Origin of the sequence: Methylobacterium nigriterrae (assembly GCF_037106235.1) — a bacterium.
GTDB lineage: Bacteria > Pseudomonadota > Alphaproteobacteria > Rhizobiales > Beijerinckiaceae > Methylobacterium > Methylobacterium nigriterrae.
Window position 1 is genome coordinate 1 of record NZ_JBAWTG010000005.1, and the last position, 176,581, is coordinate 176,581.

Below are 176,581 nucleotides of genomic sequence, written 5' to 3' on the forward strand. Positions count from 1 at the left end.
CCCGCCGAGGCCGAAGCACGCTACTATGCACAAGCCGAGGTCCGAGCCTTGGCTGCCTGATCCAAACCAAACAGCCTCCGAAATTCCCGGAGCGGTTCAAGACGCTCGACCCGGCTGCGGTTGTTGTAGATCCACTCCGGACAAGCGACAGGAGCCTCATGCCGCTGCGGCGGGATCGCAGGCCGTGCACCCATGCGCCAGATGTGCTCGCGGAAGTGATGGCTGGTGTAGCCCCGGTCGCCCACCACCCACCTCGGCACGCCCGGCAGTTGATCGAGCAGCGGGATGGCCTGGGGCAGCTCATGCGCTTGCCCAGGCGCGATCCGGAAGGCGATGGCGCGACCAGCGCCATCGGCGATCACGCAAGCCTTGGTGCCATAGCCGCCGCGAGAGCGGCCAAGCGCCTCACGATGATCGCGCTCAGCTTGAGATTCCCCTTTCGCGCAGCCCCCGCCGCCTTCTGGTGAGCGCACACGCTGGTGCCGTCGAGGAACACCATGCCGAGCTGCACACCGCGCTCCTGAACGAGGCTGAGGAGCCGCTCCCAGACGCCGGCACGTGCCCACCGGATGAAGACCTGAGGGCACGCCACCAGGGTCCGAGTTCAGCTGGCACAGCGCGCCACTTGGCTCCGTTCTGATGGCGCTAGAGGATGGCCGAGATCGTGCAACGCAGATCCTGAGGCGGCGTCTTGCCCTTCGGCCGACATGCCTCAACGAGTGGCTCCAACTCGGCCCATTGTGCCTCCGACAGCATCGCTCCTCCTCGCGCAGGAGAGGCGAAACGCTCACCGCATCGGGTGGTTCAAGCGATCACAGGCCGTAGAGGCCTCCTGAAATGGAAAAGGGAGCCCGCAGGCTCCCCACGAGGCGGCAGAGATCAGCCCCACCAGTGGTGATGAGGGTACGTTCCCTGAACTTCGCGACTGGCAGACATCCCTACCGAACAAGGCCACGGGACACCTACGGTGAGGAGCCAATCACCACCGCAGCATCACCAGTCTGCTAGGAATAAAAGCTCCGGTCAAGGCTTTTGATTGACGCGACGCTAATTGCCAAGTTGGCTGATTGCGTTTCGCTAAGAAGCTCCGTCGGATGCGGCCTTATGCGATCCCCGTCGGCACTGAGGCCACGCGCGGGTATTTCCGGCAGCTGGGCCACGCTCGACTCACAATCTTGTTCGCCGCAGCTCAACCGTGCTTGACCTCGGCCCACGGCGGATATGCCTAGTGCGTACGGCGCTTTGCGCGCGTGCCGGAACGACCGAGAACGCGCCCCGGCCTATGAGAGCGAACGAGTGTAAGATGGGCAGGCTTCTCAGAGGTCTCGCAGGGCTGATCGTCGTGCTCTTGATGGAGCTGCCGGTTCAAGCAGGCGGACTTAACCTTGGCGGCACTGCGCGCTGGGTCGTGATCGCCAGTCGGCCCAATCTCGACGAGGCAATCGGCGTCGCGCGTTACCATCGCTGGCAACATCCAAATGTGCGTGTCGTGCGCGCAGCCAACGGCTGGTACGCTGTCGTTTTCGGGCCAGAACAGGTCTCCGATGCTCGCACGCTGCGCCAGAAGCTGTCGCGCGAGGGAGGACTGCCCAGCGACTTCATCTTCTCGCGCGGTGACAGCTACGTCGAACAGGTCTGGACACCGCCCTCTCGATCATCACCAGTCGCCGCGTCGGTAAAGTACGATGGCAAGCGCGACGTTGTCATGCGGCTCGCGGATGTCAGCGTGACCATCAGCAGTGCCCCGGAGAAGGGCAGCTCGGATCGTCACCCCATTGCGATTGGGCAGCAGAGCGGACGTCAGCTCTTCAAAATGGCGCTGGAGCGGTCCACGCGAGACCCGAAAGAGGATTATGCCTCCGACTTCGCGGAAATGGAGGCGGTACGTCTCGATCCAGCCTCACCCCGCCCGAGCTTCGTGTTCTCCTCTTTCTGGGGCGGTGCGCATTGCTGCACCGTCACCCAGATCGCTACCGAGGATGCTCGAAACGGGTTTTGGAATGTCGTGGATGGGGACACCCTCGACGGCGGGGGCGGCTACGCCTTTGAGGATCTCGACGGCGATGGGGTCTACGAGCTTCTGAGCGGCGACCAGAGCTTCCTCTACGCCTTTGCGCCTTACTCATCCTCGAACCTTCCTGCTCGGATCGCACGCCTGCGTGAGGGGCGGATCGAGGATGTATCGCGCCGTGCCGAGTACGCTGCTTATCATCGACAGCGGCTGGCAACCATGGAGCATAGCGCGAGCTTCAGTCCGGAGGTTTGGCGCGACAACGGCTTCCTGGCAGGCTGGGCTGCCCAGAGCATTCTCGTCGGGCGTGGTGAGCAGGCATGGGCACGCATGCTCCAGCTCTACGACCGCAACTCCGATTGGGTGCTGGAGGAGTGCGTCGTCAATCTGCCGCTGAGCAAATGTCCGGACGACCGCAAGCGTAAGGTCGATTTCCCAACCGCTCTGCGTCGTCACCTGAACGAGAAGGGCTACGCGACGGCCTGGCTCGGTCAGCCGAACGCACCTCCAGCCGCCATCCTTCCTCCGGCAGGGCCGCCGCAGTACGACATTGCTGCCAACCTGTTCGACAGGCTTTCGGTCGATCAGCGCATCAAGCTCCAGGTGCTGCTCACAGCCACCGGCTATCAAGTCGCCGTCCCAAGCGTGAGCTTCTCGAAGCGCCTGTTTGAGACGTTGCTCCGCTACCAGTCGCAGGCCTTGCAACCTGCCACCGGCATGTTCAGCGACCTGCAGACAGGTGCGCTGATGCGCGAGGCCACGCCACTGCTGCGCACTTGGGGATTTCGCGCCGCTCCGCATCCGTTCCGCGGTCGCCCAATTTGGGTGCCTGTTGGCCTCGGCCTACGTGAGGAGCGCACCGCGACTGGCATCACTTGGAAGGATCCTGCCAACCTTGTGGTGCTGAGCTATACTTCTGCACCGGACAGCTTGCAGGACAGCTATCGCAGTTCGCTCGACCGCTTTGCGCGCGAGGGTGCACGTGTGAATTTCAAGGTGATGCGGCCCGACTTCTTCGCGATCTCAGCGTCGGGGGCGGACGGGCTCGACTGGTACATTCGCTTCCACCGAGATGGGCCAGGCATCCTCGGGTTCTTTTTGGCCTGGAGGACAGCCGAGACGGACCTGCACACGATCGGGTTGAGGGCGACGATTAGACCAATCTCGCCCTCGTTGCCCAGGAGCCGCTCGCGGCTGCGCAACACGCCGGGGTGTTCAGAGCGTTCGGCGTCTCATGGATGAGCTGCGTGATGTTCGCGTGGTCGCGCTCGATCTGCTGCCAGATGTCCATACGCACAATCCTCCGGGTCGGCATGTTCCAACCCAGGCGAGGCACCGCCGTTCCCGGCTCACGCTTGCAGGTGAGAGGTCACCCAGTGCCTGCGCAAATCGGCTATCGCTCGGAAGAGCGGGAGGATCAGGACGGCCCCAACGATCCGCCGGTAGAGGTGTTAACCTCGAAAGCGGGAGATGATGCCGATGAACACGGCGGACGCACCGAGCGAGCGCTTGGAAACGGTATCCGAGCTTGCGGTCAGGCTGGCTGAGAGAACCTTGGCCAAGATGATGCAGCACCGCCCGGTCGATGAGCAGTCCGTGACGGCTCTCTCAGAAGCTGTCCTCCTGCTGCGGGACTACGGCCATCCCGTGCCGCCCCTTGCCCTTGAGTGTCTGACGCACTTCTTTCGAGAGCGCCGTGAGCATTCGGCGGCTGTTGAGCGGGGTGACAGCGCGGATCAGGAGCCCGGCCCACACCCGAATGAGGAGCATGGCGAGACCACCGCAGGCGGCAAGCTGATGGGCTTGTTCCGCTCGCTTCGCCCAGGAGCCTAACCTCAGCCAGGAAGCGGGCTGAGTGAGCCGCTTTGAGCCAGTCGGTGCACGGCTGTCTGGTGTCTGTCACCGTCGAGGATGCGGGGCCGCCAGTTCGAGCAACGAGGGGACAGGCGTTCCCCTGGGCTATCCCTAAGCCGCGACCGGCTCACTCTGCTGGAGAGTGCTTGATCCGAGCTCCCGCACCGCTTGAGCTGAGCACCAGCGTCAGCAGGCCCGCCGCGACCATGAAACCCGTAATCGCCAGAAGCGTCCGTTCTTGAGCATCGAGCCAGTGAGCGTCTTCAGGTTGTACGGTAAGGTAGGCCAGCACCAGGAAGCCAAGCAGGAAGCTCGGGGCTGCCTCGATCAGGTAGAGCCCCTGCCAGCCCGCCACCCCATGGGCTCCGTCCGTTGCAGCCATGATCCGAGCAGTTAGGGATGACATCCGCTCCTGCCGTGTGGCCCAAAGCCGCCCTGCCCCGAACTTTCGATTCCAAAAAGCGACAGCGCGGCCTGGCAGAACGCACCGGACGCATGCTACATTGCTGCTACACGCTCGCAGAAAAAGCCGTGATTAATCAATGCTCTGAGCTCCTTAGCGCCGCATCCCCTTGGGAGCGCCAGTTGGTGCTCAAGCCCTTGTCGGGGCTTAAGTTTTCGTCGGTATCGTGCCTTACGTCACCGCTCCCGCGGTTTGACCGATGTGCCATTGCGCCGATGCCGCAATTCGACGTCCGATGATTATCCCATAGATTTCATTCATCGCGTCCTCCCGCCTTTGATAATGCCGCTCTTGCCAAGCCCGTGGACGGCATGAGCGAGTGGATGCGGTTGCTGCCTACGAGGTGTCTGGGGAAGCGCCCGGGGCGTCGAGCGTGCCCAGTTCCCGTCGGCCGTTGCCATGATAGGGTTTCCCTGCTTCAGGAGCATCGCACGAGAGCCGGCTCAAGGCCACGAATGGGAGCAGCATGCGCGAGATCCGCTACTGGCACAGCGCGCCGTTTCGGCGGACCTACGGCCCGGACCGCTCGTGGAAGGGTTTCCCGAGGCAGGATCGGGACGGCTACTACCTGACGATGGGGTACCGGATCCGCCTCGATGACGGACAGCCGGAAGATGGCGAGCCAGCTCCCGAGCCGTCCAGGTCGATGCGAACCGGACCGGGCGGCCTCGCCCGGAGCATCCCGCGCACAGCACGCGTCGAAGGCGGGCCGCGCAAGCGGGCCGAGGGCCGAATCTCGTACAGGAGCTTCGGATATTCCGGCGGCTACGACGGCTACGAGGGCCGGATGGTCCGGCCCTCCGGGCCAGCCGGTCTCGGTGGCGGGGCCGCTCGCTGACGCACCGACGGAAGTCCGGAGCGGGTAGGACGATGCGGTTCCCGCCGCCGATCGGGGAAGCCCAAGCGTCGCCCCTTCACCCGCGCGCCGCCCGTCACGCCATTGCGTGCGCAGGCCAGGCGATCGCGCCGCCCGGCCTCGCCGGTTCGGTCATCAGTAGCGCTCGTAGCGCTCGTAGCGCCGTCCGTAGCCGCCTCCGTCGTAGAACCGGCGCGGCCCGACATCGCGCGAGGATCCGCAATAGTTCAGCCCCTCCTCGTAGCAGACGCTCGGCGGGCCCGGGATGTAGCGGCCGCCGCGGCGGCAGGAATAGCCGCACATAGCGACCGGGCTTGCCGCTGACGCGGCGCGGAGGCTTTGCGCGGAGACGGGCATGGCGGGCGCCGCCCCGGCGGCACCGATACTGATGCCGACGAGCGCGGCGCTCGCGGCGACCAAGGATGCTCTCGATGAAGCCTTCATGGGTTCCTCCTAACCTCGTGGATCGCTCATGGGCGGCGGTCAGGTGAATGCCTCCGGAACGGCGGCGATCGCCTGGCGGTTCCGGCGGACGGTTCGGGCCTCCCGATTGCGGCCTCAGCGGGCATGTGCGCCTAATCCTGATGCGCCGATCCTGCACCGCCAAAGGTTGAGCAACGACGCGCCCGCCCAACCGTTGCGTCGATATGGTCCGCATCGTCATCCTGATCGGCACCCCGAGAGGCCGGCGCCTCGTCGCCGCGTCGACGGAGCGCGACGCCGCTCTGCTGGCGGAAGCGGCGCTCCTGCGGCTCGGACCCGGTGCGTTGCCGGCACCGTTCTGGGTGCAATGCGAGGACGAGCCGACGCGCGACCGGCTCACCGGCTACCTCGGCGCGCTTCAGGTCGACCTGATCGACGTCCCGGCCGACCCTCCCTGGCGATCGTCGCACGGATTGTCTGCGCCGGGGCCTGCCCGCCCGAGCCGCCAGCGGCCTGACTGACTTGAGAGCCGCCGCCTCTCGCGGTGGCCGTCGCTCGCGCGGGCACGGTGTGGCCTTACGGCACGGCCTACCTACCTTCCCTCTCGGCACCCCTATCGGGGGTTGGCCACCGGGAGGATGACATGATCCACGCTGTTCGCACCGGCCTCGTCGTTCTGGGCCTCGCCTGTTGTACCCTGAGCGGCGCCGACGCCGCCGGGACTGCCACCTACCGGGCAAGCCTGAACGGGCAGAGCGAAGTGCCTGCCAACGCCGCGACGGGCACCGGCGAAGTGACTCTGACCTACGATCCAGCCGGCAGGGAGCTCTCCTGGAAGGGCAGCTACAGCGGGCTGACCGGGCCCGTCACCGCCGCCCATTTCCACGGCCCCGCCGAGGCCGGGGCGAATGCCGGCGTCCTGATCCCGGTTACCGCTTCCAGCAGCCCCTTCAGCGGCTCCGCGACCCTCGACGAGGCCAAGGCCGCGGACCTCGCGGCCGGCAAGCTCTACTTCAACATCCACACCGGGGCGAACCCGAAGGGCGAGATCCGCGGGCAGGTCGTGAAGGCGCCCTGAGGCCGACGCGAAAGCCCCGACGAAGGCGCGGTTGCATCAGGTTGTGCACAGGCTGCGGCCGCGCGTTCGCCTGCGGTGCCGCGCCTGATACGGTCGAGCAATCTTGGAGGACCATGTCCATGCGCTCTCTCAGCCCCGCGCTCGCTCTGCTCGTCATCCTCGTGGGCCCGGCCCTCGCGCAGCAGGGCGCTGCTGTGCCCTCGGCTGGGCAGGCGGCGCAGCGCGAGCGGATGAAGACCTGCAACGCGGACGCGGGCACGCAGAAGCTGACGGGCGATGCCCGCAAAAGCTTCATGACCGACTGCCTCGCCGGCAAGAGCGCGGCCGCGCCCGCCAAGACGCTCACGCCGCAACAGGAGAAGATGAAGAGTTGCAACGCCGACGCTTCGTCCAAGAAGCTGGCCGGCAAGGAGCGGCGCACCTTCATGAGCACCTGTCTTAAGGGCTGATCCCCGGCCGGAGAGAGCGGGGCCGCGCTGTCCCGCGGCCCCGCTCCCATCGGCCGTAATGAACCCTGGCCTCGAAGCGGAACGGTTTCGCTTGCCCCGTCGTTCGTGGCCGTGCCTGGCGGTCGGCCCTCGCTGGCCCGGCACAAGGGAGAGCATGGACATCATCAAAGACGTCTGCAGCGTCTGTGGAATCGACGTTACCGTCTTCGTCAATGGCACCTGCGCCATCGTCCAGACCAGTTGCCGGGCCCGGCGGGAGCATTGCCGCTGCACCAACAGGGAGACGTGCTCGCTGTTGTCCGTTCCGATCATCGAGCGGACGGTGCTGCAGAACCCGCCGCGAGGACCCACGCCGCTTCGACGGGTCGCGGCACCCCGTCATGTGCAAGCCCGTCACGACCATGAGGCCGCGAGCCGGCAGATTTAGAGCCACGGCCGAGCCGGGGCCGTTTCGGGGATGTGTCCCGTCCGAGGGTGCTCCGCGCTCAGCGCGCGGGACCGCGCTGCATGCCCGCTTTCGGGCCCCGAGCCTGACCGGCCTTCACGTTGCCGCCTGCCGAGGGATGGACGTCCGCGGATCGTCCTCGGCGGTCAGCGTCCGGCCCCCGCCTGTCCGGCCTCCAATTCCACCGCCTTCAGATACCAGCGCTCGGCCTCGGCGCGATTGCCGGTGAGGCCCAGGACCGGAAGCGTCTTGAGGACGCGCTCGTCGTAGGTCTTGGCGACGCCGCGCGCGCCGCGCGGGTCGCCCTCGGTGGCAGCGCGTCCGAAGAAGAGACGGGCCGCCGCGATCTCACCCGAGACCAGGAGTTGCTCGCCGCGCGCGACGAGACCGTCGAGCTTGCGCAGGTCGCGCTCGGGGGCCGCGGCGCGCCGGGGCTCGGTCCTGGCCGGATCCGGCGGCGACTTCGATTCCGCCGGTGCGACCGGAGCCGGACCGGACTGGGTCGGAGGGTCCACCTCGCGCGCGGACGGCGCCGGCGGAAAGGCCGTGACCTTCGCGGCACCCATCGCGAACGGGTCCGCGGCCTGCGGGGGCAGACCGCTCGTCACGAGCTGCTTCTCGAGATCGGCGGCGCTGGGAGCCGGGGCAGCGGGGGGCGCCTGGAACGGCTCCGAGGTGGGCGGCGGACCCGCAGGCTGGGATTGCGTCGGGCGGAGATCGGCCGTCCTCGGCGCCTCGGCCGGCACGGTCTTCGGTCCCGCCGGCATCTCGGCCGTTCGCAGGTCGAACCGCGCCAACGGGGCGGGCAGCCGGATATCGAGCACCAGGACGGCGATCCCTGCGCCGAGCCCCCCGGCGATCAGAAGGAGGGGCCAGCGCTTGCGGCCGATGACGCGGTGGAGCATGCGCCTTGCGTAGCCCTCGGCGATGAAGTTCTCAGGCTTCGACAGGGCGGAGGGCGAGCTGTCCTTCGAAGTCAGGCCTCCGAACTGGCGCATGTCGACCGGCGCCTGCTTGGGGCCGTAGCGCTTCAGGAAGCGAATGTCGCTCTGCTCGTCCGTGGTGCTGCGGAACGGGCCGACGCCCTGCTCCGGAAACAGCGGGCGGACCTCTCCCTCCGGGGCCGGCTCGCCCTGGCCTGAACGGCCGCTTGGAACTGCCATGTCACCCTCCCTTCCGGATCGAGGCGAAACGCACGCGGCCTCGGCGAGCGTCCGGCTAACGGCCCCCCTCGGGAGGTCCGGAAATGTCCTGCAATCCCGACAGGCCGGCGCGGCCGCGGACGGCGGCGGGCTCGGCCGGCCGCACCGCCGCCGCGGCCGGCATCACCGATCCCGACGCCCCCGCACGGCGATCGAGGGCCTCCTGCGCAGGCTTGAAGCGCCGCCAGCCCGGCAGGATCGCGGCGAGGTTCACCTCTCGCCACTTCGCATGCCGACCCGGCTCGCGCAGGCGCTCGAACCGATCGAACAGGGCAACCGTGAAGGCCTGCAGTCTCCGGTAGCGCTCCGATGCCTCGGGCCAGTCGAACGCCACCAGGGCAGAAGCGACCGCGACGGTGTCGACGCTCTCGCCCTCCGCAATCAGGTCTGGATAATCTTCGCGATCGAGGGTCGCCGGATAATACGCATCGCCGAGGCCCGGCTCATAGGGCACGGAGAGGAAGTGCAGGCCGCTCCCGCGGTGCGACTCGCCGTAGAGCGAGGCGGGCTTGCCCGTGAGGAAAAACGAGGCCACGAGGCCACCCGCCTTCAGCTGTGCGGTCGCCTCCCGCTGGCCGAGATTCGCCTCGGTGAAGCGGATGCCGAGATGGTTCAGCACTGCGCGGGCGACCGTCTGCGTGGAGCTGTCGACCTCGCCGAGATTGATCGCCTGCCCGTCGAGATCCGTGATGTGGCGGATCTCGCGGCGCGTCAGGATATGAAGCTCGGCATTGTTGAGCTTCGCGATGTAGACGACGCGCTTGTTCACACCCGACTGCTCGGCCTGGCGCAGGTCGGCCGTCGCGATGACGCCCATGTCGACGCCGCGGGTGCGCAGGACGTCGGTGATGTTGCGCTCGCCGCCGCGGCCGAGAAGCACGGCGACCCGCAAACGCTCGTCATCGAGCGCGCTTGCCATGTCGGCGGCGATGTCGAGGGCGGTGCTGCCAGGCTCGCCCGCCACCAGGGTCACGGTCTGGACGCGCTCGGGTACCGGGGTGAGCGGACTCGTCCTGCGCTTGACGAAACGCGAGGCAGGACGCGCCGTGCGGGCGGCGGAGACCGTTGGTTGGGCAGCCAGCATCTCGGCTTGGGGCTGAGCGACGGCCTCCCCAGGATCGACAGCGAACGCCACCGCGATCGCGATGAGAGCAAGAGCGCCGCGGCGGCAAGCGGAGCGGCCCCGCGCCAAGCGAGACCGGCCTCTCGCCGCCAGGGCTGCCGGCTGCCGAATGCCAGTTGTTCGATGCACGGTTCCTGCCACGCCGCACCGTATAATCACGCGTTCGCACCAGAGTGTAATGATGCGCACGACCGCCCGGCAATCATGAAATTACTGCCAATAGACGCGGACACACATTGTCTTCGATCGTACGGTCGGCGTGAATTCGACGAACCGCCAGACTATCAGGACTGATCTTGACCCCACGCCGATCTAGCATTCGCGCGCCGGCCTCTGCGGTACTGCACCGAGGAAGAGCCCGGCCGTCCGAGGCGTGCTTTGCGAGGATTGCACGTGCAGGATTGCGGCTCACGAGGATCGGCGCGATGCCGCGGCGGTTCGCCCCATCAGGCCCGGATCGATCGCTGTTCATCCTCGCCCAGGTCTCGCCACCGCGGATGCAACCGCCGACACCTCATCAGATATGGCCCGCCCTTCGCCGCGCCGACGACGGCCGGAGACAAATCGATCCGGCGCCCCACTGCAGGAATGACTGAGAAAGTTCGAGGCTTCGTACGGGACCGGACCGACAGGTCCCGCCGAATCTGATTAAAGCCACGTGGAGCGGGAAGGCCCCGATGAAGGCGCGCACGCGGATGCAGAACAGATCGAAAACGGTTGTGGCGGCGAAAGCTTTCGCCAGCGCCCTAATGTTGCAGTGCACGCGCCTTTTCGCGAAGTCCGCCGCCGTGGAACCTGCCCCGCATCGGACGACGAGCGTCGCGTGGGCGCGAGCCGGCGATCCACCTCCCGACGCCATGCCCGCGCCACGACCGATGCGCGAGCGCGTGGTCGATGTCCTGCTGTTCCTTCTCGCGCAGACCGACGAGCCCTCATGCGAGGATTGGCTCAACGCCATCGACGACATGTTCAGCGAGTTGAGCGAGCGCGAGAAGGTCAGCATGGCCGAGGCCGGCATGGCGATGCTGGCGGCCGAGCGGGCCCGGTCCGTCCCGGTGCTGAGCCTCATCGCCCCGGAGCGCCCCGCGAAGGGCCGGCCAAGCGGCGGACGGATGGACGACCTCACCGCTGCCGCCTGATCACGCTCGGAAGACCGGCGCGAGACGCGGGCCGGGATTGCCAGGTATCCTGCACGCCGGGCCGGCGGAGTACGCGCCCGGGCGGGAGCGCGACCATGAGTCTTCAGCGGAGCAGGCTTCTGCGGTGCAGGCGTTGCCGTCAGCCGATCCTGCCCGACGCGCGATGCTGCCCGCACTGTGCCGTATCGAGGCCGGCCGCGCGACGCCGGACCGGTCGGATCCTGATCGGGCTGCTGATCGCGATCGCCGCGCTCTGGGCCGTCTCGCGCGCGAGCAGGCCCGGCGTGCCGCTCCTCGCACCGGCGGTCGGCTCCGTCAGCGCAGGTAGATGACGCTGTAGAGCGTACGCCTCAGCTCGTCCTCCCAGAGCCAGACCCGTCCGTAGTGGCAGCGCTCGCGCAGGCCCTCGCGCAACCGGGTACAGTATTCGCCTGTATTGTCCTGGACGAGGTACTGGCAGCGGCCGGCGCGCCTTCGACGGGCCACGACAGTGCTCGAATGGTCGGCCGCAAGATCCGGATCCTTCGGATCGCGCTCCTGCAGCACGTACCAGCTGTAGCCAATGGTCGGTGCGCGGACATGGTCGAGGGCGTAATCCACCATCGCGAGCATGCGGCTGACCTGAGCCGTGCCGGGCGCTCGATCTGCCTCCAGCATCTCCATGAACTCAAGCTGGTTGGCGGCGACCCGGTAGGAGACCGGCAGCAGCGGCACCGGCAGCGGCCTACGCCGGCAGAGCGCCTCGATGCGGGCGAGCCAAGCGGCGTTGAAGGCGACCGCCCTCCGGCTGTGCAGCTTGCCGGGCGCCGTGCCGACGTGCCGGAAGCACTGGTTCGGCGCGCGCACGAAGCTGGCATAGCGCTGGGCCGCGAAGTAGCGCGAAATGCGCGTATCCTTCGTGCGCGGGCAGGCCGCGCTCCTCGCAGAGGCCGCCGATGTTGTAGAGGAGAGCCGCTGTATCCTCCTCGCCGCCCTCGAGCTTATCGAAATACGGATGCACCTGCGGATTGCCGTCGCGGCTGATGTCGGCCGCGTTGCGGCTCCAGGCGATGTCAGCCTCATAGGTCGGGTGCGTGCGCAGGTACGCCCGGAGCGCGGGATTGCGGATGGCGGCGAGCTAAGCGGAATCGGCGAAGTAGAACTTCGCGGCGACGTCGAGGGGCGAGACCACGCGGCCCACCCATTGCGCGATCATGTCGGCTGTGGCGTAGGCGAAGCAGATGGCGCTGTCGCCCTAGCCCATCGGGATATCGGCCGGGCGCGGCGAGATCCGGTTGCTGCCCGGCAGTGCATGGGTGCCTGACGGCATGGCGATGCGCACCGCAGCGCAGCGGGCACTTCGCGCGTAGCTCGGACGCGCCGGCAGAAGCCGAGGGTCAAATTCACCGGCGACCGCGACCGACGCGGCCATGATCAGCGCCAGCAGCGCAGCGCAAACGGCGCGCGCGCGAAAGAGGACCCACGTCCCCGCGTTCCCCCCGCCCTTCATTCGTCCGCCAACCCCTCTCGGAAGGCGGTATACACGTTCTGCGTGTTCTTGCGAATCCGTGAAGATTTACACGAGGCCTACGATCGGCGCCGCACGAGATCAGGCGGAGATCGGTAGTGGCCACGTCTTTCACGCTTTGTTGACTCTGCGCCGTGATTGCGACCGGGCTCGAAGCGACGCCTCCCGCAGTGCAACAATCGCGAAAGCTCTCGATCCTATTGCCGCCCTCTTAAGCAAGAGGGCAGAGGGCGATGGCCTCGAAGATCATTCTGGCGCTGACGGTGCTCGTCTTCCTGACGACCGGCCGGGCTCCGGGAATGCGCGAGTTGCGCAATCCGGACGCGGAGCACAGTGGCGCCCGCACATCGGTCTCGCTCAAGCGGACGGATGTCTGAGGGCGCCGTTCAGGCCTCGCCGGCCCCGTTCTGGGCATGTACCGTCGCCTCGAGCTGCCCCCGCTCCTCCAGCGCCCGGATCGCGTGGTGGCGGCTCAGGCCCTCGAACAGGTCGACGGCGGAGGGGCGGCCATCCTGCGCCATGTAGGCCGCGAGCCGCGCATAATCGGTGGCGAGGCGCTCGTCGCGGGCCGCGGCCTTGGCAAGCCCTGAGACGGCGGCCTCGAACGGGGTAAGCTGCCTGTCTGATACTGACATCACGCTGCCTTCGGGTTCACTGCCCCGGTCGCGAACTCTTCCGCACAAGACTTTGCCGAAGCCGTGCGGGATGGCAATGGCACCGGCGCTGAGACCGACAGCCGCAAGCGTCTCGGAGCCCGCGGGTGTTGCTCCGGAACATCGGATCGCCGCGCGGCGTTGCGGATTCCGCTTGCCCGCGGTGCCCGCGGTCGGTGAAACTCCCGCGCGGACCGGCCGTCGAGATCGGGATGAGAACGCGTTGGCTGATCCTCGCAGCGTTCCTGGCCGGGCCCGGCGCACCGGCGCGGGCGCAGGGCGGGGCTCCGCTCGATCTCAAACCGTCGGAGGCCGGACGGCAGGCCGAGGACCTGCTCCGGGATCTCCAGCGCGAGCAGTTGAGCGGCGGGGACCGCGGCGAGGCACGACCACCGCCGCCCGCCGTGAGGACGGGCTCGGACGCGGCGTCGAACGGATCCGTCAAGCGTCCAGCACAGCGGATGCGCGCCCGGCCGACGACTGAGGCCGGCCGCAAACGCTCGGGGAACCGGGGCACCCGGGATGCGAAAATCCCCAAGGGCATCTGCGTCGGCTGTAGTCGCTGAAGCGTCTTCCGCGATCTCCGGATCACGAAAAGCGCTCGAACCTTTCATGGAGCGCATCGTCTCGCGCCGAACCGGTGGCACGTAGCGGACAATGCGCGCGCCGGCGCGGGCCCGAGGGGTCCGCGCCGCGCCGGTCAGATCACTGCGTGATCTCGTTGCCCGTGTAGTCGATGTTGCCGGCAGGGTTCTTCTTCCAATTGTAGAGGATGTAGTCCGGCCGGGTGATGTCGCCTTTCTTGTCGTAGGCGATGTCGCCGATCACGGTCTTGGTCGGCTTGCCCTGGTGCAGGTAGTCGGCAAGCTTCTTGCCGTCGGTGGAGCCCGTCTCCTCGATCGCCTTGGCGAGGACCTGCACCGCCGCGTAGGCGTAGAGCGTGTAGGCCTCCGGATCGATGTTCTTGGCCTTGAAGGCCGCTACCACGTCCTTGGCGTTCGGGTTCTTGCGGGCATCCGGCGGGAAGGTCGTCAGGGTGCCCTCGGCGCTCGGGCCGGCGATCGCCACGAGTTCCTTGTCGACCATGCCGTCACCGCCGATCATCGGCGCGGACAGGCCCTGGTCGCGCGCCTGGCGGAGGATGAGGCCGGCCTCGGTGTAGTAGCCGCCGAAATAGATGGCGTCGACGCCGGCCTGCTTCAGCTTCGATACGAGCGCCGAGAAATCCTTTTCGCCCGGGTTGATGCCCTCGTACATCGCCTCCTTGCCGCCCTTGGCCTTGAACGCCTTCAGGGTCTCGTCGGCGAGCCCCTTGCCGTAGGGAGTCCGGTCGTGGATGAAGGCGACCTTCTTGCCCTTGAAGTTCTGGGCGAGGTAGGCGGCGGCGACCGCGCCCTGCTGGTCATCGCGCCCGCACGTGCGGAAGGTGTTCCACAGGCCGCGCTCGGTGAACTTCACGTTTGTGGAGCCCGGCGTGATCTGGATGATGCCGGCGTCCTGGTAGGCTTCCGAGGCCGGGATCGAGACGCCCGAGTTAAAGTCGCCGACCACCATCTTCACGCCGTCCGAGGCGAACTTGTTGGCGACCGAGACGCCCTGCTTCGGATCGGAGGCGTCATCGCCCACCGACAGCACGAATTTCTGGCCCTTGATGCCGCCGGCCTTGTTGATGTCCTCGACCGCCTGGCTCACGCCGTTCTTGAGCTGCGCGCCGAAGGCGGCGCTGTTGCCGGTGATCGGGGCGGCGACGCCGATCTTGATCTGCGCCTGCGCGGCCCCCGAGACCAGGAGCCCCAGCGCGAGGCCGGCCAGCAAGGATGTTCTCATTGTCTTCCTCTCCGTGTGGCATCCGTGCGGGCGCGAGAATCGTGCGGCCGGGCGGGATCAGGGGGTCTCGGCGGATGTCTCCCGCGGGCGCGCCCGCCAAGTCAGTGGCGTGGCACGCTCGTAGAGCCAGCGATACTGGGTGGTCATCTGGCGGGTTCGAGTGACCCGGAAGCCGACGGCACCGACGACGAGGAGCACGGCAGCATCGACCAGGTAATAGTGGAGGGACAGGAGCGTCCCCTCGAACAGCGCGAAGTGGATGAAACGCACGGCGCCCGCGAGCACGAGCAGCGCCAGGGCGCTTTGCCAGAAGGGACGCCAGGCCAGCGCGATGCCGCGGGCCGTCATCCAGGCCGCCCAGCCGCCCATCAGCACCGTGACGAGCAGGAACAGCCCGATCGAGCTTTCCTCGAAGAGTAGCCCCTCGCCCACGCTCACGCTCCCCCGCCCGGCCCGGCAGATTCCGGCACCGGATGCCCGCCCTCGAGATAGGCGGCCTTGATGGACGGGTCGTCAAGCAGGGCGCGGCTCGGACCGCTCAGCGTGATGCGCCCGTTGACGAGGACATAGCCCCGATGGGCGAGCTTGAGGGCGTGGTAGGCGTTCTGCTCGACGAGGAAGATCGTCATGCCGTCGCGCGTGTTGAGGTCGCGGATCGCCCCGAAGATCTGCTTCACCACGAGCGGCGCGAGGCCGAGCGAGGGCTCGTCGAGCAGGAGGAGCTTCGGCCGGCTCATCAGGGCTCGGGCGATGGCGAGCATCTGCTGCTCGCCGCCCGACATGGTGCCGGCGCGCTGGTTCAAGCGCTCCTTGAGGCGCGGGAACAAGGTGCAGACCCGCTCCAGGTCCTCCGCGAAGTGGCGCCCCGCATGCAGCGACCCGCCCATCTGCAGGTTCTCGTAGACGCTCATGCGCGGGAAGACGCGGCGCCCCTCGGGTGATTGCGCGATGTTGAGCCGGGCAATCTCGTGCGTCTGCATCCGGGTGATGTCCCGGCCCGCGAAGGTGATGCTCCCCGAGCGCGCCCGAGGGCTGCCGAAGATCGTCATCATCAGGGTCGACTTGCCGGCCCCGTTCGCCCCGATCAGCGTGACGATCTCGCCCTCGGCCACCTCCAGGTCGACCTCGCGCAGGGCCGCGACGCTGCCGTAATAGGCCGAGACGCCCCGCACCGCGAGGAGCGGCGCGCGGGCTTCCGCCTGACGCGCGCGGGTCTCCTCGACCAGCACGTTGATGCCCGCGACGCTCATGCCTCCGCTCCCGCCACCGGCACGGTGAGGCCGACCTCGGCGTCTACCGCCTCGACCTCCTCGTCCTCGACGCCGAGATAGGCGGCGATCACCTTCGGGTCCGCCCGTATCTCGCCCGGCGTCCCGTCAGCAATCTTCACGCCGTAATCGAGCACGACCACGTGGTCGGAGATCTCCATCACCACCGACATGTCGTGCTCGATGAGGAGCACCGAGGTATCGTCCTCGTCGCGGATCCGGCGAAGGAGCGCGTTGAGTTCCAGCGATTCGCGCGGGTTGAGGCCGGCGGCCGGCTCATCGAGGCAGAGCAGCACCGGCTCCGTGCACATGGCGCGGGCGATCTCGAGGCGCCGCTGCGCGCCGTACGGCAGGTCTCCGGCCGGATCGTCGGCCCGCGCCGTGAGATTGATCCGCTCGAGCCAAACCTTCGCCCGCTCGATGGCGGCGGCCTCGGCCGCGCGGTAGCCGCCGATACCGAGGAGTCCGAGCACCGTCAGGCCGGAGGCCCTCATCAGCGGCGCATGCTGGGCGACGAGCAGATTCTCCAGCACCGTCATGCCCTGGAACAGGCGGATGTTCTGGAAGGTGCGGGCCACCCGCGCCCGGCGGTTCACCGCATGGTTCGGCAGCCGCTCCAGGAGGTGGTTCGCGCCGTCCGCGTGGCGCAGCGTGAGCATCCCCTCGGACGGCTTGTAAAAGCCCGTGATGCAGTTGAAGACCGTGGTCTTGCCGGCGCCGTTCGGGCCGATCAGAGCGGTGATGTCGCCGCGCCGGACCGTGAAGGAGAGGTCGTTGACGGCGACGAGGCCGCCGAAGCGCATGGTCAGGTGATCGACGGTCAGCGCCGCGTCGCGGGGCGGGATCGGGGCGCTCATCAGCCGTGCCCCTCGCGCACGAGACTGCCCGCGATGGCGCGCCGCTCCTTCAGCGCAACCGAGGGCACGCGTACCGAGATGAGCCCGCGCGGACGCCAGACCATCATGGTCACCATGGCGAGGCCGAAGAGCAGAAGCCGGTACTCGTTCGGGTCGAAGCCCTCGCCGAAGACGGCCTTCAGGAATCCGAGGTTGCGCAGCATCTCGGGACCGCCGACCATGGCGACGGCCGCCACGGCGACACCGACCTGGCTGCCCATGCCGCCGAGCACCACGATCGCCAGGATGATGGCGCTCTCCAGGAAGTTGAAGCTCTCGGGGCTGATGAAGCCCTGGCGCACGGCGAAGAACGAGCCCGCGAAGCCCCCAAACATGGCCCCCAGCGCGAAGGCCGTGAGCTTCGTGGTGGTGGTGTTGATGCCGAGCGAGCGGCAGGCAATCTCGTCCTCGCGCAAAGCCTCCCAGGCGCGGCCGATCGGCAGGCGCCGCAGCCGCAGGGTCACAAGGTTGGTGACGAGCGCGAGCGCCAGGATGAGGTAGTAGAGAAAGACGTTGCGGTGCATCGAGTCGAAGCCGATGCCGAAGCGGGCCGCGAACCCGTCCTCGGCCGCCGTGAAGGGGAGGCCGAAGAAGGTCGCCCGCGGGATCGAGGAGATGCCGGCCGCGCCCCCCGTGAGGTCCACCCAGTTGATCAGGACGAGGCGGATGATCTCGCCGAAGGCGAGCGTCACGATGGCGAGGTAGTCCCCGCGCAGGCGCAGGACGGGGAAGCCCAGCATCATGCCCCAGAGCGCCGCGAACAGGCCGGCGAGCGGCAGGCAGATCCAGAAGGACAAGCCGAACGTGGTGGAGAGGAGCGCGTAGGCGTAGGCGCCCACCGCGTAGAAGGCGACGTAGCCGAGATCGAGGAGTCCCGCGAGCCCCACCACGATGTTCAGGCCCCAGCCGAGCATCACGTAGGTGAGAATCAGGATCCCGAGGTCGATCCAGTAGCGCGACTGGCTCAAGCCACCGGTGGCGAGAACCGCGATGGCGGGGAGGCCGAGCGCGAAGCCGACGAAGAGCGGCAGCGCCAGGCGCGAGACGCGCTGCCCGGCATTGGGCTCGGCATGAACCGCTTCGGTCGCCTGATGGGCGGCGGGCGTCAGTGCCCGCCGCGCGTCGCGCCGCGCGAGAACCAGACGCTGCACCACCCGCAGGGCGAAGATCGTCGCGCAGAGCGCCGCGACGAGGCCCCAGCGCGGGGTCAGGTCGAGGGCGCCCCCCTGGATCAGATCCGTCCGGAAGCTGACGATCGGGATGCAGAGCCCGAGGGTCACGAGCGCGTAGAGGCCCGCGTCCCGCACGATGTCGGCCAGGGAGACCTGCCCGTCCTGCCGGCCCGTCTGTAACGCCCGCATCGCCCTCAAACCTTCTCGACCTCGGCCCGGCCGAGGATGCCGGAGGGCATGAAGATGAGCACGATCGCGAGGATCGAGAAAGCCGCCACGTCCTTGTACTCGATGGAGAAGTAGGCGGACCAGAAGGTCTCGATCAGGCCGATGATCAGGCCGCCGAGAACAGCGCCGGGCAGCGAGCCGATACCGCCGAGCACCGCCGCCGTGAAGGCCTTCACGCCCGGCACGAACCCGTCCGAGAACGACACGACGCCGTAGTAGAGGAGGTAGAGCACGCCCGCGACTGCCGCGAGCGCCGCACCAAGCACGAAGGTCAGCGAGATGGTGCGGTCGACGTCGATCCCGAGGAGCGCGGCCATGCGCCGGTCCTGCTCGCAGGCGCGCTGGGCCCGGCCGAAGGACGTGCGCTGCACGAGGTACCAGAAGCCGAGGAGCAGCACGGCGGTCACCGCCATGATCAGGCATTGTTTGTAGGAGAGCGTCACCGCGTAGCCGCCCTGATCGAGCAGGGTGATGCCGCCGTTGAGCATGGGCGGGGTCGGCTTGTTGCGCGCACCCTGGGTCACCTGGACGAAGTTCGACAGGAAGATGGAGACGCCGATCGCCGAGATCAGAGGTGCAAGACGGAAGGAGCCGCGCAAGGGGCGGTAGGCGAGCCGCTCGATCGACCAGCCCCACAGGGCGGTGAGCGCCATCGTGAGAACCAGAACGATCAGCAGCGCCAGCGCGATCGAGGACAGGCCGAGCCAGGTGGTGAGGAGCAGGAACAGGATCAGAGCGATGAAGCTCGACACCATGAAGACGTCGCCATGCGCGAAGTTGACCATGCCGATGATGCCGAAGACCATCGTGTAGCCGATCGCGATCAGTCCGTAGATGGACCCGAGCGTCAGCCCATTGATGAGTTGCTGCAGGAATACGTCCATTCAGCGCTGTCTCGCGTCGTCTCTGGCATCGGATCGGGGAGGTCCGGCGATGGCTGGCGGCGCTCTCGAACACCGCCCGAGGAGACCTGCCAAGCCGTGGCCCGGCATAGGCCGAGCACCGAGCCAGGAGCAAGTCCCGCACCGAAACCGCCGAGTTTCCGCCCCGAACCCGTGCTCCCGAAAGGAGTCGACCCGGACCGCGAAGATCCGGCTTTCCCAGGACCATAGACGATCCGCCGCGAAAATGCGCGCGGCTTCGCCGGTGAGATCTTGCAACGCAACCGCGGCTGTAACGGACCGCCTCGCGACCCGCCGCCGGCTGGTCCTGCGAGCCACTACACGCCTGAACGCAGGCGCGAATTCCCGCTCCTGAGACACCGCAGACGAGGCTGGGACGCCCTTCCTTCGTCCAGAACAGGCTGCTGCGTCGCAGCAGAAATACTTAGGCAGATCGGCTTCGCGGGGCCTTGCGTTGTCTGAACGGCAGGTTAACGTCGTCCCATCGTAACAGCGTTCGACGATCAACCTCCAAGGCAGGGTGGCTCCCATGTCCGAGATGATTCGTGTTCGACCGACCCAGGACGGCACCTACACCGTCTATCGCGGCCCCATAGCTCTCATCTGCGGACTGACCCGCCTTCAGGCCGAGCGCTACGAGGCCAGCATCGCGCGCCAGGAGCGCAACGCGCTCCTGCCGATGGAAGCCTGACCGTCCCCATCCCGACAGCATTGCGACGCGCGCCGGTTCGGCAGAGCCGACGCGCGTCTCATCCCTGCGTGAGCGCCAGGGGCCCGAAATCCTCCACAACTCCCTCGCCGTTGAGGCCACGCTGCAGTCCCGTGATGGCGTGCCGCACGCCCTCGCGTTCGAAGACGTAGAGGTAATAGGCCGCCCGGCGCGCCGGCATGCCGTGATGGCGGCTGCCCGGCGCGTCGGGCCTCGCGGAGGCCGAGGGACCGCCGACGACGGGCACGCCGGCACCGTCCGGGCCTGGCATGAAGCCGACGCTGCCGATGTGGTTGTGGCCGTGCAGGATCAATTCCGCGCCGGTCCGGCCGATCATGGCGGTGAACTCGCGGGCGTCCTTCAGGTCGCGTCCGGGCGAGGCGCCGCCGGGCTGCGGCGGGTGGTGGATCATCACCACGCGTGCCGGCGGATCGGCCTCGCGCGCCAGAAGCCGCAGCATCGTCTCGGCGGCCGCGATCTGCGCCGGGCCGAGGCGCCCGCTCGCCACGAAAGGCTTCGTCGGAATCGCCGAGGACAGGCCGATCAGCGCGAGCGGTCCGCGCCGGCGCAGATACGGGAAGGCCCGCATCCGGCCGTCATCGTCCGAGGTCCAGGGCGCGCAGGACTTGAGCAGACCCTCGAGGGAGCCGCGCACGTAGGCGTCGTGGTTGCCGGGCACGAAGCTCACGGCCTCCGGCGCGCCCAGAGCCTCAAGAAACACGCGCGCCGTCTCCCACTCGCTCGGCAGGCCGATGTTGCAGAGGTCCCCCGTGCAGGCGATGTGGTCGGGCGCCTGCGCCCGCATGTCCGCCACCAGGGCGGCGAGAACCGCCATGTCGTGGCTGCGCGAGCGCCCGCGGCGCCAGTTGGCGTAGCCTGTCGCGCGCTTGCTCAGGAGCTGGCGCAGGCGCGGCCGCGCGAGCGGGCCGACATGCGGATCGGTGAGGTGGGCGAGGCGGAACATCGCGGGGCGGACGCTGGGTTGCACCGCTTCGGCATCGCGGCTCGCCCGGCCGCCGTCAAGCGCGGCGGGACAAGCCCGTCCCGCGCCGATCAGGCGCTTCCGATGAACACGCCCGCGAGCAGCACCAGCACGCCGCCGAGCACTACCTGCAGCGTCGCTCGCCAGAACGGCGTCGCCATGTAGCGGGTGCGGATCGCCGAGATCACGAGCAATTCCACCGCCACGACGGCGACGGCCAGTCCCGTCGCGATCGTGAAGGCGTTCGGCCAGGAATCCGAGATCGCGTAGGGCAGCGTGTGTCCGAGCCCGCCGAGCGCCGTCATCACGCCACAGACGACGCCGCGCATCAGCGGAGAGCCACGCCCCGTGACCTTGCCATCGTCCGAGAGCGCCTCCGTGAAACCCATGCTGATGCCAGCGCCGACGGAGGCCGCGAGTCCCACCAGCAACGTCGCCCAGTTGCTGTGGGTCGCGAACGCCGCCGCGAAGATCGGCGCGAGCGTCGAGACCGAGCCGTCGATCAGGCCGGCCAAGGCCGGCTGAACGTATTGCAGCACGAAGGCGCGGTGGCGCTCGGCCGCGTCGGACTCGAGGGGGATGCCCTCCGATTTCGCCAGCATCATCACTCTGCCCCACAGTTTGGATTAATTCTAATCTATACATTGGAATCGATCCAAACAATCCCGCACGCCGCTTTTTCGCCGCGTCGCGGGGCTAGCTGGGTGATCGCGGACCAGCCGCAGTTGCGTCCGCAACGAGATCGGGGCTAGACAGCCCGCGGCCGCAGTGGTGTCCGGTATTCCGGCGGCCCCAGGGCCGATGTCGCGCGTCGGTCCGGATCCGGCCAACGGGAACCGCAGCCTATCAGGCCAGCAGGCTTCAGAAGCGAGACATGAGCCTCGTCAAACGCATCAGCCGCCTGCCCGCTGTCCAGCGCGCGCTCGGTCACCTAGCGGCGGATTACTTGCGCCTTGTGCAGCGGACGAACCGGTTCGTGGTCGAGCCCGCCGCGCCCGATGCCTGGCTCGACGGGCTCTCGCCCTTCATCGCCGGGATGTGGCACGGTCAGCACACGATGATCGCCTTCATGCGCCGGCCGCACGACCGGATCGCCACGATCATCTCGCGCAGCCCCGACGGCAACATCAACACGATCGCGCTGACGCGTCTCGGCGCCCGGGTGATGCGAGCCTCCGGCGCCCGCGGCCGCGTGGTCCGCGATGCCAGAGCGAAGGGGGGGGCCGAGGGCCTGCGCGCCATGGTCCGCGCGCTCAAGGACGGCGAGACGGTGGCCTTCAGCGCCGACGTGCCGAAGGTCTCCCGCCGGTGCGATGCCGGCATCATCATGCTCGCCCGCTTCTCCGGGCGTCCGATCGTGCCGGTGGCGGTGGTGACAAGCCGGCATCTGCGCTTCAACAGCTGGGATCGGGCCTGTCTCGGCTTGCCCTTCGGACGCGGTGCGATGGTATTCGGCGACCCGATCTCCGTGCCGCGCGAGAGCGAGCCCGAGGAATTCGAGTCCCTGCGGCTCAAGGTCGAAGCCGAGATGAACCGGGTCCACGACCGGGCCTATACCCTGGTCGGGCGTCTCGACCGGGTGGGACCGCCGGCATGAAGGCGCCCCCTCTCACCCTGCCGCTCAGGGCCTACCGCTACGGGCTCTATCTCGGCGAGCCGGCGCTCGCGGGCCTGCTCGCCTGGCGCTCGCGCCGGGGCAAGGAGGAGCCCGGGCGCCTACCCGAGCGCCGAGGCCTGCCGGGCCGCGCCCGCCCGGTCGGGTCGCTCGCCTGGATGCACGGGGCGAGCATCGGCGAGGCACTCTCGCTGATCGGCCTCGTGGAGGGCATGATCGCCCGCGGCTTCTCCGTCCTCGTTACAACGGGCACGCGCAGCGCCGCCGAGCTCGTCGGCCGCCGCCTGCCGGCCGGTGCCGTCCACCAGTACATGCCGCTCGACGCGCCGCGCTGGGTTGAGCGCTTCCTCGACCATTGGCAGCCCGATCTCGCGCTGATCGCCGAATCCGAGATCTGGCCGAACACCGTCGTGGCGCTCCACGCCCGCGAGATTCCACTTCTTCTGGTGAACGCGCGCATGTCCGAGCGCTCGTTCAGGGGCTGGGAGCGCGCACCCCGCACCGCTCAGACTCTCCTCGCGCGCATCGCCGTCTGCCTCGCGCAGACCAAGGACGACGCCGAGCGCTTCGCGCGGCTCGGCGCCCCGCGGGTGAGCGTGGCCGGGAACCTCAAATTCGACGCGGCCGTGCCCCCGGCCGACCGGCAGCAGATCGCCTATCTCGGCGGCATGATCGGGGAGCGTCCGGTCTGGGTCGCGGCGAGCACACATCCGGGCGAGGACGAGATGGTGGCGCAGGCCCATGCCGCCCTGAAGCCCCGCCTGCCCGGCCTCCTCACGATCGTGGTGCCCCGCCACCCCCGCCGGGGCGAGGACGTCGCGGCCTGCGCGGTCGCCGCGGGCCTGCGCCCGGCCCGCCGCGCCGCGGGCGGGCGTCCGCACCCGTCGATCGACCTCTACGTCGCCGACACGATCGGCGAGCTCGGCCTGTTCTACCGGCTCAGCCCCCTCGTCTATCTCGGCGGCTCCCTCGTACCGCATGGCGGCCAGAACCCGATCGAGCCCGTGCGCCTCGACACGGCGGTGATGCACGGCCCCCACACGCACAATTTCACGCAGGTCTACCGCGCCCTCGACGGCGCGGGCGGGGCCCTTCCCGTCGCGGACGGGGCCGAGCTGACCGCGAGCGTCGGCGATCTCCTCTCCGACCCGCGCCGCATCCGCACCATGGCGGAGGCCGGGCAGCGGGCTCTGCGCCCCTTCGAGGGCGCGGTGGAACGCACGCTCGCGGTGCTCGATCCCTTCATCGCCCAGATGAAGCTCACGGCCCTTCACGCCTCGTGACGCCGCATCCCGCCCGCGCGTCCCGATGATGCGCTCGCCCAGATTCTGGTCGGTGCCGGGCCATCCGGCCGCGCGGCTCCTCGCCCCCGTCGGCCACGCCTACGGCACGCTTACGGCCGCCCGCATGGATCGGGCGGGCGCCCGCGCGCCCTGCCCCGTGCTCTGCCTCGGCAACTTCACGCTCGGGGGCGCCGGCAAGACGCCGACGGCCCTCGAGCTCGCCCGCATGCTGCGCGAACTCGGCGCGAGCCCGGCCTTCCTCAGCCGCGGCTACGGCGGACGCCTCGCCGGGCCGGTCCGCGTCGACGCCGGCCGTCACGGCGCGGCCGAGGTCGGCGACGAGCCCCTGCTCCTCGCGCGGCTCGCCCCGACGATCGTCTCCCGCGACCGCCCGGCCGGTGCCCGGGCCTGCGCGGCCGGGGGGGCGGATGTCGTCGTGATGGATGACGGCCTGCAGAACCCGAGCCTCGCCAAGGATCTCTCGTTCGCGGTGGTCGATGCCGGGGCCGGAATCGGCAATGGGCTGCCCTTTCCGGCAGGCCCCCTGCGGGCGCCGCTCGCCCGGCAATGGCGGCACGTGGCCGGCCTCGTGCTCGTCGGCGAGGGCGCGCCCGGCGAGGCCGTCGCGGCCGAGGCCGCCGGGCGCGGCCTGCCGGTGCACCGCGCCCGCCTCGTGCCCGAGGACGCCTGGGCCGGCCGCCGGATTCTCGCCTTCGCGGGGATCGGGCGTCCGGACAAGTTCTTCGAGACGCTGCGGGCAGCGGGTGCCGATGTCCTCGCCACGCGGGCGTTTCCCGATCATCACCCCTATTCGGGGGCGGATCTCGCACACCTCGCGGCGCAGGCAAGACGACTCGAGGCGGACCTCGTCACCACCGAGAAGGACGCCGTGCGCCTGCCCAAGAGCCATCCCGCGCGGACGCTTGCCGTCCGGCTCGTCTTCGACGATGCGGGTGCGGTCGGCGCGCAGCTCGCGCCACTCCTGCGCCGTTAGCGCTCAGGGACGAACGCCGAAAAGCGCCGCTCCGAAGCCGACGAACAGGCTCCCGGTCACCCGGTCGAACAACCGCTTGGGTCCGGGGCGCGTCAGGTATGCGGCGAGCCGCTGGCCACCGAGCGCGTAAACCCCGTACCAGAACAGCTCCGCCCCCGCGAAGGTCGCGACGAGGATCGCGAATTGCGGCCCCTGCGGCTCCGCGCCGTCGATGAATTGCGGGAAGAAGGCGGTCGCGAACAGGAGCAGCTTCGGGTTGCTCAAGCCAATCAGGAACCCGTCCCGCACGAGACGGCGGACGGACAGGCGCGGATCGATCGCGAGGCCTGAGGGATCGGTGCCGATCGGCTCGTCCGCCCCGCGCCACGCCCTGATGCCGAGATGGATCAGGTAGGCGACGCCCGCGTAGCGGATCGCCTCGAACAGGGCCGGCCACGCGAGCAGCACGGCGCTCAGGCCCGCGGCCGAGGCCGTCACGACGAGCAGGATCGCGCTCAGGCATCCTGCCATCGAGGCGACGCTCCGGCGCAGGCCGAGGCGCGCACTGCGTGTCATCACGTGCAGCATGTTGGGACCGGGTGTCCCGCACAGGAGGAAGACGGCGCTGAAGAACAGCCACCACGTGTGGAATGTCATGGTTCGATGACCACTCGCGATGATACCCGGCCGATGCCGCGCGGGCCGCGCCCCTAGCGCCCGACGTCCCGCAGACGTTGCATGGCAGCGTCCGGCGTCGCGTAGGCCTCCTGGCGCTCCACGCTCCAGTAGCGCAGGGCGTCGAGCGGGATGGCCTCGCCCGTCACAGCGCAGCGCACGAAGCTGCCGGGCTTGATCACCCGCATGGTGCCGTCGCCGTACTCGACGACCGCCTCCCCGCTCGCCCCGCGCTCGTAACGGCCCAGCATTCCGCTCTCCCGGCTCGCAAATCCGCTCTCGCGTCATAGGAGCCCGTCAGCGCCTTGTCGATTCGCCCCCTCGACAGGGCGCCGGAGCCGGTGCGAAAGATCACGGATGCAGCTTGCGCCGAACGAGACGAATGCTGGCCCGGCCCGGGGCGACGCCCCGGAGCGCAGCCTCGTGGCCCTGTTCGAGGCGGCGCAGGCGGTACGCGCGCGGGCGCACGCACCCTACTCGAACTTTCGCGTCGGCGCGGCCCTGCGGGACGATCGGGGCCGCATCCATGCGGGCTGCAACGTCGAGAACGCCGCCTACCCGGCCGGCACCTGCGCGGAGGCCGGAGCGATCGCCGCGATGGTGGCTGCGGGCGGCCGCGCCATTCGGGAGATCCTCGTCCTCGGCGACGGAGAGGGCCTCGTCACGCCCTGCGGCGCCTGTCGCCAGCGCATCCGGGAATTCGCCGCGGGCGCGACCGCGATCCACGTGGCAGGGCCGGAGGGCCTGCGCCGCAGCTTCACCCTGGAATCCCTCCTACCCCATTCCTTCGGCCCGGAGACCCTCGGTGGCGACGCCTGACGCCCCTCACGATCCGACCGTGGCGCGCGCCGCCGCGGCTCTCGCGGAGACGGGCTTCGCAGGCCCCTACGCCTGCGCGATCGTCACCGGCACCGGCCTCGACCCCCTGGCCGCCGGACTCTCGGAGCGCGTATCGCGGCCTTATGCGGGGATCTCGGGCTTTCCGGAGCCCGGCGTCAGCGGGCATGGCGGAACGCTGCACCGGGGCATCCTCAGTGGGCGCCCGGTCCTCGTCTTCGAGGGCCGCGCGCACGCCTACGAGCGGGGCGATGCCGCCGTGATGCGCACGCCGATCGGCGTCGCGCGGGCGCTCGGCGCCGGCGCGCTCCTGCTCACCAACGCGGCGGGCTCGCTGATGCCGGAGGCCGGCCCCGGCAGCCTCGTGATGCTGTCCGACCACATCAACCTCGCGGGGCTGAACCCGCTCGTCGGCGAGGCGAGCGAGGCCCGCTTCGTGCCGATGACGGGCGCCTATGCGCCCGCGCTCCGCGCCCGGCTGCGCAGCGCCGCGAAGGGCTGCGGCATCGCCCTGCACGAGGGCGTCTACGCGTGGTTCTCGGGCCCGAGCTTCGAGACCCCCGCCGAGATCCGCATGGCGGGCCGCCTCGGGGCCGACCTCGTCGGCATGTCGACGGTACCGGAGGCGATCCTCGCCCGCTTCTTCGGGCTCCCCGTCGCGGCGCTCTCCGTGGTGACGAACCGTGCCGCCGGGATCGATGGCGGCGACCCGCACCATGCCGAGACGAAGGACGTCGCCTCGGCCGCGGCGCCCGATCTCGCTCGCCTCGTCGCCGCCTTCGTCGCCCGCCTCGACCCGGAACCGACATGAACCTTGAGCTCCCCTACGATGCCGCCGCTCTGGCGCGGCGGGTCCTGCCGCTCCTTGACCTGACGGATCTCGGCGACACCTGCACGGCGACCCATGTCGACGCGCTCTGCCGGGACGCCCGCCGCCACCGCGTCGCGGCGATCTGCGTCTGGCCGCAATTCGTCAGCCAGGGCCTGCGGGCGCTGGCGGGCTCGGGCGTGCACGTCGCCACCGTCATCAATTTCCCTGCCGGCGGCGAGGACGTCGACCGGGCTGTCGAGGACGCCGGGGAGGCGATCCGCGACGGAGCCCACGAGATCGACCTCGTCCTGCCCTACCGCGCCCTCCTGCGGGGGGACGCGGCCGCGGCGCGCGGCATGGTCGAGGCGGTGCGCGATGTCTGCCGCAGAACCTGCCTCAAGGTGATCCTGGAGAGCGGGGCGCTCGGCGCCCCCGAGACGATCGCTGCGGCGAGCTGGATCGCTCTGGAGGCGGGCGCGGACTTCATCAAGACCTCCACGGGCAAGAGCCCTGTCTCGGCAACGCCGGAGGCTGCCGAGGCCATGCTGAGTGTGATCCGGGATCACGGAGCCACCGGCCGTCATGCCGGCCTCAAGGTCTCCGGTGGCCTCCGCCGCCTCGAGGACGCCGCCCTCTACCTCGCCCTCGCCGACCGCGTGATGGGACCTGACTGGGCGGCGCCCGCGACCTTCCGGCTCGGCGCCAGCAGCCTGCTCGGCGAGCTCGATGCCGCGATCCGGGTTGGTGCATGAGCCATTCCGCGACCAAGCTTCCCCAGATGAGACCTCCCCAAGAGATCATCCGGCACAAGCGCCACGGCGGAACGCTGGCCGAGGCCGAGATCGCGCATTTCATCGCGGGGCTCACGGACGGGCGCGTCACTGAGGGGCAGGCGGCAGCCTTCGCCATGGCGGTCTGCTTCCAGGGCCTGTCGCTGGCCGAGCGCGTGGCGCTGACACGGGCGATGACGCGCTCCGGCACGGTGCTCGCCTGGGATTTGCCAGGGCCCGTCCTCGACAAGCACTCGACCGGCGGCATCGGCGATGCCGTCAGCCTCGCGCTCGCCCCGATGGTTGCGGCCTGCGGCGGCTTCGTGCCGATGATATCGGGCCGAGGCCTCGGGCACACGGGCGGCACCCTCGACAAGCTCGCCAGCATCCCGGGCTACGACGTCGCGCCGGACCTCGCGTGCTTCCGCGCCGTCACCCGCACGGTCGGCTGCGCCATCATCGGGCAGACTGCCGAGCTCGCCCCGGCGGATCGGCGCCTCTATGCGATCCGGGACATCACAGGCACGGTCGAATCCCTCGACCTGATCACCGCCTCGATCCTGTCGAAGAAGCTCGCGGCCGGCCTCGACGGGCTCGTCATGGACGTGAAAACGGGCTCGGGCGCCTTCATGGCGGAGATCGAGGCGGCGCGCGAGCTCGGCGCCAGCATCGGCGCGGTGGCGAACGGGGTACGCCTGCCCACCGTCGCGCTCATCACCTGCATGGACGCGCCGCTCGCCTCCACGGCCGGCAACGCGCTCGAGGTCGCCTACGCGATCGCCTACCTGACCGGGCGGCGCCGCGAGCCGCGCTTCCACGCCGTCACCCTGGCGCTCGCCGCCGAGATGCTGATGATCGGTCGCCTCGCCGCCGACCGAGGGGAGGCCGAGACGCGCTTGGAGGATTCCCTCACCTCGGGCCGCGCCGCCGAGATGTTTTCCCGGATGGTGGCCGCGCTCGGGGGGCCGGGCGATCTCGTCGAGGATCCTGGGCGGCACCTGCCGCGGGCGCCGGTGGTGCGGGAGGTCCGCGAGGCCGGCACGGTCGCGGCCGTGGCGACGCGGGAGATCGGGCTCGGCGTGATCGCGCTCGGCGGCGGCCGCACCCGCCCGCAAGACTCGATCGACCCCGCTGTCGGCTTCACCGATCTCGCCCGCCCGGGCGATGCCGGTGGCCTCCTCGGCGTCGTGCACGCCCGCAGCGAGGCCGAGGCCGATCGGGCGGAGACCTCGCTGCGGGCGGCCTACCGCCTCGGCAGCCCGTCGGCCGGGCGTCCGGCGGTCTTGGAGCGGATCGGCTGAGGCCGCGGGCTCGGCCTCTCCCGCACGGGAGCGGTGAGCGGCATCCCGTCTGCCACGAAGGGGTGCTTACCAGCGGTGGTGCCGGTGATGATGGTGGCGCCAGCCGTAATGGTGGTGACGTCCGTGCCCCCAACCATGATGGCGGCGATGCCCGTGGCCCCAGCCGCGGTGATGATGGTGGTGATGGCCCCAGCCGTGCCCGCCCCGCACTGCGATGAGGCCGCTCCCAGCCCCTTCAGCCACGGCGGGCGAGACCGCGAGCGGGGCGGCCTGTGCACCCGGGGTCGCGGCGACGAGGCCGCCGGCGACCGCGACGGCCGCCGCCAGAAGACGCACGTTCAGGACCATGGGCAAACTCCTGTCTCGTGAGGCCGACCCCGCGGCCGGCAAGAGGGACAGGGTTAGAGGCTGCTGCCTGAACACACCCTGACGATGGTAGCCAGGGTACCATTCAACCGATGATGGAATCAGGGCCGGCGATAAACCCAGACGCGGGCCGGCGGCAGGTTCAGCCAGACGCGGTTCGAGCCGCTTGCCGTGTAGCTGCCGGCCTCGCAGCGGGCCGGGATCGGCGGCACCACCGCGTAGGTGAACTGCACGAAGGGCGCGCCCGGGTGCATCAGATCATGGGCTGCGTTGAGAAGGTCTAGGCGCTGCTCCAGGGGCTTCGTGAACAGCGGCAGGCTCGAGATCGTGGCAGCGGCGGGCTCGGCGAGGATGCCGGCTACTGTCCGGCGGATGTCATAGGCATCGCCCCGCACGATCGTGGCGCGCGGGAAGCGGCGGCGCAGGAGCTCGCAGAAATCGGGGTTGAACTCGACGAGAACGAGCCGCTCCTGCGCGATGCCGCGGCGCACCAGCGCCTCCGTCACCGGCCCGGTGCCGGGTCCGAGCTCGACGACCGGCCCCGTCATGCGCGGGTCTACGTAGGCGGCCATGGTCCTGGCCAGCATCCTGCCCGAGGGCGTGACCGCGCCGGTGACGAGTGGCCGCTCGAACCACGAGCGCAGGAACCGGGCCTCGTCCTCCAGCGGATCGCGCCTCTCCCGCACCGGACCGGTGGCAGCCAAAGCTTTCGCGCGGGAACGGCGTAACGGCGGCAAGACCGAAGTCCCTCGAATGGGCGGGTTGATCGGGAGGCTAGACGACGAAAGCCTTCATACAGTCAAGGCGGCGGGTGTGCATAGCGCCGCCGCGGCGCGTCGCGGATCGGCCCAGCGGTCCCGCTGCAACAACCATAACCGGTCGCGCCGGGATTGGATCCGGTCGCGCGGCGACAGTCCGGGGTCACGGTCGCGCTGAGCCGCTGAGACCGTCGAAGAAGTCCCGCACCTTCGAGAAGAAGCCCGCGCTCTCGGGATGGTTCTCGTCGGAGGCAGTCTGGTCGAATTCCTGCAGGAGTTCGCGCTGGCGCTTGGTCAGATTCTGCGGCGTCTCCACGAAGACCTGGATGTAGAGGTCCCCGACGTCCCGCGCGCGTAGGACCGGCATGCCCTTGCCCTTGATGCGGAACTGCTTGGCCGTCTGCGTGCCGGCCGGGATGCGCACCTGCGTCTGAGAGCCATCGATCACCGGCACGGTGATCTCACCCGAGAGCGCGGCCGTCACCATCGAGATCGGCACCCGACAGAACAGATCGGCCCCGTCGCGCTGGAAGAACTCGTGCGGCTTGATCGACAGGAAGACGTAGAGGTCGCCCGCCGGGCCCCCGCGCAGGCCGCTCTCGCCCTCGCCCGCAAGCCGGATCCGCAGCCCGTCGTCGACGCCCGCCGGCACGTTGATCGAGAGCGTCCGCTCGCGGCTGACGCGGCCGGCGCCCGAGCAGCTCGGACAGGGATCGTCGATCACCTCGCCGCGCCCGTGGCAGTTCGGGCAGGTGCGCTCGATGGCAAAGAAGCCCTGCGCCGCCCGCACACGCCCGTAGCCGGCGCAGGTCGGACAGGTGCGCGGCTTCGAGCCGGCCTTGGCGCCCGAACCGGCGCAGACCTCGCAGGTGACCGAGGTCGGGATCTTGATGGTCTCGGCCTTGCCGGTGAAGGCCTCCTCAAGCGAGATCTCGAGGTTGTAGCGCAGGTCCGCGCCGCGCTCGCGTCCGGGCTGGCCGCCGCGCCCGCGCCCGCCGGAGGCGCGGCCGTCGCCGAAGAAATTGTCGAAGATGTCGGACATGAAGTCCCCGAACTCGTTTCCGAATCCGGGGCCGCCCGCGCCCTGGCTGAAGGCCGCGTGGCCGAAGCGGTCGTAGGCCGCGCGCTTCTGGCCGTCCGAGAGGCACTGATAGGCCTCGTTGATCTCCTTGAACTTGATCTCGGCTTCCTTGTCGCCGCGATTGCGGTCCGGATGATAGGTCATGGCCAGCTTGCGGAAGGCCACCTTCATCTCACCGTCCGACGCGGTCTTTGAGACGCCCAGGATCTCGTAATAGTCCCGCTTCGACATTCCCCGGCCCCAAGGTCCCCAATAAGCCGCTCCCCGAGCCTGCGCCCGGGGAGCGTGCCGTCATCGCACCGTCCTGTGGAGCGGCGCGGGACCGGATCGCTCCGGCCCCGCGCCGCCAAGCAAGCCTCAAGCCCGCTTCTTCTGGTCCTTCTCGTCGACTTCCTGGAAGTCGGCGTCGATGACGTCGTCCTTCTTCTCGGCCGCGGCCCCGTCCGGGCCGGCCTCGCCGCCCTGGCTCGCCGCGTACATAGCCTCGCCGAGCTTCATCGAGGCCTGCATCAGGTCCGTGGTACGGGCCTTGATGGACTCGGCGTCGTCGCCCTCGAGTGCGGTGCGGAGTGCCGCGATCGCGGTCTCGATCGCGCCCTTGTCGGTGGCCGAGACCTTGTCGCCGTACTCGCCCACCGACTTCTCGGTAGCGTGAATGAGGCTCTCGCCCTGGTTCTTCACCTCGACGAGTTCGCGGCGCTTCTTGTCGGCCTCGGCATTCGCCTCGGCGTCCTTGACCATCCGCTCGATGTCGGCGTCCGAGAGTCCGCCCGAGGCCTGGATGCGGATCTGGTGCTCCTTGTTCGTCGCCTTGTCCTTGGCCGTCACGTTGACGATGCCGTTGGCGTCGATGTCGAAGGTCACCTCGATCTGCGGCATGCCGCGGGGTGCCGGCGGGATGCCGACGAGGTCGAACTGGCCGAGCAGCTTGTTGTCGGCCGCCATCTCGCGCTCACCCTGGAAGACCCGGATGGTGACCGCGTTCTGGTTATCCTCGGCCGTCGAGAAGGTCTGTGACTTCTTCGTCGGGATCGTGGTGTTGCGGTCGATGAGCCGCGTGAACACGCCGCCGAGCGTCTCGATGCCGAGCGAGAGCGGGGTCACGTCGAGGAGCAGCACGTCCTTGACGTCGCCCTGGAGCACGCCGGCCTGGACGGCGGCGCCGATCGCCACGACCTCGTCCGGGTTGACGCCCTTGTGGGGCTCCTTCCCGAAGAAGGACTTCACCACGTCCTGCACCTTCGGCATGCGGGTCTGGCCGCCGACGAGCACGACCTCGTCGATCTCGCCGGCCGACACGCCCGCGTCCTTGAGCGCCTTGCGGCAGGGCTCGATCGTGCGCTGGACGAGGTCGTCCACGAGGCTCTCGAACTTGGCGCGGCTGAGCTTGAGCGCGAGGTGCTTCGGGCCGGTCGCGTCCGCCGTGATGTAGGGAAGGTTGATCTCGGTCTGGGTCGCGGACGAGAGCTCGATCTTGGCCTTCTCGGCGGCCTCCTTGAGGCGCTGGAGCGCGAGCTTGTCCTTCGTCAGGTCGATGCCCTGCTCGCGCTTGAACTCGGAAGTCAGGTACTCAACCACGCGGTTGTCGAAATCCTCGCCGCCCAGGAAGGTGTCGCCGTTCGTCGACTTCACCTCGAAGACGCCGTCGCCGATTTCCAGGATCGAGACGTCGAAGGTGCCGCCGCCGAGATCGTAGACCGCGATCGTGCCGGCCTTCTTCTTGTCGAGGCCGTAGGCGAGCGCGGCCGCGGTCGGCTCGTTGATGATGCGCAGCACCTCGAGACCCGCGATCTTGCCGGCGTCCTTGGTGGCCTGGCGCTGGGCGTCGTTGAAGTAGGCCGGGACCGTGATGACAGCCTGCGTGACGGGCTGGCCCAGATAAGACTCGGCCGTCTCCTTCATCTTCTGAAGCGTGAAGGCGGAGATCTGCGAGGGCGAATACTTCTTGCCGTCGGCCTCGACCCAGGCATCGCCGTTGTCGCCCCGGACGATCTTGTAGGGCACGAGGCCCTTGTCCTTCTGCGTCATCGGATCGTCGTAGGTGCGGCCGATGAGGCGCTTGATGGCGAAGAAGGTGCGTTCCGGATTGGTCACGGCCTGCCGCTTGGCGGGCTGGCCGACGAGGCGCTCCCCGTCGTCGGTGAAGGCGACGATGGACGGGGTGGTGCGGGCGCCCTCCGCATTCTCGATGACCTTGGGCTGCGTGCCTTCCATGACGGCCACGCAGGAATTGGTGGTCCCGAGGTCGATACCGATGACTTTACCCATGGTGGGATCCCTCTGTTGTTCTGATCAAGCAGACCGCCGAGCCCCGAAGCAGCTCGGCCCATGGCGGTGCGGAATGGATGAGAACGGGACGCGGGCCGGACCGAAGGCCGCAGACGGCCAGATCCGGCGCTTAATCCCGTGCTTCGCCGCATATAAGAAGGTCGATGCGGGCTCGCAAGGCGAAGCAGACGCTTCCGCACGTGACGAGCTATCCTCCTGTGCGCGCAGGACGATCCGGCTCGGATGCGGCCCGGTATCGGGCGGCCGGATGACGATTTTGTGGCCCCGCTGCCACGCCCGCGCCATCGATGCCGTGCTACACTCTGGCCAGATCGGTGATGCTGCCGGCGAATTCCGGCTCCGGCGGCATTCGTCGAGGTCCCGGCGTTGAAGCCTCCGGTTCGAAAGTCTCGATGCGTCCGACCCGCGTTCTCGCCCTCGCCCTCCTGTGTTTCACCCTGCTTCCGGCCCTGCCGCGCGAGGCTGCGGCGCAGTCGTTCTTCGAGGAACTCTTCGGCATCGGCCGCGCGGCCAAGCCCCCGGTCCCGCCCCGCGGTGTGCCGCAGGGCGCTCCGCAGGGGGGCCCGGCCGAGCCTGGCGCGCCGCCCGCCCCGGGAGCGCCCGGCGAGCCCGCCGCGGAAGCGCCCCGTCCCGCGGCGCCGCCGAAGCCCGTCGTGCTGAGGGCGCCCGCCGACGATAACGTGGCGGGGCAGGATCTGCTGCTGAACGGCCTCAGCGGCAGCCTCAGGCTGGAGCGCGCCGGCCCTGCCATGACGGCCCGGGTGACGTTGCCGGGCACCAAGGTCTCGCAGCCGACCGAATCCTGTTCCGTCCCGCTCGCGGGCGGCAAGCCCATCACCCTGACCTCCGAGGGTCGGCCCGAGGGCGTCGGCCGCTTCGAGGCCGCCGCCGCCGAGTGCCCGCTGCGCTTCGACGTGCTCGAGGGCGGCGTCCTCGTCACGCCGCTTGGCGGCAACCCGGTCTGCACCTTCTCGGCGCAGGATTGCGCCACCACCCCCTCCGGCCTGTGGGGGCCGCCCGCCGCGACGCTCATCCCTCGCTCGGGCGAGTTCGACACGGCCCGCGGCATCGCCGACAAGGCGGTGCGCGACAATTACAAGTTGATGACCCAGCGAGCCCGGCGCGAGGACGTGCGCCCGATCGTGACCGAGCAGGCGGCCTTCTCGTCCGACCGCGAGCAGGTCTGCCGGACCTACGCCCGCGAGGGCTCGCACGGCTTCTGCCACCTGCGGGTCTCTGAGACCCGCGCGCTGGCACTGGCCGCCCGCCTCGGCGCCACCGCCAGCCCGACGCCGACGGCCGCCGCCACGCCGCCGCGACCGGCGCGCCGCAAGCCCGTGGTCGACGGGATGAACCCCGATGCCGGCGGCGCGCCGCCGCTGGCGGAATAGCGGATTTCAGATCCCGGCAATGACCTTCTGCAGGCAGACGGTCGCGGTGTCGCGGAAGCCGAGGTGCTTGTAGAACGCCACGACGTCGGCGTTGTCGGCGCGCACGAGGAGTTGCAACTTCCAGACGCCGCGCTCGGCGAGCCAGCGCTCGGCCGCCGCTATCATTGCCCGGCCGAGGCCGTCGCCACGCCGCGCGGGATCGACGGCGAGATAGTAGACCCAACCGCGGTGCCCGTCCTCGCCGACCATGCAGGTCGCAACCAGCCGGTCGTCAGTCTCGGCCGCCAGCACCGTCGCGTGGGCGGACCGGCACGCGAACGCGAAGTCCTTGGCGGGATCGTTCCAGGGACGCAATACGCCCGCCGCGCGCCAGAGCGCGATGACGGCCTCGGCATCCCCGTCACGCACCTGCCGGATCACGGCGTCGTTCAGGCCCGCCCGGCCGTCAGGGAGAGCATCGCCGGGTCGATGCCGTTGCTGCGCAGTGCCCACTCGTACTTGGAATCGAGGGCCGGGTGGAAGATCAGTTCCGGGTCGGCCGGGCAATTGAGCCAGCCATTGGCCATGATCTCGCTCTCGAGTTGCCCCGCCTGCCAGCCCGCGTAGCCGAGGGCCAGCACGGCGCTCGTCGGCCCGTCGCCGTTGGCGATGGCGCGCAGGATCTCGACGGTGGCGGTTAGGCAGATGCCGTCGTCGATGATGAGCGTCGACTGGTCGATATGGAAATCGTCGGTGTGGAGCACGAAGCCGCGCTTGCCCTCGACGGGACCGCCCATCAGCACCGGCATGTGGCCGACGCGCTCGCGCAGGCGGATCGCGTCGGCGGCGGGCGCCACGTCGAGCTGCACGAGGAGGTCGGGCATCGAGAGGTCGGTCACCGGCTTGTTGACGATGATGCCCATCGCCCCATCCGCCGAGTGGGCGCAGACGTAGATCACCGATCGGCTGAAGCGCGCGTCCATCAGCCCCGGCATCGCCACCAGGAACTGACCGTCGAGGAAGGCGCTGCTGCCGGGCCGGTGTCTCTCCATGCCTCCATGCTACGCCCCCGAGCCCGCTTGTCCAGCGGGCAAAGCGTCCGGATTGCGGGTTCGACCCGCCCGGCCGGGCGCCCCTTCCCTCGCCTCGACATGCGCCAGCGGCCACGCTAGACGGGCGGACCCTTCAGGCTCGCGCATGCGCGCGGGCACGGGCGGGCGGCCATGGCGGCCCGCGATCGAGGAGAGAGCGGATGACGATTCAGGTTGGCGACCACCTGCCCCAGGCGACCTTCCGCGTGAACGGACCGGACGGCCCGCAGGCCAAGACCACCGACGACGTCTTCAAGGGCCGGAGGATCGTGCTGATCGGCGTCCCGGGCGCCTTCACGCCGAGCTGCCACCGCAACCACCTGCCGGGCTTCGTCGCCAAGCGCGACGAGATCCTGGCCCGCGGCATCGACGCCATCGCTGTCACCGCCGTCAACGACGTGTTTGTGCTCGATGCCTGGGCGAAGGCCTCGGGCGCGGACGGGATCGAGTTCCTGGCCGACGGCAATGCCGACTTCGCGCGCGCCACGGGCCTCGACATGGACGGTACCGGCTTCGGCCTCGGCATCCGCTCGAAGCGCTTCTCGGCGCTGATCGAGGACGGCGTCGTGCGCATCCTCAACATCGAGGAATCCCCCTCCAAGGCCGAGGCTTCCGGCGCCGAGGCACTCCTCAAGGTGATCTGAGCGGTCCGGGCGGGGCCGACGAGCCCTGCCCGCTCCCTAGCCGGCCCGGCCGTAGTCGCGGGCGCTCCCCGCCTCCCGGTGGAAGACGAGACGCCGGTCGTACTCGCGCGGATCCTTCGGCTGCACCAGCGCTCCCGGCGGAACGTTCAGCCAGTCGACGAGGCGAGTCAGCATGAAGCGGAGCGCCGCCCCGCGGCACAGGACCGGCAGCGCCTCGACCTCGGCGGCCTCGAGGGGTCGCACCGCCTCGTAGCCCGCGATCAGCGCGGCGGCCATGTCGCGGTGGAAGCGGCCGTCCGCCTCGAAGCACCAGGCGTTGAGGCAGATGGCGAGGTCGTACGCGAAGGCGTCGGTGCAGGCGAAGTAGAAGTCGATCAGCCCGGACAGGTCGTCGCCGATGAAGAACACGTTGTCGGTGAAGAGATCGGCGTGGATGACGCCGCCCGGCAGGTCCCTGGGCCAGGCCTCCTCCAGCGCCGCGAGGTCGGCGCGGGTGCGCTCCGCGAGCCCCGGCGAGACGCTGTCGGCCTGAGCCTCGGCCTGCCCGAACAGCCCGCGCCAGGCGCCGACCGAGAGGTTGTTCTCCCGCACCATCCCGAAATCCCGGCCTGCCGCGTGCAGCTCGGCCAGCGCCCGGCCGAGCGCCCGGCAATGATCGACGCCCGGGTGCTTCACCGAGACGCCCTCGAGGAAGCTGACGATCACGGCCGGCCGCCCGCACAGGCGCCCGAGCGCCGAGCCCGCGCGGTTGCGGATCGGCTGCGGGCAGGCGAGCCCGCGCGTCGCGAGGTGCTCCATCAGGTTGAGGAAGAACGGCAGGTCGTCCTCCCGCACCCGCTTCTCGTACAGGGTGAGGATGTAGGAGCCCGCGGTGGTGTGCAGGAAGAAGTTGGTGTTCTCGACGCCCTCGGCGATGCCCTTGTAGGAGAGCAGGCTCCCGATCTCGTAGGCGGCGAGGAAGGCGGTCAGCGCCTCGTCAGATACCTCGGTGTAGACGGCCACGGGTCTCGCGCTCGGGGTTGGCCCATCTCGCGAGTGGGCTCTGGAGATCTCACGGACGGCAAGGGGCGCCGCCGAGGCGCCCCTCTACACAATCCCCGGGCCCCGGCAAACCGCTTTACTCGGCGGCCTCGCTGCGAAGCTCGCGCGGCAGCGGGAAGGACATGTCCTCGACCACCGTCGAGACCGTGTCGACGGTGACCTCGTAGCGGGCCGCGAAGGCGTCGATGATCTCCTCCACGAGCACTTCCGGGGCGGAGGCGCCGGCGGTCAGCCCGAGCTTGCGCACGCCCTCGAAGGCCGGCCAGTCGATCTCCTCGGCTCGCAGAACGAGGCGCGTGATCGGGCATCCGACCCGCTCGGCGACCTCGCGCAGGCGCTGCGAGTTCGAGGAGTTCGAGGAGCCCACCACGATCAGCGCGTCGACGAGGGGCGCGATCTGCTTCACCGCCTCCTGGCGGTTGGTGGTGGCGTAGCAGATGTCGTCCTTGTGCGGCCCGGTGATGTTCGGGAACTTCCGCTTCAGGGCCTCGACGATGTGGCGGGTGTCGTCGACGGACAGCGTCGTCTGCGTCACCCAGGCGAGGTTGTTCGGGTCCGCCGGCGTCAGCGCGGCGATCTGGTCGAGATCCTCCACCAGGGTGATCGAGCCCTTGGGCAGCTGGCCCATGGTGCCGACGACCTCGGGGTGGCCGGAATGGCCGACGAGGAGCACGTGGCGGCCGCGCTTGTGATGGATCTCGGCTTCGCGATGGACCTTGGTCACCAGCGGGCAGGTGGCGTCGATGGTGGTGAGCCCGCGGGAATCCGCGTTTGCCGGCACCGTCTTGGCGACGCCGTGGGCGGAGAAAATCACGGGCGCGCCCCCGTCCGGCACCTCGTCGAGTTCGCGCACGAACACGGCGCCCTTCCGCTTGAGGCTCTCAACGACGTACTTATTGTGGACGATCTCGTGCCGGACGTAGACCGGCGGCCCGTAGATCGCGAGCGCCCGCTCGACCACGTCGATGGCGCGCACGACGCCGGCGCAGAAGCCGCGAGGTGCCGCGAGGAGGATCTCCAGGGGCGGCTTGGCCGCCCCCAGGCGAGACGCGTCCGGGGCGGAGAGATTCGTGATATCGGCGCTCATGATCCGGGATGTGGCGAGGGGGAGCCTGCCCTGTCAACCTGTCGGCCGGCCGAAACCCGCCCGCTCCGGGCGCCTCCATAGCACATTTGCCGGATTTGGTGACTCCGGATGACGCGACCGTGACCGGCGGGGAAGCGTCTGCGGCCGGCGCCCCTATTCCGACGCCGGGCTCGACGGCTGGGGCGGCAAGCCCTCGCCGGGCTGCGGCCCGTCGTAGCCCTCGATCACGATGAGGTCGGTCTCGGCCCCGCCCTTCTGCCTGGCCTTGGCAGCCTGATACGCCTCCGAGTTCCAGCAGGCGAGCGCGTCCGCGTAGGACGGGAACTCGATCACCACGTTGCGCGCCCGGGCGCTGCCCGAGACCACCTCGAAGGAGCCGCCCCGCACCAGGAAGCGACCGCCGAACCGTGCGAAGGCGGCGCCGTTCGCCGCCGCGTAGTCCCTGTAAGCCTCAGCGTCGTGCACATCGACCCGGACGATCCAGTATCCGCGTGCCATCGAGTGTCCTCCTCTCACGCCATCTCGGCAACGATGCGCCGGGCGACGTCCCGCGGATCGGCCGCGCCCGTGATCGGGCGCCCGACGACCACGTGGTCGATCCCGGCCGCGCGGGCCTCGCCCGGTGTCATCACGCGCTTCTGATCGCCGAACACCGCGCCTGCCGGCCGGATGCCCGGCGTGACGATGATGCGGTCCGGCCCGATCACGCCCCGCACGGGCACGGCCTCGACAGCGCTGCAGACGATCCCGTCGATGCCGGCCTCGATGGCCTGCGCGGAGCGCCGCGCCACGAGGTCGGGCACCGGCAGCGCGTAGCCGGCCTCGCGGGCATCGGCCTCGTCGTAGGAGGTCAGCACCGTCACGGCGAGGATCTTCAGGTTGTGGCGGCCCCGCCCCCGCACGGCCGCCCGCATGGTCTGGGGATAGGCGTGGACGGTCAGGAAGGCGGCGCCGAGGTCGGCCAGCGACTGCACCCCCTCCTCCACCGTGTTGCCGATGTCGTGGAGCTTGAGGTCGAGGAAGACCTTGAGGCCGCGCTTCGCGAGCCTCGGCACCAGCGCGAGGCCGCCCGCATAGGCGAGGCGGTAGCCGATCTTGTAAAAGGTCGCGGCATCCCCGATCCGCTCGACAAGGGCCTCGGCCGCGGCGACGTCGCCGAGGTCGAGGGCGACGATGAGGCGGTCGCGGGGATCGGCGGGATCGGGCATCACGGTCTCCGGCAATGCGGGGCACCCATCACGCGGGGCTGGCCGGTGTCAATCCGTCACCCATCACCCGCGCCACCTCGTCCTTGAGCACGGGCAGGAGCTCGGCCTCGAACCAGGAATTGCTTCGGAGCCAGCCGTTGTTGCGCCAGGACGGGTGCGGCAGCGGCAGCACCCGCGGGCGGCGCGGCTCGGCCAGGATCTCGCGCCAGCGCGCGACCGTGCCGGTGAGCCCGTCTTGGAGCCGCCCGAGATGCCAGGCCTGCGCGTACTGGCCGATCACCAGGACCAGCTCGAGGTCCGGCAGGCCCGTGAACAGGTCGCGGCGCCAGCGCTCGGCGCATTCGCGCCGCGGCGGCCGGTCGCCGCCCTTGGCGTCGAGGCCGGGAAAGCAGGAGCCCATCGGCACGATGGCGACGCGCGAGGCGTCGTAGAAGGCCGCTTCGTCGAGGCCGAGCCAGGCGCGCAGGCGCACGCCCGACGGATCCATGAAGGGCGTGCCTGTCCGGTGTGCCCGCGTGCCCGGCGCCTGGCTGGCGATGCAGAGGCGCGCCGTCGCGCTCCCCTGCACGATCGGGCGCGGCTCCTGCGGCAGGGGCGGCCCGTGGACCGGCGCATCCCGGCAGATCCGGCAGGCGCGGAGCGCGGCGGCGGTGGCGTCGAAGGCTGTCTCGCGGGAGGTCATGCCCGTGTGAGATGGGGCGTGCGCGGGCACCCCGCACGGAGCCCGACATGAAAAGACGGCGCGGTGTTGAACCGCGCCGTCGAAGTCGGGTCGAAACCTTTGGGGTCCCGGGACTCTGCGCCCCGGGGCCGCCCACGTCTGTGCGTTTCCTCACACGCCCCGGAGGCTCGCGAGGTCGAGCGGCAGCGAGCGCAGGCGCTGGCCGGTCGCCGCGAAGATCGCGTTCGCGATCGCGGGCGCCAGCACCGGCACGCCGGGCTCGCCGATGCCGGTGGGGGCCGCCCGCGAGGGCATGATGTGCACCTCGACCACCGGCATCTCGCTCATCCGGGTCGGCTCGTAGGTGTCGAAGTTCCGCTCCTGCACCACGCCGTCCTTGAGGGTGACGCGATTGCGCAGCACCGACGAGAGGGCGAAGCCGACCGCGCCCTCCACCTGGGCGCGCACGATGTCCGGGTTCACCGCGATGCCGACATCGACCGCAGCGACGATGCGGTTGACCTTGACCTTGCCGGTCTCCACCGAGACGTCCGCCACCATGGCGACGTAGGAGCCGAAGGATTCGTGCGCGGCCACGCCCAGGGCGCGGCCCTTGTCGGGCTTTGTCGCCTCCCAGCCCGCCTTCTCGGCGGCGAGCCTCAGCACGCTCGAGAGGCGCGGTGCCTGGTTGAGGAGCGCGAGCCGGTAGGCAACCGGGTCGGCGCCCGCCGCGTGGGCGAGCTCGTCGACGAACACCTCCATGGCCTGAGCCGTGTGGGTGTGCCCGACCGAGCGCCACCACAGCACCGGCACGCCCTCGCGGGCATTGTGCACCTCGAAGCGGTAGGCCGGCAGCGCGTAGGGCGTGTCGGAGGCACCCTCGACCGTGGTGCCGTCGACGCCGTTCTTGACCATCATGGCCTCGAAAGGCGAGCCGATCATGATCGACTTGCCGACCATGACGTGCTGCCAGCCCGTGATCGCGCCCCCAGCGTCGAGGCCAGCTCGCAACTTGTGGTAGACGGTAGGCCGGTAATAGCCGCCCGCCATGTCGTCCTCGCGGGTCCAGACAAGGTGGACCGGCGCCTTGCCGCCCGTCGCCTTCACGATATGAGCGGCCTCCGCCACGTAGTCGGCGCTCGGCGTCGCACGCCGACCGAAGGAGCCGCCCGCCCATTGCGTGTGAAGCCGGACCTTGTCGACGGTGACGCCGAGGATTCCCGCCACGACGGCCTGCTCGACCGTCTGGAACTGCAGCCCGCCGAAGACGTCGAAGGTCCCGTCCGGGGCCTGCTCGATCGTGACGTTGAGCGGCTCCATCGGCGCGTGGGCGAGATAGGGGAAGCTGAACTCCGCCTCCACCACCTTCGCCGCCCCCTGGATCGCTGCCGCGGGATCGCCCCGCTCGGAGGCGACGTGGCCGGGGCGCTTGGCCGTCTCCCGGTACTCGGCCAGGATCGCGTCGGAGGAGCGCGCCTCGGCCGCGCCGTCGTCCCAGGTCACGCTGAGCGCGTCCCGCCCCTTGCGGGCCGTGTAGGTGTCCCGCGCGATCACCGCGACTCCGCTCGGGATCGCGACCACGTCGAGGACGCCGGAAACCGCCCGCGCGGCCTTGTCGTCGACGCTCTTCACCGTCGCGCCGAAGCGCGGGGGATGCGCGACGATGGCGGTGACCTGGCCGGGGCGGCGGATGTCGAGGGCGTAGACCGCGCTGCCGTTGGTCTTGGCCACCGAGTCGAGACGCGGCACGCCCTGGCCAATCAGGCGCCACTCGCTGGGGTCCTTCAGGCGGGGCTCCTGCGGCACCGGCAGGGTCGCGGCGGAGGTCGCGAGCGCGCCGAACTTGGCGTCGCGCCCCGAGGCGACGTGGCGCACGACGCCCCGCTCGACCGTGATCTCGGCGACCGGCACCTTCCACTGGTAGCTCGCGGCCGCCACCAGCATCTCGCGGGCGGCCGCACCCGCCTTGCGGAGCTGGAACCACGAATTGGCGATGGCGGTCGAGCCGCCGGTGCCCTGGATCGGGCCCATCAGCAGGTTGTTGTAGAGCGCGGCGTCGGCTGGCGCGAACTCGGTGCGCACCTGCGCCCAGTCGGCGCCGAGTTCGTCAGCCAGGATCGTGGCGAGCCCGGTCGTGTTGCCCTGGCCCATGTCGAGATGCTTGACGATCACCGTGACGGTATCGTCCTGGGCGATGCGCACGAAGGCGTTCGGCATCGCCTTGACCTTCGAGAGATCGGGTCCGCCGGCGGCGCGGGCGGGCCCGGCGAGATCGAGGCGGAAGCCAATGACGATGGCGCCCGTGGCGGCGGCGCCACCGCCGAGGAAGCCGCGGCGGGAGACGCTGCGCGGGTCGCCGCCCGGCGCGCGGTCTCGGGCCTTCGACCGACCGATTGTCAGCATGGGATTGCTCCAGTCAGGACGGATACGGGACGATCAGGCGAGGGAGCGCGCGGCTTCGTGGATTGCCGCGCGGATGCGCTGGTAGGTGCCGCAGCGGCAGATGTTGCCGTCCATGGCGCCCGTGATGTCGGCGTCGCTCGGCTTCGGGTTTTCGGTGAGGAGGCCGATCGCCGACATGATCTGGCCCGACTGGCAGTAGCCGCACTGCACCACGTCGAGCTTGCGCCACGCGCCCTGCACGGCCTCGGCGACCCGGCCCGAGACGCCCTCGATCGTCGTGACCTTGGCCTCGCCGACATCGCCGATCGCGGTCTGGCAGGAGCGCACCGGCTGACCGTCGAGATGGACCGTGCAGGCGCCGCACTGGGCGATGCCGCAGCCGTACTTGGTGCCCGTGGCGTTGAGGTGGTCGCGCAGGACCCAGAGGAGCGGCGTCTGCGGATCGGCATCGACCTCGTGGGAGACGCCGTTGACGGTGAGCTTCAGCATCGCCTGTCCCTTCCGGATCGAGCCCTATGCAGCCAGCGCTAGTCTCGGGCCCCGCGCGCGCGAAGTGCGGCGGCGCACCTGTCGTCGCCTACCGTACGACCCTGAACGCAATGTCGCCAAACGTACCGAACCCGGCAGGCCGTTCTTAACACATTCACCCCATTCTCAGGCGACACCGTTCCGACATGCCTGCGAACCTCCGGCCGCCGGCTCCTTCCGCGTGGTGCCCGAGATCCGATGTCCGACCTGACAGTGGAGATGGTGCAGCGAGGGCGCGGGCCCTCGACCGAGGAGGCCAGCCGGCGCCGGGGCATCGCCCGCGAGATGCGCTCGGCCCGCGAGAAGCTGACCTCGACGACCGGCCTCGAACGCGCCTTCGACTACGAGCTGCTGCGCCTCTACGCGCAGTACCGCGTCGGCGCGGGCATTCCGCTCGGCTTGTTCGCTGTCGCGATGGCGGCGGCCTCGATCTTCTGGGTGCCGCCCGCGGTGGCGGCGGCTTGGGCGCTCAGCGTTTTCCTGACCATCACGCTCGTCACCTCGCTCGCCCGCCGCTTCCTGCGCCAGAATCCCGGCGAGGTCTCGCTGTCGCGCTGGCGCCGGCTCTTCGTCCTCAGCGAGGGCATGCAGAGCCTGTGCTGGTCGCTGATGATCGCGCTCGGCGCCACGGGAGGCCGCACCTTCGCGCTGTTCGGCCTCGTCATCGCGGCGGCGGTGGCCACAATGCTCGCCGCCACCGTGCCGATGGCGGCGGTGGCGGGCCTCGCGCCCCTCGCCGCCGCGACCCTGTCGCTCCTCGTCTTCTCCCGCGACGCGGACGCGATCCTGCTCGTCACCATGGCGCTCGGCTCGCAGCTCTTCTTCCTCGGCCTCGCGCGGCGCCTGTACACCTCGACGGTGGGCGCCCTGCAGTCGCGGGCCGAGAAGGACGCGATCTTCGGCGAGCTCGAGCAGGCCAAGGCCAATTCCGATGAGGCGCGACGGCGCGCCGAGGAGGCGAACCTCGCCAAGTCCCGCTTCCTCGCCACGATGAGCCACGAGCTGCGCACGCCGCTCAACGCCATCCTGGGCTTCTCGGAGGTGATGAAGAACGAGGTGTTCGGTCCCCACACCGCCCCGAGCTACCAGGAATACTCGAACGACATCCACGACAGCGGGATGCATCTCCTCAACCTCATCAACGAGATCCTCGACCTCTCACGCATCGAGGCCGGGCGCTACGAACTGAACGAGGAGGCGCTGCAGCTCGCTCATATCGTCGAGGAATGCCGCCACATGATGGGCCTGCGCGCCCGCTCGAAGGGCCAGACCTTCCACGACTTCGTGGACGATTCGCTGCCGCGGCTCTGGGCCGACGAGCGAGCGCTGCGCCAGATCGTGCTGAACCTGCTGTCGAACGCCGTGAAGTTCACGCCCCCCGGCGGCGAGATCACCATCAAGGTCGGCTGGACGAGCTCGGGCGGCCAGTACGTCGCCGTCAAGGACAGCGGGCCGGGAATCCCCGAGGACGAGCTCGGCACCGTGATGTCTTCCTTCGGCCGCGGCTCGCTCGCCATCAAGACCGCCGAGCAGGGCTCGGGGCTCGGGCTCCCGATCGTGAAGGGCCTTGTCGACCTGCACGGCGGCCAGTTCCAGCTGAAGTCGAAGCCGCGCGAGGGCACCGAGGTGATCGTCACCCTGCCGGCGAGCCGCGTGATGGACACGCTCCCGGCCATGAGCGTCGAGGCCGGGCGCGCGGCGGCGGCGAGGCCCACCGCCAAGGCGGCCTGACCGAGGCGGCCTGATCGGCTCTACGCCTCCGAGCGCCCGGAGATGCCGGCCTGCGCGAAGGTCGCCATGTCGCGGTGGCAGGCGAGAGCGGCCTTGAGGAGGCCCATCGCGAGCGCTGCGCCGGAGCCCTCGCCGAGGCGCATGCCGAGCGCCAGCAGCGGCACGAGGCCGAGCCGCTCGAGCACCTCCGCGTGCGCGCCCTCGGCCGAGACGTGGCCGGCGAGGCAATGGTCGAGGGCGGACGGGTCGATCGCGTGCAGGATCGCGGCCGCCGCGGTCGCCACGTAGCCGTCGAGCACCACGGGCACCCGCTGCAGGCGCGCCGCCAGGATCGCGCCCGCCATCGCGGCGATCTCGCGTCCGCCGAGGCGGGCCAGCACCTCGAGCGGGTCGTCGAGGTGGCCGGCATGGCGGCGGAGCGCCGTCTCGACGACCGCGACCTTGCGGGCGATGCCGGCCGCGTCGAGGCCGGTGCCACGCCCGACCCAGTGCGCCGGCTCGCCCCCGAACAGAGCTGCGTAGATCGCCGCCGCGATCGTGGTGTTGCCGATCCCCATCTCGCCGACGGCGAGGCAATCGGTTCCGGCCGCCACCGCTTCCATGCCGAAGGCCATGGTGGCCACGCACGCCTTCTCGTCGAAGGCCGGCCCGACCGTGATGTCGCCGGTCGGCAGGTCGATGGCGAGGTCGAACACCTTGAAGCCGAGGCCGTAGGCCGCGCAGATCTGGTTGATCGCCGCGCCCCCCGCCGCGAAATTGTCGAGCATCTGCCGGTTGACCGCGTCCGGATAGGCCGAGACGCCCCGTGCCGTGACGCCGTGGCTCCCCGCGAACACGCAGACCAGGGGCCGGTCGAGGCTGGGGCTCGCCTTGCCCTGCCACGCGCCGAGCCAGGCCACGAGATGCTCCAGCCGCCCGAGGGCCCCGGCTGGCTTCGTCAGGAGGGCGTCGCGCTCGCCGATCGCCGCAGCGGCCACCCGGTCCGGCCCAGGCATGCTCTCGATGAGGCGGCGGATATCCGTGAAGGGGCTCTCTGACGTCATGGCAAGCGCGCTCGAACAAACCTGTGGGCAGCCCTGCCCCCGTGGAGGGCGGACCCGGCCGGGAGCTATAACGGGGGGAGCGGCGGGGGTGAAGGCGAGGCGCGATGCGAGAGGGTCCCGGGCATTCGGGCCGGGGGAACGCGGGGGACGGCGACATCCCGGGCCGCGACCTCCTCTACGATCTCGCGGCCTGCCTGCGCTTCTACTCGCGCCTGCCGGTGCCGCGGCTGCCCGGCGAGCCCGACCCGCACGCGACGCCGGACTTCCGCACCGTGCCCCGGATGCTGCCCATCGCCGGGCTCGTCCTGGCGCTGCCCGCCGCCCTCGTGCTCGTCGCCGCCAAGGGTCTCGGCCTCGGGCCGTTCCTCGCCGCGACGCTCGCGGTCGCGGCCTCGTGCCTCGTCACGGGGGCGCTGCACGAGGACGGGCTCGCCGACCTCGCGGACGGCTTCGGCGGGGGCGCCACCCCGGAGCGGCGCCTGGAGATCATGCGCGACAGCCGCATCGGAAGCTACGGCGGGATCGCGCTGGTGCTGGCCCTGGCTCTGCGGATCGGAGCGCTCGCCACCCTGCTCGACCGAACGGGCGCCCTCGCCACGGCGGCCGCCCTCGTGCTCGCGGCCGCCCTGTCGCGCATCGCGGCGCTCGCCCCGATGGTGATCCTCGCGCCCGCCCGGCCGGACGGGGCGAGCGCGTCCGTCGGCCGCCCCGGCAAGGCGACGGTGGGTTTGGCCGCCGGGATCGGCCTCGTGCTCTGCCTTCTCGCCGTTCCCTTCGGCCTGCCCCCCGGCGGTCTCTTGCTGATGGCGGGGCTCGCTGTCATGGCGGTACTCGCTCTCACGGCGATCGCGCAGGCCAGGATCGGCGGCCAGACCGGCGACGTGGTCGGCGGCTGCCAGCAGGTCGGCGAGATCGCGGCGCTCCTCGGGCTGATCCTGGCGGTGCCGGCCTGATGCGGAGCGGCGCCGCGGGCTTGATCGGGGCGGCGCCCTGCGGGCATGGACACGCTCCATGAGCACGTCCCCGATAAGCACGTCCCCGAAGCCATCGAGCCCCTGCACCAAGGTCTGCGTCCTCGATGCGGCGACCGGCCTCTGTCGGGGCTGCGGGCGCACTCGCAACGAGATCGCGCTCTGGGGCTCGCTGTCCGAGCCGCAGCGCCGCGCCATCATGGCCGGTCTCGAAGCGCGGCTGCGCGATGCCTATCTGAAGCCCGCGGAGATGCGGGCGAGGACATGATCTATCTGGGGCTCATCGCGCTCGGCCTGGTGCTCGTCGTCTTGGTCGCCACGGACGGGACGAGCCGGATCGGGGGCGTGATCGAGCCCGATCAGCTCGCCGGGCTCGCCTGGGGCGGCACCATCCTGGCGCTTGTCGTGGCGGGATTCTGGCGCCAGTTCCGCGGCGGGATGGGCGAGAACTTGCGGGCCCTCCTGATCTGGGCACTGCTCGGTCTCGCCTGCGTCGTCGCCTATTCCTACCGCGACCAGTTCCAGGGCGTCGGCGCCCGCGTGATGGGCGAATTGCGCCCCGGCACCGCGTCGATCGGGCCGGGCGGCGCCGTCACGATCACGCGGCGCCGGGACGGTCCCTTCGCCGTGGACGCCGAGGTGAACGGGCGCGGCCAGAGCTTCACCTTCGACACCGGCGCGAGCGCCGTGGTGCTCACCGCCGAGAACGCGGCCGCGCTCGGCATCCGCCCGAACGAGCGCGACTTTACCACCCGGGTCGCCACCGCGAACGGGGTCACCTACGCGGCCCCGATCTACCTCGATTCGATTCGCATCGGCCCGATCACCGAGCGTCGCGTCCCCGCCATGGTGAGCCGGCCGGGCGACCTCTCGGACAACCTGCTCGGCCAGACCTTCCTGAGCCGCCTGCCCTCCTACGAGGTCCGGGGCGACCGCCTGATCCTGCAGGGGCGCTGAGTCCCGCCCGGCGCCCCTTGCCGGTTTCAGAACCGGTAGGTGAAGTTGCCCTTCACCGCGTGGTCCTCGGCCCGGTTTCCGACCTGGCCCGTATAGGCGACCCCGAGCGTCGCATTCGGGGCGACCCGCAGGTCGAGGCCCGCCTCGGCGACCAGCGCGTCGCGGTCAATCGGGATGCCGGCCGTCAGGAAGGTCGGGCCGGTGCCGAAGGCGAGCAGTGCGGTCGGCACCACGTCGCCGAAGGCGCGGCGATAGCCGACGAGGCCGCGGGCCGAGAGCGGCAGGCCGAGGCCGAGATCGAGGCTCGTCTGCGCCCGCACGCCGGCCGTGATGGTGCCGAGGTCGTAGTCGCGGGCGAAGCTCGTGAGCGCCGCGATGCCACCCGTCTCCGCGAAGCGGTCCCGGCCGATGCTCACGTAGGCGCCGCCCACGAAGGGCTCGATATAGGCGAGCGGCGCGGCCGGGAGCGGGCTCGGCCCCTTGCTGACGAGGGCGGCCGGCACCGCCCCGAGCGGGATGCGATAGCCGAGCTCGCCGAAGCCCTGGATGGTCGAGCCGCCCGTGCGTGCGGTCGGCGCGTCGGAGAAGCCTGCGAACAGCACGGTGCGGCGCAGGCGCGTCGCGTTGTCGGCGTAGACCGCGCCGAGGCGCAGGGACACCGGCCCGAACTCGTAGCCGCCGTAGACGCCGCCGAAGCCGCTCTCGATCGAGGCCGATTGCAGCCGGCCCGCCGTGTCGAGGCTCGTCGTCGAGTAGCCGCCCGCCACGCCGAGGCGCAGGCCGCTCTCGAGTCGCAGGTCGGCGCCGAGCACGAAGCCGCTGGTCTGGCGCGAGAGGCCAGCTGCATTGCCGTCGCCGCGCGCGTCGCCGAAGGCGCCGAAGCCCTGGCCCCAGAGGCCGAAGACGCGCGGGTCGAGCACGCGGGCCGGCACGGCGGCGAGCGGGGCGCGCCGCCCCGGCAGGTCGGCCGTGTAGGTCGCGGGCAACGTTCCGTAGTTCAGGCCCTCGGCGGAGCCCGGCGTGGCGCCCCAGCGCAGGCGGTCGAGGATCGCCTCCCGCACGAAGAAGGCGGTCTGGAATTCGGCCGAGACCGTGCTGGCGTGGATGTCGCCCGCGAGCGCCCCGAAGGCGCCCTGCGCCTGCGGCGTCGAGAGGCCGACGGTGCGGTCGTAGGCGCCGGTGCCGGGCCCGCCGGCCTGGATCGCGGTCGCCACCGCGGCCTGGTTGCGGTTCTGGGCGATGCCGGCGAAGGGCACGTCGTTGCGGGTCAGCGTCAGGTCGACCTCGTTGGCCGTGTAATCGAGGCTCGGGATCAGGAAGGCGAAGTTCGCGGTGACGCCCGAGAACTGGCCGGCCACGCCGCCAGCAGCCGTGAGGATCGAGTAGCGGGTGCGCGGATCGTAGCTGCCGCTGACGGCCTGCACCTGCACGGTGCCGCCCGCCAGGCTGGCGGTGCCGGTCGCGGCGATGCGGTCGGACTGGCCGGCCGCATTCGCGTCGACCTGGTAGACCGAGCCCGGCGCGAAGCTCACGTTGCCGGCGACCGAGAGGGTGCCGATGCCGTTGCCGGGCGCGACCGCCGCGCCCGACAGCACGTTGAGGCCGCCCACCGTGCCGCTGCCGCCGAGCACGCCGCCGGCGCCGACCGTGACGGTCGTGGTGACGCGGTCGGCCGGATCGAGCATCAGGGTGCCGGTGACGTTCCCGAAATAGCCGGCGGCCGAGTAGAGGTCGAGGCGCGACCAGTAGCTCAGCGGCGTACCGTAGAAGGCCGCGAGCGCGTTGGTCTCAGTATTCATCAGGATCTGGTTGATGGTGCTCGTCTGGAGTGAGCCGTAGAGGCCGCCATTCGGGGCGATCGTCTTGGCGGCGACCGTGCTGCCGCCGTAGAGCGGCGCCAGCAGGATCGACGCGTCGGGGCCGCCCGCCGGCGCGGCCTCCCGGGGGGCCTGTGCGAAGGTCAGCGTCGGCAGGCCGTAGGTCAGCCGGCTCTGATAGAGCGCCTGGCTGGCGGCCGAGGGGAGGTAGGGATTGCCGGCCGTGTTCTGCGAGGAGGAAGCGCAGGCCGCGACGGTGTTGCCGCACTGCGCCGAGAGGTAGTTCTGAAGCTCGCCCTGCGCCGCCGTGAACAGGTTCGGCAGGTTGATCGCCGTGCCGGTCGTGGCGGCGTTGTTGATGTAGGCCGGGTTGGTGAGGGCCTGGGCGAGATCGTAGGCCGAGAACGCGCGCGAAGCGATGATGTCGAGCGGGTAATGAACGCCGAGCACGATGCGGCTGTCGCCGTATTCGGCGGCGCGCAGCAGCAGGCTCTGGTATTGCTGCGGCACCAGCATCGCCAGGAGATAGCCGTCCGTGAAGGCGTAATTGGTGTGGCCGCTCGGGAAGGACGCGTTGGTGGCAAGCCCATCGAGCGCGGAGGGATCGAAGATGTTGTAGCTCGACGGCGCGACCTGAACCGGGCGCGAGTTGCCATAGACGTTCTGGCCCATCTGCGTGTTGCGCACGCCGTAGGCGAGGTCGAGCACGCTGTCGGAGGTGTTGGGCAGCCGGCCCGTCGAACCGGCCGCGCCGGCGGGCGAGCCGGCCGGGATCGTGTAGGGCGCGGTCGGCAGCGTGAAGCCGACGGGCGCCACGGCCGGAACCGGGACGTAGCCCGCCGGGACCGTGCTCGGATTGGTCGCAGCGCCGTTCGCGAAGTAGTTCTTCGCCACGCCGAGATCGCTGCTGGTGAAGTTGTAGGTGTTGTTGAGCAGCGTGAAGGTGTTCGTCAGCGGACCATTCGTCAGGGAGCTCGCGCGAATGCCGGTCTGATAGATCAGTCCGAGCTGAACGCCGAGACCGCCGACAGGCTGCAGCGGGTTCAGCGTTCCGCGCGCCCCGCTGGTGCTGTTCTGGATCGCCTGCAGCGGCAGGCCGCCCGCGATGTTATCGCCCGGGCCAAGGGCAAGCCTCGTGCCGTCGGCGAGCGTGATCGAACCGACCGAGCCGTTGAACAGGCTGCCCGGAAGGGTCTTGTCGCTGATCGCGAGTTGCTGGCGCGCGGTATTGGCCGCCTGATTGTCGGTGACGCCCTGCGAGAGGTTGAGCTGCAGCGTCTGCTGGCCGACCGTCGTGCCGTTCAGGCTCAGAAACGGTGCGAGCAGATTGAGCACGTTGACGTTCGCCGGCGTCGTGTTGACGGCCTGCGCCCGCGCATCGGTGCCGAGGAGCCCGCCTCCCAAAGTTCCGGCCAAGATGGCCGCGACGGAGACACTGTGCCTGAACATAAACCCCTCCGGTAAAGAATCGTCTTCTGAGACCCGGCCGGAGGTGTCGGGGAAATCGACGTTCGTCGCGCGTTCATAATCCTGTCATATTTTACTGCATTGCATCGTGTTGCAAGGCAGCAACATCTGCTCAATACTTTGCTGACTAAGATCAGACTGACCCGGGTCAGGCGGCCTCGGGCAGCTCCCGCGAGACGAGCGCCACGGCCTCGCGCAGGGTCGCGAGATCCGCGTCCGAGCGCATGCCGCAGGTCGCGAGGTGGCGGCGATAGGCGCGCGCGCCGGGACGGCCATTGAACAGGCCGAGCGTGTGCCGGGTCAGGCTGTGCAGGCGCGTGCCCCCGGCGAGCGCCCGCGCCATGTAGGGCGCAAAAGCCTCCAGCGCCGCGAACGGATCGGCCACCGGCGCCGGCTCGCCGAACAACTCGGGATCGATCGCGAGGAGCACGGCCGGGTCGCTGTAGGCTTTGCGCCCCATCATGACGCCGTCGAACTCGTCGAGGTGCCGGCGGGCCTGCGCCATCGAGGTGACGCCGCCATTGACCGTGACAGGCAGGCCGGGCCGGGCCCGTTTGAGACGCACTACGCGGTCGTAGTCGAGGGGCGGCACGTCGCGGTTCTCCTTCGGAGAGAGTCCCTGCAGCCACGCCTTGCGGGCATGTACCACGAGGGCGTCGACGCCCGCGCGCACCACCGCGTCGGCAAGCGCGTCGAGGGCGGCCTCGGGATCCTGGTCGTCGACGCCGATGCGGCACTTGACCGTGACGGGCACCGAGACGGTTGCCTTCATGGCCGCGACGCACTCGCCGACGAGGCCGGGCTCGCGCATCAGACAGGCGCCGAAGCGCCCGTCCTGGACCCGGTCCGAGGGGCAGCCGACGTTGAGGTTGATCTCGTCGTAGCCGAATCCTTCCGCGATCCGGGCGGCCTCGGCGAGCGCGGCCGGGTCGGATCCGCCGAGCTGGACCGCGACCGGATGCTCGGCCTCCGAGAAGGCGAGCAGGCGCTCGCGCGGCCCGTGCAGCAGGGCCCCCGTCGTCACCATCTCGGTATAGAGGCGCGCACGCCGCGACAGGACGCGATGGAACGCCCGGCAATGCCGGTCGGTCCAGTCCATCATGGGGGCGACCGAGAAGCGGATGTCGGCGGGCGTCATCGGGCCGAGATAGAGGGCGAGGGCCCGCGCATCAATGCGGGGGCGGGGTCAGTGGTCGTGCCCGCAGCCGCAGCCCGGGCCGTGGCTGTGGGCGTGCTCGTGCCGGTGGCCGTGATCGTGCGCAGGGTCGTGCCGGTGGTCGTGGTGCTCGTGCCCATGATCGTGGGCACGGTGATGATGCTCGTGCCCGCAGGTGCTGTGGTCGTGGGCCTCGCGCTCGGGGCGGAAGGCGCGGGTGACAGCGGTCGCGGTGCAGCCCTGGCCGCGGATCAGCTCGGCGTTGGCGGGCGAGGCCGGCACGTAGAGCGCATCAGCGGCGATCTCGGCCGCCACGTGGCTGCCGCCGAGCTGCCAAGCGAGCCGCATCAGCCGGGCGGGGTTCTCGGCCCGCACCTCGAGGAGCGCCTCGCCGGCCGCCCGCACCTGCACGAGGCGACCGTCCTCGAGGCGCAACGCGTCGCCGTCATCGAGGAGGGCGGCCCTGGCGAGCGCGAGCTCGAAGCTCAAGCCGCTCTCCGCGGTGAGCGAACCGCTGTTCCGGCGCCGACCCGCGTGGTCGAGGGTAATGGTGTCGACGACCTGCTCGGGGCGGACCGCCGCCTTGCGGACGATCGTGGTGGCTCGCAGCATGGATTCCTCGCTCGGCTGGCGCCCGACGACGCGCATCGGCCGCCCATATCGGCTCTTCCGCGCCCGAAGGGAAGGTTTTTGGGGCGCGCTGCAAGGCACCTCCGGGAACCTTGGCCGTTCGCGTGCATTCCCCCGACAGAATGGCTAAGCTCGGCCCGCACCACGGCTAAACGCCGGAATACGCCACGCACAAGGGAGTCCCGACCTCATGAAAAAGATCATGGCCGCCGCGCTGGCCGGCACCCTCGCCCTCTCGGTCGGCGCCTGCAACACCCCGCAGGACCGCGCCCTCGGCGGCGCCGGCCTCGGCGCGCTCGCGGGCGCGGCGATCGGCGGCGCCGCGACGGGCCGTGCGGGCGGGGCGCTGGCGGGGGCCGCGATCGGCGGCGCGAGCGGCGCCATCGTGGGCGCTGCGACCGCCCCGCAATGCCCTTACGGCACCTACCGGGACCCCTACGGCAACGTCTACTGCCGCTGATCCCGGGATCCAGGCGGGTCTCGAGGGGCCGGGGCCTCGCGCTCCGGCCCCTTTTTTGTCGCCGCCGGAGCGGGTATCGGGAGCGCGCGTTTCACCGCGGTTCGACGCCTCGCCCGGCGCGCCGCTCCGTCGATTCCGAAGGCCCATGCCGCCGACCCGAGATCCAGCCCTTCGCCCCGCCCGGGGCTCGCAATGACCTCCGGCATCTGGGGCAAGCTCGGGGGCGTCGGGCTCGGCATGGCGATCGGCGGCCCGCTCGGGGCGCTGATCGGGGGGGTGGCGGGCCATTTCCTCGTCGACCGGGAGGGCGCGCTGTTCGGCGCGACGCCCCGCGACGTGGTCTTCACCACCGGACTCGTGGCGCTCGCAGCCAAGATGGCGAAGTCCGACGGCGTGGTGACGCAGTCGGAAGTTGAGGCCTTCGGGAAGGTGGTACAGGTGGGCGAGGCCGAGCGGCCAGGCGTGACGCGCCTGTTCGACCTCGCCAAGGCCACCACCAGCGGCTTCGAGGCCTATGCCCGCCAGCTCGCCGCCGCCTTCAGCGACACGCCGGCGCTGCTCGAGGACGTGCTGGACGGCCTGTTCCACATCGCCAAAGCGGACGGCGCCATCCATGAAGCGGAGGATCGCTACCTGCGGGCGGTGGCCGGGATCTTCGGCTTCGGCGAGTCCGAATTCCGGCGCATCGCCGCCCGCCATGTGGCGCTCGCGGGCGACGCCTACCTGATCCTCGGCCTCGACGACTCGGCGAGCGACGCCGAGGTCAAGGCGCGCCACCGGCAGCTCGTCGCCGAGAACCACCCGGACCGGGCGATCGCCCGCGGCCTGCCGCCGGAGGCGGTGGCGATCGCGACCCGGCGGCTCGCCGCCATCAACGCGGCCCACGACCGGATCGCCGCCGAACGGGGCCTGCGGTGAAGGCCTCGCCCGAAAGTCCCGTCGCCGCTGGCGTCGTGCCCTCACCGAACCACGGCGAGCGACAGGGCCCGCCCCCCGACCTGCTGATCCTGCACTACACCGGCATGGAGACGGCGAGCGCCGCGCTGCAGCGCCTCGCCAACCCAGTAGCCGAGGTCTCGGCCCATTACTTCGTGTTTGAGGACGGGCGCGCGGTGCAGATGGTGCCGGAGGGCCGCCGCGCCTGGCACGCAGGCGCCGCAGCCTGGAAGGGCGAGCGCGACGTCAACTCGCGCTCGATCGGCATCGAGATCGCGCATCCCGGCCATGTCGGGGGATTGCCGGCCTATCCAGATCCCCAGATCGCGACCGTGATCGCGCTCGGGCGCGACATCGCGGCGCGCTGGCGCATCCCGCCCGAGCGCGTGCTCGCACATTCCGACGTCGCGCCCGCGCGCAAGGAGGATCCCGGCGAAGTCTTTCCCTGGGACCGGCTCGCCCGGAAGGGCCTCGGCCACCACGTGCCCCCGGCACCGTTGCGGGACGGCCGTTTCTTCGCGCGGGGCGATGCGGGCCAGCCGATCGAGGCGCTTCAGGCCATGCTCGGCCTCTACGGCTACGACCTGGCCGTGACCGGCCGGTTCGACGACCCGACCCACGCGGTCGTGACCGCCTTCCAGCGCCATTTCCGGCAGGCCCGCGTGGACGGGGTCGCGGACGCCTCCACCATCACGACCCTGCGCGACCTGATCGCGGCGCTGCCGGGGTGAGGGGCGGAAGCCGGTCGCACCCTCACGCCCGGCCGCGGATCTCCGCCTCGCGCCGCTCGACCCGCGGCTCAGGGGCCTCGCCGCGGGTGCGCCACAGGCTGTAGGCGATGCCGGCGCAGAGCAGCACCAGCGTGACCGCGAGCGAGACCCATGGCGGGACATCCATGAGGCCGAAGGTGTCGGCCACCACGATCTTGGCGCCGATGAAGATCAGGATGAAGGCAAGCGCCGTCTTGAGGTAGGCGAAGCGGTCGACCATCGCGGCGAGCGCGAAGTAGAGGGCGCGAAGCCCCAGGATCGCGAAGATGTTCGAGGTGTAGACTACGAAGGTGTCGGTGGTGATCGCGAAGATCGCCGGCACGCTGTCGACCGCGAAGATCACGTCGGCGCCGTTGACGAGGACGAGCGCAAGCGCGAGCGGCGTCAGCCACAGGACCCGCCTGCCGCTCCGGGGATCGGCTCTGCGCACCACGAAGCGCTGGCCGTGCAGTTCGGGCGTGATGCGCAAGGTCCGGTGCAGCCAGCGCACGGCGGCGTTGTCCTGCAGGTCGCCCTCCTCCTCATCCTTCGAGACGAGCATCTTGATGCCGGCATAGATCAGGAAGGCGGCGAACAGCGACAGCACCCAGGCGGCCTGATGCACGAGGGCAGCGCCGAGGCCGATCATCAGGCCGCGCAGCAGGATCGCCGCCAGGATGCCCCAGACCAGCACCCGGTGCTGGGCGGCGCGCGGGATGCCGAGTGCCGACAGGATGACGGCGATCACGAAGACGTTGTCCATCGACAGCGACTTCTCGACGACGAGGCCGGCCACGTATTCCTGGCCCGCCCGCGGCCCGAGATACCACCAGACCCAGCCGCCGAAGATCAGGCCGAGGGTGAGATAGAAGGCGGTGAGCCCGAGGCTCTCCCTGACGCCGATCTCGTGGTTCTTGTCGCGGTGCAGGAGGCCGAGGTCGAAGGCCAGGAGGCCGATGATCAGGGCGTGGAACCCGAGCCACATCCAGATCGGCTTGCCGAGCCACGCGATGTACAGGAAATCGACCATTCGCGGACCATTGATGCTTCTTCCGGAGGAAAGCATCGGCTCCGACATCACGGAGGCATGGTTTGCGTCCGCCAGAGGGGCCCGCAGCCGATCAGCGCGAGTTAGGGACGGGAGGAGAGTGAATCAAGGGCGTGGGCGGGCGCCGCTCCGCATTGACCGGGACTTCCCCCGAGCGGAGATTGGGTCCGTGGCGTCCCGGCCGTTCGGGAGCCGCGCAGGCGCGGACCGGCGATCCGGGCGCGGCCGGAGCGCGCCGGGCGTCGGTGTCCGTCACGAAGAATGACGGAGGCCTTCGAAGGGCCGGTGCGGGAAGGGGGAGTTCGATGACCACCGACAGCAATCCGGCAGCCGGGTCCGCGCGGGTTCCGTCGAAGCCGCATCGGGCGAGCCCGTGGCGCATCCTGCTGCCCCTGGTCGTCGCCGTCGCGATCGCGCTCATTCCCGTCCCCGCCGGGCTCGCGCCCCACGCCTGGTACTACTTCGCGATCTTCGCCGCCGTCATCGCCGGCCTCGTGGTCGAGCCCCTGCCCGGCCCCGCGGTGGGGCTGATCGGCGTGGTCGTCGTCACGGTGCTCGCCCCCTGGGTGCTGTTCGGCACCGCGGAGGGGGCCAAGCCCGGCTTCAAGGTGGCGGACGAGTCCCTGCGCTGGGCGCTCTCGGGCTTCGCCAACCCGACCGTCTGGCTGGTCTTCACCGCCTTCATGTTCGGGCTCGGCTACGAGAAGACGGGGCTCGGGCGGCGGATCGCGCTCCTGCTCGTGCGTGCGCTCGGGCGCAGCACGCTCCGGCTCGGCTACGCCGTCACGCTCACCGACGCGATCCTGGCGCCCTTCACCCCTTCGAACACCGCCCGCAGCGCCGGCACGATCTTCCCGGTGGTGCGCAACCTGCCGCCCCTGTTCGGCTCGATGCCGAACGAGCCCTCGGCGCGCGACGTCGGCGGCTACCTGATGTGGACGACCTTCGCGGCAGGCTGCATCACCAGCTCGCTGTTCCTGACCGCGCTCGCCCCGAACCTGCTGGCGATCGAGTTCATCCGCAAGATCGCCCATGTCGAGATCAGCTGGGCGGAATGGTTCTTCGCCGCCGCGCCGTTCGCGCTGCCCCTGCTCTTGGTCCTGCCGGTGCTGACCTACGTCCTCTACCCGCCACGCATCAAGCGCAGCGCGGAGGTGCCGGCCTGGGCCGAGGCCGAGCTCGCCCGCATGGGCTCGCTCTCGCGGCGCGAGGTGACGCTCGGGGTGCTAGTCTTCCTCGCCGTCGTCATGTGGGTCTTCGGCGGCGAATACGTCGAGGCGACGACGGCGGCGCTCATCGTGCTCGCGCTGATGCTGGTGACGCGCGTCATCGCCTGGGAGGACATGGCGGCCAACAAGGCAGCCTGGACGACGCTGTCGCTCCTCGCGCTGCTCGTCACGCTGGCCAGCGGCCTTAGCCGGACGGGCTTCATCAAGTGGTTCGCCGACGCCGTGGCGACGCATATGGGCGGGTTGTCGCCGACGCTGTCGCTCCTCGCGCTCGTCGCGATCTACTTCCTCTCGCACTACATGTTCGCGAGCATCACCGCCCACACCACCGCGATGATGCCGGTGATGCTGGGCGTCGGCATGGGCGTCCCGGGACTGCCCGTGGCGAAGCTCGCGCTAGCGCTCGCGATGACGGCCGGCATCATGGGCATCATCACGCCCTACGCGACGGGGCCGGCGCCCGTCTACTACGAGAGCGGCTACCTGCCGACCGTCGACTTCTGGAAGCTCGGGACGCTGTACGGGCTGCTCTTCCTCGGCGCGCTCCTCGCCATCGGGGTTCCCCTGCTGCTGATCCGGTAGAAGTCGGGCGGCGGGATCGGGACCGGACCCATGCCGCGGCAGCGCCGCCGCTCTCGGCTGGTGGCCTCCACGCCCCGACTGCCTTGACACGGGCGCCCTCCCGCCCCCTTCCCCTGCACATGGATAGCCAAGCGGATCAGGACATCGCGATCGTCGGCGGCGGGCCGGCGGGGCTCGCGGCGGCGGAGGTGCTGGGGCAGGCGGGGCACGCGGTCACGGTCTATGACCAGATGCCGTCCGTCGGGCGCAAGCTGCTGATCGCGGGCCGCGGCGGACTCAATCTGACCCATAGCGAGCCGCTGCCCGCCTTCCTCGCCCGCTACCATCCTGACGGCAGCCTCGCGGAGGCGATCCGCGCCTTCCCGCCCGAGGCCCTGCGGGCCTGGTGCGAGGGGCTCGGCGAGCCGACCTTCGTGGGGTCGAGCGGGCGGGTCTTCCCGAGGAGCTTCAAGGCCTCGCCGCTGCTGCGGGCCTGGCTCGCCCGGCTCGGGCGCCACGGCGTCGCCGTCCGGACCCGGCACCGGCTGACCGAACTGCCCGAGGGCGGTCTCGCCTTCTCGACGCCGGACGGTCCCCTGACGGTGCGGCCCCGGGCGGTGCTGCTGGCGCTCGGAGGCGCGAGCTGGCCGCGCCTCGGCTCGGACGGGGCCTGGGTGCCGCTGCTCGAGCAGGCCGGCGTACCGGTCTCCGGACTGCGCCCGGCCAATGCCGGCTTCGCGGTGGCGTGGTCGGAGCTCTTCCGGGAGCGCTTCGCCGGCGCGCCGCTCAAACGCGTCGCGCTGAGCGCCGGCGGCGCCACGGTGCGCGGCGAGGCCCTGATCACCCGGGACGGGATTGAGGGCGGGGCCGTCTATGCCCTGTCGCGCTCCTTGCGCGAGGCGATCGGGGCGGAGAGCGAGGCCCGGCTCGTCCTCGACCTGCGCCCGGACCTCGCGCAATCCGACATCGCCCTGCGCCTCGGCGCCGGACGGGGCGGCCAGTCGACGGCGACGCGCCTGCGCAAGGCCGCGGGCCTGTCCCCCGTGGCGGCCGGGCTCCTGCGCGAGGCCGCCCGCGGGCCCCTGCCCCAAGGCGCGCCTGAACTCGCAGCCCTGATCAAGGCCGCGCCTCTGCGGCTCCACGCCGTGCAGCCGATCGCACGGGCGATCTCGAGCGCAGGGGGCGTCGCGGCCTCCGGCCTCGACGACAGGTTCATGCTGCGGGCGCGCCCCGGCACCTTCGTGGCGGGCGAGATGCTGGACTGGGAGGCCCCGACCGGCGGCTACCTCTTGCAGGGCGCCTTCGCGAGCGGCCGGGCGGCCGCGGCTGGCATGCTCGCGTGGCTCGAAGCCTCCTGACGCCTCGCGGCTCCGCGATCGCGGCTCGGCCATCAGGGCTTGGCGCAGAACCCTACCATGCCGGCGGCCTCGGCCGGGCAGGCGGCGCTCGCGCTGCCGCCGGCGCCGAGGGCGAAGACCGGGCTGCCGCCCTTCAGACAATAGGCCGAGACGAAAACCTCGCCGGCCTCGCAAGCCAGCGTGCAGCCGTCCGCCGGGCAGTTCTCGGTCCGCACCACCCTGAACGGCGCCGGGCCGGACACGCTCGCGGGCGCCCCAGGCTCGCCCCGCGGCCCGGCCGGCCCCGGCGCGCCGGCGGCTCCCTGCGGCCCCGCGGATCCCCTGAGGCCGGGCTCGCCTCGGGCACCTGCCTCGCCCTTCGCGCCCGTCTCGCCCGGTTCTCCCCGCGGGCCCGACGCCCCCTGCAGCCCCGCCTCGCCCTGCGGACCGGCCGGCCCTTGCAGCCCCGCCATGCCCTGGGGTCCCGTCGGGCCGGGTTCGCCCTTCGGACCCTGCGGCCCCTCCGGCGCGCAATTGGCCACCACCACCTCGCGCTCGTCCTCGTCGGCCTTGAGCGTCGCCACGCAGGTCGGCGGCCGGTAGGGCAACCGGAACACGAAGCGGCCGCGCCGGTCGGCCATGATCGAGATATCCTCGTCCAGCACCACCACGGTCCCGCCCCTGCGGACGGAACCGGAGATGCGCAGGTCCCCCGCCTCGATCCGGGCGTCGTAGACCATGATGGGCTGGCTCGGCGCCTGCGCCCGCTCGGATCGCGCCCGCGCCGGCCGGCTCGGCGCGGGCGTCTGCGCGGCCGGAGGGTCCTGAGGCGCCTGCTGCGCGAGGACCGGCGCCGTCCCGGCGAGCGGAAGCAGGCCCGCCAGGGCCGTGGCGAGGCGAACGAGGCGCATGGAGGGTCCCCCGATTGATCCGGCGCCGACCGGCGCGGCAGTGTGAAGCGCGAGAATGAATGGCACTGTGCCGAGAGGCGGGATTTCTCGGGATCTCCCGAAAATTACCCTTTCTTGTCTTACACTTACGCTGTACGGATGGTGAGCGTGGCTCGGATCAGCCGCGCGGTTCCGAACGGCATAGATCAGGGCCGTGCGAACCGCAACGAAGCGTCGTCTCGAAGGAAAGTCGAAGGGAAGCCGCGCAAACCGGCGGCTCAGTCGGATGATCGGCGCACCTCGTCCAGGCGCCTGCCGGGGCGGGAATTCAATCGTATCGTCAGGCGCAGGGCAGCGAGCACGCGAAACCCGGGTCGGGTGCGGGGTGGGATACGGAGTGCCGCCCGTTCGCGTCATGGCGCCTCTGCCCCGCATTCCCCGCGCTCCGCGATGCCGGCCCGCTCGACAACGGACCGCGCCCGCGTAGAGTGCCGCCATGCTTCGACTCGCCCTCGCCCTTCTCCTCCTCGCACCGGCCGCCGCGCTCGCCGACGAGTGCGACGGGCTCGCCCAGCAGATCGCCTCGGCGACGGGCGGGAAGGTCGGGCGGCGCTCGGGCCCCAGCATCGACATCAAGGTGCCGGGCAGCATCAAGATCGATCTCACCTGCCGGGCCCAGCCCATCGTGCAGGCGAGCTCGAGCGACCCGACGCCGTCGGCCGTGTTCTTCCGCGATCTCTCGATCGCCTCGGAACGCCTCGTCGGCGAGTCGGCCGGCACCGTCCAGGCCGTCCTCGGCAAGGCCTACCAGACCTCGCTGTCCGAGCGCCGCAAGTCCTTCATCCAGCAGAACGGCTGGTCGGCGAGCTGCTACACCGACAGCTCCGGGTCGATCCGGACCCTCTGCTCGGTGGGGCGCATCCCGCCGGGTTAGAGGAACACGCGAGGGCGCAGGTCCGGCTGGACCCGCGCCGGGACCGAGATCAGTACTCGATCACGTCCTCGAGGGCGTAGTGCTTCACCGTCCTGCGGTTGGCGATGAGCTCGTCGACGGTGGGCTCTCCCCTGAGCGCGCGGCCGATGGCGAGCTTCGTCGCTTCGTAGTTCGTCCGGTAGAGGTCCTTGCGGTCGAGGTTCGGATCCTCGGCGCAGCGCGGATCGAGCCAGATCATGATAATCATGCAGAGCTCGTCGAGGCCGTCCTTCGGCAGGACGCCCTCGATGATGCAGTCGACGATGGCGTCGCCCGTCGCCGCCTGGACCACGCCGCCGAGAAGCTCCACGTACTCGGCTGTGTGGATCGTGGCCTTCGTGGTCATCATGGTGGCGGGCCGCACGAGCTGGTTGAGGTCGCGCACCACGAACATGCGGGTGTGGCCCTGCGCCTGCCCCATCATGCTGGCGAAGGCTTGGCCCGCGGGGCCGCGGGTCGAGCCGATCAGCACCTCGGGCATCGCGTCCGTGTACTGACCATCGGCGGCGAGCACCGTCGCCTCGCCGGTGCGGAACCAGATCTCGGACATGTCCTGTTACCCTTCGTGGTGTGACGAGCGCGCACAAACACCACGGGAGCGCGCAGCGTCAATCGCGTGGTCCCGATTCCCGTCGCGCGAAGCCCCTGGCCTCTTGGGCCACGATCCGCCATGCAGGGCAGGCATCGCGCGGGACGGATGCGGGCAGAGGCGCAGCGGCGATGAGCGGATCACAGCGAAGCCGGGACTGGAGCCTGTCGGTCGCCGCGGCCGAGGACGGCGTGCGGGTCGAGTTCGGCCTCAACGACCTCGAGGGCCGGCCGCTCACGGCCATCCTCGATCTCGATCGCAACGAGGCCCGGAGCCTCGCCCGCGCCCTGCTGGCGGCCGCCGGCGACGCGATGGAGCGGACCTTCCCGCATCCCCCGAGCGTGCAGGAGTGAGGACGCCCTCGCTCGTGATGCCGCCGCGCCGTCTCACGCCGCACCGGCCGCCACGTCGGCGGACAAGACTCCCTAACGCTGGCCGACGCCGAGACCGCCGCGCCCCGGCAGGCGGGGGACCTTGGCGCCGCGCGGCTCCACGGGACCGGCGCAGGCATAGGCGAACTCGGTCTGCAGGTCGGTGAAGATCGTCTCGCCGGTGATCTGGCAATCCTCGCGCACGGTCTCGTCGAGATAGGTCCGGGCCGCGAGGCGGAAGCGCTGGGTGCGGCTCTCGCCCGGATCAAGCCCCTCGAAGCGCCCGCCGAGGCCGCAGCCCGTCACCTCGCGCAGGGCGTTCGAGACGACGAGCATCCGGCGCTGCTGGCGCTGGTCATAAATCTCGTAGGGGTCGTTGCAGCCGATCGTGACCACCTGCGGCGTCAGACTGACATAGGTCTTCGAGATGTAGGAGAAGCCCGTGCAGCCCGCGACGGACAGGCCGAGCGCGAGAACCGGAACCAGCCGCTTGCCTGTCATCGCCACCCCGACCGGGCTTCCTCGATCCGCCCTAACCCCGCCCGCATTGAAGCGGGTCCGGCCCTGCGGTCAAGCCTCCGCGGGGACGGGAGCGGCGCGCAGGTCCGGCTATGCCCAGGCGGCCAGTCCTTCGCCGATGCTGCGGACGTCCACCGTCGCGTTCTGCATGCTCGTCGAGATCTCGCGCGTCACCGCGCTCTGCTCCTCGATCGATGTGGCCGCCTGAGTGACGTATTCCTGCACGGAGGCGATGCCCGACGTGATCGAGGCGAGGATGTCTGCGACCTCGTCGGAGACGCCCTGCATGCCGGTGATCTCCTCGGAGATCCGGGACGTGGCGACGGTCGCCTGGTTGGCGAGGTTCTTCACCTCGTTGGCCACGATCGCGAAGCCCTTGCCGGCCTCGCCCGCGCGCACCGCCTCGATCGTCGCGTTGAGAGCGAGCAGATTGATCTGCTCGGCGATCTTCGAGATCGCCTGCACCACTCCGTCCATCGACTGGGCCGCCTCGCGCAGCCGCATCTGCGCCTGGTCGGCGGCCTGGGCCCTGCCGTGGATGCCGTCGACGGCCGCCTTCGAGCGCACCATCACCTCCGCGATGTCGGAGACCGAGGCGCTCATCTGCTCGGCCGCCGCGGCCACCGATTGTACATTGCTCAGCGTCTGCGAGGTGGCGCCGACGGCTCGGGCGCGCGCCTCCATGTTCCGCGTCACGTCGGTGGCGTATTTCACGATCTTGAACGGCCGGCCGTTCATGTCGAGGATCGGGTTGTAGGTAGCCTGGATCGCGACCTTGCGCCCGTTGCGGCCGACGCGCTCGAAGATTGCCGAGAAGAACTCGCCGCGGCGCAGGCGCTGCCAGAATTCCTCGTAGTCGCGGCTCGCCGCGTACTCGGAATCCACGAACATGCGGTGGTGGTGACCGCGGATCTCGCCGATCCGGTAACCCATCGCGTCGCAGAAATTGTCGTTGGCGTCGAGCACGGTGCCATTGAGGTCGAACTGGACCACGGCCTGCGAGCGGCTGATCGCCTCGAACTGCCCCGTATAGTCGGCGGCCTTCAGCTTGCCCGCCGTCACGTCGGTGGCGAACTTGACGATCTTGCAGGGTTTGCCGTTCAGGCCGAGGATCGGGTTGTAGCTCGCCTGGATCCAGACCTCGCGCCCGCCGTTGCCGACGCGCTTGCACTCGCCCGTCTGGTACTCCCCGGCCCTCAGCTTCTGCCAGAACGAGGCATAGTCCCAGCCCTCGGCCACGTCCGGGTCGACGAACATGCGGTGATGGCGCCCGATCACGTCGGCGCGCTCGTAGCCGAACAGGCGGAGGAAGACGTCGTTGATTTCCAGGAAGGTACCGTCCATGCCCAGGTGAACCACGGCCTGCGACTTGTTGATCGCCGCGATCTGCCCCTGGCAGTCGGTGTTGCGCAGCTTCTCGGCGGTGACGTCGGTGGCGAACTTCACCACCCGCATCGGCCGCCCGTCGCGGTCGAAGATCGGGTTGTAGGTCGCCTGGATCCAGATCTCGCGGCCACCGCGCCCGATCCGCTTGTACTCCGCGGACTGGAATTGGCCGCGTTTCAGGTGCTGCCAGAACTCCCGATAGGCGTCGCTCTCGGCGACGGCCGGCTCGACAAAGAGCCGGTGATGCTTGCCCTGCACCTCGTGCAGATCGTAGCCCATCACGGCGAGGAAGTTCGCGTTGGCGTCGAGGATGGTCCCGTCCAGCGCGAACTCGATCGTCGCGAGCGAGCGATCGAGGGCTTCGATCCGCGCCCTGCTATCGCGCTCCGCGCGTCGCGCCTGCCTGAACCACGTCATGACCATCTCTCCTGATGGTCGTCACGCTAGGGCTGGCGCCATTAACGAAGGATAGAAGCCATCCGCGCGTAAGTACTTGAGAAAAGCAGATATAACTGCTCATTTTAGTATTCAATTAGCAGGCCATGACACCTTTTTACTCATCGCAGCCTTGCGCGTCGCCATCGACCGGCAGCCCCGTTCCGGTTTCCTGCCGCGCACCGTCGTCTCAAAGACAGGGCGTTGCTCGCCGCCAGCGTGTCTCGAATGCCCACGAAGGCGGGCGCGCAAGGGCAGCGGCGGAGCCGCGGCCCTTCGCCCCGTCCGCGCCTCACTCGGCGGCCGCCGCGAGGTAGCGGGCCGGGTCGTAGTTCAGGATCGGCCCGAGCCAGCGCTCGACCTCGGCCACGTCCATGCCCTTGCGCGCGGCGTAATCCTCGGCCTGATCGCGCTCGACCTTGGCGACGCCGAAATAATGCGCGTCCGGATGCGCGATGTAGAGGCCCGAGACCGAGGAGCCTGGCCACATGGCGTAGGACTCGGTGAGCCTCACGCCGATGCGCGGTTCGGCCTGGAGCAGGTCGAACAGCGTCACCTTCTCGGTGTGGTCGGGCTGGGCCGGGTATCCGGGAGCCGGGCGGATGCCGTCGTACTCCTCACGCACGAGTTCGTCGGGCGTGAAGGCCTCCTCGGCCGCGTAGCCCCAGAACTCCTTGCGCACCCGCTCGTGCATGCGCTCGGCGAAGGCCTCGGCGACGCGGTCGGCGAGCGCCTTGACGAGGATCGCGCGGTAATCGTCGTTCGCGCGCTCGAAACGCTCGGCGATGCGCACTTCCTCGAGCCCCGACGTCACCACGAAGCCGCCGACGTAATCGGCGATCCCCGTCTCGGCCGGCGCCACGAAATCGGACAGGCAGGTATTCGCGCGCCCGTCGCGCTTTTCGAGCTGCTGGCGCAGGCCGTGGAAGGTGGCGAGCCGCTCGGAACGGCTCTCGCCGGTGAAGAGCGCGATGTCGTCCCCGACGCTGTTGGCGGGCCAGAAGCCCACCACCGCCTTCGGGTTGAACCAGTGCTCCTCGACGATCTGCCTCAGCATGCCTTGCGCATCCTCGAACAGGGCGCGTGCGGCCGGCCCCTGCTCGGGATCGTCGAGGATCGCCGGGTAGCGGCCCTTGAACTCGTAGGTCTGCAGGAAGGGCGTCCAGTCGATGTAGGGTACGAGGTCGGCGACCTCGTAGCTGCGGAACACCCGCGTGCCGGTGAAGCTCGGCTTCGTCGGCCGGTAGCCCGACCAATCGATCTTGAACGGGTTGGCGCGGGCCCTGGCGAGCGGCAGGCGCTGCTTCTCGGCCTTCGAGCGGGCATGGGCGTCGGCCACCCTGCGGTACTCGGCGCGCACCGTCTCGATCGTGGCCTCGCGCGTCTCCCGCGAGATCAGGCTTGAGACGATCCCGACCGCCCGGCTTGCATCCGTGACGTAGACCGCCTGCCCGCGCTCGTAAGCCGGGTGGATCTTCACCGCCGTATGGACGCGACTCGTGGTGGCGCCGCCGATCAGCAGCGGCAGGTCGAAGCCCTCGCGCTCCATCTCGGAGGCGACATGCACCATTTCATCGAGCGAGGGCGTGATAAGGCCCGAGAGCCCGACGATGTCGACGTTCTCGCGCTTGGCCGTGTCGAGGATCTTGGCCGCGGGCACCATCACGCCGAGATCGATGATCTCGTAATTGTTGCAGGCGAGCACGACGCCGACGATGTTCTTGCCGATGTCGTGGACGTCGCCCTTGACGGTCGCCATCAGCACCTTGCCGGCGGCCTGGCGCTGGCCGGTCCCGCCATTGGCCTTCTTCTCCTCCTCCATGAAGGGCTCGAGATAGGCCACGGCCTGCTTCATCACGCGGGCCGACTTCACGACCTGGGGCAGGAACATCTTGCCCGACCCGAACAGGTCGCCGACCACGTTCATGCCGGCCATCAGCGGTCCCTCGATCACGTGGAGCGGGCGCTCGGCCTTGGCGCGGGCCTCCTCGGTGTCGGCCAGGATGTACTCGGTGATGCCGTTGACGAGCGCGTGTTCAAGCCGCTTCTCGACGCTCGCCTCGCGCCAGGAGAGGTCGGCGGTCTTGGCCTGGGCGGCGGCGCCGGTCTTGAAACGCTCGGCGGATTCGAGCAGCCGCTCGGTGGCGTCGTCCCGGCGGTTCAGCACCACGTCCTCGCAGAGGTCGCGGAGATCCGCCGGGATCTCGTCGTAGACGGCGAGCTGCCCGGCATTGACGATGCCCATGTCCATGCCGGCATGGATCGCGTGGTAGAGGAACACGGCGTGCATCGCCTCGCGCACGGGCTCGTTGCCCCGGAAGGCGAAAGACAGGTTCGAGACGCCGCCCGAGATGTGGGCGTGGGGCAGCGTTTCCCGGATCTGGCGCGCGGCCTCGATGAAGGCGACGCCGTAGGGGTTGTGCTCTTCTATGCCGGTGGCAACGGCAAAGATGTTCGGGTCGAAGATGATGTCCTCGGGCGGGAAGCCGACCTCTTCCGTAAGGATGCGGTAGGCCCGGGTGCAGATCGCGACCTTGCGCTCGAGCGTGTCGGCCTGCCCCTGCTCGTCGAAGGCCATCACCACGACCGCCGCGCCGTAGGAGCGGCACACCTTCGCGTCGTGGACGAACTTCTCCTTACCCTCCTTCATGGAGATCGAGTTCACGATCGGCTTGCCCTGCAGGCACTTGAGACCTGCCTCGATCACCTCGAACTTCGAGGAATCGACCATCACCGGCACGCGGGCGATGTCGGGCTCGGCGGCGACGAGGTTGAGGAACTCGACCATGGCCTTCTTCGAGTCGAGCAGGCCCTCGTCCATGTTGACGTCGATTACCTGCGCGCCCGCCGCAACCTGGTCGCGGGCGACGTCGAGGGCCGCCGCGTAGTCGCCGTTGGTGATGAGCTTGCGGAACTTGGCCGAGCCCGTCACGTTCGTGCGCTCGCCGACGTTCACGAAGGGGATCTCCCTCGTCAGCGTGAAGGGTTCGAGGCCGGAGAGCCGCATCAGGCACGGGATCTCGGGGAGCCGGCGGGGCGCCTTGCCGGCCACCGCCTGCGCGATCGCCCGGATGTGGTCCGGCGTGGTGCCGCAGCAGCCGCCGACCATGTTGACGAGTCCGCTCTCAGCGAACTCAGCCACGAGTTTCGCCATCGCTTCCGGGCTCTCGTCGTAGAGCCCGAACTCGTTCGGCAGGCCGGCATTCGGGTAGGCGCAGACGAGGGTATCGCAGACGCGCGACAGCTCGCTGATATGGCCGCGCATCTCACGCGCCCCCAGCGCACAGTTGAGGCCGAAGGTGAGCGGGCTCGCATGGCGCAGCGCGTGCCAGAAGGCCGTCGGCGTCTGGCCCGACAGGGTGCGGCCGGACAGATCCGTGATCGTGCCCGAGATCTGGATCGGCAGCCGGATGCCGGTCTCCTCGAAGACGGCCCAGGCGGCCGCCACCGCCGCCTTGGCGTTCAGCGTGTCGAAGATCGTCTCGATCAGGATCAGCTCGGCCCCGCCCGCGATGAGGCCGCGCACCTGCTCGGCATAGGCGTCGCGGACCTGATCGAAGCTGACGGCGCGGTAGCCGGGATTATTGACGTCCGGCGAGATCGAGAGCGTGCGGTTCGTCGGGCCTACGGCGCCGGCCACGAACCGGCGGCGCCCGTCCTGCGCCTCGGCGAGCTTCGCCGCCTCGCGGGCGAGCCGCGCGCCCTCAGCATTCAGCTCGTGGATGATCGATTCCATGCCGTAATCGGCCTGGGCGATCGTCGTGCCCGAGAAGGTGTTGGTCTCGCAGACGTCGGCGCCGGCGAGGAAATAGTCGAGGTGGATCTGCCGGATCGCGTCGGGCTGCGTCAGGATCAGCAGGTCGTTGTTGCCCTTCTGATCGTGCCCGTGGTCCTCGAAGCGCTCGCCCCGGAAATCCTCTTCGGTGAATTTCAGGCGCTGGATCACGGTGCCCATCGCCCCGTCGAGCACCAGGATCTTTTCCGACGCGCGCTGGCGCAGGGCTCGCTCGATCTCACGGCCGTCAACGGGGGGGAAGTCGCTCATCGGGTCTCTCAAAATCGGTGCGATCATTCCCCTTCCCCTTGCGGGAAGGGGTGGGAGTTGTGGGTGCCGCTTCGCCGGACTGAGGCAGGCGGCCCCCCACCTCCAACTTCTCCCCGCAAGGGGGAGAGGGATTTTGCCGGTATCAGGAACGGGATCTGACGACTTTCAGCATCGCATCGAGGCACCGCTCCAACGCATCGAAGCGCTTGTCCACCTGATCGGCATGCTCGCCGATCCGCTCGAATCCTGCTCGCATATCCGCGCGGATCTCGTGCAGAAACGGCAGGATCATGTCTTGCGGGTCGGCCATCGCTCACCCCTCTCTGAGGCGCCTGTATTTAAGCCGCCGCGCGCGTCGCCGCCACGGGCCGCTCGGCGCGCAGGCCGAGCAGGTGGCAGATGGCGTAGACAAGGTCGGCGCGGTTCATCGAGTAGAAGTGGAAGTCGTGGATGCCGCGGTCGACGAGGTCGAGCACCTGCTCGGCAGCAACCGCCCCCGCGATCAGGCGGCGTGTGTCGACGTCGTCGTCGAGGCCCTCGAAGCGGTGCGCGAGCCATTCCGGCACCGAGGCGCCGGTGCGGCGGGCGAAGTTCGCCGCCTGCTTGAAGTTCTGCACCGGCAGGATGCCCGGCACGATCGGGATGTCGATGCCGCGCGCCCGCACCCGGTCGACGTAACGCAGATAGACGTCGTTCTCGAAGAAGAACTGCGTGATGGCCCGGTCCGCCCCGGCATCGACCTTGGCCTTCAGCGCGTCGATGTCCGCGTCGAGGGAGGCCGCCTCCGGGTGCTTCTCCGGATAGGCCGAGACGGATACCTGGAAATCGCCGACCCGCTTAATGCCTGCGACGAGATCGCAGGTCTGCTGGTAGCCGCCGGCATGGGGTTGGTAGGCCGTGCCGACGCCCTCGGCCGGGTCGCCGCGGAGCGCCACGATGTGGCGCACGCCCGCATCCCAGTAGGAGCGCACCACCGCGTCGACCTCCGCCTTCGTCGCGTCGACGCAGGTGAGATGGGCCGCGGGTTTCAGGTTCGTCTCCCGCACCATGCGGGCGACGGTGTTGTGGGTGCGCTCGCGCGTCGAGCCGCCGGCCCCGTAGGTCACCGAGACGAAGCTCGGATTGAGCGGCGCGAGGCGCTCGATCGAGGACCAGAGCGTCCTCTCCATCTCCTCGGTCTTCGGCGGGAAGAACTCGAAGGAGACCCGGATCGGGCAGCGGCCCTCGCGGCTGGCGCGGTAAGAGGAGATGGGCATCGGAAATCCTCTTTCTGTCTCTCGGTCCAGGCAGTCGTTCCGGGGCACCGGCTCGAGAATGCCGGGCAGTACGTTCGCGTCGGTCAGGCCACCGCCCGCTCGGCGCCCGCGGCCACCAAGGCTTCGGCCGCGAGCCAGAGGGTGACGGTGAGCTGGTGCTCGGCTTGCGCGGTCGGGGCGAGGTCGCGGGTCTCGACGGCGCCGAGGCCCGCATCGGCGAGCCAGCCGGCGACCTGCTCGGCCGCAAAGCCGAGGCGGCGATGCGCCTGGGACTCGCGTAGGAACTCAAGCTCGTGGGGCGCGAAATCGACGACGAGGAGGCGCCCGCCCGGCGCCACCAGGCGCGCGGCTTCGCGGAGCGCCCGGGCCGGATCGTCGAGGTAATGCAGAACCTGGTGCACGACGACGAGGTCGAAGCTGCCGCGGCCGAAGGGCGGCGCGTGGATGTCGCCCTGGCGCAGGTCGACCCGCGCCAGCCCCAGCCGCTCCAGGTTCGCGCGGGCGACCGAGAGCATGGCATGGCTCGAATCGAGCCCGGTGGCGCGGCCGGCCCGCGGGGCCAGGAGAGCCAGCATCCGGCCCGTACCGGTGCCGAGATCGATCAGGCTGTGGACCGGCCGAGGCCCGAGCACGTCGAGGACGGCCGCCTCCACGGCCGTCTCGGGCACGTGGAGCGAGCGAAGCTGGTCCCATTTCGGCGCCAGCCGCGCGAAGAAGCTCTGCGCGGCATCCGCGCGCTGGGCCCGCACCGCCTCGCGCCTTGCCTGATCCTCCGAGAGCGGCGGCGCCTGCCGGTCAAGCCCGGCGATCAGCGGATCGACGAGACCGGCGCGGCCCTCGCACAGCCGGAAGAACGCCCAGGCGCCCTCGCGGTGGCGCTCGATCAGGCCCGCCTCGACGAGAAGCTTCAGGTGGCGCGAGATGCGCGGCTGCGACTGACCGAGAATGTCGGTGAGATCGGAGACGGAGAGCTCGCCCTCCGAGAGCAGAGCGAGGATGCGCAGGCGAGATTCCTCGGCGGCGGCCCGCAGGACGCCGAGCGCGTCCGCGAACGGAACTGGCTGGGTCACGAAGGCTCGCTCGATAGACATAAAGATATCTTTATGTGCGTCGAAGGGAGTTGGCAAGCACGATCTGCGGCCCGGCTCACAGGTCGTTCCATAGCCACGCCGCGCCGCGGACGCCCGAGGCATCGCCGTGCAGGCTCGGGCGGATCGGCGTGTCGAAGGCATCCGAGAAGACGTGCGGAGCGGTAGCGGCCGGCAACGCGGCGATGAGTTCGGGCACGCGCGACAGCCCGCCCCCGACGACGATGACGTCCGGGTCGAGGACGTTGACGACGTGCGCGAGCGCGCGTCCCGTCCGCTCAACATAGGCCGCGAACGTCCCGCGCGCACGCGCCTCCCCGGCCCGCATCGCCGCCACGATCGCCTCGCCGGCGGCGGCCTCGCCCGTGCGGCGGGCATGGTCCGCGGCGAGGCCCGGCCCGGAAAGCCAGGTCTCGATGCAGCCGCGGCGCCCGCAATAGCAGGCGGGCCCCGGGCGCTCGTCATCGCGGGGGCTCGGGAGCGGATTGTGGCCCCACTCGCCCGCGATCCGGCCGCGGCCCGACAGGGCGCGCCCCCGCACCGCGATTCCCGATCCGACCCCGGTGCCGAGGATCACCGCCCAGACGATCTCCGCGCCGGCCCCGGCACCGTCGACGGCCTCCGAGACCGCGAGGCAATTGGCATCGTTCTCGACGCGGACCGGCCGCGCGAGCGCATGCTCCAGGTCGGCGACGAAGGAGCGGCCGTTCAGCCAGGTCGAATTGGCATTCTTGATCAGCCCGGTCGCGGGCGAGACCGCTCCCGGCATGCCGATACCGATGCTGCAGGGCTCGCGGGCTTCCGCCTCGAGCCGCGCGACGAGCGCCGCGATGGCCGCGAGCGTCTCGGGATAGTCGCCGCGCGGCGACGCGACCCGGCTCTCGGCGCGAATCGCGCCGCTGCGATCGAGGACGATCCCGGCGGTCTTGGTGCCGCCGAGATCGATGCCGAGGCGCAGCCGCGCCCCGCTCACGCGCGGATCACTGGGCAGCCACGGCCTTGGGAGCGTGCGCACCCTCCGTGTCCATCGGCTCGGGCGACACGTCAGAGATGTGAGTCCCGATCGAGACCGGGTGGGCCATCACCTCGTTGAGCTTGCGCGCGTCGAGCTCGCCCTCCCAGCGGCTGACGACGACGCAGGCGACGCCGTTGCCGACGAGGTTCGTGAGCGCGCGGCACTCCGACATGAACTTGTCGATGCCCAGAACCAGCGTCATGGCGGCGACGGGCACTGGATTGTTCGGGATGGCCGCCAGCGTTGCCGCGAGCGTGATGAAGCCAGCCCCCGTCACGCCCGAGGCGCCCTTCGAGGTCAGCATCGCCACGACGATGATGGTGGCGTACTGGCCGATGGACAGGTCCGCACCGACCGCCTGCGCCAGGAACAGGGTCGCCAGCGTCATGTAGATGTTGGTGCCGTCGAGGTTGAACGAGTAGCCGGTCGGGATCACGAGACCGACCACGGAATCGGAGCAGCCGAGCCGGCGCATCTTGGTCATCATGTGCGGCAGCACGGTCTCGGACGACGAGGTGCCCAGAACGATGAGAAGCTCGTCCTTGATGTAGGCCAGGAAGCGCAGGATCGAGAAGCCGGCGAACCGCGCGATCGTGCCGAGCACCACCAGCACGAACAGAAGCGCGGTGATATAGAAAGTTCCGACGAGCCAGGCGAGGTCGACGACCTTCTGGATGCCGTACTCGCCGATGGTGAAGGCCATGGCGCCGAAGGCGCCGATCGGCGCGAGCTTCACGATGAGGCCGATGATGCGGAAGAAGACCTGACCGGCGGTGTCGATCGCGCGCGCGATGCCGTCCGCCCGCGCGCCCATGCCGGTGACGACGACACCGGTGAGGATCGAGATGAGCAGAACCTGCAACAGATCGCCGGTGGCGAAGGCGTCGAAGAAGCTCTTCGGAATGAGCGCCATGATGTGGGCGATCGTCGAGTCGGCGGCCGCCTTGCTGGCGTAGGTCGCGACCTTGCTGGCGTCGAGCTTCGCGGGATCGGCGTGGAAGTCGGCGCCGGGCTTGATGATCTCGCCGACGAGGATGCCGATCACGAGCGCGAGGGTCGAGACGACTTCGAAGTAGACCAGCGCCTTGAGCCCGACGCGGCCGACCTTCTTCAGATCACCGATCGACGCGATTCCGTGCACGATGGTGCAGAAGATGATCGGCGCGATCATCATCTTGATCAGCGCGACGAAGGCGTCGCCGAGCCATTTCAGGGACTTACCGAAATCGGGATAGAAATACCCGACGGCGACGCCGAGCGCGATGGCGATCAACACCTGGATGTAAAGGACCTTGTACCAGGGCTCGCTCGCAACCGGCGCAGCCGCCGTGGTCGCTCCGTGGGTCGTCGCCTGGGCCATCGCTCTCACCCGTGCACGCGCGCGTGCACCCTCCCGGTCTTTGCTTGAGGCGCGACGCTAACGAAGTTGCGGCCGCGGCTCAACTCGGCATCAGTAGTTCAACTTGGCAGGCGCATTACAAAATCTGTCGATTCCCGGGAAGACGTTCTTCCCAGCGGCCGCGCTTCGTCTCACTCAAGTCGAGGCGGCTCGAGGAGCCGTCGACTCGCTGCCGAGAGTTCCCCCGTGTCGCTTCCTCGGATCGTGCAGACCGCCCTCCTCGGCGGCTTGCTTCTCTGCGCGCTCGCCGTGCCGGCTCTGGCAGGCGTCCTGGCCCAGATCGACCAGTCGCACCAACGGATGCGCGTCTACGTCGAGGGATCGCTCGCCTACGAGTGGCCGGTCTCGACGGCCCGGCGGGGGTATGTCACGCCGAATGGCAGCTATCGGGTCGGGCTGATGGCACCGATGTGGCGTTCGCGCAAGTATCATGGGTCACCGATGCCCCACGCCATGTTCTTCCGGGGCGGGTATGCCATCCACGGAACCTACGCGGTCGGGCATCTCGGCCGCCGTGCGAGTCACGGCTGCGTCCGCCTCAGCCCCGGCCACGCGCGCATGCTCTACCGCCTGGCCCAAACCCATGGCGGCGCGCGCGTGGTGATCCGCAACTGAGTCGCCGCGGATCAGGGGGATGGCGCTACTGCTGGCTGCGGCGGGGCCGGACCGTCCAGCGCTCGAAGGCGGAAGCCGGATCGTCCTCGCGGGCCGGCTCCTGACTCGGTTCTTGCGGCTGCTGGATCGCGGCGCCGAGCGCCTGGGAGAGGCTCTCGATCACGTCGTCGATGCGGGCATCCCCGGGTGTCGCCTCGGCGTTCTGTTCCTCGCCGGGTTGAGCGCCGGCTTCGGGTGCGGCGACCGCCTGCTCCGGTTCGGGCGTCGATTCCGGCTCGGGCGTGCGCGCCTCGACGGGCGCCGCCACGGCGACCGCCGCAGGCACGGCCGCCGAGGTTCCGCTTCCGGCGATGCGGCGCAGGGCATTCACCACACCGTCGTCCTCACCGGACTTTCCCACGCCGGATCCGCCCTCGCTCGGCTTGGCGCCTGCCCCGTATCGCCCGAAGCCGAAGCGCGGCTCGATCAGGTCGAGCACTGCGTCGAGGGCGGCGTTGCTGAGACTGATCTCGCCGGATTGCGGCGGTCCCTGAAGCGCTACCGTGTGTCGCTCGTAGGCAGCGTCCGAGGAGACCTCGCGACCGAACCAGACCGGGGCCACGAAGCCGTTGGCATCGGACTCGTTGTCGAACGTGATGCTGATCAGGTCGAGGCTGCCGGGGCTGACGTAACGATCGATCACCACGTCGCGGCCGGCGACCGACACGGCCGTCCGGTCATAGGCGGCCTTGCCGCTGCAGACATCGAGGAGGGCATCGCCGTGCGCGCGGGGCACGTCCGTGCGCTCTTCCGTCGCCCTGCCGTCGGCACCGGTCGTTACGAGGACCAGATGGCACTGCTGACCATCGACCCGCACGAAGGAGGTGCGGCCGGTCTGAGGGGCGAAGTAGCCTTCGGTGATGCGGGACCCACCGCGTTCCTTGCGGATCAGACGCACCAAGGATGGTGCCACGAGAAACCGCCGAACGACGCTCATACTCAAACCTCCGAGGATTCGCCCGCCGCAGCCGGGCGACTGCGGGACTGGCGCATTCTACCGTCGTGATCCCGGACCCGAGGCCGAAACGAACATTGTCCGGTACGTGACGAAAAGCTTCGCCAGGACGCAACAGAGTCTTCGTTCCGCCCCGCCAAAACCTCGGGCCGGGGAGGCACTGCGGCTTCAGGTTTGACAGGGACTAAGCAAAAAGGCGTCGAAATCAAGACCACGCGCGAAACGACACAGCCCGGCACCCGGCTGTCCCCATCAAATGCCCTGCGGCTCGCTGCCTTTCGGCTCGAAGTTGAGCGCGATGCCATTCATGCAGTAGCGAAGGCCGGTCGGGGCCGGCCCGTCATCGAAGACATGGCCGAGGTGGCCCTTGCAACGGGCGCAGTGAACCTCGGTGCGCACCATCCAGTGGCTGCGGTCCGCCTGGGTCTCCACGGCGCCCTCGATCGGCTCGAAGAAGCTCGGCCAGCCGGTCCCTGACTCGAACTTCGTGCCCGAGATGAAGAGCGGAGTCCCGCAACCGGCGCAGGTGAAGGTTCCGGGACGTTTCTCGGAGAGCAGGCAGCTCGTGCCGGCCCGCTCAGTCCCGTGCTCGCGAAGCACGCGGTATTGATCCGGCGTCAGGGCCTCGCGCCACTCGTGCTCGGAGCGGCTATCGGGCGCCGTGCCACCGTTCCGTTCGGCCATCGATTCCTCCATGCGTTCTTGCCTGCACCGATATGGTGATGGCGGCGCTCCGGGACGAGGCTGCGCTCAGGCCGGCGCCCCGACCGTGTCGGCCATGCGGGCTTCCCGGTCACCCAGCGGGCGTTCCGGCCCGGTCGTCGTATCCTGCGCAGTCTGATGCTCCATCTCGGCATTGATCTCGCCGCCGAGCAGCACGATCGTGGCGGAGATCCAGATCCAGGTCATGAAGCCGATGACGGCACCGAGCGAGCCATATGTCTCGTTGTAGTTGCCGAAGTTCGCCACGTACCAGGAGAACATCAGCGAGGCGACGAGCCAGAGGATGCAGGCCACGAGGCTCCCGGCCCCGACCCAGCGCCAGCGCGCGTGCTCGCGGCTCGGGCCGTATCGGTAGAGCACCGAGAGGCCGCCGAGCAACACCAGCATCAGGGCCGGCCAGCGCAAGAGGGCGATGAACCAGGCGCTATCGCTGATTCCGACGAATTGAAACACGACCGGCAGGACCACGATGGAGGTCAGGGCGAAGATGATGAACACCAGAGCCCCCACCGTGAAGGTCAGCGAGCGCAGGTTCAGCATCACGAAGGAGCGCTTTTCCTCCTCCTCGTAGACCACGTTGAGGGCATCGAACATCGCCTTCATGGCGGCGTTCGCGCTCCACAAGGAGATCGCCAAACTCGTGAAGAAGGTGAGGCTGAGCGTTCCCCCGCCCTTCGTCGCGATACGCTTCACCTGATCGCCGATGATCTCGATGGCGCCCGACGGCAGCACGCCCTGCAGGCTGGCGAGATGCTCGTTGATGACGCCGACGTCGGCGAAGAGACCGTAGCAGGCGACCAGCGCCGCCACGGCGGGAAACAGCGAGAGCAGCGTGTAGAAGGTGACGCCCGCGGCGACCGAGAGGACGCGATCCTTGTTGAACTCGAGATAGACCCGAACCGCGATATCCTTCCAACCGGATTCGGTGATCTCGGCCGGGTCGCGTGCCGCTCGACCGCGCTCGATCTGGCTGGCGGCGACGATCTCGGCCGCACGCCCCGAGTAGGACCGGGCGCCTCCGCCGGTGCCCCACGCAGGGTCCGGCTCGAGGTTTCCCCGCTCGCGGCCGCGCTTCGGCGAAGTCGCGAGCGCGATAAGGGCCGAGCCGAGGAACAGCGTCCACAGCACGGAGCCGACCCCGCCATTCGGCTGCGGATCGGGCGGCGGGGACGGGGACGCTGTCATGAGGGGACCGGACTGGGAGGCCCGCGCGATGATCCGCGCGCGGCAGCAAGAACGTCAGCGCGGGCGCGCTGTTCCGCGCATCCTGGCCGCCCGCCCATCGGGGTTGCAACGATCGCGCCGCGGTTCAGCCCCGATAAAGCTGTGCATGGGTCTCGCGCAGCACGTTCTTCTGAACCTTGCCCATGGTGTTGCGCGGCAGTTCCTCGGCGAACAGCACGCGCTTCGGCAGCTTGAACCGGGCGAGCCGCCCCTCGAGGTGCCTCAGGATCGCGGCCTCGTTGGGCGCCCCCGCGCCGGGGACGACGACGGCGGTGACGCCCTCGCCGAAATCGGCGTGCGGCACGCCGATCACCGCGGATTCGACGATGCCCGGCATCGCGTCGATCTCGGCCTCGATTTCCTTCGGGTAGACGTTGAAGCCGCCCGAGATGATGAGGTCCTTGCCGCGCCCGACGATGTGGACGTAGCCGCCGGCATCCACCTTGCCGAGATCGCCCGTGATGAAGAAGCCGTCCGCCTTGAACTCGGAGGCCGTCTTCTCGGGCATCCGCCAATATCCCTTGAACACGTTCGGCCCCTTCACCTCGATCATCCCGACCTCGCCGGGCGGAAGCGGCGTGCCGGATTCGGGATCCGTCACGCGCAGCGCGACGTCCGGGAGCGGGAACCCGACCGTGCCGGCGATCCGGGCGCCCTCGTACGGGTTCGAGGTGCTCATGTTGGTCTCGGTCATGCCGTAGCGCTCGAGAATCGCGTGACCGGTGCGGGCCTGCCACTCCCGATGGGTCTCCGCGAGGAGCGGAGCCGAGCCCGAAATGAAGAGGCGCATATGGGCTGTCGCCTCCCGTGTCAGGCCGGGCTCCTTGAGGAGGCGCGTGTAGAAGGTCGGCACGCCCATCATCGCGGTGGCGCGCGGCATCAGGCTCAGGATCTGCTTCGCGTCGAGACGCGGCAGGAAAAGCATGGTGCCGCCCGTGGCGAGCACGATGTTCGTCGCCACGAACAGGCCGTGGGTATGGAACACCGGCAGGGCATGGATCAGCACGTCATCGGCCGTGAAGCGCCAGACCCCGACGAGGGTTCTGGTGTTCGACGCCAGGTTCTCGTGGGAGAGCATCGCACCCTTCGAGCGGCCGGTGGTGCCCGAGGTATAGAGAATCGCCGCGAGGTCGTCCGGCTCGCGCGCCACGTCGATGAAGTCCGCTTGCGCCGCGTCGGCGGCATCCGCTATCGTGCCGCGCCCATCCGCCCCGAGGGTGCGCAATTGTGCGACCCCCGCTTTGTCTGCCACCGCCGAGAGCGCGTCGCGCTTGGCCGGATCGCACACGAACAGGGCCGGCTCGGCATCCGAGAGGAAGTATTCGATCTCGGGACCCGTATAGGCCGTATTGAGCGGCAGGAAGATCGCGCCGGCCCGCACCGCACCGAGATAGAGGAAGATCACCTCCGGGCTCTTGTCGACTTGAACGGCCACTCGATCACCCGCCTTCACTCCGAGGCCGACGAGGGCGTTGGCGTAGGCTCCGGAGCGCTCCAGGAGATCGGCGTAGCTGTAGCGCCGCCCTTCGGGTGTCTCGATGAAGGCCTTGGCCGCGGGATCGGAAGGCAGGTGATCGCGGACGAGGTCGAAGAGGTGGTTGCTCATACCCGCGTGACTAGCACATCGCCGAATTTCTTGACGAGGGGATCACGCCTCCGCGAGCACCACGGCGCGCGGCGGGGGAAGGCTGGCGCGGAGCTCTCGGCTCACCGTGCCCGACGCCGCGACGGTGCCGAGATTGGCGTAGGTCTCGTGGTTCTTCTCGATCGCCGACAGGTCGTAGAGGTAGTTCACCATCAGGCCATGGGATTGCTTGAGGCCCTTCGCCGAGATGTCGCCGAGGAAATTCAGGCGCTCCAGCCGGGCGCCGTTGCCGAGATGGAAACGCGCGACCGGGTCGAGCGGGCGACCGCGATCGTTCTTGGCGCGCAGGAAGTAGGCTGCGGCAGCCGGAAGCAGCGCCTTGCGCACCGCCTCGCACTTCGCCTTCTCATGCGGCCAATCGCGCTCCTCAAGGAGTCGGAGAGCCTCGACATCATCGCGGGTCAGGCCCTGCGGCGCGTCCGCCCGCCGCTCACGCTCGAGCCAGCGGGCGAAGCCCGGCACGGGCGAGAGCGTCACGAAGGTTTTCAGCGTGGGAATCTCGCGCGCCAAATCCTCGACCACCTGCTTGATCAGGAAGTTGCCGAAGGTGACACCGGCGAGCCCTCGCTGGCAGTTCGAGATCGAGTAGAAGACCGCGGTGGTGGCGCCCCTCAGCGGCAGCGGCTCGCGCTCGTGCGCCAGGATCGGCGCGATCGCCGGGGCGATGCCGCCGGTAAGCGCCACCTCGACGAAGATCAGGGGCTCGTCCACCAGGGCAGGGTGAAAGAAGGCGAAGCAGCGCCGGTCCGTCGGCTCGATGCGTCTGCGCAGATCATCCCAGCCCTGGATCTCGTGGACCGCCTCGTAGCGGATGATCTTCTCCAGGATGTGCGCCGGCGTCGTCCAATCGATGTGGCGCAGCACGAGGAAGCCGCGGTTGAACCACGACGCGAACAGGTGCTCGAAGTCGCTGTCGAGGCTGTCGGCGGCGTCGATGAGGTCGGGCTCGGCGCCCTCCTCGGCGCGCAGCGCGCTGCGCAGGTCCATCAGGTCCTCCCGCATCCGCACCAGGGCGAGCGTGCCGTCCCGAGCGAGGTTCAGGCGCCGGATAAGTTCCTGACTGCGTGGTTCGGCCGCCTCGTGAAGCCGGCCGAGGCGCGCGCGTGTCGGGTCTGACCGGTAGGCCGCGATGGCTTCGTCGACGGCACCATGATCGGCGTCGAATTCCTGCGCGATGAGGCGCAGAAACGTGAGCCGCTCCGGCTTCGGGAAGGTCGCGTAGCGGTCGAGGATGAGGCGGGCCAACGCCACACCGGATGCCTCGCCTCGGCGAGAGATCAGATCTTCGCAGAGCTTGACCAACTCGGGGGCGCTCGCCCGTGCGGCGATATCGCCCCGTCCGAAGCTGATGAGCTCACGACCGCGGTCGCTGATTGTCTGGAGGAGGTCACCGAAGAAAGAGATCGCCGCCATGAAACGCCGTCCGCTCCTTCGCCGCTCACCGATGCGAGATGCCGGTCACCCGTATGATGGCCGCAGGCTCTCCGTTCTAGAGCCCCGTGCGCGCCGGGGCCAGAGCCCGAAACAGCGCGGCTCCCGTGCGCGCGCGAGGTCAGGCGCGCTCGCCGCCCGGAGCCTCGATCTCGGATCGGTCGGCACGCTCACGCCAATCGTCGACGCCGTGCTGGCGGGCGAAGCGCAACTCGGCGGCGCGGCGTGCCCGCTCGGGATCGCGTGCCCGCAGGATTCCGACGGACCCGACGGTGAAGGGCACTCCCAGGATGTCCTTGGCGAAGTGAACGCGGTAGTTCTGCATGCGGAACTCCCTGTTGTGTCGCAAAAACCGTCGTTGCGGCGGCGAATCGATGCGCGACGGGCCGTGCGTCCGCGATGAGACCCTGAATCCCCGCGGAATCACAAGGGCCGTCCGATGCGGAAACGACCGCTAAGTCCTTCCGCCGCAACGATCGGGATATGGGATGCGGGAGTCAGCATTGTAAGCCCGCACTTCCCGCGGTGCGTTCCGGCACCGCGCGCACAGGCCGTGGTTGCCAACGGCCTTGCCCGCTGCCTAGGCGGGGCCCCTAACCCTGCGAGCGAACGAGCCGTCCCATGCCGCTGCAGCCATCGCGCCTGCCGACCCCGCGAGCGCGTCCGTGACCGGAGCCGAACAGAGACTGACGACGACGGCACGCCTCGGCCTGACGCTGATCGCGGGCGGAGCGGTCGCCAACATCTACTATAACCAGCCCCTGCTCGGCATGCTGGTGGCCGAGTTCGGCGCCCGCGCCGCCATCTGGATTCCGACCGCCTGCCTGGTCGGCTACGGGCTCGGGATTCTCGGCCTCGTGCCGCTGGGCGACAGCCTGCCGCGGCGCAGCCTCATCATCGGCCAGCTCCTGGGCCTGAGCCTCACCCTGCTGGTTGCCGGCACGAGCCCGAACCTCGGTGTGCTGGCGCTGGCGAGCCTCGTGATCGGCATCCTGGCCTCGGCCGCGCAGCAGGCCGTGCCCTTCGCGGCGGAACTCGCGCCGGATGCGAGCCGGGGGCGCATCGTCGGCCAGGTGATGACCGGCCTCCTCACCGGCATCCTACTGGCCCGGACCGCGAGCGGCATCGTGGGCGCCCAGTTCGGATGGCGCGCCGTGTTCTTCGCCGCCGCTGGGGTGGCGCTCGCCATGGCGGGCATCGCCGCCGCGACGCTGCCGCGCACGCCGCAGACGAAGCCGCTGCGCTATCGCGCCCTGATGCTCTCGATCCTGTACCTCGTGAAGACGCAGCCCGTGCTGCGCACCGCGAGCCTGTCGCAGGCCCTGCTGTTCGCGAGCTTCAACGCCTTCTGGGCGACGCTGGCGCTCCTCGTCGAGGCACCGCCCTTCGATATGACCGCCGCCGGGGCGGGCCTGTTCGGGGTGATCGGCGTGGCGGGCGCCTTCGTGGCACCGCTGTCGGGGCGCTTCACCGATCGGCGGGGCGCCCGGCCGGTGGTGCTCGGCGGCAGCCTCCTCGTGCTCGCGGCCTTCGCGGTGCTGTGGGCAGCGAGCGCGGGCTCGCTGGCGGCGGTGGTGATCGGGGTGCTGCTCATCGATATCGGGCTGAACGGGGCGCTCATCGCCAACCAGACCCGGGCCTACGCCCTGGTGCCGGGCGCGCGCGGGCGCATCAACACGGTGCTGTTCACCGTGATGTTCGTGTTCGGGGCGCTCGGGGCCTTCGCGGGCTCGCAGGCCTTCCTGAGGGCGGGTTGGCCGGGCGTGTGCACGGTCGGGCTGGTGCTGGCGGGGCTCGCCTGCCTTGTCGCCCTGCGCGACCGGCGCCGCGCGGCCTGAGGCGTCAGCGCAGGACCCGCGAGAGGCGGCACCATTCGGCCTTGCCGGCGGGGAGCCCGAAGCGGAGCCGGTCGGGCGCGGACTCGAAGCGCCGGACATAGATCCCGGCCTCGCCGAGCCGGCGGAACAGATTGATTCCGTTCGGAAAATCGGCGCAGCGGAACAGAGCCGTGCCGCCGACGATCCGGCCGCCCGCCCGCGCGATCATGCGGTCGAGGCGCTCCGAGTCGGCCCGGCGCCCGGCCGCGGCCTCGGCCCGCCAGGCCCCGTCGGCGAGGGCGGCCCGGCCGATGGCGAGCGCCGGACCCGAGACCGCCCAGGGGCCGAGCGCCGCCGCGATCCGGGCGGCGAGATCCTCTTCCGCCACCGCGAAGCCGAGGCGGATCCCGGCGAGCCCGTAGGTCTTGCCGAAGGAGCGCAGCACGACGAGGCCGGGCCCGACGCCTGGGCAGAGGCTCTCCACGGGCTCGAGATCCGCGAAGGCCTCGTCGACGACGAGGAGCCCGCCGCGGGCCGAGAGGCGCCCGGCCAATCGGAACAAACCATGAGCGTCGTGCACGCGTCCGTCCGGGTTGTTCGGATTGACCACGACCACGATTGCAGCCTCCCCGGCCGCCTCGGGATCCGGAACCGTCGCGACCGCGTGGCCGGCCCGGGCCCAGGCAGCGGCGTGCTCGGCATAGGTCGGCCCGACGACCGCCACCCGCTGCGGTTGCATGAGCCGCGGCAGCGTCTCGATCAGGACCTGGGTGCCGGGCGCCGCGACCACCTGGTCGGCCCGCGCTCCGTAGGCCGCGGCGGCGGCCTCGCGCAGGGCGGCGAGGTCGGCGGCCGAGGGCAGGCGCCGGAACAGGCTGGCCTCCAGCGGCGGGCAGGGATAGGGGACCGGGTTGATCCCCGTCGACAGGTCGATCCAGGGCTCGGGCGCGCCGGGAAACAGGCGCCGCGCGGCGCTCAGGTCGCCGCCATGGGCGATCACGGCCCCGGCCCCCGCCTGACCGCCTCCCGAGACCCGATGCCCTGGACCGCGCTCACCCATCCGCCCGACACGCTCGCTGCCCTGGCGCTCGCCCTCGCGGTCGAGGCGGCCTCCGGCTACCCGGACGCGCTCTACAGGGCGGCCGGGCACCCTGTCACCTGGATCGGCCGGCTGATCGACCGGCTCGAGGCCGGGCTGAACCGGGGCGGCCCGGGCGCGCGACGGGCCGGGGGCGTGCTGGCGCTCCTGATCTTCCTGGGCCTAGTCGGCGTCTTCGCCCTGGCGCTGACGGCGCTGGCGGGGCTCGCCGGGCCCGTGGCGGGCCTTGTCCTCGTGGCGCTCCTCTGCGCGAGCCTGCCGGCGCAGCGGAGCCTTCACGACCACGTCGCCCGCGTCGCCCGGGACCTGCGGGGAGAGGGCCTGGCCGGCGGGCGGCGCGCCGTCGCGATGATCGTCGGCCGCGATCCCGAGACCCTCGACGAGGCCGGGATCTGCCGGGCCGCCATCGAGAGCCTCGCGGAGAATTTCTCCGACGGGATCGTCGCGCCCGCCTTCTGGATCGGCGCGGGGGGCCTGCCCGGCGGGGCGCTCTACAAGGCGATCAACACGGCCGACAGCATGATCGGCCACCGCACCCCGCGGTACGAGAGCTTCGGCTGGGCCTCCGCCCGCCTCGACGACCTCGTGAACCTGCCGGCCTCCCGGCTCTCGGCGGCCCTGATCGTCGCGGCCGCCGCGCTCCACCGGGACGCCTCGGCCCGGGGCGCCTGGCGGGCGGTCGCGCGGGACGCCCGGCGCCACCGCTCGCCCAATGCCGGCTGGCCGGAGGCCGCGATGGCGGGCGCCCTCGGCCTGCGGCTCGCCGGGCCGCGCGTCTACGGCGGCAGGCGGGTCGACGATGCCTGGATGGGCGAGGGCCGTGCCGAGGCGGAGCCCACCGACATCGAGCGGGCGCTCGGGCTCTACCGCAGGGCCTGCCTCATCCTGCTCGGGCTCGCCTGCGCCGGGGCGTCGCTGGCCCTCATGGCGTGAGGCGGCCGCCGGGGCCGCACCCGGCCAGCGCCAGCAGCCGGTCGCAATCGACGTGAGCCTCGATGTGGCGGGCGAGGCCGTCGAGGGCCGCCTCGACGCCGGCCTCGTAGGAGTGGCCGGCCGAGGCGGCGCCGAGGCGGGCGAGCCAGGCGGCGCGCTGGCGGTCGTCGGCGAAGAGCCCGTGCACGTAGGTGCCGGCGACGAGCCCGTCCGCCGAGACCGCGCCGTCCGGCCGGCCGTCGGCGAGGCGCAGCAGCGGGCGGGCCGCGTCGGGGCCCGCCGTGTCTCCCACATGCATCTCGTAGCCGGCGAACGGCACGCCGTCCGGCAGGCTCGCGCCCGACACCGCCTCCAGGCGCTTGAGCGGCGTCATCACGGTCTCGACCTCGAGGAGGCCGAGGCCCGGCACGGTCCGGGGCGCGCCCTCGATGCCGTGCGGGTCGCTCAAGGAGCGCCCGAGCATCTGGTAGCCGCCGCACAGGCCGAGCACCCGGCCGCCCCGGCGCCGATGCGCCCGGATGTCGATGTCCCAGCCCTGCGCGCGCAGGACGTCGAGGTCGTCGATCGTGGTCTTCGAGCCCGGCAGCAGCACCAGCGCCGCGTCCCCGGGGATCGCCTCGCCGGGCCGTACCAGCACGACCGAGACGCCGGGCTCCGCCCGCAGCGGGTCGAGGTCGTCGAAATTCGCGATGCGCGGCAGCACCGGCACGGCGATTTTTCTCGAGCCGGAATCCGAGCCCTTCAGGCCGAGCACGTCCTCGGCCGGGAGCCTCGCCGCGTCGGGGAAATGCGGCACGAGCCCGAGCGCCTCCCAGCCGGTGCGGGCGGCGATGAGATCCATCCCGTCCGCGAACAGGCCCGGATCGCCCCGGAAGCGGTTGACGATGAAGCCCCGGATCAGGGCGGCATCCTCGGGGTCGATCACCGCCTGCGTGCCGACGAGGCTCGCGATGACGCCGCCGCGGTCGATGTCGCCGAGGAGCACCACGGGCGTGCCCGCCGCGCGGGCGAAGCCCATATTGGCGATGTCGCCCCGGCGCAGGTTGACCTCGGAGGCCGAGCCCGCCCCCTCGACGAGGACGAGGTCGGCCTCCCGCCCGAGCTGCGCGAAGCTCTGGAGCACCGCCTCGAGCAGGCGCGGCTTCCAGGCCTGGTAGTCGCGCGCCGTCACGGTCGCGACCATGCGGCCCTGCACCACGACCTGGGAACCGACCTCGCTCTGGGGCTTCAGCAGCACAGGGTTCATGTGGATCGAGGGCGCGACGCCCGCCGCCCGCGCCTGCAGCGCCTGCGCCCGCCCGATCTCGCCGCCATCCGGGGTGACGGCCGCGTTGTTCGACATGTTCTGCGGCTTGAACGGGCGCACCCGGAGGCCCCGCCGCGCGAAGGCCCGGGCGAGCCCGGCCACGATCAGCGACTTGCCGACGTCGGAGCCGGTGCCCTGGATCATCAGGGCGCGGGTCATGGGACGGGTCCCGGGCCGGCCAGGCGGGGGCGGGCCCCGACCGACCGGAGCGACGTGGGTCCGAATGTGCCGGACGGAGCGCGACGCGCCCCCTCTCCCGTGCGGGAGAGGGTCGGGGTGAGGGGTGCGACTTGTCCGGAAAGACCTGATCCCTCACCCGGTCCGCTCTCGCGGACTCGACCTCTCCCGCACGGGAGAGGTGGATCCGCGCCCGGTCCGGACCCGGCGATCCCCGGGGCCGGCCGGCTGCGGGCCGGCTCGCCGGCACCCATCAGAACTCGATCCCCGCCTGCGCCTTCACGCCGGCCGAGAAGTGGTGCTTGACGTTGCCCATCTCGGTGACGAGGTCGGCGGCCTCGATCAGGGCGGGCTTCGCGTTGCGGCCCGTGACGACGACGTGGAGGCCGGGGCGGCGGGCGCCAAGCGCGGCCAGCACGGCGTCGAGGTCGAGATAGTCGTAGCGCAGCGCGATGTTCAGCTCGTCGAGGACGAGAAGCCCGACCGTCCTGTCGGCCATCAGCTCCTCGGCCTTGACCCAGGCCGCCCGGCAGGCCGCGATGTCGCGCGCCCGGTCCTGCGTCTCCCAAGTGAAGCCCTCGCCCATCGTGTGCCAGGCGACGCGCTCCCCGAACGCCGCAAGGGCGTGGCGCTCGCCCGTGTCCCAGCCGCCCTTGATGAACTGCACGACGCCGACGCGGTGGCCGCGCCCGAGCGCCCGCAGCGCGAGGCCGAGCGCGGCCGTCGTCTTGCCCTTGCCGGGGCCCGTGTTGACGATGAGAAGGCCCTTCTCGATCGTCTTGGCGGCGACCTCGGCATCCTGCACCGCCTTGCGCCGCGCCATCTTCTCGCGGTGGCGGGCCTCGTCGTCCGGGCTCGGGGTCATGGGCTCCTCCGGGCGGTCATGGGCTCCTCCGGGCGTTCATGGGGTTCCTCCGGCCGGTTTCACGACGAGGGGCAGCCCCGCCACGGTGAGCACCACCCTGTCCGCCTGCGCGGCGAGGCGCTGGTGCAGGCGCCCGGCCTCGTCGCGGAAGCGGCGCGCGAGCGCGTTCTCGGGCACGATGCCGAGGCCGACCTCGTTGGCGACGAGCACCAGGGGGCCGGGCGCCGCCGCGCAGGCGGCGGCGAGCGCCTCGGCGGCGGCCGGAAGGTCGGTCTCGGCGAGCATCAGGTTGGTGAGCCAGAGCGTCAGGCAGTCGACCAGGACGGGACCGCGCCAGTCCCGCAGGGCGGCGGCGAGATCGACCGGCACGTCGCGGGTGACCCAGCCCTCCGGGCGGCGCTCCCGGTGGAGCGCGATGCGGGCGCGCATCTCCTCGTCCCAGGCCCGGGCGGTCGCGAGGTAGAGCCAGGGCGCGGCGTGCGCCTCGATCAGGGCCTCCGCATAGGCGCTCTTGCCCGAGCGCGCGCCGCCGAGCACCAGGGTCATCCGGGGTGGGGCCTGCCGCATGCGGGCTCCTTTGCCCCAAGGGACGCGGCCGGTCAAAGCGGCGGCCGGGGCGCCGATCGCGCCGGGTTGCGGGAAGCGAGGCCGCCGTCTCCCGGACGGGCCTGCACGGTCGCACGGCGCGAGGCGATCCCCTGATCCCACGCTTTGCGACGCGGCCCTCCTCCCCCGCAGATCTCGGGCCGGCCCGAGATCTGCCCTTGCCTGCCCGGACGAGAGATCTGGGCGAATCGCGAATCCTCCGCGTTGTGCGCGCCGCCGTGACAGGATAGAAGTCGCTCCGGACGGTGCCCCGGCGACGGGGTGAAAAGGGAATGCGGTGGGAGGTTCGCCTCGATGCCGCGGCTGCCCCCGCAACTGTGAGCGGTCAGCTCCTGCCAGACGGCCACCGGCGCGTGCCGGGAAGGCGGCAGGCGCGAGGACCCGCGAGCCAGGAGACCTGCCGTCCGCGGGACGATTCCTCGAACGCCGCCGGCGGGGCGGCCGGAGATTGACGATGTCGACGACCGTTCAGACCCTTGGTACCAGCACGGCCCGCGCGAACGAGGGCCTCTCGGCCGTCGTGATCGCCGCGCTTCTCGGCATCGGCCTCGTCTTCCTGGCCGGCTTCGCGCCCGCCTCGGCGCTCCACAACGCCGCGCACGATTTCCGGCACACGCAGAACTTTCCCTGCCACTGACCGCCCGGCGCGCAGGCTCCACGCCTCCATGATCATCCGGCTCCTGTCGGCGGCCCTCGTCGCCGGCTTCCTCGCGGCCGTCGTCGCGACGGGCCTGCAACTCGGCCTGACCTCGCCGCTCATCATCGCGGCCGAGCGCTACGAGGCGCAGGCCGAGACCCACGCGGCACGCGTCGCGCCTTGGACCCACGCGGCGCGCGTCGCGCCCGGCCTGCCGATCGTGCTCGCGCACGGTCACGGCGAGGACGGCCCTGCGCATGGCGGGTCCGGCGCCGCGCCCGCCTGGCAGCCGGGCCCCGGCCTGCCCCGCATGGCCTTCACGGGGCTCGCGACCCTGATCGGCGGGGTCGGCTACGCGCTGCTCCTCGGGGCGGCGATGCTGGCCTGCCGGCGCGAGCCCACGCCCGAGCGGGCGCTCGCCTTCGCGGTGGCGGGCTTCGCCGCGGCGGCGCTCGCCCCGGCGCTCGGCCTGCCGCCGGAACTGCCCGGCAGCGAGGCGGCCCCGCTCGCCGCCCGACAGGCCTGGTGGCTGATGACCGCGGCGGCGACCGCCATGGGCCTCTACCTCATCGCGATCCGGCGCGCCGGCATCGCGATCGTCGGGGGCCTCGTGCTGATCGTCGCCCCGCATCTCGCCGGCGCGCCGGAGGTCGGCGTCTCGCCCTCCGCCCTGCCGGCGGGGCTCGCCGCGCAGTTCGCCGCCCGCTCGCTCGCCGTCAGCTTCGTGTTCTGGGCCGTGATCGGGCTCGCCTTCGGCTGGGCCTGGCAGGTCTTCGGCCGCACCGCCCCGGCGCCCGCCCGTGCCTGAGGCCGCACCCGAGGACGTGGTGCTCTATGTCTGCACCACCTGCCGGGCCGAGGGCGACACCTCGGAGATCCGGGCCGGCGCGCGGCTCAGGGCGGCGCTGGACGCCCGCCTCGGCGCGGCGCCGGTGCCGGGCCTGCGGATCGAGCCGGTGGAGTGCCTCTCGGTCTGCAAGCGGCCCTGCACGGTCGCGGTCGCCTCGGCGGGCCGCTGGACCTACGTCTACGGCGACCTCGACCCGGAGAGCGCCGCCGAGACCCTGCTCGCCGGGCTCGGCCTCTATGCCGGCACGCCGGACGGCATCGTGCCCTGGCGGGCGCGGCCCGAGATCTTCAAGCGCGGCGTGGTCGCCCGCATCCCCCCGTTCCCGTCCCAGGCGGACGGGACCCTGCCTGAGGCCGCTGAGTGATGAGCATCGTCCAGAAGATCCCGTGCACCATCGTCACGGGCTTCCTCGGGGCCGGCAAGACGACGCTGGTGCGCCACCTGCTGGAGCAGGCGCGGGGGCGGCGCCTCGCGATCCTCGTCAACGAGTTCGGCGATGTCGGCTTCGACGGCTCGTTCCTGGCCGCCTGCGGGGTCGAGGGCTGCGGCGAGGACGCGATCGTGGAGCTGCCGAACGGCTGCATCTGCTGCACGGTGGCGGACGATTTCGTGCCGGCGCTGAACACGCTGCTCGGTCGCGCCGAGCCGCCCGAGCACATCCTGATCGAGACCTCGGGCCTTGCCCTGCCGAAGCCCCTCGTCCAGGCCTTCCAGTGGCCGGCGATCCGCTCGCGCGTCACGGTCGACGGCGTCGTCGCGGTGGTGGACGGCCCGGCGGTCGCCGCCGGCCTCTTCGCCGAGGACCCGGCAGCGCTCGCCGCCCAGCGTGCCGCGGATGCCAGCGTCGACCACGACAACCCGCTGGAAGAAGTGTTCGAGGACCAGCTCCTCTGCGCCGACCTCGTGGTGCTCAACAAGTCCGACCTCCTCGACGCGGACGCGCGCGCCGGGGTGCGGGCCGAGGTGGAGCGCCAGCTTCCCCGCGCCGTGAAGGTGGTGGAGACCGCCCACGGCGCGATCGACCCGCGCGTGCTGCTCGGGCTCGGCGCGGCGGCCGAGGACGACCTCGACGCCCGCCCCTCGCACCACGGCGAGGGCGAGGACCACGACCACGACGATTTCGAGACGGTCGCCCTGCCGGTCCGCCCGGCCGTCGCGGCGGCCGACCTCGCGGCGCGGGTCGAGCGGGCGGCCGAGACCGCGGGCGTGCTGCGCATCAAGGGCTTCGCCGAGGTCGAGGGCAAGCCGATGCGGCTCGTGGTGCAGGGCGTGGGCCGGCGCGTCGCCCACCATTTCGACCGGCCCTGGCGGCCGGGCGAGGCCCGCGACGGCCGCCTCGTGGTGATCGGCCTCAAGGGCTTCGACCGGAACGCCGTCGCGGCGGCGCTGGCGGGATGATATAGGACGCCATGCACCTCCTGCGCGTCGACACGGTCTCCCTCGACGAGGGCGAGGCGGCGGTCGATCTCGGGCAGGCGCCGGGCGACATCGTCGTCCTGTCCTTCACCGATTCGGACCTCGCCGGCCTCGCGGAGGCGCAGGGCGCGCTGGGCCCCGGCCGGCCCAGCCTGCGGCTCGCCAAGCTCGCGCGGCTGCGCCACCCGATGTCGGTGGACCTCTACGTGGACGGCGTCATCGCACGGGCGAAGATCGCGGTGATCCGCTGCCTCGGCGGGCTCGACTACTGGCGCTACGGCATCGAGCGGGCGCACGCGGTGTCGCGCCGGAACGGCGTCGCCCTCGTGGTGCTGCCGGGCGACGACCGGCCGGACCCGCGGCTTGCCGCCTTCTCGACGCAGCCCGCGCTCGCGAGCGAGATCGATGCCTATTTCCGCGCCGGCGGCCCGGACAACCTGCGCCGCATGCTCGGCCGGCTCGCGGCCGAGATCGGGTGCCCCGCCGCGGTCGAGCCGCCGGTGCCGCTGCCGCGCGCCTTCCCCTGGTGCCCCGGCTGCGGGCCGGCCGCGCTCGAGACCGCGCTCGCGGCGGCGGGCGATGCGGGCGCGCCGCTCGCCCTCCTCCTCGTCTACCGCTCGGCCGTGCTCGCGGGCGATGGCGGCCCGGTCGCGGCGCTCGCCGAGGCGCTGCGGGCGCGCGGCCTCGGCCCGCTGATCCTCGCGGTGTCGAGCCTGAAGGACCCGGAGGCGCTGGCGGTCCTGCGCGAGGCCCTCGACCGGCGGCGCCCCGACGTGATCGTGGCCGCCACCGCCTTCTCGGCGCGGGAGGATGCGGGCTTCGTGCTCGACCGCGCCGACTGCCCGGTCATCCAGGCCTTCACGGTCGGCGGCCCGCGCGCGGCCTGGGAGGCGTCCGCCCGGGGCCTGAACGCCGCCGACCTCGCCATGCAGGTGGCGCTGCCCGAATTCGACGGGCGGCTCTCGGGCTTTCCGATCGCCTTCAAGGAGGAGGCGCCCGAGGTCGAGGGCTTCGCCGAGCGCCGCGCCGTGCCGGACCCGGCCGGCATCGCGGCTCTGGCCGAGCGCGCCGCCGCCTGGGTGCGGCTCGCCCGCGCGCCGCGCGCCGGGCGCCGCCTCGCGATCGTGCTCTCGGACTATCCCGCCCGCGGCGGCCGGGCCGGCTTCGCGGTCGGCCTCGATACACCCGAGAGCGCGCGCGCCATCGTGGCCGACCTCGCGGCGGCGGGCTACGCGGCGGGCGAGGCCCCGGCGGGCGAGGCGCTGATGCGGGCGCTGACCGGCGGGGAAGCCGGCTTCGCGGTGCCGCTCGCCGCTTACCGGGCCTGGCTCGGCACCCTGCCGGAGGCGTTGCGCGAGGCCCTCGACGCCCGCTGGGGCGCCCCGGAGGACGATCCCGCTTGCCGCGACGGGGCATTCCGCTTCCCGATGGTGGAGGCCGGTCCTCCCTCTCCCCTCCACGGCCTCATCCTGAGGCGCCGCGAAGCGGCCTCCAAGGAGATATCCAGCGGCCGTAGCGCGATCTGGAACCCTCCTTCGAGGCTGCCGCTCGCGGCAGCACCTCAGGATGAGGTCGCGGGAGGGAGCGGCGAACCTGTCGGCTTCCCGGCGGCCCAGCCCCTCGCCCTCTTCCTCCAGCCCGACCGCGGCCGCGGCGCCGACCGCAAGGCCGGCTACCACGATCCCGACGCGCCGCCGACGCATGCCTATCTCGCCTTCTATCTCGGCCTGCGGGAGCACTTCGACGCGCTCATCCACCTCGGCACGCACGGCACCACCGAGTGGCTGCCCGGCAAGGCCGTGGCGCTCTCGCCCGAATGCTGGCCGGCTTTGGCCACCGGCGCCCTGCCGGTGATCTATCCCTTCATCGTCGACGATCCCGGCGAGGCCGCGCCGCTGAAGCGCCGGCTCGGCGGCATCGCGCTCGGCCATCTGACGCCCCGCACGCGAGCCGCCGGGCTCGCGCCGGAGGTGGCGCGCCTGCGCGAGCTCGTGGAGGAATATTCCGCCGCCAGCGTGCTCGACCCGCGCCGGGCGGAGATCCTGGCGGGCGCGATCCTCGACGAGGCGGAGGCCGCGGGCCTCCTCGACGGGGCCGGGATCGGCCCGGGCACCGCCATGGCCGACGCGCTCACGGCGCTCGACGCGCATCTGTGCGATCTCGGCGAGACCGTCTTCCGCGACGGGCTCCACGTCTTCGGCCGCGCCGCCGCCGACGCGCCCGAGGCCGTGCGGGCCTGCGCCGAGGCCGAGCGCGCCGGGCTGATCGCGGCGCTCGACGGCCGCTTCGTGGCACCCGGCCCCGCCGGCTCGCCCGCGCGCGGGCGCCGGGACGTGATGCCGACGGGGCGCAACCTCACCACCCTCGACCCCCGCGCGGTCCCGACGCGCGCCGCCTCCCTGCTCGGCTCCAGGGCCGCCGAGGCGGTGGTGACGCGCTACCTCCAGGACGAGGGCGAGTACCCGGCCCGGATCGTCATGGACCTCTGGGCCTCGCCGACCCTGCGCACCGGCGGCGAGGACGTCGCCCATGCCCTCGCGCTGATGGGGGTCCGCCCGAGCTGGGACCATGCCAGCACGCGGGTGACCGGCTTCGAGGTTCTGCCGCTCGCGCTCCTCGACCGGCCGCGCATCGACGTGACGTTGCGGGTCTCAGGCGCCTTCCGGGACACCTTCCCGGAGACGCTCGCGCTCCTCGACCGGGCCGCCCGCGCGGTCGCGGCGCGCGAGGAGGAGGATGCCGAGAACCCGCTCGCCGCTGCCCGCCGCCGCGGCGAGGCGGGGGCCCGCGTCTACGGCGCGGCGCCGGGCCGCTACGGCGCGGGCGCCGCCGGGACCGCCCTCGACGGGGCCTGGGCGGCCTGGGCGGATCTCGGGCACGCCTATCTCGCCGCCACCACGCACGCCTATGGCGGGGCCGAGGACGCGGCCGATGCGGGCTTCGCCGCGCGCGTCGCCGGGGCCGACGCCTTCGTGCACGCCTTCGACGTGGCCGAGCGCGACCTCCTCGACGGGGACGCGGCCGTCGACGCGCTGGGGGGCTTCGCGGCCGCCGCCGCGCTCGCCGGCGCGTCGCCCGCCCTCTACAGCCTCGACGTCTCGCAGCCCGAGGCCCCGAAGGCCCGCAGCGCCCGCGAGGACGCCGCCCGCCTGATCCGGGGCCGCCTCGCCGACCCGCGCTGGATCGCGGGCCAGCTCCGCCACGGCTATCGCGGCGCGCAGGAACTGGCGCAGGGACTCGACGCCGTCTTCGTGCTGGCCGCGACCACCGACGCGGTTAGGCACGCCGATCTCGACCGGCTCTACGGTGCCTGGATCGCCGACCCCGAGGTGTTCGAGCGCTTGCGCGCCGCCAACCCGGCGGCGACGCGGGCGATCCTGGAGCGCTTCGAGGAGGCGCGCGCCCGCGGCCTCTGGCGGAGCCGCCGCAACGCCCGCGCCGCCGACGAGCTGATGCGGGAGGCGGCCGAATGAGCGCGCCGCGCCGGACCGCGCCCGAGGCACCGTCGCGCCGCGGCTGGTGCCCGGGCCTCGCCCGCCCGATGCCGACCGGCGACGGCCTCATCGCCCGCCTCCACCCGGCCGGCGGCGCGCTCTCGGCCGCCCGGCTCCGCGCGATCGCCGAGGCCGCGCGCCGGTTCGGCAACGGCCATGTCGACGTGACCGCGCGCGCCAACCTGCAGGTCCGGGGCGTCCGCGAGGACACGCGGCGCGGCCTCGCGGCGTTCCTCGAAGCCGCCGGCCTCGGCGATGCCCGCCGCGACGGCGGCCCGCAGCGCCTGACGCTGACCCACCCGCTCGCCGGGCTCGATCCGGCGGAGCGGTTCGACGTGGGCGGCCTCGCCCGCGCCGTCGAGGCGCGGGGCCTCGCCGTGCCGGGCCTGCCGGCCAAGACGCTCGTCGTCATCGAGGGCGAGCGCCGGCGCCTCGGCGAGACGGGCGCGGACATCAGGGTGCGCGCCTGCGGGCCGGACCGGGCGGCGATCGGGCTCGCGACGGCGGACGGCACCGACTGGATCGGGATCTGGGACGCGGCCGACATCGCCGCGGCGGTCGGCGCGATCCTCGCCGCCCTCGCCCGCACCGGGCGGCGGCGCGTGCGGGACCTGTCGCCGGAGGAGCGAGCAGGGGTCTCTTCCCCTTGCGGGGCGGAGGTCCGCTCCTCGGCCGCGGACGGTCTCGCCGGAGCCCCCTCTCCCGTGCGGGAGAGGGTTGGGGTGAGGGATGCGACATCTCCGGATGCGTCGTACCCCTCACCCGGTGCGCTTCGCGCACTCGACCTCTCCCGCACGGGAGAGGTGGCGGGCGCGTCCGCCCGGGTCGTCGCGCCTCCCCCGCGCGACCTCGGCGCGCTTCCGGCCGGCCTCGTCCCGCTCGGTCTCGGAGGGGTCGCCGTCGCGGTCGAGGCGCCGTTCGGGCGCTGCGACGCGGACGGGCTCGATCGGCTGGCGGAGATCGCGGACACACTCGCGAGGCCGGAGATCCGCCTGTCGCCGAGCCGCGGCTTCGTGCTGGCGACGCCCGAGGCGCGGACCGCGGCCGGCGCGCTCGCGGCGCTCGCGGGCGCCGGCTTCATCACCGATCCCGGCGATCCGCGCCGCGCCGTCGCCGCCTGCCCCGGAGCGCCGGCCTGCGCCTCGGGCTCGACGCCCACCCTCGTCGATGCCGCGCGTCTCGCGGAGGCGTTCCGGCCCTTCGCGGCCCGGGGCCTCAGCGCGCATGTCTCGGGCTGCGCCAAGGGCTGCGCCCGGCCGGGCGCGGCCGACCTCGCGCTCGTCGGCGCGGACGGCCTCTACGGCGTCGTGCCCGGCGGCGCGCCGGGTGCCGAGCCGGCGATGCAACTGACTTTCGAGGCGGCGCTGGAGCGCGTAAGGAGGGCGGATCCCGCCCTCGGCCTCGCTCACGCTTTCAGGACCTGACCCATGAGTTCGCGCCTCGACTACCTGCGCGATGGGCAAGCCATCTACGCCCGTTCCTTCGCGATGATCCGCGCCGAGGCCGACCTTGCCCGCTTCCGGGGCGCGGCCGAGCGCGTCGTGGTGCGGATGATCCACGCCTGCGGCATGACCGACCTGCCCCGCGACGTCGAGGTGTCGGAGGGTTTCGCCGAGGCCGGCGAGGCGGCGCTCAAGGCCGGCGCGCCGATCCTGTGCGACGTGCGCATGGTGGCCGACGGCGTCACCCGGGCGCGGCTGCCCGCGAAGAACGACGTGATCTGCACGCTCGCCGACCCGCGCGTGCCGGGGCTCGCCGCCGAGATGGGCACCACGCGATCCGCCGCCGCGATGGAATTGTGGCGCGCGCACCTGCCGGGCAGCGTCGTCGCGGTCGGCAACGCGCCGACCGCCCTGTTCCGCCTGCTCGAGATGCTCGACGATGGGATCGGCCCGCCGGCCGCCGTGATCGGCATCCCGGTCGGCTTCGTGGGCGCGGCGGAATCCAAGGAGGCGCTGGCGCGGGACGGCCGGGTGCCGTTCTGCGTGGTGCACGGGCGGCGCGGCGGCAGCGCCATGGCGGCGGCGGCCGTCAACGCGCTCGCCAGCGAGGCCGAGTGATGGAAGCGGGCGAGCGCATGCGCGCGCAGGCCACGCGGGAGACGGCGCCGGAGTCGCCCGCGCGCGCCGTGACCGGCACCCTCTTCGGCGTCGGCATGGGGCCGGGCGACCCGGACTACCTGACGGTGCGGGCGATGCGCGTGCTGGAGCGCGCGCCCGTCCTCGTCCATTTCTGCAAGAAGGGCCGGCGCGGCAACGCCCGCACCATCGCCGACGCGGTCCTGCGCGACCCGGCGCGCGAGTTCCCGCTGGTCTATCCCTACACGACCGAGCTGCCGCCGGACGACGCCGACTACGTCTCGGCGCTGGCGGGCTTCTACGACGACGCGGCGGGGCGGCTGGCCGACCATCTCGGGGCGGGCCGCGACGTGGCGATCCTGTCCGAGGGCGACCCGTTCTTCTACGGCTCCTTCATGCATCTCTGGCGCCGCCTCAAGGACCGCTTCCCCGTGGAGGTGGTGCCGGGCGTAACCGGCATGTCGGGCTGCTGGACCCGCGCCGGCACGCCGATCACCTGGGGCGACGACGTGCTCACCGTGCTGCCGGCGACCCTGCCGGCGGCGGCGCTCGCCGAGCGGCTGCGCGGCACGGATGCGGCCGTGATCATGAAGCTCGGGCGGCACCTGCCGAAGGTGCGCGGCTGCCTCGCCGAGACGGGGCTCCTCGCGCGGGCGGTCTATGTCGAGCGCGGCACCATGGCGGGCGAGCGCGTGGTGGCGCTCGCCGACAAGCCGGACGACGAGGCCCCCTATTTCTCGATGGTGCTGGTGCCGGGCGAGGGGCGGCGGCCGTGAGCGGCGGGACCGGCGGGAGCCTCGCGATCATCGGGCTCGGCCCCGGCGACCAGCGCCTGCTCACGGGCGCGGCGCGGGCCGCCCTCGACGGCGCCGAGGACCTGATCGGCTATCACCCTTACGTCGCCCGCGTGCCCGAGCGGCCGGGCCTGCGCCGGCACGCGAGCGACAACCGCGTCGAGGTGGACCGCGCCCGCCACGCGCTCGCGCTCGCGGCCTCGGGCCGGCGCGTCGCGGTCGTCTCGGGCGGCGATCCCGGCGTCTTCGCCATGGCCGCGGCGGTGTTCGAGGCGGTCGAGCACGGCGATCCGGCCTGGCGGCACCTCGACATCACGGTCGAGCCCGGCATCACCGCCATGCTGGCGGCGGCCGCCCGCCTCGGTGCGCCGCTCGGGGCCGATTTCTGCGCGCTCTCGCTCTCCGACAACCTGAAGCCCTGGGACGTGATCACGGCCCGCCTCGAGGCGGTGCTGCGGGCCGATTTCGTGGTGGCGCTCTACAACCCGATCTCCGCGGCCCGCCCCTGGCAGCTCGGCGCGGCGCTCGCCCTCGCGGCCGGGATCCGTGCCCCCGGCACGCCCGTGATGCTGGCGCGCGCCGTGACGCGCCCCGACGAGGCGATCCGGGTGACGACGCTGGCGGAGGCCCGCGACGCGCCCGCCGACATGGCGACGCTGGTGATCATCGGCGCCTCCGGCACCCGCCTGATCCCGCGGGGCGGATCCGAGCGGCCCTTCGTCTACACGCCGCGCAGCGTGGCGGCACCGGCGTGACGGCGGGGGGCACCTCCCCGGCGCCGGCGGCCGCCGACGGCCCGACGGTTATCGGATCGGGTGCAGCCCACCTCTCCCGTGCGGGAGAGGTCGAGTCCGCGTCAGCGGACCGGATGAGGGGTGCGACGCATCCGGAGAGGTCGCCCCCCTCACCCCGACCCTCTCCCGCACGGGAGAGGGGGCGCCTCGCGCGTCCGGAGGGCCAGCACCCATGCCAGCGCCGCCGCCGAATCCGCCACCTCCGGCACGGCGGGCTTGTCGGGCCGGCGCACCATCACGACGGGCAGCCCGAGTCCTCGGGCCGCCTGGATCTTGCCGTAGGTGTCGGGCCCGCCCGAGTTCTTGCTGACGAGCACCTCGATGCCGGCGCTTGCGAGGAGGGCCGCCTCGCTCGCGGCGTCGAAGGGGCCGCGCGCCTCGATCGCGCTGAGGCGCGGCAGGCTGAGCGCGCCGGCGATCGGCTCGATGGTGCGCACCACGTAATCGTGCTGGGGAGCGGCCGCGAAGGCGGCGAGCTCCTGGCGGCCGATCGTCAGGAAGACGCGCCGCGGGGCGGGCCCGAGGGCGGCCGGGCAATCGGCGACGGCATCGACCTCGGTCCAGGCATCCCCGGGCTCGCGGCTCCATGCGGGGCGGCGGACGGCGAGGATCGGCACGCGGGCCTGCCCGCTCGCGAGCGCCGCGTTGCGGGAGATGCGGGCCGCGAAGGGATGCGTCGCGTCGATCAGGAGGTCGATCTTCTGCGCACCGAGATGGGCGGCGAGGCCCTGCGCCCCGCCGAAGCCGCCGATGCGGGTGCGCACGGCTTGCGCCCCCGGCGCGGCGGTGCGGCCGGCGAGCGAGAGCGTGACGTCGAGGCCGGCCCGGCCGGCGAGGCCCCGCGCGAGGGCGCTCGCCTCGCTTGTGCCGCCGAGGATCAGGATGCGCATGGCCGCCTTGTCCACGAGCGCTGAACCCCTGTCGAGGCCCTGGCTCGCCATCGTGGGGATCGGCGAGGACGGCCGCGCCGGCCTCTCGCCCGCGGCCTCCGCGGCGCTCGATTCCGCGCGCGTGGTCTGGGGCGGGCGCCGCCACCTCGCGCTCGTCGCCCCCCTCGCCGCCGAGGCGCGGCCCTGGCCGAGCCCGATCGGCGAGGCCTATCCGGAGATCCTGGCGCGGCGGGGCGAGCCGACCTGCATCCTCGCCACCGGCGACCCGTTCCATTACGGGATCGGGGCCGAGATCGCCCGCCTCGTCCCGGCGGAGGAGATCCGGGCCTTCCCGCAGCCCTCCGCCTTCAGCCTCGCCTGCGCCCGCCTCGGCTGGCCGCTCGCCGAGTGCGCCTGCCTGACGCTGCACGGGCGCGCGCTCGCCCGGATCGTGCCCCACCTGCAGCCGGGCGCGCGCCTGCTCGTCCTGTCCTGGGACGAGACCACCCCCGGCGCGGTGGCGTCGCTGATGGCGGCGCGCGGCCTCGGGCGCTCGCGCCTCACCGTGCTCGAGGCGATGGGCGGCCCGCGCGAGCGGGTGCGCCGCGCCGAGGCGGCCGGCTTCGCGCTCGCGGGGATCGCGGCCCTCAACACGCTGGCCGTCGAGGTGAGCGCCGATCCGGGCGCCCGCATCGTCCCGCTGGCGCCGGGCCTCGACGACGCCCTCTTCGAGAATGACGGGCAGCTCACCAAGGCCGAGATCCGGGCGGTGACGCTCGCCGCGCTCGCCCCCCGCCTCGGGCAGCGGCTGTGGGACATCGGCGGCGGCGCGGGCTCGGTCTCGATCGAGTGGATGCTGCGCCACCCCGCCATGCGGGCGGTCGCGATCGAGGCGCGGCCGGAGCGTGCCGCGCGCATCCGGCGGAACGCCGAATCGCTCGGCGTGCCGGATCTCGCCGTGGTGGAGGGCAGCGCCCCCGCGGCGCTCGCGGGCCTGCCCGCGCCGGACGCGGTCTTCGTCGGCGGCGGCGTCTCGGAGCCGGGGCTGATCGCGGCCGCGGCCGCGGCGCTGCCGCCGGGCGGCCGGCTCGTCGCGAACGCCGTGACGCTCGAGGGCGAGGCGGCGCTGCTCGCGGCCTTCGCGAGCCAGGGCGGCGCGCTGCGCCGCCTCTCGCTCGCCCGCGCAGACCCGGTCGGCGGGCTGCACGGCTGGCGGGCCGCGATGCCGGTGACGCAATGGGTCTGGACGAAGCCGTGAGCGCGCCCGTCCCGAGCCCCGTGGCGGGAATCGGCTTCCGCCGCGGCACCGAGGCCGCCGAGATCGTCGCGCTGGTGCGCCGCGCGCTGCGCGAGGCCCGCGCGGACGGTCTCTCCGCCCTCGCCACCGCGGCCGACCGGGCGGACGAGCCCGCTTTGCGTGAGGCCGCCGCCGCCTTCGGGCTCGCTCCCCTGCCGCTTGCTCCCGAGGCGCTCGCCGCCGCAGATGCCGACGTGCCGACGCGCTCGGCCCGGGTCGAGCGCCTGCGCGGAATCGGCTCTCTCGCCGAGGCGGCGGCCCTCGCGGCGGCCGGCGCGGGCGCCCGCCTCATCCTGCCCCGCATCGCCAGCGCGGGCGCCACCTGCGCCCTCGCGGCCCCTGGACCGAGAGCATGACCATCCACTTCATCGGCGCCGGCCCGGGCGCTGCCGACCTGATCACGGTGCGGGGGCGCGACCTGATCGCGTCCTGCCCGGTCTGCCTCTACGCCGGCTCCCTCGTCGCGCCCGAGATCCTGCGCTGGTGCCCCGAGGGCGCCCGCATCGTCGACACCGCCCCCCTCGACCTCGACGCGATCGTGGCCGAGTGCCAGGCCGCCCAGGCGCGCGGGCAGGACGTCGCCCGGCTGCATTCGGGCGACCTCTCGGTCTGGAGCGCGCTCGCCGAGCAGACGCGCCGGCTCGACGCGCTCGGCATCCCCTACACGGTGACGCCCGGCGTGCCCGCCTTCGCGGCCGCCGCCGCTCTGCTCCGGCGCGAGCTGACCGTGCCGGGGCTCGCCCAGTCGGTCGTGCTCACCCGCACCTCGGGGCGGGCCAGCGCCATGCCCGAGCGCGAGACGCTCGCGGCCTTCGCGGCGACCGGCGCGACGCTCGCCGTGCATCTCTCGATCCACGTCGCCGAGCGCGTCGCGGCGGAGCTGACGCCCCATTACGGGCCGGACTGCCCCGTCGCGGTCGTGTTCCGGGCGACCTGGCCGGACGAGCGCGTCGTGACCGCGCGCCTCGCCACGCTGGCGCGGGCGGTCGCCGAGGCGGGACTCGAGCGCACCGCGCTGATCCTCGTCGGCCCGGCGCTGGCGCCGGGGGACTTTCGCGAGAGCGCGCTCTACGCGGCCGATTACGACCGGCGCTTCCGGCCGACCGGCGCGGGGCGCGCGCCGTGAACCCGCCTGGCCTCCTCGTCGCGGCGCCGCGGTCGAGCTCGGGCAAGACCACGGTGACGCTCGCGCTGATGCGGGCGCTGAGCCGGCGCGGGCTCGCGGTCGGCTGCGCCAAGTGCGGGCCGGACTATATCGACCCCGCCTTCCATCAGGCGGCCACGGGCCGCCCGAGCGTCAACCTCGACAGCTTCGCGATGCCCGATCCCCTTCTCGACGCGGTGGCGGGGCTCGCCGTGCGGGGAGCCGACCTCGTCGTGGCCGAGGGCTCGATGGGGCTTTTCGACGGGATCGTGGCGGGCGAGGGCCGCACGGGCGCGAACGCGGACATCGCGGCCCGCTACGGCTGGCCCGTCCTCCTCGTGCTCGACGTGTCGGGGGCGGCGCAGTCGGCCGCCGCGATGGCCCTCGGCTGCGCGCGCTTCGACCCCCGCATCCGCCTCGCCGGAATCGTGCTCAACAAGGTCGCGAGCGCCCGCCACCGCCGCCTCGTCGAGGCCGGCCTCGCGCGCGTCGGGATCCCGGTGCTCGGCGCCCTGATGCGGGACGCGAGCCTCGTCCTGCCCGAGCGCCATCTCGGCCTCGTCCAGGCGCGGGAGACCGCGGATCTCGCCGCGCGCCTCGACCGGCTCGCCGATCTCGCCGAATCCGGGCTCGACCTCGACGCCATCCTGGCCCATGCGGGCGGCGACGGGCCGGCGGCGGGCGCGGGCCCCCTGCCCCGCCCGCCGGGCCAGCGGATCGCGGTGGCGAGCGACGCGGCCTTCTCGTTCCTCTATCCCCACATGGCGGCGGGCTGGCGGGCGGCGGGCGCCGAGATCGTGCCGTTCTCGCCGCTCGCCGACGCGCCGCCGCCGCAGGATTGCGACGCCTGCTGGCTGCCCGGCGGCTACCCGGAGCTCCATGCCGGCACGATCGCGGGTGCGCGCCGCTTCCTCGAGGGATTGCGCACCTTCGCGCGGACCCGGCCGGTCCACGGCGAGTGCGGCGGCTACATGGTGCTGGGGCGAAGCCTGGAGGACGCGGCCGGCACCACCCACGCGATGGCCGGGCTCCTGCCGGTGGCGACCTCATACCGCAGCCGCAAGTTGCATCTCGGATACCGGGTCGCGACGCTCGCGGCGGATTGCGTGCTCGGGCCGGCCGGGGGCCGCCTCGTCGGGCACGAGTTCCACTACGCCAGCGAGCTGACCGGCCCGCCCGGGGCCGCGGAGGCGCTCGCCCGGGTCACCGATGCCGAGGGCGTGCCACTGGGGCTTGCCGGGCACCGGAGGGGGCAGGTGACGGGGAGCTTCTTCCACCTCATCGCGGGCCGCTGACGCCGCCCGTCGCTGGCTCACGCCTCGGCGGACGTGACCGGGCTCTGGCCGAGGCGGGAGGCGGTGCGGACGATGGCGAGCACGTCCCGGCGCAGCTGGTCGTCCTGGATCGCCACGTAGGCCCGCAGCAGCTCGATGGCGCCGTGGGCGCTGAGGAACCCGAACACGTCCTCCTGGCCCTTGGAGCTCGAATCGCCTTCCTCGAAGAAGGCCGACACGGGCACTTCGAGCAGGCGCGCGATCTCGCGCAGGCGGCCGGCGCCGACGCGGTTCTGCCCCTTCTCGTACTTCTGGACCTGCTGGAAGGTCACGCCGACCGCGGTGCCGAGCGCCGTCTGGCTCATGCCGCGTGCCTTGCGCAAAGCGGTGATCCGGAGGCCGACGAGCCGGTCGACGTCGGTGGTCTGCTTAGGCATCATGATTCAACGCGGTCCTTCTCCAAGTTTGCCCACCCCGCCATCGGACCATCGGCAGGACGCGCATCAGTCCGGAAGACATGATCCGAAACCCGGACGTTCGGCCTCATCTGATCTAGCATTCCGAAGATCGCGAAATCAGACTGTCGCCCACGGATGAACCGAAGAATTGATCACGGGCATGTGATCGAGACCTTCGGGCGGCCGGCCCCTGAACCGTTGCCTCAGCAACAACTTGATCACGAACCGATTAACAAATGCAAGCCTGACGCGGCTCTATCCGACTGAATCCATGGACAATAAGTGCTGAGTGCCCAGGAGATCGGATCGTGATCGCGGGTGCAAGCCCCGGCTGCCCGGGCGGCCGCGGCGCCGGGCGGTGTTTCGCCGGCCCCGCATCCTGGACTACTCTGCCGGCCATCCGTCCCGATACCGGCACGTCAGGAGACAGCTTCATGTTCATTGCCATGAATCGGTTCAAGGTGGTCAAAGACGCGACCGACGACTTCGAGCAAGTTTGGCTCAGCCGCGACAGCCACCTCGGCGAGATGGCAGGATTCGTCGAGTTCCATCTGCTGCGCGGGCCCGAGCACGAGGACCACGTCCTCTACGCCTCGCACACGATCTGGCGCTCGCGGGGCGATTTCGAGGCCTGGACCCGCTCGGAGCAGTTCCGCAAGGTCCACGGCCGGGCTCCGTCGACGAGGCCGCTCTATCTCGGGCATCCGCAATTCGAGGGTTTCGAGACGGTCCAGACCGTGGCGCGACCGGCGGCGGGCGCCGACGAGGCCGACGCGGCGGCCTGAGCCCGCGCCTGGCGCCGAGCGGCGTGTGCAGTGGCCGCACCGCCTGCGAATCAGCCGGTGACGGCCGAGCGACCCCGCCTCTCCCGTGCGGGAGAGGCCGAGTCCGCGTCAGCGGACCGGGTGAGGGGTTCGCCGAATCCGGAGAGGTCGCACCCCTCACCCTGTCCCTCTCCCGCACGGGAGAGGGGACCCGCGCCCGGACGATCAACGCGTTCAGGCCCGGCCCCCGCGTCGGCGTGCGAGCCGCCGAGCCCGCGCGGGAGAGCGGACGCGCGGCGCGCTGTGGATCGAGACGGGTCCCGGGGCCCGACGCTTGCTCGAAGGTCTTGGAAAGCCGAGGCTGAGCGAGCGATTGTTTCAGTCTGGGACAATATCCGGTTCACGACGGAACATGCGCCCGATGTTTCACGATCGTCTTCCCGACACTTACCAGAAGCTGCCGGGATCCGCGGGGCGCCGGAACGTCTGGGCGGCGCTGCTGCCGCGGCGGAGCCGCGACCTGTTCCGCCTCGGCATCTCGGCCTGCGTCGCCCTGGCCGACCTCGTCACGATCTGCGCCCTCGGCCTCCTGATCGAGGTCACCTACTACGCCGCCCTCACGGGCGCGCCGATGCCGATGGCGGAGAGCCGGAGCCTGCGCATCGCCGGGCTCGTCGCCCTGCTGGTCGTGCTGACGAACCTCGTGCGCGAGGAGTACAGCATCGAGAACGCGCTGTCGCGAAGGCCCCACCTGCGCCGCGCCGCCAGCGTCTGGCTCGGGGCCTGGGCCGCCCTGCTGGCGCTGGGCTTCGCCACCAAGACCACGACGGACTTCTCGCGCGTCGTCGCCGTGGGCCTGTTCGTGGCCGGCCTGCCCACCATGCTGGCGGTGCGCGCCGCCATGGTGGCGCTGGTGCGCCGGGGCGTCACCCCGGCCTCGGCCTCGGTGAGCCGCATCCATCTCGTCGGCTACGAGGAGGACATCGCGCGCTTCTACGCCACGCACGACGCCGAGGCGCTCGGCCTGCGGGTGATCGGCACGAGCTACCTGCGCCGGGTCGACGCGTCGGCGGACGCGCCCGCCCGCCAGGCGCAGATCGCCGAGGACCTCGACCTCGCGGTCTCGGTGGTCCGCTTCCTGCGCCCGGACGACGTCTTCATCCTGGTGCCCTGGGCCGAGACCGAGGACGTCGAGCGCTGCATCGACGCCTTCCTGCGGGTGCCCGCCGCGCTGCACCTCCGGCCGGGCTCGGTGCTCGACCGCTTCCCCGACATGCAGGTCGCCCGCGTGGGCCGCCTCTCCGGCATCAATATCGGCCGGCGCCCGCTCAACCTCGGCGAGGTGCTGATCAAGCGCGCCTTCGACCTCACGGTCGCGCTCGCCGCCCTCGTTCTGCTCGCGCCCCTGATGGCGGCGGTGGCTCTGCTGATCAAGCTCGACAGCCCCGGCCCGGTCTTCTTCCGGCAGCGCCGCTACGGCTTCAACCAGCAGCCCTTCGGGGTCTTCAAGTTCCGCAGCATGCGGGTGGAGGAGAACGCGGCCTTCCGGCAGGCGACGCGCAACGATTCGCGCATCACCCGGGTCGGGGCGATGCTGCGCCGCTCGAACATCGACGAGCTGCCGCAGCTCATCAACGTGGTGCTCGGCGAGATGTCGCTGGTCGGGCCCCGGCCCCACGCGCTCGCGCACGACCGCAGCTTCGAGCGGCGGATCGCGCTCTACGCCCGCCGCCACAACGTGCGTCCCGGCATCACCGGCTGGGCGCAGGTGAACGGCCTGCGCGGCGAGACGCTCACCGACCTCGACATGCAGCGGCGCGTCGCCCACGACCTGCACTACATCGACAACTGGTCGATCTGGTTCGACATCCGGATCATCGTCCAGACGCTGATCTCGCCCCGTGCCTACCGGAACGCGGTCTGATCCCGGCCGCGCGCCCGGCTCAGATCCCCTCGCCGGCGGCCCCGCGCCGCAGGCAGGCGCCGCACTCGCCCTCGACCTCGAGGATACGGCTGACCGGGCGGAATCCGGCCCGGGCGAGCGTGCGGCCGAGCTCGTCCTCGACCGCGGGCGCCGTCGTCTCGTCGATGCCGCCGCAGCTGCGGCAGATCAGGAAGACGAGGCCGGCCCCCTCGCCGTGCGGGTGCCCGCAGGAGACGAAGGCGTTGCGGCTGGCGATGCGGTGGACGAGGCCGTGCTCGGTGAGGAAGTCGAGGGCGCGGTAGACCGAGACCGCGGCGACGCGCCTCCCCTCCCCGCTCAGGCGCTCTGCGATGTCGTAGGCGCCGAGCGGCCGGCCTGCGGCCGCGACGGCGCGCAGCACCTCGCGGCGCAGGCGGGTGAATTGCAGGTCGCGCTCGCCGCAGAGACGCTCGGCGCGCGCCAGCACGTCCTCGGCGCCCGCGCCGCAGCCATTCGCGTGGAGGTGGGTGCCCGCGTGCTCGTGCATTCCATCCCTCGAGGCGTCGGCCCCGCGAGGCTTACGGCTCGGCAATGTTCGATCCCCGCAATGCGCGATCCCGGATTGAAAGATGCGGGTGTTACAGTGTATCAGCCGGCACTATAGGGCGGCGCCAGCGTCCGGGCAAATCGGTCCGGCCTCGAGGCGCGATCGACGCTCTCGCGATCCGGCCACGGCGGAGGGGCGGCGCGCCCTCCAGATCCGGCCCCAGATCCCGCCCCCAGATCCTGCCTCAGAATCAGTCCCGACGTGACCGCACCCGACCGGACCAACCGCCCGCCAGATGGCTCGCTCCCCCGCGCCTCGCTGTTCCGCGCCGGGCTCGGGCTGCGCTGCGCCTGCGCGGGGGCGCTCTCCGCCCTGCTCTGGCTCGCGATCCTCCGGGTGACGGGATCATGACGCGCGCGCCCCTGACGGCTGGCGGGATCGCCCTGCGCGGGCTGACCCTCGGCTACGACCGGCACCCGGCCGTGCACCACCTCGACGGCGCCATCCCGGCCGGCGACCTCCTCGCCCTGGTGGGGCCCAACGGGGCCGGCAAGTCGACGCTCCTCAAGGGGATCGTCGGCGAGGTCCCCTGCCTCGACGGCCGGATCGAGCGCGACGGCGCCCGCGACCCGATCGCCTACCTGCCGCAGGCCGACGAGATCGACCGCAGCTTCCCGCTGAGCGTCCTCGACCTCGCCAGCATGGGCCTGTGGCGCCGGCTCGGCCCCTGGCGCAGCCTCGCGCCCCGCCGCGGCGCGGTCCTGAAGGCCCTCGGCACGGTCGGCCTCACGGGATTCGAGGACCGGCCGATCGGCACCCTGTCGGGGGGGCAGTTCCGGCGCGCCCTGTTCGCCCGGCTGATCCTGCAGGACGCCCGCATCATCCTGCTCGACGAGCCCTTCACGGGCGTCGACGCCCGCACCACCGCGGACCTGATCGCCCTGATCCGGGGCTGGCACGCGGAGGGGCGCACCATCGTGGCGGCGCTGCACGACCTCGCGCAGGTACGCGCGCACTTCCCCACGACGCTGCTGCTCGCCCGCGAGCCCGTGGCCTGGGGGCCGACGCCCGCCGTGCTGACCCCCGCCAACCTCGCCCGCGCGGCCCGGATCTCCGAGGCCTGGGACGAGAACGCGGCGATCTGCGCCCGCGACCATGCGGGGCCTGCCCGCGCGCACGAGCACGGACACGATCATCCGCACGCGCACCATGACCACGGCCACGGCGCGCAGCCGTCCGCGCACCGGCACGGGGACGCGGCGTGACCGACCTCCTCGCCCCCTTCGTCGAGTTCGGCTTCATGCGCCGGGCGCTGGTCGGCTGCCTCGCGCTGTCGCTGTCGGCCCCGCCCATCGGGGTCTTCCTGATGCTGCGGCGGATGAGCCTGATGAGCGAGGCGATGAGCCACGCCATCCTGCCGGGCGCCGCGGCGGGCTTCCTGGTGGCGGGCCTGTCGCTGCCGGCCATGACCCTCGGAGGGCTCGCGGCGGGCCTCGCGGTGGCGCTGGCGGCCGGGCTCGTCACCCGCTCGACGGTCATCCGGGAGGATGCGAGCCTCGCCGCCTTCTACCTGATCTCGCTGGCGGCCGGCGTCCTCCTCGTGTCCCTGCGCGGCTCGCAGATCGACCTCCTGCACATCCTGTTCGGCACGGTGCTGGCCCTCGACGATTCCGCCCTGTGGCTGCTCGGCGGCATCGCCACCGTGACGCTGTTCGCGCTCGCGCTCCTGTACCGGCCCCTCGTGATGGAATGCGTCGACCCGCTCTTCCTGCGCACGGTGAGCCGGGCGGGCGGGCCGGTGCATTTCGGCTTCCTCGGCCTCGTGGTGATGAACCTCGTGGGCGGCTTCCAGGCGCTCGGCACGCTGCTCGCCGTCGGCCTGATGCTCCTGCCCGCCATCACGGCCCGGTTCTGGGCGCGCGACCTCAGCGGGCTGATCCCGGCCTCGATGCTGGTCTCGGTCCTGGCGAGCCTCGCGGGCCTCAGCCTGTCCTACCACGCCGACCTGCCGACGGGACCGGCCGTCGTGCTCTCGGCGGGCGCGCTCTACATCGCCTCGATGCTGCTCGGCCCCCGCGGCGGCCTCGTCTACCGGCTCGTGAAGCCGCGCCACCTCGAGGCGTGAGGCGAGGGCCGGTCAGAGATTGAACAGGCTCATGATGCCGGCCACGATCGCGTAGACGAAGCCCGCATTCAGCGCGACGCCGAGCGCCCCGATCCCGAGACCGACGAGCACGACGATCCCGTCCCGCTCGACCAGACCCAGGCCCACGAGGCAGACGGCGAGGCCGAGCGGGATCTGGCCGACCACGGGCGCGGCCACGATCAGGGCCATCGCGAGGGTGAGCAGGATCACCCCCATGCCGCGCATGCCGAGCGCCGTCTCGAACACGCTCATGCGCGGGCGCGACCAGCGCTCCAGGCGCCGCAGCACCGGCACGGCCCGGCTCACCGCGCGCTCCACGTCGGCCCGGGCGATGGAGCGGCCGAGCAGCGTCCGGGGCAGCCACGGCGCCGACATGCCGGCCGCGATCTGCACGGCCACGAGCAGCAGCAGCAGGCCGCAGATGAGCGGGATCGGCGGCGGCATCGGCAGGCAGTTCGGCAGCCCGAGCAGCACCACGAGCAGCGCGAAGGCACGGTCGCGCAGAACCGCGACGATGTCGCCGACAGTCAGCCGGTCGCCCTCCTGGCTCGCGAGCACGGTGAGGACGTCGGAAGTTCGTGCACTTGAATACAAGGCTTGCCGCTGGCTGCTGTCCCGGGCCGGGCTCTAGCCGATCTGCCGCCCTGCGCCAAGCACGGCCGGCTCGCGGCGGCGGGCACCGTGCGCCCTGACACATGATCGGTCAGGGCACGGCGAGGCACCAGGCCAGAGCATCGTTCAGGTTTCTAAGATCATCGCAGATTTACTTAGAGTAATATACTTGATCATAAAAGGCATCAAAGTCGTCGATGAATAAACAAAACGGCTCAACCTCTCGAAATGCTGGCTGATCTCGACAAATTGACGCGCGTCCCGACTGCCCGACGCTAAGATTAAGCCTAGTCCGATCAGGTTCTCTGCTCGTGGAGACTTCGCCCGCCCGCCCGTCCTGCCGATCCGGCGCCCGCCCGCGCATCGGCGCGGCCGCCCTGATCACGCTCGCGGCCGCGGGCGCGCGAGCCGCGGAGAACGAGGCCGGCCTGCTCCTGTTCGGCAGCCTCGACGCGGGCGCCGCGAGCTTCGCGACGGCCGGCGCGAAGCTCGCCCTCGACCGGCTCGACAGGCCCGGCTTCGTCGCCCTCGCGAGCGTCGGCCTCGGCCGGCGCTTCGAGCGCGCGCTCTGCACCTGCGGCGAGACGGCGCGGGTGGCGAGCCTCGCGCGCCACACGATGCTGGGCGCGGCGGTGGCCGGCTACCAATGGTTCTTCGACCGGGGCGTCGCGGCGGCCTTCGCGGGCCCCGAATTCACCCGGGAAGGGCTCCTCGAGGCGCGCACCCTCCACGTGTTCTCGGCCCGCTACGGCCTGCGCCTGCAGGGCGAGGTCTGGGCCCGGCCGAGCGCGGAGACCCTCGTGACCGGCACCGTCATCCTGGGCACCGCCCGCGGCGACGCCTGGGCGCGCCTCGCCGTCGGGTACGAGCTCTGGGGCGCCTATCTCGGGCCCGAGGTCAGCCTCTACGCGGACGCGACCGGCTACCGGAAATGGAACCTCGGCCTCCACGCCACCGACTTCGCCCTCGGCCGGTTCAACCTCCGGGCGTCCGCCGGTCTGCAGTTCGAGACGCGCGGGCGGGCGTCGAGCCCCTACCTCGCGCTCTCGGCCTGGACGCCGCTGTGACGTCCGCGGTGCGCGCCTCGCGGTTCATGCCGGCGTCGACGCAAGGCTCGACGGTCATCGGATCGGGTGCAGCCCGCCTCTCCCGTACGGGAGAGGCCGAGTCCGCGGCACGCGGACCGGGTGAGGGGTGCGACCTCTCCGGACAGACCTGACCCCTCACCCTGTCCCTCTCCCGCACGGGAGAGGGGACCCGCGCCCGGTCCCGCATCCGTCGAGCCTGCACGGTGTCAGGGGCGCGTCGCGCCTTCAAGGTCCAGGCCGAGCTGCCCGCCGGTCGCGGGGCGATCCGCGCCGAGGCCGTCGAGGAAACGGGCGGCGTCCGCCCGGATCTCGGTCCGGCGCGCCTCGCCCATGCGGGCGAGCGTGCGGTAGGGCATCGCCATGCGGGGGTTGCCGGCGAGGCGCGCCTCGTTCTCGATGAGGAAGTTCCAGTAGAGGTAGTTGAACGGGCAGGCCCGCGCGCCGGCCTTGGCCGTCACGGCGTAGGCGCAGGCGGCGCAGTAATCCGACATGCGGTTGATGTAGGCGCCCGACGCCGCGTAGGGCTTCGAGCCCATCACGCCGCCATCGGCCCACAGCACCATGCCGTGCACGTTGGGCAGCTCGACCCACTCGTAGGCGTCCGCGTAGACGACGAGGTACCATTCCTCGACCTGGGCCGGATCGATCCCGGCGATCAGCGCGAAGTTGCCCGTCACCATCAGGCGCTGGATGTGGTGCGCGTAGGCGTTCGTCCGCGTGTCGCGGATGCACTGGGCGAGGCAGTTCATGTCGGTCTCGCCCGACCAGTAGAACCAGGGCAGGTCGCGCGTGGCCCGGAGCGCGTTCGTGCGCGCGTAGCCGGGCATGCGGGCCCAGTAGAGGCCGCGCACGTATTCGCGCCAGCCGAGGATCTGCCGGATGAAGCCCTCGACGCCGTTGAGCGGCGCCGCGCCCTCCCGGTAGGCGCGCTCGGCCGCCCGGCAGACCTCCTCGGCGGTGAGGAGCCCCGCGTTCAGCGCGGGCGCCAGCAGGGCGTGGTGGAGGAAGGGCGCGCCCGTCTTCATGGCGTCCTGGTAGTCCCCGAATCCCGGCAGGCACTCCGCGACGAAGTGCTTCAGGGCGTCGAGTGCCTGCGCGCGGGTGACCGGCCAGGCGAACCCGTCGAGGTCGCCGAAATGGTCGGGGAAGCGGCGCGCGACGAGGTCGATCACCTCGCGCGTGACCGCGTCCGGCGCGAAGCCGAGGCGCTCCGGCACGGCATGCCCCTTCGGCAGGCGCCTGCGGTTGTCGTGGTCGAAGTTCCAGCGGCCGCCGACCGGCTCGCCGGCCTCCATCAGGAACCCGGTGCGGCGGCGCATGCCGCGGTAGAAGGTCTCCATGCGCAGCGCCCGCCGCTCGCCCGCCCAGGCGGCGAAGTCGGGCAGCGGGCAGAGGAAGCGGTTGTCGGCGCGGATCTCGAGCGCGACGGGCAGATCCTCCCGCCAGGCCAGCATCATCTCGTGGACGCGCCACTCGCCGGGCTCGGTGACGACGACCCGGTCGGGCCGGTGGCGCGCGAGCGCCCGCTCCAGCTCGCCCGTGAAGGAGCCGGTATTGCCGGGCGCGTCGAGGCGCACGTAGTCGACGCTTACCCCCTCCCGCTCCAATTCGAGCGCGAAGTGCCGCATGGCCGCGAACAGGAAGGCGATCTTCTGCTTGTGGTGGCGGACGTAGGTCGCCTCCGCCTCCACCTCGACGATGAGCACGACGTCGCGCTCGGGGTCGAGGTCGGTCAGACTCGAGATGCGGCGGTGGAGCTGGTCGCCGAGCAGGAACCGCAGGGTGCGGGGGGCGCTCCGCCGCGCGGCGCCCATGCCCGTCAGCCCTTGGTGCGCAGCATCGCGCGGCCGCCATCCGCCCCGATGATCTGGCCGGTAATCCAGGCGGCCTCCTCCGAGACGAGGAAGCTCGCGAGCGCCGCGACGTCCTCGGGCGTGCCGAGGCGCTGCAGGGCGTGCATCGCGGCGATCCCCGAGGCCAGGGTCTCGTTGGCCGTGATGGCGGCGGCGAGCGGGGTGCGGGTGAGCGAGGGCGCCACGACGTTGACGCGCACCTGCGGGGCGAGCTCGGCCGCGAGCGACAGGGCGAGCCCCTCGACGGCGCCCTTCGCCATGGCGACCGAGGCGTGGGAGGGGAAGCCCTGCGCAACCGCCACCGTGGAGAACAGGACCACCCCCGCCCCCGCCTCGCCGGCTCCGGCCTTCAGGGCCGGGGCCGCGGCCTGGAGCGCCAGGAAGGCCCCCAGCGCGTTGACGCGGAAATCCGCCTCGATGTCCTCGGCGGTGAGCCGCGCGAAGTGGCGCAGGTTGATCGTGCCGACCGCGTAGACGAGGCCGCCGAGGCTGGCCCCCGCCTCCTTGGCGACCTGGTCGTGGAAGCCGGGCTCGGTGACGTCGCCGGCCGTGATCGTGGTGTCGCCGAGATGGTCGGCCGCCTCCTCGAGCCGCGCCGCGTCGCGGGCGACGAGATGGAGCGGATAGCCGCGGGCCCGCAAGGCCCGCGCCGTCGCGCGCCCGATGCCGCCGGTGCCGCCGTAGATCACAACCCGTTGCATCGCCGCGCCCTTTCCCGTCAGGATCGGTCGATTAGGTAAGGCGCGGGCTGCCATCGTGGAGTCGCGGGCAGTGGCACCCTCCCCGTCCCGATCGTCGCAGCCCTCGGCCGGCCGCCCGGCGTCAGGAGCGTCATGAAATTCGCCTTTGCGGGCATCGACTTCCTCGGCGGCGTGTTCGACGCCCTGATCCAGTCCGGCTGGACCCCGATCAAGCTGTTCACGCGGCCCTGCGACGGGCTCTACGACCACAACGACGTGGTGGTGGCGCAGGCCCGCCAGCGCCGCCTGCCGATGCAGCTCTCGCGGATGCGGCAGGCCGACCTCGATGCACTCCACGCGGCCCACGGCCGGGACTGGGCGCTCGTCGTCTCCGGCTACCCCTGGCTGGTGACGGGCTGGCGCGGGCGCGCGGCCTACGGGCTCAACATCCACCCCTCGCCCCTGCCGACGGGGCGCGGCCCCTACCCGCTGTTCCAGGCCATCCTGCGAGGCTACGAGACCTGGGGCGTCACCGCCCACACGCTGGCCGAGGACGGCTTCGACACCGGCGACATCCTGGCCCAGGACCTGTTCCCCATGAGTCCCCAGGAGACGCACGAGAGCCTGCTCGCCAAGTGCCAGATGGCGGCGCGCCGCCTCGCCGCGGGGCCGATCGCCCGCGAGCTGCCCCAGCGCTGGCGCCGCGCCGAGCCGCAGGGGGACGGCTCCTACTGGCCGCGCGTGAGCGATGCCGACCGCACCCTCGACTTCCGCCAGGAGGTCGAGGCGGTGCTCCGCCGCGTGCGGGCCTTCGGCGCGATCGAGACGATCGCGCGGCTCGGCGACACCCGCGTCTTCGTGGCGGCCGCGGACGGCTGGCGCGAGGCGCACGGCCACACGCCGGGCACGGTGGTGCACCGCTACCGCCGGAGCGTCGCGGTGGCCGCACGCGACGGCTACGTCCTCCTCACCCGCTGGAGCCCGGTGCCGATGACCGAGGCCGCCCAGATCGGGCGCTGAGCCGGGCCTGACGCGAATGGCCCGCATGCGCCGCAAGGCGGACCTGCCGGTGAAGACCTGCGCCCGGTGCGGCAGGCCCTTCGCGTGGCGCAAGAAGTGGGAGCGGGTGTGGGAGGAGGTCCGCTACTGCTCCGACCGCTGCCGGGCGGAGGCGAAGCGGGGGCGGACGGGGTGAGGCATCGTACCGAATCCGTGTGATCCCTTCGGTGTGGGCAAGGGCTCTCAACCCGCGACCTGATCCCACCCTCGACCTCATCCTGAGGCGCCGCGTCAGCGGCCTCGAAGGAGGCCTCCAGGGATCGCGCGGCATCGGGAGCCCTCCTTCGAGGCCTCCGCTGCGCTGCGGCACCTCAGGATGAGGGCGAGGGCGCGACCCCGCACCAGCACCGAAGGGATCGAGCGGACGCCGTATCAGTTCCCTCCGGACGGGCCGCACGCCTCACTCGCTCCGCGTTCCGCGGACTCGACCTCTCCCGCACGGGAGAGGTGATCGGCGCGCCGCAGGGCCGCCGGCGTGTCGATGTCGAGCGCGGTGGCGGCGTCGCCCGCGATCTCCAGCACGTCGGCGCGGCCCGCGAGGATCGGCCCCGCGCCGCGGTCGCCCGCGAGGCAGGCGAGATCGGCTTCGAGGAGGCGCCGGTTGAGCAGGACCGGGTTGCCGCGCCGCCCGCCCCGCACCGGCACCACCGCAGCGGGCGTCGGGTCGGCCGCCCGGAACGCCTCCGCGAGGCGATCGAGATGACGGGCCGTGACCCCCGGCATGTCGCCGAGGAGCACGAGGGCGCCGACGACCGCCTCCGGCAGGGCGGCGAGCCCGGCCCGCAGGGAGGTCGAGAGGCCGGCCCCGTAGTCGGGGTTCTCCACGCAGGCGAGGTCGAGCCCGGCCAGCGCCGCCCGGATCCCCTCCGCATGGGCGCCGAGCACCGCCACGACGGGGCCGACCCGCGCGGCGCAGGCGGCCTCCGCCGCGTGGCGCACGAGGGGCTTGCCGCCGAGATCGGCCAGGAGCTTCGGCGCGGGCCCGAAGCGGGTGCCCCGCCCCGCCGCGAGCAGCACGACCCCGGTCCGCGGCTCCTCAGGCATCCTCGTCCTCCGGCGCGCTCTCGCCGCCGGCCCGCGGCTGGGGCCGCGAGACGATCTCCATGAGGAGCCCGCCGACGCCGAGCGCGACGATGTCGGCGCGGGTCACGGGCAGGCCCGCGAGCAGGCGGTGCAGCACCCAGTCGAAGCCGTTCTCCCTCGGCGAGCGCGCGCAGCCCGGCGCGCCGATCACCGGCACCGTCCCGCGCGCGCCGACGAGGAGCAGGTTGCCGGGATCGACTGGCATGCCGAGATGCTCCACGCGGCCGCCCGCCGCCTCGATCCCCGCCGGGATCACGTCGCGCCGATCGGCGATGGCCGAGGCGCCGAAGATCACCGCGATGTCCGCCCCGTCCGCCTCGATCGCCGCGGCGAGGGCCCGCGCGACGGCCTCGCCCGTGTGCGGCACGCGCCTGTCCGCCACGATCGCGGCGCCGGTCGGGGCGAGGCGCGTCGCGAGGCTGCGCAGGGTCTTGTCGATCGTCGCGTCCTTGAGGCCGGGCAGCAGGGTCGAGACGACGCCGACCCGGCGCAGGCGATAGGGGCTGACGCCGAGCTGTTCCTGATCGGCGGCCCCGCACGCCTCGGCGAGCAGCGCGCCCGGCACCGCGTAGGGAATGATCTTGACCGTCGCCACCATCTCGCCCGCCACCACCGGCTTGAACGGCGGCAGCGTCGCGACCGTGATCGCCTCGTCGACGGCATTGACGGCGTCGATGCCCCTCCGCTCGACCCGCAGGATGCCGGCCTCCGCCGCGTAGAGATTGCAGCGTCCGGTGAAGGGCCGCTCGCTCCTCAGGCCGGGACCGGCGAGCCGCGCGGCGAGGCGCCCCGCGGCCTCGTCCTCGCCGACATCGCCGGGCTCGAGCGTCACGGCGACGAGCTCGCGCACGCCCTCCCCCAGCAGGCCGGCGGCGGTCTCGGGCAGGATCGGCTGGCCCTTGCGCAGGGACACGGCGCCGGCGCGGACGGAATGGGCCGCGATCAGCCCGGCGGCCTCGCGGATCGGGACGGGTCCGAACTTCACGGCGCGGTCCTGATCCGGTCCCGGCGCAGCGTCGCGACGATCTCGGCGAGGATCGAGAGCGCGATCTCGGCCGGGCTGACGGCGCCGATGTCGAGGCCGACCGGCGCGGCGATGCGGCCGATCTCGGCCTCCGTGGAGCCCGCTTCCGTCAGGCGCTCGACGCGCCGCGCGTGGGTCTTCCGCGAGCCCAGCGCCCCGACGTAGAAGCAGCCGGCTCGCAGCGCCGCGATCAGCGCCGGGTCGTCGATCTTGGGGTCGTGGGTGAGGGCCGCGACCGCGCAGTAGCGGTCGAGCGGCGGCACCGGCCCGGCGAGCGCCACGTCCGGCCACTGCGCCACGAGCGGCACGCCGGGGAAGCGCTCCGGCGTCGCGAAGGCGGTGCGCGGATCGATGATCGTGACGGCGAGGTCGAGGGCGGCCGCCATCGGGGCGAGCGCCTGGCTGATGTGGACGGCCCCGATCACCACGAGGCGCACCGGCGGCACCTGCACGGTGAGGAAGAGCTGGCGCCCGTCCGCCTCCACGAGGCCGCTCTTCCCCCTGGCGAGGTAGGACGCCAGCAGGTCGGCCAGCGGATCGGCCGCCATCGCCGCCTCGCGCACCAGGCGCTGGCCGCCATCCGCGACGTCGGTGACCAGGATCGCGGCGCGGCGGGCGGCGCGCTCGGCGTTGAGCTCGGCGAGGGTCTCGGTCCGCATGGTCAGTCGACCCGCTCGAGGAAGATGCGGATACGCCCGCCGCAGGAGAGGCCGACCTGCCAGGCGGTCTCGTCGGCGACGCCGAACGCGATCACGCGCGGGCGCCCGTCCGCGATCACCTCGAGGGCGTCGGTGATCACCGCCCCCTCGACGCAGCCGCCCGAGACCGAGCCCAGGAAATTGCCCGCGTCGTCGACGACGAGGTGGCTGCCGACCGGGCGCGGCGCCGAGCCCCAGGTCTCGATCACGGTGGCGAGCGCCACGGCGCGCCCGTCGCGCCGCCAGCCCTCGGCGGCCGCGAGAATATCGGTCTCGGTGGCGATCATGGCATCGGATCCCGGGCCCGGCCCGTGCTGGCGGGCCCCGTCATCTAGATGCGTTCCGGCGCCCGTAAATTCCACCGGGGCCCGGGCCAGGGCGCCCCACCCCGCCGCGTGCCTTTGCGCACGCCGTGGGGCGGCGCTATCACGGTCGCGGGCAGCCTCGTTGCGGAGGCGCCGCGACATCCCGGGACCGGTCGACGGCGAGACCCCGGGATCGATCACGGAGGGCCGTGCAGGGCGCGGCGAGCCCTGAGGTTCTGGATCCAGGGCGCGGCTGCGCGGCCCCGGGAAGACGGGTCGCGACATGACGGGGAAACCAGCCTGCCTTCCGGGCCTCCTCATCCTCTTCGGCCTCGCCTCGGGCGCCATCGCCGCCGAGCCGCCGGTGCGGATCGGCCTGTCGGCGCCCCTGACGGGGCCGGACGCCGCCTTCGGAGCGGGCCTGCGGCAGGGGGCCGAGCAGGCGGTGGCGGAGATCAACCGGGCCGGCGGCGCCGGCGGGCGCAGGCTCGCCCTCGTCGTCGGGGACGATGCGGGGGACGGCAAGCAGGGCGCGGCGCTCGCGCGGAAATTCGCCGCCGAGGGCGTGAGCCTCGTGGTCGGCCCTCTCACCTCGGCCGTGACCGCGCAGGCGGCGCCCGTCTACGAGGAGGCCGGCATCGCCCTGGTGAGCCCCGGCGCCACCTGGACGCCGCTGACGAGCCGGGGCCTCTGGAACCTGTTCCGCACGGTGCCGAGCGACGCGCAGCAGGGCGCGCTGGCGGGCGCCTACCTCGCGGACCGCTACGGCGGCGGCCGTATCGCCCTCGTGCACGACAAGACGAGCTTCGGGCGCGGCCTCGCCGACGAGGTCGGGCGCAAGCTGCGGGCCCGCGGCACCCGCGAGGTGCTGTTCGAGGGGCTGGCCCGCGGGGCCAAGGATGCGGCCGAGATCGTGGGCAAGCTGAAGGCCGCGCGGGTCGACGCCGTCTATTTCGGCGGCCTCGCGCCGGAGGCCGCCCTCCTGATCCGGGAGATGCGCGAGGCGGGGATCGAAGCTCCCGTGGTCGCGAGCGACGGCATCCTCGACAAGGATTTCGGCCAGAGCGCGGGCGCCGGCGCCGAGGGCACGCTGATGACGGTGGCTCCCGAGCCGCGGCGGCTGCCCGATCAGAAGGGGGGGAAGCCCGGCCCGCGCACGGCCGAGGCGGAGGCGGTCGCGGCCGAGGCCTACGCGGCCGTGGAGATCCTGGCGCAGGGCATCGCTCGGGCGAAGTCGGGCGATGGGCGCAGGGTCGCGGCGGCGCTCCACGCGGGCGGCCCGTTCCGGACGCTCGTCGGCGACATCGCGTTCGACGCGAAGGGCGACCCGAATCCGAGCGACGTCAACCTCCGGGTCTGGCGCCGGACGCCGGACGGGCGGCTCGACTACCTGGGCAACGAACTCACCCAGTAACGGCGGCGGCTTGACGGGACGGTCGCCGATTCCTGTCGATCGCGCGCCTCCGTCCGCCCGTCCAGCTTGCGTCGGCATCGTCCCGACACTACATGCGTGCTACGCTTGACGGCCTCGCACATCCGATGGGATCGGACCTGCCGCCCCGGCGTTTGCCCATTGGCTGGAGATTGGGTCCCGGGCAGCCTGCCGCGCAGGCGGTCCGGCTGGAGATGGTGGATGGCGAAAGAAGAATTGATGCAGTTCGACGGTCTCGTGATCGAGATCCTGCCGGATGCCCGTTACCGCGTGCAGCTCGATCAGGGCCACGAGATCGTGGCCTACACGGCCGGCAAGATGAAGAAGAACCGCATCAAGACCCTGGCCGGAGACCGCGTCACCGTCGAGATGTCGCCCTACGACCTGGAGAAGGGCCGCCTCGTGTTCCGCCACAAGGACGAGCGCTCGGCCGGCCCGCGCCCGCCGGTCCGCGGCGGCCAGTTCCGCCGGCGCTGACGCCTCTTCGACCGCCCGCCTGTTCCGACGCCGGCCCGCACGCGCGAGCCGGCTTTTTCGCGTCGGGGCCTGCCATCGACGGATCGCGGCGCGGCCCTCGCCTCAGCGCCCGAACCGCTCGAATTTCGGGAAGCTGCGCGTCATCAGCGTGCCTGCCTCGGCGCGGTGGCCCATCCACTTCTCGAGGATCTGCGCATTGGCGAGCCGCGCCTGGCCCGAGCCGTCGCGCCAGGGCAGGCCCTCGCCGAGATTGAAGACGCAGGCATCGGCGAGGCTCGAGGCGCGGCAGCGCTGCAGGCGCACGCCCTTGCCGCGGGCGAGTTCCGGCAGCTCGGATACGGGGAAGACGAGGAGCAGCTTGTCGGCGCTGCACACCGCCACGTGGTCGCCATCCGCCGGCACCAGCACCGCCGCGGTCGCGGTGCCGTCGAGGCCGAGGATGCCCTTGCCCTTGCGGGTGTTGGCCACGAGCGCGTCCGCGGGGGCCACGAAGCCGCGCCCGTCCGAGCCCGCGACCAGCAGCCGGCCCTCCGGCTGGTAGGGCAAGGCGGCCACGATCTCGGTGCCGTCGTCGAGATCGACCATCAGGCGGATCGGGTCGCCGAAGCCGCGCCCGCCCGGGAGCTTCGAGGCCTCCAGCGTGTAGACCTTCCCGTTCGAGGCCAGCACCAGGATCTTGGCGGTGGTCTCGCTCGGGAAGGCGATCTTGAGCCCGTCGTCGCCCTTGAAGGCGACGCCCGAGAGATCGGCGACGTGGCCCTTGAGCGCCCGGATCCAGCCCTTGCTCGAGACGATGACGGTAATGGGCTCGCGCTCGACGAGCGCTGCCGTGAGATCGATGCCGGCGGTGTCGGGCGGGTTCTCGAGCGTCGTGCGGCGGCGGCCGATCGCGGTCTCGGGCCCGAAGGTCTTCTTGACCGCGCGGATCTGCGCCTTGATCGAGGTCCACTGCTCCTTCTCGGAGGCGAGCAGCGCGTCGAGACCCTGCTTCTCCTTCGTCAGCGCGTCGAGCTCGCGTTTCAGCTCCATCTCCTCGAGCCGCCGCAGGGAGCGCAGGCGGGTGTCGAGGATGGCGTTCGCCTGCACCTCGGTGAGCGTGAAGCGGGCCATCAGGGCGAGCTTCGGCTCGTCCTCCTCCCGGATGATGCGGATGACCTCGTCGAGGTCGAGATAGACGATGAGCAGGCCGCCCAGGATCTCGAGCCGCCGCTCGATCTGGCCGAGGCGGAAGCGGGAGCGGCGCTGCAGCACCACGCGGCGATGGTCGAGCCACTCGCGGAGCGCCTCCGCCAGCCCGATCACGCGGGGCACCTGCCCGCCGACCAGCACGTTCATGTTGAGCGGGATGCGCGCCTCGAGCTCGGTCAGCCGGAACAGCGATTCCATCAGGATGACCGGGTCGACGCTGCGCGAGCGCGGCTCCAGCACGACGCGCACGTCCTCGGCCGATTCGTCGCGCACGTCGGCGAGCAGCGGGAGCTTGCGCTCCTGCAGGAGCTCCGCGAGCTTCTCGATCAGCCGGGCCTTCGGCACGCCGTAGGGGATCTCGCTGACCACGATGTTCCAGGTGCCGCGGCCGAGATCCTCCCGGGCCCAGCGCGCCCGCACCCGGAAGGCGCCGCGCCCGGTGCGGTAGGCCTCCGCGATCGACTCTGACGAATCGATCAGGATGCCGCCGGTGGGGAAGTCCGGCCCCTGCACGAAGCTGTTGAGCTGGGCCGAGGTCGCCTCGGGATGGCTGATCAGGTAGAGCGCCGCGTCGCAGAGCTCGGCCGCGTTGTGGGGCGGGATCGAGGTCGCCATGCCGACCGCGATGCCCTGGCTGCCGTTGGCCAGAAGGTTCGGGAAGGCCGCGGGCAGGACGGAGGGCTCCTCCTTCTCGCCGTTGTAGGAGGGCCGGAAATCGACGGTGTCCTCGTCGATCCCGTCGAGGAGGAGTCGCGCCACCTCGGTCAGCCGCGCCTCGGTGTAGCGGTAGGCGGCCGGGCCGTCGCCGTCGATGTTGCCGAAATTGCCCTGGCCGTCGACGAGCGGGTAGCGCTGCGCGAAATCCTGGGAGAGACGCACGAGCGCGTCGTAGATCGCCTGGTCGCCGTGCGGGTGGAAGTCGCCCATCACGTCGCCGACGATCTTGGCGCACTTCTTGTGCGCCGTGTTCGGGTCGAGCCGGAGCAGGCGCATGCCGTAGAGGATGCGCCGGTGCACGGGCTTGAGGCCGTCGCGCGCGTCGGGCAGCGCCCGATGCATGATGGTGGACAGCGCGTAGGCGAGATAGCGCTCCTCGAGCGCCGATTTCAGCTCGACGCTCTCGATGCCGTCGCCTGTCGGCGGCTCGAAGGGCTGGCCCATGACGTCTCCGGTTGGGATGACCTGAAGTGAGAACATATCACGAACGTTCTCATCCGGGGGAGCCCCCGAGTGCGACGAATCGTGCCCGCTCCTCGGGCGCCGCGAGGCCGCGCGGCTCCCAGAAGTGGTGGGACAGGAAATAGCCCGTCAAGGTAAACCCCTGACGAACGGCCTCGGCATCCGGCACCCGGCCGACGCCCTGCCGGTTGGTCAGGAAGGCCGGGAGCGGCAGCAGGCGGTCGCGGTAGGGCTCGCCGGCCGAGGCGCTGACGGCGCGCCCGCTCCTGGGCGAGACGTAGATCAGCGCGTCGTTCGCGCCCGTCGCCGCGCAGGCGCCGAGGTCGAGGCCGAAGCCGAGCTCGGCCAGGATCGCGAGCTCGAAGCGGACCATCAGGGCGGGGGCGATGGCCTTGTCGTCGAGATGGGCGACGAGGACCCGCGCGGCCTCGTAGAGGCCCGGATGCGGGTCGCGCTCGGGCAGGAGGCGCAGGAGGCCCGCCATGTGGGTGACGCCGTAGAGGGCGAGGCCCGAGCCGATCAGCCGCGAGGCCGCGAGGTCGAGCGGCTCGACCGCGTACGAGCCGAGGCTCTCGTCGAGGCGGGCGCGCCAGGTCACGCGCACCCGGTTGCCCGTCTGCAGCACGGGCTGCATCCGGCGCGAGCGCCCGCCGTGGACGAGGCCGAGATGGCGGCCGTGCTCGGCCGTCATCGCCTCCAGGATGACCCCGCTCTCGCCGTGCCTGCGCACGCCGAGCACGAAGGCGTCGTCGCTCCATTGCATGGCCTCAAGATAAGCATGCGGACCCGAGAATGTGACCCGGTCGCGGGCCTATCCCGGCTTACACGGTTGCGAACGCAACGATAAGGTCGGGCGTCCTGGAGATGCCCCGTGATCTCGCCCAAGCCCCTCGGCCTCGCGATCCTGCTCGCCGGTGCGGGCGGCTGCGTCGCGGCGAGGCCCCCGATCCTCGCCGAGGCGCAGAAGCCCCAGACCTTCCGCGAGCGCGTCGCGGCCCTCGCCCTCGGGCAGGTGCAGTTCGGCGCGGTCTCGATCCTGCCCGTGCGCTTCGAGAAGAGCCGCATCGCCGGCTCCTTCGAGGACGGGGGCCGCACCCTGTACTGCGTCACGAGCCGGATGAAGGGCCGGGCCCTGCTCGACCACGAGCGCGCCAAGGTGGTGATCCGCGAGGAGCTCGGCACCGAGAGGCTCAGCGTGGTCAGGGACGAGGACGAGGTCTGCGAGGGGCACCGCTCGTCGCCCTTCCCGGAACTCGAAGCCTACGCCGCCCGGCGGAGCTGAACCCGGCCGTGCGGGAGTTGCCGCGCAGGGCTTGCCGGGTTCGGGCTTGCCGGGTTCGGGCTTGCCGGGTTCGGGCTTGCTTCGGCGGCGCGGCGATGATCCGTTGCGGGCCATGCCGGCCCCGCTTGCCCTCACCCTCGACCTGATCGCGCGCGCCCATCCGGACCCCGTCGCCGACGACGCCACGGCGCTGCGCCTCCTCACCGACGCGGAGCTGCTGCCCGGGCTCGAACGGGCGGTCGCGGGCAAGCCCGGGCGGCCGGACGAGATCTGGGTCTTCGCCTACGGCTCGCTGATGTGGCGGCCGGAATTCGCCGTCGCGGAGCGGCGCATCGGCACCGTGCGGGGCTTCCACCGCCGCTTCTGCCTGCTGCAGCGGCGCTTCCGCGGCACCCGGGAGCGGCCGGGCTTCGTGCTGGCTCTCGACCGCGGCGGCACCTGCAAGGGCGTCGCCTTCCGGCTCGCCGGGGACGACCCGGTGGCGGTGCTGATGCCGGTCTGGCGGCGCGAGATGCGGGGCAACGGCTACGAGGCGCGCTGGCTGCCGGTCGAGACCGCCGAGGGCCGCGTCCACGCCCTCGCCTTCGTGGTCAACCGCCTCGGCGACCGCTACGCGGGCCGCCTCGCCGAGGCGGAGATCGCCGACAGGATCGCGGCGGCCTGCGGGCATGTGGGCCCGAGCGCCGAGTACCTGCTGCGCACGGTCGAGGCCTGCGCGGCGCTCGGCATCCGCGACCGGCACCTCTCGGCCCTGCAGGCACTGGTGGCGGAGCGGCTGCGGGGATGTGGGTAGAAGCCGCCGATCATCGCGGAGGGCCCACTCCTCCCCTTGCCGGGGAGGGCAATACCGACCCTCAGTTCACCTCGACCTGCACCACGCCCGGCACCGCCCGCAGGGCGCCCGCGATCTGCGGGGTCGCCTGGTACTTGCCCGGCAGCTTGACCTCGACCTCGCGCTCGCCCCCGTCGAGGAGGAGGATCAGCGAGACCTCGCCCTCGCCGCGCACGGCGAGGCGCTGCTGCACGGGGCCGATCGGGCGCTCGTCGCGCAGGTAGATCCGCATGCCCTTCTGGTAGCGGGCGACCGCCTGGTCGAGCGGCTCGGCCGTCTGGATGCGGGCGCGCACGTCCTCGCCCTCGAGGTTGGCCTGGAGCTGCAGCACCAGCGGCTTTCCGGGCTCGAGGATGTCCCGGTAATGGCCGAGCCCCTCCGAGAAGATGATCGCCTCGAAGTGGCCGGTCTGGTCCGAGAGGGTGACGATGCCGAGCTTGTTGCCGGTCTTGGTGCGGCGCTCCGAGCGGTCGAGCACGGAGGCGGCGACGCGCCCGACGCTCGTCGTGCCGGCGCGGACCGCGCGGCAGAACTCGGCCCAGGTCTGGACGCGCAGCTTCTCCAGGAGGTGCCCGTACTCGTCGAGCGGATGGCCCGACAGGAAGAAGCCGATCGCGTCGTATTCCCGCTTGAGCTTGTCGGCCATCGGCCAGAGCTCGTGGGGCGGGATCCGGAGCGACACGCCCGCCGCCGCGACGCCGCCGAACATGTCGGTGATGCCGGTCGACTCGGCCTCGGCTGCCCCTTGCGCGAGCTTCATCATCGGCTCGACGGCCGCGAAGGCCCGGGCCCGGTCCGGCTCGATGCAGTCGAGGGCGCCGGCCGCGATCAGGTTCTCCAGCGTCCGCTTGTTGACGTGGCGCGGGTTGAGGCGGCGGGCGAGGCAGGCGAGGTCCTTGAAGGGCTTGTTGCCGCGCGCCTCCACGATCGCCTCGACGGCCGCGCGGCCGACGCCCTTGATGGCCGCGAGCGCGTAGCGGATGCGCCCCTCATGAACCTCGAAGACGACGCCGGACGCGTTGATCGAGGGCGGCTCGACGACGATCCGCAGGCGCTGCGCGTCCTGGCGGAATTCGGCGAGCTTGTCGGTGTTGTCGATGTCGAGCGTCATCGCGGCGGCGAGGAACTCGACCGGGTAATTCGCCTTCAGGTAGGCCGTCTGGTAGGTCAGCAGCGCGTAGGCCGCCGCGTGGCTCTTGTTGAAGCCGTAATCGGCGAACTTGGCGAGCAGGTCGAAGATCTCGTCGGCCTTGGCCTTCGACAGGCCACGCTCGACGCAGCCCTTCACGAAGCGGTCGCGCTGCGCGTCCATCTCCGCGCGGATCTTCTTGCCCATGGCGCGGCGGAGCAGATCGGCGTCGCCGAGCGAGTAGCCGGCGAGCACCTTGGCGATCTCCATCACCTGCTCCTGGTAGACGATGATCCCGAAGGTCTCCTTCAGGATCGGCTCCAGGGTCGGATGCGGGTACCAGCTCGCCTCGTTGCCGGCGTCGCGCCCGAGCTTGCGCTCGCAATAGACCGGGATGTTGGCCATCGGGCCCGGCCGGTAGAGGGCGACGAGCGCGATGATGTCCTCGAAGCGGTCGGCCTGCATCTCGCAGAGCGCCTTGCGCATGCCCGCCGATTCCACCTGGAACACGCCGACCGTCTCGCCCCGTCCCATCGGCACGTAGGTCTCCTCGTCGTCGAGGGGCAGCGAGGCGAGGTCGATCTCGATGCCGCGCTGCTTCAGGAGATCGGTGCAGCACCGAAGCATCGTGAGGGTCTTCAGTCCCAGAAAGTCGAACTTCACCAGGCCCGCCTGCTCGACCCACTTCATGTTGAACTGGGTCACCCGCATCCCCGTCTTCGGGTCGCGGTAGAGGGGCACGAGCTCTTCCAGCGGGCGGTCGCCGATGACGACGCCGGCCGCGTGGGTCGAGGCGTGGCGGTGAAGCCCTTCGAGCTTCCGCGAGATCTCCATGAGGCGCGCGACGATCGGCTCCTCTTCGATCGCGCTCTGCAGCTTCGGCTCGCCCTCGATGGCCTGGGCGAGGGTGACGGGATTGGCCGGGTTCTGCGGCACCAGCTTCGTGAGCTTGTCGACCTGCCCGTAGGGCATCTCGAGCACGCGGCCGACGTCGCGCAGCACGCCGCGGGCCAGCAGCGTGCCGAAGGTGATGATCTGGGCGACTTGGCGCTCGCCGTAGCGCTCCTGCACGTAACTGATCACGCGCTCGCGGCCCTCGACGCAGAAGTCGATGTCGAAATCCGGCATCGAGACGCGCTCGGGGTTCAGGAAGCGCTCGAACAGCAGGCCGAAGCGCAAGGGGTCGAGATCGGTGATGAGGAGCGACCACGCCACCAGCGAGCCCGCGCCCGAGCCGCGGCCGGGCCCGACCGGTATGTCGTGGTCCTTCGCCCACTTGATGAAGTCCGAGACGATCAGGAAGTAGCCCGGGAACTTCATCTTGACGATGACGTCGAGCTCGAAGGCGAGGCGGTCGCGATAGACCTGCTCGTCGATGCCCGGCGCGGTGCCGTGCTGCTTCAGGCGCAGGGCGAGGCCCGCCTCCGCCTGGCGGCGCAGTTCCGCGGGCTCGCTCGATATTGCGGGTCCCCCCGGGCCTCCTGCCGCGTTGTCCGCGATCGTCTCCGCCGCGACCTGGGAAAAGTTCGGCAGGATCGGCTTGCGGGTGCGCACCCGGTAGGCGCAGCGCATGGCGATCTCGACGGTTGCCGAGAGCGCGTCGGGCAGGTCCCGGAACAGCTCGGCCATCTCGGCGCGGGTCTTGAAGCCGTGGCGCGGGGTGAGCCGGCGGCGGCGCTCGTCCGAGACGAGGCGCCCGTCAGCGATGGCAAGCAGCGCGTCGTGGGCGTCGTAATCGTCGGCCTTGGCGAAGAAGGGCTCGTTCGCGGCCGCGACCGGCAGCCCGTTGCGGTCGGCGAGCCGCAGCAGCTCGCGCTCGACCGCGGCCTGGTCGGGCAGGCCGTGGCGCAGGATCTCGACGTAGAGGCGATCCTCGCCGAAGCTCGCCTTCAGCCGCTCCAGGCGCTGGCCCGCGAGTTCCGGCCGGCCGGCGCGCAGGGCCGCGTCGAGCGGGCCGGTCGAGCCCCCGGTCAGCGCGATCAGGCCCTCGGCCGATTCGCCGAGCGCCTCGACCGACACGCGAGGCGCCTCGCCGAGCGCCCCGTCGAAATAGGCGCGGCTCGCGAGCCGCAGCAGGTTGCCGTAACCCGTCTCGTCCTGCGCCAGAACCACGACGCTGCAGCTCGGCGCCGGGCCCCGCCCCATCGGGTCGGCGGCCTCGAAGGCGACCGAGAGCTGCATGCCGGCGATCGGCTGGATGCCGCTGCCGGCGGACTTCTCGGAAAACTCGAGCGCGCCGAACAGGTTGTTGGTGTCGGTGAGCGCCAGCGCCGGCTGCCGGTCGGCTGCGGCGGCCTTCACGAGGTCCGCGACCTTCAGGGCGCCCTCGAGGAGCGAGTAGGACGAGTGAACGTGGAGGTGGACGAATCCGACCTCCCTGAGCTGCCGCGCCATGACCGACCTTGTTCGTGGTCGGCCAGGATTCCGGCTCCGAGCCGATCAGTCACCCGCAAACAGTCCCGGCGGAGCAGATGTCCACCGGCATGTGCCCCGCCGGCATCACCGCGCCCCGCGGACGGGCCTGTCGGGCGGCGCCGGGCGATTTCCTGTGGGAAGCGCCCGGGGTGCGGGAACCACGGGCGAAGTCTTGCCGCCCCGTTAATGGATCGGGGCCAAGGCTACCGCCCACAGCGCCACCGCACTCGACAGGAGCCCGAAGGCCGTGAACTCGACCATGCCGGTCAGGATCATTCGCTTGAACATCTGCGTCGCCTCCTGTTGACGGGCTGAGTTTTGTTCCTGATTTGTTCTGTGTAAAGCGGGGAGCTCTGCCCGATGCGCGATATGGTTACGCGAGCGTGAAGCGCACGCGCGCTGGACGGGAGCGCCGTCGGACCGGTAAAGGAGCCCCAGGAACGCCGGGCGCTCCGGGCCGGCCGATCCGTTGGATCCGCGACAGCGTCCGCCGGCGCACCGAGACGATCTCGACTTGCCGACGAAGGGGGGGCCCTCTCAGGCTTGGACGGAACGGGGACGCGCTGTTCCGGTTCCCGCGGGACGGATCGCGCCCGGGATCGTCGGCGCGGGCCCGTTCCAAGGCCGCATCAAGACTGCCGCGATGCAGGTTCACCTCGTTGCGATCGGCACGCACGGCGACGTGCTGCCGATCCTCGCCCTCGCCAGCGCCCTGAAGGGCCGAGGCCACTCGGTCGCCCTCGCGGCGCCGGCCCCCTTCGCGCCGCTGGCCGAGCGCGCGGGGATCCCGTTCCACGGGCTCGGGACGGAGGCGGGCTTCGCCCGCTTCACGGCCGAGCCCGACCTGTGGCGGCCCTGGCGCGGGGTGGAGCCGCTGTTCTCCTACGTCTCCGACCTGACGGAGCCGACCTACCGCTGGCTCGCCGCGGAGGTCCGTCCGGAGGCCGGGATCGTCGTGGCCTCGACGCTGAGCCTCGGCGCGCGGCTGGCGCAGGAGCGGCTCGGGCTCAACCTCGCGACCGTGCACGTGATGCCGTTCTTCATGGAGAGCCGGCTCGACTCGCCGCGCCTGCCGGGCGTGCCCCTGCCCCGCTTCCTGCCCTCGCGCTTCCGGCACTGGGTCGGGCTCGGGGCCGACAAGTACGTGATCGGCCCTGCCGCGCTGCCGCGCCTCAACGCGTTCCGGGCCGAACTCGGCCTCGGGCCGGTGCGGCGCCTGCGTTACTGGTGGAACCTCGCGCCGCACCTGATCCTGATGTTTCCGGACTGGTTCACGCCGCCCCAGGCCGACTGGCCGGTGCAGGCCGTGCAGGTCGGCTTCCCGATCGCCGACCGCTTCGGCGACACCGACCGGCTCGACCCGGACCTCGAAGCGTTCCTCGACGCGGGCGCGCCGCCGCTCGTCTTCACCTACGGCTCGGCGATGCGGCAGGGCCGCGCCTTCTTCGAGACGGCGGTCGCCCTGTGCCGCCGCATGGGCCGGCGCGGCGTGCTGCTGGCGCCGCAGGCGGACCAGGCCCCCGCCGATCTGCCGCCGGGCCTCATCCACTTGCCCTACGCCCCCTTGAGCGCGCTGCTGCCGCGGACCGCCGCGCTCGTCCATCACGGTGGGGTCGGCACCGTGGCGCAGGCTCTCGCGGCCGGCGTGCCGCAACTCATCGTGCCGGTCGCCTTCGACCATTTCGACGAGGGCTCCCGCGTGCGGCGCCTCGACCTCGGAACGGTGATGAGCCAGCGCGCCTTCACGCCGGCCCGGGCGGCGCGGCGCCTGACCCGCCTCCTGGCCTCGGACAGGGTCGCGCGGGCCTGCGCCGGGGCGCGGGAGCGGATGGCGGGCGAGGACGGCATCGCGCGCGCCTGCGCGGCGATCGAGCGGATGGCGGCCGAACGGGTTTAGGCCAGTTGCTCGATCAGCCCGTCGCGGATCGTCACCCGGCGGTCCATGCGGGCGGCAAGGTCGAGGTTGTGGGTGGCGATCAGCGCCGCGAGGCCGGAGGCGCGCACCAGCGCCATCAGGATCGAGAAGACGTGGCCCGCCGTGTGCGGGTCGAGGTTGCCGGTCGGCTCGTCGGCGAGCAGCAGGCGCGGCCCGTTGGCGACCGCGCGCGCGATGGCGACGCGCTGCTGCTCGCCGCCCGACAGCTCGGCGGGCCTGTGCACGAGCCGGTCCTTGAGGCCCAGGAAGGTGAGGAGCTCGGCGGCGCGCGACTTCGCCTCGGCGCGCGAGAGGCCGCGGATGAGCTGGGGCATCACCACGTTCTCCTGCGCGGAGAACTCGGGCAGCAGGTGGTGGAACTGGTAGACGAAGCCCATCTCCTCGCGGCGAAGCCGCGTGCGCTCGCCGTCGCTCATGGCGGCGGTGGGCTGGCCGCCGATATAGACCTCGCCGCCGTCCGGCCGCTCCAGGAGCCCGGCCACGTGCAGCAGCGTCGACTTGCCGGCGCCCGAGGGCGCGACCAGCGCGACGAGCTCGCCCGGCCAGATCGCGAGGTCGGCGCCTTTCAGGATCTCGAGGGCGCCCTCGGCCTGCCGGTAGCGCCGCTCGACCCGGGCGAAGAACAGCGCCGGCACCGGCTGGGCGCCGGCGGGATCGGGCCTGGTACTCATGAACGGTGATTTCCTTCCGGTCAGCCGTACCGCAAGGCCTGCACCGGATCGAGCCGGGCCGCGCGCCAGGAGGGATAGAGCGTCGCGACGAGCGACAGGACGATCGAGGTGACGACCACCACGGTGATCTCGGTGGCGTTCATCTCGGCCGGGATCTCGGCGAGGAAGCGCACGGTCGGGTCCCAGGCGCCGGGGAAGAGCGCGCGCTGGATCGGCTTGATGTTCAGCGTGACGACGATGCCGAGCGCGAGACCGCTGAGCGTGCCGACGATCCCGATCAGGGCCCCGTTGATGAGGAAGACCCGCATCACCGTGCCGGGCGTCGCCCCCATGGTGCGCAGGATCGCGATGTCGCTCGACTTGTCGCGCACGAGCAGGATCAGGCCCGAGACGATGTTGAGCGTCGCCACCACCACGATCAGGCTGAGGATCAGGAACATCACGTTGCGCTCGACCTCCAGCGCCCCGAAGAAGGTGCGGTTGCGCTGGCGCCAGTCGGTGAGCAGCACCGAGCGCTCGGCGGCCATCTCCAGGGGCTCGCGCATGTCGGCAACCGCGTCGGCGTTGTCGAGGTAGATCTCGATCAGGCTGACGTCGCCCTCGCGGTTGAAGAAGGCCTGCGACTCGGCGAGCGGCATGAACACGAAGGTCGAGTCGAACTCCGTCATGCCAATCTCGAAGACCGCCTTGACGGTGTAGGCCTTGGTGCGGGGCGCGGTGCCGAAGGGCGTCGTCGCGCCCTTCGGCGTCGACAGCGTGATCTGGTCGCCCGCCTGCAGCCCGAGGCTCTCGGCGAGGCGGCGCCCGATGGCGACGCCGGAGCCCTCGTCGAAGCCCTCCAGCGTGCCGCCGCGCAGGTTCCGGGAAATCGCCCCGATCCTGTCGAGGTCCTCGCCCCGCACGCCGCGCACCAGGACGCCGCTGCCGCCATAGGGCGAGGAGGCGAAGGCCTGGCCCTCGACGAGGGGGATCGCCGCCCGCACGCCCGCGACCTTGGAGAGGCGCTCGGAGAGGTCGGCGTAGTCGGTGAAGAGCTTGTCGATCGGGGTGACGAAGACGTGGCCGTTGATGCCGACGATCTTGGTGAGGAGCTCGGTGCGGAAGCCGTTCATCACCGAGAGCACGATGATGAGGGTGGCGACGCCGAGCGCGATGCCCAGCACCGAGAAGAAGGCCACCACCGAGACGCCGCCGCCCCGGCGGCGGGCGCGCAGGTAGCGCCCCGCGATGATCCACTCGAAGGGCGCGAAGGGCGCGGTGGAGCCCGCCCGCAGGCCCGCCCGGATCCCCTTCAGCCGTCCGCTCAAGGCCGCCGCCACGCCCGCCATCGCCGCGGCCTCAGACGCGCCGGATGCGGGCCAGGAGATCGATCGGCGCGAGGGTCTCGCGCTCACCGCCGGCCCGGCGCTTCAGCTCGACCCGGCCCTCGGCGAGCCCCTTCGGCCCGACGATCACCTGCCAGGGCAGGCCGATCAGGTCGGCCGTGGCGAACTTGGCGCCCGGGCGCTCGTCCCGGTCGTCGTAGAGCACGCTGAGGCCGCCGGCCTCGAGCTGCGCCTGGATCTCGGCGCAGGCGGCGTCGGTGCCGGCATCGCCCACCTTGAGGTTGATCAGGGCCACGTCGAAGGGCGCGACCGCGTCGGGCCAGATGATGCCGCCCTCGTCGTGGCTCGCCTCGATGATCGCGGCGACGAGCCGGCTCGGCCCGATGCCGTAGGAGCCCATATGGACAGGCCGCTCGATCCCGTCCGGCCCCGCCACCTTCGCGCCCATCGGCTCGGAATACTTGGTGCCGAAGTAGAAGATATGGCCCACCTCGATGCCGCGCGCGGAGAGGCGGCTCGCCTCGGGCACCTCCGCGAAGGCATCGGGCTCGTGCATCTCGTCGGTGGCGGCGTAGTGCGAGGTCCAGGCGTCGACGATGCCCTGGAGGCCGGCGACATCCTCGAAATCCGTCGTGGCGGGCGGGATCTCGAAGTCCAGATAGGCCCGGTCGCAGAAGACCTCGCTCTCGCCGGTGCTCGCCAGGATGATGAACTCGTGGCTGAGGTCGCCACCGATCGGGCCCGTATCGGCCCGCATCGGGATGGCCTTGAGGCCGAGGCCCGCGAAGGTGCGCAGGTAGGCCACGAACATCCGGTTGTAGGCGTGACGCGCCCCGGCCTGGTCGAAGTCGAAGGAATAGGCGTCCTTCATCAGGAACTCGCGCGAGCGCATGGTGCCGAAGCGCGGGCGCACCTCGTCGCGGAACTTCCAGGAGATCTGGTAGAGGTTCTTCGGCAGGTCCTTGTAGGAGCGCACGCTCGCCCGGAAGATCTCGGTGATGACCTCCTCGGCGGTCGGGCCGTAGAGCATCTCGCGCTCGTGCCGGTCGGTGATGCGCAGCATCTCCTTGCCGTAGGCCTCGTAGCGTCCCGATTCCCGCCACAGCTCGGCCGACTGCACGGTCGGCATCAGGAGCTCGACGGCGCCCGAGCGGTCCTGCTCCTCACGGATCACCGCGCAGACCCGGTTGAGGACGCGCAGGCCGAGCGGCAGCCACGCGTAGATCCCGGCGGATTCCTGGCGGACGAGGCCCGCGCGCAGCATCAGGCGGTGCGAGACGATCTCGGCTTCCTTCGGCGTCTCGCGCAGGGTGGGCAGGAAGTAGCGGGAGAGACGCATGGCGGGCCTTGGTCGCGGGGTCGGAGACGGGCCGGCGGCGGGTGCGGCACGCCCGGGGCACACAACACATTGCACCGGGAAAACACAAGCACCGCGGCTCCTGGCCGCTCCCCGCACGTGCGTTTCGGCCTCACGACAGCCGCAGGTGAGCCATTTCGGCCCGATTTTCGGGGCCGAGGGGACCTTTCGCCGCCGTCCCGGCAAAAAAACGCAAATTTCTGCCTCGAACCGGGTGACAGCACGAATTCTTATTCCTATAAGCGGTGCCGCGATGGTCGCGCAGCCGTCCAGAGGCAGCGCACGGTCCGAGTCTTGGGAGGAACATCCAGCCGCCACGCAGCCAATGCGTAGGATAATTCAAGGCTGAGCCAGTCTCTACTCGTTTCAAAAGCAAGGCATTGTGCCTTGCTTTTTTATTTGCGCATTGATCGGGCCGTGGCGAGGTCCGGGGCTTCCTGTCCATCCAGCCCGTTCCGGCCGCCCAGGCGCGGATCCCGGCGGCCGGGCGGGATCCCGGGACCGGGAGGGCAAGTCGCGCCGTGTCGCCTGACGGCGAGGCGCCGGCCCGGCCTCAGGCCGGCATCGCCCCGGAGGGCGTCGTCTCCGGCGCACGCGCGCCCTCGCGGAGATTCGCGAGCGCGTAGGCCGCGATGCAGAGGTAGCAGACGACGGGGGCGCCGAGGGCGAGGCCGAGGCCGATATGGTCGGCCAGGAACCCGGTGACGACGGGCACCACCGCGCCGCCCACGATGGCCACGCAGACGATGCCGGCGCCCTGCGCGGTGCGCTCGCCGAGGCCGTCGATCGCCAGAGCGAAGATCGTCGGGAACATGATGGCGTTGGCGAGCCCCACGGCGAGCAGGGTCCAGGCGGCGAGCGGCCCGCTGGAGAGGCCCGAGACCGTCGCGAGCAGGCCCGCCGCGAAGGTGCAGGCCGCGAGCGCGGCGCCGGCCCGGACGCGGCGCAGCGCGACGCTGCCGACGATGCGCCCGATCAGGGCGCCGCCCCAGTAGAAGCTGAGCAGGTGGCCGGCGGTGGCGGGGTCGGCGCCGAGGACCCGCGGCTGCTCCAGGTAGCTCACCATCAAGGTTCCGATCGAGACCTCGGCGCCGACATAGAGGAAGATCGCCAGGGCTCCGAGGGCGAGGCGCGGGCGCCGCAGGAGGTCGAGGCCGAGCCCGTGCACCTGTCCGGCCCCGTCGCCCTCGCGCACCCAGGACCGCAGGGACCAGAACAGGACGGCGAGGCAGACCAGGCCGCCCGCGATCACGAGGAACGGCGTCTGCAGCACCGCGGCCTCGGCCTGGCGGGCGGCGGCGAGCGCCTCGGGCGAGAGCGCGGCGGGATCGGGCGGGGTGGCGGGGCCGTGCGAGAGGATCGCCCAGGCGCCGATGGCGGGCCCGACCGTGGTGCCGAGCGAGTTGAAGGTCTGGGCGAGAGTCAGCCGGCTCGGCGCCTGCGCGGCGGGGCCGAGCTTCGTCACCAGAGGATTGGCCGCGACCTGCAGCACGGCGATGCCCGAGGCCATCACGAACAGCGCCAGCAGGAAGAGCGGGTAGATCCCGAGCTTGGCGGCGGGCGTGAACATCAGGCCGCCCGCCGCCATCACGACGAGGCCGAGCACGAGGCCCCGCATGTAGCCGATCCGGGCGACGAGCAGGCCCGCCGGCAGCGAGACGACGGCGTAGGCGAGAAAGAAGCAGAACTGCGTCAGCGTCGCTTCCGCGTAGCTCAGCGCGAACAGGCTCTTGAGCTTCGGCGTGATGATGTCGACGAGGACGGTGGCGAGGCCCCAAGTGAAGAACAGGGCCAGCATGAAGGGCAGGAGCCAGCGGCTCCGGCCGACCGGCGCGTCGTCCCCGGTGCAAGCCTGCGCGGCGTCCGCCTGTGGCAGCATCGGCTCCTCCCGCTCCTCGCGGCACGTCGGGCGGGGAGCCTCGCGCGCCTTGTCACGGTTATCGGGAGCGGCCGGCGGCCTGTCAATCGAGGCTCAGGTTACAAACCCGCGAGCGGGAAGACCGCGAGGGCGGCGAGCAGGGCCGCCCCGGCGAAGAGGGTCGTCCACACGGCCTTCTCGCGCAGGCGCGGGGCGGCCGGGGCGCCGGGATCCTGGCCCGGCACGATCCGCTCGGGCGCCGTCTCGGGCTGGTTGCGCAGGGGCAGGATCGCGAAGAGGAGCGTCCACCACAGCACGAAGTAGAGGGCGATCGCGCCGCCCACCGTGAGCTTGAACAGGCCCACGGCCACAGCCACGAAGGCGGCGGCGAGGAGGAGGACGACCCCGAGCGTGCGCGGGGTGGTGCGGGCGATCGCGTGCATGGCGGAGCCGTCGGGCCTCAGACCTGCTCGAGCTCGACCAGAGTGCCGAGGAAGTCCTTCGGGTGCAGAAACAGGACCGGCTTGCCGTGGGCGCCGATGCGCGGCTCGCCGGTGCCGAGGACGCGCGCGCCCTGGCCCTTGAGCCGGTCGCGGGCGGCCAGGATGTCGTCCACCTCGTAGCAGACGTGGTGGATGCCGCCGCCCGGGTTGCGCTCGACGAAGCCCTCGATCGGCGAGCCCTGGCCGAGCGGGGCCATCAGCTCGATCTTGCTGTTGGGCAGTTCGACGAACACCACGGTGACGCCGTGCTCGGGCTGCGGCAGCGGCTCCGAGAGCTTGGCGCCGAGCGTGTCGCGGTAGACGGCACAGGCCGCCTCGAGATCCCGCACCGCGATGGCCACGTGGTTGAGCCGCCCGATCATGCTGTCCGCTCCCTGCTGTCGTTCTCCCCTCCCCCCTTGCCGGGGGGAGGCAACGTCGGTGACACTCCTATCACACCTCCACCACCTGCACGTGGCAGGCGGGCTTCTTGCCCCAGGCCTCGTTGACGCCGGTGCGGATGGCGCGGTCGACGGCCTTCTCGACACCGTCCGCGTCGCGCCGCTTGCCCTTCGAGAGGCCCGAGAGGGTGCGCGTGACGATGTCGACCACGGTGTCGATCAGGGGCTCGCCGTCGCGGCCGCGGTTCGGCAGGCCGATGATGTCGACTGCGGGCTCGCCCATCACCTCGCCCGTCTCGTCGATCGCGATGGCCACCGAGACGAGGCCGGCCTGCGCGAGCTTGCGCCGCTCGGGGATGGCGCGGTCCTTGTCGTCGATCAGGACGTTGCCGTCCTTGAACAGGCGGCCGGCCTTGACGTGGTCGACCACCTCGGGCGTGCCCGGCGCGAGGCGGATCAGGCTGCCGTTGCGGGCCTTGACGACGTTCGACACGCCCTGCGCGCGGGCGAAGCGCGCGTGCTCGTCGAGGTGAAGCGCCTCGCCGTGGACCGGGATCGCCGTCCGCGGCCGGGTCCAGGCATACATCTCGGCCATCTCGTCCCGGCGCGGGTGGCCCGAGACGTGGACGAGCTCGGTCCGGTCGGTGATCACCTCGACCCCCTGGTTGACGAGGTCGTTGATGATGGCGCCGACGTCGCGCTCGTTGCCGGGAATGGCGCGCGAGGAGAAGATCACGCGGTCGCCCCCGGTCAGCCTGATGGCCGGATGGTCGTTGCGGGAGACCCGCGCGAGTGCGGCCCGGGCCTCGCCCTGGGAGCCCGTCAGCAGCGCCACGACCTTGTCGCGGGGCAGCTGGCCGTAGCTGTCGGCGCTGCGAAATTCCGGCAGGCCGTCGAGGTAGCCGCACTCGCGGGCGACGTCGATGACCCGGTCCATGGCGCGCCCGACCGCGACGACCTGGCGCCCGCAGGATTGGGCGGCCTCCGCCACGGCGCGGATGCGGGCGACGTTCGATGCGAAGGTCGTCACCGCGACCCGGTTCGGCGCGTCGGCGATGAGGCGGCCCAGGGTCGCGGCGACCTCGGCCTCGCTCGGCGAGCGGCCCTCGCGCACGACGTTGGTGGAATCGCAGACGAGAGCCAGGATGCCCTCGTCGCCGAGGCGGCGGAAGGCGGCCTCTTCGGTGACGTCGCCGAGGATCGGCGTCGCGTCGAGCTTCCAGTCGCCCGTGTGGACGACGAGCCCGTGACTGGTCCGGATCGCGACCGCGTTCGATTCGGGGATCGAGTGCGAGACCGGCACGAACTCGATCCCGAAGGGCCCGACCGTGACGGGGCGGCCGGGCCGGATCTCCTTGAGCTCGACCTTCGGTGCGCCGGGCTCGCCGAGCCGGCGGGTCTCCAGCAGGTTCTTGGCGAAGCGCGTCGCGTAGACCGGCACGCGCAGGCGCGGCCACAGCTCGCTGATCGCCCCGATATGGTCCTCGTGCGCGTGGGTGATGAAGATGCCGAGAAGGTCGGCCTTGCGCTCCTCGATGAAGGACAGGTCCGGGAACATGAGGTCGATGCCCGGCATCGCCTCCTCGCCCGCGAAGCCCATGCCGCAATCGACCATGATCCATTTCCGGCGCTTCTCCGGGCCGAACCCGTAGAGCGCCGCGTTCATCCCGATCTCGCCCACGCCGCCGAGCGGCAGGAAGACGAGCTCGTCTTGCCCTGTCGTCATCAAGTCCAACCCAAACTCACGCCGCCGTCGCGGCCGCCCCGAAATGCACCTCGCCCGCCGTCACGGTCCTGCGCGTGCCGTCCGGGGCGAGGATCACGAGCCGCCCCCCCTCGTCGATCGTGTCGAACAGGCCTTCGAGCGTCTCGGTGCCGGTGCGGACCCCTATCCGCGATCCGAGTCCGGCGGCTCGCGCCAGCCAGCGCGCGCGAATGCCCGCGAAATTCCGTCCGCCGTCCCAGAGGCGTGCCGCCTCGGTGACATGTTTCGAGAGGGATTCAAGGACTTTCTCGGGTCCCGTCCCGCCTCCCAAGGCCGCGAGGGCGATCGCCGGGTAGGCCAGACCCTCGGGCGCCGCCGCCACGTTGACCCCGAATCCGACCGCCACGGCACGCCGCCCGCCGGGCAGCACCTCCGCCTCCAGCAGGATTCCGGCGAGCTTGGCGCCGCCGGCCACGACGTCGTTCGGCCATTTCAGGGCGATAGATCGGGAGGCGGCCCCCGAACTGAAGCCCGGCACGGTGCCGCAGGCCTCGTCGAGGGCGGCGGCCAGGGCGATGCCCGCCACGAAGCCCAGCGTCGCGACCCGGTCCGGATCGACGCCCGCGACCGGCCAGAGCAGGCTCGCGGCGAGGTTGCCGGGCAGCGACGTCCAGGCATTGCCGCGCCGGCCGCGCCCGGCCTCCTGGCGGCGGGCGACGACCCAGAGCGGCCCGGTCTCGCCCGCGCGCGCGCGTTCCAGCGCCTCGGTGTTGGTGGAGCCGAGGCTGTCGTGGACGTGGAGGCGGTGACCCGCGGCCCGGGCCGCGCCGCTGAGCCGGTAGCCCAACGCCGTCAGAACAGCGACCGCGCCGCGGCGTCCGCCGCCCCCTTGAGCGGCCCCGGCAGCAGGAAGAACAGGATCACGACGACGCTCGACACCCCGAGCACGATGCGCAGGCCCGGCGCCATCGCCTCGTAGGGCGCCCGGCCCTCGTCGAAGTACATCACCTTGACGATGCGCAGGTAGTAGTAGGCGCCGACCACGCTCGTCACCACGCCGATGACCGCGAGCGTCACCAGGCCCGCCTTGATGGCGGCGGCGAAGACGTAGAACTTCGCGAAGAAGCCGGCGAGCGGCGGGATGCCGGCCAGCGAGAACATCATCATGGCGAGGCAGAAGGCCAGGACCGGGTGGGTCCGCGAGAGCCCCGAGAGGTCGTCGATCGTCTCGAACATCTCGTTGCGGCGGCGGAGCGACAGGATGACCGCGAAGGCGCCGAGCGTCATGGCGAGATAGATGATCATGTAGATCACCACGCCCTGCACGCCCTCCTGAGAGCCGGCGGCGAGCCCGATCAGCGCGTAGCCGATGTTGCCGATCGAGGAATAGGCCATCAGGCGCTTGATGTTGCGCTGTCCGATCGCCGCGAAGGAGCCGAGCGCCATCGAGGCGATCGCGATGAAGACGATGATCTGCTGCCAGATCGCCGTCACGTCCGGGAAGGCCCCGATGAAGACCCGCACCGTCATGGCGACGGCCGCCATCTTGGGCGCCGAGGCGAAGAAGGCGGTCACCGGGGTCGGCGATCCCTCGTAGACGTCCGGCGTCCACATGTGGAACGGCACGGCCGACATCTTGAAGGCGACGCCGGCGGCCACGAACACGATGCCGAGCACGATGCCGAAGCCGGCCTCGCCGTGCAGCGCCGAGACGATGCCGGGGAACGAGACGGTGCCCGTGAAGCCGTAGACGAGCGACGCCCCGTAGAGGAGCATGCCGGACGAGAGCGCGCCGAGCACGAAGTACTTCAGGCCGGCCTCCGTCGACTTCAGGTCGTCGCGGTGGAAGGCCGCGATGACGTAGGCGGCGAGCGATTGCAGCTCTAGGCCGAGATAGAGCGCGATGAGGTCGTTGGCCGAGGCCATCACCATCATGCCGATGGTGCAGAGCACGATCAGGATCGGGAACTCGAACCGGTCGATGCGCTCGCGCTGGAAGTAGTCGCGCGAGAGCAGGATGGTCGCGGCCGAGCCGAGCAGGATCAGGCCCTTCATCACCCGCGAGAAGGAATCCGAGATGAAGGCGCCCGACAGGGTCGTGACCTTCAGGCCGGCGGGCTGCGTGACCACGACGAAGAAGGCGAGGACGAGGAGGAGCAGCGCGCCGACGTTGACGCCCTCCACCGAGCGCTCGCCCCGGAAGGCGCCGTAGAGGATCAGGACCATCACGCCGATGCCGAGGATCAGCTCGGGCAGGAGCGGCGCGAGGGTGGGCAGGACTGTGTTGGCGGCGTGCATGGGAAACCCGTTCAGCGCGCGATCGGCAGCGCGGCGGCCGCGGTCTGCGTGTTCGAGAGGGCGGTCTTGATGCTCGTCATCAGCGCCTCGGTCGAGGGCGCGAAGGTGTCGAGGATCGGGGCCGGGTGGACGCCGTAGTAGATCGTCAGGGCGACGAGCGGGGCGAGGATCAGCTTCTCGCGGTTGTCGAGATCGAGGATGCCCCGGAGCGAGGGCTTCTCGAGCTTGCCGAAGATCACCCGGGCATAGAGCCAGAGGGCGTAGCCCGCCGACAGGATGATGCCGAAGACCGAGAAGAAGGCCACCGTCGGGTTCGCCCTGAAGGCGCCCGTCATCGCCAGGAACTCGCCGACGAAGCCCGACGTGCCCGGCAGGCCGACATTGGCCATGGTGAACACCATCATGGCCACCGCGTAGAGCGGCATCCGATTCACGAGGCCGCCATAGGCCGCGATCTCGCGGGTGTGCATGCGGTCGTAGACGACGCCGACGCAGAGGAAGAGCGCGCCCGAGACGATGCCGTGCGAGATCATCAGGAAGAGCGCGCCCTGGATGCCCTGCTCGTTCAGGGTGAACAGGCCGAGCGTCACGAAGCCCATATGGGCGACCGACGAGTAGGCGATCAGCTTCTTGATGTCGGTCTGCATCATGGCGATCAGCGAGGTGAAGATGATCGCGATGATGGAGAGCGCGAAGACGAGCGGCGCGAAGCTCTGCGAGGCGTCCGGGAACATCGGCAGCGAGACCCGGATGAAGCCGTAGCCGCCCATCTTGAGGAGGATGCCCGCCAGGATCACCGAGCCCGCGGTCGGCGCCTCGACGTGGGCGTCGGGAAGCCAGGTATGGACCGGCCACATCGGCATCTTCACCGCGAAGGAGGCGAAGAAGGCGAGCCAGAGCCAGGTCTGCATCTGCGTCGGGAAGCGTGTCTGCAGGAGCGTCGGGATGTCGGTGGTGCCGGCCTGCCAGTACATCGCCATGATGGCGAGCAGCATCAGCACCGAACCGAGCAGCGTGTAGAGGAAGAACTTGAAGCTCGCGTAGATGCGCCGCTTGCCGCCCCAGATGCCGATGATGAGGAACATCGGGATCAGGCCGGCCTCGAAGAACAGGTAGAACAGCACCAGGTCGAGGGCCTGGAACACGCCGATCATCGTGGTCTCGAGGACGAGGAAGGCGACGAAGTACTCCTTCACCCGGCTCTCGATCGCGTGCCACGAGGCGCCGATGCAGAACGGCATCAGGAAGGTGGTCAGCAGGATCAGCGGCATCGAGAAGCCGTCGACGCCGAGCTTGAACCGGATCGTGTCGGCGAGCCAGGCATGGCTCTCGACGAGCTGGAAGCTCGACGAAGTCGCGTCGTAGCGTCCCCAGGCCACGAGCGAGAGCAGGAAGGTGACGATGGTGGTCGCGAGCGCCGCCCAGCGGGCGTTGCGCTTCACGCTCTCCTCCTCGCCGCTCAGCGTCAGGATGAAGGCCGCGCCCGCGAGCGGAACGATGAGGAGGCCGGAGAGGATGCCGAGGCCGAACATCAGCGGAGGTTCCCGTTCTTCTCAGCGCCGGCCATCAGTGCCCGCCCTTCGGCAGGCCGGACATCAGGTACCAGCTGATCAGGCCCGCGACGCCGACCAGCATGACGAAGGCGTAGTGGTAGACGTAGCCGGTCTGGAAGCGGACGACGCCGCGGGTCACGTCCACCACGCGGGCGGCGATGCCGTCCGGGCCGAGCCCGTCGATGACGCGCCCGTCGCCTTCCTTCCAGAGGAACAGGCCGAAATCCTTGGCCGGGCGCACGAAGATCCGGTCGTAGATCTCGTCGAAGTACCACTTGTTCAGGAGGAAGCGGTACAGGAGCGGCTGCTGGGCGGCCAGCCGCGCCGGCAGCTCCGGCCGGCGGATGTACATCCAGAAAGCCAGCACGAAGCCGAGCACCAGCATGATGAAGGGCGAGGCCGAGACCCAGCCCGGGACATGGTGGATGTCGTGCATGATGTGGTTGTCGGGACCGTGCGCCAGCGCGTGGCCCCAGAAGGCCTCCATGCCCTCGCCGATGAAGCGGTCCTTGAAGATCAGGCCGGCGAAGAGCGCCCCGAAGGCGAGCACCGCGAGCGGGATCGTCATCACGAGCGGGCTCTCGTGCGGGGTGTGCGGGTGATGGTCGTGATGCTCGATGGCGCTGTGCGAGGCCGGCTCGACGTCGTGGCCATGATCGTCGTGGGCGACGCCCTCGTGGTGGCCCGGCAGGCCGTCGGCCTCGTGCGCCATCGCGTGGGCCGCGCCCGCATGGGCGTGGACCGGCGCGGCAAGCGCGTCGTCGTGGTGGCCGTGCCCGGCCCAGCGGGCCGGACCCTCGAAGGTCATGAAGAACAGGCGCCAGGAATAGAAGGAGGTGAAGAAGGCCGCGATCACGGTCGCCAGGAAGGCGAGCGTGTGGCCCGGCCGCGTCGAGGCGTAGGCCGCCTCGATGATCGCGTCCTTCGAGTAGTAGCCGGCCGTCCAGGGGAAGCCGATCAGCGCGAGCGTGCCGACCGCCATCATGACGGTGGTGAAGGGGATGTAGCGGCGCAGGTCGCCCATGTTCCGCATGTCCTGCTCGTGGTGCATCGCGTGGATGACCGAGCCGGCCCCGAGGAACAGCAGCGCCTTGAAGAAGGCGTGGGTGAACAGGTGGAAGATTCCGGCCGAGTAGGCGCCGACGCCGAGCGCGACGAACATGTAGCCGAGCTGCGAGCAGGTCGAGTAGGCGATCACCCGCTTGATGTCGTTCTGCACGAGGCCGATCGTGGCGGCGAAGAAGGCGGTGATGCCGCCGATGACGGTGACGACGACGAGGGCGTCCGGCGCCAGCTCGAAGAGCGGGGACAGGCGCGCCACCATGAACACGCCGGCCGTCACCATGGTGGCGGCGTGGATCAGCGCCGAGACCGGGGTCGGGCCTTCCATGGCGTCCGGCAGCCAGGTGTGCAGCAGGAACTGCGCCGACTTGCCCATCGCGCCCATGAACAGGAGCAGGCAGGCGAGCGTCAGCGCGTGCCAGTCGTGGCCGAGGAAGTGGAACTGCGCGTCCTTGAGCTCGTTCACGCGCGGGAAGATGCCGTCGAAGGCGACCGAGCCGAACAGGACGAACACGAGGAAGATGCCGAGCGAGAAGCCGAAATCGCCGACGCGGTTGACGATGAAGGCCTTCATGGCCGCGGCGTTCGCCGAGGGCTTCTCGTACCAGAAGCCGATCAGCAGGTAGGATGCGAGGCCGACGCCCTCCCAGCCGAAGAACATCTGCACGAGATTGTCGGCCGTCACCAGCATCAGCATGGTGAAGGTGAACAGCGACAGGTAGGCGAAGAAGCGCGGCCGGTGCGGATCCTCCTCCATGTAGCCGATGGAGTAGAGGTGGACGAGGGTCGAGACGGTCGTGACGACGACGAGCATCACCCGGGTGAGCGTGTCGATCCGGAACGCCCAGTCGACCGTCATGTCGCCGGCCGTGAACCAGGTCGCGACCTGCACGCGCGTCGCGTGGTCGCCCCCTTCGAAGAAGACGCCCCAGGAGAGCAGCGCGGAGAAGGCGAGGCAGCCTGTCGTGATGTACTCGCAGGCCCGCGCGCCGAGGAGGCGGCCGAACAGGCCGGCGACGAGCGCGCCGATGAGGGGGAAGAAGACGATCGCGTGATACATCGTTCTTTAGCGTCCGGCCTCGCGGAGCGCGCGTCGCGCCCCGCGTGAAGGTCCAAGGGTCAGGCTGAGCGGGATCGCCCCGTCAGCCCTTCATCATGCTGACGTCCTCGACCGCGATGGACCCGCGGTTTCGGAAGAACACGACGAGGATGGCGAGGCCGATCGCGGCCTCCGCGGCGGCGACCGTGAGGACGAACAGCGCGAAGACCTGGCCGGTGATGTCGTTGAGGTGGGTGGAGAAGGCCACGAGGTTGATGTTCACGGCGAGCAGGATCAGCTCCACCGACATCAGGATCACGATGACGTTCTTGCGGTTGATGAAGATGCCGAGCACGCCGAGCGTGAACAGGATCGCGGCGACCGTGAGGTAGTGGCTCAGTCCGATCATCGTCTGTCCCGTGTCTCCGAGCGAACTCTCCTCCCCCCCGCAGGGAGGGAGGATCTCAAACCTCGACGCCCTGGCGGGAGGGCACCGCGCGGGTCTCGACCGCCATGCCCTGCGTGCGGGCATTCTGGACGGCGATGTTCTGGCGCTTCACGCCCGGCCGGTCGCGCAGCGTCAGCACGATGGCGCCGATCATAGCGACGAGGAGCACGAGGCCCGCGATCTGGAAGAAGTAGGCGTATTCCGTGTAGAGCACGCGCCCGAGCGCGGCGGTGTTGGTGAAGCTCTCGCCCGCCGCGACGTTGCCGAGCGGCGCCTGCACGAGGCCCGGGTCGATCGTCCAGGAGCCCACCACGAGGATGAGCTCGATCAGGAAGATCGCGCCGATCAGCGCGCCCACCGGCAGGTATTGCTGGAAGCCCTGGCGCAGCTCGGCGAAATCGACGTCGAGCATCATCACCACGAAGAGGAACAGCACCGCGACCGCGCCGACATAGACGACGACCAGGATCATCGCCAGGAACTCGGCGCCCATCAGGACGAAGAGGCCGGCGGCGTTCACGAAGGCGAGAATCAGGAACAGCACCGAGGCCACGGGATTGCGCGAGGCGATCACCATGAAGCCCGAGGCGATCGCGACGCCCGCGAACAGGTAGAAGAAGGCGGCGGCTGCGGTCATGCTGTGTCGGATTCAGCCGCGCGGGGCGGCCCCTTCTGCCGTCAGTGAGCCAACGGCCGCACCGGCGGCCCGTCTATAGATCCCGGCCTTGCGGCGCACAACCCGAACCCGCGCGGGGGCGGGTAGCAGGCGGGCGGCCGAGGAAGGCGTGAAACCCGCGCCGGTGCCGACGCGGGGATCCGGTCAGCGGTAGGGCGCATCCATCGCGATGTTGCGGGCGATCTCGCGCTCCCAGCGGTCGCCGTTCAGGAGGAGCTTCTCCTTGTCGTAGAGGAGTTCCTCCCGGGTCTCGACCGAGAACTCGAAATTCGGCCCCTCGACGATGGCATCGACCGGGCAGGCCTCCTGGCACATGCCGCAATAGATGCACTTCACCATGTCGATGTCGTAGCGCGTCGTGCGCCGCGTGCCGTCGTTGCGGCGGGGGCCCGCCTCGATGGTGATGGCCTGGGCCGGGCAGATCGCCTCGCAGAGCTTGCAGGCGATGCAGCGCTCCTCGCCGTTGGGGTAGCGGCGCAGCGCGTGCTCGCCGCGGAAGCGCGGACCGCGGTGGCCCATCTCGAAGGGGTAGTTGATCGTCGCCTTCGGCTTGAAGAAGTACTTCATGGCGAGGATGAACCCCGACACGAACTCCTTGAGCAGCAGACCCTTGGCGACCTGATCGAGCTTCATGGCGCGATCTCCGAACTGGTGTGGCTCAGGCGCCCGGCGCGAGGCCGGTGAGCTTGAGGACGAAGGCGACGACGACGACCGAGATCAGCGAGAGGGGCAGGAAGACCTTCCAGCCGAGCCGCATGAGCTGGTCATAGCGGTAGCGGGGCACCATGGCCTTCACCATGGCGATCATGAAGAACAGGAAGCTTGCCTTGATCGCGAACCAGATCACGCCCGGCACCCAGGTGAAGGGCGCGAACGGGATCGGCGAGAGCCAGCCGCCGAGGAACAGCACCGTGCCGAGCGCGCACATGGTCATGATGGCCACGTACTCGCCGAGCATGAAGAGCAGGTAGGGCGTGGAGGAATACTCCACCATGTAGCCGGCCACGAGCTCGGATTCGGCCTCCGGCAGGTCGAAGGGCGGCCGGTTCGTCTCGGCGAGCGCCGAGATGAAGAACACCACGAACATCGGGAACAGCCAGAGCCAGTACCAGCCGAACAGGCCGAGCGCGGTGTCCTGCGCGAGGACGATGCGCGAGAGGTTGAGCGAGCCGGCGCAGAGCAGCACGCAGATGATCACGAAGCCGAGCGAGACCTCGTAGGAGATCATCTGCGCGGCCGAGCGCAGCGCGCCGAGGAAGGCGTATTTCGAGTTCGAGGCCCAGCCGCCCATGATGACGCCGTACACCCCGAGGGAGGAGATCGCGAAGATGTAGGTGATGCCGACATTGATGTCGGCGATCGCCCATCCTTCCGCGAGCGGGATCACCGCCCAGGAGGCGAGCGCGAGCGTCGCGAAGACGAGGGGCGCCAGCAGGAAGATGCCCTTGTTGGCGCCCGCCGGGATCACCGGCTCCTTGAGGACGAACTTCAGGAGGTCCGCGAAGGATTGCAGCAGGCCCCAGGGGCCGACCACGTTGGGCCCTCGCCGGAGCTGCACCGCCGCCCAGATCTTGCGGTCGGCGAGCAGCGCGTAGGCGATGAAGACGAGGAGCAGCGCCAGGAGCACGAAGCTCTTCAGCGCGATCAGGAGGACGGTGCCGAGCACTTCCCAGAAGGTCATCGGAGCGGTGCCTTATTCCGCGGCCTCGAGCGCGCGCCCGCGGGCGAGGCTCGAGCACTCGGCGAGCACCCGCGAGGCGCGGGCGATCGGGTTGGTGAAGTAGAAGTCGAGGATCGGCGAGCGGAAGGCGTCGCGGGCGGGCGTGCCCCCGAGCGCGCTGAGCCGGTCGAGCGCCGCGGCGGCGTCGGAGGGCTCGGCCGCGTCGACCGCGGCGAGGTGCGGGTGGTCGGCGTAGAGCGCCCGGCGCAGGGCCGCGAGCGAATCGTAGGGCAGGCGCTTTCCGAGCACGTCGGACAGGGCGCGCAGGATCGCCCAGTCCTCGCGGGCATCGCCCGGCGGGAAGGAGGATCGGTTCGCCCACTGCACGCGACCCTCGAGGTTCACGTAGGTGGCGTTCTTCTCGGTATAGGCCGCGCCGGGCAGGATCACGTCTGCGCGCGCGGCGCCGCGGTCGCCGTGCGTGCCCTGGTAGATCACGAAGGCGCCCGGCGCGATCTCGACCTCGTCGGCGCCGAGGTTGAAGACCACGTCGAGGGCGCCCGGCGCCGTCATGCCGGCGAGGTCGAGGCCCCCCTCCCCCGGCACGAAGCCGAGATCGAGGGCGCCGACGCGGGCGGCGGCCGTGTGGAGCACGCCGAAGCCGTTCCATCCCGGCGTGACCGCGCCGATCTCCTTCGCGAGCGCGGCGGCCGCCGCCAGGATCGCGGCGCCGTCGGGACGCGCGAGCGCGCCGATGCCGACGATCACGAGGGGCCTGGCCGCGCCCTTCAGCGTGTCGGCGAAGCTGTGGTTCCCCGCCGCGAGATCGGCCAGCGTGTCGGGGCCGGCGCCGAGATGGACATGGGGATAGGTGAGGTCCGCGGCCTCGCCGATGAGACCCACCGGCAGCGGCCCCATGCGCCAGCGCTTGCGGATGCGGGCATTGAGGAGCGAGGCCTCGATGCGCGGGTTGGCGCCGACGAGGAGGATCGCGTCCGCCTCCTCGATGCCGGGGATCGTCGGACCGAACGTGTAGGCGGCCCGGCCCCAGGCCGGGTCGAGCGCCTCGCCGGCCTGGCGGCAGTCGAGGTTCGTCACGCCCAGCGCCGTCATCAGGCCCCTCAGCGCGTAGGTCTCCTCCACCGCGGCGAGGTCGCCGACGAGGGCGCCGACGCGCTTTGGATCGATGCCCTTCATGCGGGCGGCGATGGCCGAGAAAGCCTCGCCCCATGAGGCGGGGCGCAGGCGCCCGTTCTCGCGCAGGTACGGTCGGTCGAGCCGCTGCAGGCGCAGGCCGTCGACGGCGTGGCGGGTCTTGTCGGAGATCCACTCCTCGTTGATCGCCTCGTTGACGCGCGGCTCGATCTGCATGACCTCGCGGCCGCGGGAATCGACGCGGATCGCCGAGCCCACCGCGTCCATCACGTCGACCGAATCGGTCTTGGTCAGCTCCCAGGGACGGACATTGTAGCTCTGCGGCTTGTGGACGAGGGCGCCGACCGGGCAGAGGTCGGCGACGTTGCCCTGCAGCTCCGAGTGCATCGCCTGCTCGAGATAGCTCGTGATCTCCATGTCCTCGCCGCGCCCAATCGCGCCGAGATCCGGCACGCCGGCGACCTCGGCGAGGAAACGCACGCAGCGGGTGCAGTGGATGCAGCGGTTCATGGCGGTCCGCACCAGCGGGCCGATATACTTCTCCTCGACGGCGCGCTTGTTCTCGCCGTAGCGGGTCGAGTCGACGCCGTAGGCCATGGCCTGGTCCTGCAGGTCGCAATGGCCGCCCTGGTCACAGATCGGGCAGTCGAGCGGGTGGTTGATGAGGAGGAACTCCATCACCCCCTCGCGGGCCTTCTTGGTCGTGCCGGAGCGCGTCAGCACCTCCGGCGGCTCGCCGTTGGGGCCGGGCCGGCAATCCTTCACCGCGTAGGCGCAGGAGGCGACGGGCTTCGGCGCCCCTTTGAGCTCAACGAGGCACATCCGGCAATTGCCGGCGATCGACAGGCGCTCGTGGAAGCAGAAGCGCGGGATCTCCGCGCCCGCGACCTCGCAGGCCTGGAGCAGGGTGTACTCGGCCGGGACATCGACCTCGGTGCCGTCGACGACGATCTTGGTCATACGTGCTTCTCGGTCTCGAACTTCATCGCGACGGGTGGGTTCACTCCGCCGCCATCGGCACGGGGTCGCTGTGCGGGTTGGCGCTGTAGCGGTCGATCCGCTTCTCGATCTCGGGCCGGAAGTGCCGGATCAGGCCCTGGATCGGCCAGGCCGCGGCGTCGCCGAGCGCGCAGATCGTGTGGCCCTCGATCTGCTTCGTGACGTCGAACAGCATGTCGATCTCGCGCTTCTGCGCGCGGCCTTCGGCCATGCGCAGCATCACGCGCCACATCCAGCCCGTGCCCTCGCGGCAGGGCGTGCACTGGCCGCAGCTCTCGTGCTTGTAGAAATAGGCGATGCGGGCGATCGCCTGGACGATGTCGGTGGAGCGGTCGAGCACGATCACCGCCGCGGTGCCGAGGCCGGAGCCGAGGGCGCGCAGCGTGTCGAAGTCCATCTTGGCGTCGATGATCTGCTCGGCCGGGACGAGCGGCACCGAGGAACCGCCGGGAATCGAGCAGAGCAGGTTGTCCCAGCCGCCGCGCATGCCGCCGCAATGCTTGTCGATCAGCTCCCGGAACGTGATCCCGAGTTCTTCCTCGACATTGCAGGGTTTGTTCACGTGGCCGGAGACGCAGAACAGCTTCGTGCCGGTGTTGTTCTTGCCCCCCAACCCCGCGAACCAGGCGCCGCCCCGGCGCAGGATGGCGCCGGCCACCGCGATCGACTCGACGTTGTTGACCGTCGTCGGGCAGCCGTAGAGGCCCATATTCGCCGGGAACGGGGGCTTCAGGCGCGGCATGCCCTTCTTGCCCTCGAGGCTCTCGAGCAGCGCCGTCTCCTCGCCGCAGATATAGGCGCCCGCGCCGTGGTGGACGTAGATGTCGAAGGGATAGCCGTGCACGTTGTCCTGGCCGACGAGCCGGGCCTCGTAGGCCTCGTCGACGGCCCGCTGGAGCGCGTGCTTCTCCGCCACGTACTCGCCGCGGATGTAGACGTAGCAGGCATGCGCGTTCATCGCGAAGGACGCGAGCATGCAGCCCTCGATCAGGAGGTGCGGGTCGTGCCGCATAATCTCCCGGTCCTTGCAGGTGCCGGGCTCCGACTCGTCGGCGTTGACGACGAGGTAGTGCGGGCGCCCGTCGGACTTCTTGGGCATGAAGGACCATTTGAGGCCCGTGGGGAAGCCGGCGCCGCCGCGGCCGCGCAGCCCCGAGGCCTTCATCTCCTCGATGATCCAGTCGCGGCCCATCTCGAGGAGGAACTTGGTTCCGTCCCAGGCGCCGCGCTTCCTGGCGGCTTCGAGCCCCGGCGAGTGCAGGCCGTAGAGGTTGGTGAAGATGCGATCCTGATCGGAGAGCATGTCAGGTCCTCACTGCTCGGATCGGCTCAGAGCCTGAGCCTGCCCCACCCAATCCTCGCGGTCGATCCGCCCCGGGAAGGCCAGGTAGGTGCCGACCCAGGCGATCTCGGGCTGAGTCCAGGCGGCGATCTGGTCGAAATGGTAGATGCCGAGCGCGTGCAGGCGCCGCTCGTTGCCGGGGCCGACGCCCTTGATGCGCGTCAGCGCATCGGGCGTGCCGGCCCGCGCCGCATCGAGGCCCCGGGGACGCGTGCCGACGGCGTCGGCCTTCTGCTCGGGGCTCGCATCCTTCGGCAGCTCGGCGAGCTTCGCCTCGATTCGGCTCTCCTCGGCCTCGGCCGCGATCTCGCCCTCGCTGGCGCCGGGGGCGACGGGCTGGGGCGGAACCTCGCCGCGCTTCAGCGCCGATTGCGCGCCGGCCTCGGCCGCCGCCGGCTCGCCCGCGGCGACGCGCTCGGCCGGCGTGTCGAGGACGGGGGCGTCGGTAGGACGGGCCTCCCCGTGCTTGGCGGTCGAGTGCCCGCGCTCGGCCGCGTCGGCCCGGTCCTCGGGCTTCACCGGCGTCTCGCCCGCGGCGGCGCGCTGGGCCGGAGCGTCGGTCACGGGGCGCTCGACGGCGCGGCCGGCATCGGGCCGGGCCGGCTTCGGGTCGCTGGCCGCGCGCTGCTCGCTCGAGGCGGCCTCGTCGTTGGCCGGAGTGCCCTCGCCGCCGTTCTCGAAGCGCTTGCGCCACGCGCCGATGCGCGAGCCGTCGAACAGGCCCGGGTCCTGCAGCGTGTTCACCGCGCCCTGCGGCTCGGAGGAGTGCCGGCCGGTCTGCGAGCCGACCTTCACGGGGCGTCCGGCCGCGAGGTCGTCCATCAGCTTGCCGAGGGATTCGGGCGTCAGGTCCTCGTAATAGTCGTGGTTGATCTGCGCCATCGGGGCGTTGCAGCAGGCGCCGAGGCACTCGACCTCGAGCCAGGAGAAGTTGCCGTCGGGGCTGACATGGCCGGGCGGCCCAAGCCGCTCCTGCAGCATCGCCTTGAGTTCGCGCGCGCCGCAGGAATCGCACGGCACCGTGCCGCAGACCTGGATCCAGTAGCGGCCGACCGGCTCGAGCGCGAACATCGTGTAGAAGGTCGCCACCTCGAGCACGCGGATATGCGGCATGCCGAGCTGGTCGGCGACCGCCTCGATCGCCTTTTGGGGCAACCAGCCGCCGTTCTGCTCCTGCGCCTTCCACAGCAGCGGGATGACGGCCGAGGCCTGGCGCCCCTCCGGATACTTGCCGATCTGCCCCTCGGCCCATTCGGCGTTCTGAGGAGTGAACGCGAAGCTCTCGGGCTGCTCGGCGGCGGGGGCTAGTCTGCGGTTTGCCATCTGTCGAAAAGCCTTCAGCGGTCCACTTCGCCGAACACGATGTCGAGCGTGCCGAGCACGCAGGACACGTCGGCCAGCATGTGGCCGCGGCACATCCAGTCCATTGCCTGCAGATGGGCGAAGCCCGGCGCGCGGATCTTGCAGCGGTAGGGCTTGTTGGTGCCGTCCGAGACGAGATAGACGCCGAACTCGCCCTTCGGCGCCTCGACGGCCGCGTAGACCTCGCCCTCGGGCACGTGGAAGCCCTCGGTGTAGAGCTTGAAATGGTGGATGAGCGCCTCCATCGAGCGCTTCATCTCGCGCCGGGGCGGCGGCGCCACCTTGCCGTCGAGCGCCGCGATCGGGCCCTGCCCCGTCGGCTCGCGGAGCTTGGCGATGCACTGCTTCATGATGCGCACGGACTGGCGCATCTCCTCCATGCGGATGACCTGGCGATCGTAGGTGTCGCCGTTCTTCCCCACGGGGACGTCGAACTCCATCTCCTCGTAGGCCTCGTAGGGCTGGGACTTGCGCAGGTCCCACGGGATGCCGGAGCCGCGCACCATCACGCCGGAGAAGCCCCAGGCCATCGCCTCGTCGACCGAGACGATCCCGATGTCGACGTTGCGCTGCTTGAAGATGCGGTTGGCCATGACGAGGTCGTCGAGGTCGTCGACCACCTGCGGGAAGGTCTCGCAGAAGGCCTCGATGTCGTCGATGAGCTTGGGCGGCAGGTCCTGGTGGACCCCGCCCGGCCGGAAGTAGTTGGCGTGGAGCCGGGCACCCGAGGCCCGCTCGTAGAAGATCATCAGCTTCTCGCGCTCCTCGAAGCCCCACAGGGGCGGCGTCAGCGCGCCGACATCCATCGCCTGCGTCGTGACGTTGAGGAGGTGGGAGAGGAGCCGCCCGATCTCGCAGAACAGCGTCCGGATGAGCTGGGCGCGGCGCGGCACCTGCAGCCCGAGCATCTTCTCGATGGCGAGGCAGAAGGCGTGCTCCTGGTTCATCGGCGCGACGTAGTCGAGCCGGTCGAAATAGGGCGTCGCCTGCAGGTAGGTCTTGTACTCGATCAGCTTCTCGGTGCCGCGGTGCAGGAGGCCGATATGCGGATCGACCCGCTCGACGATCTCGCCGTCGAGCTCCAGCACGAGGCGCAGCACGCCGTGCGCGGCCGGGTGCTGGGGCCCGAAGTTGATCGCGAAGTTGCGGATGTTGTGCTCGGTCATCGGGATGCTCCTCAGACCGACTTCTTCTCGTCGCCCGGGAGCACGTAATCGGTGCCCTCCCACGGCGACAGGAAGTCGAAGTTGCGGAATTCCTGGGTGAGCTTCACGGGCTCGTAGACGACACGCGCCTCGTCCTGGTCGTAGCGGACCTCGACGAAGCCGGTGAGCGGGAAGTCCTTGCGCAGAGGATGGCCCTCGAAGCCGTAGTCGGTGAGCAGGCGGCGCAGGTCCGGATGGCCCGAGAACAGGATTCCGTAGAGGTCGTAGGTCTCGCGCTCGTACCAGTTGGCGGCCGGGAACACCTCGATCACGGACGGGACCGGCGTCGCCTCGTCCGTCTGCACCTTCACGCGGATGCGGCGGTTATGGCGCAGCGACAGCAGGTGGTAGACGACGTCGAAGCGCTTCTCGCGGCCGGGATAGTCCGCGCCGCAGATGTCGATGAAGCAGCGGAAGGCGCAGGCCGGATCGTCGCGCAGGTAGGTCAGCGCGTAGACGATGTCGCTTGCCTGCACCACGAGGGTCAGCTCGCCGAACGCGATCCGCCGCTCGACGATGGCGGGCCCGAGAGCACCGGCAAGCTGGTCGCCGAGCGCCTGCAGGGCCGCCTCGCCGCCCTCCGGCTGGGTATGCGCGAGGATCGTGATGCCGTTGCTCATCAGATCCCTCAGCGCTCGATCGTGCCGGTGCGGCGGATCTTCTTCTGCAGGAGAAGCACGCCGTACAGCAGCGCCTCCGCGGTCGGCGGGCAGCCCGGGACGTAGATGTCGACGGGCACGACGCGGTCGCAGCCGCGCACCACCGAGTAGGAATAATGATAGTAGCCGCCGCCGTTGGCGCAGGAGCCCATCGAGATGACGTAGCGCGGCTCCGGCATCTGGTCGTAGACCTTGCGGAGCGCCGGCGCCATCTTGTTCGTCAGCGTACCGGCCACGATCATCACGTCGGACTGACGCGGCGAACCGCGCGGCGCGAAGCCGAAGCGCTCGCAATCATAGCGCGGCATCGACATCTGCATCATCTCGACGGCGCAGCAGGCGAGCCCGAACGTCATCCACATCAGGGAGCCGGTGCGGGCCCAGTTGATGAGCTCGTCCGCGCTCGTGACGAGGAAGCCGCGGTCGGCCAGCTCGCTGTTGATCGACAGGAAGGTCGGGTCGTTCTCGCCGATCGGCCGGCCGGTCGAAGGGTCGATGATGCCCTTCGGCTGCGGCGCGATCGCGGGAGCGCGGGAGAAATCTGTGGTGAGGGCCATGAATGCCTCAGGTCAACGTCGCTGCGTGTCGGCGCGGGGTTCGGCTCAGTCCCACTCGAGGGCGCCCTTGCGCCACTCATAGACGAAGCCGACGGTCAGGACGCCGAGGAAGACCATCATCGACCAGAAACCGTACCAGCCGAGCTCCCCGAAGGTGATCGCCCAGGGAAACAGGAAGGCCACTTCCAGGTCGAAGATGATGAACAGGATAGACACGAGATAGAAGCGCACGTCGAACTTCATGCGCGCGTCGTCGAACGCGTTGAAGCCGCACTCGTAGGCCGAGAGCTTCTCCGGATCGGGGCTGTTGTAGGCCACCAGGAAGGGGGCCACGAGGAGCGCCACCGCGATGAACAGCGACACCCCGATGAAGACGATCAGGGGCAGATAATCCGCCAGGAGGCCGCTCATGCGACACCTCTCGCGTTCGAGTGAGACCGCGGCGCCCTCGATCGGCTCGGCGGCACTGGAATTGCTCCAATGCCAGAGTGCGCACGGCGCGAGGCTTAGACGAGCGGTACGGGTGAAACAAGAGCGTTGCGCGTCGCACAATCGGCTCCCGTCGAGAGAGGTGGGTTGCTGTCGGCGCCGGGCCAACATGGCAGATCCGCGCAGGACCCCGCCGCCAGGGGGTTCCGCGGTGCCGGAAAACGGTGCGGTGCCGGCCTCGGCCGATTGTGAGGAAGGCTGCTTGACAGCCCGGGGCCGCCCACCTAAACCCCGGCCGTCGCCGCTTGAGGCGCACATGCCACGCGGGCGTAGCTCAGTCGGTTAGAGTGCCGGCCTGTCACGCCGGAGGTCGCGGGTTCGAGTCCCGTCGCCCGCGCCATGGTCTCTCATCTTCATGCCATCTCTCGACGCGGCTCGGCACGTCCCTAGCTGTTGGCGCTCGCGCGGCACGATGCCTGCCTGTCCGCGTCGACAGCGGAGAACGGCATGACAGGATTCGTCTTCCTCTACTTCACAGCCTGCATGGCGAGCGCGCCCGATACGTGCGACGCCAAGCGGATGCCCCTCGACGTCGGCGACACGGGCGCCTGCCTCCACGTCGCGCAGCCGCAGCTCGCCCGCTGGATCGGCGAGCATCCCCAGTACCGCGTGACGGCCTGGCGCTGCGGCGCGCCGCCGCGCGATCTCGGCACCCGGATCTGAGCGCGTTCACAGGACGGCCGCCGCGCCGTCGCGGCCAGTTGGAGGACGTCCCCGGCGTGCCTGCACGGCCACATCCGCCCGAAGGCTGGCCGGGGCGGGCGTCGGCGCCCCGTTTTCGCCGCATCGGCCCGGGATGGCGAGGCGACCTCCTCCGCTACGAGACGCCGACGCGCGATGCCGAGCCCCTCCCCGATCCGATTCCGCGCCGGCGCCGCCGCGGCAGCCCTCCTGAGCCTGGCGCTCGCCGGCTGCGGCACCACCTCGATCCTCGGCGAGGCCGAGCAGCCGACGCAGGTCGTCGTGCTCGACGAGCAGGCGGCGGCCGCCGCGATCTCGCGCTACCGCGCCCAGCACGGGCTCGGCCCCGTCATCCTCGATCCCGGCCTCGTGAAGGCCGCCTCCTACGCGGCCGGCGCGAATGCGGGAGCGGGCCGCCTCAGTCACGATCTCGGCGGCACCTTCACGTCGCGGATGGCGCAGGTCGGCCTCGCCAAATCCTACGCGGCCGAGAACCTGAGCGCGGGCTCCGAGACCTTCGACCAGGTGCTCGCCCGCTGGAAGGCCTCGCCCGAGCACAACCGGAACATGCTGATTCCGCAACTGCGCCGCATCGGCATCGCCCGCGTCGACGCGCCGGGCACCCGCTACAGGCGCTACTGGGCGCTCGTGATGGCGGGCGCCTGACGGCGACGCGTCCCGCTCAGCGCGCGACGGCCGAGCGGAAGGCCGTGGCGACGATCCGCAGGGCCTCGCGCGAGCGGGCATCGTTGAGGCGGGTGTGCAGCACCACTTCGGAGAGCGGCAGCACCGGAAGGCCGAGCTCCGCACCGACCTCGACGGCGCCGGCGGGCGCGACGCGCCCCGCGAGCGCCGCGACCGCGAGCCCGGCGCTGACCGCCGCGCCGACCGCCATCACGCCGCCGCCGACGAACACCTCCGTCCAGGCGATGCCGGCCTCGTCGAGCGCCCGGGTGGCGGCCGCGCGCACGCCGCAGGGCGCCGCGAGGGTCGCGAGGCGCAGGGGCTCATCGGGGCGATGGCGCCACCCCGGCGCCGCGAACCAGCCGAGACGCTCCTCCGCGAGCCGGCGCCCGTCCCGCCGCTCGCCCTCCCGCCGGACAATGACGGCGTCGATCTCGACCCGATCGAAGGCCGCGATCAGGTCGCGGGAGGCGGCGATGCGCACCTCGATGACGAGTGCCGGGTCATAGGCGGCGAGCTGTGCCACGAGGTTCGCCAGTTCCGGGCCGGCCACGTGATCGCTGATACCGAGCGTCAGCCGCCGGATCGGCGCGGGCGCCACGCCGCTCAGCGCCCGCTCGTGGGCCGACAGGAGATCGCGGGCGGGGGCCAGGAATGTCTCGCCCGGCCGCGAAAGCCGCACGTGCCGGGGCGTGCGCTCGAGCAACCGGCAACCGAGTCGGTCCTCGAGACGCTTCAGCTTCAAGCTGATCGCGGCCTGCGAGGTGTCGAGCACCTCGGCGGCCCGGGTGAAGCTGCCGAGGTCGGCGACGAGCACGAAGGCCTGCACGGTGTCGATATCGATCGCCCGCAGCGCCGCTGTCATTATAAAAACCCATCTCAGATATAATGATGCATATGTTTTCGTAATTTCTGTTCGATGGCAAGCCGTAGCCGCGGAATGGGTCCGCGGAGGAACCACGATGCTGGTCCAGCATTACCGGCACCGGCTGCCGGCCGATTATCCGATGGAGCGAATCCGGGAACGGGTGGCCGAACGCGCGCCCCTCTGGGCCGAGACGCGCGGGCTCGGCTTCAAGGTCTTCGCGCTTCGCGAGCGGGGCCGGAACGGCGCGTCCGAGAACGCCTACGCCTCCTTCTATCTCTGGCGCGAGACCGACGGAGCGGCGGCCTTCCTGACCGGCGGCCGCTTCGGCAGCGTGGTCGAGACCTTCGGCCGGCCCGGGATCGATACGTGGCTCGCCCTCGACGTGCGGGTCGGTCTGCGGGCCGGTGCCCGCACGCTCGGCCGCAGCATCGTCGATCTCGACCCCGGACGCGATCTCGGCGCATTGAGCGCGGACGAGGCCGAGCGCAATCGCGGGCTCGTCGCGCGGGGCGAGGCCCTCGCGGCGATCTCCGCCCTGGACCTGTCGGCCTGGCGTCTCGTGCGTCTCACGCTCTCGTCGGAGCGGCCGAGCGAAACGGGAGACGGCACAGCGCACGAGATCCTGCACCTCGCCGCGCCCGGATGGGCGCAACTCCCCGCCTCGGACCGGATTTGACCCGATGCCCATGACCCGGATTTCCCTGCGCCGCGGCAAGTCCGCGGCCTATCACGCCGCCCTGATGGACGGGATCTACCGTGCGATGCGCGAGACCTTCGCGGTGCCGGAGGACGACCGCTTCATGATGATCCACGAGCACGAGGCCGAGGGCTTCGCCTACGGCGCGACCTATCTCGGTATCGCGCGCAGCGACGACCTCGTGATCATCCAGATCACCTGCAACGACACGCGCGACGCCGCCCAGAAGACGGCGCTCTACCGGCGCATCGCCGACCGTCTCGATCGCGACCCGGGCCTGCGGCCGGAGGATGTCTTCATCAACCTCGTGGAGGTGAAGGCCGAGAACTGGTCCTTCGGCCACGGCCACGCGCAGTACGCCGTGCCCCACGTGCCCGAACCGACGGCGTGAAGGCGTGCAGCCGCCTCGCGTCACCGGACCGCGCGGCGCTTTCAGCTCGCCTGGCTTCGCCGCCCGAACCGCTCGGCGATGAAGATGCCGCCGAGGACGAGCGCGAGGGCGGCGGCGTTGTCCGGGCGGAAGGGCTCGCCCACCAGGGCAACGGCCAGGAAGGCGCCGAAGACGGGCACGAGGTTGACGAAGACGCCCGCCCGGTTCGGGCCGATCATCTCCACGCCACGCATGAAGAAGAGCTGCGAGATCAGCGACGGACCGAGCCCCACGAACACGACGATCGCCCAGCCCTGTCCGGTCGGCCAGACCAGGCGGCCCGTCCCCCATTCGACCATCAGGAGCGGCAGGGAGGTCAGGAGCGCGGCCGCCGCCATGGCGGTGAAGAAGGTCAGGCCCGACACCGCCGGCCGGCCGCGGAGGGCCACGGTGTAGCCGGCGTAAAGCAGGCAGGCGACGAGCATGAGGAGATCGCCGCGGTTGAAGTCGAGCGTGCGAAGAATCTGCCAATCCCCGTGCGTGGCCGCCACGGCGACGCCGAGAAGCGTGACCAGGACTCCGACGGCCTGTATCCAGCCGATCGGCGTGCGGTACACGGCGAAGCTGCAGGCCAGCACGACAACGGGGATCGCCCCCTGGAACAGGGCGAGGTTGGTCGCACTGGTGTAGGTGCCCGCAACGTAGAACAGGGCATTGAAGGCCGTATAGCCGCACCCGCCCATCAGGAGGATGCGACGCCAGCTCGGCAGGAGGAGGCGCCACTCGCGCGCGACCTGGCGCCCCGCGAGGGGAACGAGAGCCGCGCAGGCGACCAGCCAGCGCAGGCTGGTCAGCGCGAAGGGCGAGACTTGGCCGACGGCCCATTTGCCGGCGACGGCGTTGCCGGCCCAGATCAGCGCGGTCAGCGTCAGGAACACGTAGGCGCCCGTGACAGGCCGTGACGCGATCTCGTCTGAGCCTGTCGGGGTGGGTTGGAGGCGGGCCATGCCGGCCCCTACCATGAGCCCCTCGGCGCGTCAGCCGCGCGTCGCCGGCGCGGCCTCGCTCGGAGCGCGATGCACCCTCATCGCGTTACGTGCCGAACCTCCACCGAATCGAGCAGCTGTGATCCTCACGAGCCTACAATCCACGGAGCAGGTCGAGCCGAAGCGCGCCTTCGACTATTGGCGCAGCACGGCCCTCGCGCGCGTCGATGCGACGTCCGTCGTGCCCGACCGTGCCTTCGCGGCATCCCGCCTGCTCGCCGTATTCGCGCAGGGGACCCTGATCCACACCCGCAGCAGCCCGCTGATCATCGAGCGGCAGCCGCAACAGATCCGGCGCGACAATGCCGACGAGGTCTGCTTCAGCCTGCTGCTCAGCGGCTCCGGTCATCAGGAGCAGGGCAGCCGAGGCGCACTCATCGCGGCGGGCGATCTCGGCTTCGTCACGCTCGACCGCCCCTTCGTCTCGGGCGCACGCGAGCCCTACGAGGAACTGCGCCTTCACATTCCGCGCCCGGCCTTCCTGGCCCATGTCGGGAATGTCGAGGAGATCGCCGGGAGACGCATTCGCGGCGGAGGCCCGCTCCACGGCCTGTTCGCCACCTATCTGCGCAGCTTCGCCGGCTCGATCGAGCACATGTCGGCGGCGGAGGCCGCTCACGCGTTCGAGGGAGCCCTTCACCTGCTGCGGGGGCTCGTGCGCAGCCGGAGCGAGCGCCTCGAAGCCGAATTGTCGACGATGGCCCTGTGCTCCCTGACCCAGGCCTATATCGAGCGGCGTCTGCACGACGCCACGCTCAGTCCGGCCGGCATCTGCGCCGCCTTGCGGGTCTCGCGGACCCGGCTCTACGCCGCCTTCGCCGACGAGAACGGCATCGCCGCCGTGATCCGCGACGCCCGCCTCGACCGCGCTTACCGGCACCTGTCCTCGCCCGCCTGCGACGGAGAGTCGATCGCCGCCGTCATGCGCGCCTGCGGCTACCTCGATCCTGCCGGCTTCAGCCGCGCCTTCCGCCGGCGCTTCGGCCTGGCCCCGCGCGACCTGCGCGAGGGGCGCCGGCCGTGATCCGGGCCGCGTTGCCCGGGCCCGAGCATTTTCCGCCGAAGCGGACGCCGGTTCGGCGGAAAGAATGCGATGCCCTGATGAGTTGAGCGTTGTCCGTGATCCGAAGATCGCGGACAACGCCCTAGCCGATCAGGCGCAGCGTGCTCCCCGGCTGCGCGGCGCCGGTGGCGGCTCCGGGTGCGTGTCTCGCCCCCTGCGCCGGCAGGCGGTCGGAGAAGGCCACGACATTGGCGGCGGGCTCGCGGGAAGCCGCCTCGGCCAGGCGCTCCTGCTCGGCCGCAGCCTCCCGCTCGTCCGATGAGGGTCTCTTCAACGCCGCTGCGATGCGGGCCTTTGTTCGGACGGAGTAGCCTCTCCGCTCCAGCCAGGCCGGACATTGTGCTTCGCGCGTCATCTGTCCCTCGGAGGATTTGTACGGAGGCCGACGGATGCCAGGAGAACGGCATCGCCGCAGGATTGAACATGGCTGGGCGTCCCGATTTCTTGGCCCAGCGTCCCGGCCGAGCGGCGTCCACGCCGAACGGGACGGCGTCCGGACCGCCAGCGGCCGAAACAAGCCATCGACGGATCGAGGGTGAACACGTGCATCGCTGAACGATCCGCCTCTCTCGTCGCAGCCCTGGCCCAGGTCTGCCTTCAGCCCAGGTCTTCCTGCAACCGGCCCGATGTGAGATCTTGCACTCGTGACCTTCTGGCTCGCCCTTCGGCGGCTGCTCCCGCTCCTCGCGGTCGTCGGCCTTGCCCTTGCGCCAGTGGCTGCCCCAGCGGCCACCGTGGGCATGCACGCCTCCGTGGCAGCGCCGAGTCACCCGATGGCGACGTCGGACATGGCCGGGATGGCCATGGATGACATGCCCTGCTGCCCGCACGAGACGCCGACGATGCCGGACTGCTCGAAGGGCTGCCCCCTGATGGCGCTCTGCCTCGCGAAGGTCGTCTCCGGGCTGCCGAGCGGGATCGGCCTTCCCGTGCGGGTCGCGATCGTCGAGGGCGTGCTCTGGATTGGCGATGTGCCCTTCGACAGCCTCGCCCAGGCCCCTCCGCCCGAACCACCTCGATCCTGAGCCCGATGCCGCCGGCGTGAGCGCCGGCCGACGCCGCGTGCCCTCACGCGGTCCTCATCGTGTTCAGGAGATCCCACCCGTGACGAAGAACGCTTTCGCGCATGCCCTGCCGGCGGCGCTGCTTGGCCTTGCCCTCACCGGGCCGGCCCAAGCCGACATCAAGGACTACGAGTTCCAGCTCGTGAAGAACGAGGTGAAGCAAGGCGACGCCGTCCTCGACGTCCGCCTCGTCGATAGGCGCAGCGGCAAGCCGGTGCCGGACGCCGTGATCATGGCCAAGCGCATGGACATGGCCCCCGACAGCATGGAGGAGATGACCTCCAAGATCGAGCAGCTGCCGTCGCCGGAGCCGGGGGTGTACCGCTTCAAGACGAAGCTCACGATGGCCGGCGGCTGGCGCCTGTCGCTCGGGGCCAAGGTCCAGGGCGAGACTGGCACTGTCGAGAACAAGCTGGTTCTGCAGGCCGTCAAATGAGCCGGTCGGCATGGCTGGCCGGGACCCTCGTCGCGCTCGCGGCGGGGGGCACCGGCTATTGGGCGGGGCGCGAGGGCGGCCCCGTGCCGGCGCTCGTCGAGCGGGCGCGGGTGGAGTTCGCGCACTGGATGCCGGCCCGCAGGTCTGCTCCTGCGGCACCGGCAACCGCCAAGCCGACTGGGCCGGTCGTCTACTACCAGGACCCGGACGGCAAGCCGATCTACGCGCCCGAGCCGATGAAGACCGCGGACGGGCGGGATTTCCACGCCGTCCATGCCAGCGAGGACGTTCACTTCGACGCCGATGAGTCCGAGACGGAGATGCCGGCCGACATGCCGCCGCTCGCCTCGGCAAGCGCGCCCGCGGGCCCGCGACGGGTGCTCTACTATCGCAACCCCATGGGCCTGCCGGACACCTCGCCGGTCCCGAAGAAGGACCCGATGGGGATGGACTATCTCCCCGTCTACGAGGGCGAGGACACCGACACCGGCGTCGTGAGGATCTCGCCGGGCAAGATTCAGCGGACCGGGGTGCGCTCGGACGCGGCCGAGCGCCGCGTCCTGTCGGCGCCGGTGCGGGCGCCGGGCTCGATCGAGGAGGACGAGCGCCGGATCTCCGTGATCTCGATGCGGACGGATGCCTTCATCGAGAAGGTCGAGAACGTCACCACGGGCGACCACGTCCGCAAGGGCCAGCCGCTGCTGCGCCTGTTCTCGCCGGAGATCAACGCGGCCGCGGCCCAGTACCTGACGGGCATCGGCTACGAAGGTGCCCGGCGGCGCCTCGAGAACCTGGGCATGCCGGCCGAATTGATCGACGAGATCGAGCGCACCCGCAAAGTGCCCGCGACCCTTACCTGGTCGTCTCCGCGCGATGGCGTCGTCGTCGAGCGGAACATCTCGGACGGGATGCGCGCGAAGTCCGGCGACGTCCTTTTCCGCATCGTCGACCACAGCCGGGTCTGGGTCCTGGTCGACGTGCCTGAGCGCGATCTCGCCATAGTGGCCGAGGGACAGCGGGCGACGGTGAGGCCCAGGAGCTTCCCGGGTCGGGTCTTCACCGGAACGGTGGCGCGGATCTACCCGCATCTCGCGATGGGCACGCGGACCGCCCGCCTGCGGATCGAGCTGCCGAACCCGAACGGGGAGCTCCGCCCGGCGATGTACGCCGAGGTCGAGATCGCGACGGGCAACGACGAGCCCGTGGTGACGGTGCCGGACGATGCCGTCCTCGACACGGGAGCCAGACAGGCCGTCCTGCTCGACCGCGGCGAGGGCCGGTTCGAGCCGCGCGAGGTCAAGGTCGGCCGCCGGGGCGACGGGTACGTGGAGATCCGCGAGGGCATCGCGGCGGGCGACCGCGTGGTGACCTCGGCCAACTTCCTCATCGACGCCGAGAGCAACCTGAAGGCGGCCCTCCAGGGCATGGCTACGGCAGCATCTACGGCCGAGACGTCGGCGCTGGCCGAGGAGAAGCCGCGATGATCGCCCGCCTGATCGTCTGGTCGGCCCGCAACCTCGTGCTGGTCCTGATCGGCACGGTGTTCGCGGTCGCGGCCGGCCTCTATGCCCTGCGCACGCTGCCCCTCGACGCCATCCCGGACCTCTCCGACGTGCAGACCATCGTCTACACCGAGTACCCGGGCCAGGCGCCGCAGGTGGTCGAGGACCAGGTCACCTACCCGCTGACGACGGCCATGCTGACGGTGCCGAAGTCCAAGGTGGTGCGGGGCTTCTCCTTCTTCGGGGTCTCGTTCGTCTACGTCATCTTCGAGGACGGCACCGACCCGTACTGGGCCCGAAGCCGGGTGCTCGAATACTTGAATGCCGCAGGGCGCCGACTGCCAGCGGGCGTGACGCCGACGCTCGGGCCCGACGCGACCGGGGTCGGCTGGGTCTACCAGTACGTGGTGGTGGCGAAGGAGCGGACGCTCGCCGAGTTGCGCTCCCTGCAGGACTGGGTGGTCCGCTTCGGAGCTTCACGGGCAGAGGGCGTGGCGGAGGTCGCGGGCGTCGGCGGCTTCGTCAAGCAGTACAACGTCGTCGTCGATCCGAACCGGCTGCGCGCCCAGGACATCTCGCTCAGCAAGCTCCGGGACGCGATCCGCGCGAGCAATGCCGATGTCGGCGGCCGCACGGTCGAGCTCTCCGAATTCGAGTTCATGGTCCGCGGCCGCGGCTACGTGAAGAGCGTCGCCGACATCGAGAACATCGTCCTGAAGACCGAGGGCGGCACACCGTTGCGAATCCGCGACGTGGCTCGGGTCGAACTCGGGCCGGACGAGCGCCGCGGCATCACCGAGATGGACGGCGACGGCGAGGTCGCCGGCGGCATCATCCTCCAGCGCTTCGGCGCCAACGCGCTGAATGTGATCGAGAGCGCCAAGACCCGCCTCGCCGAGGTCGCGAAGAGCCTGCCCGCCGGCACCGAGATCCTGCCGGTCTACGACCGCTCGCAGCTCATCGACGCTGCCATCGAGACCCTGCGGAGCACGCTGGTCGAAGAGAGCGTCGTCGTCTCCCTCGTCTGCGTCGTCTTCCTGCTCCACGTCCGCAGCGCGCTCGTGGCCATCCTGATGCTGCCGGTCGGCATCCTCATGGCCTTCGCCGGCATGAAGGCGCTCGGCATCGGCGCCAACATCATGTCACTCGGCGGCATCGCCATCGCGGTCGGCGCCATGGTCGACGCGGCGATCGTGGTGATCGAGAACGCCCACAAGCACCTGGAGAGGGCGCCGAGGGGCAAGCCGAGAGTCGAGATCCTGGTGGAGGCGGCGGCCGAGGTCGGCCCCGCGCTGTTCTTCTCACTCCTCATCATCACGGTGAGCTTCCTGCCGATCTTCACCCTGGAGAGCCAGGAGGGCCGGCTGTTCGGGCCGTTGGCCTTCACCAAGACCTTCGCGATGGCGGCCGCCGCGCTCCTGTCGGTGACGTTGGTGCCGGCGCTGATGGTGATCTTCGTGCGCGGCCGGATCGTGCCGGAGCACCGAAACCCGGTGAACCGGCTCCTGATCTGGCTCTACCGGCCCATCATCGCCGCCGTGCTCCGGGCTCGGGTCCTGACCGTCTTGGTGGCCCTGCTCGTCCTCGTTGCCACGGCCTGGCCGGCCCGCCAGCTTGGGTCCGAGTTCATGCCGGAACTCGACGAGGGCACGCTGATGTACATGCCCACCACCCTGCCGGGCATCTCGGTCACGAAGGCGGCGGAGCTCCTCGCGACCCAGGACCGCATCATCAAGTCCTTCCCGGAGGTCGCCTCGGTCTACGGCAAGGCCGGCCGCGCCAGCACCGCGACCGATCCGGCCCCGATGGAGATGTTCGAGACCATCATCAGCCTGAAGCCGAAGGCGGAGTGGCGAGCGGGCGTGACGCTGGCGAGCCTGAAGGCCGAGATGGATCAGGCCCTGCAGTTTCCCGGCGTCTCGAACGCCTGGACGCAGCCGATCCGGGCCCGGATCGACATGCTCGCGACCGGAATCCGCACGCCGGTCGGCATCAAGGTGCTCGGCACCGATCTCGGCGAGATGGAGAAGGCCGCTCGCCAGGTTGAAGCTGTGGTCCGCGCCGTCCCCGGCACGTCGAGCGCCTACGCGGAGCGGGTGATCGGCGGCTACTTCCTCGACATCACGCCGGACCGGGAGGCGCTCGGGCGCTACGGCCTCACGGTCGGCGGCGTGCAGGACGTCATCGCGATGGCGCTCGGCGGCGAGAGCGTCACCAACACGGTCGAGGGCCGCGAGCGCTACACCGTCAACGTGCGCTACCCGCGCTCCTTCCGCGCGAACCCGCAGGCGATCGCGGACGAGGTGCAGGTGCCGCTCCCGGGCGGCGGGACAGTGCCGCTGGGGGAGATCGCCAAGGTGCAGCTCACGCGCGGCCCGACCTCGATCAGGACCGAGAACGGCCAGCTCGCCGTCTACCTCTTCGTCGACATCGCCGGACGGGACCTGGGAGGCTACGTGGCCGAGGCGCAGGCGGCCGTGGCCAACGCGGTCAGGCTCCCGCAGGGCACGACACTGCAGTGGAGTGGGCAGTTCGAGTATCTGGAGCGGGCCGAGGCGCGGCTCAGGATCGTGATCCCGCTGACGCTGCTGATCGTGTTCCTGCTCCTCTACCTCAACTTCCGCCGTCTCACCGAGACGCTGATCGTGATGCTGTCGCTGCCCTTCGCGCTCGTCGGCGGCGTCTGGCTGATGTGGTGGATGGGATTCAACCTGTCGGTTGCGGTGGCGGTCGGCTTCATCGCGCTCGCCGGTGTCGCGGCCGAGACCGGCGTGGTGATGCTGGTCTACCTCGACCATGCGCTCGACGAGATTCGGTCCCGACGGGCGCGGGACGGCCGATCCCTCACACGCGAGGACCTGCGCGAGGCGATCATGGTCGGCGCCGTCGAGCGGGTGCGCCCGAAGATGATGACCGTGGTCGCCATCATGGCCGGCCTCCTCCCGATCCTGTGGAGCACCGGCTCAGGCTCCGAGGTGATGCAGCGGATCGCCCTGCCGATGATCGGCGGCATGGTGTCCTCGACCATCCTCACGCTGGTCGTCATCCCGGCCATCTACGGGCTCGTGAAGAGCCGCGGATTACCAGTGCGGGGCTCGGCCGGCGACGGCGGCCGGCCGATCTTGGAGCTGCAGGTTGCGGCCGACACGGTCGACGCCATCCGCGTCACGACGCCGGAGATCCGGTTCTGACACCCGGCTCCTGACGCGCCGGCTTCCACCCACAATCCATCTCTGACCCATGGCCGCTCTCTCGGGATGATGAGAACGTCGCACGCTCGGGCGGCAACGACTGGTTCGGTCCGACCCGCCGGGCGCTGGGGATCTGATCAGCCGCAGCGCGGTCGCCAGCCGGCCGCTTCAGTGGGCCCGCCGCGCGAGCCGAAGGGTGCCGACTGCGAGGCCGAGGCCGCCGGCCGGCACGGCGAGCAGGAGCAAAAGCTGAGAGCTCGTCGCTCGGCCGGCGTGTGATGACCGCGCCGGGTGAACCGGTCGGCAATGCGGTCGATGGCAGGCCCGCCGAGCCCCATCACAACAGGCGCGACGAACAGGATGTAGGTTTGGCCGGAGATCATGGCCGCAACCTCCCGGGAAGCGGCTGCGCCGCATCATGTCGGCCCGCTGCGAACGAAACTCGAATGAGGCCGCTGAGGGCGAGTTCCCAAACCGGCGCGGTCGGCGCGCTCACGCCGTAGATGAAGGCAGCGAATGGCGCGAGGACACCGACGGTGATCGAAGCCGTGGCGAGGGTGTTCAGAGCATTGGCGCCGAGCTTCACCCGCTCGGTGAGGATAGGGTCGCTCATTTTGGGTCCGTTCGCGAGAGCGCTTCATATCGTGCAAACAATTATAGCACTTGTGCGGCTTGTTTAGTGAGGTGCGCGCGCCCGAGAGATGCGTACTGCGTCTAGAAAATCTTGCTGAAGGAAAAATCGGCGTCCTTCACTCGAGTCGGTGATCAAGAGAGAGCGTTCTAGCTCAAGAATCTGGGTATTCCGGAGAGCGACATCAGCCGTGTTGCTCTTGTGTTACAGCCCGCAGCCTAGTTGTGATGCCAGGAAGCTATGGACGTTCGGGCCGGTGTCGACAGCGCCGCTCTGATTCGTTGCCGACCCACCGCCGCATTCGAAGGCACGCAACACCGCAAAGCCTATCGAGGCTGCGGCTGCCTACTCCATGCGGTTCCCTACAGCGCAGCAGCACTTCGACATCACATGATCAGGGCAGAGATGACAGCGCCGATCTCGACCGTACTGGATAGTGGTTTCGAAGGACGTGGTGACGGCGCGGCTCTCGATATGCGCCAGATCATCCTCGCCCTCGTTGTCACGGCGGTCATCGTTGGAGGAGGAATTCTTGCTGGTGTCAGTCAGTACGCCAGCTCACGCCATGTCCTGATCCACGACGCAGAAACGCGAGCCTCGCGCTTCGACACGGTCTACCGCGAGGCCTCCGAGGCGCGGCTTCAGTCGCTGCGCCTCGGTGCCGAGATCATAGCACGGGACACGCTCATCGTCGCCGCACTCACCCAGCGCGATCGAGCCGAGCTCGCGCGGCGCTCGGTGCCGTTGTTCGAGCAAGTGCTCAAGCCACGCTTCGGCGTCACAATTTTGGGTTTCCAAGTCACCGCCGACGTCAACTTCTTCCGGGCGCATCGTCCCGACCTGTTCGGAGACAGCCTGGCCGATCGCGCGATGGTTGCGGCCGTGATGAAGTCGAGGCTCCCGGTAGCCGGCTTGGAAATCGGCCGCATCGGTCCGGAACTGCGCGTGATTGCGCCGGTCATCTCAGGGGAGACCTACGTCGGAAACCTGGAACTCGGCAGTTCGCCCTGGGACGCGTTGCAGATCGCGGCCCAGGCGACCGGCCTGGACTTCGGCTTCGCCCTTGACCGCCGAACTGCCGAGACGCTGGACCGCGCACGCGGGACGACCGATTTGACGAAGGGCGAGGTCCTCTACATCCGCTTCTCGCGGCCGGAAGCACGTGACCTGCTTGCCGCCGCACCGTTCAACCCGGCCGAGACCGCACCCCTGGCGGCGCGCGGCGAGACGCGCGAGGTCTTCGTGCAGACGATCCCGATCTTGGATGTGAGCCGTCAGCCGGTGATCCACATCACCGTGGCGGAGGATCTGACCGATGCGCTCGCCGACGCGCGGAACAGGATCGCCCTCTACACCGGGTTGGCGACGGCGATCCTGCTGGCCGTTGTCCTTGTCGGGCTGTTTCAGTTCAGGGCTCTGCGGGCGCGGCTGGAGCGCAGCTTTTCCGGACGCCTTCAGGAGGTGCGCAGCAAGGCGCGGGCCTACGACCGGATCAGTCAGTCATTGCGCGATCTGGATGCCTGGAAAGTCGGCCTCCTGACCGAGCTGATCCTGCTCGTTCGCGATCCGCTCACGGCTGTCCAGGGAGCAATCGATACGGCCGCACGCGGAACCTGCGAGGTCTCGGGACCGGCCCTCGCCTTCGCCGCAAGCGAAGTCCGACGTCTGAACGCGGCCGTAGAGGATCAGTCGACGATGCTGCTGATGCGCGACCGGCTCAAGCGCGCCGAGGTGGAATCCGTGGATCTCGCGTCGCTCGCATCGGAGGTCGTCACCGAGGCGGGAGGGCCGCCTGCAGTTCAGCTCAACGTGCCGGCCGGCCTGCCGCCGGCAAGGTGCAATGCGCCCCTGTTGCGCGCGGCGCTCCGCACCATCGTCGTCACGTTGCAGCGTCGCACGGTCACGACGTCCATCGTTGTCGCGCTCAAGCTCGAGGATGGTGCGATCGTCGGCCGTGTCGCGGGATCCGGCACCTGGCGCGGCAACCCGCCAAGCCTCGACGAACTGGTGGCGTTCGGTACGACAACGGAAGAAGAGCCCGGCAGCCCGCTCATCCTCGCGCGCCTTACCCTCCAGCAATTCAATGGTTCCCTCTCGTTCCTCGAGGGTGAGGCGAACCGGGTTGGTTTCCTCTTCGATCTGAAGACTGCCTGATGCGCGCACGCTTCGTTCCGCGACCGCCGCTGACCCTGATCCTGTCCTTCCTGGCAGTCTCGGGATTGCTCATGTTCGAGGACCTGTTCGCCCGCCCCTTCACCTTCCTCACCGGCATCAACTTCGAGGCCGTCCGGCGCGGCGAGACGGCACTTCTATTGGGGATTGCCGCGCTTCTGATCGCGCGCTTCGTCCGGCGCGACCTGATCCACGGCCTTCTCGAGCAACGAGCCGGTAAGGCGCTGCCGCATCTGATCGGCGACGTCGCGAGCCTCTCGGTGCTCGTTGTCGGCGGCGCCGTCATCATGACCGGCGTGTATGGTTGGGATATCGGCGCCGTTGTTGCGGCGGGCGGCCTGAGCCTCGCGATCCTCGGTCTCGCGCTCAAGGACGTCATCCTCGCCGTTTTCAACGGCGCCGCCTTGAACGTCGAGAACGCCTTCATGGTCGGTGATCGCGTCAAGATCGGTGAGGTCGACGGTACCGTGGTGCAATCGACTTGGCGCAGCACCACGATCCTCACCAAGGCACGGCGCCTAGTCACGATCCCGAATGTCGCTCTGGGCACGGCGTCGATCACGAACTTCGACCGACCGAACAAGAGCGAGCAGCGCATCCTTGAGATCTGCCTGGACTACGACGTCACCGCGGAGAGCGCCGAACGCATTCTGCTCGCGGGCGTGATCGGGGCTGCCGGAGTCTCGCTCGTCGACGCGCCGCGGGTTCACGCCATCCGGCTCGATCGCGACGGAGTGCTCTACGCCATCCGCTACGTGATCGCCGACCATGACCAAGGGCTCTCCTCCGATCATGCGGTCATCAAAAGCATCCTGGCGCATCTGCGCGACGCCGGAATCGGGGTCGCCTATCCCAAGCAGGAGGTCGTCACTGCGGAACGCAGGATCCGCGTCGCTGACCGCACCGTCGACCGGCGCGTGCTCGTGCAGCAATGCGGATTGTTCCGCGGCCTGCCGTCGGCCGTTCAAGCTCGGATTGCCGACACGCTCATCGAGCAGAAGTTGCAGGCGGGCGCATCGCTCATCGCAGCGGGCGCGGTGCGCCCGTCGCTTTTCATAGTCGGGGAGGGCTTGATGAAGCGGCTGCGCGCGCGGCCTGACCGGCCAGGCTTCGTCGAGGAGCGCTATGTCGCAACCCAGGCGTTTGGGCGACGCGCATTCCTCTCAGGCCTGCCGCATCCCGCACCGATCAGCGCCGTCACGCAAAGCCTCGTCTTCGAACTCACCCGCGCTGCCTTCGCGCGCATTCTCGCCGAGCATCCCGAGATCAAGACGTTGCTCGCGGCAAACCTCGCGCGCTCACCGACCCTCGAAATCACGCACGCCACCGACGTCAGCGCTCTCGAAGCCCGCGCGGAGCGCCCTGCTGCGTTCTATCTCGGTCTGCTGGACTCCATCGCATCGACAGAAGCGAACACGGTTGAGCACTCTACCTGACTGTTCGCCTCAACCGGGCCGACTGCGTCGGTACAACCGATGATCGACATTGATGTGAAGGCCTACGGGGAGCTTGGGCGCCTCGCGAAGCCGCCTGTGCAGATCACCGAAGCCGGGCGGTGAGGGGCGGTCGCAACCGTGCTGCCGGCCGTCCGCTGGGCAGCCTGAGGCGGCGAGCCGGCCACAAGTCCCCCTCGACCGCGGCCGACCCGCCCGTCGTGCGCCAAGGCTCAGGACGGCGCAGCAACGTTTGAGTGAACGGGCCGCAGAGGGCGTATAATCCGGGCGTCGCACGGCGGTGCACCCATGCTGATCCCGGCCGCCTTGTTCGCTGCCTTCTCGCTCCTCCTGATCATCTGGGGCGGCCTGCTCGCAGAGCGTCCCCGCACGAACGCTGAGCAAGCGGCAGGCGACCTCGCTGTCCTCGTCGGTGCCTGCTTCGCGCTGACGGCTACCGCGCTCGCGCTCGCGACGATCATGGGCGATTTCTGACACCCGAGCCGGCCGGACGCCAAGCGCCGCCAAGGTCAATCGGGAAAGCTGCGCTTCAGCGCCGAATCGACAAGCAAAGCTTCGTTGCGCTATCGGCAGGCACCGCCTCAAGGCATTGCGATTACAAGTATTTCGCCGCTCGTTCAGCGATGCGGCCACTACCCCCGCGCCGGCCGGATCCGCCGGACACCTCCTGACATTGAGAGATCCTGATGACCGCTCAAAGCGAACGGTTCACGCATGTCGTCGCCACCTACGGGCCGCGCGCCATGGCGGACCTCGACATCGCGCTTCACCAGGCGGCCGGCCTGAGTTCACTGCCCCGAGGGCTGCAGCGTATCGGTGCCGGGTTCATAATGGCGCAGGCCGGCCTGAGCCGCGATCCGATCTGCGCGTTCATACGTTCACGTGCCTTCTAGGCTCAGAAGGAGCACGACATGAGCGAAGGCGCCACAGCCAGCGACAGCCCGTTCATCAAGGGTCGGAACGCCAGGCACTACGGGAAGCTGCGCGACAGCTGCCCGTATCCGGAAGGCTCGGAGGAGCGAAGTGCCTGGCTGCAGGCTTACGACGAGGCCGGAGACAACTCAGCAGAGCAAGATCTTGGGACCGTGGATGACGTCCAGAAATCTTGAGCGGCCGGGTTAGGCAGAGGCCCGCACGCCTCTAACCCATGCACCCCGTCGGCCTCGGGGAAATCGAGACGACCTCAGCCCGCCCGGCTCCTCGCCGCGGCGGGTTTTTTCACACCGGGAGTTGCAGGGTTGACCAGCGAAGCACCGCCAGGGAGTGACGTCTGCAGCCTCCTACCCAGCTTCGTCCTCGATGCAGAGCGCGGGATCGATAGACGCACGAAGCCCCGCATCGGCTTTGCAGAGTGCCGCACCTGGGCGCCCAGGCCGGACGCGCGGTGGTCCGCAGCGAAACGGCTGCTTCGGGCAAGCGATCGCATCCAAGCGGGAGGCCGTGCAACCCAGACCAAAGTCGGTTGGTTACAATTGCAACTTTGTGTAGAAACGCACAGTTCCCGCTCTGCGTCTCGTGGCTTCCGGCCTCGGGGGAGATCCTGTGGCCCCGCGCTCCCAAGACAGTCCCACTGCCGTGGTCCTCGTCGTCGAGGACGAAACCCTCGTGCGCATGATCGCGACCGACATCCTCACGGAGGCCGGCTATCGCGTCCTTGAGGCACGAGATGCTGACGAGGCTCTCGTTCTGCTCGGCGCACGAAACGACATCGACCTGGTGTTCTCCGACTGCGAGATGCCCGGCGCGGTCGATGGCGTCGGGCTCGCTCATCTCGTGCACGAGCGCCGGCCCGACCTGCCGCTGCTCCTGACCTCCGGAAGGATGAGATTGGCTCCTGTCGATCTGCCGCCCGGTGCCCGCTTCCTCGAGAAGCCGTATCGCCCGTCCGTCTTGATCGACAAGGTGGAGACCTGTCTCGCGACCGGAGCCGTGACAATGGAGGGCGCGCCCGTGCTGCCCCAGGGAATGACCGGCCAGCCGGCAATCATCGAGGGCGGGCAGATCGCTGCCGCCCCGACACCGGAGCCGGACAAGACCTAGCGGCTGCGCAACCCCTCTGACGGATCGCACGTTGACGCGCCTGTCCTAATCGGACGGGTTGAACCGCTCGATGAAGCGGACTCCGTCCCACAATTCAAGGGCATGGCCATCGACCATGGGACGTATCAGGGAGAGCGCCTCGTCGTCACTGCTCGCGGAAAGCCGCTCGGTCCGGATCACCTCGTTGCAGGTGCTCAGGACGATGACGCGGTAGCGTGGCTCGGCCGGTTCGCTACCCGGCAGCGGGGAGGAGAGGTCGTCCAATCTTCGGCCATCCGTTTGCTGCGGTCGGCACCATCTCGTGAGCGTGGCAGCTACACCGAATGAAGGCAAGAAGACGCGGGCGGCGGCCCAGAGCCGACCGCCCGCAAGGTTGAAGACGCCGGCCGACCGGCCCGAAGCCGTCATGCCAACCGGATCAGGCTACGGTCCAGCTTGGTTGCGCGCAATCGAGCCAGATCGCCGCAGGTAAGGATGGAACGCGCTGTTGTTCGCGATGCTATTCGAGCTCGACCTGGAGATTGTCAGCGGGGAAGCGTTTCCGGATCTAAAGACGTTTCTCGATAGAAGGGAAGCGGACGCAGCTGAAACACCTCCCGTTCTTCGCGTGCCAACGGCCTGCTAAAGAAGAAGATATCCATCTGCAGACGACGACTGCGCGGCCGAACCTGCGGGCCGAACGATAGCCTTACCCCTCGCGGAATCGCCCGGCCCGCTGCCCACGAACTCGTGGTTCGGGATTGGCCCGCAACACTCCAGCAACAGCACCGCGCGAATATCGGGCGCCGCGCTGCCCGATCGCACCCAGCCGCGCGGCCGGTGGGTCGGGCCGCGAGGGCATCAACCGCTCGACCCGCCGCACGCCCTGAGGCTACCCGCCTTTCTCTGCCTTCGGCTCATTCCCGACTCGTCCCCCCGCCGGATCGCTTCGGCCACTATCCCGTGAGGAGACCGGGAAGGCAGCGGCGATCTCGCGTCTCAACCAGCCTAGGACGTCGTCGCTGAAACTCGATCGGGCGACGGCCCGTACACGCGTGTCCATCCTAATGGACAGCTGGCGCATGCCGTACTTGAGCCTTTCCATCTCGCTCGCAGCCGTGTTCACGCTCGGCTGCATCGCGATCCGTGCCTATGGAGACAGCTATCCGAACGAGGTGCGCCAAGCCATCCTGGCCTTCTTCGGGTTCCTCGTCGTCTTCCTCACGGTGGGCTTCATGATCCTGGACCCGCCACGCCAGTCCGCGAATAGCCCCGATCGCCCCACAAACTCGGCAGCGAGCGCGTCCGGCGATACGATCATGAGGCCCGCGCCGCTGCATGGAGGCTGAGAAGCCCCTGTCGCGTTGATCGACGGCAACAGCTTCGACCGATCCTGCGAGCGCGTGTTCGATTCCACTGCGAGAACGCAAAGCCCTCACAGCACGGCCGCTCATCGCCATGAACGGGGTCGTGAACAGCGGGTCCGTTCAATCCAAGAATTCGTTGTGCAGATGGATATGGGCTGCAATTTCGAGCCCATACGCGATCACCAACTGTCCAGCCGCGACAGCATCCCGCCCCTGCAGTGCCTCGACGATCCGTGAACTGTCTTTAAACGCTCTCGCTCGCCTGGCCGTAGGCTTTAGAATAACCTGATGAATGCCTTTCACGTGTACGAGAACAGTGCTGGACAGGCGTTGGATCGTCTCGCATCGGCTGAGCGCGATGATGGCGAGATGGAACCGCAAGCTGGCATCCGTCCGGTCGGCGTTGCACTCCGCCGAGCTCTCCGAGCAAACGTCAAGGAAGCTGCCCCGCAATGACGCGAGTTCGTCATCGGTCGCGCATTCGCAGGCGAGTCGAGCCGCCATGCTCGCCAGCGCGGCCCAGGCATGCATGATCCCGACAGCCTCAACCTTGGTCTTCTTGACGACGAATACACCGCGTCGCGCCTCTGATCGAATGAGACCCTCGTGCTCGAGCACGACGAACGCCTCACGCACAGGCGTTCGGCTCATGCCGAGATCGCGCGACAGCTTGCTCTCGTCGAGCCTCACCTCGTCGGGGCGGCCGTAGATATCCATCTCGGCGATGGCCGCCTTGAGCGCCTCATAGGCCAATATGCGCAAACCTGCCTTGGGCGCGCGTTGCGCAGCACCCACGGGACCAGCTCTCACCATCGGTGCATCTCGAATCAGTTCCGTGGCCAGCCGGCGGCAGCCGAGCCGGTAGAAGGACAATGAAGCGAGGCTGCTTCTCCGACGCGCGTCGGTACGGCATCGCGCCAATCGTGCCAGCAGGTCGAACCCTCTGCTGCAGATTATCCGTCGATTCAGACGAATGCAGCCGCGTGTTAATCCGATGCTGCATTGCAGCATAAATATCGCGATCCAACGCCCTTGACTTCAGGCGCCGAAAACGCAATCCTGGTATACAGTATACGCACGGGAGAAAAATCGGAAGCCGGCGCAACGGCGCGGTCGTTGCGGGTGGCACGAAGATATCGGGCTATTGCCCATGCGGTTCGGCGACGACGGTCGGACGCTCACTCATCGCGCGATATACCGTCTGCTCAGTGAAGATGTCGGGACGTTCAAAGCATGTTGCCATGCTTTCGAAGCAACAAGACAGCTTCATTGTAAAATAAATAAAATTTCTGAGAGAAATGCCGGAGGATACATTGAGTACAATAGACACTTTGCCACCGCGGCGCGTCAGCGACGGCTATCGCTGGATGCAGCTCGTCCTCGGCGTCATCTGCATGGTGATGATCGCCAACCTGCAATACGGCTGGACCTTCTTCGTACCTGAGATCCAGAAGTCCTTCGGCTTCGACCGCGCGGCCATCCAGTGGGCCTTCACCCTCTTCGTGCTGTTTGAGACCTGGCTCGTACCCATCGAAGGCTGGTTCGTCGACAAGTACGGCCCCAAGATCGTCGTGCTGTTTGGCGGCATCCTCTGCGGCGTCGGCTGGGTTATCAACGCCTACGCCGGATCGCTCAATGCGTTCTACCTCGGCCAGGTCATCGCGGGTCTCGGCGCCGGTGCAGTCTACGGCACCTGCGTGGGCAACGCGCTCAAGTGGTTCCCCGACAAGCGCGGGCTCGCCGCTGGCATCACGGCCGCCGGCTTCGGTGCGGGCTCCGCGCTCACCGTCGCGCCGATCCAGTGGATGATCGCCGACAAGGGCTTCCAGGCTGCCTTCCTGTACTTCGGCATCGGCCAGGGCGTGGTCGTGGCGGCGTTGGCCTTCTTCCTGGCCGCCCCGCGGAAGGGCGAGCTCCCGGACGTGTCAGGCGACACCGCCAACGTCCAGTCGCGGCGCGACTACACCCCGAGCGAGGTGGTGCGTCAGCCGATCTTCTGGCTGATGTACCTCATGTTCGTCATCGTCGGCGCAGGCGGCCTGATGATCACTGCCAACCTGAAGCCCATCGCGGCCGATATCGGGGTCGACAAGGTACCGGTGACGATCCTCGGCGTGACCATGGTGGCGATCACGTTCGCGGCGACGATCGATCGGGTGCTCAACGGGCTAACCCGTCCGTTCTTCGGATGGGTGTCGGACAAGATCGGACGCGAGAACACGATGTTCATCGCCTTCGCGATGGAAGGCTTCGGCATCTACATGCTCTACCTCTGGGGTCACGACCCGCTGTGGTTCGTGCTCCTGTCGGGCTTCGTGTTCTTTGCCTGGGGCGAGATCTACTCGCTGTTCCCGTCGACCTGCACCGACACGTTCGGCTCCAAGTTCGCCGCGACGAACGCGGGGCTGCTCTACACGGCCAAGGGCACGGCGGCACTCCTGGTGCCTGTTGCCAACTACCTGCAGCAGAGCACGGGCAACTGGGACGGCGTGTTCCTGGCCGCAGCGGGCGCCAACATCCTGGCCTCGGTGCTTGCGATCGCGGTGCTGAAGCCCTGGCGTAAGCGCGTCGTAGCGAGCGCGCAGGTTGGCACGGAGGCCCCGGCCGCTCGCGTCGCGGTGGCCTGACCGCGGGTCGCACGACCCGCACGACACGCTCCGGAAGGGCTCGGACAGCGTCCGAGCCCTTTCTGCGTCATGCTGAGGAGTGTGATTGAGGAATGTGCACCGGCAGCGTGCCACATCCTGCGTCGAACGCAGGGTCGCGGACGCTGTCTCAGCCGATCTCGCGTCCGGTCGAGGCGTCCAGCCCCTGCTGCTCGGCTCACCCTGGGTGAACTCGCGAGACCCAGGATCGTGGCAGGTGAATCGCGAGCGTAGGCCTTCCACAGCATCTGCCTGACGCCGTTGCGGCTCGCGCTGATGTGGCTCGCATCGGGCTCAGGCTGGCGATCCGCGAGGCACAGCAACCCTGTTGTCACCAGGCTACACTCGTGCCCGACTCGCGTCAGGAACGCCCGCGGCTCATCCTTGCCGCGAGCGACGCCTCTATCAGCTCTCTGTCTTCCACGCCCCGGCCAACCATCGCGGCGTCGTTGCAGGGCTGTTTCAACTCCAGCTTAGTCGTGGCAGGGCAGCCGCGCCGGACCTAACAGTCGCGTGGGCTGATCAAACTCAGCGCCTGACCGTGAGGATCTTTCCGTCGTCGCCGAACGGGGTCTATGATCGGGACACTCCGCGTCGCGTGCAGTGTCGCGCCGGCACTAGAACACGCAGGGTCCTCCGGAGGCGAGGCGACGACCCATGCGCACACACCCAGGTCGAACGGCTGACGAGTGGGCCGGGATCATCACGGAGGCCTACGCCGCTAAGGCGCGCCCCCCGCTGACAAAGCAGCTCATCGACGAGATGCGCGCCATCGTCGCTGAGGCGTTGCACGAAGCCGAGACCGCCGGCGCGCCCGATGCCGAGTGGTGCGAGCGCGTGAACCTTGTACTCGACCGCAGCGAGATGTCCCTCCATGCGGCTGTTGGGCCGCGTTTGGCCGCCATTGACGACGCGGCGGGCACGGCCGTCATGGTGCACCGCTCGGAGGCCGGACGGCCACTCCGGGCCTTCGGTGGCCAGTAGACGGAAGCGGCGAGATCGGCGTGCAGGCAGGGAGCGAGTTCATGGGTGAGGGTTCCGAGAGTCAGACGGCCGGCTTCGCTCCGGAGCGCCCGCCCGCTGGCGCGGACTGGCCGACGATCGGCGATTGGCGCAAGCGGACCCGCGCAGCCCTACTCTCGCGGCGGCTCGCCATTCCGACCGAGGAGCGTGTCACTCGAAGCGAGCGGATCAGCGCGGCGCTCGCTGCGGCGCTCGAGCCCTTGTCGGACAGGTTGATCGGCGTCTACTGGCCGTTCCGCGGCGAGTTCGATCCACGCGGCGTGATGGCGGCTCTGCGCGAGCGGGGCACACGCCTCGCGCTGCCAGTGATCGTTGGGCGGGGCCAGCCGCTTGAATTTCGCGAATGGTCTCCGGGCAGCCTGATGACTCAGGGCGTCTGGAACGTGCCGATGCCCGAATCCGGCGAGACCGTACTGCCTGACCTCCTCGTTGTGCCGCTCGTCGGTTTCGACAAGCAGGGCTACCGCCTCGGCTACGGGGGAGGCTTCTACGACCGGACGATTGCCGCAATGGCGACGCGCCCGCGCACCATCGGCGTCGGGTTCGAGCTCGGCCGCCTGGACACGATCTGCCCGCAGCCCCATGACATCGCGCTGGAGCGCATCATCACGGAGCGTTGAGACAGGTGCGCCCCGCGAATTTAAACGTCACAGGACGATTCCCGCCAATCGTCGTTGCCTTCGGCGCGCGGGATGCTGCGCCCTGCTGATCAGTGCCTCCGCCGAGCCGCCAGTGCCGCGTTGCGCTCCTCCAGCTCGTGCATCGCGATCTGCATGGCCGGTATGGCGGCGATGCGGATTGCGATCCGGCGCGCCTCATTCTTCGATATGCGGCCGGCGCCACTCCGGCGCTCCACGTTCTCGCTGACGTCGGTGCAGGCGGCGATAGGAAAGCCGGTGGCCTCCTCTACGCGGGAGGCATCCGCAAGCTCAATCACCTGCCACGGTGCGGGGAAGCAGTGGGGCCTGGTCATGACCCCGTGTACCCGAGCCCTGCCGCGGCCTCTTTCAACCGCGCAAACGACGTAGCGTAGCGCTCCCGCAAGCGGTCTCCATTCGGCAGGGTCCGGCTCGGGCAGAGGTTGTCCTCATTGTCCGACATCTTGATCAGGATGGCGCCGAGATCGCCGCTCTCGATCACCGACGTGATCCGATCC

General features: G+C 70.6%; 176 protein-coding genes, 1 tRNA gene, 3 pseudogenes and 1 riboswitch. Of the genes and pseudogenes, 81 read left to right on the top strand and 99 right to left on the bottom strand.

Translation table 11 applies throughout. The annotated features are described in order from the left end of the window. Positions 1–98: 98 nt before the first annotated feature. Positions 99–756: pseudogene (locus WDW90_RS04925) on the bottom strand (IS5 family transposase); the annotation flags it as partial. Between the two features lie 547 nt (positions 757–1,303). Here WDW90_RS04925 and WDW90_RS04930 point away from each other — a divergent pair. Further along, complete coding sequence (locus WDW90_RS04930; RefSeq protein ID WP_336486183.1) at positions 1,304–3,253, top strand: hypothetical protein; 1,950 nt, start codon at positions 1,304–1,306, stop codon at positions 3,251–3,253. Positions 3,254–3,490: 237 nt separating this feature from the next. Beyond that, positions 3,491–3,844 carry a hypothetical protein gene (locus WDW90_RS04935; protein WP_336486184.1) on the top strand — a complete coding sequence of 118 codons (354 nt, stop codon included), beginning with the start codon at positions 3,491–3,493 and terminating at the stop codon, positions 3,842–3,844. Between the two features lie 148 nt (positions 3,845–3,992). Here WDW90_RS04935 and WDW90_RS04940 read toward each other — a convergent pair whose 3' ends face one another. After that, positions 3,993–4,220, bottom strand: coding sequence for a hypothetical protein (locus WDW90_RS04940; protein ID WP_336486185.1), 228 nt, complete (start codon positions 4,218–4,220; stop codon positions 3,993–3,995). A 574-nt stretch (positions 4,221–4,794) separates the two neighbouring features. On the opposite strand from WDW90_RS04940, the gene WDW90_RS04945 reads away from it, so the two are divergent. Beyond that, the gene (locus tag WDW90_RS04945) at positions 4,795–5,166 is read left to right on the top strand and encodes a hypothetical protein (protein ID WP_336486186.1); all 372 of its coding nucleotides are present in this window, start codon (positions 4,795–4,797) and stop codon (positions 5,164–5,166) included. Between the two features lie 153 nt (positions 5,167–5,319). On the opposite strand, the gene WDW90_RS04950 is transcribed toward WDW90_RS04945, so the two are convergent. Further along, positions 5,320–5,628 carry a hypothetical protein gene (locus WDW90_RS04950; RefSeq protein WP_336486187.1) on the bottom strand — a complete coding sequence of 103 codons (309 nt, stop codon included), beginning with the start codon at positions 5,626–5,628 and terminating at the stop codon, positions 5,320–5,322. A gap of 203 nt (positions 5,629–5,831) precedes the next feature. Between WDW90_RS04950 and WDW90_RS04955 the strand changes: the two genes are divergently transcribed. The 4 genes from WDW90_RS04955 to WDW90_RS04970 all read left to right on the top strand — a co-directional run bounded on the left by WDW90_RS04955 (position 5,832) and on the right by WDW90_RS04970 (position 7,561). Next, entirely contained in the window at positions 5,832–6,128 is a 297-nt protein-coding gene (locus WDW90_RS04955; RefSeq protein WP_336486188.1) for a hypothetical protein, read from the top strand. Positions 6,129–6,250: 122 nt separating this feature from the next. Then, positions 6,251–6,685 carry a CHRD domain-containing protein gene (locus WDW90_RS04960; RefSeq protein ID WP_336486189.1) on the top strand — a complete coding sequence of 145 codons (435 nt, stop codon included), beginning with the start codon at positions 6,251–6,253 and terminating at the stop codon, positions 6,683–6,685. Between the two features lie 119 nt (positions 6,686–6,804). Then, positions 6,805–7,134: a PsiF family protein gene (locus WDW90_RS04965; protein WP_336486190.1), complete on the top strand. Its 330-nt coding sequence runs from the start codon at positions 6,805–6,807 to the stop codon at positions 7,132–7,134. 154 nt (positions 7,135–7,288) lie between these two features. Beyond that, a complete protein-coding gene (locus tag WDW90_RS04970; RefSeq protein WP_336486191.1) occupies positions 7,289–7,561 on the top strand; it encodes a hypothetical protein in 273 nt (90 codons plus the stop codon). 164 nt (positions 7,562–7,725) lie between these two features. Here the strand turns inward: WDW90_RS04970 and WDW90_RS04975 are convergent, their stop codons facing one another. After that, positions 7,726–8,742, bottom strand: coding sequence for a hypothetical protein (locus WDW90_RS04975; protein ID WP_336486193.1), 1,017 nt, complete (start codon positions 8,740–8,742; stop codon positions 7,726–7,728). Positions 8,743–8,797: 55 nt separating this feature from the next. Further along, complete coding sequence (locus WDW90_RS04980; RefSeq protein WP_336486194.1) at positions 8,798–9,865, bottom strand: TAXI family TRAP transporter solute-binding subunit; 1,068 nt, start codon at positions 9,863–9,865, stop codon at positions 8,798–8,800. Between the two features lie 716 nt (positions 9,866–10,581). On the opposite strand from WDW90_RS04980, the gene WDW90_RS04985 reads away from it, so the two are divergent. After that, positions 10,582–11,043 (top strand): hypothetical protein, encoded by a 462-nt coding sequence (locus tag WDW90_RS04985; protein ID WP_336486195.1) that lies wholly within the window; start codon positions 10,582–10,584, stop codon positions 11,041–11,043. Positions 11,044–11,358: 315 nt separating this feature from the next. On the opposite strand, the gene WDW90_RS04990 is transcribed toward WDW90_RS04985, so the two are convergent. Further along, complete coding sequence (locus tag WDW90_RS04990) at positions 11,359–11,889, bottom strand: hypothetical protein (RefSeq protein WP_336486196.1); 531 nt, start codon at positions 11,887–11,889, stop codon at positions 11,359–11,361. Positions 11,890–11,926: 37 nt separating this feature from the next. Here WDW90_RS04990 and WDW90_RS04995 point away from each other — a divergent pair, with 37 nt between their 5' ends. Together WDW90_RS04995 and WDW90_RS05000 are read left to right on the top strand one after the other, a co-directional pair. After that, positions 11,927–12,346, top strand: coding sequence for a hypothetical protein (locus WDW90_RS04995; protein ID WP_336486197.1), 420 nt, complete (start codon positions 11,927–11,929; stop codon positions 12,344–12,346). Between the two features lie 437 nt (positions 12,347–12,783). Further along, on the top strand, positions 12,784–12,927 hold the full coding sequence (locus tag WDW90_RS05000) for a hypothetical protein (RefSeq protein WP_336486198.1): 144 nt from the start codon (positions 12,784–12,786) through the stop codon (positions 12,925–12,927). A 9-nt stretch (positions 12,928–12,936) separates the two neighbouring features. Here WDW90_RS05000 and WDW90_RS05005 read toward each other — a convergent pair whose 3' ends face one another. Then, positions 12,937–13,185: a hypothetical protein gene (locus WDW90_RS05005; protein WP_336486199.1), complete on the bottom strand. Its 249-nt coding sequence runs from the start codon at positions 13,183–13,185 to the stop codon at positions 12,937–12,939. Between the two features lie 230 nt (positions 13,186–13,415). Here WDW90_RS05005 and WDW90_RS05010 point away from each other — a divergent pair, with 230 nt between their 5' ends. Further along, on the top strand, positions 13,416–13,769 hold the full coding sequence (locus WDW90_RS05010; RefSeq protein WP_336486200.1) for a hypothetical protein: 354 nt from the start codon (positions 13,416–13,418) through the stop codon (positions 13,767–13,769). A gap of 139 nt (positions 13,770–13,908) precedes the next feature. On the opposite strand, the gene WDW90_RS05015 is transcribed toward WDW90_RS05010, so the two are convergent. From WDW90_RS05015 to WDW90_RS05040, 6 genes are read right to left on the bottom strand one after another with little or no spacing between them, the layout of a single operon-like run. Beyond that, positions 13,909–15,030: a branched-chain amino acid ABC transporter substrate-binding protein gene (locus WDW90_RS05015; RefSeq protein WP_336486201.1), complete on the bottom strand. Its 1,122-nt coding sequence runs from the start codon at positions 15,028–15,030 to the stop codon at positions 13,909–13,911. A gap of 57 nt (positions 15,031–15,087) precedes the next feature. Continuing rightward, entirely contained in the window at positions 15,088–15,462 is a 375-nt protein-coding gene (locus WDW90_RS05020; RefSeq protein WP_431310982.1) for a DUF6867 family protein, read from the bottom strand. 2 nt (positions 15,463–15,464) lie between these two features. After that, positions 15,465–16,280, bottom strand: coding sequence for an ABC transporter ATP-binding protein (locus WDW90_RS05025; RefSeq protein WP_336486203.1), 816 nt, complete (start codon positions 16,278–16,280; stop codon positions 15,465–15,467). Then, a complete protein-coding gene (locus tag WDW90_RS05030) occupies positions 16,277–17,155 on the bottom strand; it encodes an ABC transporter ATP-binding protein (protein WP_336486205.1) in 879 nt (292 codons plus the stop codon). Before WDW90_RS05030 ends, WDW90_RS05025 begins: the two co-directional genes overlap by 4 nt. Beyond that, entirely contained in the window at positions 17,155–18,555 is a 1,401-nt protein-coding gene (gene livM, locus WDW90_RS05035) for a high-affinity branched-chain amino acid ABC transporter permease LivM (RefSeq protein WP_336486206.1), read from the bottom strand. The genes WDW90_RS05030 and livM overlap by 1 nt, the downstream gene beginning before the upstream one ends. Positions 18,556–18,560: 5 nt before the next feature. Further along, the gene (locus WDW90_RS05040) at positions 18,561–19,478 is read right to left on the bottom strand and encodes a branched-chain amino acid ABC transporter permease (RefSeq protein ID WP_336486207.1); all 918 of its coding nucleotides are present in this window, start codon (positions 19,476–19,478) and stop codon (positions 18,561–18,563) included. Positions 19,479–20,025: 547 nt separating this feature from the next. Between WDW90_RS05040 and WDW90_RS05045 the strand changes: the two genes are divergently transcribed. Continuing rightward, positions 20,026–20,187, top strand: a complete 162-nt coding sequence (locus tag WDW90_RS05045; RefSeq protein ID WP_336486208.1) for a hypothetical protein — start codon at positions 20,026–20,028, stop codon at positions 20,185–20,187. 58 nt (positions 20,188–20,245) lie between these two features. Here WDW90_RS05045 and WDW90_RS05050 read toward each other — a convergent pair whose 3' ends face one another. Continuing rightward, positions 20,246–21,169, bottom strand: a complete 924-nt coding sequence (locus tag WDW90_RS05050; protein ID WP_336486370.1) for a metallophosphoesterase family protein — start codon at positions 21,167–21,169, stop codon at positions 20,246–20,248. 89 nt (positions 21,170–21,258) lie between these two features. Then, positions 21,259–21,735, bottom strand: a pseudogene (locus WDW90_RS05055) (VIT1/CCC1 transporter family protein); the annotation flags it as partial. A gap of 326 nt (positions 21,736–22,061) precedes the next feature. On the opposite strand from WDW90_RS05055, the gene WDW90_RS05060 reads away from it, so the two are divergent. From WDW90_RS05060 to lpxK, 3 genes are read left to right on the top strand one after another with little or no spacing between them, the layout of a single operon-like run. After that, positions 22,062–22,784 carry a lysophospholipid acyltransferase family protein gene (locus tag WDW90_RS05060; RefSeq protein WP_336486209.1) on the top strand — a complete coding sequence of 241 codons (723 nt, stop codon included), beginning with the start codon at positions 22,062–22,064 and terminating at the stop codon, positions 22,782–22,784. Continuing rightward, positions 22,781–24,085 carry a 3-deoxy-D-manno-octulosonic acid transferase gene (locus tag WDW90_RS05065; protein WP_336486210.1) on the top strand — a complete coding sequence of 435 codons (1,305 nt, stop codon included), beginning with the start codon at positions 22,781–22,783 and terminating at the stop codon, positions 24,083–24,085. Before WDW90_RS05060 ends, WDW90_RS05065 begins: the two co-directional genes overlap by 4 nt. A gap of 28 nt (positions 24,086–24,113) precedes the next feature. Next, positions 24,114–25,079 carry a tetraacyldisaccharide 4'-kinase gene (lpxK, locus tag WDW90_RS05070; protein WP_336486371.1) on the top strand — a complete coding sequence of 322 codons (966 nt, stop codon included), beginning with the start codon at positions 24,114–24,116 and terminating at the stop codon, positions 25,077–25,079. Between the two features lie 3 nt (positions 25,080–25,082). On the opposite strand, the gene WDW90_RS05075 is transcribed toward lpxK, so the two are convergent. After that, on the bottom strand, positions 25,083–25,715 hold the full coding sequence (locus tag WDW90_RS05075) for a LysE family translocator (protein ID WP_336486211.1): 633 nt from the start codon (positions 25,713–25,715) through the stop codon (positions 25,083–25,085). Between the two features lie 53 nt (positions 25,716–25,768). Beyond that, positions 25,769–25,984: a DUF2093 domain-containing protein gene (locus WDW90_RS05080; RefSeq protein WP_336486212.1), complete on the bottom strand. Its 216-nt coding sequence runs from the start codon at positions 25,982–25,984 to the stop codon at positions 25,769–25,771. Between the two features lie 106 nt (positions 25,985–26,090). Between WDW90_RS05080 and cdd the strand changes: the two genes are divergently transcribed. From cdd to deoA, 4 genes are read left to right on the top strand one after another with little or no spacing between them, the layout of a single operon-like run. Further along, positions 26,091–26,552 (top strand): cytidine deaminase, encoded by a 462-nt coding sequence (cdd, locus tag WDW90_RS05085; protein ID WP_336486213.1) that lies wholly within the window; start codon positions 26,091–26,093, stop codon positions 26,550–26,552. 19 nt (positions 26,553–26,571) lie between these two features. Then, positions 26,572–27,381 carry a purine-nucleoside phosphorylase gene (locus WDW90_RS05090; RefSeq protein ID WP_336486372.1) on the top strand — a complete coding sequence of 270 codons (810 nt, stop codon included), beginning with the start codon at positions 26,572–26,574 and terminating at the stop codon, positions 27,379–27,381. After that, positions 27,378–28,133: a deoxyribose-phosphate aldolase gene (deoC, locus tag WDW90_RS05095; protein ID WP_336486214.1), complete on the top strand. Its 756-nt coding sequence runs from the start codon at positions 27,378–27,380 to the stop codon at positions 28,131–28,133. Before WDW90_RS05090 ends, deoC begins: the two co-directional genes overlap by 4 nt. 26 nt (positions 28,134–28,159) lie before the next feature. Next, the gene (gene deoA, locus WDW90_RS05100; protein WP_336486216.1) at positions 28,160–29,452 is read left to right on the top strand and encodes a thymidine phosphorylase; all 1,293 of its coding nucleotides are present in this window, start codon (positions 28,160–28,162) and stop codon (positions 29,450–29,452) included. A gap of 66 nt (positions 29,453–29,518) precedes the next feature. Here the strand turns inward: deoA and WDW90_RS05105 are convergent, their stop codons facing one another. The 4 genes from WDW90_RS05105 to dnaK form a co-directional block, all read right to left on the bottom strand. Continuing rightward, entirely contained in the window at positions 29,519–29,800 is a 282-nt protein-coding gene (locus WDW90_RS05105) for a hypothetical protein (RefSeq protein WP_336486218.1), read from the bottom strand. 119 nt (positions 29,801–29,919) lie between these two features. Then, positions 29,920–30,555, bottom strand: a complete 636-nt coding sequence (locus tag WDW90_RS05110; protein WP_336486220.1) for a class I SAM-dependent methyltransferase — start codon at positions 30,553–30,555, stop codon at positions 29,920–29,922. A gap of 184 nt (positions 30,556–30,739) precedes the next feature. Then, a complete protein-coding gene (dnaJ, locus tag WDW90_RS05115; RefSeq protein WP_336486221.1) occupies positions 30,740–31,888 on the bottom strand; it encodes a molecular chaperone DnaJ in 1,149 nt (382 codons plus the stop codon). A 126-nt stretch (positions 31,889–32,014) separates the two neighbouring features. Continuing rightward, positions 32,015–33,925 (bottom strand): molecular chaperone DnaK, encoded by a 1,911-nt coding sequence (gene dnaK / locus WDW90_RS05120; protein ID WP_336486222.1) that lies wholly within the window; start codon positions 33,923–33,925, stop codon positions 32,015–32,017. A gap of 413 nt (positions 33,926–34,338) precedes the next feature. Here dnaK and WDW90_RS05125 point away from each other — a divergent pair, with 413 nt between their 5' ends. Continuing rightward, entirely contained in the window at positions 34,339–35,337 is a 999-nt protein-coding gene (locus WDW90_RS05125; RefSeq protein WP_336486223.1) for a cupin domain-containing protein, read from the top strand. Between the two features lie 6 nt (positions 35,338–35,343). On the opposite strand, the gene WDW90_RS05130 is transcribed toward WDW90_RS05125, so the two are convergent. Both WDW90_RS05130 and WDW90_RS05135 read right to left on the bottom strand, forming a co-directional pair. After that, positions 35,344–35,757 carry a GNAT family acetyltransferase gene (locus WDW90_RS05130; protein WP_336486224.1) on the bottom strand — a complete coding sequence of 138 codons (414 nt, stop codon included), beginning with the start codon at positions 35,755–35,757 and terminating at the stop codon, positions 35,344–35,346. An 8-nt stretch (positions 35,758–35,765) separates the two neighbouring features. Further along, complete coding sequence (locus WDW90_RS05135) at positions 35,766–36,368, bottom strand: YqgE/AlgH family protein (protein WP_336486225.1); 603 nt, start codon at positions 36,366–36,368, stop codon at positions 35,766–35,768. A gap of 200 nt (positions 36,369–36,568) precedes the next feature. Here WDW90_RS05135 and WDW90_RS05140 point away from each other — a divergent pair, with 200 nt between their 5' ends. Continuing rightward, complete coding sequence (locus WDW90_RS05140; protein ID WP_336486226.1) at positions 36,569–37,051, top strand: peroxiredoxin; 483 nt, start codon at positions 36,569–36,571, stop codon at positions 37,049–37,051. A 36-nt stretch (positions 37,052–37,087) separates the two neighbouring features. Here WDW90_RS05140 and thrB read toward each other — a convergent pair whose 3' ends face one another. From thrB to WDW90_RS05175, 7 genes are all read right to left on the bottom strand, one after another. After that, entirely contained in the window at positions 37,088–38,053 is a 966-nt protein-coding gene (thrB, locus tag WDW90_RS05145; protein WP_336486227.1) for a homoserine kinase, read from the bottom strand. Between the two features lie 115 nt (positions 38,054–38,168). After that, on the bottom strand, positions 38,169–39,179 hold the full coding sequence (gene ispH / locus WDW90_RS05150) for a 4-hydroxy-3-methylbut-2-enyl diphosphate reductase (RefSeq protein WP_336486228.1): 1,011 nt from the start codon (positions 39,177–39,179) through the stop codon (positions 38,169–38,171). Positions 39,180–39,332: 153 nt separating this feature from the next. Further along, a complete protein-coding gene (locus WDW90_RS05155; RefSeq protein WP_336486229.1) occupies positions 39,333–39,677 on the bottom strand; it encodes a DUF1330 domain-containing protein in 345 nt (114 codons plus the stop codon). Positions 39,678–39,691: 14 nt separating this feature from the next. Continuing rightward, the gene (gene pyrF / locus WDW90_RS05160; RefSeq protein WP_336486230.1) at positions 39,692–40,387 is read right to left on the bottom strand and encodes an orotidine-5'-phosphate decarboxylase; all 696 of its coding nucleotides are present in this window, start codon (positions 40,385–40,387) and stop codon (positions 39,692–39,694) included. A 28-nt stretch (positions 40,388–40,415) separates the two neighbouring features. Next, complete coding sequence (locus WDW90_RS05165) at positions 40,416–41,069, bottom strand: uracil-DNA glycosylase family protein (RefSeq protein WP_336486231.1); 654 nt, start codon at positions 41,067–41,069, stop codon at positions 40,416–40,418. 150 nt (positions 41,070–41,219) lie between these two features. After that, positions 41,220–43,451, bottom strand: coding sequence for a xanthine dehydrogenase family protein molybdopterin-binding subunit (locus tag WDW90_RS05170; RefSeq protein ID WP_336486232.1), 2,232 nt, complete (start codon positions 43,449–43,451; stop codon positions 41,220–41,222). Positions 43,452–43,484: 33 nt separating this feature from the next. Next, the gene (locus WDW90_RS05175) at positions 43,485–43,940 is read right to left on the bottom strand and encodes a (2Fe-2S)-binding protein (protein ID WP_336486233.1); all 456 of its coding nucleotides are present in this window, start codon (positions 43,938–43,940) and stop codon (positions 43,485–43,487) included. A gap of 237 nt (positions 43,941–44,177) precedes the next feature. On the opposite strand from WDW90_RS05175, the gene WDW90_RS05180 reads away from it, so the two are divergent. Next, the gene (locus WDW90_RS05180; protein ID WP_336486234.1) at positions 44,178–45,710 is read left to right on the top strand and encodes a sensor histidine kinase; all 1,533 of its coding nucleotides are present in this window, start codon (positions 44,178–44,180) and stop codon (positions 45,708–45,710) included. Between the two features lie 20 nt (positions 45,711–45,730). On the opposite strand, the gene cobT is transcribed toward WDW90_RS05180, so the two are convergent. After that, complete coding sequence (gene cobT / locus WDW90_RS05185) at positions 45,731–46,753, bottom strand: nicotinate-nucleotide--dimethylbenzimidazole phosphoribosyltransferase (RefSeq protein WP_336486235.1); 1,023 nt, start codon at positions 46,751–46,753, stop codon at positions 45,731–45,733. 104 nt (positions 46,754–46,857) lie between these two features. Between cobT and WDW90_RS05190 the strand changes: the two genes are divergently transcribed. The 3 genes from WDW90_RS05190 to WDW90_RS05200 are packed head-to-tail and all read left to right on the top strand — an operon-like array spanning position 46,858 to position 48,681. After that, positions 46,858–47,706, top strand: a complete 849-nt coding sequence (locus tag WDW90_RS05190) for an adenosylcobinamide-GDP ribazoletransferase (RefSeq protein WP_336486236.1) — start codon at positions 46,858–46,860, stop codon at positions 47,704–47,706. A gap of 58 nt (positions 47,707–47,764) precedes the next feature. After that, on the top strand, positions 47,765–47,992 hold the full coding sequence (locus WDW90_RS05195) for a DUF1289 domain-containing protein (protein ID WP_336486237.1): 228 nt from the start codon (positions 47,765–47,767) through the stop codon (positions 47,990–47,992). Further along, positions 47,989–48,681 carry a retropepsin-like aspartic protease family protein gene (locus WDW90_RS05200; protein WP_336486239.1) on the top strand — a complete coding sequence of 231 codons (693 nt, stop codon included), beginning with the start codon at positions 47,989–47,991 and terminating at the stop codon, positions 48,679–48,681. The genes WDW90_RS05195 and WDW90_RS05200 overlap by 4 nt, the downstream gene beginning before the upstream one ends. A gap of 26 nt (positions 48,682–48,707) precedes the next feature. Here the strand turns inward: WDW90_RS05200 and WDW90_RS05205 are convergent, their stop codons facing one another. The 3 genes from WDW90_RS05205 to WDW90_RS05215 all read right to left on the bottom strand — a co-directional run bounded on the left by WDW90_RS05205 (position 48,708) and on the right by WDW90_RS05215 (position 53,733). Then, positions 48,708–51,947, bottom strand: a complete 3,240-nt coding sequence (locus WDW90_RS05205; RefSeq protein ID WP_336486240.1) for an autotransporter family protein — start codon at positions 51,945–51,947, stop codon at positions 48,708–48,710. Positions 51,948–52,113: 166 nt separating this feature from the next. Then, positions 52,114–53,103: a tRNA dihydrouridine(20/20a) synthase DusA gene (dusA, locus tag WDW90_RS05210; protein WP_336486242.1), complete on the bottom strand. Its 990-nt coding sequence runs from the start codon at positions 53,101–53,103 to the stop codon at positions 52,114–52,116. A 48-nt stretch (positions 53,104–53,151) separates the two neighbouring features. Continuing rightward, positions 53,152–53,733: an urease accessory protein UreE gene (locus tag WDW90_RS05215; RefSeq protein WP_336486243.1), complete on the bottom strand. Its 582-nt coding sequence runs from the start codon at positions 53,731–53,733 to the stop codon at positions 53,152–53,154. 208 nt (positions 53,734–53,941) lie between these two features. Here WDW90_RS05215 and WDW90_RS05220 point away from each other — a divergent pair, with 208 nt between their 5' ends. The 3 genes from WDW90_RS05220 to WDW90_RS05230 all read left to right on the top strand — a co-directional run bounded on the left by WDW90_RS05220 (position 53,942) and on the right by WDW90_RS05230 (position 55,878). Then, the gene (locus tag WDW90_RS05220; protein ID WP_336486244.1) at positions 53,942–54,211 is read left to right on the top strand and encodes a YMGG-like glycine zipper-containing protein; all 270 of its coding nucleotides are present in this window, start codon (positions 53,942–53,944) and stop codon (positions 54,209–54,211) included. Positions 54,212–54,403: 192 nt separating this feature from the next. Next, on the top strand, positions 54,404–55,129 hold the full coding sequence (locus WDW90_RS05225; protein WP_336486245.1) for a TerB family tellurite resistance protein: 726 nt from the start codon (positions 54,404–54,406) through the stop codon (positions 55,127–55,129). Further along, the gene (locus tag WDW90_RS05230; protein ID WP_336486246.1) at positions 55,126–55,878 is read left to right on the top strand and encodes an N-acetylmuramoyl-L-alanine amidase; all 753 of its coding nucleotides are present in this window, start codon (positions 55,126–55,128) and stop codon (positions 55,876–55,878) included. The genes WDW90_RS05225 and WDW90_RS05230 overlap by 4 nt, the downstream gene beginning before the upstream one ends. A 22-nt stretch (positions 55,879–55,900) precedes the next feature. Here WDW90_RS05230 and WDW90_RS05235 read toward each other — a convergent pair whose 3' ends face one another. Next, positions 55,901–56,926 carry a TerC family protein gene (locus WDW90_RS05235; RefSeq protein ID WP_336486248.1) on the bottom strand — a complete coding sequence of 342 codons (1,026 nt, stop codon included), beginning with the start codon at positions 56,924–56,926 and terminating at the stop codon, positions 55,901–55,903. 323 nt (positions 56,927–57,249) lie between these two features. Between WDW90_RS05235 and WDW90_RS05240 the strand changes: the two genes are divergently transcribed. Together WDW90_RS05240 and WDW90_RS05245 are read left to right on the top strand one after the other, a co-directional pair. Further along, positions 57,250–58,755: an anion permease gene (locus tag WDW90_RS05240; RefSeq protein WP_336486249.1), complete on the top strand. Its 1,506-nt coding sequence runs from the start codon at positions 57,250–57,252 to the stop codon at positions 58,753–58,755. A 119-nt stretch (positions 58,756–58,874) separates the two neighbouring features. Next, complete coding sequence (locus WDW90_RS05245; RefSeq protein WP_336486250.1) at positions 58,875–60,092, top strand: TIGR03862 family flavoprotein; 1,218 nt, start codon at positions 58,875–58,877, stop codon at positions 60,090–60,092. A 32-nt stretch (positions 60,093–60,124) separates the two neighbouring features. On the opposite strand, the gene WDW90_RS05250 is transcribed toward WDW90_RS05245, so the two are convergent. After that, positions 60,125–60,982 carry a collagen-like domain-containing protein gene (locus tag WDW90_RS05250; RefSeq protein ID WP_336486251.1) on the bottom strand — a complete coding sequence of 286 codons (858 nt, stop codon included), beginning with the start codon at positions 60,980–60,982 and terminating at the stop codon, positions 60,125–60,127. A gap of 475 nt (positions 60,983–61,457) precedes the next feature. On the opposite strand from WDW90_RS05250, the gene WDW90_RS05255 reads away from it, so the two are divergent. Further along, positions 61,458–61,895, top strand: a complete 438-nt coding sequence (locus tag WDW90_RS05255; protein WP_336486252.1) for a hypothetical protein — start codon at positions 61,458–61,460, stop codon at positions 61,893–61,895. A gap of 49 nt (positions 61,896–61,944) precedes the next feature. Here WDW90_RS05255 and WDW90_RS05260 read toward each other — a convergent pair whose 3' ends face one another. Continuing rightward, the gene (locus WDW90_RS05260; RefSeq protein ID WP_336486253.1) at positions 61,945–62,484 is read right to left on the bottom strand and encodes a formaldehyde-activating enzyme; all 540 of its coding nucleotides are present in this window, start codon (positions 62,482–62,484) and stop codon (positions 61,945–61,947) included. Positions 62,485–62,654: 170 nt separating this feature from the next. Between WDW90_RS05260 and WDW90_RS05265 the strand changes: the two genes are divergently transcribed. Beyond that, positions 62,655–62,876, top strand: coding sequence for a hypothetical protein (locus WDW90_RS05265; RefSeq protein WP_336486254.1), 222 nt, complete (start codon positions 62,655–62,657; stop codon positions 62,874–62,876). A gap of 72 nt (positions 62,877–62,948) precedes the next feature. Here the strand turns inward: WDW90_RS05265 and WDW90_RS05270 are convergent, their stop codons facing one another. The 8 genes from WDW90_RS05270 to WDW90_RS05305 form a co-directional block, all read right to left on the bottom strand. Next, positions 62,949–63,395 (bottom strand): hypothetical protein, encoded by a 447-nt coding sequence (locus WDW90_RS05270; protein ID WP_336486373.1) that lies wholly within the window; start codon positions 63,393–63,395, stop codon positions 62,949–62,951. 108 nt (positions 63,396–63,503) lie between these two features. Then, positions 63,504–65,216: a methyl-accepting chemotaxis protein gene (locus WDW90_RS05275; protein ID WP_336486255.1), complete on the bottom strand. Its 1,713-nt coding sequence runs from the start codon at positions 65,214–65,216 to the stop codon at positions 63,504–63,506. Positions 65,217–65,526: 310 nt separating this feature from the next. After that, entirely contained in the window at positions 65,527–69,279 is a 3,753-nt protein-coding gene (gene metH, locus WDW90_RS05280; protein ID WP_336486256.1) for a methionine synthase, read from the bottom strand. Positions 69,280–69,421: 142 nt separating this feature from the next. Further along, positions 69,422–69,589: a hypothetical protein gene (locus tag WDW90_RS05285; RefSeq protein ID WP_336486257.1), complete on the bottom strand. Its 168-nt coding sequence runs from the start codon at positions 69,587–69,589 to the stop codon at positions 69,422–69,424. 28 nt (positions 69,590–69,617) lie between these two features. Beyond that, the gene (gene metF / locus WDW90_RS05290; protein WP_336486259.1) at positions 69,618–70,535 is read right to left on the bottom strand and encodes a methylenetetrahydrofolate reductase [NAD(P)H]; all 918 of its coding nucleotides are present in this window, start codon (positions 70,533–70,535) and stop codon (positions 69,618–69,620) included. Between the two features lie 83 nt (positions 70,536–70,618). Further along, a complete protein-coding gene (locus tag WDW90_RS05295; RefSeq protein WP_336486260.1) occupies positions 70,619–71,626 on the bottom strand; it encodes an ArsR/SmtB family transcription factor in 1,008 nt (335 codons plus the stop codon). 55 nt (positions 71,627–71,681) lie between these two features. Beyond that, on the bottom strand, positions 71,682–72,596 hold the full coding sequence (locus WDW90_RS05300) for an ROK family protein (protein WP_336486262.1): 915 nt from the start codon (positions 72,594–72,596) through the stop codon (positions 71,682–71,684). A gap of 7 nt (positions 72,597–72,603) precedes the next feature. After that, positions 72,604–73,998, bottom strand: a complete 1,395-nt coding sequence (locus tag WDW90_RS05305) for a dicarboxylate/amino acid:cation symporter (protein ID WP_336486263.1) — start codon at positions 73,996–73,998, stop codon at positions 72,604–72,606. Between the two features lie 225 nt (positions 73,999–74,223). Between WDW90_RS05305 and WDW90_RS05310 the strand changes: the two genes are divergently transcribed. Next, the gene (locus tag WDW90_RS05310; RefSeq protein ID WP_336486264.1) at positions 74,224–74,652 is read left to right on the top strand and encodes a L,D-transpeptidase; all 429 of its coding nucleotides are present in this window, start codon (positions 74,224–74,226) and stop codon (positions 74,650–74,652) included. Positions 74,653–74,677: 25 nt separating this feature from the next. Here WDW90_RS05310 and WDW90_RS05315 read toward each other — a convergent pair whose 3' ends face one another. From WDW90_RS05315 to WDW90_RS05340, 6 genes are all read right to left on the bottom strand, one after another. Then, positions 74,678–75,628 (bottom strand): hypothetical protein, encoded by a 951-nt coding sequence (locus WDW90_RS05315; RefSeq protein ID WP_336486265.1) that lies wholly within the window; start codon positions 75,626–75,628, stop codon positions 74,678–74,680. 270 nt (positions 75,629–75,898) lie between these two features. Continuing rightward, positions 75,899–76,330, bottom strand: coding sequence for a peptide-methionine (R)-S-oxide reductase MsrB (msrB, locus tag WDW90_RS05320; RefSeq protein WP_336486266.1), 432 nt, complete (start codon positions 76,328–76,330; stop codon positions 75,899–75,901). A 66-nt stretch (positions 76,331–76,396) separates the two neighbouring features. Beyond that, the gene (locus WDW90_RS05325) at positions 76,397–77,554 is read right to left on the bottom strand and encodes a YihY/virulence factor BrkB family protein (RefSeq protein WP_336486267.1); all 1,158 of its coding nucleotides are present in this window, start codon (positions 77,552–77,554) and stop codon (positions 76,397–76,399) included. Positions 77,555–77,678: 124 nt separating this feature from the next. After that, positions 77,679–79,199 (bottom strand): malonate--CoA ligase, encoded by a 1,521-nt coding sequence (locus WDW90_RS05330; RefSeq protein WP_336486268.1) that lies wholly within the window; start codon positions 79,197–79,199, stop codon positions 77,679–77,681. A 42-nt stretch (positions 79,200–79,241) separates the two neighbouring features. Then, the gene (locus tag WDW90_RS05335) at positions 79,242–80,651 is read right to left on the bottom strand and encodes a malonyl-CoA decarboxylase (RefSeq protein WP_336486269.1); all 1,410 of its coding nucleotides are present in this window, start codon (positions 80,649–80,651) and stop codon (positions 79,242–79,244) included. 139 nt (positions 80,652–80,790) lie between these two features. Next, positions 80,791–80,994 carry a hypothetical protein gene (locus WDW90_RS05340; protein ID WP_336486270.1) on the bottom strand — a complete coding sequence of 68 codons (204 nt, stop codon included), beginning with the start codon at positions 80,992–80,994 and terminating at the stop codon, positions 80,791–80,793. A gap of 340 nt (positions 80,995–81,334) precedes the next feature. On the opposite strand from WDW90_RS05340, the gene WDW90_RS05345 reads away from it, so the two are divergent. Next, positions 81,335–82,507 (top strand): MFS transporter, encoded by a 1,173-nt coding sequence (locus WDW90_RS05345; RefSeq protein ID WP_336486271.1) that lies wholly within the window; start codon positions 81,335–81,337, stop codon positions 82,505–82,507. Between the two features lie 4 nt (positions 82,508–82,511). Here WDW90_RS05345 and cobD read toward each other — a convergent pair whose 3' ends face one another. After that, positions 82,512–83,546 carry a threonine-phosphate decarboxylase CobD gene (cobD, locus tag WDW90_RS05350; RefSeq protein WP_336486272.1) on the bottom strand — a complete coding sequence of 345 codons (1,035 nt, stop codon included), beginning with the start codon at positions 83,544–83,546 and terminating at the stop codon, positions 82,512–82,514. On the opposite strand from cobD, the gene cbiB reads away from it, so the two are divergent. Continuing rightward, positions 83,523–84,518 carry an adenosylcobinamide-phosphate synthase CbiB gene (cbiB, locus tag WDW90_RS05355; RefSeq protein WP_336486274.1) on the top strand — a complete coding sequence of 332 codons (996 nt, stop codon included), beginning with the start codon at positions 83,523–83,525 and terminating at the stop codon, positions 84,516–84,518. The genes cobD and cbiB overlap by 24 nt on opposite strands. Here cbiB and WDW90_RS05360 read toward each other — a convergent pair. The 3 genes from WDW90_RS05360 to cobU form a co-directional block, all read right to left on the bottom strand. Then, the gene (locus WDW90_RS05360; RefSeq protein ID WP_336486275.1) at positions 84,508–85,983 is read right to left on the bottom strand and encodes a cobyric acid synthase; all 1,476 of its coding nucleotides are present in this window, start codon (positions 85,981–85,983) and stop codon (positions 84,508–84,510) included. The genes cbiB and WDW90_RS05360 overlap by 11 nt on opposite strands. Positions 85,984–86,254: 271 nt before the next feature. Continuing rightward, entirely contained in the window at positions 86,255–86,866 is a 612-nt protein-coding gene (gene cobO / locus WDW90_RS05365; RefSeq protein WP_336486277.1) for a cob(I)yrinic acid a,c-diamide adenosyltransferase, read from the bottom strand. A 36-nt stretch (positions 86,867–86,902) separates the two neighbouring features. Next, positions 86,903–87,433 (bottom strand): bifunctional adenosylcobinamide kinase/adenosylcobinamide-phosphate guanylyltransferase, encoded by a 531-nt coding sequence (cobU, locus tag WDW90_RS05370; protein ID WP_336486278.1) that lies wholly within the window; start codon positions 87,431–87,433, stop codon positions 86,903–86,905. A 265-nt stretch (positions 87,434–87,698) separates the two neighbouring features. Then, a riboswitch (cobalamin riboswitch) is annotated at positions 87,699–87,891 on the top strand. Between the two features lie 35 nt (positions 87,892–87,926). Here cobU and WDW90_RS05375 point away from each other — a divergent pair. Genes WDW90_RS05375 through cobJ form a run of 9 tightly spaced genes read left to right on the top strand, consistent with a single transcriptional unit; the run spans position 87,927 to position 97,496 of the window. Then, the gene (locus tag WDW90_RS05375; RefSeq protein WP_336486279.1) at positions 87,927–88,109 is read left to right on the top strand and encodes a CbtB domain-containing protein; all 183 of its coding nucleotides are present in this window, start codon (positions 87,927–87,929) and stop codon (positions 88,107–88,109) included. Positions 88,110–88,137: 28 nt separating this feature from the next. Then, the gene (locus WDW90_RS05380) at positions 88,138–88,917 is read left to right on the top strand and encodes a CbtA family protein (RefSeq protein ID WP_336486280.1); all 780 of its coding nucleotides are present in this window, start codon (positions 88,138–88,140) and stop codon (positions 88,915–88,917) included. Next, complete coding sequence (locus WDW90_RS05385; RefSeq protein WP_336486281.1) at positions 88,910–89,323, top strand: DUF1636 family protein; 414 nt, start codon at positions 88,910–88,912, stop codon at positions 89,321–89,323. Before WDW90_RS05380 ends, WDW90_RS05385 begins: the two co-directional genes overlap by 8 nt. After that, a complete protein-coding gene (gene cobW, locus WDW90_RS05390; protein ID WP_336486282.1) occupies positions 89,323–90,357 on the top strand; it encodes a cobalamin biosynthesis protein CobW in 1,035 nt (344 codons plus the stop codon). The genes WDW90_RS05385 and cobW overlap by 1 nt, the downstream gene beginning before the upstream one ends. 11 nt (positions 90,358–90,368) lie before the next feature. Next, positions 90,369–93,848, top strand: a complete 3,480-nt coding sequence (cobN, locus tag WDW90_RS05395) for a cobaltochelatase subunit CobN (protein WP_336486283.1) — start codon at positions 90,369–90,371, stop codon at positions 93,846–93,848. Beyond that, complete coding sequence (gene cobG / locus WDW90_RS05400; protein WP_336486284.1) at positions 93,845–95,293, top strand: precorrin-3B synthase; 1,449 nt, start codon at positions 93,845–93,847, stop codon at positions 95,291–95,293. The genes cobN and cobG overlap by 4 nt, the downstream gene beginning before the upstream one ends. Positions 95,294–95,296: 3 nt before the next feature. After that, positions 95,297–95,929: a precorrin-8X methylmutase gene (locus tag WDW90_RS05405; protein ID WP_336486285.1), complete on the top strand. Its 633-nt coding sequence runs from the start codon at positions 95,297–95,299 to the stop codon at positions 95,927–95,929. After that, positions 95,929–96,723, top strand: a complete 795-nt coding sequence (locus WDW90_RS05410) for a precorrin-2 C(20)-methyltransferase (RefSeq protein WP_431310983.1) — start codon at positions 95,929–95,931, stop codon at positions 96,721–96,723. The genes WDW90_RS05405 and WDW90_RS05410 overlap by 1 nt, the downstream gene beginning before the upstream one ends. Beyond that, positions 96,720–97,496, top strand: a complete 777-nt coding sequence (gene cobJ, locus WDW90_RS05415) for a precorrin-3B C(17)-methyltransferase (protein WP_336486286.1) — start codon at positions 96,720–96,722, stop codon at positions 97,494–97,496. Before WDW90_RS05410 ends, cobJ begins: the two co-directional genes overlap by 4 nt. A 149-nt stretch (positions 97,497–97,645) precedes the next feature. Here cobJ and WDW90_RS05420 read toward each other — a convergent pair whose 3' ends face one another. After that, positions 97,646–98,425 carry a cobalt-precorrin-6A reductase gene (locus tag WDW90_RS05420; protein WP_336486287.1) on the bottom strand — a complete coding sequence of 260 codons (780 nt, stop codon included), beginning with the start codon at positions 98,423–98,425 and terminating at the stop codon, positions 97,646–97,648. Between WDW90_RS05420 and cbiE the strand changes: the two genes are divergently transcribed. From cbiE to WDW90_RS05440, 4 genes are read left to right on the top strand one after another with little or no spacing between them, the layout of a single operon-like run. Then, entirely contained in the window at positions 98,424–99,662 is a 1,239-nt protein-coding gene (gene cbiE, locus WDW90_RS05425; protein ID WP_336486288.1) for a precorrin-6y C5,15-methyltransferase (decarboxylating) subunit CbiE, read from the top strand. The two genes, WDW90_RS05420 and cbiE, sit on opposite strands and share 2 nt — an antisense overlap. Next, positions 99,641–100,057: a cobalamin biosynthesis protein gene (locus tag WDW90_RS05430; RefSeq protein WP_336486289.1), complete on the top strand. Its 417-nt coding sequence runs from the start codon at positions 99,641–99,643 to the stop codon at positions 100,055–100,057. The genes cbiE and WDW90_RS05430 overlap by 22 nt, the downstream gene beginning before the upstream one ends. After that, a complete protein-coding gene (gene cobM, locus WDW90_RS05435) occupies positions 100,054–100,827 on the top strand; it encodes a precorrin-4 C(11)-methyltransferase (RefSeq protein WP_336486290.1) in 774 nt (257 codons plus the stop codon). The genes WDW90_RS05430 and cobM overlap by 4 nt, the downstream gene beginning before the upstream one ends. Continuing rightward, positions 100,824–102,140, top strand: coding sequence for a cobyrinic acid a,c-diamide synthase CobB (locus WDW90_RS05440; protein ID WP_336486292.1), 1,317 nt, complete (start codon positions 100,824–100,826; stop codon positions 102,138–102,140). The genes cobM and WDW90_RS05440 overlap by 4 nt, the downstream gene beginning before the upstream one ends. A gap of 17 nt (positions 102,141–102,157) precedes the next feature. On the opposite strand, the gene WDW90_RS05445 is transcribed toward WDW90_RS05440, so the two are convergent. Then, positions 102,158–102,559, bottom strand: coding sequence for a helix-turn-helix domain-containing protein (locus WDW90_RS05445; protein WP_336486293.1), 402 nt, complete (start codon positions 102,557–102,559; stop codon positions 102,158–102,160). A gap of 452 nt (positions 102,560–103,011) precedes the next feature. Here WDW90_RS05445 and hmuQ point away from each other — a divergent pair, with 452 nt between their 5' ends. After that, positions 103,012–103,362: a heme-degrading protein HmuQ gene (gene hmuQ, locus WDW90_RS05450; RefSeq protein ID WP_336486294.1), complete on the top strand. Its 351-nt coding sequence runs from the start codon at positions 103,012–103,014 to the stop codon at positions 103,360–103,362. 400 nt (positions 103,363–103,762) lie between these two features. Beyond that, complete coding sequence (locus WDW90_RS05455; protein ID WP_336486295.1) at positions 103,763–105,265, top strand: undecaprenyl-phosphate glucose phosphotransferase; 1,503 nt, start codon at positions 103,763–103,765, stop codon at positions 105,263–105,265. A gap of 19 nt (positions 105,266–105,284) precedes the next feature. Here WDW90_RS05455 and WDW90_RS05460 read toward each other — a convergent pair whose 3' ends face one another. Continuing rightward, positions 105,285–105,791: a Fur family transcriptional regulator gene (locus WDW90_RS05460; protein ID WP_336486296.1), complete on the bottom strand. Its 507-nt coding sequence runs from the start codon at positions 105,789–105,791 to the stop codon at positions 105,285–105,287. A 261-nt stretch (positions 105,792–106,052) separates the two neighbouring features. On the opposite strand from WDW90_RS05460, the gene WDW90_RS05465 reads away from it, so the two are divergent. From WDW90_RS05465 to WDW90_RS05475, 3 genes are read left to right on the top strand one after another with little or no spacing between them, the layout of a single operon-like run. Beyond that, positions 106,053–106,202 carry a hypothetical protein gene (locus tag WDW90_RS05465; RefSeq protein WP_336486297.1) on the top strand — a complete coding sequence of 50 codons (150 nt, stop codon included), beginning with the start codon at positions 106,053–106,055 and terminating at the stop codon, positions 106,200–106,202. Then, complete coding sequence (locus tag WDW90_RS05470; RefSeq protein WP_336486298.1) at positions 106,199–107,056, top strand: metal ABC transporter ATP-binding protein; 858 nt, start codon at positions 106,199–106,201, stop codon at positions 107,054–107,056. The genes WDW90_RS05465 and WDW90_RS05470 overlap by 4 nt, the downstream gene beginning before the upstream one ends. Positions 107,057–107,091: 35 nt before the next feature. Next, on the top strand, positions 107,092–107,916 hold the full coding sequence (locus WDW90_RS05475) for a metal ABC transporter permease (protein ID WP_336486375.1): 825 nt from the start codon (positions 107,092–107,094) through the stop codon (positions 107,914–107,916). A 12-nt stretch (positions 107,917–107,928) separates the two neighbouring features. On the opposite strand, the gene WDW90_RS05480 is transcribed toward WDW90_RS05475, so the two are convergent. Further along, entirely contained in the window at positions 107,929–108,495 is a 567-nt protein-coding gene (locus tag WDW90_RS05480; RefSeq protein WP_431310984.1) for an exopolysaccharide biosynthesis protein, read from the bottom strand. A 365-nt stretch (positions 108,496–108,860) separates the two neighbouring features. On the opposite strand from WDW90_RS05480, the gene bcsS reads away from it, so the two are divergent. Continuing rightward, on the top strand, positions 108,861–109,616 hold the full coding sequence (gene bcsS, locus WDW90_RS05485; protein WP_336486301.1) for a cellulose biosynthesis protein BcsS: 756 nt from the start codon (positions 108,861–108,863) through the stop codon (positions 109,614–109,616). Positions 109,617–109,843: 227 nt separating this feature from the next. Here the strand turns inward: bcsS and WDW90_RS05490 are convergent, their stop codons facing one another. Together WDW90_RS05490 and WDW90_RS05495 are read right to left on the bottom strand one after the other, a co-directional pair. Next, complete coding sequence (locus WDW90_RS05490) at positions 109,844–111,451, bottom strand: cryptochrome/photolyase family protein (RefSeq protein WP_336486302.1); 1,608 nt, start codon at positions 111,449–111,451, stop codon at positions 109,844–109,846. Between the two features lie 5 nt (positions 111,452–111,456). Next, positions 111,457–112,191: an SDR family NAD(P)-dependent oxidoreductase gene (locus WDW90_RS05495; protein WP_336486303.1), complete on the bottom strand. Its 735-nt coding sequence runs from the start codon at positions 112,189–112,191 to the stop codon at positions 111,457–111,459. Positions 112,192–112,323: 132 nt separating this feature from the next. On the opposite strand from WDW90_RS05495, the gene WDW90_RS05500 reads away from it, so the two are divergent. Both WDW90_RS05500 and WDW90_RS05505 read left to right on the top strand, forming a co-directional pair. Beyond that, positions 112,324–113,190: a methionyl-tRNA formyltransferase gene (locus WDW90_RS05500; RefSeq protein ID WP_336486304.1), complete on the top strand. Its 867-nt coding sequence runs from the start codon at positions 112,324–112,326 to the stop codon at positions 113,188–113,190. A 16-nt stretch (positions 113,191–113,206) separates the two neighbouring features. Beyond that, a complete protein-coding gene (locus WDW90_RS05505) occupies positions 113,207–113,365 on the top strand; it encodes a DUF2256 domain-containing protein (RefSeq protein WP_336486305.1) in 159 nt (52 codons plus the stop codon). A 236-nt stretch (positions 113,366–113,601) separates the two neighbouring features. On the opposite strand, the gene WDW90_RS05510 is transcribed toward WDW90_RS05505, so the two are convergent. The 4 genes from WDW90_RS05510 to WDW90_RS05525 are packed head-to-tail and all read right to left on the bottom strand — an operon-like array spanning position 113,602 to position 116,321. Beyond that, positions 113,602–114,273, bottom strand: a complete 672-nt coding sequence (locus WDW90_RS05510) for a nucleotidyltransferase family protein (RefSeq protein ID WP_336486306.1) — start codon at positions 114,271–114,273, stop codon at positions 113,602–113,604. Continuing rightward, the gene (locus WDW90_RS05515; protein WP_336486307.1) at positions 114,266–115,297 is read right to left on the bottom strand and encodes a molybdopterin-binding protein; all 1,032 of its coding nucleotides are present in this window, start codon (positions 115,295–115,297) and stop codon (positions 114,266–114,268) included. Before WDW90_RS05515 ends, WDW90_RS05510 begins: the two co-directional genes overlap by 8 nt. Then, positions 115,294–115,995: an XdhC family protein gene (locus WDW90_RS05520; protein ID WP_336486308.1), complete on the bottom strand. Its 702-nt coding sequence runs from the start codon at positions 115,993–115,995 to the stop codon at positions 115,294–115,296. The genes WDW90_RS05515 and WDW90_RS05520 overlap by 4 nt, the downstream gene beginning before the upstream one ends. A 2-nt stretch (positions 115,996–115,997) precedes the next feature. Continuing rightward, a complete protein-coding gene (locus WDW90_RS05525; RefSeq protein ID WP_336486309.1) occupies positions 115,998–116,321 on the bottom strand; it encodes an XdhC family protein in 324 nt (107 codons plus the stop codon). Positions 116,322–116,622: 301 nt separating this feature from the next. Between WDW90_RS05525 and WDW90_RS05530 the strand changes: the two genes are divergently transcribed. Next, positions 116,623–117,753 (top strand): branched-chain amino acid ABC transporter substrate-binding protein, encoded by a 1,131-nt coding sequence (locus WDW90_RS05530; RefSeq protein ID WP_336486310.1) that lies wholly within the window; start codon positions 116,623–116,625, stop codon positions 117,751–117,753. A 219-nt stretch (positions 117,754–117,972) separates the two neighbouring features. Then, entirely contained in the window at positions 117,973–118,248 is a 276-nt protein-coding gene (gene infA / locus WDW90_RS05535) for a translation initiation factor IF-1 (RefSeq protein WP_336486311.1), read from the top strand. 102 nt (positions 118,249–118,350) lie between these two features. On the opposite strand, the gene parC is transcribed toward infA, so the two are convergent. Both parC and recO read right to left on the bottom strand, forming a co-directional pair. After that, positions 118,351–120,597: a DNA topoisomerase IV subunit A gene (gene parC, locus WDW90_RS05540; RefSeq protein ID WP_336486312.1), complete on the bottom strand. Its 2,247-nt coding sequence runs from the start codon at positions 120,595–120,597 to the stop codon at positions 118,351–118,353. A 49-nt stretch (positions 120,598–120,646) separates the two neighbouring features. Further along, positions 120,647–121,378, bottom strand: a complete 732-nt coding sequence (gene recO, locus WDW90_RS05545; protein ID WP_336486313.1) for a DNA repair protein RecO — start codon at positions 121,376–121,378, stop codon at positions 120,647–120,649. Between the two features lie 108 nt (positions 121,379–121,486). Here recO and WDW90_RS05550 point away from each other — a divergent pair, with 108 nt between their 5' ends. Then, entirely contained in the window at positions 121,487–121,897 is a 411-nt protein-coding gene (locus WDW90_RS05550; RefSeq protein ID WP_336486314.1) for a hypothetical protein, read from the top strand. 112 nt (positions 121,898–122,009) lie between these two features. Then, entirely contained in the window at positions 122,010–122,690 is a 681-nt protein-coding gene (locus WDW90_RS05555; protein WP_336486315.1) for a gamma-glutamylcyclotransferase, read from the top strand. A gap of 61 nt (positions 122,691–122,751) precedes the next feature. Here the strand turns inward: WDW90_RS05555 and dnaE are convergent, their stop codons facing one another. Beyond that, positions 122,752–126,252: a DNA polymerase III subunit alpha gene (dnaE, locus tag WDW90_RS05560; protein WP_336486316.1), complete on the bottom strand. Its 3,501-nt coding sequence runs from the start codon at positions 126,250–126,252 to the stop codon at positions 122,752–122,754. Between the two features lie 664 nt (positions 126,253–126,916). Between dnaE and WDW90_RS05565 the strand changes: the two genes are divergently transcribed. Next, complete coding sequence (locus WDW90_RS05565) at positions 126,917–128,170, top strand: glycosyltransferase (protein ID WP_336486317.1); 1,254 nt, start codon at positions 126,917–126,919, stop codon at positions 128,168–128,170. On the opposite strand, the gene WDW90_RS05570 is transcribed toward WDW90_RS05565, so the two are convergent. The 22 genes from WDW90_RS05570 to WDW90_RS05675 all read right to left on the bottom strand — a co-directional run bounded on the left by WDW90_RS05570 (position 128,167) and on the right by WDW90_RS05675 (position 152,434). Next, on the bottom strand, positions 128,167–128,880 hold the full coding sequence (locus WDW90_RS05570; RefSeq protein WP_336486318.1) for an ABC transporter ATP-binding protein: 714 nt from the start codon (positions 128,878–128,880) through the stop codon (positions 128,167–128,169). The genes WDW90_RS05565 and WDW90_RS05570 overlap by 4 nt on opposite strands. A gap of 20 nt (positions 128,881–128,900) precedes the next feature. Beyond that, positions 128,901–130,208: a lipoprotein-releasing ABC transporter permease subunit gene (locus WDW90_RS05575; RefSeq protein ID WP_336486319.1), complete on the bottom strand. Its 1,308-nt coding sequence runs from the start codon at positions 130,206–130,208 to the stop codon at positions 128,901–128,903. A 10-nt stretch (positions 130,209–130,218) separates the two neighbouring features. After that, on the bottom strand, positions 130,219–131,544 hold the full coding sequence (gene proS / locus WDW90_RS05580; RefSeq protein ID WP_336486320.1) for a proline--tRNA ligase: 1,326 nt from the start codon (positions 131,542–131,544) through the stop codon (positions 130,219–130,221). A gap of 571 nt (positions 131,545–132,115) precedes the next feature. Continuing rightward, a complete protein-coding gene (locus WDW90_RS05585; RefSeq protein ID WP_336486321.1) occupies positions 132,116–133,441 on the bottom strand; it encodes a sugar MFS transporter in 1,326 nt (441 codons plus the stop codon). A 98-nt stretch (positions 133,442–133,539) separates the two neighbouring features. After that, positions 133,540–133,863 (bottom strand): DUF1467 family protein, encoded by a 324-nt coding sequence (locus WDW90_RS05590; RefSeq protein ID WP_336486322.1) that lies wholly within the window; start codon positions 133,861–133,863, stop codon positions 133,540–133,542. 17 nt (positions 133,864–133,880) lie between these two features. Beyond that, positions 133,881–134,285: a methylmalonyl-CoA epimerase gene (gene mce / locus WDW90_RS05595; protein WP_336486323.1), complete on the bottom strand. Its 405-nt coding sequence runs from the start codon at positions 134,283–134,285 to the stop codon at positions 133,881–133,883. Positions 134,286–134,355: 70 nt separating this feature from the next. Then, on the bottom strand, positions 134,356–136,029 hold the full coding sequence (locus WDW90_RS05600) for a ribonuclease J (RefSeq protein WP_336486324.1): 1,674 nt from the start codon (positions 136,027–136,029) through the stop codon (positions 134,356–134,358). Positions 136,030–136,045: 16 nt separating this feature from the next. After that, positions 136,046–136,855, bottom strand: a complete 810-nt coding sequence (locus tag WDW90_RS05605) for a biotin--[acetyl-CoA-carboxylase] ligase (protein WP_336486325.1) — start codon at positions 136,853–136,855, stop codon at positions 136,046–136,048. A 5-nt stretch (positions 136,856–136,860) separates the two neighbouring features. Then, positions 136,861–138,306, bottom strand: coding sequence for an NADH-quinone oxidoreductase subunit NuoN (nuoN, locus tag WDW90_RS05610; protein WP_336486326.1), 1,446 nt, complete (start codon positions 138,304–138,306; stop codon positions 136,861–136,863). Between the two features lie 11 nt (positions 138,307–138,317). Continuing rightward, positions 138,318–139,838 carry an NADH-quinone oxidoreductase subunit M gene (locus WDW90_RS05615; RefSeq protein WP_336486327.1) on the bottom strand — a complete coding sequence of 507 codons (1,521 nt, stop codon included), beginning with the start codon at positions 139,836–139,838 and terminating at the stop codon, positions 138,318–138,320. A 34-nt stretch (positions 139,839–139,872) separates the two neighbouring features. Then, complete coding sequence (gene nuoL / locus WDW90_RS05620; protein ID WP_336486328.1) at positions 139,873–141,981, bottom strand: NADH-quinone oxidoreductase subunit L; 2,109 nt, start codon at positions 141,979–141,981, stop codon at positions 139,873–139,875. A gap of 82 nt (positions 141,982–142,063) precedes the next feature. Continuing rightward, complete coding sequence (nuoK, locus tag WDW90_RS05625; RefSeq protein WP_003598182.1) at positions 142,064–142,369, bottom strand: NADH-quinone oxidoreductase subunit NuoK; 306 nt, start codon at positions 142,367–142,369, stop codon at positions 142,064–142,066. A 55-nt stretch (positions 142,370–142,424) separates the two neighbouring features. Continuing rightward, on the bottom strand, positions 142,425–143,045 hold the full coding sequence (locus tag WDW90_RS05630) for an NADH-quinone oxidoreductase subunit J (protein ID WP_336486331.1): 621 nt from the start codon (positions 143,043–143,045) through the stop codon (positions 142,425–142,427). 183 nt (positions 143,046–143,228) lie between these two features. After that, complete coding sequence (nuoI, locus tag WDW90_RS05635; protein ID WP_336486332.1) at positions 143,229–143,717, bottom strand: NADH-quinone oxidoreductase subunit NuoI; 489 nt, start codon at positions 143,715–143,717, stop codon at positions 143,229–143,231. Between the two features lie 25 nt (positions 143,718–143,742). Beyond that, positions 143,743–144,765, bottom strand: a complete 1,023-nt coding sequence (gene nuoH, locus WDW90_RS05640) for an NADH-quinone oxidoreductase subunit NuoH (protein WP_336486333.1) — start codon at positions 144,763–144,765, stop codon at positions 143,743–143,745. A 12-nt stretch (positions 144,766–144,777) separates the two neighbouring features. Then, complete coding sequence (gene nuoG, locus WDW90_RS05645; protein WP_336486334.1) at positions 144,778–146,859, bottom strand: NADH-quinone oxidoreductase subunit NuoG; 2,082 nt, start codon at positions 146,857–146,859, stop codon at positions 144,778–144,780. 40 nt (positions 146,860–146,899) lie between these two features. Then, positions 146,900–148,201 carry an NADH-quinone oxidoreductase subunit NuoF gene (gene nuoF / locus WDW90_RS05650; protein ID WP_336486335.1) on the bottom strand — a complete coding sequence of 434 codons (1,302 nt, stop codon included), beginning with the start codon at positions 148,199–148,201 and terminating at the stop codon, positions 146,900–146,902. Between the two features lie 9 nt (positions 148,202–148,210). Next, positions 148,211–149,563, bottom strand: a complete 1,353-nt coding sequence (gene nuoE, locus WDW90_RS05655) for an NADH-quinone oxidoreductase subunit NuoE (RefSeq protein ID WP_336486336.1) — start codon at positions 149,561–149,563, stop codon at positions 148,211–148,213. A 14-nt stretch (positions 149,564–149,577) separates the two neighbouring features. Further along, the gene (locus WDW90_RS05660) at positions 149,578–150,768 is read right to left on the bottom strand and encodes an NADH-quinone oxidoreductase subunit D (protein ID WP_336486337.1); all 1,191 of its coding nucleotides are present in this window, start codon (positions 150,766–150,768) and stop codon (positions 149,578–149,580) included. A gap of 11 nt (positions 150,769–150,779) precedes the next feature. Further along, a complete protein-coding gene (locus tag WDW90_RS05665; RefSeq protein WP_336486338.1) occupies positions 150,780–151,427 on the bottom strand; it encodes an NADH-quinone oxidoreductase subunit C in 648 nt (215 codons plus the stop codon). Between the two features lie 8 nt (positions 151,428–151,435). Further along, positions 151,436–152,023, bottom strand: a complete 588-nt coding sequence (locus WDW90_RS05670) for a NuoB/complex I 20 kDa subunit family protein (RefSeq protein ID WP_336486339.1) — start codon at positions 152,021–152,023, stop codon at positions 151,436–151,438. A 45-nt stretch (positions 152,024–152,068) separates the two neighbouring features. Next, a complete protein-coding gene (locus WDW90_RS05675; protein WP_336486340.1) occupies positions 152,069–152,434 on the bottom strand; it encodes an NADH-quinone oxidoreductase subunit A in 366 nt (121 codons plus the stop codon). A gap of 341 nt (positions 152,435–152,775) precedes the next feature. Here WDW90_RS05675 and WDW90_RS05680 point away from each other — a divergent pair. The 3 genes from WDW90_RS05680 to WDW90_RS05690 all read left to right on the top strand — a co-directional run bounded on the left by WDW90_RS05680 (position 152,776) and on the right by WDW90_RS05690 (position 153,859). Beyond that, positions 152,776–152,852: transfer RNA gene (locus WDW90_RS05680), tRNA-Asp, on the top strand. 107 nt (positions 152,853–152,959) lie between these two features. After that, positions 152,960–153,175: a hypothetical protein gene (locus tag WDW90_RS05685; protein WP_336486341.1), complete on the top strand. Its 216-nt coding sequence runs from the start codon at positions 152,960–152,962 to the stop codon at positions 153,173–153,175. A gap of 174 nt (positions 153,176–153,349) precedes the next feature. Continuing rightward, a complete protein-coding gene (locus WDW90_RS05690) occupies positions 153,350–153,859 on the top strand; it encodes a CAP domain-containing protein (protein ID WP_336486342.1) in 510 nt (169 codons plus the stop codon). Positions 153,860–153,875: 16 nt separating this feature from the next. On the opposite strand, the gene WDW90_RS05695 is transcribed toward WDW90_RS05690, so the two are convergent. Next, positions 153,876–154,742 carry a LysR family transcriptional regulator gene (locus WDW90_RS05695; RefSeq protein WP_336486343.1) on the bottom strand — a complete coding sequence of 289 codons (867 nt, stop codon included), beginning with the start codon at positions 154,740–154,742 and terminating at the stop codon, positions 153,876–153,878. Between the two features lie 97 nt (positions 154,743–154,839). Between WDW90_RS05695 and WDW90_RS05700 the strand changes: the two genes are divergently transcribed. Both WDW90_RS05700 and WDW90_RS05705 read left to right on the top strand, forming a co-directional pair. Continuing rightward, complete coding sequence (locus WDW90_RS05700; protein ID WP_336486344.1) at positions 154,840–155,421, top strand: DUF4865 family protein; 582 nt, start codon at positions 154,840–154,842, stop codon at positions 155,419–155,421. A 4-nt stretch (positions 155,422–155,425) separates the two neighbouring features. Further along, complete coding sequence (locus WDW90_RS05705; protein WP_336486345.1) at positions 155,426–155,833, top strand: tautomerase family protein; 408 nt, start codon at positions 155,426–155,428, stop codon at positions 155,831–155,833. 41 nt (positions 155,834–155,874) lie between these two features. On the opposite strand, the gene WDW90_RS05710 is transcribed toward WDW90_RS05705, so the two are convergent. After that, the gene (locus tag WDW90_RS05710) at positions 155,875–156,819 is read right to left on the bottom strand and encodes a DMT family transporter (RefSeq protein ID WP_336486346.1); all 945 of its coding nucleotides are present in this window, start codon (positions 156,817–156,819) and stop codon (positions 155,875–155,877) included. Positions 156,820–156,937: 118 nt separating this feature from the next. Here WDW90_RS05710 and WDW90_RS05715 point away from each other — a divergent pair, with 118 nt between their 5' ends. Continuing rightward, entirely contained in the window at positions 156,938–157,882 is a 945-nt protein-coding gene (locus WDW90_RS05715; RefSeq protein WP_336486347.1) for a helix-turn-helix domain-containing protein, read from the top strand. 121 nt (positions 157,883–158,003) lie between these two features. Here the strand turns inward: WDW90_RS05715 and WDW90_RS05720 are convergent, their stop codons facing one another. Continuing rightward, a complete protein-coding gene (locus WDW90_RS05720; RefSeq protein WP_336486349.1) occupies positions 158,004–158,195 on the bottom strand; it encodes a hypothetical protein in 192 nt (63 codons plus the stop codon). A 499-nt stretch (positions 158,196–158,694) separates the two neighbouring features. Here WDW90_RS05720 and WDW90_RS05725 point away from each other — a divergent pair, with 499 nt between their 5' ends. The 4 genes from WDW90_RS05725 to WDW90_RS05740 all read left to right on the top strand — a co-directional run bounded on the left by WDW90_RS05725 (position 158,695) and on the right by WDW90_RS05740 (position 164,114). After that, positions 158,695–158,946, top strand: coding sequence for a hypothetical protein (locus WDW90_RS05725; RefSeq protein ID WP_431310985.1), 252 nt, complete (start codon positions 158,695–158,697; stop codon positions 158,944–158,946). A gap of 79 nt (positions 158,947–159,025) precedes the next feature. Continuing rightward, entirely contained in the window at positions 159,026–159,421 is a 396-nt protein-coding gene (locus WDW90_RS05730; protein ID WP_336486351.1) for a FixH family protein, read from the top strand. Further along, positions 159,418–160,905, top strand: coding sequence for an efflux RND transporter periplasmic adaptor subunit (locus WDW90_RS05735; RefSeq protein ID WP_336486352.1), 1,488 nt, complete (start codon positions 159,418–159,420; stop codon positions 160,903–160,905). The genes WDW90_RS05730 and WDW90_RS05735 overlap by 4 nt, the downstream gene beginning before the upstream one ends. Next, positions 160,902–164,114, top strand: coding sequence for an efflux RND transporter permease subunit (locus WDW90_RS05740; RefSeq protein WP_336486353.1), 3,213 nt, complete (start codon positions 160,902–160,904; stop codon positions 164,112–164,114). Before WDW90_RS05735 ends, WDW90_RS05740 begins: the two co-directional genes overlap by 4 nt. A 137-nt stretch (positions 164,115–164,251) precedes the next feature. Here the strand turns inward: WDW90_RS05740 and WDW90_RS05745 are convergent, their stop codons facing one another. Both WDW90_RS05745 and WDW90_RS05750 read right to left on the bottom strand, forming a co-directional pair. Continuing rightward, positions 164,252–164,497 carry a hypothetical protein gene (locus WDW90_RS05745; protein WP_336486354.1) on the bottom strand — a complete coding sequence of 82 codons (246 nt, stop codon included), beginning with the start codon at positions 164,495–164,497 and terminating at the stop codon, positions 164,252–164,254. Beyond that, a complete protein-coding gene (locus WDW90_RS05750) occupies positions 164,494–164,727 on the bottom strand; it encodes a hypothetical protein (RefSeq protein ID WP_336486355.1) in 234 nt (77 codons plus the stop codon). The genes WDW90_RS05745 and WDW90_RS05750 overlap by 4 nt, the downstream gene beginning before the upstream one ends. A 423-nt stretch (positions 164,728–165,150) precedes the next feature. Between WDW90_RS05750 and WDW90_RS05755 the strand changes: the two genes are divergently transcribed. The 6 genes from WDW90_RS05755 to WDW90_RS05780 all read left to right on the top strand — a co-directional run bounded on the left by WDW90_RS05755 (position 165,151) and on the right by WDW90_RS05780 (position 170,411). After that, positions 165,151–166,899 carry a cache domain-containing protein gene (locus WDW90_RS05755; protein ID WP_336486356.1) on the top strand — a complete coding sequence of 583 codons (1,749 nt, stop codon included), beginning with the start codon at positions 165,151–165,153 and terminating at the stop codon, positions 166,897–166,899. After that, positions 166,899–168,353 carry a mechanosensitive ion channel family protein gene (locus WDW90_RS05760; protein ID WP_336486357.1) on the top strand — a complete coding sequence of 485 codons (1,455 nt, stop codon included), beginning with the start codon at positions 166,899–166,901 and terminating at the stop codon, positions 168,351–168,353. The genes WDW90_RS05755 and WDW90_RS05760 overlap by 1 nt, the downstream gene beginning before the upstream one ends. Before the next feature lie 306 nt (positions 168,354–168,659). Next, positions 168,660–168,845, top strand: coding sequence for a hypothetical protein (locus WDW90_RS05765; RefSeq protein WP_336486358.1), 186 nt, complete (start codon positions 168,660–168,662; stop codon positions 168,843–168,845). 212 nt (positions 168,846–169,057) lie between these two features. Beyond that, positions 169,058–169,264 (top strand): hypothetical protein, encoded by a 207-nt coding sequence (locus tag WDW90_RS05770; protein WP_336486360.1) that lies wholly within the window; start codon positions 169,058–169,060, stop codon positions 169,262–169,264. Between the two features lie 18 nt (positions 169,265–169,282). Further along, on the top strand, positions 169,283–169,480 hold the full coding sequence (locus tag WDW90_RS05775; protein ID WP_336486361.1) for a ribosome modulation factor: 198 nt from the start codon (positions 169,283–169,285) through the stop codon (positions 169,478–169,480). A 433-nt stretch (positions 169,481–169,913) separates the two neighbouring features. Beyond that, positions 169,914–170,411, top strand: coding sequence for a response regulator (locus WDW90_RS05780; RefSeq protein WP_336486362.1), 498 nt, complete (start codon positions 169,914–169,916; stop codon positions 170,409–170,411). 45 nt (positions 170,412–170,456) lie between these two features. On the opposite strand, the gene WDW90_RS05785 is transcribed toward WDW90_RS05780, so the two are convergent. After that, the gene (locus tag WDW90_RS05785) at positions 170,457–170,675 is read right to left on the bottom strand and encodes a hypothetical protein (RefSeq protein ID WP_336486363.1); all 219 of its coding nucleotides are present in this window, start codon (positions 170,673–170,675) and stop codon (positions 170,457–170,459) included. 782 nt (positions 170,676–171,457) lie between these two features. Between WDW90_RS05785 and WDW90_RS05790 the strand changes: the two genes are divergently transcribed. After that, entirely contained in the window at positions 171,458–171,739 is a 282-nt protein-coding gene (locus WDW90_RS05790; RefSeq protein ID WP_336486364.1) for a hypothetical protein, read from the top strand. 138 nt (positions 171,740–171,877) lie between these two features. On the opposite strand, the gene WDW90_RS05795 is transcribed toward WDW90_RS05790, so the two are convergent. Beyond that, positions 171,878–172,552, bottom strand: a complete 675-nt coding sequence (locus WDW90_RS05795; protein ID WP_336486365.1) for a GntR family transcriptional regulator — start codon at positions 172,550–172,552, stop codon at positions 171,878–171,880. 572 nt (positions 172,553–173,124) lie between these two features. Here WDW90_RS05795 and oxlT point away from each other — a divergent pair. The 3 genes from oxlT to WDW90_RS05810 all read left to right on the top strand — a co-directional run bounded on the left by oxlT (position 173,125) and on the right by WDW90_RS05810 (position 176,045). Further along, positions 173,125–174,384 (top strand): oxalate/formate MFS antiporter, encoded by a 1,260-nt coding sequence (oxlT, locus tag WDW90_RS05800; protein WP_336486376.1) that lies wholly within the window; start codon positions 173,125–173,127, stop codon positions 174,382–174,384. 675 nt (positions 174,385–175,059) lie between these two features. Next, positions 175,060–175,386 carry a hypothetical protein gene (locus tag WDW90_RS05805; RefSeq protein ID WP_336486366.1) on the top strand — a complete coding sequence of 109 codons (327 nt, stop codon included), beginning with the start codon at positions 175,060–175,062 and terminating at the stop codon, positions 175,384–175,386. 41 nt (positions 175,387–175,427) lie between these two features. Then, positions 175,428–176,045, top strand: a complete 618-nt coding sequence (locus tag WDW90_RS05810; RefSeq protein ID WP_336486367.1) for a 5-formyltetrahydrofolate cyclo-ligase — start codon at positions 175,428–175,430, stop codon at positions 176,043–176,045. 89 nt (positions 176,046–176,134) lie between these two features. Here the strand turns inward: WDW90_RS05810 and WDW90_RS05815 are convergent, their stop codons facing one another. Further along, entirely contained in the window at positions 176,135–176,398 is a 264-nt protein-coding gene (locus tag WDW90_RS05815) for a hypothetical protein (protein WP_336486368.1), read from the bottom strand. Continuing rightward, positions 176,395–176,581, bottom strand: a pseudogene (locus WDW90_RS05820) (HD domain-containing protein); the annotation flags it as partial. The gene WDW90_RS05815 and the pseudogene WDW90_RS05820, both read right to left, overlap by 4 nt.

Coding starts and splice junctions, on each gene's coding strand:
- WDW90_RS04930 (WP_336486183.1), top strand. CDS start 1,304: ATGGGCAGGCTTCTCAGAGGTCTCGCAGGGCTGATCGTCGTGCTCTTG.
- WDW90_RS04935 (WP_336486184.1), top strand. CDS start 3,491: ATGAACACGGCGGACGCACCGAGCGAGCGCTTGGAAACGGTATCCGAG.
- WDW90_RS04945 (WP_336486186.1), top strand. CDS start 4,795: ATGCGCGAGATCCGCTACTGGCACAGCGCGCCGTTTCGGCGGACCTAC.
- WDW90_RS04950 (WP_336486187.1), bottom strand. CDS start 5,628: ATGAAGGCTTCATCGAGAGCATCCTTGGTCGCCGCGAGCGCCGCGCTC.
- WDW90_RS04955 (WP_336486188.1), top strand. CDS start 5,832: ATGGTCCGCATCGTCATCCTGATCGGCACCCCGAGAGGCCGGCGCCTC.
- WDW90_RS04960 (WP_336486189.1), top strand. CDS start 6,251: ATGATCCACGCTGTTCGCACCGGCCTCGTCGTTCTGGGCCTCGCCTGT.
- WDW90_RS04965 (WP_336486190.1), top strand. CDS start 6,805: ATGCGCTCTCTCAGCCCCGCGCTCGCTCTGCTCGTCATCCTCGTGGGC.
- WDW90_RS04970 (WP_336486191.1), top strand. CDS start 7,289: ATGGACATCATCAAAGACGTCTGCAGCGTCTGTGGAATCGACGTTACC.
- WDW90_RS04975 (WP_336486193.1), bottom strand. CDS start 8,742: ATGGCAGTTCCAAGCGGCCGTTCAGGCCAGGGCGAGCCGGCCCCGGAG.
- WDW90_RS04980 (WP_336486194.1), bottom strand. CDS start 9,865: ATGCTGGCTGCCCAACCAACGGTCTCCGCCGCCCGCACGGCGCGTCCT.
- WDW90_RS04985 (WP_336486195.1), top strand. CDS start 10,582: ATGAAGGCGCGCACGCGGATGCAGAACAGATCGAAAACGGTTGTGGCG.
- WDW90_RS04995 (WP_336486197.1), top strand. CDS start 11,927: ATGCGCGTATCCTTCGTGCGCGGGCAGGCCGCGCTCCTCGCAGAGGCC.
- WDW90_RS05000 (WP_336486198.1), top strand. CDS start 12,784: ATGGCCTCGAAGATCATTCTGGCGCTGACGGTGCTCGTCTTCCTGACG.
- WDW90_RS05005 (WP_336486199.1), bottom strand. CDS start 13,185: ATGTCAGTATCAGACAGGCAGCTTACCCCGTTCGAGGCCGCCGTCTCA.
- WDW90_RS05010 (WP_336486200.1), top strand. CDS start 13,416: ATGAGAACGCGTTGGCTGATCCTCGCAGCGTTCCTGGCCGGGCCCGGC.
- WDW90_RS05015 (WP_336486201.1), bottom strand. CDS start 15,030: ATGAGAACATCCTTGCTGGCCGGCCTCGCGCTGGGGCTCCTGGTCTCG.
- WDW90_RS05025 (WP_336486203.1), bottom strand. CDS start 16,280: ATGAGCGTCGCGGGCATCAACGTGCTGGTCGAGGAGACCCGCGCGCGT.
- WDW90_RS05030 (WP_336486205.1), bottom strand. CDS start 17,155: ATGAGCGCCCCGATCCCGCCCCGCGACGCGGCGCTGACCGTCGATCAC.
- livM (WP_336486206.1), bottom strand. CDS start 18,555: ATGCGGGCGTTACAGACGGGCCGGCAGGACGGGCAGGTCTCCCTGGCC.
- WDW90_RS05040 (WP_336486207.1), bottom strand. CDS start 19,478: ATGGACGTATTCCTGCAGCAACTCATCAATGGGCTGACGCTCGGGTCC.
- WDW90_RS05045 (WP_336486208.1), top strand. CDS start 20,026: ATGTCCGAGATGATTCGTGTTCGACCGACCCAGGACGGCACCTACACC.
- WDW90_RS05050 (WP_336486370.1), bottom strand. CDS start 21,169: ATGTTCCGCCTCGCCCACCTCACCGATCCGCATGTCGGCCCGCTCGCG.
- WDW90_RS05060 (WP_336486209.1), top strand. CDS start 22,062: ATGAGCCTCGTCAAACGCATCAGCCGCCTGCCCGCTGTCCAGCGCGCG.
- WDW90_RS05065 (WP_336486210.1), top strand. CDS start 22,781: ATGAAGGCGCCCCCTCTCACCCTGCCGCTCAGGGCCTACCGCTACGGG.
- lpxK (WP_336486371.1), top strand. CDS start 24,114: ATGCGCTCGCCCAGATTCTGGTCGGTGCCGGGCCATCCGGCCGCGCGG.
- WDW90_RS05075 (WP_336486211.1), bottom strand. CDS start 25,715: ATGACATTCCACACGTGGTGGCTGTTCTTCAGCGCCGTCTTCCTCCTG.
- WDW90_RS05080 (WP_336486212.1), bottom strand. CDS start 25,984: ATGCTGGGCCGTTACGAGCGCGGGGCGAGCGGGGAGGCGGTCGTCGAG.
- cdd (WP_336486213.1), top strand. CDS start 26,091: ATGCAGCTTGCGCCGAACGAGACGAATGCTGGCCCGGCCCGGGGCGAC.
- deoC (WP_336486214.1), top strand. CDS start 27,378: ATGAACCTTGAGCTCCCCTACGATGCCGCCGCTCTGGCGCGGCGGGTC.
- deoA (WP_336486216.1), top strand. CDS start 28,160: ATGAGACCTCCCCAAGAGATCATCCGGCACAAGCGCCACGGCGGAACG.
- WDW90_RS05105 (WP_336486218.1), bottom strand. CDS start 29,800: ATGGTCCTGAACGTGCGTCTTCTGGCGGCGGCCGTCGCGGTCGCCGGC.
- dnaJ (WP_336486221.1), bottom strand. CDS start 31,888: ATGTCGAAGCGGGACTATTACGAGATCCTGGGCGTCTCAAAGACCGCG.
- dnaK (WP_336486222.1), bottom strand. CDS start 33,925: ATGGGTAAAGTCATCGGTATCGACCTCGGGACCACCAATTCCTGCGTG.
- WDW90_RS05125 (WP_336486223.1), top strand. CDS start 34,339: ATGCGTCCGACCCGCGTTCTCGCCCTCGCCCTCCTGTGTTTCACCCTG.
- WDW90_RS05135 (WP_336486225.1), bottom strand. CDS start 36,368: ATGGAGAGACACCGGCCCGGCAGCAGCGCCTTCCTCGACGGTCAGTTC.
- WDW90_RS05140 (WP_336486226.1), top strand. CDS start 36,569: ATGACGATTCAGGTTGGCGACCACCTGCCCCAGGCGACCTTCCGCGTG.
- ispH (WP_336486228.1), bottom strand. CDS start 39,179: ATGAGCGCCGATATCACGAATCTCTCCGCCCCGGACGCGTCTCGCCTG.
- WDW90_RS05155 (WP_336486229.1), bottom strand. CDS start 39,677: ATGGCACGCGGATACTGGATCGTCCGGGTCGATGTGCACGACGCTGAG.
- pyrF (WP_336486230.1), bottom strand. CDS start 40,387: ATGCCCGATCCCGCCGATCCCCGCGACCGCCTCATCGTCGCCCTCGAC.
- WDW90_RS05165 (WP_336486231.1), bottom strand. CDS start 41,069: ATGACCTCCCGCGAGACAGCCTTCGACGCCACCGCCGCCGCGCTCCGC.
- WDW90_RS05170 (WP_336486232.1), bottom strand. CDS start 43,451: ATGCTGACAATCGGTCGGTCGAAGGCCCGAGACCGCGCGCCGGGCGGC.
- WDW90_RS05175 (WP_336486233.1), bottom strand. CDS start 43,940: ATGCTGAAGCTCACCGTCAACGGCGTCTCCCACGAGGTCGATGCCGAT.
- WDW90_RS05180 (WP_336486234.1), top strand. CDS start 44,178: ATGTCCGACCTGACAGTGGAGATGGTGCAGCGAGGGCGCGGGCCCTCG.
- cobT (WP_336486235.1), bottom strand. CDS start 46,753: ATGACGTCAGAGAGCCCCTTCACGGATATCCGCCGCCTCATCGAGAGC.
- WDW90_RS05190 (WP_336486236.1), top strand. CDS start 46,858: ATGCGAGAGGGTCCCGGGCATTCGGGCCGGGGGAACGCGGGGGACGGC.
- WDW90_RS05195 (WP_336486237.1), top strand. CDS start 47,765: ATGAGCACGTCCCCGATAAGCACGTCCCCGAAGCCATCGAGCCCCTGC.
- WDW90_RS05200 (WP_336486239.1), top strand. CDS start 47,989: ATGATCTATCTGGGGCTCATCGCGCTCGGCCTGGTGCTCGTCGTCTTG.
- WDW90_RS05205 (WP_336486240.1), bottom strand. CDS start 51,947: ATGTTCAGGCACAGTGTCTCCGTCGCGGCCATCTTGGCCGGAACTTTG.
- dusA (WP_336486242.1), bottom strand. CDS start 53,103: ATGACGCCCGCCGACATCCGCTTCTCGGTCGCCCCCATGATGGACTGG.
- WDW90_RS05215 (WP_336486243.1), bottom strand. CDS start 53,733: ATGCTGCGAGCCACCACGATCGTCCGCAAGGCGGCGGTCCGCCCCGAG.
- WDW90_RS05220 (WP_336486244.1), top strand. CDS start 53,942: ATGAAAAAGATCATGGCCGCCGCGCTGGCCGGCACCCTCGCCCTCTCG.
- WDW90_RS05225 (WP_336486245.1), top strand. CDS start 54,404: ATGACCTCCGGCATCTGGGGCAAGCTCGGGGGCGTCGGGCTCGGCATG.
- WDW90_RS05235 (WP_336486248.1), bottom strand. CDS start 56,926: ATGGTCGATTTCCTGTACATCGCGTGGCTCGGCAAGCCGATCTGGATG.
- WDW90_RS05240 (WP_336486249.1), top strand. CDS start 57,250: ATGACCACCGACAGCAATCCGGCAGCCGGGTCCGCGCGGGTTCCGTCG.
- WDW90_RS05245 (WP_336486250.1), top strand. CDS start 58,875: ATGGATAGCCAAGCGGATCAGGACATCGCGATCGTCGGCGGCGGGCCG.
- WDW90_RS05250 (WP_336486251.1), bottom strand. CDS start 60,982: ATGCGCCTCGTTCGCCTCGCCACGGCCCTGGCGGGCCTGCTTCCGCTC.
- WDW90_RS05255 (WP_336486252.1), top strand. CDS start 61,458: ATGCTTCGACTCGCCCTCGCCCTTCTCCTCCTCGCACCGGCCGCCGCG.
- WDW90_RS05260 (WP_336486253.1), bottom strand. CDS start 62,484: ATGTCCGAGATCTGGTTCCGCACCGGCGAGGCGACGGTGCTCGCCGCC.
- WDW90_RS05265 (WP_336486254.1), top strand. CDS start 62,655: ATGAGCGGATCACAGCGAAGCCGGGACTGGAGCCTGTCGGTCGCCGCG.
- WDW90_RS05270 (WP_336486373.1), bottom strand. CDS start 63,395: ATGACAGGCAAGCGGCTGGTTCCGGTTCTCGCGCTCGGCCTGTCCGTC.
- WDW90_RS05275 (WP_336486255.1), bottom strand. CDS start 65,216: ATGACGTGGTTCAGGCAGGCGCGACGCGCGGAGCGCGATAGCAGGGCG.
- metH (WP_336486256.1), bottom strand. CDS start 69,279: ATGAGCGACTTCCCCCCCGTTGACGGCCGTGAGATCGAGCGAGCCCTG.
- WDW90_RS05285 (WP_336486257.1), bottom strand. CDS start 69,589: ATGGCCGACCCGCAAGACATGATCCTGCCGTTTCTGCACGAGATCCGC.
- metF (WP_336486259.1), bottom strand. CDS start 70,535: ATGCCCATCTCCTCTTACCGCGCCAGCCGCGAGGGCCGCTGCCCGATC.
- WDW90_RS05295 (WP_336486260.1), bottom strand. CDS start 71,626: ATGTCTATCGAGCGAGCCTTCGTGACCCAGCCAGTTCCGTTCGCGGAC.
- WDW90_RS05305 (WP_336486263.1), bottom strand. CDS start 73,998: ATGGCCCAGGCGACGACCCACGGAGCGACCACGGCGGCTGCGCCGGTT.
- WDW90_RS05315 (WP_336486265.1), bottom strand. CDS start 75,628: ATGAGCGTCGTTCGGCGGTTTCTCGTGGCACCATCCTTGGTGCGTCTG.
- msrB (WP_336486266.1), bottom strand. CDS start 76,330: ATGGCCGAACGGAACGGTGGCACGGCGCCCGATAGCCGCTCCGAGCAC.
- WDW90_RS05325 (WP_336486267.1), bottom strand. CDS start 77,554: ATGACAGCGTCCCCGTCCCCGCCGCCCGATCCGCAGCCGAATGGCGGG.
- WDW90_RS05330 (WP_336486268.1), bottom strand. CDS start 79,199: ATGAGCAACCACCTCTTCGACCTCGTCCGCGATCACCTGCCTTCCGAT.
- WDW90_RS05335 (WP_336486269.1), bottom strand. CDS start 80,651: ATGGCGGCGATCTCTTTCTTCGGTGACCTCCTCCAGACAATCAGCGAC.
- WDW90_RS05340 (WP_336486270.1), bottom strand. CDS start 80,994: ATGCAGAACTACCGCGTTCACTTCGCCAAGGACATCCTGGGAGTGCCC.
- cbiB (WP_336486274.1), top strand. CDS start 83,523: ATGCCCTGGACCGCGCTCACCCATCCGCCCGACACGCTCGCTGCCCTG.
- cobD (WP_336486272.1), bottom strand. CDS start 83,546: ATGGGTGAGCGCGGTCCAGGGCATCGGGTCTCGGGAGGCGGTCAGGCG.
- WDW90_RS05360 (WP_336486275.1), bottom strand. CDS start 85,983: ATGACCCGCGCCCTGATGATCCAGGGCACCGGCTCCGACGTCGGCAAG.
- cobO (WP_336486277.1), bottom strand. CDS start 86,866: ATGACCCCGAGCCCGGACGACGAGGCCCGCCACCGCGAGAAGATGGCG.
- cobU (WP_336486278.1), bottom strand. CDS start 87,433: ATGCGGCAGGCCCCACCCCGGATGACCCTGGTGCTCGGCGGCGCGCGC.
- WDW90_RS05375 (WP_336486279.1), top strand. CDS start 87,927: ATGTCGACGACCGTTCAGACCCTTGGTACCAGCACGGCCCGCGCGAAC.
- WDW90_RS05380 (WP_336486280.1), top strand. CDS start 88,138: ATGATCATCCGGCTCCTGTCGGCGGCCCTCGTCGCCGGCTTCCTCGCG.
- cobW (WP_336486282.1), top strand. CDS start 89,323: ATGAGCATCGTCCAGAAGATCCCGTGCACCATCGTCACGGGCTTCCTC.
- cobN (WP_336486283.1), top strand. CDS start 90,369: ATGCACCTCCTGCGCGTCGACACGGTCTCCCTCGACGAGGGCGAGGCG.
- cobG (WP_336486284.1), top strand. CDS start 93,845: ATGAGCGCGCCGCGCCGGACCGCGCCCGAGGCACCGTCGCGCCGCGGC.
- WDW90_RS05405 (WP_336486285.1), top strand. CDS start 95,297: ATGAGTTCGCGCCTCGACTACCTGCGCGATGGGCAAGCCATCTACGCC.
- WDW90_RS05410 (WP_431310983.1), top strand. CDS start 95,929: ATGGAAGCGGGCGAGCGCATGCGCGCGCAGGCCACGCGGGAGACGGCG.
- cbiE (WP_336486288.1), top strand. CDS start 98,424: ATGGCCGCCTTGTCCACGAGCGCTGAACCCCTGTCGAGGCCCTGGCTC.
- WDW90_RS05420 (WP_336486287.1), bottom strand. CDS start 98,425: ATGCGCATCCTGATCCTCGGCGGCACAAGCGAGGCGAGCGCCCTCGCG.
- WDW90_RS05430 (WP_336486289.1), top strand. CDS start 99,641: ATGGGTCTGGACGAAGCCGTGAGCGCGCCCGTCCCGAGCCCCGTGGCG.
- cobM (WP_336486290.1), top strand. CDS start 100,054: ATGACCATCCACTTCATCGGCGCCGGCCCGGGCGCTGCCGACCTGATC.
- WDW90_RS05445 (WP_336486293.1), bottom strand. CDS start 102,559: ATGATGCCTAAGCAGACCACCGACGTCGACCGGCTCGTCGGCCTCCGG.
- hmuQ (WP_336486294.1), top strand. CDS start 103,012: ATGTTCATTGCCATGAATCGGTTCAAGGTGGTCAAAGACGCGACCGAC.
- WDW90_RS05455 (WP_336486295.1), top strand. CDS start 103,763: ATGTTTCACGATCGTCTTCCCGACACTTACCAGAAGCTGCCGGGATCC.
- WDW90_RS05460 (WP_336486296.1), bottom strand. CDS start 105,791: ATGCACGAGCACGCGGGCACCCACCTCCACGCGAATGGCTGCGGCGCG.
- WDW90_RS05470 (WP_336486298.1), top strand. CDS start 106,199: ATGACGCGCGCGCCCCTGACGGCTGGCGGGATCGCCCTGCGCGGGCTG.
- WDW90_RS05475 (WP_336486375.1), top strand. CDS start 107,092: ATGCGCCGGGCGCTGGTCGGCTGCCTCGCGCTGTCGCTGTCGGCCCCG.
- WDW90_RS05490 (WP_336486302.1), bottom strand. CDS start 111,451: ATGGGCGCCGCGCGGCGGAGCGCCCCCCGCACCCTGCGGTTCCTGCTC.
- WDW90_RS05495 (WP_336486303.1), bottom strand. CDS start 112,191: ATGCAACGGGTTGTGATCTACGGCGGCACCGGCGGCATCGGGCGCGCG.
- WDW90_RS05500 (WP_336486304.1), top strand. CDS start 112,324: ATGAAATTCGCCTTTGCGGGCATCGACTTCCTCGGCGGCGTGTTCGAC.
- WDW90_RS05505 (WP_336486305.1), top strand. CDS start 113,207: ATGGCCCGCATGCGCCGCAAGGCGGACCTGCCGGTGAAGACCTGCGCC.
- WDW90_RS05510 (WP_336486306.1), bottom strand. CDS start 114,273: ATGCCTGAGGAGCCGCGGACCGGGGTCGTGCTGCTCGCGGCGGGGCGG.
- WDW90_RS05520 (WP_336486308.1), bottom strand. CDS start 115,995: ATGCGGACCGAGACCCTCGCCGAGCTCAACGCCGAGCGCGCCGCCCGC.
- WDW90_RS05525 (WP_336486309.1), bottom strand. CDS start 116,321: ATGATCGCCACCGAGACCGATATTCTCGCGGCCGCCGAGGGCTGGCGG.
- WDW90_RS05530 (WP_336486310.1), top strand. CDS start 116,623: ATGACGGGGAAACCAGCCTGCCTTCCGGGCCTCCTCATCCTCTTCGGC.
- infA (WP_336486311.1), top strand. CDS start 117,973: ATGGCGAAAGAAGAATTGATGCAGTTCGACGGTCTCGTGATCGAGATC.
- parC (WP_336486312.1), bottom strand. CDS start 120,597: ATGGGCCAGCCCTTCGAGCCGCCGACAGGCGACGGCATCGAGAGCGTC.
- recO (WP_336486313.1), bottom strand. CDS start 121,378: ATGCAATGGAGCGACGACGCCTTCGTGCTCGGCGTGCGCAGGCACGGC.
- WDW90_RS05555 (WP_336486315.1), top strand. CDS start 122,010: ATGCCGGCCCCGCTTGCCCTCACCCTCGACCTGATCGCGCGCGCCCAT.
- dnaE (WP_336486316.1), bottom strand. CDS start 126,252: ATGGCGCGGCAGCTCAGGGAGGTCGGATTCGTCCACCTCCACGTTCAC.
- WDW90_RS05565 (WP_336486317.1), top strand. CDS start 126,917: ATGCAGGTTCACCTCGTTGCGATCGGCACGCACGGCGACGTGCTGCCG.
- WDW90_RS05570 (WP_336486318.1), bottom strand. CDS start 128,880: ATGAGTACCAGGCCCGATCCCGCCGGCGCCCAGCCGGTGCCGGCGCTG.
- WDW90_RS05575 (WP_336486319.1), bottom strand. CDS start 130,208: ATGGCGGGCGTGGCGGCGGCCTTGAGCGGACGGCTGAAGGGGATCCGG.
- proS (WP_336486320.1), bottom strand. CDS start 131,544: ATGCGTCTCTCCCGCTACTTCCTGCCCACCCTGCGCGAGACGCCGAAG.
- WDW90_RS05585 (WP_336486321.1), bottom strand. CDS start 133,441: ATGCTGCCACAGGCGGACGCCGCGCAGGCTTGCACCGGGGACGACGCG.
- WDW90_RS05590 (WP_336486322.1), bottom strand. CDS start 133,863: ATGCACGCGATCGCCCGCACCACCCCGCGCACGCTCGGGGTCGTCCTC.
- mce (WP_336486323.1), bottom strand. CDS start 134,285: ATGATCGGGCGGCTCAACCACGTGGCCATCGCGGTGCGGGATCTCGAG.
- WDW90_RS05600 (WP_336486324.1), bottom strand. CDS start 136,029: ATGACGACAGGGCAAGACGAGCTCGTCTTCCTGCCGCTCGGCGGCGTG.
- nuoN (WP_336486326.1), bottom strand. CDS start 138,306: ATGCACGCCGCCAACACAGTCCTGCCCACCCTCGCGCCGCTCCTGCCC.
- WDW90_RS05615 (WP_336486327.1), bottom strand. CDS start 139,838: ATGTTCGGCCTCGGCATCCTCTCCGGCCTCCTCATCGTTCCGCTCGCG.
- nuoL (WP_336486328.1), bottom strand. CDS start 141,981: ATGTATCACGCGATCGTCTTCTTCCCCCTCATCGGCGCGCTCGTCGCC.
- nuoK (WP_003598182.1), bottom strand. CDS start 142,369: ATGATCGGACTGAGCCACTACCTCACGGTCGCCGCGATCCTGTTCACG.
- WDW90_RS05630 (WP_336486331.1), bottom strand. CDS start 143,045: ATGACCGCAGCCGCCGCCTTCTTCTACCTGTTCGCGGGCGTCGCGATC.
- nuoI (WP_336486332.1), bottom strand. CDS start 143,717: ATGAAGCTCGATCAGGTCGCCAAGGGTCTGCTGCTCAAGGAGTTCGTG.
- nuoH (WP_336486333.1), bottom strand. CDS start 144,765: ATGACCTTCTGGGAAGTGCTCGGCACCGTCCTCCTGATCGCGCTGAAG.
- nuoG (WP_336486334.1), bottom strand. CDS start 146,859: ATGACCAAGATCGTCGTCGACGGCACCGAGGTCGATGTCCCGGCCGAG.
- nuoF (WP_336486335.1), bottom strand. CDS start 148,201: ATGCTCTCCGATCAGGATCGCATCTTCACCAACCTCTACGGCCTGCAC.
- nuoE (WP_336486336.1), bottom strand. CDS start 149,563: ATGGCAAACCGCAGACTAGCCCCCGCCGCCGAGCAGCCCGAGAGCTTC.
- WDW90_RS05660 (WP_336486337.1), bottom strand. CDS start 150,768: ATGACCGAGCACAACATCCGCAACTTCGCGATCAACTTCGGGCCCCAG.
- WDW90_RS05665 (WP_336486338.1), bottom strand. CDS start 151,427: ATGAGCAACGGCATCACGATCCTCGCGCATACCCAGCCGGAGGGCGGC.
- WDW90_RS05670 (WP_336486339.1), bottom strand. CDS start 152,023: ATGGCCCTCACCACAGATTTCTCCCGCGCTCCCGCGATCGCGCCGCAG.
- WDW90_RS05675 (WP_336486340.1), bottom strand. CDS start 152,434: ATGAGCGGCCTCCTGGCGGATTATCTGCCCCTGATCGTCTTCATCGGG.
- WDW90_RS05685 (WP_336486341.1), top strand. CDS start 152,960: ATGACAGGATTCGTCTTCCTCTACTTCACAGCCTGCATGGCGAGCGCG.
- WDW90_RS05690 (WP_336486342.1), top strand. CDS start 153,350: ATGCCGAGCCCCTCCCCGATCCGATTCCGCGCCGGCGCCGCCGCGGCA.
- WDW90_RS05695 (WP_336486343.1), bottom strand. CDS start 154,742: ATGACAGCGGCGCTGCGGGCGATCGATATCGACACCGTGCAGGCCTTC.
- WDW90_RS05700 (WP_336486344.1), top strand. CDS start 154,840: ATGCTGGTCCAGCATTACCGGCACCGGCTGCCGGCCGATTATCCGATG.
- WDW90_RS05705 (WP_336486345.1), top strand. CDS start 155,426: ATGCCCATGACCCGGATTTCCCTGCGCCGCGGCAAGTCCGCGGCCTAT.
- WDW90_RS05710 (WP_336486346.1), bottom strand. CDS start 156,819: ATGGCCCGCCTCCAACCCACCCCGACAGGCTCAGACGAGATCGCGTCA.
- WDW90_RS05725 (WP_431310985.1), top strand. CDS start 158,695: ATGGCGACGTCGGACATGGCCGGGATGGCCATGGATGACATGCCCTGC.
- WDW90_RS05735 (WP_336486352.1), top strand. CDS start 159,418: ATGAGCCGGTCGGCATGGCTGGCCGGGACCCTCGTCGCGCTCGCGGCG.
- WDW90_RS05740 (WP_336486353.1), top strand. CDS start 160,902: ATGATCGCCCGCCTGATCGTCTGGTCGGCCCGCAACCTCGTGCTGGTC.
- WDW90_RS05745 (WP_336486354.1), bottom strand. CDS start 164,497: ATGATCTCCGGCCAAACCTACATCCTGTTCGTCGCGCCTGTTGTGATG.
- WDW90_RS05750 (WP_336486355.1), bottom strand. CDS start 164,727: ATGAGCGACCCTATCCTCACCGAGCGGGTGAAGCTCGGCGCCAATGCT.
- WDW90_RS05755 (WP_336486356.1), top strand. CDS start 165,151: ATGACAGCGCCGATCTCGACCGTACTGGATAGTGGTTTCGAAGGACGT.
- WDW90_RS05760 (WP_336486357.1), top strand. CDS start 166,899: ATGCGCGCACGCTTCGTTCCGCGACCGCCGCTGACCCTGATCCTGTCC.
- WDW90_RS05765 (WP_336486358.1), top strand. CDS start 168,660: ATGCTGATCCCGGCCGCCTTGTTCGCTGCCTTCTCGCTCCTCCTGATC.
- WDW90_RS05770 (WP_336486360.1), top strand. CDS start 169,058: ATGACCGCTCAAAGCGAACGGTTCACGCATGTCGTCGCCACCTACGGG.
- WDW90_RS05775 (WP_336486361.1), top strand. CDS start 169,283: ATGAGCGAAGGCGCCACAGCCAGCGACAGCCCGTTCATCAAGGGTCGG.
- WDW90_RS05790 (WP_336486364.1), top strand. CDS start 171,458: ATGGACAGCTGGCGCATGCCGTACTTGAGCCTTTCCATCTCGCTCGCA.
- oxlT (WP_336486376.1), top strand. CDS start 173,125: ATGCAGCTCGTCCTCGGCGTCATCTGCATGGTGATGATCGCCAACCTG.
- WDW90_RS05805 (WP_336486366.1), top strand. CDS start 175,060: ATGCGCACACACCCAGGTCGAACGGCTGACGAGTGGGCCGGGATCATC.
- WDW90_RS05810 (WP_336486367.1), top strand. CDS start 175,428: ATGGGTGAGGGTTCCGAGAGTCAGACGGCCGGCTTCGCTCCGGAGCGC.
- WDW90_RS05815 (WP_336486368.1), bottom strand. CDS start 176,398: ATGACCAGGCCCCACTGCTTCCCCGCACCGTGGCAGGTGATTGAGCTT.